Raw genomic sequence first — 230,686 nt, forward strand, 5'->3', positions numbered from 1 at the left:
CTAGGTTTTTGCCCATCACTTCACTGTCGCCACTATAGTCGAGCACATCATCGATAATTTGGAACGCATTACCAAAATGCTGTCCGAAATAGCCCAATGCCGTCATATATTCTGTCTTGTCTTGTAATATAGCAGCACCTTGGGTCGCCATCATAAACAGGCGTGAAGTTTTGCCATCGATAATGCGTAAGTAATCTTCCTCTGTCGCGGCAGGGTTATGCTGATGCTGTAGTTGCAACACTTCGCCTTCAGCAATGTCACATGTCCCATCAGAGAACACTTGCAACAACGGCAAGCTCTGAAAACCAACCAACAGATTGAACGCGCGAGCAATCAAATAGTCACCGACCAACACAGCAGTGGCGTTGTCCCACGTCGCATTTGCCGTTGGCTTTCCACGGCGTTGCCCTGACTCATCGATGACATCGTCATGGACTAGGGTAGCGGTATGTAGCATTTCCGTGATAGCTGCTAGATGCATGGCCTTTTCTGATGGATTGTCATCAAACATACGTGCGCAGAGCAAGGTAATCAGCGGACGCATACGCTTGCCACCAGCATTGATCACATGTTGCGAGACGCTCATGACGAGTTGTACTTTTGAGTTCAAACTGCCAAATACTTGCTTGTCCATTACCTCAAAGTCATTGGCTACAATACTTTGAATATCAGCATAGCTAGGCGTCGATTGAGAGGCAGGCACGGTATTATTTAAAGAGGTACTAGTCATAATAAATAGTCATATTAATAAGAGTAAAGAGAGTTGATATAACCTTGGCTTTATCTATCTATAGGTAAGGTATTATTTCGCTTATGATAGCATAGCTATCTGCTTAAATTGTTGGTTAAAGTATATAGCACAAGTAGGTCAGGCGTATGATATGTGGGGCTTACTATGCCTACTGGATACAATAAGAACGATAAGAAATATCTTATGTTTTACAGATATATTCTCTAGCGCATTTTAAGCTTATTGGTCACATAAATGATTCATAAAAGGCTGTAAGTAACTGATTGCATAAGTTATAATGGCCGCTGTTGGGCTTAATCTATCACTTATCATTACTATTTCTCATGTTTATATTCGTATTGTCGTTTATCGACTTTCTTTGATGAACAGCCGTTATAGCTAAATGAGAGATGGTCATTAGTGTAACCACCTTGCAAAAACAAGAGGCGCGGCTTGCTTTTATGAGCAAAAAGCCGTAAAATCTTGCCTTTAATTTTTCCCTGTCGTGTTCGTCGTAAAAGCGTTGGTATAACATCAGCCACGGCACACGGGTTAAACGGAGTCATACAATGTACGCAGTAATCAAAACTGGTGGTAAACAGCACCGTGTAGTCGTCGATGAATTGCTTAAAGTTGAACTACTAAAAGCAGAAAAAGGCGAAACAATCAAATTTGAAGACGTGTTGATGGTTGTTGACGGCGATAACGTCAAAATCGGTCAGCCTGTTGTTGACGGCGCTAGCGTAGAAGTTGAAGTTGTTGAGCATGGTCGCGGCGAAAAAATCCGTATCATCAAGCACAACCGTCGTAAGCATTATCACAAAGAACAAGGTCACCGCCAATGGTACACCTTGTTAAAAATCAAAGCGATTAATGCCTAATTATCCATTTAGCAATTATTGCTAAATAGCGCACTAAATGCTTAAGAGTTATCGCATCAGCGATAAGTCAAATTAACAAGGAGATTTTCTCATGGCACATAAAAAAGCTGCCGGTTCGAGCCGTAACGGTCGTGATTCAAACCCAAAAATGCTAGGCGTAAAAATCTTTGGTGGCCAAGCTATCACAGCTGGTAACATCATCGTTCGCCAACGTGGTACAGAATTCCACGCAGGCGAAGGCGTTGGCATGGGTCGTGACCATACTTTATTTGCATTGAATGACGGTGTTGTAAAGTTTGCGACCAAAGGTAAATTTAACCGTCGTTATGTTACGGTTGAAAACGCATAATTATCTATTTAGATCGTTTTATTCTTTGGACAGAATGATCAGATAATTAAAAAAGCCCTTACTGCCTTATGGTAGTAGGGGCTTTTTACGTTTGTAGGGTGATATAAATTAATAATAATTCTTTTGAGCGATATTTTTAAAGCCACTATTATAATAATTATTATAGCTAAGAATTCTAAATGCAAACTTTTACCGTGTAACTGTATTGGTTACAAGCGTGTATGGCAGCCGTAGTAAAGATTGCAAATCATGACTAGGCGCGTAATAAAAAAACTGGCACACTGTTGCCATTGCTGATGGTTACCAGTTTTAGCTTGGTAAAATCAGTGTTTATAGAAAACAAAAATTTCAATAGAATATTTTATTTTTAGCGACAACTTTAAAGCGATTATGCTTTTTTAGAGAGGATTTATGATGAACTTATCTACGAAAAAATCAACCAAACAAAAATTGATGAGTGGTGCTTTAGCAGGTGTATTAATGACATCGCTAGGTATCGCAGCGCCAATGATGGCATTGACTCAAACGGCTACCGCAGCTCCTGCTGATAATCTAACAGCTGCCAAACGTTTGAACAAATTGCTGACCAATACCAAGAGTATGACGGCTAATTTTAGCCAAACGACCAAAGGCGCGAGTAGTGGTACGTTTAAAGGCTCTATGAGTGTCCAACGTCCAAATAACTTCCGCTGGGAAACCAAGTCACCATCAGAGCAGTTGATCGTTGCTAATGGTAATTCTATGTGGGTTTATGACAAGGATTTAGAGCAAGCGACTAAGCAGAATGTTGACAGTCAAGTAGGTAATACACCAGCGTTACTACTGTCAGGTGATCCAAGCAAGATTGATCAAAACTTTAAAATCACTCAGCCATATGACAACAAAAACTACTATGTGCTCTATCCTAAGTCAGACAGTGCAAGTTTCAAAAGTCTTTCAATAAGCTTTAGTGGTGGCAAACCTGTCATGATGGTATTGAATGACACCTTGGGTCAAACAACTTCTATCAAGTTTAGCGGTATCAAGATGAACCCAAGTATTGGTAGCAGTCAGTTTAAATTTACACCACCAAAGGGTGTTGACGTTATCAATCAGTAATTAACCAATATATTGCTAGGTTTTGATATCAGTTCAAAATTAGCAACGTAATAAAAAGGACAGATCCTATGCGGTCTGTCCTTTTTTGTGTGAGTAACTATATTTTGTTTAACAGAAAATTTAAGACATGGCTCGTATAGTTTCCATATCTGGCATAGGTGGTAATTCATCTAGATGGCTTAATCCAAACGCATCTAAAAACTGCGCAGTAGTATGCAGCAATGCAGGACGGCCCAGAGTATCTTTAAAACCTTTCTCTACAATCCATCCTTTATCAAATAACTGGCGCAGTATATTGCTCGATAATGTCACTCCGCGCACATGCTCGATATCACTGCGTGTCACAGGTTGCTTGTATGCAATGACACTTAGGGTTTCAAGTAAGGCTTGGCTCAAACGTTCCTGACGCTGCGGAAAAGTACGCTGGATTAGACTGCTGTAGTCATCAGATATCTGTAAACGATAACCGCTGGCGGTCTCATGTAGCCTAAGCACACCTGTATCTAAGCGTTGTTGCAGCACTTCCAAAATCTGATTTAATTCTTTGGTAGATAATGACAAATGTTTCTTTAACGCGTGAGCGGTCAGTGGTGCCTCTGAGGCATGCAGCAGCACCTCGATATGTTTACTCAACTCTTCCAAAGAATCATGCTGCGCTTCAGCTGATGGAGATGTAGTCATAGTTGTTGATTCTTGGGTCTCGTCATGCTGCTTTGGGTCTTCAATATCTACCATTTAAAGTATGCTCTTATTTCAATATTGTGATTTTGATAGAGAATGGGCTAGGAGACAGTCTTAGAGCCTGCTAGGCTAACCACTGTAACGTAAGTGCGGTAGGATCACTATCCATATCAGACGGTTCATCGTTAGAAACAGATTTGACGATGTTGCTATCTGTCTCAGTATGGACAACACCAACCAACTGCCGCTTTATAAGCTCAAGTACGGCGACGAAACTTACGACCACGCCTATTTTACCTTGTGCCTTGTCTAGTAGCTCATAAAAGGAGCGCGCCCCGTCCGTACTTAATTGCCTGCTAATACTGGCAATACGATCGGCAAGGGGTACTGCATCAACTTTGATCGTGTGCATTTGATAGTCGGGCTGTAGCTGCATTTTAAATAAGCTATCAATCAGCAAGTTAGGTGAATAGCTTGGCAGCTCCGCATTCATAACGTCTTGATTAGGCATACTAACCATTGCCAAAAACACATCGCGCTCTAGACGTACTAGATTGTCTAAGCGCTGACTGACCACTTTGATTTGCGCGTATTCTTCGAGGCGCTCGATTAGCTCTGCTTTTGGGTCACGCTCATCGGTTGGGGTATCAGGAGCAGGCAATAGCAGTTCGGTTTTGATAGCGATAAGCGTTGATGCCATAAGAAGATAATCACCCGCTAATTCAAAGTGCTCGGTATCCAATTCACCGATATAAGCTAAGTATTGCTCAGTGATGGGCAGAATAGGCATTTGGGTCAAATCGACGTTGTTCTTTTTGACCAAATACAACAGAAAATCTAATGGACCAGCAAATTGCTCTAACCAAATAGCAAATGCTTGCGGCGGTACATATAGATCTTCTGGCAAATGCTGTACTGGCGTCTGATAGATGCGCAGAGCAATGGTGTTGGATGTATCCATAATACTTAATGTTCCTGGCGTACTGCCATAAATAATCCAGCACCAACATCTAGCGTGTGACAAATATAACGAGAATCATTGGTGAATTCTGCTAAGAACGCACAAACCTCATCACGATGAGAGATGACATTGTCAACAATAAGCACACTACTGACGTCCAATGCGTTATGTAGACCTTGGGTATAATCCAGATAAAACTGCCGCTCTGCATCCAAAAATATTAGGTCAAAGACATCTTCATTGCTATTTAAAAAAATAAGGGCGTCTTGTACGATTAATCTAACAGAGTCAGATAGCCCCGTATTTTTCAAATGCTGGAGAGCGGCGTCACTGCGGCTTTTATCGATGTCTAACGATATAAAGTCATATTGAGCTTGATGACGTAGACCATAAGCCAACCATAGGGTCGAAAAATCCGTTGAAGTACCAATCTCTAATACTTTATTTGGCTTAGTTATCGTAGCAATATTGGCCAAAAATTCAGCAGACTCTGGCTCTACATGGCGGTGACGATCGAGTCTGTCTACTTGTTTAGAGTCATACGTACTGTCAGTTTTATATAAAGACTGGCAGTACGATAAAAAATGAGTACGCTCAAAAGATTTATGTACCGACATAAATTATATCCACCGATAACTTATATGTTACTTGAGTTTGGCAAGTGGGCGGATACCAATAGCACGGCGAGCTTTATCTAGTTGCTTACGACTATGGCGACGGGCTTTATCCGCACCCATCTGCAAGATTTCTTCTAGTTCTTTTGGATTGGCCATCAGCTCTTCGTAACGTGCACGGAATGGCGCGATTTCGTCATTAATCTTATCAAACAAAGCTTGCTTAGCATCGCCCCAACCAATACCAGCGGCATAACGCGCACGCATATCAGCAATCTCTTCAGCGGTCGCAAATGCTTTATAAATCTCAAAGATAGCTGAGTCATCAGGATCTTTTGGCTCATCAGGTAGCTGTGAGTTAGTCACAATTTTCATGATGGCTTTATGCATTTGTTTTTCAGGACTGACTTGTGGATTTGGATCACCGAATAGGGGGATAGTATTGCTATAGCTCTTACTCATCTTGCGGCCATCAAGTCCAGTAAGCAGCGGTATATCGTTATCAACGACTGCTGACGGTAGCGTGAAAAGCGACTTATAACGATGATTAAAAGTACCCGCGATATCACGCGCCATCTCGATATGCTGTACTTGATCACGACCAACAGGCACGTGGGTTGCATTAAACATCAAAATATCAGCCGCCATTAGCACGGGATAACCAAACAGCCCCATGGTGACACCTTGATCAGGATCGACATCGGCTTTTTCTGTATTGATATCAACGGCTGCCTTATAGGCATGGGCGCGGTTCATCAAACCTTTGGCACATGAGCAGTTCAAAATCCAAGCAAGTTCTGGAATTTCAGGTACGTCTGACTGACGGTAGAATGTCACACGCTCTGGGTCTAGACCACAAGCAATCCACGTAGCGGCAATAGCTCTCGTCGATTCATGAATGATAGCAGGGTCATAGCAGCCGATGATGCCATGGTAGTCTGCCAAAAAGAAAAACGCTTCATGATCACTATTTTGAATAGACTCAATCGCTGGACGAATCGCGCCAACATAGTTACCTAAGTGCGGAATACCAGTCGGTTTGATACCAGTCAGGATGCGCTTAGTTTCGGTTGAAGTATCAGAAGTTTGATTGTCAGGAGTACTGTTATTGCTCATGGAAAATCCGTTATTTTGTTTATCAAATTATTATCAGTGCATAGCTAAAATGCAAAATATTAGCCGCAAAGTATAGCAAACTTCACCAGTATTTTTGGGAATAAAGGCTTACTTATAGATATCAGTACGACCGTTTGGCCCATGTTTAAAACGGCGATGGAACCACATCCACTGCGTAGGATCAATACGAATGAGTCCTTCTAAGACTTCATTGACCCGAGTGGCATCAGCGACTTCATCTTTACTTGGGTAGTTGTCTAATTCTGGCGTAATTGTTAAATGATAATGGGGACGTTTACCACGCGGCAAGTTATCAGGCGTTTGCCGATAAGTATGCAGTGCCATGACAGCTGGTGGCTGTGCTTTGCTACCCAATTTCGCCATGCGACGCGATGCAGTAATGGTTGCGGCAGGCACACCGAAAAATGGTGCCATGACACCTTGCTTGAGACCATAATCTTGATCAGGAGAGTACCAAATGACGTGTCCCGCTTTGATAGAGGTAACTAGGCTACGCATATCACGACTAGAGATTTGCTTACCAAAAATATTGGTACGACCATTATAAATAAACCAGTCTAATAAAGGATTGTTTTGCGTACGATACATACAGTCTACAGGGAAAAACTGCGCACATAATAGGCCACCCAAATCTAGCATCGTATAATGTGCACCTAGCAGGATAACTGGTCGCTGCTCATTTTGCGCATTAACAATATGCTGTAACCCTGAGATGGATACAGTTCTAGTAAATATATTGGGCCGGAACCAAGCGCATAACGTTTCAAACACACCAATGCCTTGATTGACAAATACTTGCTTGGCCATCAATTCACGTTCAGCTTCAGGCTTCTCTGGAAAAGCCAACTTTAGATTGATTAGCGTATCGCGTCTACGTGAGCCTGCGGCTTTATAAATCAATATGCCTAGCTTACGACCTAGCCAAAACTGCCAACGTAACGGCAGATATATCATCGGTAGCATTATCAAAAATAATAACCAAATGCCCCAATTCTTTGGTGATAAGAACTGCCACTGAAATGGCTTGTTATCTGCTTGCGCTGTACGCTTATGATTTTGGGTAATTGTCGGTGTGCCAGCCGGTATCGCAGGCGACTTAGCCGACTGTTTGATGCTAGGCGGCACGCTGCTGTTGGCAGATGGCTTGCTAGGGTCGAATTGTTCTGGCGCTTTCATAATATCCTTCTGCAGCACGGTTTGAGGCATCATGGCAAATAATAAAAAGTTACTGATATGATGGGGTAGCGTGTAATGCTTTGCAAGTTAGAATTTCTACAGACGCTCTACTTTGTAGTGTCGAAACAAAGCACTCATGTTGATTATCACCATAAAACAAAGCTTGTTTGATTAAGTCAATCAGATAATCAACACGCTATTAGTAGGCATAAAAAAACCTTATAAGCTGTGACCAGCTTATAAGGTTTTGCAAAACCAGACTCTTATTTAACTTTGCTACTGAAGCTCTGAGAAAAAGACAACAGCAGCAAAAATATAAGAGAGAGTTTTGATTAACGTTTTGAGAACTGTGGACGTTTACGTGCTTTACGTAGACCCAGTTTCTTACGTTCAACTTGACGTGAATCACGAGTAACAAAACCAGCTGCTTTTAGGGCAGGCTTCAAAGTTTCGTCAGCTTCGATTAATGCACGTGTGATGCCGTGGCGGATTGCGCCAGCTTGACCACTAATGCCACCGCCTGCAACAGTTACATATAAGTCATATGCGTTAGCAGAGTCTAGTAGTTCTAATGGCTGACGTACAACCATGCGTGAAGTTTCACGGCTGAAGTATTCGTCAAGTGGCTTACCGTTAACAACGATACTACCAGTACCTTTTGATAAAAATACACGAGCAGTAGACGTCTTGCGGCGACCAGTTCCGTAATTGCGTTCCATAAGTATATCCTTAGATGTCTAGTTCTTTAGGTTGCTGTGCAGTATGTGGATGATCAGTACCTGCATAAAGTTTCAGCTTCTTGATCATCGCATAGCCAAGAGGGCCCTTTGGAAGCATACCCTTAACTGCTTTGTGTAGAACATCTTCAGGCTTATGTGCAAGCAACTTATTGAAGTTGGTTTCTTTAATACCACCTGGGTAGCCACTGTGACGATAGTACTTTTTGTCTTGTGCTTTTTTACCCGTTACCGTGATTTTGTCAGCATTGATGACAACAATAAAGTCACCAGTATCAACGTGCGGAGTAAAAGAAGGCTTGTGCTTGCCACGTAAGCGAGTTGCGATTTGAGTGGCTAAGCGACCAAGGGTTTTGCCGTCAGCATCTACGACATACCAGTCATGGGTCACTTCAGCTGGTTTTGCACTAAGTGTTTTCATGATAAAACCTTAAAATTAGAATTCGTTGAGAGTTTAGCTGGGAACGGGGCTCTCAAAAAACAGACTGCACATTATAAGCAGTAGCGCCTACGCTTGCAAGCTGCATTGGGGTTTATTTTCGCCTTATATACATTAAACTGCAGCGTCGGCCAGTTTTTAGCGGTTCTAAACATTTGTAAAATACGTTAACGGCTTTCATTAACCCGACAATTATGACGATGATAGACGATAAAGTCCAGCAACAACTTGTCCGACTTTGGTTTGTTTCAAGCATTCAAAAGCAATTGGTTGCTGAGTGATGCTTGATTGAGGGTTTAAATTCTCATTTAGCGACGCTTCCAATTGCTTAAGCTGTGCTGACAAATCTTTATCAGCTTCTAAATAAATTAGTGTTTCAGTATTTATTAAGGCATTGGTAATAAGCGCAGTCAAAATAGGCTGCCATAAATCCTGAGCATAAGGTGGATCGATAAATACGATATCAAAAGGACGCGCAGTCAGCTGCTCTTGACGCAATACTTGCTCAGCAGTGCCAGTGATGATTTGGTAAGCAGCAGCTTCAAGACGTAATTGCTCAGCACTCTGACGTAGCATGTTACTTTGTGCTGGATTGATTTCGATAAATGTTGTGTGGGCCGCACCGCGAGATAGTGCTTCAAATCCTAGTACGCCACTGCCAGCGCAGCTATCGAGTACATGGGCGTCATGAATGTCAGCGAGTAGCCAGTTAAATAAAGTCTCCCGCAAGCGATCTGGGGTCGGGCGCAGGCCATCTGCATCAATGAAACTTACAATACGGCGCTTAAACTGACCACCGATAATGCGCACATCACCCGCTGCCGCACTTTTCGCCTTACGGTTATTCTTTGGTGCGCGCTCATTTGAGGCTTTTTTCATTATCGTGTCTCGCTTACCAATTCTATGCTAGGTTTTGCTTTTTATACTATTAATGACTTAAACGTCTAGTTACTCAGATGTTGCTGCTGCCGCTTCGGCTTCCGCGGCTTCTTTCTCTTCCAATGCTTTTGCTTCTTTATCACGAATGGCATCACGCATCGCTTTTTCAAAAGCCTTTTGGCGTTTAATGACTTTGAGCTCATCAGCAGAAGGTGGTAGCACAGGATCCGTTTTACGTTGTAATACCCAGTAGTCAAATAGAGCACGGCCGATAGGCGCTGCAACAGCACTACCACCGCCGCCATTTTCAACCAATACCGCAAGGGCAATCTGCGGGTCTTCTACTGGCGCAAAACCATTAAACCAAGCGTGATCCCAGTGGCGCTTATCAATCGCTGACTTGTCATAGCGTTTGCCTTGGGCGATAGATTTCACCTGTGCGGTACCTGTTTTACCAGCGATACGATAGCGCGGGGTATAGATACCGCGTCCTGTACCATTTTCTACCACGCTTTCCATCGCATCATGCATACGCAACCAGTCGGACGGCTTACCGTTGTAGTCGATTTTGCCATCTGGCTTAGTGATGATTTTGACGTCCGCGGCACCGTCACTGCTTTTTAATAGATGCGGGGTAATGTGCTGACCTTTACTGGCTGTCATGGCTGTAGCGTTGGCAATCTGTAGCGGTGTTGCCAAGAAATATCCTTGTCCAATACTAACCGAGATGGTTTCGCCGGGTAGCCAGTCCTTATCGTAAGTGTCTTTTTTCCATTTTGGTGATGGCATGATGCCTGATTTTTCATTAGGTAAATCAATACCAGTATCTTCACCAAAACCAAAGCGCACCATCCAGTCGTGCAGACGTTGAATACCCATCTCATAAGCCAACTTATAATAATAAGTATCGACCGACATCGCGATGGATTTTTTTAGGTCTACCGTGCCATGACCGCCACGTTTCCAATCGCGGAATCGATGGCTGTCTCCAGGCAAACTAAAATAGCCAGGATCATAGATGGTGCTGTTCCAATCGCGTAGACCATAATGAATACCGCCCAAACCTTCAAATGGCTTGATAGTAGAGCCAGGTGGGTAGGTACCTTGTAGTGCACGGTTATACAGCGGCTGATCTAAATCTTCACGCAGATCGTCGTAATCTTTAAAAGAGATACCCGATATAAAAGGATTAGGGTCGTAGCTTGGATTACTAACAAATGCCAAGACGTCACCGTTTTTGGGATCTATCGCAACGATTGCACCGCGGCGTCCATCAAGTTGCTGCTGGGCGATGGTTTGCAGACCATAATCCAAGCTCAACGTAATATCGTTACCCGCTATCGGCGGCTTGGTATCCAGTTGACGCAAAATATTGCCATGTGCGTCTGTTTCTACCGATTGATAACCCGGTTGCCCAAGCAAAATATCTTCATAGTAGTCTTCGATACCAATCTTGCCAATCAAGTCAGTACCAGCGTAACGGTCTTTATCAATACGCTTTGACTCTTTGTCATTGATACGTCCGACATAGCCGATGACATGAGCAAACAGCTCATCATAAGGATAAGAGCGCGTAAGCTTGCTTTGGATAGAGACCCCACGGAAGAATGGCTTACGTTCACTAAACTGAGCCAACTGTGCTTCTGTTAAATCAATCTTAATCGTCACAGGGTCGTTTTTATTTTTACTTAGACGCGCCAAGATATCAGTAATATCTGTATCGGTTAAATCAAAAATTGGCGCGAGTAGATGCAACGTACGCTCAGGGTTTTCGACCTCATCAGGACTGAGCATCGCTGTAAAGACAGGCTGGTTGTCTGCCAGTATTACCCCGTTACGATCATAGATATACCCACGACTAGGCGGCGCAGATATCAGTTTGATACGGTTGTTATCGGCTTGCGTTGTGTACTGATCATGAGCGTAGACTTGCAAATACCCATAACGTGTTATCAAACCGCCCAAACCAATCAATATTATAATCCCAAAGATGATAATACGATTGGTAAAGGTACTGTTGACCTGTTCGGTATTGGGAGTTATCGGTTTATTCATAGAAGATCAGAGCCCAAACGGTCAGTGAGTCAATAAAAGAAAAATAAGAGGGCAGGTTGGTTAACCAAAGTGCGGTGAGTCTAAAAGATAATGCAAATGGTTTCAATCACATAGAAGGGTATGGTGTGAAATCGTCATGCAGTCATTTATACGCAGGTAGTCTTTGTTATTGCACTACAAATTATAACAGAACAAATGAGCAGGCGCAGTACTCAGTCATATATTTTGTCTTGATTATCTACTGACCAAGCACTGGCTTATATTTAGGTTTTTGTTGGGGAGCAGACGATATCAACCATGTCATCTTTAGTCACAACTTGCCGCTGGTCTATATGTGCTAATAAATGGCAAGTATGCTAAAATCAGGCGATTTATTTTATAGTAGTTATTATGGGCGGAGCGTCTTTTGAAACGTTCTCATTTTGCTAAAGTCTCGTTATCAGTAGCGATAATATTAGCAACGACAATCAACCTGTCAGGGACTAGATAAGTCATGGACGTAAATTCATTATGGCAGACGATAGCTGAACACCCAGAGTTCTTTGCCATGCTGACCATTCCACCAGTGACGGCATTCGTTACTTGGGTACATGTGTGGATGGCGCTCAAGATGCTGTTCTACCCGGTCAAGTTCTGGGGTATTCGTATTCCTAACTTCCCATTTTTTGGGTTACCAGGTATTGGTTGGCAAGGTATCGTTCCGCGCAAAGCGGGCAAGATATCTGGGGTTATCGTTGACCAGACGCTCTCAAAACTCGGGTCGCTTGATGAGTTTTTTAAGGCGATGGAGCCTGAGCAAATGGCGATATTTGTCACTGATACGGTGGACAAAAACCTTGAGCCATTGATTGATGAGATTATGCTGGATCACTCGCCAGCATTGTGGGGCAATCTGCCTTACGCCTTAAAGCGCCGTGTCTATGCGCAAGCTCATAAAGAGCTACCTAGTATTATGCAGTCGCTTGTGACAGATTTGACTTATCATGTCGAAGACTTGGTCGATATGCGCAAAATGATTGTCAACACCATGGAAAACGATCGTCGCCTGATGGTCAATATGTTTCTAAAGGTCGGCCAAAAAGAAATCGATTTTATCTGGCACATCAGTGCTTTGATTGGTCTGGTATTTGGTATTATCCAGATGTTTATATTTTTGGTGGTGCCGCAGCATTGGACCGTACCGTTCTTTGCCGCGATTTGGGGTTTTCTCACCAATTGGATTGCCATTTGGATGGTGTTTAATCCAGTAGAGCCGCACTTTATACCTTATTTGAAGCTGTTTTCGGTGCAGAGTCGCTTTCCATTTATCGAACCCGTCGTACCGCATATCGCAAAGTATCGTTTACAAGGCGGCTTTATGAAGCGCCAAGAGGAAGTTTCTGAGGTTTTTGCTGAAATTGTGGTAAAGGATTTGGTCACTCTAGAAAACATCATGAATGAGATGATGTATGGTGATCGCTCAGCACAAACCCGTGATTTGATGAAATCGCATCTATATACGGTGCTAGAGTCACCAGTGATTAGCACGACATTACGTGTGGGGTTGGGACGCCGCGATTATGGGCAACTTAAAAATACCATTATAGACAAATCTATTGTCGCAACGATGGTGCCACTGCGAGATCCTGAGCTAAATGAAAGCCGAGCCAGTAAGATATTCGGTCTGTTTCGCGATAGAATACGTGCGCTCACGCCAAATGAGTTTCAGAATCTGTTGCGTCCCGCTTTCCGAGAGGATGAGATGACGTTGATTGTTTTGGGCGGTTTGACTGGTTTTCTAGCAGGTTGGTTGCATTTAGTGTTAGTATTTTTCCCCTCGATGCAATAATGCATTAATAAGTATTTTTAATTAGTCATGAACGGCTGTATTGAATAAGCTTTGAATAACTAAAAAATGTAAAATTAACAACAGATAAGCATTTTGTATCAATCATTCATATTGATACGTCACAATGATAGTAGCGGGTTTTATGTGCTTCTACAGCAATTGAAACCTCAGTTTTTAACCGTAAACTATGACCGCATAAAGGACTATTAGCGTTTGCCAGTGGCTAGCAATGCCATCGGTGAACCCTTAATTGTATCCAAGGTAAACAAGGTTAGACCGTATGTTAATCACAGAATTGGGTTATTTTGCCTTGCTGGCCGCTTTTATATTGGCGATTTTGCAGGTGGTACTACCAACCATTGGCGTTATGCGTGACCACGTCGCTTGGCAGCGTTTGGCGCCAAGTCTGGCATGGGCACAATTTGCGGCAATGATTACCTCATTTGCTGCACTGATGGCAGGCTTTTATTACAACGACTTTAGCCTCGTCTATGTCACTCAGCATTCCAATACATTGCTGCCTTGGTACTACAAGCTGTCGGCGACATGGGGCGGGCATGAAGGCTCGTTGCTGCTTTGGATGACCATCATGGCCACTTGGTGTGCATTGGTCTCTTACTTCAGCCGTGGGTTGCCGTTGTCTATGCGTGCGCGAGTGCTTGTGATATTAGCAGGCGTGCAGATGATGATGCTAGCGATGCTTATCTTTACCTCATCGCCATTTGATCGCACATTACCCAATCTACCTGTTGATGGTGCGGATCTAAACCCTGTATTGCAAGATTTTGGTCTGATCATTCACCCGCCGATGCTTTATATGGGCTACGTGGGCATGGTTGTGCCATTTGCGTTTTGTATGGCAGCACTGTGGGAAGGGCGTTTGGATGCGGTATGGACACGTTGGTCGCGTCCATGGGCATTGGCTGCTTGGGGTTTCTTAACAGTCGGTATCGCGCTTGGCTCGTGGTGGGCTTATTATGAGCTTGGCTGGGGCGGTTGGTGGTTCTGGGATCCAGTAGAGAACGCCTCATTAATGCCATGGTTGGCAGGAACAGCGCTACTGCATTCACTTGCTGTCACTGAAAAACGCGGTGTATTTAAAGCATGGACAATCATGCTCGCAATCTTTGCTTTTGCGCTTAGTCTGCTTGGTACGTTCTTAGTACGTTCAGGTGTCATTACGTCAGTGCATTCATTTGCCGCTGATCCGACGCGAGGTCTAGTGATTCTAGTCATTCTCGGTATCATCGTCGGCGGTGGTCTGTTGATGTTTGCTGTACGTGGCTGGCGTTTGACGGTCGAGAGTCAGTATCGACTTATCTCACGTGAATCATTTTTGGTAATTAACAATGTTATTATTCTCATTTCAACCTTAGTTGTACTACTTGGTACGCTCTATCCTATTATTGCTGATGCCTTTAACTTAGGTCAGGTATCTGTTGGCCCTCCATACTTCAACGCCCTGTTTGTGCCGTTGACATGGCTGCTACTGGTGGCGATGGGTATGGGCTCTAATATCCGCTGGAAACAAGACAGCCGCCCATTATTGGGTGCTGGCATGGTTATCGCGGTAAGCAGTTTGGTATTAGCTGCCATTATCACCTATTTTACCAGTCCATCAGCGATGCTAAATATCGGTGTAACATTGGCTGTGAGCTTTTGGGTGTTGTTATGGATGGTGGTCGATTTCAAAGACAAGACCAAAAATGCACCAAGTCGTTTAAATGGCTTACGTCAGTTACGTCTGAGTTATTGGGGTCAGCAGACCGCTCATATTGGCGTTATCATTGCGGTCATCGGCGTGGCATTTACCAGTACGTTGAGCATTGAGCGCGATGTGGCATTAGGGCCTAATGACAGTGTCAATGTGCAAGGCTATGACTTTACGGTAAAAGGTTTTAGTGAAGTAAAAGGCAGTAACTTTGACGCTACGCAAGCAGAAGTAACAGTCAGTAAAGACGGTCAAGAAGTGACCACGTTATATCCTGAAAAGCGTAACTACATTATCAGTATGATGCCGATGACAGAAGCTGCGATTGATGCCAGTCTGATGCGTGATGTGTACGTAGCACTTGGTGAGCCAATTGCTGAAGATAGCAATGAATGGGCTTTCCGTATCTATGTCAAACCGCTTATCCGCTGGATATGGTTGGGTGCACTTATCATGGCGTTTGGCGCATTGCTCAGTATGCTAGACAATCGTTACCGTATCAAAAAAACCAAAACACCTGCGCAAATCGCGGCCAAAAAATCAGGCTTCGCGACGGTTGCAGATTTGGATACGCCAGCTACAAAGATAGGGGAGCGTTAATATGACTACCTCAAACAATGAATCTGATAAAAAAGCTCAGCCAGAGGCTGTCAACGACCCTAAAGTTGCGAGCAGCAATAAAGTAAAAACTAAGAAAAAACTAAAAATTGGGTTTTTGATTCCGCTGGTTATCTTTATCGGCTTGGTCGCTATGCTCTATATGCGTTTGGGCAAGCCGACTGATATCGTGACCAATACGGCACTTGAGCGTCCAGTACCTGCCTTTGAGTTGCCATTGTTATCAGATACCAGTCGTATTATGACCAATGACAACTTGCCAGATAAGCCATTCCTCATGAATATTTGGGGCTCTTGGTGTCCAACTTGTATCATTGAGCATCCTTTTTTGATGAAGCTAGAAGAGCGCGGCGTTAACTTGGTGGGCGTAAACTACAAGGATGATATTGGTGATGCATTAGGGTACCTGAATCGCGGTGGTGACCCGTTCTCTATGTCTATTCAGGACTTGTCAGGACAGTTCGCTCTTGACTTAGGTCTGACTGGTGCACCTGAGACTTTCATCGTCGATGGTGATGGGATTATTCGTCAGCATATCATCGGTGAGCTCAATGAGAGCAATTGGCAAAGTCGTATCACGCCTTGCTTGATGGTGCTCAATGACGCTAGTAATAATGGTGTCAGTCCAGATCCGAGCCAAGTTGCGGAGGCGTGCAAATGATAGCCTACCAAATAAGAAATGCGACCATAAAGTTAGCAAGCTTGTTTATCGCTTGTCTATTGAGCATGGCAAGCTTTGCTGCCATTGATGTCTACGATTTTGATTCTGTGCAACAAGAAGCTCAATACCGTGGTCTCATCGAAGAGCTGCGCTGCCCGAAATGTCAAAACCAGAACTTAGCAGGTTCTGATGCGCCAATTGCGCAAGACTTAAAGCAAAAAACCTACGACTTGATAAAAGATGGTCGTAGTGATGGTGAGATTCGAGCCTATATGCAAGAGCGTTATGGCGACTTTATCAGCTATAAGCCGCCAGTACGCCCTTCAACATGGATTTTATGGTTTTTCCCACCATTATTATTGATCGTTTTATTGGTCGGTTGGTTTTGGCAAAGTAAACGCCGTCAGCTTGTCGCCAGCGGCGAGAGTGGTGTAGCAGTAGACAACCATGTTAAAGCGTTGTCTGCCGCTGAAAAAGCAGAACTTGATCGCTTATTGTCACGAGCCAATAACGATGACAAAGACGACACTACAAGCCTTGGGGGCAAAAAATGACCATATTTTCTACTGTTGGCTTATTTATTGCGCTAAGTTTACTTGTCGCTTTGTTGTTGGGTGTTATCACTATTAAGCCATGGTTAAGAGCACCGCGTTCGCATAGTAAGCCTGTGGACAATCAACTGCTGGATATAAACGTTGCTGTGTTTCGTGAGCGACTAGCAGAGCTGAAAACAGATAAAGACAGTGGTATCATTGATGAGCATCACTATCAAAACCAGAAGCTTGAGCTTGAACGTCAGCTTTTGGATGCTCAGCGTGAAGTGTCACCGATGGTCACGCCAGGTATCAAAAGCCGATTAATTATTATGGTTTGGGTGCCTGTATTGACCGCTATGGCATATCTAATGGTCGGTGATCGCACACCTGTCTTTGAGCTGTGGGCTGCCGAGGACAAAGTCGGTCAAGTGGCAGACGATCTATTAACAGGTAGAATCGATCAGCCACCTGCTTGGGCAATTGAAGATGGTAATCAGCTGATTAGTGCCATGCAGACTAACGTCTATCGTCATGCCAGTGACTACAATCGCTGGATGCGCTTATCAGAGCTGTTCTTGTCATTAGAGGCGACTGATTCAGCATTAGAGGCCTTGTCGCGCGCTTATCGTCTATCACCTGATAACGAAGAGATTGCGACCACTTATGCGCAGATTAGTTTCTTTGCTAATAAGGGTCAGTTAGATGCCAATAGCCGCCGAGTGTTAGAAAACATACTGGCCACAAACCCAGAGCACGAGGGCGCACAGATGCTTATGGCGATGGGTGAAGCACGTGCTAGTAATTTTGATCAAGCGCAAGGCTGGATTAAACGTCTGCGTGACAGTATCGCGGCCAAACCAGGCGATCATACACAAGCGCTATCAAGTCTAGACGAGCTTAGCGCTAATGTTATTATGCAGCAGCAGCAAGCCTCTGAAGGCGTCGAAGTGACCGTCAAAATTAATGCTAGTCTGCTACCATTGGTAAAAGCTGACGATACGCTATTCGTAGCGATACGTGACGTGAAAGGTGGTCCACCATTTGCTGCGAAGCGTCTACCAATTAGCAATATCAAACAGGGCGAAGCGGTTATTAGCCTAAGTGATCTTGATGCTATGATGCCAGAGCGTACCTTAGGATCGGCTCGTTCTGATAAAGTACAGCTAGCGGTCATCGCTCGTATCAGTCATAGTGGCAATGCTACCGCAGAGTCAGGCGACCTCTCGGGAAATCCAGTGGTTATCAGCGCAGAACAAAATCAGGTCAACGTGGAAATCAATCAGCAAGTGCCATAGTCATAGTAGTAATATAAATACCGGACGCTAATGGTATGTAGTATACAGACGCTGTTGCTCAGTATGGACGCGAGCAACAGTGCTATGATTGTTCTAATTTGATAGAGATGTGAAGTGAATCCAGAAAGATAAATGGGCACTCCAAACGCAGTCAATGCTGCTACTTTTTATCTTGAATTGACCATGTATGAACAGATAAGTCATGCCAACTTATCACATCAATAATGAAAATACTTGAGCTTTGCAGGGCCACAAGGTAAGGTAGCTTTGCAAACAACTAATCCCAAAGTTTTATTAATCCCAAAATCCTATCTATTAAGGAGAGTCGTGTAATGATGCGTATTATTTTACTAGGACCACCAGGCGCCGGTAAAGGTACCCAAGCCCAGTTTATTTCTAAAGAATATGATATTCCACAGATCTCAACTGGCGACATGCTACGTGCAGCAATTAAAGAAGGTAGCGAGCTTGGCAAAAAAGCCAAAGATATCATGAATGCTGGTGGTTTGGTTTCTGATGACCTCATTATCAACCTAGTGAAAGAGCGTATCGCTAAGCCTGATTGTGTGAATGGTTGTATCCTAGATGGTTTCCCGCGCACTATTCCTCAAGCGCAAGCACTTGCAGACGCTGATGTTGCTATCGACCATGTCATCGAAATCAGCGTACCTGATGACGAAATCGTGAGCCGTTTGTCTGGCCGTCGTCAGCATCCAGGTTCAGGTCGCGTTTATCATGTCGATCACAATCCACCAAAGGTTGAAGGCATCGATGACGTCACTGGTGAAGCGCTTATCCAGCGTGAAGATGACCAAGAAGCGACTATCCGTGACCGTCTATCTACTTATCATGAGCAAACGTCAGCATTGGTTGGCTTTTACCAAGATAAAGCTAAAGAAGGCGATGATGCGCCTAACTATGACAAGTTTGATGGTACGCAAGGTATCGATGACGTTAAGCAGCAAATTTTGTCTGCACTAAGAGGCTAATGTTCGATGTTAGCTAATTGATTTAGCCAGTCGATGTAGTCGTTGAAGACCCTGTTTAATAGCAGGGTTTTTTTATGGACAATGATTTTACACCTCATAAAAAACACCCACAAAAAAACCGCTTACTCATTATAAGTAAACGGTCTTTCATCAAATATACGATTCGTAGAGCTCATATATTTTTGGTTAGTGCTTATGCGTTACCTTGAGCATCAACTTGTGCTTGCTGTTGGCTCTGTGCATATGCCTGATCAAAGTTCACAGGTGCTAGTAGCAATTGTGGGAAGCTGCCACGTGTCACGATGTCACTGATGACTTCACGAGCATATGGGAACAACACGTTAGGGCAGTATGCACCCAAGATTTGACCGATTTGATCTTCTGGAATATCTTTTAGCAAGAAGATACCTGCTTGATGCACTTCAGCGATAAATGCTGCTTCTTCCGCATTTTTGGCAGTAACGCTCACAGTTAGGATGATTTGATAATGATCGTCATCTAGTTTTTCAGCGTTGCTAGACAAATTGATATCAAGCTCTGGGTTCCACTCTTTGGTGAATACGCTAGCGCCTGGGACTTCAAGTGACATGTCTTTTACGTAGATGCGTTCTAGTGCCAATTGTGGTTGTGCTTGTTCTTCAGCCATGGTAAATCCTCTAAAATTAAATCAAATGATTGGGCAAATCGTTATTTTAATAAAAGTTCATTGTAATATAAATCGAGACTATTTTTTGGTATTGTCTCGATATTTTTTATCATTACTTCTTACTGCTCTATTAAAACCTGACACTGTCTATCTTTACATAAATAAAGATAGACAGTAAAGAAAGGTAGCAGATTAACCTGCCAATAGCTCGTCAAGTTTGCCTTGCTGGTTCATTTGGTTAAGCTCATCAAAACCACCGACAAAGGTTTCACCAACGAAGATTTGCGGCACAGTGCGGTAGTTATTGGTTTTTTTCATCAACGCTTGGCGCTCTTCGCTACTCATATCGTGCATGCCGATTTCTTCATAATCAACGCCTTTGGTTTTTAGTAGTTGTTTGGCGTTTGAGCAGTATGGGCAGATAGGGGTAGTGTAAACTTTCACAGATACAGTCATAGTAAATCCTTATTTATAAATTTATGGGATAACAAACGTATTATAAAGAGCATGATAAATTATCATAGTCTAAGCGTTGGTATAGTCTGTTATCAATGAGTAAAGCAAAAATGCATTCGGTGATGCTCATTACTAAAGTGGGGATGGGCATAACAAATTCAAGCCGTTTTGGCTCAAAACGTATTTTAGTGCTGTAAAACATGATAAATAGAACATAAAAAATAAACCACAAAAAAAGACACCTGATAAAAAGGTGTCTTCTTTATAGCGTTGGTAGCGCTGATAACGTCAGTCAGGTCACACAAACATCAGCTAAGCGATGTGTATAACCGCTTCACTTAAGTGCTTATACACATCTATTACTTGCTTAGACTTGGTTTTGTTTTACCTTTAGCCTTTGCTTTGGCGTCTTTTACACCAACCAACGGCATGCCAGCGCCTTGCCAGCCGCCAATACCGCCATCTAAGCGATAGACACTATCTTTACCAATCATCTGAATCGCAGCGCCTGCTTGGACGCCCATGTCGCAGATGATAATCACTGGCTGCTCAATCGCGCGAATCTCTTCTAAGCGGTCTTTGAGGTCAGTGAACGGTATGTTGCGGCTGCCTTGAATATAGCCTGATTCAAACTTCTTCTTAGCGCGAATATCGATAAGTTGCGCGTTTTGAGAATTGACCATCATGCCAAGCGTGTTAGGCGATATTTTTCTACCGCTACGTTTGTTTTCAATCGTAAAAAACAGTATAGCAAGTACGGCTAATATACCAAATAAAAACGGGTGGTTGCCCACAAATTCCAGCGCACGATCCAAACCATACCTCCAAAAAAATAAGTGTTCTATTAAGCTGAGAAGACAGCCCAATGATATTGAACAAGGCGCTATTATACCGATAAGGCCATCTATAGTAAACGGGCGATAACATAGGCAATAATTGGGCGGTTATTGTACCTATCTATGGATCTTCTTAGCCTAATAAAAGTATCTACTCACAAGACCGCGTTTAATTAAAGCGGACACTAACAAGCCAAATATTAATAAGGCTTAGTATCGGCCTCTTCTCGTAGCGTGACGAGGTTTTCAACGCGGCGCTGCAATACCTCACCATCAGCTACTGCTTGCCATAGCGCGCAGCCTTTGCTGTTATGGGTGTGACGACAGTCACGGAATTGGCAGTCACCAGCCAATGGTGCTAGCTCAACGAAGCCTGAAATAATATCATCAGGGGTGAGGTGCCAAATACCATATTCACGAATCCCTGGTGTATCAACGATACCGCCTTGAGTGAGGTCTTCTGGGTTAAATGGTAGCAGTCGACTGGTCGTCGTGGTGTGCTGACCAAGCTTAGAGTTTTGCGAGATAATATTGACGCTCTGTCCAGAGTCAGGCAGAAGGGCATTGATTAGACTACTTTTGCCGACGCCAGATTGACCCGCGAAGATGACCAGCTTTTTATCTATATAACGCTTTAGTTCATCAAGGCCTTCTTGCTCATCGCTCTCAGCGATATTTTCAGGGCAGTCGACCGAAGTTAGAACACTTTCATAGCCAAGCGCGGCATACTGCGCCAATAATTCATTGGTATCTACGCCATTTTCTTCTGCCAATAAATCGGCTTTATTGAGTACCAACAGTGGTTTGACACCTGCATGATGGCATACCACAAGATAGCGATCGATCAGCGTTGGCGCGGCGGCAGGCAATGGCGCAAAAACAATCGCTAAAATATCGACATTGGCGGCAACAGGTTTGAGCTTATGATAGCGGTCAGGACGAGAGACCAGCGATGTACGCGGTTTGACCGCTTCGATACGACCAAAGCCAGTATTAGAGTCGGCATTCCAACGTACTTGATCACCGGCAGCTAGCATCGGTAGATTGGTACGCACATGACAGCGCCAGATATCATTCAATTCAAGCGTTTGCCAAAACGGCTCAGGATCATCAGGTGCAATCTCTGGCTGCTCAGGTATGACTGCAGGCAGGCTAGTGACTTGTACTTCTAGTTGCTTACCGTAATGCGCCATGACCACGCCATCCATCAAACTGTCATCAATACTATCTTGGTTGGACAGTTGCTGCTTGTCGATGCGACGAATCTGTTGTTTAGTCAGTTTGCGTTGCCGGATTAATGCCATGGGTTTTTGACCTATTATAAAAATATTGCTAAGTGTAGCGTGAAAATTTGCTAACATACAGCCTAAAGCGTCTGCGGCAGACAGGGGTTTTGTAATATTTTGGCTGATTGCTAGATTTTTTGAATCAATCAGTGCATTGCAATGCTATCTGAATATGAGTATTCAACCGTAATACGTTTTTTAAATTATGTTTAAAACTGTCCCAAAATTTAATGACCATAGGATATTGTATGACTACCGGTGACCATCCCAATAAGATTAAAATCAAAAATCAAGGCAAAAAAGGGCTGGTGTGGATTGATTTAGAAATGACCGGACTTGATACCTTAAACGATGAGATTATCGAGATTGCTACTGTCGTTACTGACGAAGATTTGAATGTACTTGCTGAAGGGCCTGTGTTTGCTATCAAGGTATCAGATCAAGTCTTAAACAAAATGGATGACTGGAATACCAAGCAGCATGGTCAATCAGGATTGGTCGATCGTGTACGTCGTAGTACGGTGACATTGGCAGAAGCCGAAGCGGAGACCATCAAGTTCCTAAACAAATGGGTCGATAGTGGTAAGTCGCCAATGTGTGGTAACTCTATTTGTCAAGATCGTCGATTTATGGCGCGCCAAATGCCAGAGCTTGAGCGTTTCTTCCATTATCGTAATCTTGACGTGTCATCAATTAAAGAGCTTTGTTTCCGCTGGCGTCCTGATATCTTAAAGAATTTTGAAAAAGGTGGTAGTCATTTAGCCTTAGACGATATTCGTGACTCTATCCGTGAGCTAAAGCACTATCGTCAGCATTTCTTTAAGCTAATACCTTAAAAACTGGCAAGCGATAAGCCATTTAAAAGTATAGTAAAAGAATCTAGCTTAAAAATAAAAAGGGTCTGTTGATATTTCAACAGACCCTTTTTATTTTTAAGCTAGATTCAACGTTAGAATCAAACAAGCATCGTAAACTCAAACAATTCAAACTTAACATCATTACTGCTTAAATCGTTACTATTTAAACCGTCATTTGAATGCTCGTCATCTATCACTGCGCCAATCACAGCACTGACTTTCGGCTGGCGTGTGTCGGTATCTATCAAGCGCCAGTCGCCAAGCACGTAGCGCTTTTTATTATCAGTCGCCTGATGGATGTCTGGACGATGAGTATGTCCGTGTAGTAATGCATCGCTAGTAGTGATGGCTTGACGTACGGCTTTATCATTCACATCCATAATATGCGCAGCTTTATTTGCATTGTTCTGCTGGCTTTTTTTGCGCATATTGTCTGCGATGGCTAAGCGTTTTTCTAATGACTTATTAAGCAGGTACCACTGGGTTAATCGGTTACGCATGATTTTGCGAAAGAACTGATATTTTTTATCATCGGTACAGAGTGCATCACCGTGTTCTAAGCGGTAGTTCTGCTGACCAATAGGCAAAGTATATGGCTCGCTGATAAGCTCACCGCCGAATAGATTACAAAACGGCTGACCCAATAGAAAGTCACGGTTACCGTGCATGACCAATATCTCACAGCCATTGATACGTAGCTGTTTTAGCTTTGCAATCAATGGGGTTAGCCAATGCGTTATTTGTTCATCTTCTGATCTTTTCTCTTTTAATAGGGACAAATAGGTATCATCACCTAGCCACACCTCAAACCAATCACCCAATATAAAGAGGCGTTTGAGCGCAGGTAGGGCGAGACAGTCATCTAATAGCGCCAAAAAAGCCTGCACTAAGGCAGGCTCCTGAGGCGATAAATGCAAATCGCTAATCAATACTTGCCGCACTTGATGAGGGCGGGTCGTGATTAAGTGATCAAAACTTTGCATTTATCTTGGTCCTCGTGACTTATCGTATGGCGAGAATTACTTAGTAAATTCTACTAGAAAATGCTCGCTCATTCACAGCTATCGCTAAATAAATATTACTGACTAGCTGCTATTGAATTACTATTACTGAGTAATGATGGTTGCTGAGTTGATAACAACTGGCTCTTTTGGCACATCAGCATGCATACCGAAACGACCAGTTGGTACGCTACGCATTTTTTCGATAACGTCCATACCGCTTGTTACTTTACCAAATACAGTGTAACCCCAACCTTGCATGTTCTTGCCAGAGTGGTTTAGGAAGTCGTTGTCTTTTACGTTGATGAAGAACTGGCTAGTCGCTGAATGCGGATCTTGAGTACGCGCCATTGCGATAGTACCTTTGTCGTTTTTTAGACCGTTGTCCGCTTCGTTTTCGATAGGCGCATTGGTTGGTTTTTCATTCATCTCAGCGTCCATTCCGCCGCCTTGAATCATGAAACCATCAATGATGCGATGGAAAATTGTACCGTCATACTGACCAGATTTTACGTAGTTTAAAAAGTTTTCTACGGTTTTTGGTGCTTTTTCTTCGTTGAGTTCGATAACGATCGCACCCATATTAGTTTCAAGTTCTACTACTGGTGGCATGTCTACCATGAGATATTCCTTTTTGATTGCAGCGCCTTAAATAGCACTATTGTGAGTGGTGGTTAAAAAGTTACGGGTAGTCTAACGGCTTTTTTATCCCGTGTCATGTATCAGGCTGTTAATGCGTTTGCGAAACCTGATAGAATAACGCAACTTTACCTATTTTTGACAAATTTTGATAATGCGGTCGCACTATCTAAGTTTTAATATTCTCGCTTTATTTTAACACTTTAGTTTAAACGTTTCGTGATGCGTGATGGCACGCACCATGAACTGACAATTTGCGTTAGGAGCAATGCCCGATGAGTGATCACTCAAGCAACAATGCACAAAAAGACGAACCAAAAAACGATTTTATTCGTAATATCATTCGTGACGATGTCAATGCGCAAAAATACCAGCAAATTGTAACGCGCTTTCCGCCTGAGCCAAATGGCTACTTGCATTTAGGCCACGTAAAATCTATCTGCTTAAACTTTGGTGTGGCCAAAGAGTTCGGCGGTGTGTGCAACCTGCGTTTTGATGACACCAACCCAACCGCTGAAAAGCAAGATTACATCGACAATATTAAGAACGATGTGCAATGGTTAGGTTTTGAGTGGGCAGGCGAGGCGCATCATGCCTCAGGTTATTTCGATCAGTTGCATGCATGGGCAATTCAGTTGATTGAGCAAGGCGACGCTTATGTTGATTTGCAAACCCCTGAACAAATCAAAGAAAACCGTGGTTCATTTAATGAAGCGGGAACGCCTTCACCGTATCGTGATGCCAGTGTTGAAGAAAACCTAGCGCTTTTTAATGATATGAAAGACGGTAAATACGCTGAAGGGAAGGCTATTTTGCGCGCCAAGATTGATATGGCCAGCCCAAATATGAACCTGCGTGATCCTGTTATCTATCGCGTGATGCATCAAGCGCATCATCAGACTGGTGATAAATGGTGCATCTATCCGATGTATGACTTTGCTCATCCACTCTCGGATGCGTTAGAAGGTATTACCCATTCATTATGTACGCTTGAGTTTGAAGATCATCGTCCATTCTATGATTGGGTCATTGAAAAAATCGGCTTTGACGTACCGCCGCGTCAGTACGAGTTTAGCCGCTTAAATGTTGACCATACATTGACCAGTAAGCGTAAGCTAAAGCAACTGGTAGATGAAGGTATCGTCAGTGGTTGGAATGATCCTCGTATGCCGACCGTCGCTGGCATGCGTCGCCGTGGTTATACGCCAGAGGGCTTGCGTGATTTTTGTGAGCGTGTAGGTGTGACCAAAGCGGATAGTGTGGTTGATTTCCGTTTGCTAGAGTTTAGCGTTCGTCAATCGTTAGAGACGACAACTGGTCGCGGTATGGCGGTACTAAAGCCATTAAAAGTGACCATTACGAACTTTGCAGAAGCGGTTAGCAGATGGGAATCGCAAAAAGCCGATAGTGTTAATGCACGTTTTGACGATGCGACTCAGACGCTTTGGTTGACTCAGCCGAACCATCCTAACGTCGATATGGGTGAGCGTGAGATTCCATTCACCGAAACGCTATACATTGACCAAGGTGATTATGAAATTGAGCCGCCTGCAGGCTACAAGCGTCTTTCTCCAGAAAAGCCAGAGATTCGTCTGCGTAACACCTATGTATTAGCCGTCACTGAGCATATCACTGATGAAAACGGGGATGTCGTTGAGCTAAAAGCGACGATTGACCCTGCTACTTTGGGCAATAACCCTGAAGGGCGTAAGGTCAAAGGCGTGATTCATTGGGTATCAGCCAGTCAAGGTGTGCCAGCGACCGTACGTATGTATGAGCAGCTATTCAGTGCTGAGGACCCAAGTGGCGTCGCTGATGTTCATCAAGCGCTAAACCCGAACTCGCTCACTGAGCTAAATGCAGTGGTTGAGCCATCTTTGGTCAATGCAGATGCTGGCACGCGCTTCCAGTTTGAGCGTGAAGGTTACTTCATCTCTGATAGCGAAGATCACAGCACGGATAAGCCAGTATTTAACCAAATCGTTAGCTTACGTGATAGCTATAAGCCAGCTTGATTTATATTGGCTTAGTATTTAAAAGTATCCTTATCCAAATAGATATTTTGAAATAATACTGAACAATAGTAGTTTGCAAGTTAGCCTATTTCTAGTACGCTAGGAATGGGCTTTTTTATGTGCAGTTATAAAGTTAAGCATAGTAAGATTTGAGGAAATAAGAATGGCAAAGTTTCTAAACAGCAGTGGCACAACGTATCATTTAGAAGAATTAATCAAAAATGCGTCTGATCGGTTGATTATTATTAGCCCATATTTGAAGCTTAATGAACGTATCAAAGAGTTATTGGAAGACCGCAACCGCCTCAAGATCGACATTCGCATTGTTTATGGTAAGAATGACTTACATCCTGAAGAAATAAACTGGCTCAAAAACCTGACCTTTATTCGTACTAGCTTTTGCAAAAACTTACATGCGAAATGCTACCTGAATGAAAATGAATGCATTATTACCAGTTTAAATCTTTATGAGTTTAGCCAAGTTAATAACAATGAGATGGGCGTACTGATTTATCGTAATGATGATGCCAAACTTTATGCCGACACCTATGAGGAAGCGCAGCGCATCATTCGTATCAGTGATGAAGTGAGAATGTCTCTTGAAAAAGTGACCGAAACTGAAAGTAATTCTGAGCCCAGTCCCAAAACAACAAACTCTACTACCAACGCAACTGGTAACTCTACGACAGAAACCACACCCAATTATTCTAAACTGACCACCGCCAAGCTTGCTAAAGAGTTGGGCTTTAAAACGCAAGAGTTGAATGACAAGCTGCTTGCAGCAGGTTACCTACAATCGCAAGATGGTGAGCTAGTATTGACTGATGCTGGACGCGCAGCTGGTGGTACCAGTAAAAAGGGTAAGTTTGGCGAATTTTGCTTATGGGATGCAGGTATGGTGGTCTAGTTATTTAACAAAGCTACTGGTCCATAAAAACTCATTAAAAAATTTGTCCATCAGCTTAGAGTTAAACGGAATAACCGCATTACAATCCGTCACAAGACATTCATAACCAGTTTGTTAAGATAAAGTCAGTTTTTACGGATGTGCTTTATGTTATATTTGATAACTGAGCACGTCGATGATAATAATAGAACGCGAGGCCGACGTGTCGATATAAGCGTTCATTCACATAGCTAAGGAATCAAGCATGGCACATTTACGTTTAGGTGATACCGCACCAAATTTTGACGCTACAACCACAGAAGGTGACATCAATTTTCACGAGTGGGCAGGTGATCATTGGGTCGTTTTCTTCTCGCATCCAGCAGATTTTACGCCAGTATGTACCACTGAGCTTGGTCGCGCCGCTGCACTGAATGGCGAGTTCCAAAAGCGCAATGTAAAGCCGATTTGTATTTCTGTTGATAGCCTAGAAGATCACAAAGCGTGGGCGAGCGATATCGGTGAGACTCAAGGCACAGATATGAACTTCCCAATCATCGCTGATCCTAATAAAGAAGTCGCTGAGCTATATGACATGATGCATCCTAATGCCGATAGCACTCATACGGTACGTAGCGTCTTTATCATTGATCCAAGCAAAAAAGTTCGTTTAACGCTGACATACCCTGCCAGTTGTGGCCGTAACTTTGATGAAATTATCCGTGTAATTGACGCACTACAGTTGTCGGATGAGTATAACATTGCGACACCTGTAGACTGGAAAGATGGTGATGACGTAATCATTCCACCAAGTGTGAAAAACGAAGATATCGCTGCAAAATATCCAAAAGGACACAAAGAGATTAAGCCGTATCTACGTACCACACCTGCACCAAACAAATAACTAGACTGATGTGTAAATGTAATTAAATAAAGCCCCATGACTCAAGGTTATGGGGCTTTTATTATTTCTACTTTATGATTAATAACACTTTGCCATGATGGCCAGATTAGGCTATAACTGTGGTATAGCGTATCAATATTTGTGTTTATTAGTACAACAACCATAATAAAGCGTATCAGCGTCAAATCGCTGTCCAATCATTCTTACAAGGAGTTTGCTATGAAAAAACTATATATTACCCGTACAGCGCCCAATCCGCGTAAAGCGCTTATCTTATTGGCTTCAAAAGGTATCGATGTCGATGACATGGATGATGTGGATGTGATCGATATTGATTTTGCGGCAAATGAGCAAATGTCAGAATCCTTTACGCAAATGAATCCAATGCAGACCGTACCTGTTTTGACCTTAGATGATGGTACAGTACTGAATGATTCGCAGGCAGTTTGTGAGTATCTGGATCGCGTTTACGGTGAGCGTTCAGTCATGGGTAATGATGTGGTACAGCGTGCGCAGGTTTGTTCTATGCGCCGTGTTGCAGAGTTTGAAGTGATGTATAACTTGATGCTCGCGTTTCAACACAGTCATCCATCTAAAGCACAACGTGTTGAGCAAGTGCCCGAGTTCGTCGCACCATCAATTGCTCGTGCGGTCAAAGCCATGGCGTATTTTGAGACGATATTAGAAGGCCGCGAATACCTAGTAGGTGAACAATTAAGTTTTGCGGATATCGTGCTATATCTAAGCTTAGATTTTGGTAAAGTATTGAAGATTAATCCTAATGAGCAAGGCGAAAACCTAGCTCGTTTTTATCAAAAGATGAATGAACGCTTCAGTATTAAAAATATGGCTAAAGCCAAACCTGCCAGTGTGAATGACTAAAAGGTTCTAGAAAAATAGTTTAAATCATAAAATTTATCTATTAACCTATTTGGTAAATTGATCGCTATAAAGCAAAACAGCTAACCTCAATCGTTAGCTGTTTTTTTATGAAATATAATAAAATTCAACATTTCGTTACATAGGTTAATAGAGCCAAGGTTATAGTGGTTAATCTAGCTTAGTTATATCAATTATGTTTTTAAAACGTTCATTTAAGAGGAATGCTTTTAAATTATGACTTTTTTGAATAGGTTTTTTAAAATATAGATGGTACGCGAGATAAGTTGTACAAGCTTACTAAGAGGTATGTAATATGGTAGGTAGCCGAAATAAGCCAACGTTAAAATTACTGCTATTACCTAGTATGATGGCAGTTAGTCTGATGCTAAGTGCGTGTCAAAAAGAAGCGGCGTCTAGCGAAAATGATACATTAGAGGGTGCTGAAGCCGGCGAGATGATAGACTCAGCCGTAAGTGAAGGTCTGGTATTTAGTATGAGCCCTACATCAGACGAATCTGAACCTGTTGAATTAACTGCTCAAGAAAAGCTGACGACCACATTATCTCATCATCGCTGGACGTTAGTAAATGCAGTCGACGCCAATGAACAACCTATGGCTGAATTTGCGAATATCAACAGTCAGGTAACGCTTGCATTCAACCAATATCAAGGGCAAGACACGCTAAGCTATAGCGTAGGCTGTAATACAATTAGTGCTGGCTATCAGTTAAAAGGACATACCTTAACTACTGAAGAGGGTATGAGTACGAAGATGTCTTGTGGCGAGCTAGATGTGGCAGAAAACACTTTGAATACGTTGATGCAGGGCAGTAGTGAGTTCAAAGTTGATCAAGGTGATAACCCAGTATTGACCCAGTTTACTGACGATGATGTGACTCTGGTTTGGAATGGTAGGCTTACTGCGCAAGCGAAATATAACAGTAAGGGTGAAACAGTATTTTGGGCAGTAAACTCCGAAACTGTACCTTGCGAAGCAGGTAACTCTGAGCAATGTCTACAAATTAAGCCTATTACTTATAATGATCAAGGCATCAAAACTCACGAAGGACAGTGGCGAGTATTCGTTGGTGAGATTGATGGCTATCAGCATGACAGCAAACACGAAGAAGTATTACGCTTACAACGCTATCCGCTAAACATCGATGAATTATCAGAGACTAATGAGCCAACTAAAGATGATACTGCTGATGAAAAGTATGCTTATATACTAGATGCTGTGATTGAAAGTGCAGTTGTAGAGTAGCCTATTATAGTTTGAGCTTTGAAATGTTCATAGTCATAAAAAACACGCGTCTAGTAGCGCGTGTTTTTTGTGGGGTGTCTAATTTGCTGTTTATTTATTTTGACGCTAATTTTTAACGTAAGTTACCCAAATCTTCTTCCGTCAAACGCCAACGGCCTTTCTTCTTAGAAGCACCGCGACCACGCATGGCGCTATTCAATATCAGTTTGTTCATTGAATGGCTTGAGTGAGCATGACAGATGGCGCAGGCAAGTCCATCGGCAGCATCTTGTTGCGGTACGACTTCTAACGCTAATATCCGGCACACCATCTCCTGTACTTGTTCTTTGGCCGCCGCTCCATAGCCACAGACTGCTTGCTTGATTTGCCGAGCCGTATATTCTGATACTTCTAAATCTAAAGCCACCATCGCTGCAATCGCTGCACCTCTTGCTTGCCCAAGCTTAAGTGCAGAATCAGGGTTTTCTGCCATAAATACTTGCTCAATCGCCGTATAGATAGGCTCGTCTGCGTATTTTAAATGATGCTGTGTGATACGGGTTAGTCCATTAAAGATACGCTTGAGGCGTTCAGGCATCTCTTTGGTATCTGTACGAATCGTCCCTGCATCGATATAAGTCAGCTTGTCACCTGTCTGCTGTACTATTCCGTAACCGGTCATGCGTGACCCTGGATCAATTCCTATAATAATTGCCATAATATTCCGTCTTGCTTACCTGTCATTTTATATTCAATACAATATAAATTGGATACGATGTCAGACTCGCTTAGCCTACTATTCGTAGTACTGTCGCTCACTTTACTTGTATCCAAATTATATCGTACCGACTATATGGCTTAAAAATTAGCCTTAAGTTTGATAGTATAGCAACCAATCCCCATATACATCATATGTTAGCCATTTTAATTTTCATGGCGCTCAATTTATTGGTTTTTATTTTATAGGACGACACTTTATGGGTCAGATAGTTGGTATAGCCATCGTTTGGTTTATTATCGAGATGCTACTGTGGTATTTGCTTGCTCAGTTTATGAGCGGCTGGTGGGTGTTTATGTGGTTTATTATCGCCGCAGTTATCGGTATCTCTTTGATGCGCAAAGGTATGGCTGCTCTTAATCCAATGGCACAGCAAATGAAAGCTGGTGGCATGATGAACCCTGCGATGCGTCCGCCAGAGACCACGATGATCAAGAGTATCGCGATGGCAGCTGCAGGTATTTTACTGCTTATTCCTGGGGTACTTAGTGATTTGATGGCGCTGTTGGTAGTATTGCCACCTGTGCAGAAAAAGCTAAAAGACTTGGCTAATAACTACGTCATGAATAATCAGCAAAAAATGATGGAAATGATGGCGAAGCAGATGGGTGGTCAAATGGGCGGCGGTCAAAATCCATTTGGCGGTGCTGGTGGCATGGGCGGTCAAAACCCGTTCGGTGGCGCAGGCGGCATGAATGGTCAAAATCCATTTGGTCAACAGCAGCAAAACCCATTTGGTGATGTGTTTAAACAGCATACTACGGTTGATGGTACTGCCAAAAACATCCCTAAAGATGTAAAGAAAATTACCAAGTCTGCTAATGACGAATAACTATTTAGTTAAATCGTAAGCATAAAAAAAGCCCCTCTCATCAATGACGAAAGGGGTTTTTTAGTGGTAGTAAATAAATTATAAGGAATATACTTACTAACCGAATGAAACAACCGAAGTGCCGCTGTAAGATGGTGACCCATGAACCGTGAAGTTCAGGGCGGATGCGTCATCATCTCTGCAGGTTTCCTGATACACCGCAAGCGGTGCAGGCATACACAATGAGACAATAGGTACCACATCCTGGTAAAGCATTATCGGCTCAGGGAATAAACATCTACTAGCCAACACTTCAGAATAGTTTTATCTTAACCAATGAAAAGAGTGATTGCAAGTCTGAATTACAGATTGATACGTAGCTTGGTTAGTTGGCCGCATTTATATTGTCTTGCATAGAAAAAGCATCATAAGATAACCCTATAAAATTATTCATAAACTCACGAAAAATGCTCAGTTTTTCAGCTATTTCAAGATGTGTGTTAATATAGAGGGCTTTATATTCCCTTACACAGCATTATAGGCGTTCATTCACTCGAGGAGCGGTAATATATGACCAGTACCCAACAAGCATCAGACTCTATTGATAATAATAAAACACAGCTTAGCAATAACCAAGACGGTGCACAGAATAAAAAAATACCGCATGTCTTGATGATATTGGACGGCTTTGGTCATCGTGAAGAAGATAAAGATAACGCCATCGCTGCTGCCAATATGCCAAATTTAGACAAGATTTATCAGCAATATCCTCATGGGCTGATTTCAGCTTCAGGGGAAGATGTTGGTTTGCCAGATGGTCAGTTTGGTAATTCAGAAGTCGGTCACATGAATTTAGGGGCTGGTCGCGTTCTTTATCAGGACTCAACACGTATCTCAAGTGAACTTGCCAATCGTGAATTTTATAAGAACGAAGCATTGGTCAATGCGGTAAAAGCGGCTAATGAGCGTGGCGGTAACGTCCATATTATGGGCTTGCTTTCTGATGGCGGCGTCCACTCACATCAAGACCATATCGAAGGTATGTGTCATTCAGCATTGGTCCATGGTGCCAAGAATGTCTTTATTCATTGTTTCTTAGATGGCCGTGATACTCCGCCTAAATCTGCTGATAAGTACATCAATCGTCTGCGTGATTATATCAATAAGTTGAATGCTCATTACGAAGGTGGCCGCGTACAGATTGCAAGTATCATCGGTCGCTACTATGCAATGGATCGCGACAATCGTTGGGATAGAGTGCAAAAAGCTTATGAGCTGATTACTGAAGGCAAAGCTGATCGTCTATCGACACGGGCAGATGGCGCTGTTCAAGCTGCTTATAAAGCGCGTGAGACCGATGAGTTTGTTAGTCCAACGACCGTAATTGGACGTGATGAATTGCCATATACTGTCAATGATAACGACGCACTTATTTTTATGAATTTCCGTGCTGACCGTGCTCGTGAGCTTGCCCAAGCATTTGTTCTGCCAGATCATGAGTTTTCTGGATTTGCACGTCAAAAACAGCCAAAACTGGCGGCGTTTGTGATGCTAACTAAGTATTCAGATGTCCTAGCTGACAATCCAAAAACCAGCATTGCGTACTACCCAACGTCTTTGGCCAACACATTGGGAGAGTACTTGCAGGATCAAGGAAAAACACAGCTGCGAATCGCTGAAACTGAAAAATATGCGCATGTGACGTTTTTCTTTAGTGGTGGCCGAGAAGAAGAGTATCAGGGTGAAACTCGTATTTTAGTGCCATCTCCAGACGTTGCAACTTATGATCTACAGCCTGAGATGAGCGCGCCTGAAGTCACTGATAAATTAGTAGAAGCGATTGAGTCTGGTAAGTATGATGTATTGGTGGTCAATTATGCCAATGGTGATATGGTTGGACACACAGGTATCTTTGATGCAGCGGTAAAAGCAGTGGAAGCTTTGGATGTATGCGTTGGCCGTATCGAGTCGGCAGTGCGAGCAGCTGGTGGTGACATGCTTATCACAGCCGATCATGGTAACTGTGAGCAGATGCAAGACTATGAAAGTGGCCAAGTACATACACAGCACACGACAGAACATGTGCCATTAATTTACGTAGGTGAGCAAAAGCTGCAAGTACGCCGCGGCGGTAAACTTAGTGATGTGGCGCCGACTATTTTATCACTGATGAATGTTGACGCCCCTGCTGAAATGACAGGTGAGAGCTTATTGGTTCCAGCAGTCTAGGTCAGTCGAATTAAAACACAGTACTTGAATGACTGTGGTTTATACTGATTTGACAGCTGTATTAGAAGATATTGAAAAGGAAAGGATAACCTATTATCCTTTCCTTTTTTTGTGATACATTTTACTTAATTTACTTGCAATACTATGCTAGTTCGAAATATGCGTTTGGTGCTATCTTATAAATCGCTATATAACGATAAATTCGTATTCTCTATTATTCAAATGAGTTCTTTTATGCAGCCTATTTCTTTTGCACGTTCTTTTTTATCCAAAGAGTTAAGTAAATCAGTAGGGAGGGCATCAGTCGTGTCCACGGTTTTGCAGCCTGCAATTTTAATAGGTGTGCTTGGTTGTGCGATTAGCGTAAATGTACAAGCAGCAGTGGGAGCTTCTACAAACAATGATAATCCTACGAATGGTCTACAGCTCATCAGTTTGAATGCAGATGAGATAGCGGATGAAAACGACGCTGATAACTTATCGAATATTGCTGATATGTTAGATGTCGCCGATGAGCCAGATGACTCGATAGATAGTGTGCCAGATGAAAGCGCGCTAACGGATGATGCCGATGATATTGATACGGAGATTCCAGCAGAAGTTGCACAAGTATCGTTAAATGCTATCTCTCCTGAGACGCTAAAGACATTTGTGGCTGTGGTGGATTTAGTACGTCGTCAATACGTCGATGCGGTCAATGACGAAGAGTTATTTAGCAATGCGATGAGCGGTATGCTGACCAAACTTGATAGCCATGCTGAGTTTTTGGACGCAGAAGCTTATGAGAACCTGCGTGCTTTTACTGAGGGCGACGTTGGTGATATTGGTATTAAAGTTAATTACCAGCCAGATGCAGGTTATTGGGTTGTGACAGAGGTTATCGATGATTCACCCGCAGACAAAAAAGGCATCGCAGTTGGTGATTATTTGCATCAAGTTGATGAGTTTAAGCTAGACGAAGGGCGACAGGTCAATGACGTTGAGCAGCTTTTGACGGGTATTGCTGGTACGCAGGTAGATATTATCACTTCCAAAGCTGGTCGCCGTAAACACACAACGACGCTACAGCGTAATAATAGTCATCCGCAGATTATCGAGACCAAACTGGTTGATGGCATTGCTATTGTTAAATTACCGGCGTTTCAAAACAACAGCCGTGAGAAATTACTAGAAGGTTTAATTAACCTAAACGCTCCTATATCAGGAATTTTACTAGATATGCGAGATAATCCAGGTGGTGTACTGACATCAGCAGTAAGTATGGCCAGTTTATTTATGGATGATACTGATGTGGTGCAGGTGCAAGCACGTCAAAATAAATCACGGGTACTATCGACTCAAGGTGATGCGATACTTAAACCTTTGCCATTAGTGGTATTACAAAATCGCTATTCAGCATCAGCGGCAGAGGTGCTTGCCAGTAGTTTACAAGCACGAAAACGCGCTACTATTATCGGTGAAGTCAGCTATGGTAAGGGCTCAGTACAATCGGTCATACCGCTAAACGATGAGCAAGCCGTCAAATTGACTGTGGCCAATTATATGACGGCAGCAGGCAAACAAATAGATGAGATCGGCGTAGAACCTGATGTGACTTTATCAGGCAGCGAGAACACGTGGGAACAGCAAGCATTAGAATTAGTAAAAGCGCGCGCGCTTGATTCGGGTATTCGCTTTGTTAGAAAAAATGCTACTAAAGAATAGATTTTCGTAGCAGTCAATTAACCGCGCATACCATCCAACGTTTAAAAATATTTGAAGATGACGTTCAAAAGAAGCTAATCAGACGCATCTTCAGAAATTTCGAGCTTTTTCATACGGTAGCGTAAAGAGCGAAAAGTAGTTCCTAATAACTCAGCTGCTTGGGTTTTGTTCCAGCCAGTTTGTCTGAGTGCCGTGATAATTAGCTGCTTTTCTTGTTCCTGTAAATAATGCTCTAACCCTTGAGGCGGTAGTTGACCGTCAAACAATTCTTGTAAATCTGATATATCTTTAGATGTTTCTTGTTGGGCGGTGGAAGCAAGGAGCGATTCTTCGTCATAAGTATTTGCTACGTTGGTTGACGAATTATCATTACTAGCTGACGAATGCTGCACCATTGAAGGGTAGTGGTTGGTGTTAGTACGATAGGGATGTAAATTGGTCGCTCTTTGCTCAACCTGCGTCACCATACTGCTAGATTGAATGACTTGCTCACCGTCCTTTGTAGATTGGGCTGTAGATTGAACGTCTATTTGATTTTCTACGTCACGAGCAGGTAGCTCAGAGCTATCGACAGCTGAGCTATGATTTTGCTCTTGTGTATTTACAAGCTCAGGTTCAATGTCAGGAAGACCTAAATGACTAACGTCTATATATGAGGTATCAGCTAAAGTAACTGCACGCTCCAATAAGTTACGTAGTTCACGGACATTACCCGCAAAATCGTGGCGTTGTAAGCGTTCGCAGGCTTCCATCGTCAATGACGGCGGCGACTCTAATTGCCAGTCATCAGCAATCATAGCCAAAAAGTGGTCTGCTAATACAGGAATATCATCACGGCGTGCATTAAGTGTTGGAAGCTTTAGCTCAATGACATTGATGCGATAATATAAGTCTTGTCGAAATGCACCATCTTGTACCAATTGGCTCAGGTCTTTGTGAGTGGCAGACAAAATGCGGATGTCTACTGGAACTTCTTTTGTATCACCAATTGCCCTTACTGTTTTTTCTTGAATGGCACGTAACAATTTAACCTGCATGGCTAAAGGTAAATCCGCTACTTCATCTAAAAATAACGTGCCGCCATTGGCTTGCTGGAATAAGCCTTGTTTATCAGCGACAGCCCCTGTAAAGCTGCCTTTTTTATGACCAAAAAACTCCGACTCCATTAACTCCGATGGTATCGCACCGCAATTCACTGGTACAAAGCTGCCATCACGCCGTGGACTTAAATCATGGATCAATCTGGCGACCACTTCTTTACCTGTGCCAGAAGCGCCCGATAAAAACACAGGTGCCTGTGAGCGTGCTAGCTTTAGAATAGTGTTTTTGAGGGGATGCATGACAGCAGAATTACCAATCAATCTACTATCTAGCATTTTTTGTTCAGGAGAGCATTCTGGTGCAGCTTGTACTTCGTTATCTTGATGAATAACTTTTAGGGCATTTTCTACCAGTTGGCGCAAACGTGGTAGTTCTAACGGTTTATTGACAAAATCAAAGGCACCGAGTTTCAACGCCTCAATAGCCAAATCCATGCTGCCATGAGCTGTAATCACCGCTATTGGAATATTAGAGCTATTGCTAATTTCTTTTACCAGCTCCAGTCCAGAGCCATCTGGCAGTTTTAAGTCCGTCAGACAAAAATCGTAGTCATTGTCTTGCCAAAACGTTCTTGCTTGCGACAATGTATAAGCCACATCACTTCTGATACCCATTTTAGTTAAGGTAATTTGCATCAATCGACATAAATCTACTTCATCATCGACGACTAGCGCGGTTGTTGTCATACATCATCTCATCGTATTCAATGGCTATAAAATCAATAGCTTGGTCTAAATAGGTGTAATAGCTTTCAAAAGATAAATTTAGGTAAGATTTTCTTCGATAGTTTGAAATTTATTATCAGATTTAATAGAAGGTACAATCAAGCGAAAGCATGTTTTCTCATGTTCAGGAATGTAGAGTAAACGTGCTTGATTGGCTTCACAAAATGCTTGTGATAAATAGAGCCCCAGTCCTGTACCAGCTTTATCTGTTGTAAAAAATGGATCAAACAAAAGTTCTAAATTCCCAGCACTAACACCATCACCGTTATCCAATATATCGATTATAACATCGTTGTCTGCACAGTAAATGTCGATTTCTACATAAGCATGAGGATGAGAATAGCTGCTATAGCGCAGGCCATTGTTGATTAAGTTGATCAATATCTGCTCTAACTGATGAGTATCAAATGATATGATAGGTTTGGTTTTTATTCGTAGAAAAATGTCGTGTCCTTGAAAGTAATTTTCCAAAAACGATGGCATCCATTCAGCCAATTCGAGCACCTGCTGGGTAGCCATCTGCTGACGAGACAGCTTTAAAATATCCTCAATGATACGGTTTACACGTTTTGTCTGTGAAAATATCATTTCATAAAGCTCATGGTTGCCAGTCATGGCAGCATTCGATTCACTTGTTAATGCACTGTCATCTTCCATTTGTTCTGCAACATCTTCCATTAATAGCTGACTGGCTTGCGATATCGCTGCTAATGGGTTTCTGATTTCATGGGCAATACTGGCAGTTAATTGCCCTAAAGAAGCCAGTTTCAGTTGTTGAGCACTGGCTTGCTCACGGCGTAAGTCTTCTAATATGACAAGTTTGCTATCATCTTTTAGTGGAATAATCTGTACACGTAATTTGCCAAATATTGAAGCGTTTGCGACAGCTGGCACATCGTAGGTAAAAGCGCGTGACTGCCCAGATGCTACTGACAAGCAGGCATGAAACAACTGGGAATGCTGTTCATTGAGTTGCTGCTCAAAATTAGAGAGAAGTGCTTTGTTATGAGTCTCTTTTGTATCGTCAAGGGTATTCTGTTCTGTGATAGGCGTGGCAGGCGTGACAAATGAAAGGCTCAGCAATTGATGTGCTGCAAGATTTGCTAAGACAATATGTCGCTTATCGATAACGATAACACCATTCACCATCTGCGTGATAACCTCTTGATTAATCACGTTGAGTCGCTCGACTTCCTTAGCATGGTTTGCCGCGACCTTTTCAAGCTGTACCAATCGCTGAGAGATAGACCAGCTTAAACCGCCCACTGCTAAAAAACTCGCTGACATCAGTAACGCATCACCTAGGTTGGCTAGACTCATGCTATTAGCAATAGCGTAAAAAAACTGCTGATAAATAACGAGAATGATGGCAAGTAAAGTAATAACCAACGCTTGTGAGCCATGTAGTAGCATAAAGCTGGCCGCGACGACTACCATGTATAGCATGGTTAACTGCAAATCAGGGTTACCTGTCGTGTAGAGCAGCAGGCTTAGTATAATAACGTCTAAGGCCAGTCCGAATGCCAATTGGCGGCGCATATGTTTTCTAACGACATAAAATAATCCAAGCAGTATCAAACTTAACAGTACATAGAAGCTCAGAGTCGTTTGTTGTAAAAAACTCGGTAAAGAAGTGCTATCACCAGTACGAGCAGAGATATATAGCATGAGCATAGAGAACAGGCTAACAACGAAGCGATAGCTGCTATAGATCAGCCCCAACTTACGCAACTGCGGCAGAGGAAGCGTATCGTCATGATGAACATAACGAGTAATGGCAGAGCTAAGATTGGTAGCAGGGTTCATAAACTGGCCGTAATAGAATAAACGCTAAAATGGTTTATGGTTGAATCAGACCATGACGAATGGCCAAATGAGTTAATTTAACATCACTATCAACCCCAACTTTTTCATAAATACGGTAGCGATACGTATTAATGGTCTTGACACTAACAAACAATTGATCGGCTATTTGCTGAGGGCTTTGACAATTAACAACCATCATGGCCACTTGTTTTTCTCTGTCACTCAATAAGTCAAAAGGTGAGTTTGCGTTATCAGATAATAGAACATCTGCTAACTGTTCAGCTACATCCTGACTGAAGTAACGACCTCCCTGATAAATCTTTTTGACCGCACGTATCATTTCATCAAGTGGCGTGCCTTTGGTAATGTAACCATTCACACCTGCTTTAATTAGCATTGAGGGATAGGGCTGTGCAGACATACTACTGACCGCCAAAATCTTGATACCCATGTCGAGTTGTATCAAACGTTTGGTTGCTTCGAGCCCGCCAATATTCGGCATATTGACGTCTAGTAAAATCACATCAGGATGTAATTGTTTGGCTTGTTTTATAGCCATATCACCGCTGTCTGCTTCACCTACCACTTCAATATCGGGGCTGTCTGACAACATACGGCTAATACCCATCCGTACCAAATCATGATCATCTACCACTAATACTTTAATCATAACCATACTCTTTATTGATTGTCAGAATGAACGCTTTATTAGGTCCAGATAGTATAAAAAATGAATATATTTCAACCATTATAATTATCTTTATATATTCAAAATACCGCTGATTAATATAACAAAATACGAGTAATCATAACATCCGAAGTTAAATTATATTGCTGCAGTGTGAATTGATGTTTCTATAATATAAATTGGTTGTAGCAAAGTTTGAATGAAGCCAAAAAAAACTACTAAATCAGTTTGATAGATTAAACTTAAATGTAAACCATGATACACTAAAAATACAAAAGCTCTATGTGAGTACTTACAAACACATCTATAAACGCTACGTACGTTTTTGGCGTCAGACAATATGTAACTGGCGTAATAGCGACAGCAGGAGGCATAATGAAGCAACTACCATTAACCAAACAGCAATTGATCGCTGCTATGATTTCATTGAGTTTGGGCAGTGTTGCACAAGCCGCACTTACAATTAATGGTAGCACTGACACTGCCTCTAGTGCACGCCTGAGTTGGGGCGGCGCTGATAGTTTGTCTGAAGCTCGCAACATTATGTACAAGTCTAATGGCTCTGCTATTAAGAAAGTCGATAATGGCTACGGCACTACAAACATCACGAATACTAATAGTTTTGCTAGTAGTAATAACACCAATAGTGCCCGCTATAACACAACCTATCGCGGGGCATTTGGTAGCAGCGATATGATTCCGATTAGTACGGATTCACGTAGTGTTGCGGTGATCGACGCTGAAACTGGCGAATCTATTTACGAAAAAGATGCTGATATCGCGCGCCCAATGGCTAGTATCACCAAGGTTATGACGGCTATGGTCGTATTGGATGCAGGCCTTGATATGCGTGAAGAAATCACGCTTGATCCAGAAGATTTCGTTGGTCCAAAGCGTGCAAGCTCACGTTTGAAATCAGGTGATCGTTTAAACCGTGCTGAGATGCTATTGATGGCGTTGATGAAGTCTGAAAATCCAGCGGCGAAGAGTCTGGCACGTAACTACCCAGGTGGCTATGATGCCTTTATGCGTGCGATGAATCGTAAAGCGCAAGACTTAGGTATGAATACGGCATTTTTTGGCGATCCAACTGGACTTGATAAGCGCAACGTAGCTTCTTCAAAAGATTTGGTCAAAATGGTACGTGCCGCTGGTAACTATGATGTGATTCGTCGTTTCTCTACCACTAAGAGCTATGACTTTTTTGTCTCAAATTACTCAAGTGGTAACCGTACCTATAAAGCCAGTAATACTAGCACGTTGGTCCGTGACGGCAGCTATCCAATCGGTATCTCTAAGACAGGCTTTATCAATGAAGCCGGACGTTGTGTTGTAATGGAAACTCGGGTCAATAACCGTCCTGCGATTATCGTTATCTTAGGGGCAAACAGCTCAGCAACACGTTGGGGTGATGCTAAAAATATCTTAAATAGTTTGGCTACACGCCGTACAGTATAAGCTATCGGTTCTAAATGTATAAAAAAGCTGTTATATCATATAACGGCTTTTTTATTGTGTTGAATTTAAGAATTAAGGATACATGCTATGGGTCATTCACCATTCTCCTCAGTTATACCTAAGCTATATTTATTGACCAACGATGATGAATTTGAGCTGTTATATCAAAAGTTAGAGGCAGCCTTATCGACAGGATCGATTGCACTATTACAAATTCGTCGTAAGCAAGTTCTTAGTCTACCTGATGGAGCTTTGAAGCTTTTTGATGAGGCACAAAAAATTGTTGAGTTAGCTAAAAAGTACAATGTGACAGTTGTTATTAATGATGATGTGAAGTTGGCCGAAAAGCTTGACGTAGGGGTGCATCTTGGACAAACAGACGGCAGTATCGGTGATGCTTTACAGTCTCTATCGCCGCACCAAATAATTGGTCGTACCTGTCATGGTGATATAGCGCTGATTAAAGAAGCAAAAAATGATGGCGCAAGTTATGCTGCGATGGGTGCTGTATTTACTTCTACAACTAAGCCAAATGCTAATATCATTTTACGTCAGCAGCTTGTGGAAGGGTGTCAGCAAGGCATACCAATATGTGTGATAGGTGGGTTAACTGCAGAAAATGTCTCAGAGCTGGTAGATTTGCCCATTGCGCTTGTAGCAGTAGTTGGGGATATCATGGATTTGCCAGTAGCAGACATAGCCCAGCGTTGTCATGAATGGCAGCAGGCATTTTCTAAATGGAAAATACCTACTTGAAACATGCTTCTTAGAGAAGTTTTAGAGTAGCAATAGTCTTACAATAGAGTATTAATATGACAGCGCTACTCAGCGTGTTCCATACATAAGGTGGCATAGGGTAGCGCCTCTAAGCGTTGCTCTTCGATCTGTTCACCGCAGACTTCGCACTCGCCATAAGTACCGTTTTCAATCCGACTCAGTGCATTTTCGACATAGATTAAGCTTTGACGCGCTTCACTCATTAAGTTTTTACGCATGTCATTTTGACGATAGGATATGGCCTGATCTTCCCAGTGTTCATTGAGATCATCTTGCGGGTTTTGTATGTGATCTTCTATCTTATCAATTCGAGATTCGTACTCATCTTTTAATTTTAATAGGTTTTGTTTAGCAGTGTCTAAGTTGATGCTCATCATTTTCTCCTAATGGATTATTTTTATTGTCAATGTTTCTATCATAAAGAGCTTGACTGCTGAGTACCACCACGAAATGTTACGGTTTATTGACTGTACTTAAAGCTAGCAACCGCAATTGTTGCCATCGAATAACGGTCTGAGAATTTAGACTAAATATTTTAAACGTGCTGAAATTTGTGTCAGGTTGCTTGTGAGACTGTGGTAGAAAACTGGTAGAATACACCGCCGCTAAATTCTGTTTACTTGAGCGACTCATCAGAGTGGTTTGAGAGGTGTCAGAGCCAAGCGTTAAAAATATTAAAAAGCAATAAAGCTGATAGTGACTATATAGCACGATAGCACGGGTATAAAATAGCTTGGCTATATGGCAGGCGAGCGAGAATGCTACAAAATAGTAGATTGATCGAGCTTAGCACTGAATCCGATTTATATAGAGCTGATTATAATAGTCATATCAGTAACGACAGTAATCGCAAATTAACAGATATATTGATGCATAGGAGCAGGTGATGAATTTTTTGCGTATGAGTGAGTTGAACTTAACGGATAAAGTGGTCTTGATTCGAGAAGATTTAAATGTGCCTATTAAAGACGGTAAGGTCACGAGCGATGCGCGCTTGCAAGCCAGTCTTCCTACCATCAAAATGGCGCTCGAAAAAGGTGCTGCGGTAATTGTTTGCTCACATTTAGGCCGCCCAACAGAAGGCAATCCTGAAGCTGTATATTCATTGGCACCGGTTGCTGACTATTTAACGGAAAAATTAAGCTCGCAATTATCGACATCTGTACGTCTTAATAGTGATTACCTTACCCAAGGTGCCAATGTAAAATCGGGCGAAGTGGTTCTATTAGAAAATGTACGCTTCAATGACGGTGAAAAGAAAAACGATGCCACGCTAGCGAAAAAGTATGCTGATTTGTGCGATGTGTTTGTGATGGATGCTTTTGGTACAGCGCACCGTGCACAGGCATCAACAGAGGGTGTTACGCAAGCGATGCGTCAAGCAGACAAAACTGTGTGTGCAGGGCCATTGTTAGCTGCTGAACTTGATGCTTTAAGCCTAGCGCTTGAAACACCAGCACAGCCAATGCTTGCTATCGTTGGTGGATCAAAAGTATCAACCAAATTAGAAGTGCTACACAGCTTGGCCGAAGTGTGCACACAGATTATCGTTGGTGGCGGTATTGCCAATACTTTCTTGGCAGCACAAGGTCACAGTGTTGGCGCCTCATTGTACGAAGCAGACTTGCTAGATACTGCACGTGACATTATGACTAAGACTGAAATTCTACTGCCTGAATACGTCGTCGTCGCTGATAAAAATGACATTGATTTCGCTGACTTTACTGGCTCATTGCAAAAAGCTACCGCAACGATCAAAGCAGTTGATGCGATCGGTGACAATGACATGATATTGGACATCGCACCAGAAAGCGCACAACAGCTTGCCGATGCTATTATTAATGCAAAAACCATCTTATGGAATGGTCCAGTGGGTGTCTTCGAAGTTGATGCTTTCGGGCAAGGCACACAGATATTGGCCACTGCTGTAAGAGACAGCGATGGTTTCTCTATCGCGGGCGGCGGTGATACGTTAGCGGCCATCGATAAATATCAAGTTGCTGAAGGCGTGAGTTATATGTCAACGGGTGGCGGGGCGTTTTTGGAGTTTGTTGAAGGTAAAGTACTCCCAGCAGTTGCTGCACTGCAAATAGATGCCTAACTAATTAACGATACTCTGTAGCTTAGTAACATTAGACGTACAACTAACTTTAAATAACTAAGGTAGTCTGTAAAAATAATATTTTGGCTGTTAAATTGCTTGTTTTTATTGACATAAGTAAGCGCAATAGCCATCGATTATTATTAAGCAGTAATTATTTATTTATATACTGAAAATTATTATTGCATGTCTGATTCGCACTCTATAAAATAGCGCGACCATGTATTTTGACATGCATTATTTACGAGAGGTTTATTATGTTAAAACGTCATTTATTACTTGCTAGCGTACTTGCTGGTACCTTTGCAATCACTGCATGTAGCCAACAAACAGAAGAAAACACTGAAGCTGCTGTTGAATCTGCTGGCGATGATGCTGCTGCAAACGCTGATGCTGCTGCCGCTGAAACAGACGCTGCTGCTGCTGAAGCTGAAGCTGCTGCTCAAGACGCTGGTACTGAAGTTGCCGAAGGCGCTGACACTGCTGGTGCAGCTGCGACAGACGCTCTAGAAAACACTGGCGATGCTATTGCTGAAGGCACTAACACAGCGGTTGAAAATACTGCTGAAGCTGTTGCTGATGGCGCTAACGCTGTTGCTGATGGCGCAAATGATGTTGCAGTTGATGCAGAGCAACAGTACTAAGCTACGCGATAACTAAGCACTATAATGGCTGACTTACTGGGAGTCTATCGATTGATAGATAATTATCGGTAAATAATATCTAAAAAGAGTCATTGCTTTATAAGCCTCAAAATACTAAAAAAGCCTTGGTGATTGCCAAGGCTTTTTGCGTTGTATGCCATTGTTACATTTTATAAAGTAACAGTTTATAAAATTAAACTGATATCAAGAGACGGTATAGACTGACAAATAGTCGGTCAACCGCTACGAAGACAGAACAATTTTTGCTATAATCACCGCGTGGTAATCATATCTAATATCATTCAGACTTTTACTAACCTATATACGGTCAGTATGGTCGAATATACAGTGAAATGATTGCTATTAAGCTGTTTTTTAAAATACTATTCAAAATCTAATCAGAGAGCGTCTTATGGCCCTAATATCCTTACGTCAACTTCTAGATCATGCCGCTGAACACAGCTATGGTGTTCCTGCTTTTAACGTCAATAACTTAGAGCAAATGCGTGCAATCATGATGGCTGCGGATGCTTGTGATTCACCTGTTATTGTCCAAGCCAGTGCAGGCGCACGTAATTATGCAGGGTCAGCATTTTTGCGTCATTTGATTATCGCTGCGATCGAAGAATGGCCACATATTCCAGTGGTAATGCATCAAGATCATGGCATGTCACCAGCTATCTGCCAACGCTCAATTCAATTAGGTTTTTCATCAGTGATGATGGACGGCTCACTTGGTGAAGATGGCAAAACGCCAATGGATTATGACTACAATGCTAGCGTCACGCGTGAAGTCGTCAAAATGGCCCACGCTTGCGGTGTCTCTGTAGAGGGCGAAATCGGTTGTTTAGGTAGTCTTGAAACTGGTATGGCTGGCGAAGAAGATGGCTCTGGCGCTGAAGGCGTATTGGATCATGAGCAGCTCTTGACCAGTGCTGACGAAGCTGAACAGTTTGTAAAAGATACCAATGTCGATGCGTTAGCAATTGCTATCGGTACTAGCCATGGTGCCTATAAGTTCACACGTCCACCGACAGGCGATATTTTGTCTATTGAGCGCGTAAAAGAGATTCATGCCCGTATTCCTAATACCCACCTTGTTATGCATGGTTCTTCATCAGTGCCACAAGAATGGCTAAAAGTCATCAATGAAAACGGCGGTGATATTGGCGAAACTTATGGTGTGCCAGTTGAGCAAATCGTTGAAGCGATCAAGCATGGCGTACGCAAAGTAAACATCGATACGGATTTACGTCTGGCATCAACTGGTGCTATCCGTGAATTCCTTGCAAAAAACCCAAGTGAATTCGATCCGCGTAAATACTTCAAAGCGTCTATGGTAGCCATGTCAGATATCTGTACCAATCGTTTTGAAGCGTTTGGTTCTGCAGGTCAAGCACACAAAATTCGTCCAACCAGTCTTGAAGGTATGGTGAACTTTTACCAATAAGACTGTGTTGTAGAACGTAGTTGTTAATCATGAAGTAGCAGTTGATTTTATAATATTTTACATAAGAGGTCGTAAATAATGATTGGATTGATTACCGGACAGGTGCAGTACTTGATGGCACCGACGGCTTGTATCATGACGACCTCTGGTGTGGGTTATGATATCGAACTGCCATTGCCTTCATTTTGTCAGTTGCAGCTGAATGAACAAGCCAGCATTTGGACACATTTCCATGTTCGCGAAGATGCCCAGTTGCTCTACGGCTTTATCGATCGAAAAGAACGCGATGTTTTTCGCCAGTTAATTAAAATTAACGGGGTTGGGGCAAAAATGGCCTTGGCTATGCTGTCTGCAATGTCAGCAGCTGAGCTAAAGATGCACGTCGCGCAAGAGTCGGAGACGGCATTAACTCGTATCCCAGGCATCGGTAAAAAGACGGCGCAACGTTTATTAATTGAGCTAAAAGACAAGCTAAAAAATATCGACGTTGATAATGGTGCGTTTGAATTGACACCACAGGAAACTACGATTTCTCACGAAGGTAGTATCATCGCTGAAGTGGAAGGCGCATTGATTAGCTTGGGTTATAAAGAAAAAGAAGCTCAGTTAGCGATCAAAGCTGCTAGGAGTAAAGGAGATACTTTTGCTGATACTCAAGGCTTGTTAAAAGCTACTTTGCAGCAGTTATCTGGCTTTTAATTCATATTAATTAGCCGTCTATCGATGACAAATACATAATGTATTAAATTAATAAGCGACATTGAATGTCGCTTATTTCCGTTTTAGTGCTCGCTTAATGAGGTTTTGCATGACTTATGCGCAGCGTTTGGTTATGCTATTTGTTAACTAATTTTTTAATATAATGATAAATTCTATGACGCAAGATCGCTTAATTAATCCGCTAGAAGGTGCAAGTGATGCTCCTGATGCCAATATCCGACCAGCATTATTGGCTGAGTATATTGGTCAGCCGGTGGTACGTGAGCAGATGGAAGTGTTCATCGGTGCTGCTCGTGGCCGTGACGAAGCGCTAGATCACACACTTATATTTGGTCCACCGGGTCTGGGCAAGACGACCCTCGCCAATATTATCGCTCGTGAAATGGGTGGTAATTTGCGTTCTACTTCAGGGCCTGTACTTGAGCGTCCAGGTGATTTGGCAGCCATGCTGACCAATCTAGAAGCGGGTGACGTGCTGTTTATTGATGAAATTCACCGTCTGAGCTCGGTTATTGAAGAAATCCTTTATCCAGCGATGGAAGATTTCCAATTAGATATTATGATTGGTGAAGGGCCTGCTGCGCGTTCTATCAAGCTTGATTTGCCGCCATTTACCTTGGTAGCAGCAACCACTAGAGCAGGGCTACTGACGTCACCACTACGTGACCGTTTTGGGATTGTACAGCGACTCGAATTTTACAATATCGCTGATCTAACGACGATTGTCAGTCGCGCAGCACGTTTAATGCGTGTACCAATGAGTGAAGATGGGGCTGTAGAGATTGCGCGCCGTGCACGTGGTACACCAAGGATTGCTAACCGCCTATTACGCCGTGTGCGTGACTATGCCGAGGTAAGAGGCGATGGTAGTATTAATGGCGCGATTGCAGGTAGCGCGCTAGATATGTTGGCAGTGGATAGACGTGGTCTTGATCATCTAGACAGACGCTATATCGAAATTTTGCATGAGCGCTTTGATGGTGGTCCTGCTGGTGTTGAAGCAGTGGCAGCCGCGATGGCTGAAGATCGTGGTACACTTGAAGATGTGATTGAGCCGTATCTGATTCAACAAGGTTATGTGCTGCGTACGGCTCGTGGCCGCGTACTGACACAGATGGCAATCGATCAGATGCTATAGTATTCAGTATAAAAAATGCGCCTACTTTTGATGAGAAGTAGGCGCATTTTCTTTGTTTAAATCTAAAATTATGAAAATTTTTCTGAACTGATTGATTAAAAATAAATCTGATTTCTAAGCTAAAATTCTCCAAACAACTACCAAGACAGCCAGTATATAAAATATAGGTGATAGCCAGCCGATAACTTGCGTAGCGATAGCGATAAATATAGCAAACCCTGCCAGTGCCAACCAATCGCGGCGACGGTCGTTTAGCATGTCAGCGCGAATCTGTTGTATCTCACGTAGTTGACTGTCCTGACGAGAGCCCTGTGAGGCAAGGCTTTGTAGTCCTTGATCTAATAGTTTAGGAATATCAGTGGTAGACAGGAGCATTTCAGGCAGTTGTTGACGCAGTTGCTGTAGATTACGCATAGGATCTAACTGTTCTTTAATCCAACTGCTTAGAATTGGTTTGGCAAGTGACCAAATATCAAGGTCAGGATATAAATCACGACCGAGTCCTTCCACGTGGACCAAGGTTTTTAGCAAAAGCATTAGCTGCGGCGGGATACTCATATGATGTCTACGTGCAATGTCCAATATCTGCATCAGTACGCCAGCAAAGTCGATATCATCGATTGATTTTTGTAGCATAGGGCCGACGGTACGTTTCATATCACGCATCAGGGCATGCTTATCAGCATTTGGCGGTATCCAACCTGCACGGCTGACGATATCAACTACAGCGGTAAAGTTATTGTTCATTACGGCAAGTAACATCCGCGCCACAATGAGCTGATCGTCTTTTGATAAAGTGCCCATGATGGCGCAATCAAGCCCGATATAACGTGGTTCATGACCTAAATCAACTGCGGCCATACCTGCATGTAGAGTTTGCACAGGTGGCGTCTCTACAAACACATTGCCTGGATGCATATCAGCATGAAAGAAGTTATCACGGAAGACTTGGGTAAAAAATATCGTTAAGCCTTTTTCTGCAAGCGCTGCACGGTCATAACCTAACTGATCAAACATCTCAACTTGTGAGATAGGGACGCCTTGGATACGCTCCATGACCATCACGTTTTTGGCAGCGTCATAAACTTCAGGCACATACATCAGTGCTGAACCCAAAAAGTTGTTGCGCATCTGAGTAGTATTGTCAGCCTCAAGTGTCAAATCAAGCTCGTTGAGCATGACTTGCCGATAGTCTTCGACAATATCAATGATATAAATAGCACGTGCTGCTTCAATGCGCGCAGATGCCCAACTTGCCAATTCCCGCAATAGTTCAAAGTCAGAAACAATCACAGTGCGAATATCGGGGCGAACCACTTTTACCACGACTTCACGCCCATCATGTAGAGCAGCAGTATGAACTTGGGCGATAGAAGCGGCCGCTAGTGGTTTGATATCGAATCGGGCAAACAAGGTCTCAATAGACTGGCCAAGACCATGTTTAGGATGCTGAATTTGAGCGACAGCAATATCAGCGTCAAAAGGCTTAACTTTGTCCTGCAACTGAATCAATTGAGCGATAATCTCAGGCGGTACCAAGTCGCGACGTGTTGAGAGTAACTGGCCTAATTTTAGGAACAGTGTACCCATGTCCTCAAGCGCATACTTAATCGCATTTGGTTGGTGCTTCTTGCCCCATGCTGCTGGATGAATGCGAATTAATCGCGCCAAAGGTTGCAGCTGCGGTGCTTCTTCAATAGAAAAATGGGTATCAAGGCGATACATTGCGGCGATACGCCAAAGCTCAAGTAGACGAGCGCGGTGCGATAATAGCATGAGGTTAGGTACTCTAAACAAAGACGAAAATGGGGTAAGCGCTGTGCTTAATCATAAATAGTACTATCGGTAATAGCGTTCATTTATGATTGATGCAGTCGGCTATTGATGAAACGAGTTGTTAAGGAGCTGCGCTTGCTCTTCTTTGATAGCAGCAAGTTTGGCTTCTTCCCGTTCGACGTCAGCACGTAATTTTAACAGTTGCTGTTTTAGATCATTTACTTCAGCCACCTCGATAGGATCAGGTGTGCTATTGCCAGCTACTTCATTGGCCCAATCACTGACGTCATCAAAAGCACGTTTGGCACTATGACGCCAGCTACCTTTCAGCTGAGAGATAAGAAGATGTAATTGGCTAGCCATTGGTTTACCAATAAACGGCTCAAGCTGTCCAGCAACATCAGGATCAAACCCTGCAACCAATTGTTTGAGCTGCATTAGCACCTTGTAATCACCAGCGATTGGCAGGTTGCCTTCAGCGCCGCGCATTAGATTGAGTAGTTGAGCGGCATTATTTACAGTGATAGTACAGTCTGGACGACTGTGACCAAAACGTGCGCGCTCCATGCCGGCTCTTTGGCGCTCACTCATTTGGCCACTTGGCTCAAATATGCTCTCTGTCGTGACTGGCTCAAAGCGCAAACGCTCATGAGTGAACAGGATGTCTAAATGAATCTCAGGCATTCCCATATTAAGACGTAACACCTTACCTGCAAGCGGCGCTAAACCTGCTCTGGTAATCTCATCACTAGCAATGGCAATGTTAATTAGCTTTTCGGCACCAGCTAATAGAAGGACAGTCAGCATAAGGCTCTCGCATCGGTAAATGAGCGCCTTTGCATTAGCTGCATCAGCGCATGGTATGTTCGTGTTAGGTTCAATAGGCTCTGTTAAACATAATGGTCTTGCCTATCGTACTTTAGTGTTACGCTTTAAAGCCGCGATGGACAGCCACGATACCAGCAGTCAAGTTATGATAATCACAGTTCTCGAACCCAGCTTGTTGCATCATCTGCTTAAGTGTCTGCTGATCAGGATGCATACGAATTGACTCAGCCAAGTACTGATAACTTTCAGCATCATTAGCAATCAGTTTACCCATTACTGGCAGTGCGGTAAATGAATACAAATCATAGGCTTTAGATAGTGGCTCAAATACTGGCTTTGAGAACTCCAAAATCAATAGACGACCGCCTGGCTTTAGGACGCGATACATAGACTTTAGCGCGGCATCTTTGTCTGTGACGTTACGCAAACCAAAGCTAATAGTGACTAAATCAAAGCTTTCGTCATCAAAAGGGGCCAACGTCTCAGCGTTCGCCAATACAAAATCAACGTTATTACAGCCTGCATTGATCAGGCGCTCACGGCCTACTTCTAGCATCGCAGCATTGATATCAGATAGTACTACGTGGCCATTTCTACCGACTTCACGGCTAAATACTTTGGCCAAATCGCCCGTACCGCCCGCGATATCAAGGACATGCTGACCAGCACGCACGCCCGATAGACTAATCGCATAACGCTTCCATAGACGATGAATACCGAATGACATCAAATCATTCATGATGTCGTATTTTTTGGCAACAGAGGTAAATACGTCAGCCACACGTGCTTGTTTTTCTGCTTTATTGACTGTCTTATAACCAAAATGCGTCTGCTCGTTGCCGTCTGTTTCAGGCGTGTGCGGATTATTGATATCATCACGCTGATTGAATAGCGTTTGTTTTATGGTTTGCTCTGAAGTGTTTGTGCGAGTCTTTTGATCGTTGTTTGGCATAGTAGTTTGTTGGCCTTGCGGCGTCCCAGTTGGTAGGTCTTGAACTTTAGTAAAGTCGCTATTGTCATAATTAGCAACGCTATTATTCTTGCTCGGCACGACATTGGTAGTTTGGTTACGTAATATCTGCGCGCTAATCTGCTGATTATGAGCAATACTGTCTTTTACCAGTTTGTCTTGCAAATGACCATTGGTCGTTGCGGCTTGATTAGAAGGAGCGCTGCTATCTTTTGAATTATCAGTCATCATGTTGTCCTAGAATTTATTTTTATGATTGTCTTTATCGGAGGAAATCGTTAAATAGTAAGCATCAATTGGTTGTTTAGCATATTGAGCTTATGATACACCAAACGCTACCGGCTTACTGCCATTATCCGTATCATGAACCTGATCAATAATGGACAGTTCACGCTTGCAGAACGGTTCGATAAAATCGCTGACGCTGGTCAGAGGTTTCATGGCCTTAAAGCCTGTATCAATAAAATCATAAAGCGGCTGATAACCGTGACGATAGGCCGTGTTTTTTGCTAGTGCAAAGGCTTTTTTGAGCATAAACGAGTTTAGGTGTTTGTCCGTGCGATAACAGACGTCTTTTAAATTGGCAATCTGAACTCTACGCTCGTCTTCTTCATCGACAGTACGATAGGCGGCTAGCATATTCTCTTCATTCACTGGTAAGTCCTGAGCGAGTAACCACTGGGCTAAGTGCAGATCTAGCTCAATGGCAAAAATCGCCGCTTGGATGCCCATGCTACCAGCCTCTAGGGCTGACTCTTTAGCAAGACGTTCTAGCTTTTTCGCTTTTGGCAGGATACGTGCTAACTGCTCTGCCAATAACTTGAATTCTTCGCCGCCATATAGTTGGGTGAGGAAGTAGTCTGCCATTAACTTATTTTTAGGTTGTTCAAATAGCTCACGATGCGTCTGCTGCAGACGTGCTTGTTGCCATGATTGTACTTCTTTGAGCTTAGCATTTAATTCATCATCTTGGTGATGAGGCATCGCCCAAAAACGTGTCAAATGCTGTTGTAAATCAGCTAAAGCGGTCATGGCTGTAAATCCTGTAGAAGTAAATAGGGTAATCAAATTTGAATATGGTTGTTTTAAATATAGTGGTTCAGGGTTATAAGGTTTTCAACAACTGTTCTATCCTATACCCAAAATTGTGTTCACCTTAAAAGAAAATAATTAAGAATACAAATATCAATCTGTTACACGGCAATATTATTTACTCGATTGGCGCAGTGCTATGATTAAATGAGATAAATATGAGCGATGAGATAGAAATATTAAGAGTTGTCCTATTAATAGCTATCCCATAAGTCATTCATTAGTAAAGCAGCCCAATAACAATAATAGCGAGTGTAATCATGTCTAAAAAAAATGATACTACTGAACCAAAAGCTCCACAAGCGGTAAGTACACAATTTAGTGAGCAAGTTGTGGAGCAGCGTCTAAAGCCCAATCCTTTGAGTCAGTTTTCACTGGATGAGGATTCGCTTAGATTGGCACTGGTAACAGCTCAGTATGCTTTAAAAGCCACTCGCCAGCAAACGCCGCCGACCCTCAATAAACCAACAGGTCTATTGGTGCTAGTTAATGGAATGGAGCAAGCAGGTAAAGGTACCGCTGTTAAACAGTTACGGCAATGGGTGGATCCAAGGCTGCTTAAAGTTGAGGCAACCATTGGTCATTCGCCATTGAGTTATCAACCCATTTGGCAAGCGCATACTAGCGCCATGCCGCGCCATGGTGATGTCATGGTATATTTCGGCAACTGGTATGCTGATTTATTATACAACGTCATGCGACTGGCGACATCAGATAGTGAGAACCTTGAAGCATTATCAAATAATAAAGGTCAAACAGATAAAAATTCGCTTCCTATTACTCAGTGGCAAGACTATCTACAGCAGCAGTTAGATACGCTAAAAGCATTTGAAAAGGATCTCATTGCCAATCAAACCAAGTTATTAAAATGTTGGTTTCATGTCGATATTGAAACGTTGCACAGTCGTTTAAAGGATGATGAAGCAGATCCGCAGTTTTTGTATCAAATTGACTGGAATAATAAGCAAGTCATTGAGAAGTTTAATGAGGTGGCTGCGACCTTGCTGCGTCAACAGGATGATTGGGTCATCATTGATGGTGATGATAAGTTAGAGGCCGCTGATAACTTTTGTCATTTGGTGCTACATGCTATGCAAACCGCGCTGGCAAGTAGTCAGACAGATAGCAATGATAACGACAATAACAATGAAACATCAAGAAACCATCCTCAGTCCGAAAAACTGGAACTTAACTCAGATACTAAACAAAAACAGTTTGAGCCTGTACCGATACCTAAGCAGCTGACGTCTATTAAAGATAAAAAAATCAGTAAGTCCGACTATCGTGAGGCATTGGCAGAGAAGCAGGCAAGGCTCGCTGAATTGTTACGTGCACGCAATGGCCGGCATGTTGTATTTGCCTTTGAAGGAATGGACGCTGCGGGAAAGGGCGGTGCAATAAAAAGATTGGTCGCACCGCTAGATCCCCGCGAGTATCAAATCTATAATATTGGCGCACCGATGTTATATGAGACTCAGCATCCTTACTTGTGGCGATTCTGGACGAGATTGCCTGATGAGCAAACGAATCGTATTAGCCGTATCGCTATTTTCGATCGTACTTGGTATGGGCGCGTGTTGGTTGAGCGCATCGAAGGATTTGCGTCTACTGATGAATGGCAACGAGCATATGATGAAATCAATCGTTTTGAGGCGGATTTGGCAGCAGCAGGAACGTTGGTTATCAAATATTGGCTAGCGATTGATAAAAAAGAGCAGCTTAAACGGTTTGAAGATCGTCAAGAAACACCGCATAAGCAATTTAAACTAACGGATGATGACTGGCGTAACCGTGATAAATGGTCAGACTATGTGCAGTCTGCAGCAGATATGCTGGCACGTACAGATACCAAGATAGCACCATGGTGTGTTATTGCGACCAACGAAAAGCGTCAGGCGCGTTTAGATGTGTTAGATCATGCTATTGAGCAGTTGTCTGCACTGACTGAAAGCAAATAATTGTCAAAAATGACTGAAGCTTAAGGACTGTCATAGATTTATATAATTGTATTTTCCAAGTGTTTTCTAAATAGGATGGCTCGAAACATATTCGAGCCATCCTGTCTTTTACAGAGTGTGGTCTTGTCCGTATGTACTCGCAGTTACAAATCTCGCAATATCATCATGCATTATGTGCTCATATTTAATATAATAGAGCGCAAAACAGCTCCTGCTAAATAATAATTTTAATTTAGCAAACAACGTGTTTTAGTTATTTAGTATAGATAACTTAATAATTACGACAAAAATTGTTACAATAGCTGTTAGTAGTACCACAAATATCGCTAAGAAATATATAAGCCGCAAGATGCTGTAATCAGACGATTTGGCAATATCACTTGCGGCTTTGTGACATGTTGAGAGATGTATTATTTACTTTCGCTCTAGTCGGTTTAAGACTTTCTAACCGCATGTTGTATATTTTATATATGCTACTTCATTAGATGCCGTAACAAGTACTGTGAGTAGCAGCGCAATATTATCAACCTCATATAATTTTAATCAGCTTACGCAGGACGTACTAACGTATGGGTATTAGCAGCAGTTCTACAGAGTCAGTCAAGCCAGTTGGCTCTATGAGAATAAATCTATTTTTTGCCATTTTACTGATTGCGATGACTTCCTACTTTTTGTGGTGGGGTTTAGATTACACCATGCGTCAGCAAACGACGCTATTCATCGTGGCGACTGCTTTTGGTGTCTTTATGGCATTCAATATCGGTGGTAACGATGTCGCCAACTCCTTTGGTACTTCGGTGGGTGCAGGGACGTTGACTATCCCGCAAGCATTGGGTATTGCCGCGATATTTGAAGTATCGGGGGCAGTTCTTGCAGGCGGGGAGGTGACTGATACGATTCGAAGCGGCATCGTTGATCTAGATGGTCTATCAGTGACGCCCAATCAGTTCATTTATGTCATGCTCTCCGCATTGGTTGCAGCAGCATTTTGGCTGTTATTTGCGACCAAAAAAGGTCTGCCTGTTTCGACCACTCACTCCATTATTGGCGGTGTGATTGGTAGCTCCATTGTTTTAGGTATCACGTTAGGTGGTACGGACATGGCGCTATCAACGGTAGATTGGGGAACGGTTGGAACTATCGCTATTTCTTGGGTACTGTCACCGCTACTAGGTGGTGTGTTGTCTTATCTTTTATATGGACAAATCAAGAAAAACATCATTGAATATAATGATAAAACCGAAGCCTATATTGCGACGCTAAAAGGCAATAAAAAAGTCTTAAAGCAAAACCATAAAGAGTTTTTGGATGGTTTGACAGAGTCTGAACAATTGGCCTATACGTCAGCGATGTTACGTGATCAGGAAATCTATAAAGATGACGATTGTATCGTTGAAGACCTAGAAACTGATTACTACAAAAAGCTTTATGATATTGAAAATGAGCGCAGTAGCCTTGATACTCTAAAAGCACTTAAGCAATGGGTACCTATCATTGCTGCCGCAGGTGGTGCGGTGATGACTTCTCTAGTCGTCTTTAAAGGCCTGAAAAATGTTAATAGCGGCCTGACCACACTGCAGGGCTTCTTGATTATGGGTATGATAGCGGCGCTAGTATGGCTAGCGACGTATATCTATACCAAGAGTATCCGCGGTAAGCACAAAGAAGATTTGACCAAAGCGACGTTCATTATGTTTAGCTGGATGCAAGTCTTTACCGCGTCAGCTTTTGCCTTTAGTCATGGTTCAAACGATATCGCCAATGCGGTTGGTCCTTTTGCTGCCATTATGGATGTGATTCGTACTAATAGTATCGCTACGGAAGCTGCTGTGCCACCTGCTGTCATGCTGACTTTTGGTGTGGCACTAATCGTTGGTCTTTGGTTCATTGGTAAAGAAGTGATTCAAACCGTTGGTACCAATCTAGCGAAAATGCATCCAGCTTCAGGTTTCTCAGCTGAGTTGGCAGCAGCAGCTGTTGTAATGGGCGCATCGACAATGGGTCTGCCTGTATCTAGTACTCATACGCTAGTAGGCGCGGTACTGGGTATCGGTATCGTCAACAGAGATACTAACTGGAAGCTTATGAAACCAATTGGCTTGGCTTGGATTGTGACACTGCCTGCAGCGGCTACTATGTCTGCCATTAGTTATCTCGTATTGAGCAACATTTTTTAATGCGCTGTTTTTACCAGTGAATTATCATAATTGAGTTTGAATAACTAGGGCGTGTCTTCATTTCAAAAATGGTGATAAAAATGAGATAAATTGCCGTCAAACGAGGAAAATAGTGCAGATAATATCGGGATATTAACCAGCGATTTGACGATGTTTGGCAAAATTTAGCTGCTTTTAGCCCATTTAGATAACTATCGAGTGAATTGAAGACACGCCTTAGGTTCAACGCAATAAAAAACGCTTATCAGCATCATGCCGATAAGCGTTTTTTTAATGATATATAACGATTTACTCGGTACCAAATTGCTTACGTTTCTTGGCAAAAAATCTGTCCAACCTATCCATCGCATTTTCTAGGTCAAGTAAGTTAGGTAAGAACACCAGACGGAAATGATCTGGTCTATCCCAGTTAAACCCAGTACCTTGAACCATTAATACGTTTTCTTCAACGAGCAAGTCCATCATAAAATCCATATCATCGGTGATAGGGTAAACCTCTGGATCCATTTTTGGGAAACAGTAAAACGCGCCTTGAGGCATGGTACAAGAAATACCTTTGATAGCATTAAGACGTGAGACTGCCATTTCACGTTGCTTATATAGGCGACCCTTTTCAGAGGTTAGGTCTTGCATGCTCTGATGCCCACCCATCGCGGTTTGAATAGCATATTGTCCTTGCACATTAGAGCAAAGGCGCATGGATGCTAGCATATCTAAGCCTTCAATAAAGTCAGCTGCGTGCTGTTTGCGGCCTGATACCATCATCCAACCTGAGCGAAATCCTGCGATACGATGTGACTTTGACAAGCCATTATAAGAAAGTACCAGCACGTCGTCAGTTAGGGTGCTCATTGGGGTATGTATATTATCATCATAGAGAATACGATCGTAAATCTCATCAGCCATGATGATCAAATCATGCTCTTTAGCGACTTCAATAATTTGCTTTAATAACTCATCGCTATAAAGGGAGCCTGTCGGGTTATTCGGGTTAATAACCACGATACCTTTCGTTTTGCTCGTAATTTTAGACTTAATATCTTCAATATCAGGGTGCCAGTTGTCCTCTTCATTGCAGCGATAGTGCACCGCAGTACCGCCAGCGAGATTAGCAGCAGCAGTCCAAAGCGGGTAGTCTGGCATCGGAATTAGGACTTCATCACCATCATTCATCAATGCCTGCATGGTCATGACAATAAGCTCAGAAACCCCATTGCCCAAATATACATCACGTACGTCAACGGCCGACAGCAACCCCTTTGATTGGTAATATTGCAAAATAGCTTTACGCGCTGAGAAAATCCCCTGCGAGTCTGAATAACCAGTCGCCTCAGATAGGTTCATAGCGACATCGCGCAGAATCTCATGCGGGGCTTCTAAACCAAAAGGCGCTGGATTGCCCACGTTCAGTTTTAATATGCGTTTGCCTTCTGCTTCCATCTTATTGGCAGTCTGCAATAGAGGACCACGAATGTCATAGCAAACGTTTTGTAATTTATCAGATTTTTTTATGGTGTTCATAGCGTGACCGTTTTTCGGATTGGTTGTCGAATTGGTTTTTGAGTCTTTACCAGCAGTAGGAGTTGTCGGCGATTGAGCATCAGTTGCTTTAATATCTGACTGGGTGTGGGAAATAGTATCTATCTCTTGATATTCACTGCACTCTATAGATGATGTCAACTCGTCTGCATCAATAGCATCTTTGTTGAGGTCGCCGCGCAACAGATATCCTTCACTACAGCCCAAAATACGCGCAAGTGTAGGCAGCTTGGATGAGACAATGCCATTGGTACCGCGCTCCCAGTTTGAGATAGCACCACGGCTCACTTTTGCACCAGCGGCTGTCATGGCTTGCGCTAGCTGCTCAGCAGTAAATCCTTTGTCACGGCGCAACTGTACCAGTCGTTCCGCTTGCGTACTTTTGCTATTATCGTCAGACATTGTCGTTTGAGCCTTTGTTAATCAGTAAATATTCAGTGTAGAGGTATATTAAATATTTTAGTTAAACACTAATGCAAGATATTATTGCATTGATAGTTAATTTGCAAATGATTTTACAATCAGCTCTATTAATAATTGCAAGTATATCTTGCAATTGACATTTGGCTTATATTATATGGCTCTAAATCTCTTATTTAGACTATCAAATATATAGGTATCAAAATTACATCTTTACCCATCATTATCTAAAATTAATTTGCTATATTTAACTCAATCAATCGCTTAAATTATGCTGTCTATCTCACAATATAGAGAGTACTTTTCTTATATATGCCTTGAATAGTGCGTCGATAACCAACAGATAGAGCACGTCGTTTTCATAATCATATGGCGATAAAGTAGTTACCGAGATTAGATAATAAATACTCGAATAAGGATAAATTATGCAAGACAACCAACTAAGCAAAGAAGAGATCAGCCAGTTGACTGAAGCTGACTGGAAAGAGCGTTTAACCGCTGATGAATATCATATTATGCGTGAGAAGGGCACTGAGCGTCCATTTACAGGTGTATACAATGATGCGACCGATGATGGCGTTTACCGCTGTAAGGGCTGCGGTGCAAGCTTATTTGACTCAAGCAATAAATTTGATGCGAGCTGTGGTTGGCCAAGTTTTGATCAAGGTATCGATAACAGCGCGATTGAAGAGCACGTCGATAACTCGCTAGGCATGACTCGTACCGAAGTCACTTGTAGCAACTGCGGCGCACATTTAGGCCATGTATTCCCTGATGGTCCTACCGAGACAACAGGCATGCGCTATTGCATTAACTCAGTATCTATCGATTTAGATAAGTCTGAGAAGTAAGTAGTATTAGAAGTGTGAAAGGGAAGTACACGGTGCTTCCTTTTCAATAGTTTTATTATGTGTATGATAGAAAAAGAAGTAGTGCATAAACACTCAAAACAATAAAAATCTCAATTTAAGGATAAATGATGAGTACAATTTATGATTTTACGGCTGAGCGCATGGATGGTAGCTCGCAAGCCTTTTCAGATTATCAAGATAAAGTATTATTAATCGTCAATACCGCAAGCAAATGTGGATTTACGCCGCAGTTTGAAGGCTTAGAATCACTATATCAACAATATAAAGATCAAGGACTGGTGGTTATCGGTTTTCCTTGTAACCAATTTGGTGGCCAAGACCCAGGTAGCAACGATGAGATTGGTGCGTTTTGCCAAAAGAATTATGGAGTCAGCTTTCCGATGATGGCAAAGACTGATGTCAATGGCGCAGATGCTCATCCTATCTATGAATGGCTCAAAGAACAAAAGGGTGGCGTGCTAACAGATGGTATCAAGTGGAATTTCACCAAGTTCCTAGTCGATAGTAAAGGCCAGGTGATTGACCGCTATGCACCAACGACTAAGCCAGAAGCCATCAAAAATGATATCGAGCAAGCACTGGCCAATAAGTAAGCATTAAACCTAAAAAATATTGGTTTTGTATGAAAATATAAAATCAATAAAAACAAATGCTTGCTAGAAATTCTAATAAAAATTGAAAAAATATCTAAAAAAGTGGTAAATACTGTTTGACACCCAACAGTAAATCTATATAATACACACCCACAGCAACGGAGCTTAGTGACAAACTTAAGAGCTCAGTTGATGTTGAATAAATTGCATCGCAATTGTTCGAAGGGTGATTAGCTCAGTTGGTAGAGCGTCTGCCTTACACGCAGAATGTCGGCGGTTCGAATCCGTCATCACCCACCACTTCTTAGCAAGTGGCTAAACAAGCTAAGAGACCTAAGCAGCGGTAGTTCAGTTGGTTAGAATACCGGCCTGTCACGCCGGGGGTCGCGGGTTCGAGTCCCGTCCGCTGCGCCATATTTAAAACGAATTTAGACTTTCGAGTTTAAGCAAGTTTCGCCTCAAGCATTAGATTGTTTGGGGTTTTTTTGTGTCTGTTTTTTATGTATCTATGTTCTATGAGTGATAAGTCAGGTAAGGAAGTACAGTAAAAGTCAGCTAAAAGGTAAACCCTTCTTTTATATCAGTCTTATATTGAATAAAAGAAGGGTCGTTGTCGTATTCATCTTAGGTGTAGCATGTCTTAGTTACAGCACTTTAAAATGCCTTTGCTTAAAACGCATTATCCAGAATCTATGACGCGTTTTAGATAGTTGTAGATTTTAGTTAAAGGTAAAGAGTTATTCATGCGTTGCTTGCCATGCGCCCATCGACCCTAGATATATATCAATGTGCTCAAAACTTCGGCTAGCAAGCCACCCTGCTGCTATTGTTGCCCGAGCACCACTGGCACACATCAAGGTATAGTGGCGACTTTGGTCAAGCTCATGCCAACGCTCGTTCAGGTGTCCAACATAGATATGCTGTGAGCCTTCAATCGCACTAGTATTCCTCTCATCGATATCGCGTACATCGAGCAATGTCCAGTTCTGAGAATTATTAAGGCGACTCTCTACCTCGGTTGTATCGATCATAGGGGTTTGCTGCATCTGTTCCCCTTTGGCAGCCGCAGGGACGACACCCACATAGCCACCGACAATATTATCAAAAGCAATACGTACCAGATGCTCCATTGCAGTTGCCAGTTGATCTTCATCAGAGGCAATCAGTGCCAAGCTTTGTCCCTCCTCGATAAACCATCCAGCAAACGCAGGTAGCATGTTGACAGGTAAGCTCATAGAACCGGGCAGGTGTCCTGACGCATACGCCATTGGTTCACGAATATCGATGAGATGATCAGCATCGCAGTCATTTAGCTGTTTAAGCGAAAGGTTACGCGGACGCATAACGACTGGAGGCGCTTCACCACCTTCCATATTAAGGCGCTCCATCAATCTGAAGTAGGGTGGTTGATAATGGTTTTCGCTAGTCTTGAAATCAATGAATGTCTCACGATTGGTAATCTGTAAACGTGGATTGTTCATTCTTTCGTGACCGACGGTAGAAAACTCTCGCTCCGCCATGCCTGATCCACAGATGGAGCCTGCACCATGAGCTGGATAAATAATCGCCTGATCACCGAGCGCTAAAATGTCTTGTAATGAGTCATAAAGTAAACCTGCAACTTCTCTACGACGATTGGGATAGAAGTCAGTACGACCGACATCACCTACAAAGAGCGCATCCCCAGTAAAAACGCCAACCGCCTTGTCTGGATACGCCGTGTCAAACAGCGCATAAGCAAGATGATCATCAGTATGACCAGGCGTTTCTAAGACATGGATTTCTAATTGGCCAATTGAAAAGCAATCACCATTACGTGCGGTCTCAGCGTAGACAACAGGTTGTTCTGGATTAGGTCCATGCAAAACGGTTGCCCCTGTCATTGCGGCCAAGATAGGTGCTCCAGAAACCAAATCCTCATTACGATGTGTCTCAAAAATATGAGTAATCTCAAGTCCTGCTGCACGCGCCCTTTCTACATATATCGCGCAGTCACGACGTGGGTCAATTACCGCTGCTTGACCGCCAGAGCCTACCAAATAGGATAAGTGCGAAAGTCCAGGTGTCTTAATTTTCTCTAGTAGCATGGTCATTTCCTTATTGTTGTTTTAATCATAATAGTTATTTTAATCAGGTTAATTGGCAGTACAGAGCGAGAGCTACCAGCCAAATTTAGTTTTACTGTGCATAAACTTGTATTCAATCTAGCATGAACTTATAAGTGTCATCAATATACAATAACATATATTAAACTTGTTATTTACATAAGGCCAAACGTAGAAGGCTTTAGGTTGAGAAGGTTAAGAAATGCTCACTTTTACCATTAGATTTCTTGGCTTTTTTATCTTTACGCATTTTATTGAAAGGCTAGGTGAGGCAACTTTACAAAGATTGTTTTTTAAGGTTGGTCTGTTCTAAGTTTCTATATAATGATGTTAATCAGTTAGAAAAATTGAGTAATAAAATATGAAGAAAGAATATATGTGGTTATGCGATTCAGTATTAGATTGGCCTGCAACAATAGAGAGCTATAGTTATACGAACGAAGCAGATCATCTGAGAGCATACGATCTTTGGAATCATGCTGACTTAATTTTGACAGGGAATGCAAATGAGTTTAATCGAGTAGATGTTGTTTCTAACTTAAAGCGCTGTCTCAATCAAAGACTAAAGTTTATAGAACACGTATATTCGCTCAAAAAAATTGCTTTATCTGATTCACCAAAAGGATATCTAGAATATTTAGAGTCTTTAGGCTTAGTTCGACCTTATATGTTAAAACAGATGATGATTATTAGAAATGACATTGAACATAATGATGCTCTACCGCCTAATATTGAACGTTGTAGAGAATTATTGGATTTAACTTGGTATTTCTTAAAATCCACGGATAATTTTATTTTTTGGTATAAAAATAATTTTACATTGAGTTATTTAACAGATGAAGGCGAGGAAACTCAATATTGGTTAATTTTTAGTATTAATTTTAAGCTAGATCATGCAATAAAAATTAATGGTTGGATTCCTAAAGTGTTACTCAGCGAGGAGGAAAAGCAGGGCTATACGTTAATTGAGTTAAAGGATTTTGGTTTTAAAAAAGAGCATTCGAAAAGATCTGAAAATCATATGGATAAGCTAGATAATGATTTTTGGATAAATGGTAGCCTCAAACCATCAGAGAAGGTTAGACTCAAAGTGGTTAAGCATTGTCTTCACGCGAACATGTAATATAGCTACTTGAGCATACGTAGTAATTAATCTTATGTTAGTAAGTATTAGCATCAACTGCTTAGAAAATATATTTATCGTCGCATTTTTACTAAGTTTTGACACTTAAAATAAGCGAAAAAACCGTTCAAAAAACATTGAATTATTTTAATATGTCTGTATTATTGGACATATGGAAATAACTAATGCTATCGCAAGCTTTGCTGCGCTCTCTCAAGATACTCGTTTAAAGGCTTTTAAGCTGCTAGTCAGCCATGAGCCTGAAGGCCTACCTGCGGGTGAAATAGCCCGTCAGCTCTCTGTTCCTCATAACACAATGTCAGCCCACTTATCGGTGCTAGCACGGGCAGGATGGGTGGTCTCACAGCGTCATAGCCGACAGATTATCTATCGTGCTTCGCTATCACATATGGATAACGTCATTCAGTTTCTGTTGCAAGATTGCTGTGCGGGACATCCAGAATTGTGTGCGTCACTCATGGATAGCCTGAGTGGCTGCAGAGTAAATGAGTCTGCTGAGCAAGGTAATAATTAAACCAATTATCAATTCAATAAATACATAAAATAGGTGTAAACACTATGAAGCCATTAATCTTTCATAATCCTAAATGCGGAACCTCTCGTAACACACTTGCCATTATTAAAGCGTCGGGTGAAGAGCTAGAAGTGGTGGAATATCTGAAAAATACACCAACGCGCGACCGCTTAGTTGAGCTATTGGCACAAATGCAGATTTCGCCTAGAGAGTTATTAAGAAGCAAAGAAGCTATCAATGATGAGCTTGGTTTAGATAATCCTGAGTTGTCTGACGATCAAATTATCGATGCCATGATTGCGCATCCTATTTTAATCAATCGTCCTATCGTAGTGACTGATAAAGGCGCTGCTCTATGCCGTCCTTCTGAACGTGTGTTTGAATTGCTAGCCAATCCAGTAAGTAGCTTCACAAAAGAAGACGGCGAGGTTGTTACTCATGATAAACACTGAGGTTGACCAAACATTAGCAGTTGATCCTACTGTTTCGCCAGAATTTAGCTTAGACGATTTACCCAATATTGATGTAGATAATCTTCAGCCTATCGACATTGATTCTTTGGTTGCGCCAAATGACTCACGTCATCCACCGAAAATATTAGTGCTATACGGTTCTGTCCGTGCACGCTCGTTTTCTAGATTGGCTGCTGAAGAGTCTAGCCGATTGCTACGTTGGTATGGTTGTGAAGTAGAAATGTTTGATCCATCCGGCTTGCCGTTGCCTGACGATGTAGACTCAGACCATCCCAAAGTGCAAGAATTGCGGGAGCTGGCGCAGTGGTCAGAAGGCATGCTGTGGGTCAGTCCAGAGCGTCACGGCAGTATCACCAGTATCATGAAAGCGCAAATCGACTGGATACCGCTGTCCCTAGGTGGCGTACGTCCAACTCAAGGTAAAACCCTAGCACTGATGCAAGTCAGCGGCGGTAGTCAGAGCTTCAATACAGTCAATCAAATGCGTATTCTCGGGCGCTGGATGCGGATGATTACTATCCCCAACCAATCTTCGATACCCAAAGCGTTCTTAGAGTTCAACGACGACAATCGTATGGATATGTCTCCGTTATATCTGCGTCTTGTCGATGTTTGTGAGGAGCTAGTGAAGTTTACTTGGCTCACACGCGGACGTTCAGATTATCTCACTGATCGTTATTCAGAACGCGTTGAGAGTGCTGAAGAACTATCGAGCCGCGTTAATCAAAAATCGATCTAACCTCCTAATCGATCTAATTTCCTATATTAAATCGGCTGAATAAAATCAGCTTAAGTAAGGTTGTACAATGCTTGCATTTGCTATTTTTGTGGTCACTTTAGTCTTAGTTATATGGCAACCTAAAGGATTGGGTATCGGCTGGAGCGCCATGGGTGGTGCCTTAGTCGCGTTAGCGCTTGGCGTCGTGCAGCTATCAGATGTGGGTATCGTCTGGGATATTGTTTGGGATGCGACCTTTACTTTTGTGGCGTTGATTATCATCTCGCTTATCTTAGATCGGGCAGGGTTTTTTGGCTGGGCTGCATTACACGTAGCACGCCTTGGCAATGGGCAAGGGCGTTTGTTGTTTCCGATGATTGTCGTATTGGGCGCCTTTATTTCTGCCTTTTTTGCCAATGATGGTGCTGCGCTATTACTAACTCCGATCGTCATCGCTATCTTGCTGCGTCTGAAATTTTCGCCACCATCAGCTCTGGCATTTATCATAGCCACTGGTTTTATCGCTGATACGGCAAGCCTGCCATTGGTTACCTCAAATCTAGTCAATATCGTCAGTGCCAATTATTTTGACATAGGCTTTGGTCGTTATGCGGCGGTGATGGTACCAGTCAATATAGTGTCTGTATTAGCGACGCTACTGGTATTGTGGATTGTCTATGCACGTCATATTCCAAAAACTTACTCGACTAGTGAGCTAAGCGCTCCAGAGTCTGCTATTACCGATCCATTGGTGTTTCGAGCTGCTTTTCCACTATTAGGTTTGCTACTGGTCGCCTATTTTGCGACTGAGCCGTTGGGGCTACCTATTTCACTGGTCACGGGTATCGCTGCTGTTGCGCTAATGGCAATCGCTGGCCGCATATGGCAGGGCGGTCGCGGTGCGGTGGTCTCTGTGAGCGATGTAGTACGTAAAGCGCCTTGGCAAATCGTACTATTTTCAATTAGTATGTATCTGGTGGTATATGGTTTAGGTAATGCGGGGCTTACGGCCTATGGTGCGCAAGTACTCAACTGGTTGGGTCAACAAGGCCCAGTCATTGCTACCGTTGGAACTGGGTTTTTATCAGCGATAGTCGCTTCTGTTATGAATAATATGCCAGCAACCCTAGTCGGCGCGCTTGCGATTGATCAAGCACAAGTGCCTGCTGCAACGCGAGAGCTAATGATTTATGCCAACGTCATTGGTAATGATTTGGGACCTAAATTTACGCCGATTGGTAGTCTGGCTACTTTACTATGGCTACATGTATTGGCAGAGAAGGACTACAAAATTAGCTGGGGACAGTACATAAAGATTGGTCTACTGATCACGCCGCCTGTGTTGTTAGTGACATTGTTGGCATTGGTATTCTGGTTGCCAATGCTAACAATGTTGCCAAGCTAAGCTAGCCAATAGAGAACTTGCTACAGTAATGTTTTATCGTGACTATGATATTCATTTTTAAATATCATGGTCATAATCAAGTATGAAATAAAGTAGTGATTAGCGCTTATCAAAGCGGCAAAATAGATAAACAATATTAGGGTCTGTTGAACATTCAAATATTAGGACTGCTGATCGCGAAAATCGCATCAAACTAGGCGTAAACCGACGATAATGTCGAGACCTTAACTAGGCTTGCAACAACGTTTGAGGTGATTCTAGCATCAGCCTTGAGAACGGATCGAGTAAAGCACTGCTTTGCCCGTTTGCAAGACGAGAGCTGTGCTCGAGTGGAGGGCAGGGCTACTTTTTGCCAATACATGGCGAAATTGTCTAACCTAGAACGACTAGGCGTCAAAAATTTCACTGCGTATTGTCTAAAAAATAGTCACTGCCAGTACCACATTTGAATGTTCAACAGACCTTAAATGATACGCATAAAAAAACCCTCATCAAATTGATGAGGGTTTTGGCAAATGCCATAATTGAATCAAAGTTGACTCAAGAAATTTACTACTAAAATGTGGCTCTCCAACCTGGGCTCGAACCAGGGACACACGGATTAACAGTCCGTTGCTCTACCAACTGAGCTATTGGAGAATAGGCTGTAAGTGTTTAATCGCTTACAACGAGCCTTAGAAGTCTCTAACGAGTTCTTGCTAAGTGGGGCGTATTCTAGCAAAGTTAAAAAATACGTCAAGCCTTTTTTTGCATAATTAGTAAAAATTATCATTTTAATGACGAGATAGCGTGTTTTTCCTAGTTATACCTAAGACTCTCGTAAAAAAAGACGTCCTATAGTGTATATAGGGCGTCTTTTTTATGAACAGCGGTAAGACTCGTTGCTCTTTACGATTTATTCAGCAACGTCCAAATCAGCCACTGCTTTTTCGATACGTGATAGGGCATCTTTCAACGTTGCTTCATCAGTAGCGTACGAGATACGCATATAGCCGCCAAGACCGAATGCATCGCCAGGTACAACTGCCACGCCTACTTTGTCCAATAACCATGCTGAGAATTCAGTACATGACGACAGGCCAGCCGCTTTGATTAGCGGTACGATATTTGGATAGACATAAAATGCGCCATCAGGACGTAGGCAAGTAATGCCTTTGATGGCATTTAGACCATCTACGACTAGGTCACAGCGCTTCTCAAAGGCGGCTACCATCGGCTCTAGTACGCTCTGATCACCACTGATAGCGGCTTCCGCTGCCACTTGGCTGATTGACGTCGGGCATGAAGTAGACTGTGACTGTACCTTTTTCATCGCGCCGATTAGCTTAGCAGGGCCACCCGCATAGCCGATACGCCAGCCTGTCATCGCATACGCTTTAGACACACCGTTCAAGATGATAGCGCGATCTTTTAGTTCAGGTGCCGCGTTTAAGATATTGTAGAACTTATCGCCTGTCCAGCGGATATGCTCGTACATATCGTCTGAAGCTACATAGACTTGTGGATACTTTTTCAATACTTCAGCGATGGCCTTTAGCTCATCTAATGTATAAATCATACCCGTTGGGTTAGATGGGCTGTTTAATACCAATAGTTTAGTCTTGTCAGTGATCGCTTCTTCTAGCTGCTCAGGAGTGATTTTGAAGTCTTGCTCAGCTGGGCATTTGACGATGACTGGCACGCCTTCTGCGATGATAACCATGTCAGGATAGCTGACCCAATATGGTGCTGGGATGATGACTTCATCGCCAGGATTGATAAACGCCTGGGCAAGGTTAAAGAATGACTGCTTCCCACCGACCGATACTAGGATTTCATTTGGCTCATAGCTGATGTCGTTGTCGCGCTTGAATTTCTCGATGATGGCTGTTTTTAGCTCTGGCGTACCATCGACAGCCGTATATTTAGTGAAGCCATCATTGATTGCATCGATTGCTGCTTTTTTGATGTGTTCAGGGGTATCAAAATCAGGTTCACCAGCGCCCAAACCGATAATGTCTTTACCAGCTGCTTTTAGCTCTTTGGCTTTATTGGTAATCGCTAGCGTAGGTGATGGTTGGATGTTGTTGACGCGGTCAGACAGTTGCAACTCGCTCATGAGAGATCCTTTTTTATATGAGGGTGGGGTTGGTGGAAATCTGATATTAATTATATAACGTTTTCATTGCTATCAGGACAAGATGTCAGATAGTTTAAGAAAAGATAGCATCATCTTACCGTGATACGGTGCTCATTCGACTATAGACGATGGTGATGATGCTTCGGCAAACGACGCGATTGCTAGTTTTTGCATTAGTTTTTGCATTAGTTTTTGCATTAGTTTTTGCATTAGTTTTTGCATTAGTTTTTGCATTGTAGCATGCTGATATTGAGCTGTCTTATGACCCTAGTAACAGAATATTGTGTTGTCGCTTGTGATAGCAGTATCCTTGTGGAAATGACAAACAACACGCTGAGATTAAGCTTGAGCCCAGACGATTGCGAAGACACAACAATAAACCTGTAGCCGACCACTATAATTATTTAGATTTGTTAAATAAAATGGCTTATAGCTTAATGAAATGCGACCAATGATATTTGTGAATAATAATAACAATAATAGCTAGCTGTTATCAAAAATCTAAATTTTCATTAAGCAATCAGTTTAAGAGCATTAATTCCATATTATGAAAATACTTAAAAAGATAAGAATACTCAAAAAGGATATTTACGATGACAGATTCTACTGAAAAATTACATATTCTCATTACTGGGGCGACGTCAGGCATTGGCAAGCAGTTGGCAAAAGACTATCTGCTAGCAGATCATCATGTATATGCAGTTGGCCGTAACGACGAAGCGTTGGCTGAACTTCAGGCGTTAGGCGCAGAAACGATTGATTTAGACCTCATGGATCGAGAAAAGGTCATCGAAGCTTTTGAAAAAATCGACAATGTCGATCTAGCGATTTGCGGTGCTGGCATGTGCGAGTACTTAGATATGCCGAACTTTGATAGCAGTGTCTTTATGAAAGTCATGTCGGTCAATATGGGTACGTTGTCTCATGCGATCGAAGGAGTGCTGCCAAAGCTAATCGCTTCAAAAGGTCGCTTGGTCGGTATCGGTTCAGCGTCTGCTTATGTGCCTTTTGCGCGAGCTGAGGCCTATGGTAGCTCAAAAGCTGCTATCCATTATCTAATGAAGACCCTACAGATTAGCCTTGCTCCGCATGATGTTTCAGTCAGCTTAGTTGTACCTGGTTTTGTTGAGACACCGATGACCAAACAGAATGACTTTCCGATGCCATTTATCCAGACGCCAGCGCAGGCCAGTCAGGCTATACGCGACGGTATCGAAAGCGGGCATGATGTGATTGAATTTCCAAAGAAATTGACTATGCCATTAAAGGCATTAGGTACGTTGCCTGATTTGATCTGGCAGCAAGTTAGCGAAAAACTCAATAAAAAATAATCTACTATTAATAGAACTCTCAGCCATCATATCGACAGAAAAATACAGAAGGGAATGCTTTTATGCCGTTTACTCGTTTCAAGCGTGCAAGTAACCAAAAGAATGCTACCGATGCTACAACAGATTCTGACCATCAAACTACCCCAAAACGTATCGCTATCATTGGCTCAGGTGTATCAGGACTGACATGCGCCCATTATCTAGGTACGCAACATGATGTGACGGTGTTTGAAGCCAATGATTATATCGGCGGACATGTAAATACGATTGACGTGGCACTACAGGACGGTAAAAAAGCAAAGAGTAGCAATGTAGAGAGTAGTGCGATAGATACAGGGTTCATTGTTTTTAATGAGCGCACATACGCGAACTTTTTTCGTTTGCTTCATGAGTTGCAGGTGCCGTTTCAGGCGACGGATATGAGCTTTTCTGTCAAAAACACTGCACGTCATTTTGAATACAATGGTCATACGCTCAACACTTTATTATCACAGCGTAAAAATGTACTCAATCCAAAATTTTGGCAATTCATCAAGGATATCTTACAGTTTAATAAGCATATCAAACAGCTACGCCAAGATTATGATAGCGCGCGCGCCCAAGGACAAGATGTCAGTAGCTTTGCAGAACAAACGCTCGGTGGTTACTTAGCACAAAAGAAATACGGTCAGCTATTTACCGATAACTATCTACTGCCAATGGTCTCGGCTATTTGGTCAACCAGTCTAGATGAAGTGCAAGAATTTCCTTTGGTGTTTTTTGCACAATTCTTTGACAACCACGGGTTACTGGATGTGGTCAACCGTCCGCAGTGGTTTACGATAAAAGGCGGCTCAAAGCAGTACGTCAATAAATTGATTCCGCGCTTTATCAAAGCGGGTGGCAAGATACGAGTCAATAGCCCAGTACAGTCTGTAGTGCGTGATGGTGAGCAAGTGACTTTGACGGTACAGAATGCTTTGACAGTGCAGGATAAAGGTAACTCTGACAACCGTAGCGAAAATCTTGTATTCGATGAAGTTATATTTGCTTGTGATGCAGATACCGCATTAAAGATTTTAAAGGATGCGAGCACCGATGAATCTGAAGTGCTAGGTCATTTCCGCTTTACCAAAAACACGGCTGTACTGCACACCGATACCAGTGTTTTACCTAAGAAACCACTGGCATGGGCAAGCTGGAATTACTTAATAGATGAAACAGTTTCAGGCAGTGTTAAGGATGAGCAAGCGTCTGGAAACGCACAGGTACCTACAAAGCCAGTGCTGACTTATCATATGAATATCCTGCAACGCCTGACCAAAAAACACAATTATTTGGTCACATTAAATCCAGCTATAGACAACAAAAGCGTCGATGATAAGCAGATAATTAAGAGCATCGATTATAGTCATCCAGTGTTCGATCTTGCGATGATTGAGGCGCAGACTAAATGGTCGAGTATCTCGGGTAACGGTTCGCACACGCATTTCTGCGGGGCTTATTGGTTTAATGGCTTTCATGAAGATGGCGTACGCAGTGGATTACGCGTCTGTCAGGCGCTTGGTCTTGATATTGATATAAAAGACGAGGTTGATCCAGCTCATTTACCTGACGCTGATAGCGCGCATACGCCGTTTCGTTATAAAGACTTGCCTATAAAAGCGGATATCAAATTACGCAGACTGAACAAGCGTGAAGTAACCACAGCGACAACCAATCAGGAGCTGGTTGAGTATGCTGATCGTTTACAGAGTTCAACTGCTGATACGAGCCAATATAAGAAGCGTGGCTTATTCGGTCGCCGTAAAACCAAATAATATGACGATTAATGCTGTTATGTATTCTAAGTGTTTTGAAATATTCGCCATATAAAAAGTACGCCGTTACCCAAGAGACTATTTATGACCACGTCCGCTCAAGATACCCATGCTATGCCAAGTCATGAGTATTCTTATGATACCACTGCATTGCCGCATCAGCTATTTGAGGGTACGACATGGCACAGTCGGCTGTTACCTAGTGTAAATAAATTCGTTTACCCTTATCGCTATTGGGGCGTTAATATTAGTGCGCTGGCGGCAGGACAGGAACTTCCTGAAATTAACACGGCGTCATTTGATGAGAGTAAGTTTTTAGAAAAATTACCATTACGTAAAGTATTACCGAAAAAGCTGCTAGCGAAAGGTCTACCTCTATTTTCAGCAAAGAAAAAGGCGCTACAACGATTCTGTGCTGATGACTATCTACAGTATACTGACCTACAGAGTAATAATAGCCTAAGCAATGATAAAAAACATGATAGTAGTACACAGTCTATTCAAGCACTAGAAAAACGTCTAAGCCAAGCATTTGAAAAACATGCAGGGAGCGCGCCTGAAGGCGATATTTTGGGATTACTTGTCTGCCGTAATGTGGGCATGTACTTTAGCCCAGTTAACTTTTACTTGGGGTTTGATGCACAGCAGACGCCAACTCATCTGCTGGCTGAAGTGTCTAATACGCCATGGGACAAGCGTCATTACTACGGGTTTTTGTTAGAAGGAGAGGATACTGAGTTCTGTCATGACAAGGACTTTCACGTATCACCTTTTAACCCTATCGATCAGCTGTACCGCTGGCAGGTTACGGTAAAACGTATAAAGACAGACGAGCAACTTAATACTGGCCTACAAGTGCGTATCGCTATCAACATTAGCGATGAGCGCGGTGAAGTGCTAAAAACTGGTATAAAGATATCAGGGGTGCTAATGACAGAAGATGCTGTTCGTCATAGCTTGCGAAAAAACCCATTGATGAATATAACGTCCTTAACCCGTATTTATTGGCACGCGTTTAAGCTCTATGCGATTAAAAAGGTGCCATATATCAACTACGATGAAAAATTGGCCGACAGTCAACAGAAAGATAATGGTTAAAAAGACTTCTTATAGTTCCAGCAATTTTTAAATATCAACAATCCAAAAATCTAATCAATGTAATACTAAAAATGAACCACTAAAAATAAAGCATTTAAACAAGGATAAATACACGATGCCAGCACGACCGACCGATCGAGCACCAGTCACAAAAATAGAAAAATTAACTGCTCGTGTGAGCAAAGTAGTTAATGAAAGCGCGGTACTACAGCCAGTCAGCAATAGTGTGAATAACTTAGCGAGAAAGCTTATCTTTCGTGCGCTACAGCATATACAGTTTGGTAGCCTCACGCTGATTGAAACATTTGACGAGCAGGAACCTAAGACAAGTAGTTTTGGTAAGGTAGCTACTAATGACGCTAGTAGCTCGGCGGTTGGTCGCCATTCGCTACACGTGACATTACAGATTCATGATTCTGCTGTCTATCGTCAGCTATTACTTGGTGGCTCTATCGCGCTAGCAGACAGCTATATCGATGGTGAATGGGATACGGATGATCTAACAGGTTTGATTCGTTTGGCAGCTCGTAACTTAGCAGTGCTCAATAAACTAGAGGATCGTTTTGCTGGTATTAGTAAAGCCTTTGAAAAAGCGAAGCATCAGCTACGTAGCAATGACAAATCTGGCTCCAAATCCAATATCCTAGCGCATTATGATTTGGGCAATGACATGTATGAGCGATTTTTGGACGATACGATGATGTACTCATCAGCAGTCTATCCGACGCCTGATGTGACGCTTAGCGATGCACAACAGCACAAACTGTCGCTTATATGCCAACGTTTACAGCTTAGTGCTGATGATAATGTGATTGAAATTGGTACAGGGTGGGGCGGTTTTGCTATCTTTGCGGCCAAGCACTACGGCTGTCATGTGACCACCACGACTATCTCTGATGCCCAGTATGATGAGGCACAGCGACGAGTTGAGGCGGCAGGTCTGTCTGACAAAATCACGCTACTCAAACAAGATTACCGCGAGCTGACAGGTCAATATGACAAGTTAGTCAGTATCGAGATGATTGAAGCGGTGGGGCATGAGTATTTACCGACTTTCTTTGCCAAGTGTAATAGCTTACTCAAGCCGACAGGTCTTATGGTATTGCAGGCCATCACTTTTAATGATCAGAATTATCAAGACTATATCGACTCGGTTGATTTTATCCAAACGCATATTTTCCCAGGTGGTTGTCTGCTCTCAAACCAAGAGCTGACGACACAATTTACTGAACAGACCGATATGGTCGTCAAACAATTGCATGATTATGGCTTTGATTATGCGTACACGCTGCGTGACTGGCGTGCTGCATTTATAGCGCAGCGTGCAGAGATTCAAGCGCTTGGCTATGACGATGCCTTTATCCGCTTATGGGAGTTTTACTTTTGCTATTGCGAAGGTGGTTTTTTGGAGCGCACGATCGGTGTGGTACAAGTTACTGCGGTGAAGCCTAACAACATTGATACGCTACATTTTTCTGATTTGCCATCTGCCGTCTTAAATCATAAAACGGTTTTGAACGATGAGACAGCCTTTAGTGAAGAAGATACGTCAGACACAGCACCAGTATAAGTTAGGTGATATAGATATGGTTTGTTCATAACATTCATAGGGTCTCATACTGCATAAACAGTTTGAGACCCATATGTTGAGAGGTTGTACATTGAAAAGCTCTACATCGAAAGGTTGTATATTGAAAAGCTCTACGATGCTTGCAGGGCACGCTTATCACGTAGACCTGAGTAGCGTGTGACCGCTAACGCCATTAGAGAAATAACAGCGCCGATCCAAGCTGTGTCTTGCAATGACATATTTTCAACCACGCTACCACCGATGATTGAGCCTAATGCAATACCGATATTGAATGCAGCAATATTCAATCCAGAAGCGACATCGACAGCGTTCGGCGTATATTTTTCAGCTTGTTTGACCACGTAGATCTGTAGGCCTGGTACATTACCAAAGGCGAACGCACCCCATACCAGAATAGTCAGCACTGCGGCAATCTTGGACTGCATAGTAAAGGTGAACAGTAAAAGAATGACACTTAAGGCGCTGAATATAATGCTAAGCGCACTAATAGGGCCACGTTTATCTGCAAGTTTTCCGCCCCAGATATTACCGATTGCAACGGACATGCCATATACGAGCATGATGAGACCAATGGCTGATGGCGCAAATTTGGTCTGCTGCTCTAAGATAGGTGCTAGGTAGGTAAACGCCGTAAACGTACCGCCATAGCCAAGAATAGTCATTAGATAAACCAGCAGTAGTTGTGGTTTTACAATGACTTGTAATTGCTCTTTGAACGTTGCAGGGATAGATTTTTTTAGGTTTTTTGGTACCAATATGGCGCTACCAATTAAAGCAATTAAACCCAGTACTGAGACGACCAAAAACGTAGCGCGCCAACCGAAATGCTGTCCAATCCATGTACCTAAAGGTACGCCAGTGACGAGCGCCACGGTAAGCCCAGTAAACATAATGGCAATTGCGCTGGCTTCTTTTTCTTTACTGACAAGGCTGGTAGCAATCATGGAACCAATAGAGAAAAACACACCATGCGCCAGACCGGTCAAGATACGGGCAAGTATTAAGGTTTCATAACTGGGTGCTTGCCAAGCCAGCAAGTTGCCCAGGACAAACAGACCCATTAGGCTCATCAGTACGATTTTTCGGTTCCAGCGGCCAGTGAGTGCGGTAAGTATAGGGGCACCGATAGCGACACCGACGGCATATAGGCTGACGAGTAACCCTGCGGAAGGTAAACTTACGCCCAGATCGGCGGCAATAGTTGGTACCAATCCAACGATGACAAATTCGGTTGTCCCAATTGCAAATGCGCTTAGAGTAAGCGCCCATAAAGCGAGTGGCATAACGACATCCTAATAATTAAATGATGCGCGTAGTTTGACCGATTTATAGTTTGCAAAAAACAGCACAAATGACAAAATACCTTTGTCAATTTTGTAAAGGTAAACATGATGATGGGACATGCTAAAACAGAAGATATAGAGATATTTTTGACGGTAGTAGATACGGGTAGCTTTACTGGCGCTGCCAACTTGCTGAATCAACAAGTTGCCAAAGTATCTCGTGCGGTATCCAGGCTCGAAGACACGCTGCAATGCACGCTGCTAAATAGAACGACACGGCGCTTGGAGCTGACGGAGGAAGGGCATGTCTTTATAAGATATGCGCGTGAGAGTTTAAATACGTTATATACCGGTGAAGAGGCGCTTAAGCTGTTAAAACAAGCGCCAAGTGGGCATTTACGGATTGACGCCGCGAGCCCGTTTGTCTTTCATCAACTGACGCCATTGGTTGGTGATTTTGTGGCGCAATACCCACACATCACTCTCGACCTTACCTCGCATGACAATATTATTGATTTACTTGAGCACAAGACGGATCTGGCTATCAGAATTGGTGATTTAAAAGACTCAAATCTACATGCGCGTCTATTAGGTAAAAGTAAACTGCGGCTAGTAGCCAGTCCTGAATACTTACACCAGCATGATGAAGTGACTCATATTGATGATTTGAATATTGATGATTTAAGCACTCACAAATTGATTGGCTTTAACGATGCGTCAAAACTAAATAGTTGGCCACTAAAAACACCAGTTAAACTGAATTTCCACATGACAGCCAGTAGCGGCGAGACCTTACGTCAGTTATGTTTGAATCATCAAGGTATTGCTTTATTGTCACATTTTATGATTGGTGAAGATTTGGAATCTGGACAATTGGTTGAAGTATTGCCTGAGGCGATAGTCAGACCAAACAACCGTGAAGCCATACAGGCGGTATATTACAAAAACAGTGCCGTATCTTCGCGTATTTTGGCATTTTTAGACTTTATCCAACCAAGACTAACACTATAACTTTTATCCGTTTCTATTCATTTTATAAGAGGTAATATCATGGGTTACGTTTTTATTTATCTCGCTGCTGTGGTTATCTTTTTGGGTGTCGATGCTGTCTGGCTGACGACCATGAAAGGCGCCTTTTATGAGTCGCGTATCGGACATCTATTGGCCGATGAGCCAAATATGATAGCCGCTGGCGTGTTTTATATGTTTTATATATTGGCGCTTTGTATTTTGGTTTTATATCCGCAAATCAAAGCTGGCGCATCCGTTGGTCATATCTTCTTACTCGGCGGGTTGATTGGCTTGATGGCTTATGGCACATACGACTTTACCAATTTGGCACTGTATAAAGGCTTTACGCTAGATACAGCGTTGGTTGACTTTGTATGGGGTGGTATTTTGACCGGTTCAGTGAGTGCGATAGTAGCATGGCTTGCGTATCGCTTTCATTGGTTAAGCTAGCGCTTATATCTTGGCCTATATAACGCTGTTTAAATAGCACCAATTTACACAATTTAGACTGTCTAATGACAGAGGTCTGTTTGTGCTATACGGCGACCTGCTGTATAAATGGTAGGCATAATAAATAAGTGTCAAACCATTAAGGAATATTATGCCGCAATACAATACCAGCTCCACTGCCAAAAAAGCCCCATTAAACCACGAGCTATATATGTCAGTACTTATGACGCCCGATATGGCGAATTTCATTGGCAATGTGCATGGTGGGGATTTGCTCAAGATGCTTGATCAGGTCGCTTATGCTTGTGCCAGTCGCTATAGTGGTAACTATGTGGTGACACTGTCTGTCGATCAGGTGATGTTCCGTGAGCCGATATATGTGGGCGAGTTGGTTACTTTTGCAGCCAGCGTCAATTATGTTGGTAATACCTCAATGGAAGTAGGTATCCGCGTCGAAGCAGAAGATGTGCGTGGTCGTACTGTTCGTCATACCAACAGCTGTTACTTTACGATGGTGGCTATTGATGACAATGGTAAACCGACATCCGCACCGCCACTCGATATCAAAAACAAGATGCAGCAATGTCGAGCTGATGCAGCTAAAGAACGAAAGAAACTGCGTATGGAAAGTTCACATCGTCCTAGTTGCGACTTCGAAGAGATTAACAAGCAGTTTAGCGAACACGAAGCAGATACCGAGGTAGCAAAGTAGCCCAAGTTATTCAAAGCTATCTAAAATTGTATAAAGTTATCTATGTTTATTAAATTAATAATTCATACAACGACTCACTAAAAAGACACTGATATTGTAGATCGCTTATTTTAAGCTGATGTATGTTTCAAGCCATTCATCTACGGCGAAAAATTCTACTATCAATACGTTATTTCAGTGAGTCTAGCATGAGTCTAAAGCCATCTATTGCTAATCCCCAGCGTCATTTACCAGTCTCTCCTAAGGCGCAAACACCTCGCGCGCGTGGGGCAGGTAATCCTAAAATTTCAAATGACCCTGAATTAAAACATACCCTTAATCAAAGCCCTGAAACCAACAATGAGCATTCAGGCTCACTCATTACCGTGTTGATTGCGGTCGGGGCCAATCTGGTTATTGCCATTGCAAAAACCGTTGCCGCTTTTATGACAGGATCAGCCTCTATGATTGCAGAAGCAGCTCACTCATGGGCGGATGCTGGCAATGGTACTTTGCTGATCGTCGCAGAAAAAAAATCCATCAAACCTGCTGACAAAAGCCATCCGTTAGGCTACGGCAAAGAGTCTTATGTTTGGTCGATGATTGCTGCTTTTGGTGTGTTTACGGCCGGCTCGATCGTCTCTATCTATACCGGTATCAAAGAATGGAACGCTACTGAGTCTGAGGCTAACTATACGATTGGCTTTATCGTATTGGCAGTGGCGTTTGTGCTCGAAGGGATCTCATTGGTTCAGGCTTACAGACAGAGTAAAAAACATGGCGAGGCACTTGATATCAGTGCGCTTGGCTATGTTGTAGATACGTCCAACCCAACGTTGCGCGGTGTATTCTTTGAAGATTTAGCAGCGGTTATCGGCTTGGTGATTGCCGCTGCTGCTATGGGTATGCACGCTTATACGGGCGAACCATATTGGGATGCGTTAGGGTCTATCATCGTCGGTCTATTATTGGGTGTCGTCGCCATATTCTTGATCAGTCGTAACCGAGATTTCTTAGTCGGGCATAGAGTCACTGACCGTATGCACGAATATGTTTTGAGCGAGCTGCTGAATCATCCAGATATCGACAGTGTGTCTTACCTGCATCTAGAGTGGGTCGGACCAAAAAAGATATTTATGGTGGCAGCAGTAGATATAGCAGGGAATCAAAAAGAAGAACATATCGCTCAGAAGTTTGAAGAGATTGAGAATTTATTCAGAGGTAATCCGGTATTTCAAGAGGCTATCTTGACACTGTCCGAACCTAACGCTGAGCTGCTAAGTTTAGAGAATATTTAATCTGGGGATTTGATAGATTGAATGTGTAATATGTAGGTCTTATCAGATGATTTTAAGTACACTTTCTAAATTCAAAAACCCAGACACAAAAAAGCCGTCAACTATGACGGCTTTTTTTATGACTCTAGAATTTAATAACTAGTCAAATTGGATGCTATTAGTTCTTTGGAGCGTTTGCGCCAATGAACCATGCATCTTTATCGATGATACGGCTAGCTTCTGTAAATAAGTCAGCAGTGTCTTCATCACCTGCGTCGCCAGCGGTAGCGATTGCTTCACGCAATGTCTCTGCAACTTTCTTATAACGGCTAGTTAGCTCACGAACATGCTGATCTACTTCAGTAATGTCGGTTGGATAATCATCTAGGATAGACTCTTTTACTACGCGACTTGCCAAACCGTTTGGTTGGCCACCTAGGATTACAATACGCTCTGCGATAGTATCTGATACTTCAAGGATACGATCTGATGTCTCATCTAGTAATTGATGCACACCGATAAAGCCAGTGCCTTGTAGATTCCAATGGCACTGTTTGCCATCTAAGGTTAAATCAATAACATTTGCTAGGTTAGCGTTTAGCAAATCAATCATTTTTTTCGCAGTTTCGTCTGAAATACCACTTGCGTAACGTTCTCTCATATTTTACTCCGTCATTTATTTAAAATTATTATATTGAATGAAAGTTCAATGTATTTTTATTGGTCTTCTATTCGATGACAATTAAGTTAAAGCTAATGATATGAGTTGCTATAAATCTATCAACTTACTAGTACTGCTCACTAGAACTAAGAAAGTCATCAACTTGTTAATTCAAGAATGATAATAGCAGCTTAAATCAGTGTTGGAACCCTTGAGTGTTAGGCTTTGTTGAGTGGTCGTGTAACGAGTTTGTTAACCATGAAAAGCTTTGTAAATTTAGCGAATACTGTGTGCGTTTTTTATAACGATGTAAGTTTTATCCGCTACTATTAAGCCTTAACTTTTGATAAACCGTACATTTATATACTCATGTTTTGGGCAGCGAGAGAACGTTTTGACTATAGGATAAGACTCCTTATTCTCCTTTAAAAACCGCTGCTCAGACCCCATATTGTTATAAACCTTAAGAAGAAGAAAGCCATTATGCGAATGCCTGAACCGCGCTCATCGCGTCAGTTAAATCAATTGGCCACTCAGCTCCAAGGCGAAGCTGAAATTAGTGGTGTTAATGCGTCAGGGACGCAAATATCAAGTCGTGCCTTTGAGATGGTTACTGACTTTGAGCCAGCAGGCGACCAGCCGCAAGCCATCAAGAAGCTAGTTAACGGTATCAATTCGGACATGGACGAGCAGTTGCTATTGGGTGTGACTGGTTCTGGTAAGACCTATACCATGGCAAAAGTTATTGCTGAAACTCAACGTCCGACCATTATTATGGCGCATAATAAAACGCTAGCCGCTCAGCTATATGGTGAGTTCAAATCGTTCTTCCCTAATAATGCGGTCGAATATTTTGTTAGCTATTATGACTACTATCAGCCAGAAGCGTATGTCGCTGCTAGTGATACCTTTATCGAAAAAGACAGCGCCATTAATGATCATATTGATCAGATGCGCCTGTCAGCCACGCGTGCCTTGTTAGAGCGTCGTGATGCGATTATCGTCGCTTCGGTATCGTGTATCTATGGTTTGGGTGATCCAGAGAGCTATCTAAAAATGCTACTGCATGTCGTCGTAGGCGATAACATCGATCGTACAGCGACTATCAAGCGTTTGGTTGAGATGCAGTACACACGTAACGAGCTAGATTTCGGCCGTGGTACGTATCGCTTGCGTGGAGAGCTGTTAGATATCTATCCTGCTGAGTCTGAGCAGCTAGCCGTACGTGTGCATTTATTCGATAACGAGGTCGAGAAAATCACGTGGTTTGATCCTTTGACGGGTAAGACGGTACGCAGTGTGCCACGTATTACTATTTATCCAAAGTCGCACTACGTGACGCCGCGAAATAAGCTAGAAGCTGCCAGTCATACGATTCGTGCTGAGCTAGAGCCGCGTTTAGAGTACTTCCGTGATAACAACAAACTGATTGAAGCACAGCGTCTCAAAGAGCGTACTCAGTATGACTTGGAGATGATTCAGCAGCTTGGTTACTGTAATGGTATTGAAAACTACTCGCAGCATCTCTCTGGTCGTCCATCAGGGGAAGCGCCGCCGACGTTGTTTGATTATATTCCAGAAGATGCCTTGTTGTTCCTTGATGAGTCGCACGTGACGGTTTCTCAGATTGGCGCGATGTATAAAGGCGATAGATCGCGTAAAGAAAACTTGGTCAATTATGGTTTTAGATTACCAAGTGCGATGAATAACCGCCCGATGAAGTTTGAAGAGTGGGAACGTATTAAGCCCAAAACCATTTATGTCAGTGCTACGCCAGCGCTATATGAGCTCGAGCATAGCGAGCAAGTCGTTGAGCAGGTCGTTCGTCCGACGGGTCTGATTGACCCTGAGATTGAGATACGTCCAGTCTTGACGCAAGTCGATGATGTGCTATCAGAGATTACCAAACGCCGTGAAAAGGACGAGCGTGTACTGATTACCACGTTGACCAAGCGTATGTCGGAAGATTTGACCAGTTACCTCAAAGAGTATGATGTAAAGGTTGCCTATCTACATTCGGACATCGATACTGTTGAGCGTATGCAGATTATTCATGAGCTGCGTACTGGCGTGCATGATGTGCTGGTCGGTATCAATCTGTTACGTGAAGGTTTGGATATGCCTGAGGTATCACTGGTAGCGATATTTGATGCTGATAAAGAAGGCTTCTTGCGTTCTGAGCGTTCGCTGATTCAGACCATTGGTCGTGCCGCGCGTCACTTGAATGGTAAAGCCATTCTCTATGCTGATCGCATTACGCCAAGTATGCAAAAGGCGATAGATGAGACGGATCGCCGCCGTGATAAGCAGATTGCCTTTAACCTTGAGCATAACATCACGCCAAAAGGTGCTCGCCGTAGTATCACGGACAAGATTGATACTGGCGAAAGCTTGGATGCCAATGACAATCAAGCTATCCCAGTTAAGAGTAACTTGCCAGATGTTGATATCAATATCTTGCGTAGCCCTGATCTGCTTGCCAAAGAAATCAAACGATTAGAGAAGCAAATGCAGCAAATGTCGCGTGATTTGAAGTTTGAAGAAGCAGCAAAAACGCGTGACAAAGTGCTTGAGTTAAAAGCACATTTAATCTGATAACTTGGGTTAAATATTAGGGCTAAAAAGAGGCTAAACAATAGCGAAGGTGAGGTGCTTGTTGAGTACCTCACTTTTTTATGGTTTATTCAATATCGGAATGTGCAGAATGCTTGTAATACAGCGCATTGCCACTTACCATATCCGCATAAATCTCACCATCCATAGAATATTTCAAAAATTTAAGTCGCAAGCTAACAAGCCGAGCACGTGTAATGCTTTATTTGGGCTAGGCTTACTGTTTTTATAGCTCACATTGTCAACATAGACTAAATTTTTGGAATGGACATAATCTAGGCGTATTATTCACTGTGCTTACCAACAACTTAATAGAATTAAACTCTAACGAAAACTCACTCGGCATGTCAGATGCTGCCAAACAAGCCGTTATCGACTCTCTAGACATCGGCTTTCGTTATCCCGATGACCAACGTGCAGCGCTGATTACCAAAGTCGCTGAGATAAACGGTGTAGCAGAGCGCCAAATTTCTCTAGGCAGTGGATCTAGTGAAAATATTCGTACTGTCGTCCAAATGCTACAAAATCAAGCATTAGTAGCAGGCAAAAAATTCCAAGTTATCGTGCCGCATCCAACCTTTGCCTATGCTGAGTTGTATGCGACATCTATCGATGTACCTGTGGTAAAAGTACCGCTGATGACTGAAAATTATGCCTTTGACTTGCAAAGCATGCAAAAAGTGGCTGATGACTTTGACGGTATTAGCTTGTTTTATCTGTGCAATCCAAACAACCCAACGTCGACTATTACTGACACAGTAAAGCTCAAAGAATGGGTAGGGCATACACCAAGTAACCATTACTTTTTATTAGATGAAGCTTATTCGGAATATGTGACTGATCCAAGTTTTGAGAGTGGTGTTACATGGATACGAGAGGAGTACTCAGAAAATATCGTTGTGGTGCGTACTTTTTCAAAACTATGTGCACTTGCTGGCATGCGTGTCGGCTATGCAGTTGCTAGCCCGCAAATGATAGCCAAACTAGAGGCTTTTATCTCGATTGATAATGCCAACTTGGCAGGTGCCGTGGCTGCGTTAGCGACTCTTGATGATGAAGCGTTTCTGGCATTGAGCTTACGTACGGCCAATCAATCGCGTCAGTTGGTTGAGCAAACATTAGATGAGCTTGGCTTACGCTACTTGCCATCACAGGCAAGCTTTATATTCCATGAGATAAAAGGCGATGTGCAAACCTATATCGATAGAATGCGCGAATATGGTATTGCGGTCGGGCGCGAGTTTGCACCTATCACTGGCTTTAACCGCCTAACACTTGGTCGACCTGATGAGATGGCAGTATTTGTAAAGGTACTCAAATTATTTCGTGAGAAGGGCTGGGTCTAATTAAGTCAGTTAATGTAGTTCGATAATAAAAAAGGGAAGTTGCTTATTGGTAGCTTCCTTTTTCGTTGTGTGTATTTCGGTTGTTGGAACTGTATTGAAGCCAGAGTTAAGCGCACATTTTTACCAACATCAAACGCAGTTTTACATATCGCACCTTAAATAAACTAACACTATCTTATAGGATAACTGAGTAAAGCATGACCCGTTAACCACGCAGAACCCGTTAACCACGCAGATGAATACTGGGTAACAGTCACAGTGCTCGGCATGCTCACGTATCTTATAATTATAAAGTTAGGGATGTACCTATGTTCGATATCAAATCATTTTTTAAACGAGAAGTAGAAAAAAAGCTTATCAATGTAGATGACTATATTTTTATGCCAGAACGCGTAGAGATGGAAATTGAAGGTGGACTATTAAATTGTGTGTTGAATAGTGATGGTCGCGTAGACATTTTTTATAGTAAAGACGGTGTCACTGAGGTGGGTTCAGCGTCACGCAAGCATCCATTTACAGCATTTGAAAAAGAGCTATATCATGGTATTTATGATGATGTGATTAATGATTTAATTAAGGAAGTAGATAAAATTATTGATAGCACCTCGAAGTATTTCCGTCGTAGCCAGTCGTTGCCTTTTACGGCTTCTATAACGTCTCAAACATCTGACACAAATAAGTTTTAGGCTAATTAATTGAACCAATCTGTTAGCAATAAAAAGGGTGCGTTATACATAACGCACCCTTTTTATTATTTTTTATTCTAATGAATAACTTAATTGTTCTATTGAACAAAGCTTGTATAGCAGCTCTGTAGAGATTTGGCGACGACTTGTGTGACTAACTGAGTACGGTACTGAGAGTCAATCGCGGCATTGCCCAGCTCAACAATCGTTACTTGCTGCGGTGCTTGCTCACTGACGCAGCCACAAACATTGGTTTTAACAGATTCTTGCTGTGCTTCTGTCATGGCGACGCTTGCAACACGCCACGCGTTTTGTTTTTCAATTTGGCTACGGCATTGGTTGTCGATCGCAGCTTTAAAAACATTCATGCCGATCTCATTTGCGGTACCGATTGCTGTACCTGTTCCGTTGTTTGTAGCACCTGTTGTGGTACATCCTGCCAAGGCAAAAGTCGCTAGCATAATCGTTGAAGCCAAGATTTTTTTCATAAGTTAGTCCTTTAAGGTGTCTGTCATAAATAAAGCTGTATATTATCAGTAAAACCTAGCAATAACATCATTAACCACAGGCGCATTTTATTTTAGAACTCTATAACCTATATGTATTAACCACAAAAAAGCCAGCTAAGTGATCACTTAACTGGCTTGATATAGACTAAGCTATTCGGCTTATTTATACGTTTTTGCCGTGTTCTTTTTGCTGAATATCTTTTGCCAATTTATAGCATTCATTGATATGGTCATTGGCAATTTTCTTAAAAATCGTGTAGCCCATCGTTGCAGCCACTAGTTGGCCGCCAAGTGGGATGAACTTGGTCACTTGTTTGGCAGCGATACGACCACCGAAACCTTGGATGGTTTTTTTGACAATACCACGTGTCGCCATTAGACCAGCGAAATCTACGGTACGGTCTTTTACTGCGCTCCAATGCACTTCGCGAGATTCTAGATTAATAGCTGACTGACGGTCTTCAATGAGACCGAAACGCTCACTAATCTCTGGAATCAGTTGCGTCAACATCCCCGCATCAACTGCCACATCAAAAAATGGTACTGGCACAACTGCTACACCAGCAGAAACCCTAGCGCGTCTTTTTACCATTCCCTGACATTCTTTTTTAACTTTATCAAGGTCTAGGTTAGGGTCGATAGTATTTGGAAGTTTTTCAGCAAGTGGCGTGGTTTTCATAAAGTGTCCTTATAAATAATTAAAATATAAATGATAAAAAGTTCAATAGATAACAAATCTTTCAGTTGCTTACTATTTTATGGATTTATGCGTGGCTTACAATCATTGCTTTGTAGCAAAATGAATGAAATTACTCACACTGTGCACCTTTTTTGTAAGTGATTAAACGAAGGTGATTTACATGAGCTATAAAAATGGCGGTATCAATTACTGCTAATTTGCAGGCATTATTCATCAGGTTGCACAATGCCTAATGATATACAGAGGTAGTATAAATTGTCATTGTGAGCCTCTACTAAAGCCAGTAGAATACGCTCATGCTAAATTTAACCCCCCGTTATACCAGCACTCGCATCGACGAGTTGCCCGCCGCGCTGCAACCATTTGCCGCTCAATCATTCACGCTTGCCCGTCTGTATGCAGGGCGAGGTATCACTGCGCCTGATGAGCTGGAGACTAGCCTATCAGGTCTATTGCCTGCTGAGGCATTACACGGTGTCACTGAAGCCGTGCGCTTATTGGATGTGGCCATTGATGAGCGTCAGCGTATCTTGATCGTTGGTGACTTTGACTGTGATGGTGCCACCAGTACGGCATTGATGATGCGCGCGCTCACAAAGATGGGTGCGGTCGTTGATTTCCTAGTACCAGATCGTTTTAAGTACGGTTATGGCCTGACGCCAGAGATTGTCGAGTTAGGTATTGAGACTTTTCAGCCAGATATGATAGTGACGGTTGATAATGGCATCTCAAGTCACGAAGGGGTAGCGCGCGCCCAAGCTGATGGTATCACGGTGATTATCACCGACCATCATCTCACGACCAAAGAGACGCCACCTGCGGAAGCGGTAGTCAATCCCAATCAGCTAGGTTGTGACTTTGCTAGTAAGGCATTGGTTGGAGTTGGAGTCGCGTTTTATGTGCTCGGACGCTTAGCAAAGCTACGCCGCGAAGCTGGCAAGTCTACGGTACAGGTAAGCCAATATTTAGATTTGGTCGCACTTGGGACGATTGCAGACGTTGGGGTACTGGATAAAAACAACCGTATCTTGGTACATCACGGACTATCAGCTATTCGTCAAGGCCGCTGCTGTATGGGAATATTGGCATTGCTTGAGCAAGCGGGCCGTGATCCTAAGCAGCTTCATGCGCAGGATTTCGGTTTTGTATTAGGCCCACGTATCAATGCAGCTGGGCGCATGGACAATATGTGCATCGGTATCGAATGTTTATTAACTGAAGACTGGAGTACTGCCCAACGTTTAGCACAAGAGCTTGAACAGCTGAACCGTACGCGTCGTCATGTAGAGGGCGAGATGCGTGCACAAGCCGATAGTATCGTACAAGCACTGGCTAATAAAGATAATAACGACGATAGTACGAATGGTGATAGTGATGATAATGGCAGTAACGATGACACAATTATTCAAGCTGTCTCTACTGCTAAAGCCAGCAATTCAGGTGCTCGTAGTATTATTTTATACCAAGATGACTGGCATCAAGGAGTCATTGGCATTGTCGCTGGTCGCCTAAAAGAAAGCCATTATTTACCCAGTATCGTCTTTGCACCAGCAGACACTGAACAAACGGGTGAAGATAGTGCTATTAAAGGTTCTGCACGTTCTATCGCTGGCGTACATATTCGTGATGCGATTGAACAAGTTGCTGAGCGTTATCCAGACTTAATCAGTCATTTCGGCGGGCACGCGATGGCGGCAGGTTTAACCCTCAAGCGCCGCAACTTTGAGGCATTTGTCATAGCTTTTAACGAAGTGATGGCTCAGATGGATGATGAGGTATTTGCAGAGCAAAAATTCACCGATGGACCTTTGCAGGGGAGTGACTTTAGCTTATGGTTTGCCGAGCATTTAGCCGATGCCAGTATCTGGGGTCATGGATTTGCGCCACCGATATTTGACGGTGTGTTCGAAGTACTAAGTTTTAAGATTTTAAAAGACAAACATCTTAAGCTATCGCTGCGCTATCCGGACGTTCAATATCCGATAGAGGCAATTTGCTTTAACTTTGATAATGAGGCTTGGGATTACCGTGCTAAGCAAGTCCATTTATTATTTCAGCTAGACATCAATGAATGGAATGGCAAGCAAAGCTTACAGCTGATGGTCAAAGACTTGGCTGTGATAGAGCAAGGGTAAAGTGACAATGTCAAACCGATAGTACCAATGCGCTTAAATATGGACGCATTGGTATTTTTGAAATGAAGACACGCCCTAGTATCAGTATTTCCACTCTAGTGTGGGAAACTGCCAATCGTAACGAATAGCCAGCATCCGCAAAGTAAAAATCGTACTCATTGTAGAGATGTCAGCTACCCAATCTGTCACGCCTAAATTCTTTAGAGCAAAGTACAGCACACCACCTGTCAACGCTGCGGTGATGTAAATCTCTTGCTGTAGTACCAATGGAATCTCATTGCAAATCATATCGCGAATGATGCCACCAACTACGATAGTAATCACACCTAACAATAGTGCTACAGGCACGTTGGCACCCATACTATCAGCGACTTTGATACCGATCAGCGTAAATGCTGACAGACCAATGGTGTCAGAAAGTTTGAGGAACTTATCCACTCGCCTTGAGTTTGGATGAAAAAATATCTGCATCGCCAGTGATGAAATCGTAATAAGGGTCAGATAGCTCATATCTACCATCCAAAATAATGGATGACGATCCAGAATGACATCACGTACCGTGCCGCCGCCGATAGCAGTGACAATAGACACAAGCAGACAGCCGAAGACATCGAAGTTTTTGTGCTTGGCAAGTATCGTCCCTGAGACGCTACAGGCGATGATGCCAATCATATCAAAGAAATATATCAAAGAGCGCGGGTCAAAAGTAGTGATCAGTACGGTAGGGTCCAATACGATAGCCAACATGGGCAGTTCTCACTATTTTCAATTATTGTCAGTCAAACAAAGGCTATCTAAGTAGAGTCTTGCTCAATCAATCAGTCTACGAGCCGAATAGAAGGCAGATGCCAGTCGAATCTGAGCGCGAGCATACGAACTGCAAAGATAACAAACAGCATAACAAATTCGTTGAGACTGGCACCGACTCCGAAATACTGTAAACATAAATAAGTCACAGACCCTGCGATACTGGCAGTAATATAAATCTCACGCTGTAGCACTAACGGAATCTCATTACAGATGATATCACGTAGCAAACCACCGATAATGGCAGTCCAGACACCCATCATAATAGCAATCAGGGGAGACATATCTAAGGTTAAGGCCACCTTAAAACCAATGACACTAAAAGCGGCCAACCCGATGGCATCAAAGAGCTTCAACGCATTATCAATCTTATGATAAAGGTGAAAGAAGATTTGTAAAATAAGAGAGGTCACCGTGATAACGATCACGTAATTAAGATCAGTCATCCAAAATAGAGGATGACGGTCGAGAGCCATATCACGTAATGTACCACCGCCGATGGCATTGACCATCGCTACCAAGATACACCCAGCGATATCAAAGCCTTTATGCTGCGCAAGTAAAGTTCCTGCAATCGCGCAGGCAACAATACCAACCATGTCCAATAAATATAATAGAATATCAGGAAAAATCACAGCATTACCCATGGTTATAGTGCCAAATCGAGATCATCAAAGTGATAGGTGTTTTTTAAGCGGTTATTCAATGCATGACTGTGGAGAAATGGGCGTAGTGCTATAGCGCCATTTAGCCATCTTTTGCAAAAAATATCAGCCCTACAATAATCAGCCCTATACCGACCAGTCCCATCGCCGAAGGTATAGCGTTATCTAACAATAATATACCCCCAATCAAAGCAAAGATAACTTCACTGGCTTGGGTTGAGTCAACGCCTGCAACCTCGCTTGAAGTAACAGCTTGCTCGCGCGCATACAAAAATATAGTGGTCGCTGCCACGCCTGCTAATAGAGCAACGAGCAACGTATTAATTATTTGTGAGGGGTGGGGCTGGTCAGGGCGCACTATAATGCCCAAAAACAGCCAAAATGGCAAACACCCAAGAGTCATTAGCCACACTTTGTTAAAGGCATTTTGCAGTAGCGTGGTTTCGATAGAAGGAATACGAGCAATTAGATTTTGTAGGGATGAGGTTGCCGCAGTGTTTTTACTTTGAAGTACGATATCGAGGTCGGTAGCATCATATGTCGTAGCTGGCAAATCATAAGCTTCGGATATGAGTGGTTCACTCTGCTCACTGATATCAATACCAATACTGATGCTAGCTCGTTGAGCGTTCAACTCTGCGGCCTTCTGTAATTCAGTATTGCGCGCGCGGGCATTATGAGAAGCCTGCCAAACCAGCTGGTTACCAATTGGGTAGCTAAAAGCAGCGATAAGCGCAGGTAGCGCACCGTAGAGTAGCATTTCAGACATGGGGACGGTGTCGGTTATAGCAGCAGCATGCAGACCTTCGCTGACATTGACGAGCGCCACACCGATAAAGACAATGCCAGCATATACGATGAATTTTTTATCAAAACGTTGACCAAATGCCGATAGCACAAGCAAACTGGCGACGACGGTAAACATAAAGGTAGCCGCTACCACCCATCCCGCAACATGATCTGCGGCATAGCAAATACCAGTATAAAACAGCCCAAATCCGATACTGCCAGTAATGCACCAAAAGCCCCAATGCTGAAGAAAAATTCTCATTAGCGCTTTAATACGACCAAAGCCATGTTGCATAGTAACAACGGCGGTGATAATCAACAGCATAAAGACATAGCGCAGACTCGCTGACCAAAACCAATGTCCACCTGCGCTACTCATAAGCTCATTTAAGATAAATGTCGAGCTAAAAAACGCACCTGCTAGCAAGCCCAATAAAATGAGTTTGATCATACCGCTACCTTATCTATGGCACTCAACGTATTCACACTTGCTGATAGTTACTTTCTGTTTGTTACTTGCGGATAGTTACTTGCCTTTGGCATCTGCCCAAATGATTTTGTGCAATTGCAGCTGAAAGCGAACTGGTAAGGCATCAGCCAACATCCATTCTGCTAGCTCGCGCGCCAATACAGGTACTTCAGGGCTGAGCTGTTCATCGATATCATCTGCGACATTAAACATCGGCGAGAACCATACCGTACCGACCAATTCGTTTAGCTTATACTCGGTCAATTTAGCTTTTGCCCAGTCGTAATCTGTACGATTCATAATGACAAACTTGATTTGGTCATGCTGAGTGAGATAGTCGAGGTTTGACCATAGATTTTTATCGACTTCGCCTGAGCTTGGCGTTTTGAGATCCATTACCTTACTGACTGCTGCTGGCACGTTTTCTACCGTGAGTGCGCCTGCGGTCTCAAGGGATATCTCATACCCATCGCTCAGCAAACGTTTCATCAATTCAATGGCATTTGGCTGTGCTAATGGCTCACCGCCCGTTAGACAGATGCGCTTGCACGGATAACCCTTGATGGTTTCTATGATGGTTTCTAATGATTGACGTTCGCCGCCAGTAAAAGCATATTCGGTATCACAATAGACGCAGCGCAGCGGACAGCCTGTTAGACGTACAAATATCGTCGGCAAGCCTGAAGTGATTGCCTCACCTTGTAAGGAATAAAAAATCTCAGTCAGACGTAACCCTGCTTCAGGGTCAGTGACAGGGATAGCGGCGGTGCGTAATGATGATTCACTCATAATATTTCAAATACAGTTAAAGGTCGATAAGGCGATGAAGCGCTTATCAATCGTAATAAAAAGGCAGGGGATGGTACGAATGATTTTGTGTTTGTATAAAGACAAACTAAAAGAGGATTATAACGTAACGCGTTATATTAAGCTGCAAAAAAGATGCTGGAGACATCCTCCAGCATCTTCATATAAAACAATATTATTCAATAAACAACGGTACTTGCCAAATATTTAGGCTAGGCGTAATAGCTCGTTTACTGATGTTTTTGCACGAGTTTGCGCGTCAACTTTTTTCACGATGATAGCAGCATACAAGCTGTGCGTGCCATCTTCTGACGGTAAGCTACCTGGTACGACAACAGAACCTGCTGGTACACGGCCACGATGAATCTCGCCAGTTTCGCGATCATAGATGCGCGTCGATTGACCGATATAGACACCCATAGAGATGACCGCGCCTTCTTCAACGATAACGCCTTCAACGATTTCAGAGCGCGCACCGATGAAGCAGTTGTCTTCGATGATAGTAGGGTTTGCTTGCAATGGCTCTAATACACCGCCGATCCCAACGCCACCTGACAGATGCACGTTTTTACCGATTTGAGCACATGAACCAACAGTCGCCCATGTATCAACCATCGCACCTTGATCGACATAGGCACCGATGTTGACGTATGACGGCATCAATACTGCGCCTGCTGCGATGAATGAACCTCTACGCGCGACAGCTGGTGGTACAACGCGTACGCCTGCTTCTTTAAACTGTGCTTCGGTCCAGTTAGCAAATTTAGTTGGAACTTTGTCATAGAACTGTACGTGTTCGCCAGCGGCTTGGACGTAGTTGTCGTTTAGGCGGAAAGACAATAGTACGGCTTTTTTGGCCCACTGATTGACGACCCATTCGCCATCTTTCTTTTCTGCTACGCGCAGGCTACCGTTATCTAGTTGCTCAAGTACTTGATTGATAGCATCGCGCACGTCTTGTGGCATATTAGCTGGGCTGTATTCGTTGCGATTTTCAAAAGCTTGTTCGATGGTTTGTTGTAATGACATAAAGGTTCCTAAAATGAATGAAAGGGAGGGTGATCTTAATGTTATGGTTAAAGACTTATATGACCCAGCCTAAAGAAAATTCAAGGTATGGCTTGGTCCAAAAACTTGCTTGCCGTATTGTCGCTAATTTGACCACTTTTAGCAAACGCGTTGAGGGTCTTATTATGACAATATTAAAGGAGTCGTTTTTAAATATCCTCTCAAAACGACTCCTTTATCATGATTTAATCGTCTGTCGTGTTGGTCTCTATCCACTCTAAAATGTCTTGATAAACGGTCTGTTTATCCTTTTCGTGCAGCACTTCATGGCGCATATTAGGATACAGCTGAATATCGACATGACTGAAATGACGCTTGTCCAGACGCGTGACAACCCTACGTATACCGCGACCCATTTCACCAATCGGATCATCTTCACCGCTAATAAACAGCATCGGGAAGTTTTTGGCAATAGTAGTAGCCCAGTTTTTATTCAGTCCAGTATCCATGAGCGTAAACAATGTCATAAAGCCATTATTGGTAAAGTCAAAACCAGTCTTAGGATCGGCTTCATAGGCTTCAATGTTTGCGGTATTTTCACTGAGCCACGCAAACTGTGAGGACGAATTGCGATCAGATAGTTGGCTGTTAAGGACTTTATTCATCACCTTGGCAAAAACTGTATTCGGTTGTCTTGGAGCGACTCTGGCCAGTAGCTTGTTAATAGGTAATAACACCTTGGCCAGTGGGTTGGCGTCTGCGGAACCCATTAGGATGGCGCCTGTGAAATTATGCGCATGATGTTTCAGTACGTTACGCACGATAAATGAGCCCATCGAGTGACCCATCACAAAATGCGGAACGTCTGGATGACGGTCTTTTAGGCTATCGGCCATCACAATTACGTCTTTTAATAGCGACTGTACTGGATGCTCCTCACCAAAAAATCCGAGATCGGCTTCAGTCTTGATAGTCTGTCCATGACCCAAATGATCGTAAGTGGCCACAGCGATACCATTATCTGCCAAAAACTGTGCAAAATCGCTATAGCGACCGCTGTGCTCTGCCATGCCATGCACAATCAATAAAGTCGCGCTAATCTCGACGTCTTTGCTACTTGGTTCAAAAAAGTCATGATGCAAGTAGTGAATATTGTCAGAAGACAAAATGTGATCGTTACTGGTATCGATGTTGGTGCTCATGTAATGTTCCTTGATTACTTATAATTTTCATTAACGGTTTTGACGATGTTTCTCAAATAATGGGTCAAGCAACGCAATTTATCATGCGGCTCTTATAATGTCCTATTGTACTGGGCGATGATAAATAATTTCACCTTATTTTATGATTTTAATTCAGTTATACAAAATCTCATTCTACTAATAACGGTTAAAGCAGTAACTATGATTGAATCCGTATAAGCCACATGAATCACATAAGCCATTTACGCTCTTACTGTTTGCCCGCAACAGACTGGTCTTATTTATATGATACTTTTAAATGAGTTTTTAAAGTCATTTATATCAATCAACATTCGATCAAACACTAACAGCAACTAACCACCTTGATAAAATCATCTATGACGAAATTTTTACCGAAAAAGACACTACTATTGGCAGGCGCAGGTCACGCTCACATTGGTATATTACGCCGACTTAGCGCCGCGCGTTTAAAGGATGCCGATACGATAGAGGCAGACATTCACTTAATTAGTGAGCAGCCGCAAACCATCTATTCTGGCATGTTACCGGGTTGGATGGCAGGGCATTATCAGCTGCATGATATCAGTATCGATATCAAATCGCTCTGTGTGCGAGCAGGTGTGCGCTTTATTCAGCAGTCGCTTGTACAAGTAAACGCAGCGTCAAACAAGGTGGTTACGACTGGCGATGAACAAACGAATTTTGATTACGATGTCTTGTCTTTAAATACGGGCGCAGATACAGACATGCGTTGGCTACGTGACCACAATGGCTACAACGAGCATAAAAGCGATAGTGATGATAGTGATGTTGGCGCTGTTAATACCTATGCTAATACTGACGTGATTGCTATACGACCGTTATCAACATTTATCACTCAATGGCAGCAGATTCTAAAAGATACTCAACAGTCTGAAAGGTATCAATTGGCTATTATTGGGGCAGGAGCTGCGGCCATAGAGTTGGTCATGGCAGCCCAAGTCGCGCTACGGAACATCAACCGTAACCATCAGGTGACATTAGTATGCGGCGAGAATCTCTTGTCAGGGTTTAATTCGGGCTTTCGTCACCGAGTTGTTAAGCAGCTAGATCGTCATGGTATTACGGTAATTCGAGAACGAGCAACGGATTATCGCGATGGTAAATTATCGACCACGCATAAATCATTGCCTATAAATGCTGTCATCGCTGCGACTGGCGTCATAGGCTCGGCATGGACGGCTTCTACGGATTTGGAGATAGAAGGTAATGGGTTTGTCGCGGTAAACGATAAGCAGCAAAGTGTCTCTCATCCTAATGTGTTTGCGGTTGGTGATGTGGCGACACGAATCGATAAATACGTGGCGCATTCGGGGGTTCACTCAGTGCATGGCGGTGCTGTCGAAGCCGATAATTTGTTGGCTTATCTACAAGATAGCGTAATGAAGAGCTATCAGCCAAAGTCACGCACGCTATACCTGCTATCGTGCGGCGATAAATATGCCATTGGTAGTTGGGGCAATATAAATCTACAAGGTCGCTGGGTATGGCATCTCAAAAAGTATATTGATAAGCGCTTCATAGAGGCGGATAAGGGTTAATGCTCATTTGGAATAAACCATAAAATCCATCTGATTAGTCATCAATGCGTATTCATAATCAGGTATGATTGATTAGATAAACCGTAAAGTAAGCAATCAGGTTTTACGTTGTAAATATTAAAAATAAACAGTAAAAGCAATGCGCTACCTTTGTTTTCTAATCTTTAATTTTACGTTGCTATCCTTTTTTAGTTGTACTGCTAACAGGATTTTAGACCACCATGAAATCAACAATTGAGTTACTTGAGCATACGGATTTTCCAGCGATAAAACGACGTCAACTGACCATATTGCAAGTGAATATGGGCTATTTATGCAATATGTCTTGCGTACATTGTCATGTGGCTGCCAGCCCTTATCGTACCGAGATGATGTCGCGTGAATTGGTCGAGTTGATACCAGAAGTATTGCAAGCACAAAATATCGATACGCTTGATTTGACAGGCGGTGCGCCTGAGATGCACGAGGATTTTAAGTATTTGGTCAAGGCCGCTCGGGCATTAGGCGTCAAAGTGATAGACCGCTGTAACCTGACCATTCTTATGGAAGAGGGTTATGAGGATATGGCGCAGTTTTTAGCAGACAACCAAGTGGAAGTGGTGGCTTCTTTGCCTTGTTATTCCTTAGAAAACGTAGACAAACAGCGCGGTAAAGGTGCGTTTGATGACAGTATATTAGGATTGCAGAAGCTCAATCAGTTGGGCTATGGCAAGCCTGATTCAGATTTAACATTAAACTTGGTCTACAACCCACAAGGTGCGACGCTGCCGCCCAATCAACAGCAGCTTGAAGCAGATTACAAGCGTGAGCTAAAAGTACACTTTGATATCGAGTTTAATCATTTATTTGCCCTAACAAACATGCCGATTCAGCGGTTTGGTGCGGTGCTATTGGCAAAAAAACAGTTCCACCCGTATATAGATTTGCTCAAAGCTAATTATATGGCTGCTAATTTGGCCGAGGTTATGTGCCGTTCGACCATTAGTGTCAATTGGTTGGGTGAGCTGTTTGATTGTGATTTCAATCAGCAGTTAGAAATTCCTGTTCCAAACAAGTCACGGCGACACCTAAGTGATTTGTTAACGCAAAACCCTTCTGGTGATGACATCGCCATTGCTGACCACTGCTATGGCTGTACAGCAGGACAGGGCAGTAGCTGTGGCGGCGCGTTAGAAGAAGAGGCAGTAGAACCAGCGTTAGTAGACACGCCTTAGTCGTTCAATATAAGTACTTTTGGCATAGATAAAAAAACATAAATAAAAAACAATCAGTGTAAACGGAGTAAGCCTTATGTCAGTATTTAATTTTTCAGCGAAGACATTTTTCGCACAACCAGTGATTGCCACGACTATTTTATTAGCAAGTGTGGCCGCTCATGCTGACTTTAACCATCAGAGTTGGGATGGTTTATTAAATAAGCATGTGACCATGACCAACGGTGGTAAAGCTTCAGTGGTCAATTATGCTGGCATGAAAGCAGATCAAAGTAAGCTGACAAGCTATCTAGAGGCGACGAGCAAAGTGTCTCAATCAGAGTTCAATCGTTGGAGTAAAAACGAGCAGTTGGCATTTTTAATCAACGTTTATAACGCTGGTACGGTTGATTTGGTATTGACGAAATATCCAAATGTTAAATCTATCAAAGATATCGGCGGACTGTTTGGGTCACCATGGAAGCAAGAGTTTGTTTCGCTACTCGGTAAGACGCGCTCACTTGATGATATCGAGCACAACCTGATTCGTGGCTCTAAACGCTACAACGATCCGCGCATTCATTTTGCGGTCAATTGTGCCAGTATCGGTTGCCCTGCATTGCAAGATGATGCCTTTACCGGCAAGCGTTTAGACAGTCAGTTAGAGCAGGCAACGTCTAAGTTTTTAGCAGACAGTAGCCGCAATAGTCTCAAAGGCGATACGCTAAGAGTGTCACCAATTTTTAAATGGTATAAAGAAGATTTTGCAACCAACTGGCGCGGTACAAAAGATTTGGCAGGGTTTTTAGGTCGTTATAGCTCGTCATTAGGATTGAGCAAAGCTCAGACAGCAGATCTCAAACAAGGCAAGATAAAAATAAGCTATACCGACTACAACTGGAATTTGAATAAAAAATAAGCCAGTTTTTAATCCTACTAGTTGATTAACGTGACGGTATATTCATTGAAACTCTCCATCATCATTCCGATATTAAATGAAGCGGACAACTTGCCTGAGCTTATGGCTCATATTGTCCGTCTCGATCCAGCACCGCAGCAAGTGATATTGGTCGATGGTGGTTCAGTGGATGGTTCGGTTGCTATCGCCAACAATTTGCTCAAAAGTACAGAGGTTGCTCAATCAGCTATCGACTGGCGTATTATCGACTCTACGGTAGGGCGTGCACAGCAGATGAATGCGGGCGCTATGTTAGCAACAGGTGACGTGTTGCTATTTTTACATGCCGATACCGAGCTGCCAGCTGACGCGATAGACAACGTTCAACAGGCAGTAGCTCAGTATGACTGGGGACGTTTTGATGTCCGTTTAGATAGTCGTGAGCCATTGTTAAAAATCGTCGGATTAATGATAAATCAGCGCTCACGTCTAATGGGTATCGCCACTGGCGATCAAGCAATATTTATCAAAAAATCCGTGTTCGAACAGATTGGTGGCTATCCTGATCAGCCATTGATGGAAGATATTGAGCTCTGTAAACGTCTAAAGAAAATTGCTCGACCAGCTTGTCTAAAAAGCAAAGTCACGACCTCAGCGCGGCGTTGGCAGCAGCATGGTACATGGCAGACAATTTTTTTGATGTGGCATTTGCGCTTTGATTATTGGCGCGGCGTATCGCCTGATGTTTTAAAGCAACGCTACTATAAGTAATGAAGTTGTTTGATTTATCAACATGATAGACAAGATAAGAAAGAGTTCATACTGGTGCATTTGACTAATTGAGAGACCGTTATAGTGACAGCTGATTTATCTGCAAGACAGCAAGATACCTGCATCCTTCTTTTTGCAAAATATCCAGCGCGCAATAAGGCAAAAACCCGCTTACAGCCAGCACTGGGTATAGATGGCGCTGCATGTATGGCAAGGCAATTCTTACTGCATAGTATTGATCAGGCTATTGATACGGGTTTTTCCGTTGAGTTATGTGTGAGTCCAGCACCAACAGATCCATGCTGGCAAGCGCTTGATTTGCCTGACTCGTTGCGTTGGTCTACGCAGGCCGACGGTGATTTGGGTTTGCGTATGTTGATAGCCAGTCAGCGCGCATTGCAACGTTTTAAAAAGGTTGTGTTAATTGGTACGGACTGTCCTAGTCTTACGTCAGCATGTATTCAGACAGCGGTACAGCAGCTAAACCAGCATGATGCGGTCATGATTCCAGCGACTGATGGTGGTTATGTACTGTTAGGATTTAGAGAGGTTGATGCAAGCTTGTTTTCGGACATTGTTTGGAGTACAGCTAGTGTTGCTGCTGTCACTAAGCAGCGTATGGAGGCACTAGGTTGGACACTGGCACTATTTGACCCTTTGCGCGATATTGATGAGCCTAAAGATCTAGTGCATTTACCGTCAGGCTGGCTAGATTCTTACATCAATATTAAGGTCGATAATAGCTGATAACGCATAGTTAATAACTAGGTCAATAAACTCACTAACGTAGTTGTATATTCTAAAATGATTTACTAAGATTTTTAACTGGATGGCACATTCAATAAGGATATTGTTATGCATGACGTCGTGCAAAATTATTATGGCAAAGAGTTACAGAGTACCGATGATTTAAAGACTTCGGCTTGTTGTGATATTAGCAATATGCCTGAGTGGCTCAAGCCATTACTCGCAAACATTCATGATGAAGTGTTGAATCGCTATTATGGCTGTGGTCTGGTATGTCCAGCACTGCTCGAAGGCTGCAGAATTTTAGATTTGGGCAGTGGTTCAGGCCGAGATGTCTATGCGTTGGCACAATTGGTTGGTGAGAGTGGCCACGTAATCGGTGTTGATATGACCGATGAACAGCTAGCCGTTGCCAGACAGCATCAAGCCTATCATGTCGATAAGTTTGGCTATGATAATGTGACATTTTTGCACGGTTATATTGAAAAGCTAGATGAGTTAGACCTTGAGGCTAATAGCTTTGATATTATCGTCTCCAATTGTGTTATCAATTTATCACCAGACAAAGCTGCGGTCATGGCCAGTGTGCAGCGTTTGCTGAAACCTGGTGGAGAGTTTTATTTTTCTGATGTCTATGCCGATCGCCGTATCCCGCAACACTTAATTGATGACCCAGTTTTATATGGCGAATGTTTGAGCGGCGCGTTGTATTGGAAGGATTTTAACCGTTTGTCACGAGATGCAGGATTCTTAGACGTACGTTTGGTTGAAGATCGCCCACTTGAGATTACAGATCCTGCTTTGGCGGCTAAAATTGGTGATATTCAGTTTTTCTCTGCAACTTACCGCTTATTTAAAATTGACTCGCTTGAGGATGCTTGCGAAGATTACGGACAAGCGGTGATATATAAAGGAACTATCGAGCAGTCCCCGCATCGTTTTGATCTCGATAAACATCATGCTATCGAAGCTGGTCGGGTATTTCCAGTATGTGGCAATACGTTTCGCATGCTGCAAGAATCGCGCTTTGCGCCGCATTTTGAGTTTATCGGTGATGACAGTCGCCACTACGGTATTTTTGCGGGCTGCGGTGAGCTAATGCCATTTACTCAACCTATGATGTTAGTATCTGGTGCAGGTGGTTGTTGTTAACATTAAAGTGATGTATTTAGTATAAATTTCGAATATACATGCTAAATTATAGAAAAGGCCATTATTTTAGTTAATGGCCTTTTTTGACTTGATTGAAGTCAGATTAAGACTAAACCGATTAGCAGTAGTCAGTTTAAGATGGAGAGTAAATATCAAGATTACGCTAGCAAGGCGGCCAGTCTGATTTTAGTATGCTCGTTCATCGCATCTATAGGTGTGACCAATGCTTGTGTAAGAGCATTATGGGCGATTGACTCAGGTAGTTCGGCAGCAATCAAAGCCACGGCTTTCTGTATCACTTTTTGAGCATTGTCCGCATTTTTCATTAGGTTTTTTATCGCATAGTCGGCACTGACGGCTTCTTCCGTCGGATGCCAACAGTCGAAGTCTGTCACCAGAGCTAACGTGGCATAAGCAATACTGGCTTCACGTGCCAATTTGGCTTCTGGCATATTGGTCATGCCAATAATATCTGCCTGCATCTGACGATACCATTCTGACTCTGCCCGAGTTGAGAATTGAGGCCCTTCGATACAGACATAAGTTGCCTTAAAATGACTGCTACCTTCTACAATATTTGCTTGGTCATAAGCGCGCGTCAAGATGTCTGCTAGGACAGGGCATAGTGGGTCTGCCATCGACACATGAGCGACGGCACCTTCGCCAAAGAAAGTACTCGCTCGCTGCTTAGTCATATCAATCATTTGATCTGGAATGACCATGTCTAATGGCTTAAGATGCGCTTGCAATGAGCCAACTGCTGATACGGATACGATATAGCGTACCCCAAGCGTTTTTAGCGCATAGATATTGGCACGATAAGGCACTTCAGACGGGGTCAGTCTGTGGCCCTGACCATGCCGTGTTAGAAATGCGACTGTCACTCCCTCAAGCTCACCTAAGACAATATCATCAGATGGACTGCCATAAGGCGTCTGTATCGTCACACTGCGTTTGTTGGTCAGCGATGACATTTGGTAGAGACCGCTGCCACCGATGATAGCAATATCAGCAGATAACGTTGCCAGTACTTCCGTGTGGGGTATTGTCATAAGGACTATCCGAATGGGTTAACAAAAGAGAGACACAGACTAGTGCCATGTAACATCCTGAACCAAAAATAGCTCAGATAAAATATAGCAGAACTTTTGCCCTTATAGTTATAAATCGAGAATTCTCATTAATTTGCTATATCTAAAAATTCTTAAGAAATAATGCGATGTGACAATATTTTCCAGATATAGATAAAGGTTTACAATAGCGACGATTTTTGTTTTAATATTTATTAAATGGAACTTTGTTTCGCATAGCAAAACATACATATATGTTAGCTTAATTAATGAATGCCCTATATTTTCTCTGATAGCTTTAAATATAAGGTATTGAAAGAAAAAGAGAAAGTAAGCTAAGGTTTATTTATTGATAGAATTACTATATTATTACTCGTCTGTAACGTATTTATGTATAAATACGGATATTGTTAAACGTATAAAACCGATCACTTCAAGGATGAATTCAATGCTTAATTCTTTAAAATCCCCGTTACTTTTGTCAGCTATGTTGAGTGCTGCGTTAGGTCTAACTGCATGCTCATCTCCAAGCTCAGAAGGCAGTGATACTGCATCTGCAGATAGCGCGGAAACAGATACTGCAGCAGATAAGCTTGATACTAAGTTTTTGACCATCGCTACTGGCGGTGCGTCTGGCCCTTACAACATCATTGGTACTTCATTGTCTGAAGTCTATGTCAAAACTTTTGGCGTAAACTCAAAAACTCAAACTACTGGTGCATCAGTTGAAAACGTCAATCTATTGACCCAAGGCAAGGTCGACATGGTCTTGGCTCTGAGTGACGTGGTGACGGATGCTGTCGAAGGTAAAAACAACTTTGAGCAGCCAATCACTAACATTCAACAGATTGCTGTTTTGTACCCTAATGTGGTGCAAATCGTAACCTCAAAAAAATCTGGTATTAAAAACATTGAAGATTTACGAGGCAAGCGCATTGCGGTAGGCGATCAAGGTTCTGGTACAGAAGTCAATGCTCGTACTTTACTTGAAGGGTTTGGTATCACATATGATGATGTCACCGTTGATTATCTAGGCTTTGCTGAAGCCGCTGATGGTATGAAAGCAGGTAAGATCGAAGCGGCATTCTTTAGCAGCGGTCTACCAAACTCATCTTTGATGGAGCTAGAGCAAGGCTTAGATTTACAGATTGTCACTATCAACCAAGACAAGCTAAAAGAAATCATTGCGACCAAGCCTTACTTCAAAACCTTTGAGATTCCTGCTGGCACTTATGGCAACGAAACAGCCGTACCAACTGCTGCAATTATGAATGCACTATTGGTTAGCTCTGACCTATCTGAAGCAGATGGTTATAAACTAACCAAAGCATTGTTCGATAATTTAGATGGTCTAAAAACAGCTCACCAAGCGGCCAATGATATCAGTCTAGAAACCGCTCGTGATGGCATGGTAGCCCCAATCCATCCTGGAGCTAAAAAGTACTATGACGAACAAGCAGCCAAGTAATTCATTATGGTTATCAACTGGCGCGGCATTTATTGCAGCGCTGGTTTTTTTTACGTTATGGTTAGGCTCTACGCTTCAGTCTGTCGTGGAAGTGCGAGTCGCAGGCGTAGACGGTGCTGATGATAAGGTTTGTTACTTCACTGAGCCTGGCTTTCAGCTACGTTGGATACATTCTGTAGAAAAACAGTGGTGGGAAGAGCAGTATCAACGCATAGACGGCAGCAGTACAGAAGGTGCTGAGCTGTTATTGACCACGACCTATTTTGAAGCGTTCGGTGCAGGGACACCCTCCACCGAAATGCTCGCTCCTATACAAAAGCCTGGCTATCTGGGTTATCAAATCAACGAAAAACTGCCTCGCCTTAATTGGGTCGTATCTAGACTGACCAAAGGTGAAATGAATTATGGTGGTCATCGTTTCTTGATTCACCAGTGGGTGCCAGACTATTCTGAAGTGGTGATCATGCCTAAGACGTATGATTTAATTGATAGATTTAAAAAGGACTTTTGTCATGAACTCCCAAGTGACGGATCAAGGTAGTGTGACTATCATGCCAGATGCTCAAGTTGATAACGATGCTGAGGCGGATGCGGTCAACCGAGCAGTATTGGAAAAATATGACCGAGAGTCAATCACGCGTCATATCACTCAAGGACCAGTAAAATATTTTATCGCTGGCATTTGTATACTCTATTCACTGTTTCATTTATATATCACTTTTAATCCAATGCCAGCATTGCTACAGCGCTCTGTACACGTGGGCGTTGGTTTTGCATTGATATTCCTAATTTTTCCAGCCAGCAAAAAAAGCAGTCGTAAGCGAGTGGCATGGTATGACTGGATTTGGTTTGCCTTGTCTCTATCCGGTATGGGCTATCTCATCTATGAGTATCAAGATATTGTCACCTCGCGTGGCGGTATGGCCAATCAGGTCGATGTGATATTTTCCTTGATTACGGTAGTCTGCGTACTAGAGGGCAGTCGCCGCATCACTGGTTGGATTTTGCCAATCTTGGCCGGCATATTTTTGGCCTATCCATTTGTCAGTCATTTAGACTTTATGCCTGACAGACTTTTGACTCGCCCTTATGATATGGGTGATATCTTTGGTCAATTATTCTTGAAAACAGAAGGTTTGTACTCTGTTGCGATTGGTGCCTCGGTTACCTTTATCTTCTTATTTATTCTCTTCGGTGCATTCTTAGCACGCTCGGGAATGGGGCAGTTATTTAATGATTTAGCATTGGCCATCGCTGGTCATAAAAAGGGCGGACCTGCAAAAGTAGCGGTTATCTCTAGTGGCTTTATGGGCAGTATCAACGGCTCAGCTTTATCCAATGTGGTTAGTACGGGTGCCTTTACCATTCCGTTGATGAAAAAGGTCGGCTATCATAAAGATTTCGCAGGTGCAGTTGAAGCCAGTGCTTCGGTTGGTGGACAGATCTTGCCACCGATTATGGGTGCCAGTGCCTTTATTATGGCTGAGACAACAGGCTTGCCGTATAGCACGATTGCCTTAGCAGCATTATTACCAGCGATATTGTACTATTTAGGCGTCATCGCGCAGGTGCATTTCCGCGCTGGACGTCGTGATCTAAAAGGTATTGCTAAAGAAAATCTACCAGCGGTAAAAGAAGTATTAAAAGCCCGCGGTCATATGCTATTGCCGATTGTCTTCTTGATTTTCTTATTAATCAGAAACGTACCTGTGGGATATGCAGCAGCTTATACCATTGGTTTTACCGTTGTGATCAGTATGCTACGCGCCGAAACGCGCATGAGCTTTTCTGATATTTTGGGTGCATTAGAAGATGGTGCGCGTCAGTCACTTGCAGTCATGGCGGCCTGTGCTGTTGTTGGTATTATCATTGGAGTTGTGAGTCTGACCAGTTTTGGTACAGTAATGACATCCTCTATCGTTACGCTAGGCGCAGGGTCGTTATTTTTCACGCTTATCTTAACGATGTTGGCATCAATGGTTTTGGGCATGGGACTGCCATCTATTCCTGCCTATATCATTACGGCGACGATGGCTGCGCCAGCATTGGCCGGTTTTGATATTCCAATCTTGTCAGCGCACATGTTTGTTTTCTATTTTGGTATCTTTGCCAATATTACACCGCCTGTGTGTCTTGCAGCCTTTGCGGGTGCAGGTATATCCGGTGGAGATCCGATGAAAACAGGGTTCTTGTCCCTCAAACTTGCCCTCGCGGGATTCATCGTGCCGTTCATGTTTATCTATAATCCAACGATGTTGATGATAGATCCAACCGGTTTGGCAGTTACAGCAAAAGATTTCCCGCTGCCACCTATTGTAGATATCATTACAGTGGTAGCGACTTCAGTGACAGGTGTCATTGCACTGAGCTCGGCACTTGAAGGCTACTTCAGAGGCGGTATGAATACGGTGACTCGTGTCATCTTAGCTATTGGCGCTTTATTATTGATTTATCCTGAGATTACCACTGGTATCGCAGGTGGTATTATTGTCCTCGGTATTGCTGCATTCAATATAAAAACAGCTGGAAAGCCAACGCCTACTTTAACCGTGTAAAGCGTTAGGTTTAATCATTCGTAAGTCTAATAAAGCTAAAAAAAGGGTGAATAACAAATTCGTTATTCACCCTTTTTAATATTCTCGAGATGTCGTAATAACTGTCTTAGCTACTGTTCTTAGCGGCTGTTCTTCACAATTACTTTCATCTCACTTGATTACTAAATTAGCAGCCAAGTTTACCTTCAGCTTCTAATGCTTTTTTACTACGGATAGGTGCTGGGCAGTCTTCGCCATAGTACTGACGATCTGCAAAGTAGCTTGAGCGTACCATTGGACCTGCCCAAATGCTAAAGAAGCCAATCTTTTTACCGTAGTCCATATAGCGTTGGAACTCGTCTGGATGGACATAACGATCAACAGGCGCATGGTTTTTACTAGGCTGTAGATACTGACCGATAGTGATCATATCTACATCATGAGCTTTTAGATCATCGAGTAGGGCATAGATCTCTTCTTCTGTCTCGCCAAGACCAACCATAAAGCCGCACTTGGTGGCGATATCAGGACGACGCTCTTTATAAATCTTAAGCAAATCTAGCGAATGCTGATAGTCAGAACCTGGACGGAAAGCTTTGTATAAACGCGGTACCGTTTCGATATTGTGGTTAAACACATCTGGTGCGGTCTCTGTCAATAAATCCAATGCAATATCCATACGACCACGGAAATCTGGTACTAGGATTTCAATCAAACAATTTGGGCTAAGCGCTCTTGATTCGTTTAGCACTTCCACAAAATGTCCAGCACCGCCGTCTTTTAGATCGTCACGATCGACAGAAGTGATTACGGCATACTTAAGCTGTAAACCTTGAATCGTCTCAGCAGTATGACGCGGCTCATCCTTGTCTAGCTCATTAGGACGACCATGACCTACATCACAGAATGGGCAGCGACGCGTACAGATATCACCCATGATCATAAAGGTGGCTGTACCATCAGCGAAGCACTGTGGCAGGTTAGGGCAGGCCGCTTCTTCACAAACGGTATAAAGCTTTTGCTCACGCAAGGTTGCTTTGATACGAGCGACTTCAGCAGGCGAGGACATTTTCACCCGAATCCAATCAGGCTTTTTCTTTGCCTCGACAGTCGGGATCACCTTAATTGGGATACGGGCAACTTTGTCATAGCCACGTAGCTTTTCGCCTTGGATGGCTTTTTTTGGTTTGGCCTTAGCAGCAGGTACATGTGTTTGTACGGCAGTTGTCATAATGGAGTTATCTCTTAACCCTTTATATTATAAGGGTTTATGGAATTATCAGAATGTTTTATGAGTGCAGATATTATAGCAGAAATTTGGTCGTCAATTTTTAAACAATATTGTTAAGATTACTATGATTGCTCGGACGACCATAGTTTTAAATATCTATATCGATTTCTAACTCATTCAGTATATCTATGGCGGCGCGAAACGCTTCTTGCGTGGCGGGTGCACCGCAGTACGGCAAGCTGTGCATGAGCACTTCTCTAATCTCAGCGACACTGGCCCCATTGTTAATGGCACCGCGTATATGACCTTTCAACTCGTTTGGGCTTTTTTGGGCAATTAAAAAGGCAATAGTGATTAATGAGCGATACTTACGCGGTAATACTGAGTCATCTTGCCAAGTGCTGCCCCAAGCGTGTTCAATAATCCAGTCTTGCAGTGGCTGAGTAAATCCTGTGGCAGCATCAAGCGAGCGTTTGACATGCTGCTCACCCATGACCTCAGTGCGTACCTTGAGACCATTGTCATAGTTAGTATTGTTGTCCGTATTGCTATCAGTCATATCGTCGTCCTTAATATTTTTACCAAAATGTTTTTATCAAATCGACTGTTAATAAATCAACTGCTAATCAATCGATATTGCTACATTTCTTTAAGCGAAATTTTATCGAAGTTGTTTCTTACGAAATCGTATATCAGTCATATGGTGTCTGCTCAGTCATAAAGCAAGCGCTGATTGATAAGCGTAATCAGGCAAATGCCAGTTATAATGAGCGCTACAATCATATTATTGATGGCACTATTTTTATAATAAATGTTCAATATGGCCTTACTATGCGCCTTTTCAGAGCTGAGCCATTAACATTCAAAGCGTTTTAAGCTATGATTGCACGGATAATTATTTCATATAGTATATAGACGCAGGCAGTCATGCTGACTACCCACGTAATGTGCTACACCCCAACTGACGAGGACGACTATTGTGTTAGAAGCTTATCGTAAACATGTCGAAGAACGTGCTGAGCTAGGAACTGTACCCCTACCACTAAATGAAAAACAAGTAGTAGAGTTGGTTGAATTATTAAAGAACCCGCCTGCAGGCGAAGATGCGTTCTTGATGAACCTATTAGAAAACCGTATCCCTGCTGGTGTTGACCAAGCAGCATACGTTAAAGCGGCATTTTTGGCTGCTATCTTAAAGGGTGAAACATCATCACCACTTATCAGCAAGCAAAAAGCTGTCGAAATCCTAGGCACTATGCAAGGTGGCTACAACGTTCAGCCACTAGTTGCTGCACTAGATGATAGCGAAGTTGCACAAGACGCTGCTGAAGCATTAAAGAAAACTTTGCTAGTATTTGACGCGTTCAATGACGTGACTGAAAAAGCTGAAGCTGGCAACACTATTGCGAAAGAAGTGATTCAGTCTTGGGCTGACGCAGAATGGTTCTTGAACCGTGCTGAAGTACCAAAGAAAACCACTTACACGACGTTTAAAGTAACTGGTGAGACCAATACGGATGACTTGTCACCTGCGCAAGACGCATGGAGCCGTCCTGATATCCCATTACATTCACTAGCCATGCACAAAAACTCTCGCGACGGCATCAATGCTGACCAAGAGGGCGTTGTTGGCCCAATGAAGCAAATCGAAGCGCTTAAAGAAAAAGGCCATCCGCTAGCCTATGTTGGTGATGTTGTTGGTACTGGTTCTAGCCGTAAGTCTGCAACCAACTCAGTATTGTGGTTGATGGGTGAAGATATCCCTAACGTGCCAAACAAGCGTGGCGGCGGTCTAGTACTTGGTAACAATATCGCTCCTATCTTCTTCAACACGATGGAAGATTCTGGCGCATTGCCAATCGAAAAAGTGGCAGTTGATAACCTAAACATGGGTGATGTATTTGACATCTATCCGTACGAAGGCAAAATCACTAAGCATGACTCTGATGAAGTACTATCAACGTTCTCACTAAACTCACCAACATTGCTTGATGAAGTTCGTGCTGGCGGCCGTATTCCATTAATCGTTGGTCGTGGTTTGACTAACCGTGCTCGTGAATACATGGGTCTTGGTCATTCAGACATCTTTGCTAAGCCAGAAGAGCCAGCTGATACTGGTAAAGGCTTTACGCTTGCACAGAAAATGGTTGGCAAAGCTTGTGGTCTGTCAGGCGTACGTCCAGGTATGTACTGTGAGCCTAAGATGACGACTGTCGGCTCTCAGGATACGACTGGTCCGATGACGCGTGATGAGCTAAAAGACTTGGCATGTTTGGGTTTCCAAGCAGACCTAGTGATGCAGTCATTCTGTCATACTGCTGCTTATCCAAAGCCAGTTGACGTAGAGACTCAGCACACACTACCTGACTTTATCATGAACCGTGGCGGCGTAAGCTTACGTCCAGGTGATGGTATCATTCACTCATGGTTGAACCGTATGCTACTTCCAGATACCGTTGGTACTGGTGGTGACTCGCATACTCGTTTCCCAATGGGTATCTCGTTCCCAGCGGGTTCTGGTCTAGTTGCTTTCGCAGCTGCAACTGGTGTAATGCCACTTGATATGCCTGAATCTGTCCGTGTTCGTTTTGTTGGTGAGCGTCAAGCTGGTATCACCCTACGTGACCTAGTACATGCTATCCCTTATCAAGCGATTAAAGAAGGTTACTTGACGGTCGATAAGAAAGGTAAAATCAACGAGTTCAACGGCCGTATTCTTGAGATCGAAGGTCTGGAAGATTTGACCGCTGAGCAAGCGTTTGAATTATCTGATGCCTCAGCTGAGCGTAGTGCTGCTGGTTGTACCATCACTTTGTCTGAAGCATCAGTGACTGAGTACCTAAACTCAAACATCACGCTGCTTAAGTGGATGATTTCAGAAGGCTATGGCGATGCACGTACGATCAGCCGCCGTGTTGAGCAAATGCAAGAGTGGTTGGCTAACCCAAGCCTCATGCGTGCTGACGACGATGCTGAATACGCGATCGACATCACTATCGATATGAGCGAAATCAAAGAGCCTATCCTTTGCTGCCCGAACGATCCAGATGATGCAAAAACGCTAGCAGACGTGGCTGGTGATACCATTGATGAAGTATTCATTGGTTCATGTATGACTAACATCGGTCACTTCCGTGCCGCTGGTAAATTGCTACAAGACGTACCAGCAGGTAGCTTGAAGACTCGTCTATGGATTGCACCACCTACTAAGATGGATGCACGTCAGTTGATGGAAGAAGGTTACTACAACATCTATGCACAAGCCGGCGCTCGTACTGAAATGCCAGGTTGTTCACTATGTATGGGTAACCAAGCACGTATCGCACCGAAATCTACTGCGGTATCGACTTCAACTCGTAACTTCCCGAACCGTCTAGGTCAAGGCGCTAACGTATACCTAGCTTCTGCAGAGCTTGCAGCAGTCGCAGCGGTACTTGGTAAATTGCCGACTAACGATGAGTATCAGCAGTATGCTGGCATGCTAAACAGCATGGGCGATGAAGTCTATCAATACATGAACTTCGATCGTATGGAAGACTATACTGAAGAAGCAGACAAGATCAACGTTGCTCAGTTGACCTAATCTTGGTTGCAGCTTAAGCAAAACGTTTTTAGGTTTTACAATTCTTATTTAAACAGAAACCCCGTATCGTCATGATGCGGGGTTTTTTGTTGATGACTCTAAGGAAACTAGTATTCATTTACAAACTTTTATTGAGTATCTATAATCAAAGCCAATTGTTGATAACCTTCATTGACAACTTCTACTTTCTACGACTGAGATAAAAAGCCCTATGGAAAATAATATTAAGCTTGATAAAGCGACTCCGCCGCCACTGCCCAGATCTACGATGGCTAACAATCATAGCGCTGAAGCAAATTACGGCATCATTGATTGGTTTAAAAAGGGCATGAGAAATTACACGAATTTTTCTGGTCGTGCTCGCCGTAAGGAGTATTGGTATTTCTTTCTAGTGCAAATGGGGGTGATGATCGTTGCAATGCTGCTAGACGCATTAATATTCAGCTCAGAGACAGGTTTATTTTACATAGTAGCGGCACTTGGTTTATTTCTACCTGGTCTTGCCGTGACTATCCGTCGCTTACATGATACTAGCCGCTCAGGATGGTGGTTTTTGATAGGGATAGTGCCACTGATAGGCTCTATTATATTGCTAGTGTTTCTAGCGAGTGATACCAAGCCCGAAACCAATAAATGGGGTCTACCGGCAAAATAGTCCGGTTAAAACAAGCGATAATCGTTAATAAAACGGCTTACGCCTGTTTACAAATGTCCTCACTGATTTTTGAGTTTGGTTTCTGTATAATATAGGGGCAGGCGGAAACCGTGGCTCTGCACTTTATTTATCTTTTCTAACTCGGGACGGACCGATACTTTGACATGCACCTTGCTGTTTAAATACAGGTGCTTTGGAGTCTTGGTTGATGACCTTATCACCGCTTAAACGTCGCTTAATTTATGTGACCGCTTTCGAAATTATCGCGATTATCTTATCTACCCTTATATTGATGAAACTCAGTCACAGTGACGCATCAGAATCCTTACCAATCGCCGTAATGATGTCGGTAGCAGCCGTCGTTTGGAACTTTATATATAATACCGCTTTTGAAGCGTGGGAACGCCGCAGACGTATTGTACGTCGCACGTTATGGATACGCAGTGTTCATGCTTTTGGTTTTGAAGGTGGGCTGGTGTTGATCTGCTTGCCACTTTATATGATTTGGTATGATGTTGGTCTAGTAAAAGCCTTTATGATGGAAGTGGCGCTACTGCTGTTTTTCTTAGTTTATACGTTTACGTTTACTCTGATTTTTGACAAGATATTTACTTTACCTCATCATTCTAAACCCGCGACCGCTTCTTAATTAAAGGTATTGACAAAAAAAGGGCTACCATATTGGCAGCCCTTTTTTGATAGCATCGTTGTTTATCTTGTTACTTACCTTGATATACAGGCTTACGCTTTTCGATAAAGGCGCTAACCCCTTCGATAAAGTCATCGGTTTTTGCCATCACTGTCTGCTGCTCTACTTCCGTATCTAACGCCGCGCTCAAACCAGCGAAGGCGTGTACGTTGAAGCTCTCTTTCATAGCGGCCAACGCTTTGCCTGGTAATTGGCTCAATCGTAGCGCCAATGCTTGTACGGTGGCTTCTAGCTCGTCAATACTTACCACGTTGTTTACCAGATTTAAGCGCGCCATATCTTCGGCTTTCAGTTTATCACCTAGCATTACAAGTTCAGTGGCTTTTGCTGCACCAACCAATTGGTTTAATAAGTAAATACCACCTGCATCTGGAACTAGGCCGATATTGACGAACGCTTGTACAAACTTCGCATTGTCTGCGGCAATGCGGAAGTCACAAGTAAGCGCCAAGTTCATGCCAGCACCAGCCACGGCACCTTCTAATTTGGCAATAATCGGCTTATGAATATGACGTAGCTTTAAGCTGACTTCGCCTGCGCCTTCCACCATGCCTCTTAATTTTTTTGAAACAATATCCTTGTCTAATCCTTCAGACAACATCTCTTTAATATCGCCGCCGCTTGAGAAGTTACCACCAGCCCCTTGCAAAATAATTACACGTACTTGATCATCTGCAGCCGCTTTATCTAGCGCTATCAAGACTTGGTTTTTTAAAGGTGTGCCAAAAGCGTTTAAGCTTTTTGGATCGTTAAAGGTAATGGTAGCAATGTGCTCTGCAACTTGATAATCGACGAGAGACTGTGACATTTGAGATTTCCTTATTTTAAATGACTGTTTTAATATTTTGTATCAATGACAATGGTACGAAATAAAGGTAAAAATGGTTCAATGCTGATTACTATAGCAGCTTGCTATGATTATAAAAGCGTGTTTTGTGGGCGCTTAAGACACATCTACATACTGGTAAACTTTACTATTCTATCGTAAAAGCTGATGCTAGCTAATGAGACAAAACGACTGGCTCGTAAAAAGGCTATGACCTAAGGGGTTAATGGATTATGCTAATATGCCAGGTTGAGCGTAAAAGAGTCGTAAAAGACAGAAGGGTACGCTCGAACTTTTCATTGATCAAACAAGGATGTGGTTATGCCAACTATCACTGTAAATAACGCTGATATTTATTACGAAGACAGCGCACCGAACGACACACAAAAGCCTGTTATCGTATTTGCTCATGGTCTACTGTGGAGCTCACAGATGTATGACAAGCAAGTGGAGCACTTTCAAACAGACTATCGTTGTATTGCTTTTGATTTTCGCGGGCAAGGTCAGTCGCAGGTTACCAAATCTGGCTATGATATGGAGACGTTGACAGAAGATACGCTGAGCTTACTTGCAGCGCTTGGTATTGATAAATGTCATTTTGTTGGGTTATCTATGGGCGGGTTCGTGGCTCAACGTATTGCGCTCAAACGCCCTGAGTTGTTGTTGTCATTAACGCTGTTAGAAACCTCTGCTGACCCTGAAGATCCAAAAAATATCCCTCAGTATCGCAAGCTAGTGAAAGCGATTCGCTGGTTAGGTATGAAGCGTGTGAGTAATAAAGTGATGCCAATCATGTTTGGCAGTACGTTCTTGGCAGATAAGCTGCGTAAATCTGACCGTAAGCAGTGGCTAACGATGCTACAAAGCAATCGCAAGGGCGGCGTGGTCAAAGCAACAATGGGCGTGATTGAGCGTACAGGTACTTATGAGCAGCTGGGTGAGATTACAACGCCAACACTGATTGTGGTTGGTGATGAAGATGCCGCAACGCCTTATGCCAAGTCTGAACGCATGCATTTTGCTATCGCTGGGTCCAAGCTTGCTATTATCAAAGGTGCGGGTCATACATCGACAGTAGAAGAGCCTGATCAAGTGAACCAAGTACTTCGTCAGTTTTTGGAAAGTTGTGCTTAATGTAGTACTGTTCGAGAGCTTTATAGCCTCATATCTATAAAAAATCCTAAGCAAATCTCTATATAAAAAAGCCGCTACCTGTATTTGATAGCGGCTTTTTGTAAGGTGCAATTTGTTAAATGGCATTCAGCCATTATCAGCGATGACAGCTACATTCGTGAGCTGTACTGGCTATGTCCGTCATCAATGGTTCCAAAGGCTTCTGCACGATTGACGATTTCAGTCGCCCAAGCACGGTGCGTCGCAGGCTCTAGCATCGTATTATTGTACTTAAATACCGCTTTGGCTTCAGTGTGAAGGATCGCTTGCGCTTCATCCAGTGTACTCAGTGGCACACAGTAAGCTTGCTGTACCAATGCAATTTGGCTTGGATGAATGACAGTTTTGCCCACCATCCCTAAGCTGACATCTCGGTTTAGCTCTTGCATAAACAATGTCGGCTGGTCTAAATACTCAAATACTGGCGCGGTAAGATAAAAACCATGCGGCACAAAACAGCCAAGCATTTGATAAGCCAACGTACCGATAGGCGAGTCATAGACAATACTGTTTTTTGGGCGGCGTAAGCGCAATGCTGCAAACAAGTCATTACCGCCGATACGCAATGCAAAAACTGGTTGGCTAAACGCTTCTTTAAAAGCGATGGCAAGCTCCTGATTGTGATGCGGATTAAACAGCGCTGCGGTTTCGAGCGTCGGCATAAGTAGTTGATCTACTTTTAGGTTCTGACAAGCCATGCGCCAGTTAGATAGGCTATACATATCAACTTTTGGCATAACAAAACCATCGATAAGATCGATATGGGCATAATCAGCCAGTTGCTGTAGCATCATCGGGCTACGTGGGCGTATAAAGACTAGTGGACGCGTTGGATGCTGAGCATGAATCTTTGCCGATTTAGATGGCGCATTAATGCTATTCACATGCTCAGCCCAAGTATCCAGCAGGGTGCGCAAACGCTCAAGCGCCAACTCTACATCCTGCTGACTGACCGCATCCTCTAGACAGATAATAATACTATTAATCGTCGGTAGTTTATCTCGCTTGATAACTTGCCAAATATCTTGGCGAGTCGCAGGCATGTATAAGCTAGCACCGAGCTGATATGGATGGTGTGTGTGTGGTTTGACCATCGCATGACGCTCAGTTATCAGATGCGCATAAGATTGGGTATCATTGTAAAGGTCTGACTCGGTTTTTAGCATATCTGACATAATTGGCATCATAAGTAGAGAGTATAAGAGAACGAAAAAGAAAGTACTTAATACCGTTAAATGTATTAAGTGTCTTGGGAGCGCTGCTTGATAAGCGTGATGGCTTGATAAGGCAGTATTTTATCACCTAATACACTGATAGTGATGTTTCGTTGCGCACATAAATGGCGTAGCAATATGGTATCAGGGTGCTCAGCAGTGGCGAGCAATATACGCTCGGGATCACGGCGTAATATGGCACGTGTTGCCTCGGCAATAGTCGGCTTAATACGGTTGCGATTGACGATATGATAATCTGCTGCCAGCGTCTCTATCAGCGCCGCAGTCTGGTAGCGTGGCTGCTGGTAAGTCGGTAAACGGGCTGGAGTAGTAGCCAATGATCGTCTCACGGCATCGATATGATCGATAAATGCCAAGCTGTGATCTACCTCAATTAAATCATCATAAAAAACACTGCGATGTAGGCCTGATGACGGCTCCATGTATAAGCTGCGCGAAATTAATCCCGATACGGTGCTATTTAACAAACCCGATGGGATTAACCAGTCTTCTTCACTAGCCGCTAGCCAAGCAACGCCAGCCGGATCAGCAAGGGTCAGTAACGGAATGACGTCAGCGCCTTGATGAAAAATGTTGGCAAAATTAACATGGGTAGAATCACTAAACTTCTCTAGACTACGAGCCAACTCTTGATAGATGGCCCCTTTACCTGTCCAGCCATCGACGAAGACAATCGGACTGTTTGGATAAGCCTCTAGTAGCATTTGCAGGGCCACTGGATCAAGACCACGATCACGAATGATACTGATGCCATAATGTACACTTGGCAGGTGATAGCTACTGTCTGTATCCGACAGCGCACGCTGCAATAACACACCGATCGGTAGACCTGCTCGTACCAAACTGACCAAAACCAGTGGATGCTCATTACTAACGCTGTGCTGAAACACCTGATGTAGCGTATGAGACAAATGAGCAATATCAGTCGCGGTTCTTGTTGAGCCTTGCTCTAATGCCTGTATGTATAGCTGCTCATGCATTGCAGTAGGTGCTTGCTCTAAAGTCAACATGTCAGAGTAATGGCGTTGTCCGCTTTGGATAAGCGCTTCTTTTTGACTGACGGGCACATCAGCAACCGCGTCCTTATCCACCATATCGAGTAGGACAGTGACATCGCTTGCAAGATAGCTGCCTGAGCCATAGTTTTGCAGAGTAGCTCTTTTTGTCTGTATATTAGGTAAAGTCATAGTATGAATAATAGCACTCGTGATGATAACAGTGGATTGGTATGGCTGCTGTTTAAACTAATGGTTTAGCCTGACAATTTAGACTGGTATTGCTCATGCAATTGGCCGTGGTTGGGCATACCGTACCAGTCCAATAACTGTAAGAAAGGCAGATCAGCTAAGCTATCACCAAAGCCAAAACTGGGACGCTGATGGTCTAAATGATGCTCTAATAAAAACTGTACCGCATGACGCTTGTGAACCGCATGGGGCAATATCGCTAGGTTATTAGCATTCACATGTACATAGAAATCTTGATCAAAATCACGTATCAGAGTGGGTAGTTTCTCAGCTAAATCTACGAGCGCTTGATGATCTTTCTGCGCATGTTTGATAGCCAGATAAATGGTTAGATTTTCATCAACAGAACCATTGTTAAAGTTATCGATATGCGGTGTAAATACTAAATGACTTTGCTCGCTTTGACTATGACTGGCAAACAATTCGCTTAATTTATTAAGCTTATCTTGCAATGGCGCGAGTTTGCCATACATATGCTGCTGCCAACTGCTCAGCAGCGCTCCGTCAGACGTTAAAATAATCGCTCCATGGGTCAATACTTGCCAGCTATCAAATGGCAGTTTAACGCGTTTTATTTCACTACGATCCCGTGCCGTCACTACGATTAATTCAGTGCTGGCAAGTAGCCAATTAAAAAAGATTGCTTGGCGCTGGCTCATAAAACTCAGTGGTTGGTCTTGCTTATTGACCGTTGCACATACCAAAGATTCAGGTTCAGTAGTGGGTAAATCCCAAGCGTCGATTTTACGCTGAGTTTGGAATAACGTATCATCCAAATCCATCAAGGCATAAGGCTTAATAATGTCTGGGTTGGCTTTAAAAAATGAGGTAGTCATGGTGTAGTCCGTAAATAATAGGTTTGAAAGTTAGAGAGCAATTTAAAGACTAGGGCTCACCACCAGCACGTTATCCAAACCTCGCCACATAGCATCCACACTATCAGCTGATGTTTCTATACACAACACAATCAAATCCCAATCACTAGGCTCAACGTTATAAGCAAAATTGGTCATACCAAGCCCATAATTGTCGCTAAAGCTCAGCATCGTGGTAATCGCTCCACCAAGCGCAATCGGTGAACGTGTTAATGCGCTAAAATTAACCATGGTAGCTGTATCTCCGCTCAGTCTTTTAGACTCTATTTCAAGCCATTCAGCCAATAGAAATGGCAACCAAACAAACTCATTGCTACCCAATACTAGGATTCTTTTTGGCAACTGAATGAGATCAAAGCTTTCTTGATCATTGAAGCGGGTAAAGGCCGCCTGAAAACTCGAAAGATAGTCATCAAAACCATCAGTACTGTCTAGTGTTGGAAAACGCCCCCAATTACCAGTATCACCGAGCACCTGACTACCAGCGGCAGTAGTATCAACCGATGGCATCGTAATAGGTTCAGGATGGGGTGCATCTGTCCATTGCCATGCACCAGACAGTAAATGATGGCGATGAAACTCAATACCAGCGAGACGATCCGCCATACGTGCAGGTTTAGCATCTGACTGTGGGTGAGGTTTTTCTTGATCTAATGACCAGTCCACCAATGTTGTTAGATGCACTTGCTCTAACTGGCTCAGTCCTGCTTCACGCAGCGCAGTGACGACATTAACGCAGGTATTGCCCGTTGAGGCTTCATCATCGACCATAATCAGTGTTTTACTAGCCAGTAGCTGCGCTTGAGTGATGTTCTCTTTGCTCTGATAAATCAAATGCTGGCTAGCATGACTGTGGTCTTCACAAAATGTCGTCAGCAAGGAGTCAGTACCATTTGCATCACTACTGTCATCGTGCTGTGCATGACGCGTAGAGTTTAATAGCAGAGCTTGAGGATAGCGCGTTTGCAATGCTTGATGGACGCCAGCAGATAGACCAACAGCGGTCTCTGCCATACCAATGACTAGTACTGGCTCGGCCAAGTCACTAGGCACTAAATCAGCCAAATCAGTAAATGCGTTTCGCATAGTGCTCGGCGCAACGGGAATATGACGACCTAGCACTTTTGAGACAAACAAAAACGCACGCTTTGGATTAATACGCTGGGCAAATCCTAGCAAATCTTCTAATTGATAATGCTCGTGTTGTTCTGCGCCATTTTTATTGGTGGCTGATTTATTAATGGCTGAGTTGGTTTGATAAGTCAGATCTAGCGTACCACGGGGTAGGGTAATGGTCGTACTGTGTTGCTCATTTAACATTCATATTCCTTGGTGCTTTTAATTATATGTTGTCGTAGATTTTTAACCCTGACAGCCAACCAGCCATAAGGCACTGCGACTTTGCTTGCTTAACTGAGGTGTTGTAAGAGGCGTAGCACTGATCAAATCAGTCGTGTGCTCCAAACTGATGCCAGCGCTCGCTAGTAGGGCAGATAATAACTGAAATTTCACTGCATAGTTCATATTTTGTGCATGTTCATGAACCAGACTGGATGTGACCATACCGACCACCTCTCCAGTCGGCAATAATAAAGGACTACCACTAGATCCAGGCTGAATGGGTGCGGTGAATTGCATATGACGGATATCGTTATTTAAACCTGTCAATCCTGATATACAGCCTTGAGTGACTTGCAGTTGGCTACTCAGTCCTGACAACGGAAACCCCAGTGTGGTGATGGTCTCACCCAATATATCAACACACTGCTGCGCTAATGAAAGGTAGCTAGGCAAAGGATCACTAACTCTAATAATAGCTGAGTCGCTTCCGATATCGCTGAGTACGACTTGTGCCTCGCGATCAGGCTGACCTTGCTGACGTACGCCAACCATCGCTGCTGACTCAATCACATGATAGCAGGTGAGCAAATGATAGGGATCAATAGCAAACGCTGTTCCTGTCCAAGTCTCGCCTGCTTGTACATGACGGGGAGGGCGAGCTTCGTTGTTTGGTTGAGTACGTTGCTGCTGCTGTTGAGCTTCTTGAATAAGTATATGTGTGCTAGGTGGACGAACATCCAGACTAACCTGTACATGATGCTCAAGACTTGCTAAGCCATGCGTTGATGCCTCGCCAAGCGCCCGACACTTGAACTGTCCATTACGCTGATATATTTCTAATATAATCGCCGCTTTGACATGCCGCTCGTTTGTTGTGAAGTTATATTGAATATCCCCGTTGTTGAGCGTGAGACTTACGTCGTTTAACTCTACCGCTGGCAAGTTCATGCTTGGATCATGATAAACATAAGCAATCAGTTGTAAGAAACTAACGCCAAGTGTATCAAATAACTGGGGTAAATCTAACTGCCATGTGCTTGGATTATCCTTGTTATCGAGCTGAGCCCAGTCTTTAGGCTCATGTAAATAAGCGGGACTACTAACGGCTTTACGATGGACATCTAATGGTAACCACAATAGCCCAAGCTGCTGTCCAAACTCTAATGGTTTAGTAGTAGAAAATGCGATCGAACATTTGTTATTTTCGATAACTGTATTGGCTCCTAGCATTAACTCAACTTGCTTCGACATCACATTTCCTTAGTTTATTTGCGCGATTATAGTTATTTTTATTGTTGAATGATTTTATCCTTGAGACTAAAGTCTGACCACATAAAGGGTTTTGATTTTATTTTGAAACTATAATTCTACAAAGAGAAAACAGTAATAGGTGTTTTAATATACAGTTAAGATTAATTGCATAATAGATATATCAAGATATATAGGTTTTAATAGTTTCGGAATTCCTTTTAATAATTAATTACTTTTAGAAAATAATAATGAGGTTTTATAGTCTAGCCATTTGTCGGTTAATGTAGCCACTTATCGGACAAAGCCATATAGTGTATTGCTACAAAACAAGATTCCGGTGATAATACAATCAAAATCTATTGCTATTTAGTAACTCTACTGTGACCAAGTGTTATCTGTAAAGTTTGAAGATAGTATTTGATTCAAACCTATTAATTCTAATCTTATTTTCAAGCTTATTGCTGTTTCTCGATTAATGAATTTCTAGTAGTTATAGCACTTGTATGCTTAATAACTATAAAAATCGAAATTTCGTCTACTGAAGATATTTCATTTCTTATAATATAAAAGATATATAAAAACTGTCACATGGTTGATGTCTGCATATCTTTTATATTGTGAGAAAGTCAGTTGGTCGAACCTTTGAAACGTTATTCACATTAGTTTATCTAGATAGCTTGATATAAGAAAGCGTAGCAGTATTTTAAGAAAAGGAGTGCTCTGTGAAATTCTCTTGTGCATTAGAAACGTCTTCTGAACGTATTCGTCTGGTCAATGTTATTTCGCCGCTTATCAAAGCAGGTTATCAGCTGGTCTCCCAAAAGCAAGAACCTTCAGAGAATGGTGGTAACATCATTCATGTGATCGCAAGAAGTCTAGGCTCTAAAACGCAAGCAGATCTAATCGATGACTTATCTTCAATTGAAGGTTGTACGCTTTTTAATCTAGAAATAGATGAAGAGGGCGGCTCGTCAGCTGCCCCTGCAAAAAAGACATTAGATGAAAAAAGCGTCTTATCAGCCATTGGTGCTTATTACCCTAAAATAGCAGATATTGTCAGCCAGTATGAAGATAGTTTACCTATTGAGCGACGTGTGACTGCATTGCAGGAATTGGGTCGTAAGGTTGGTGGCGGTATTTATCAACGTGATTATTCACTTGGTAGTCCACTGAAGATGCCTACTACGATCACTCGTGAGCTTGTGCCAGCACTAAAAGGTCTATCTAAAGTTAAAGCAAAAAACAATGTGATCTATTTAATTAAATGTCCGTTCTGTAAGTCGTCAGATCATACTCACTCAGGATGCCATTTTATTGTAGGTTATATAGAAGGCTTTTTGGCAAGCAACCCTGCTATAGATGTGGTTCAAGTTGAAGAGACTAACTGCGGCGCAGGTAGTACCAATATTTGTGAATTTACCATTGGGTAAGCAAAACTGTGTGTAGATAATTTCATGTCTATGCAAAAAAATCAACGAGCGAATGACGCACCGTGTTGCAATAAAAGTAACGTTATTTGACTCAATTCTTATGATAGATAAAAGGCAAAAAAATGATGGAAGTTGAATATAACTTACTTTTGGTGTTGGTCTCATACGCCATTGCAGTATTTGGTTCTTATGTTGGCTTAAACCTTGCCATTCGAGTACCTTCTGCTAAGCCAGGAACGGATTTGTATTTTTGGGTAGCGCTATCATCGATTGCTATCGGTGGTGCAATTTGGTCTATGCACTATATCGGTATGATGGCAGTAGATATGAAGATGCCTGTGACTTATGACTTAGGGCTAACAATTGTCTCAATGCTACTCGCGATTTGTTTCGTTGCAGTCGGTATTGTCATCGTAGGTCGCGGTGAATCAAGCGTTGCTAAGTTAATCGGTGGCGGCGTACTTACTGGACTGGGTGTTGCAGCCATGCATTATACCGGTATGGCCTCTATGCAGATGGACGCTACCATGTCATACAATATACCGCTGCTTATCCTATCAATTGTGATTGCTATTGCAGCCGCTATCGCTGCGCTATGGTTGGCATTCAATCTACGTGGTACATTACAGCGTTTTGGTAGTGCCTTCATCATGGGTCTGGCAGTTTGTGGTATGCATTACACTGGTATAGCCGCGATGGAAATGACGATGACTGATCACTCAATGTCTATGGATTATACGCATGCAGGTGCCATATCTTCATCAATTATGATATTCATCGGTTCAGCAATCGTATTGAGCTTACTATGGGTCATTGCTTCTAAAAATACACCTAAGCAAGCGACACTAGCATTTGGCGAGTAATTTTAAACGTTCATTCTTAATACCAATTAAAAATGAAAATAAAAAAGGGTTTTTAGATATTAATCTAAAAACCCTTTTTTTGTGTCCGTTCAAATCCTTCGCTAACCACGTGCATGCCTAGAGGGCTATTTATTCATCATCCTTTTCAATTTTGACACTCATCATAATAGAGCGTACTTGGCATGGTTCAATATGCTGAATATTGGTCTCTAAGTTAGGTCTCTCTGATAATCCCAGCCAATAAGAAAATCCAACTTGCGTCAAATCAATCCCACTATGAGAGGTATACCCAATACCACCTGATGGGCGGCTATTAATCTCAAGAACTCGGTGCTGACCGCTATCGTCTGCTTTGGTTTGTACACTGACGATGCCATCACAGCCAAAAGCCCTAATCAGTGGGATTACGACATCCATGACAGACTGCTCATAACCAACATGTTGTATTTTCCCTGTTTTATGACGAGTAACAGCAGCTAGGACTTCACCATATTCACAGACTACATCGATAGAGTACTCTTGCCCTGATAGATAAGGCATAAGCAGCATTGGAATAGGGCGCTCGTGTACCATTTGGCTGTTGGTATAGGCGTTCACAAATTGGGCTGTATTGATTTTTTTCTCTTCAGTGAAGTATAAGTGCTCAAAGCTATCGTACGTAGTACTATCTGCTTTACCCGTGTCTAGTCGCCAAAACCCTTGGGCAAAAATACCGACGACAGGTTTGACACATAGAGGCTGGTCACCATATTTGGATAATAGATCCTCAAGCTCCGCCGTATTGTCAAAACGCCATGCGTCTGCCACTGGAATATTATGAGTGTGACAGTGCTGCATAAAAGCAAATTTATCATCGATTGATTCTAGTGCCGCCACGCTGGTTGCGCCTGTTAATAAGCGAATACCCGCAGCGTCAAATTTCTCACGATGCGCTTCATAATCGATACCATTGCGCCCAGTCAGTAGTACTTTTACGTTATGCTTTTGAGCTTGTTCCAATACGAACTGCCAGCGTGAGATAGCAGGTTCAGTAGTCGTCTGGATATCAGTATCTACGATCGAGTCAGATGGCTCGCGATAAATCATATCGGCGAATTCAAAAATTTCAGGTCTATCATGACGGTGTGAGGCAATAACTTGAAAAGGGTTGTTTGAAGGACTGCTTGATTTGTTCTTTAGACTTTGTAAGCTCTCCAACATATCACGCTGGCTAGATTGTCCTTCAGCTAACCACGCCGCTACTGGTATTGAAGGGTTACTATTGTCAGCAAGATTATTCATAATTCTCTCAGCGTTATCATTAGGTGTAGGGGAGTGAGCAAGTCAATACTGCTACTGCAAATCTAGTAGTAATATTAGCAAAGGTATACGGTTCAATAGGACGTATTATATACAAATGATATGCGTTATAAACGCCTCTGATAAAATAGTCATAGGGATTTGTAAGGATGACTTTATCGCTTATATCGCGATTGTCTGGTTCAAAATTTTCATAATATCCATGCTACTATATGATGATAGTCAGCATGACAATGACAACAGCATAATAAATAATCTAAAGGACATATGATGAGTCAAAACCAATCTCAAAAACTAATTGCAGGTGCCAATGCGCCACTACCAACTGAAAATATTAGCATTCGTATGTTAAGCCAAAATGCTATTGATTGTGCTGCTTACCGTCTGACTACTGACGGCAAAGTACGCGGTGATGGAGACATGATATTTTATGGTCAGACACGTAGCGATGATGGTAGTGTTAGCTTTCGCGGTCATGACAGTGATGGGTTTTTTGATATCAATTTGTCCGCACAGCCTGCAAGTATTGAGAAAATTGCCCTAGCGTTCTCTAGTGCGCAAACACTGTCGCAAGTTGGCGATGTGGATATTCAAGTATTACAGGGCAGTCAAGTGCTGATGACCTGTCAGCTGAGTAGCGCAGGCCGTAATGAAAAAGCCATTATATTAGCTGAATGCTATCGCAGACAAGGAAGCTGGAAGTTCCGTTTTATCGCACAAGGATTTGAGGGAGGGTTAAAACCTTTGTCTGAGCATTTCGGTGTGGAAATCGCTGATGACGTACCTGCCCAAAATAATAGTCCTGTACAAAGCCAACCTCAACCTATCAACACGCAGCGACCAATCAATACGCAAAAAGCAGGCAACACGTCTCAAGCTAACAACCCGCCACCGATTCCTGCTAACCCTTCAATTAACTTAAGTAAAATAACCTTAACCAAAAACCAATCTAGCATTAATCTTAAAAAACGTGATGACTTTGGTAAAATTTCAGTCAATTTAGATTGGAACCAACGCCCCCAAAGTGATAAATCAGCGCCTAAAAAAGGCATACTGGGAGATCTGTTTAAGCAGCATCAATCAAGCGGTATCGATTTAGATGTCGGCGCTATGATTCATCTAAAAAGTGGTGAAAAAACCCTTATTCAAGCGTTGGGAAATCGCTTTGGTAGCTTGCAATCAGCGCCTTACGTCTGCCTACGTGCGGATGATAGAACGGGGCAGGTAAGTGGCGGTGAATGGCTGGATATTAATGGTCAGCAATGGTCGCAGATTGAAGAGGTATTTATCTTTGCGTTTATTTACGAAGGCGCACCCAACTGGGAGAAAACCGATGGGGTTGTAACTATCCATGTGCCAGAACAGTCACCAATTGAGACACGTTTGACCGAAGGTGCAGGTAATCTACCAATGTGTGCCATTGCCCGTTTGGTCAATCAGCAAGGTAGTATCAATGTTGAGCGTATCAACCAATATTTCAAAGGTCATCAAGAAATGGACAAAGCGTTTAATTGGGGCTTTAGCTGGAAACGTGGACGTAAATAGTGTTTTTTAAGATCTAAATAATAAACATAAAAGAGCGGCCCATCTATTGATAGATGGGCCGCTCTTTTTAAAATAAACTATTTAACTAGATTGGTAATAATCCAGTTAAAGCCTAAAGTCAATTATGCATGCGGTGTGATAGCAGGCATTAAGTCGTGGAAAGTGCGGCCAGAAGCTGTCTCGCCAATCGCATGCATTTTCCATTCATTGTTATGACGATAAACTTTTGCCATTACCATCGCTGTATGTCCACCTTGGGCAGACAAGTTATAGCGTGCTACTTCGCTATTGTTATTGGCATTAACGATACGGCAAAACGCATTTTCTACTGTTTCAAACGTTTGACCAGTAAAGCTATTGACCGTAAATACTAATGAAACTACATTGGCAGGTACTTTTGAGAGATCAACATTGATAACTTCATCATCGCCATCACCGTCGCCAGTACGGTTGTCACCAGTATGCACGATACTGCCGTCTTTCGATTTTAGCTGACTGAACCAAATGGCATCGACCGCTTGCTTGTTAGCATCGAACATGATGCATGAAGCATCTAAATCGATAGAGTCGCCGCCAGAACCGCCGCCGAATAATTTTCCTAAGAAGCCACCTTTTTTATCCTGTGGCCCTTGCGCAACATCCCAGCCTAGACCTAGTTTAACTTGAGTCAGCTCACCACCAGCTTCTTTGCTTAGGGAGATTTTTTGACCTTTTTGAAGACTAACTGCCATGTGAGTATCCTTATAATAATTGTGAGTAAAACCGTTTAAAAATAATGATAAAGAGAGTTATAAATTGCGAAAGATACTATAAGATATTGTCTAAAAAGCCACCACCACCGCCGCCACGTCCGCCTGAGCTACTACCTAGGACGCTTTGTATCCAACCTTGATAACTGTCGCGATTGCGCGAGCAAATAATGACTTTGCCACTTCCTGAGAAGTTCAGAACCATACCTTCGCCACTAGTAACAGAGTTGATAATATTGCTCATGATGCCTTTTTTCTTACTGGTCGAAACTGACAGTTTGTATTCAAGATTCGAATCCCAGCAGACTACATGACCGTTATCAATGATGACGTCTTTGTCTGGTGTGACATCAATTTCAAACAACGAGCCAAAACCAGATACCACGACTTGACCTTGGCCTTGGGTCTGCATCACCATGAAACCGCCCGTATCACCAAACACTGCACCGCCTAAATTGCGCTGAATATTGGCTCTGATATCGACGCCAGTTTGGGCCGCGACAAACGCACCATCGCTGAGTGTATACTGCTGCTTGCCAACTTCTATGATTTGCATATCACCATCGAGCGTGGGCGCAAGCAGACAGTCGCCCTCACCATTAACCGCTTCAATCTGCTGTTGAAACAACGATTCATCGTTTGCAAAGCGGCGCATTAGTGACTGCATCAGGCCACCTTGTAGCTTACCTTTCAGCTCAAGATTGGACTCCATCATCACCATTGCATTGGCTTCACAATAAATTGAATCGCCTTTTTTAAGATTACAATGCAAAAAAGGTTCAATAGTACCGATTAAACTGAATGTTGCGGCCATGGCGTGCAAATCCTTATTCTAATATCTTTGTTAAATGCTCTTAATGTGTGCGTGTGCTTTTATGTGCCATATAGACTTTAATGATAAGCCAATTAAATTTAAAGCCATCAAATGCGTTAAAAAGGCACACTTGATGGCTTAATAGATCATAACCAGGCTTCTGACTATGATAATTGGCTTGCTAAACGTTTACGTTAGTTTTAACGTTAAACATTTACGCCATAAGAGGCTGCTAATGGTCCAAGACCACCGCTGAAACCTTGACCAACCGCACGGAATTTCCAATCACCGCTGTGACGATACAATTCACCGAAAATCATCGCTGTTTCAGTGCTGCCATCTTCTGATAGGTCGTAACGAGCGATTTCAGATTCGCCATTGTCGTTTACAACGCGGATGTAAGCATCACCAACTTGACCGAAGTTTTGGTTACGTGCTTGGCCTTCATAGATGATGGCACAGATAGCTACTTTGTTGACGTCAGCTGGGATGCTCGCAAGATTGATTTTGATTTTCTCATCATCGCCATCGCCTTCGCCAGTACGGTTATCACCAGTATGCTCAACAGCACCGTTGTCTGATTTTAGGTTATTGAAAAAGATAAAATCTTGGTCGTTACGGACTTTGCCTGCTTCATTAATTAAGAAACCGATTGCATCTAAATCGAACTCCTGGCCATCAGTGGCACGTGGATCCCAGCCTAGACCGACTGTAATGTTCGTTAAACCTGGTGCTTCTTTTGATAAGTTTACGTTGCCGCCTTTTGTTAAGCTAATAGCCATACAAATATCCTTTGGATTAATAGTTAAGTGGATTGATTGATAAAAAATAAACTAAAAGTTGTGCAGTGACTGATATCTCAGAGCAAATAATAAAAACTTACCTGTACGCTATGCCCTGCATATCATTAGGTTTTACTATACTAAGCGTTTGCTCACTAAGCAAGGCGTATTTTGTGCGCTTACTATATGCTTACTAAGGGACATAATACTTCTGTATCTTTGATAATTTCTAATCAACTTAGCAATAGTCGTTAAGATATTGTTATGAAAAGTAATGTTTCATATAAAAGGGATTTAGCACAAAGGTAGCTTAGATAAAACAATCGCTTTAAAAAGCACGGACTGACTATATGGGCTTAGAATAAACCAACTCATGGCTTAGGTATGCTTCGCAGCTAGTATGAAAGCTTGGCATTATATAAAAAACCTATTTAGACAAATATACATGTATATCTTATTCTGCAAAAACCGACCAGCCAGTTTTTTGTACGAAGCGCTCTAGTGCTTTTAGTCCAAGCTTAGAGTTACCTACATGATCAAGCCCTGGTGACCAGACAGCGATAGAACCTTTACCAGGTGCTATCGTCAAAATACCGCCCCCAACACCGCTTTTGCCTGGCAAACCCACACGGTAAGCAAATTCGCCAGAACCATCATAATGACCACACATCATCATCAATGAGTTAATACGGCGTGCTCGTTTTTCATTGATTACACGTACTCCTGAGTGCTTATCAACTCCGTTAGACACTAAATAAAGACCGGCACTAGCCAACTGTTGGCAGTTCATTGCAATTGAGCACTGATGAAAATACGTACCTAATACATTATCCACATCGTGTCTTAAACGACCAAAGGATTTCATAAAGTGCGCTAGAGAGGCATTCCGGTCCTTGTGCGCCATCTCAGAAGCCGCTACTTTATGATCAAAGCGAATGGACTCATCATCTGCAATGAGGTGAACAAACTGCAGGATTTCACCCAATGTTTCTTTAGGTTTATGCCCCATCATAATAGCATCCACCACGGCAATGGCACCAGCATTGATAAAAGGATTGCGCGGTCGGCCAGACTCATGCTCGAGCATCACAATTGAATTAAAAGGGTCGCCAGATGGTTCGCGTCCGACGTGTGTCCAAAGTGTATCGCCTAGCTTGCCAAGACCAATGGTTAAGGTAAATACCTTAGAGATACTTTGGATGGAAAACAGAGTGCTTGCATCACCTGCTGCATACATATGCCCATCAGGAGTCGCTACGGCTATACCGAACTGATTAGAATCAATATGAGCCAATTGAGGGATATAATCTGCGACTTTGCCGCGGTCAGTTTCTCTTGTCATCTCTGCGGCAATATCATCAAGAATTTTTTGCATATCGTTTATAGGGTCTTATTTCGACAAGTTATTTAAGGACGAGGATTTTAACTGAAGATAGGGTAATAGTAACAGGGCAAACGTAATTTTAACCATTGATTGTCTTAATTATTGGTTATTTCGATATTTTGGGGCTTCGATATGACCTGATAGGGTGGCAAAAACAGTATGACAAAAACAGTATGACAAAAACAGTATGACAAAAACAGTATGACAAAAAAACAGGCCATACCTGATGATATGACCTGTTTAGATGTATAACTAGATACAGACGATATTACACTTAGAACATGCCTTAGTTCAGGCTTGCTTTCTCAGCTTTACGATGCTGAAGTGACGCTAGCAGCGCCCAACCAATAAAGGCAATACCAATCAGACCAGTGATAATCTCTGGTACATGGAACTTCACTGACAATAGCATAATCAGTGCCAATGCGCCGATGGCATAATGTGCGCCATGCTCAAGATAGATGAACTCGTCAAGCGTGCCTTTGTCTACTAAGAAGATAGTCATAGAACGTACGAACATCGCACCAATTGCAAGACCTAACATGATAACAATTACGTCATTGGTAATTGCAAATGCGCCAATCACACCATCGAAACTGAATGAAGCATCTAGGACTTCTAAGTATAAGAAACCAATGATACCGCCTTTCATAATGGCACTGGTCGCCGCAGCGCCCGAACCATTCTCTTCGTTTTCTAGGTCTTCCTCAAGGTCACCCTCAAGCATACCCGATACAACCTGTACGCCCAGATAAACCAAGATACCCCAAACACCTGCGATTAGAACAGCACTTGACTGCTCTGCATTAGCCCACGATACCGCAATCATCAAGACGATAAGCGCTACAAATACGCTCATGGCATCGACTTTGCCTAGCTTGGCTAAACGGCTCTCAAGCCAGTCAAACCAATGTACTTCTTTGTCATCAAAAATAAAGTTCAAGAATACCAATAGCAAGAAGATACCACCAAATGCTGAGATTTCCGCATGGTGTGCCATCAGTCTTGCTGAGTATTCTTCAGGGCTATATAAAGCCAAGTTGATGACTTCCATCATACCAAGGTCAGCAGTAACCGCGACGATGACAATAGGGAAGACCAATCGCATACCGAATACGGCGATTAGGATACCAACGGTTAAAAATATCTTTTTCCAAAATTCGTCCCAGCCCTTAAGGACTGAAGCATTGACCACCGCATTATCAAAAGATAATGAAATCTCCATGACGGCCAAAATAGCGGTAATAGAAAGAGTGGCTATCATGCCACCCATACCGCCATGTGAATATCCCCACCATGCTGCTATTGCCAAAGCAATTGCGGTGAAGATAAAGTCTAAATAAAAATGTCTCATGACACATCCTGTATGGTTGCGTAAAGCTAAGGTCTACCTAGTATAGGCATGAACCGCAAAAAAGCGGTTATTACTAACCACTTTTTATGCATAATTTTAAACGAAACGTAAAGCATTACTAGTCATTTGGCCATTAAAAATTGTGACTATTTGCAACGATGGCGGTTTGCTATTTTGGACGTGATGACGGTGACTAATAACTGACTAAATACCAATAAATAATGGTTTTAGATATCAACACCGTATTGCTGACACATCGCTTGCAAGCCGCCCGAATAGCCTTGACCAACAGCACGGAATTTCCATTCGCCGTTGTGACGATATACTTCGCCAAACACCATCGCTGTCTCAACAGAGTAGTCTTCTGCTAGATCAAAACGTACGACTTCAGTGCCAGTCTCTTCATTAACGACACGGATAAAGGCGTTGGCGACCTGACCAAAGTTCTGGCTACGCGCTGCAGCGTCATGAATAGTCACTGTCACGACTACTTTATCTACGTCTGCAGGTACTTGAGTGAGGTTGACTTTGATAACTTCGTCATCACCGTCGCCTTCGCCAGTACGGTTGTCACCAGTATGCTCGACAGCGCCATTGTCAGACTTCAGCTGATTATAAAAGATAAAGTCATGATCGCCGCGCACTTTACCTGCGCCATTTAGCAAAAACACGCTAGCATCAAGGTCGAACTCAGCACCAGAAGTGGCACGCTCATCCCAACCAAGACCGATAAGTAACTTGGTTAAGTTTGGGTCAGTTTTCGTTAGCGATAAATTACCGCCTTTATTAAGTGATAAAGCCATGGTGTTATCCTTTTTATTAGACGTTAGTGGTTTTATAAGGTTATCGAAAAAAGGCGATGCTTACGCAATAACTGCGCAAATCCATCGCCTAGTAACGCTCTATCATAGCAACAAAAAATGGCCCAATCAAAGCTGATTGGGCCATTGTTATATTTCATATACATTCGGCAAAAAACAGAAGTTTCAGGTACTTATATTGCCCTTATAAATCTTCAACTTTATTTATCAAAATCTTGTTTACGGACTTTAGATTCTAAACTATAAATCTAAAACTTCGAGTTACAGACTTTGACGATGACGAATCTCAAAGCTTTGATGAATCGGTTTTTTGATATTGAAATCAAAGCCAATGGTTTTTTGCGTGATATCAATGATGTCATAACGCTGAGTCAACTGCTCATCTAACTCAAAACGCGTAAAGTTGTTAGAAAAGTACAAGACGCCATCAGAGGTGAGGCGGTTCATGGCACGATTAATCAATGCAGCATGGTCACGTTGCACATCAAAAGTACCTTGGAATTTCTTAGAGTTTGAGAAGGTCGGTGGATCAATAAAGATAACATCGAACTGTTCGGTATTGTCTTTAATCCACTCAAAGATATCGGCAGCAACGAACTGGTACTTATTGCGGCTGACGTCCAAACCGTTCAAGACAAAGTTTTGTTTGCCCCAATCGAGATAGTTCTGTGATAAATCAACGCTAGTGACTTTTTTCGCACCAGCAAGCGCTGCATGAACACTTGCGGTACAAGTATAAGCGAACAGGTTAAGTACGGCTTTACCGCGGCTGTTATCTTTGATACGAGCACGCATATTGCGGTGATCGATAAACAGACCAGTATCTAAGTAATCTGTAAAGTTGACATACAGATAGGCACCATCTTCACGCGCAACATGAAACTTGCCACGTTTTTCTGTGGTGTTCTGCTTGCTGTACTGATCGTTGCCAGACTGACGGGCACGCGTTTTGATAAAGATCTGTTCACGGTTAATATCAAAGACTTCACGGATACCCATCAATGCCAAGTTAAAGCGTTTTTTTGCAGTTTCAGGTGGGATGGTCTTTGGCGGTGCATATTCTTGCACATGCGCATAATCACCGTATAAGTCGATCGCGACTTTGAAATCAGGTAAATCAGCATCGTATACACGAATATTGCTTACATTGTCTTTTTTGGCCAGTTTCTTGAGCTTAGCAAGGTTTTTTTGTAGACGGTTAATGAAGTCTTGACCCTCTTCTACTTCAATCTCGCGTTTCTCAAAACGACTAACAAGATTGCCCGTTTGCCCAGCGATAAGCGTTCCGTAGCGGAAATAGACGGTGATAGCACCATTATGACAGCGTAAAGTTTTTGGTTCTTTAATCGGTAGAATATCTACTTGTTCGACATGAGAGGCCAATATGCCAAGCATCGGGTCAATGCCACTACCGGCAAAGCTGTCTTGCAATATCAGCCCAATTGCTTGATACAACGGCTTAATCATTTCTTCATCACCCAAACGCTCACCATACGGTGGGTTGGTAATGACCAAAGGATTGCTCAATCGACCATCATTGACTAATGGCTTGAGCACGTTACTAAGTTGGTCAAGCGCACGATGCTCGATATCGAGTAACGGTAAAAGGTCTTGTAGACCTGCGGCAATTAAGTTTTTTTCTGTGGCAAGAATCGCACCACTATCAGCATCAAAGCCTAGCATAAGTGGCAACGTATCAGGCTGCTCGTTGGCAATCTCTAATGCTTCGCGGAAACGCGTTTGAGCATCATCAATCATCTCTTGCCATAGCGTCTCATCATGATGCTGCCACTGGTAAAAACCAAATTGATTGGCAGCTTTGTCGATACCCACAGCATAGTCGCAATGCATCAATAGCGCTTCAATAAGGAACGTTCCAGAGCCACACATTGGATCGATTAACGCATTATAGAAAGGTGCGTCGCCAGCTTCGTTTTTCTTGTGCCAACCAGCGCTATAGAGCAGGGCGGCTGCCAAGTTTTCTTTTAGTGGTGCTTCTGTCATGGCCACACGGTAACCGCGGCGATGCAAACTGGTACCAGATAAATCTAGATATAGCTCGGCTTGCTTATCATTGATAGTGGCAAAAACCGAGAAGTCTGGATTTTTGCTATCGACGTTAGGACGGCTGTCGTAAACTTCGTTAAAGGTATCGGCAATAGCATCTTTGATACGTAGCATGGCAAACTGCTGACTGACAGCGACACGCTTATCGACAGACAGACGGATAGCAAAGGTTTGCTCTAGGCTAAACTGCTCAGTCCAATTGACCGATTTTGCCAAGCCGTATAGCTGCTCCGCAACGTCGTATTCTGCATTGATGTTTTTACGTTTAATCAGCATCAATACCCGCGAGGCTACGCGTGACCATAGGCAGATGGTATATAGCTCACGTAAGCCACCAGTTACGGCTAGACGGCCGGTACTTTTGATTTCGCTGTCAATGCCAAAACTGGTTAGCTCAGTCTGCAGTGGTGCCTCAAGCCCATCGGCACAGGTAATAATAAGATCAAGCGACAACTCTGGTGAAGCTGCTGTTAGAGATGCGGGCGCGGTTTGTTCGGTCATACGGGTACCTGTGGGCTAAATTGACAAAAAAGCAAATAATAAGATAATCGGTGTAACCGGCAATTTTACCATAATTCACAGTAGGATGGTTCAAAGTAGCCGTGTTTAAGATTTTAAGATGCGATACTCAAATACTTGAAAGTAAATTCTCTACTCACCCTTCGTCAGTGGTAATTCCTCTGGGACAATTTGAGTGGTGGTCGCAAAGGGCTTGGTCGCAATAGGGTAGTCAACATCCTTTGGCATCAGCAATCGCATATGCGGATAGGGCGTAGAGATATTAGCCGCATCAAACGCAATTTTAATTTCTTCTTGCAGCACTTCTTTAATTTTGGGGATACGGGCAACGGCTGCTGGTTTGACCCAAAAACGTACGATAAAGAACACCCCATACTCACCAATTTCTGCCACAGTCGCTGAGGTTTCAGGACGATTAAGCACCGCATCGGTATCGCTAAGTACTTGCAAAATTTCCTTGCGAGCCGTTTCTATATCATCTTCGAACGCGATACGTACGCGAATATCAAAACGGATAAAGTTTTTGGAAGTCAGGTTGATGACTTCTGATGAGGCAACGTTAGAGTTTGGGATAATGACAGTAATATTGTCTCGGGTAAGGATATGAGTGGTGCGTAACGCGATAAGTACCACGCGTCCTTCATTATCATTGATATGAATCCAGTCACCGACTTGAAAAGACTGCTCAAGCAAAATCGTGATACCAGCGATAAAATTGGCAAGGGTAGACTGAGCGGCGAAACCAACCGCCAAACCAACAATACCTAAACCCGCCACTAACGATACAATGTCGAAGCCAAATTGCGCCATGACGCTGGCAAGCCCGAGTACCAATAGTAGTACAGATAAAATATTTTTGAGGAGCTGCTCTATGGAAGCATTGAGACCATAATGCTGTAGGACTCTGTGAATGATTTGTCCTGATGATGCCCAAAGTACGTAATAGATACCTGCCCAAGTGCTTGCCTTCGCGGTGGCTTTGATGGTCTCTGGTTCAAAGTTTATCTGACTCATAATCGCTATCAGACTGGCGACAATCCAGACATAGCGCAAAACTGAACGGACAATCTTGGTGCGGCGCTCATTTAATCGAATTTTGGCACGGCTTTGTCTAAGGATATAATTGGCCAACCAATAAAAAAATCCCAATACCGCAAGCAGTATTAGGATTTTGATGCCAGTGCTCGCCAATTCTACTGCTTGAGAGGACCAATTAAGTGACTCTTCATCTATAGAGCCGCCTAGAGCAAGATATAGGCTAGTATGTAAGTCGCGAATGATCTCTTTAAAAAAGTCGGTAACACTAGCGATTGGCATTTTTTCGTCCATGCAGGATGTGTTTGTACAAAAAGTTGTAAACGAATATCTATTTATAAATTACCTCAAGTCGTCGAAGCAATCAAATAAAGCAACAGTTAAGACTAGTTACTATTAATTTAAAGGCATTGCTGAATTGAGGACTTAGCTAAAGGGTCGATTAAGAATTATCCTTTTGGGTATCTAGAGATTGGAAAGGTATCTCCATTTTATACTGCACATCACGTAACGCCGTACGTAGTCCCTCTAGTATCGTCGGATGATAAAAAGGGGTGTCGAGCATATCTTTAATACTCAAATCATTGGTAATCGCGGTGGCAAGTATATGACCGATATATTCAGCATCAGGACCGACCATACTGGCGCCTAAAATTCTGTCTGTCTTTTTGCAGCCGTAGATATGTAGCAGCCCGCAATTGACACCCATTACACGGCTACGTCCTTGATTATCAAAGCTTACGCTACCGATAACAAATTCGAGTTCTGAATCTTTTTGAATCTCTGGTAGCGACAGACCAACATTGACAATTTGCGGTGAGCAAAATACGATAGAGAAAGGAGTCGCAGGTGGGCGAATATAGGCCGCTTCTGTGTTTTCGCAGACCATACTGCCCGCACTATAGCCCTCATCGCTAGCCACATGCAGTAACGGAATATTAGCATTGGCATCACCAACGATATAAACGTTTAAGTCACCAATTTGACCTGTTTTTTTACTCAAGTTTTTTGGGCGGTTCTTATCGTCTAGCTCGACACCTAAGTTTTCGACACCCAGCTGCTTAATATTGTTGCGACGACCAGTAGCAACTAAGACATACTCACCTTGCCATTGCTGAGACTCACCAGCACTATCTTCATACTCGATAAATGCACTTGTATTACCTCCATCTGCTGTTGTACCTACATTAGTAATTTCGCTACCTAGATGCATGGTTAATTCATGACTTAAACAATCCATGGCTTTATTATTAATATCATCATCTTTTAGACCAGCCACTTGTTTGGCGCGGTTTAGCAGCGTGACTTCTACACCTAAGCGTGTAAATGCTTGTGCAAGTTCTAGACCAATAGCACCAGCACCGACGACAGCCATAGTCTTTGGTAAGTCTTTAAGCTCAAAGACACTATCAGAAGTGAGCATGGTATCACCAAGCTTGTCCGCCCACCCATCAGGTATAAACGGCGAGCTACCTGTGGCGACAATGATTTGCTCAGAAGCAATCAACTCATCATTGACCTCGATTAGCCCTTGCTCATTAATACGAGCACGACCGTCGATTTTTTTATGGTCAGGCCAGCTGTCCACTTGCTTTTTAATATAGCTGGCAAAATGACTGCGTTCGTCACGCACACGCTCCATGACTCGTTTGCCATCGATTTGTGCGGTTGCATGAATACCAAACTCAGCAGAATGGTTGGCATCATGTGCGCGATCAGCAGCTGCAATTAGCAGCTTACTGGGCATACAGCCGACCGCTATACAGGTTGTGGTCCAAAACCCTTCATTGATAATGACTACGTCATCTTTGATTTTACTCGCTTGGCGAAAAGCGTTTTGACCTGCGGTACCCGCGCCAATAATAGCGACAGATACTTTGCGCGTGACTTCTTTCGGCGTATCGTCGGTGGTCGTGCCAGATTGTTTATTCATATTATTCTCTAATAGGGGCAAGGTTGTATTCAGTAATAGACTGAATGCTTGGCTTATATTTTTTATTCGGTTTTTGTCGTTCTTATGATCAATACTGATTTAACTATAACGTCAATAATACTGACTTAATTACAGAACCAATAATTATGACACCAATAATTAAGGCGCCAATATAGTCAGTAAGCGACTGGTATAGTCTTTAGCACGTAGGTTACGCTGTGCATGAGTCAACTCACTATTTTTATTGAATACAAATGCCGAACGTACAAGGCCTAGCGTAACTTTGCCGTACATATTTTTTTCTTTGATAACGTCAAAATACTGGCATAGCTTTTCATCAGCGTCACTGATGAGTGGAATCTGTAAGTCATATTTGTCGATAAACTTTTCATGAGATTCAACGCTGTCACGAGAGACGCCGATGATGTCGTAGCCCAATTCATCGAAGTCATGGAGGTGCGAGGTAAACTCTGTTGCCTGTGTGGTGCAGCCTGGCGTATTGTCTTTGGGATAAAAATAGAGAATAAGGCCTTTATCGGTATTGGCGACCATTTCTTTTAAATTGATTTCATCATGAATAAAGTTGCCAGCAAGCTTGCGTACTATGGTTACTGGAAAATCAGGTAGGTGAATGGTTTCTGTTGTTGGCTTGGCCATTATAAAATCCTTATTAGTTTTAGTTATGTGTATCGGCTTATTGATGGTTCTATTTATAGTGTTCTTATTATAGGCAGATTAGTAGAAATAAATAATCAGTTTTACACTTTGCCCATTCATTGGCAACAAAAAAGACTGGCAATGGCCAGTCTTTTGTATATCAAACGATTAGAGGTTACGCAGGTTTTTGCGGCTTCTTTAAATCTAAACCAACAGTGCACTGCTGCAAATCTTTTTGCATTGCCTTCACATATGGCAGATTAGAAGGGTCTTTCTTATCTTGTGCGTAGCTTTCGATTTCCCACATTTGACCGATAGTCATGTTGCTGCGCACACCAATAGTACAGTTACATAGTTTGGTTGCGTTGCTTTTGTCAGCGACTTTGTATTTGACTGCACCATTGACACATGAATTGATATTGTCTTGCTTAATGTCAGCAGCGTTGGCTTGTGGCATGGCAAACAGGGCCGCTAAGGCTAGGGGTAGTACTGGCAACAACTTCATAAATTTCCTCTTACGGGTAGCGTCAATTTTTATCTTTTGCTCAATGCAAAGTCAACTCATCAATATATGAGTGACCGATATCGTCAGTTACATCTTTCGATAAATATAATCGTTCATACGATAGCAAGTATGTCGATTAGAATACAAGAACGACGTGCTGTGTTAATGCAAGCGAATGTTGCGCGAATGTTGATGGGTATCACCATTTCACGCAATATTTAGCATTAATGCATAGTCAGTTCGATATGATTTGAGCATAAGGAAGGATAGTGGAATAAGCGCGCCTGATACCGTACCCAACTTATATAGGACTGACTAAAATTAATTAAGACTGATAATGAGTAGGGTCGGTTACGCCAGCTTGGGCAAAGCCTTGACGACGCAATGCGCAACTATCACAAACACCGCAAGCAAGACCATTGGCATCTGCGCGATAACAAGAAATCGTCTGTCCGTAATCGACACCTAATGACAGACCAAGCTCAATAGTTTGGGCTTTTGACAATTGCTGCAATGGCGTTTGGATCGATAAGCGATGTCCAGTAACGCCTGCTTTTGTCGCAAGGTTGGCCATATGTTCAAAGGCAGCTATATACTCTGGGCGACAGTCAGGATAGCCAGAATAGTCAACTGAGCTGACACCGATGACGATATGATTGGCATCAGCGACTTCGGCGACTGCTAGCGCGTATGATAAGAAGATAGTGTTACGCGCAGGCACATAGGTATTTGGGATAGCGTCGTTATCGATTTCATCGCGCTTTTTGCTAGGGAATTTGTCCGAATCACCGTCTGGCACGATCATACTGTGGTCTGTCAATGAAGAGCCACCCAGTTGTGCGATATCAATATCAATGATTCTATGATTGACACCTGCTGTCTCAGCGATGGTCTTCGCGGCCACAAGTTCACTATTATGACGCTGACCATAGTTAAAGCTGACTGCTGTCACTGATGCATAGCGCGCTTTTGCCCAATATAAGCAAGTCACCGAATCGAGACCGCCTGATAAAAGGACAACCGCATTTTGGCTTTTGGTAAGAGCAGCTAAATCAGCATCTGATACTTGATTAGAAGTGTTTTGCAAAGTAACGTTAGTCATAGTGATATCTATTATTGGTTTACGAAAACGGCTATTTTAGCAAAAATACGTCTACTACAGAACCACGAAGCGACCAATCACCCGTCACTAAGCTACCAAAGCAAATTTAAACAGCATCGTAATAAAATAAAGTCGGTATTACTGTCATCTTTTCAATCTGTTAGCAATATTTGTTATAATCGCAGCTTTTAAAGTATCAGTCACCTGACATCGGTGATAATGCTTTAAAAGCCTTATCGCAAATCGCTTTATAGTAAAATCACCCTTATAAAGATATTGAGTAACTTATGACCGCAGCAACCTTATTTACGCCAAATATTCCTTCTCAAGCTGATGACGTATCTGATGCAACGAGCTTTGATATTCAGGCTTTGGGCACCGATACTGATAGTAGAGAGTACGATGACGTCTCTGAAGATGGCAGTGATGAGGACATGATTGACGAGCAGTTTGCCGATGCGCAAGCACCTACCGAGTCAGCATACTTTCGCAAACTACAAAAGAAGCTGCGTCGCCAAGTTTCTTGGGCAATCCGCGATTTTAATATGATCGAAGATGGCGATGTGGTGATGGTCTGTGTTTCGGGTGGTAAAGACAGCTATACCTTACTCGATATTTTATTGCTGCTAAAACGCATTGCACCGATTCATTTTGATATCGTCGCGGTCAATCTCGACCAAAAGCAGCCAGGCTATCCAGAAGATATTTTACCTGCGTATCTAAACGAGCAGGGCATCGCTCACTATATTTTAGAAAAAGATACTTATAGTATTGTCAAAAGCGTAGTGCCAGAAGGCAAGACTTATTGCTCAGCGTGCTCACGTCTGCGCCGCGGTTCACTATATGGCTTTGCTAAACAAATTGGCGCGACTAAGATTGCCCTTGGCCATCATCGTGACGATATGCTGGCGACCTTCTTTTTGAACTTATTTCATGGTGGTGCGCTCAAATCCATGCCGCCCAAGCTACTGAGCGATGACAAGCAAAATATGCTGATTCGTCCATTGGCCTATGTCGAAGAAAAAGACATCATCGAATATGCCAAATTAAAGGGATTTCCAATCATTCCTTGTAATCTATGTGGCAGCCAGACCAATCTACAACGCGCCATCATCAACGATATGCTGCGTGAATGGGATGACGCTCACCCGCAGCGTTTGGCTTCTATCTTTAAGGCAATGCAAAACGTTGCACCATCACAGTTAGCTGATCGTGAGCTTTTTGACTTTGAAACACTTAGTCTTGATCGCGATAATGATGAGCGTTTATTTGAAGGTGACAATATTCAAGCCGGTCAGACAGATAGTTTGGCTGAGATTGGTTTGCCTGTATCACCAAGGACGCAAACGTTCAATCCTAAGTTCGCTAGTGACAAGCCTTATTCGACAGAGACGGACAAGGCCGCGCAAAACGAGCGTAAAGCACAGAAAATTCCAACGATTAACCCTGTGATTTAGTAGTTGATAAATTAGTACGAGATTAAACCGTATTTATTCATTAGTAGAATATTAAATAGCTCAAAAAAACCAGCCGATCTCTGACGAGTGGCTGGTTTTTTTATGTCTGGATGCTACTAACAGCATTAACTTTTAGCAAAAACTGGTAGTGGGTCAAAGCTGATCTTTGAACGAGGCAGTTTTGCGACATCTTGCATACGCCAATCATCTTTACCGTCGTTACTAATCTGAAGGTAATACTTGGCTTTTACAGGATCAATATCGACTTGTGCACTGTATTTATTGCCCTCAACATGCTTAAGGACAACATCGCGGTCTTTTTTGATATCCGTTGCATGAGAAATAGAAAGTTCCAACGTATCAGGATAGGTAAGTGGTGTACCGTTTAGCAGCTTGCCTGACTGGACGCTTTTCTCAGGGTAGTTGAGATAAAACACAATATCGCCATTTTCTGCAAACTGCATTTGTCCATGTAAGTCTAAGTCATACGTGAGCTTATCACGAGACACATCGTGATAGAGCGTTTTGCCATCCATATACCAGTCGTCACGTACCACGCTATCACGGATCTGGTAAGAGTAATAAACAAACCAAATACAAGCGATCACGACCGCAGCAGGCATGCCAATCACAAAGATAACGACCATGTAATTTTTATACCATGGCTGCTTATCTTGATGTTTAAAGTTCGGTGCTGGAGTAGACATAAAATACCTATGCATCAGATACGCATTTAATAGATAGCTTTTCATTAGACATCCACAAATGGTATCAACGGATAATTTGGCGGCTAAGCGCTGCCAGTTTAATGGTAAAACATTTATTTGATAGCCTTTAGCTAGAACAATTGGCTATTTACCTTGTTGCACTAGCTACAGACTACCGAATGATATACATGAAATTAAACAATAGGTCTGCTAATCATTTACTGACCTTGGGTCGTAAAGATATTTTGTTTGCTTACCTTGTACTTACCGTTTTCGCTGCTCACATTTAGCGTGACAGGCGTTTGGCCAAACTCTATTACATCAGGATCACCATAAATACTGACTGGCATATCAAAGCTTTCACCTGCTTCTAACGGTACATCATTAAAGCGCAGTTCTAAGCTCAACCCTTTTTGCGGTGCTAGGGTTATCGTGTAGGTATGAGCGTCCTGCGTCTTATTGGTTAGCTTGACGATATAGCTGTTTTCGATCATGCCTTGATTGTTGATAGACGATAACTGATTACGGTCACGGCGAATATCAATTTCCAATGGCACGCGATCGGTCAGCGCATATATAACGCCGCCACATAGCACGGCTAATAATGTCAAATAAGCAAATAATCGTGGGCGCAGTACGCGGCTTGGTTCTTTTTCTGCCAGCTGACGCTCAGTCGTATAACGAATCAGTCCACGCGGATAGCCGACCTTATCCATCACCTCATTACAGGCATCAATACAAGCCGCACACTGAATACAGGCAACTTGCAGACCATCACGAATATCTATACCAGTAGGGCAGACCTGCACACACATGGTGCATTCAATGCAGTCGCCTAAGTGCTCTGGATTTGTGCCTTTTTTACGAGCGCCGCGCGGCTCACCGCGTTCATAGTCATAAGATACGATCAATGTGTCTTTATCAAACATCACACTTTGAAAGCGACCATAGGGGCAAATCTGTACACACATTTGCTCACGCATATAGCCTGCATTGGCATAAGTAGCAAAGGTAAAGATAAACATTGAGACCCATACCCACGTTGGCCAGTCAGGGAATGGAAATACTCCTATTGACTGCCAGCTGTGATATAGAGAATCTGTACCTGCTACATAACTAACAAAGGTCGCTGCTGTAATCACAGAAAGCAAAAACCAAATTGAATACACAACCGTGCGTTTGAATACTTTGCTCGCGCTTAATGGCGCTTTATCAAACTTGATGCGTTTATTACGATCGCCAATCACCCATTTTTCAACATATTGGTATAGATGCGTCCATATCGTTTGAGGACAGGCGTAACCACACCAAACGCGCCCAGCATATACCGTCACCATAAACAGCGTAAACGCGGCAATAATGGCAAATGCAGCAATAAAGTAAAAATCTTGCGTCAAAAACGTCATGCCAAAAATATAGTAATGCTGTGATGGCACATCAAACCATATCGCTTGTCTATCATTATAGCGCAGCCATGGCAAAAGTAAAAAAGCCGCCAAAAGAGCATACATCGTGATGACACGAATATTTTGATAAAAACCTGTGACAAACCTCGGGTGTACACGATGCTTGGTTGCATCAAGATCGACTTGTTGTACAGGAATTTTATTGGGTTGTTGTGCTGACATAAACGTGCCTCTTTAAAAAAAGAATCAGTCTGCTGGCATGATGAACAAACACCTCTAGCGTCGAGGTATATGAGTGTATGATGTTATCAATGTCAGTAAATAGCGGATAGAAAATGCAATAAAAAATCTTCTAATCTGCTTACCAAATGATCGATTGTAAATATAGTTGGTTCAACATAACCTTGATACAAGCAAAGGGGAGCAAAGGTACTACAAACAGTAGACTAAACAAGCCTGTATCTAATTTATGTGAAGTTAACTATCGTGTTATGTGATTGAGTCAGAACGATATCAAGCTATGATCAATAGACTATTTTAAAAAATAGCTATTCTAACATTCTCCCTACTAATAATGGGGTGATAATCGTAAAAAGCAACGAATATATGAGAACGTTTTCTAGTATTTATAGCCGCTCATCACTGTCATTTTTAAATGAAAATCAATACCGCTATACGCAAAAGGGAGAACTGCAATAACAGTTCTCCCTTCATTAAATCTCGTCCATATCCAGTACAGTAACAACGTCTTAGTTAGCAGTTGCTTCTTCAGTTGCTACAGGCTGAGTAGCAGCAGTAACTGGTGCTGCTTCAGGTGATTTGCCTGTTTTATCTGATAGTGAGTAGATATAAGCAGCAAGTAGCATGATACGCTCATTACCTAGCTTAGTTTCCCACTGAGGCATAACGCCAGCACGGCCATAACGTAATGTATTACGTACAGTCTCACGCTCACCGCCATATAACCAGATGTTGTCAGTCAAGTTTGGTGCACCTGCTGAAATCATACCTTTACCGCTTTCAGAGTGACATAGTGCACACTGTTGCTTAAAGATAGCTTCGCCTTGATTAACCAAAGTTTGATCAAGTTCACCGTTACTCTTACTACCGTTGTTTGGAGATAGTGACAATACATATTCAGAAGCTGCACGTACACCGTCTTCGCCGATCTGATCGCGCCAAGCAGGCATACCGCCAATACGACCATTATGTAGCGTAGTCAGAATGTTGCTAGCTTCGCCGCCGTATAACCAATCATTGTCTGTTAGGTTAGGGTAGCCTGTCGCACCTTTAGCGTTAGAGCCATGACATACAGAACAGTTCTGTAGGAACAAGCGGCTACCAACTTTTAAAGCATTTGGATTTTCAGACAGTTTTTCGACGTAAGGAGCAAGTTCTGCAACTTTTTCGTCAATTTTAGTCTGTAGATCTGCTGGTGGGTTTTCGCTACGACGCATGGTCGCTTGTAACTCGTTTAGCGTACCAAGTGTCGCAGTCGCGCCTGCAGCGTCTGCTTTTACCAGAATGCTTTTTTCAAAGTTATCAGTAAATACTTTGTTGTTGCTTTCAAGCTCACTGAACAACTCGTTTTTAGAGGTCCACGGCACAGTTTCACCGTCAACTTCTACGGTGGCGATACCTTTCCAATGTGCTGGGAACATAGCTGGAAAGAATACCCAGTACGCCACACCCCAAACGATTGAACCAAAAAATATCACCAACCACCATTTAGGAAGTGCTTTGTCGTATTCTCGGATACCATCATATTCATGGCCAGTGGTACCGTCTTCCTCAACGTCTGGTTTGTATTTTAGTACAAACAGCAGAACGCCAAGAATAAAAAGCCAGCAACCGAAACTGATTAGCGTGATCCAAGAACTCCAAAAAAATGTCATCATTTATCCTTATTGCGCTGCTCTTCAGACAGAGATTTTATATCCTCGTCATCAAGCGCAAGTTGTGCATCTTCTTCGAAGCGTTTTTTGTTTTTTGGCGAATACGCCCACCATGCAACGCCTACGAAGGCAATAAAGGCAGAAACGGTCGCAATTGTTTGTAATTCACCAATACCCATTAGCGCTGTCCTTCCATTGCGGTACCTAACTGCTGTAGATAGGCGACCAAAGCGTCAAGCTCAGTAGCGCCAAGCACTGCATCTGGAGCGCCTTCAATGTCTTCTTCAGTATAAGGAACACCGAAGCGATCGCGGAATAGACGCATTTTAGCTTGAATATTTTCGCCATCTACTTCGTTAGTCGCCAACCAAGGGAAACCTGGCATAACTGACTCAGGCACTAGCGAACGTGGATTGATCAAATGTTGCTTTTGCCAATCTTCAGAATAACGGCCACCAACACGTGCTAAATCTGGTCCAGTACGTTTCGATCCCCATAAGAATGGATGATCCCACGTCGACTCAGCGGCACGTGAATATGGTCCATAACGTTCAACTTCTGCACGTAATGGGCGAACCATTTGAGTATGACAAACGTGACATCCTTCACGGATATAAATATCACGACCTTCAAATTCAAGCGCTGTCCAAGGCTCCATAGCAGGAAGGGGCTTGTTCAAGCCGCCTTCTTCAGGACCCTTGTTGTCATAGATCAATGGCACGATTTCAACTAGCGTTGCAAAACTAATAGCAATCACGATACCAATGACTAACAAGCCTGTATTTTTTTCAATAATTTCATGCGGTGTACCAGCCATGATCGCTCCTTATACGTTAGCTGTCGAAGGTTTTTCGACACTAGGTTCATGATCCGTTGGATCAGCGACATCTACAGGCTTACCTTCTGGCATTTTGAGTGTTTTATAGCAGTTATAAGCCATTACAAACATACCCGATACATATAAGAAGCCACCAAATGCACGGCCAATATATGGGAAATGCGAGAATTCAACAGTATCAACGAAGCTATATACCAAAGTACCGTCTGGGTTAGTAGCAAGCCACATCATGCCTTGGCCAATACCTGAGATCCACATAGACACGATATAGAAGATCGTTCCTGCAGTCGCTAGCCAGAAATGCGTGGTGATTAAGCTGATAGAGTACATCTTCGGTTTGTTATAAATACGTGGTAGCAGTACGTATAGCGAACCAATAGTAATCATACCAACCCAGCCAAGTGCGCCTGAGTGTACGTGACCAACTGTCCAGTCAGTGTTATGCGATAGCGCATTCACTGTTTTGATAGACATCATTGGGCCTTCGAACGTCGACATCGCGTAGAACGACAATGCAACAATCATAAAGCGAATGATCGGATCGGTACGCAGCTTATCCCAACTACCTGATAGCGTTAGTACACCGTTAATCATACCACCCCAAGATGGTGCGAATAGGATGATTGAGAAGACCATAGCAAGAGACTGCGTCCAATCAGGAAGCGCTGAATAATGCAAATGGTGACCACCAGCCCACATATATGAAGCAATCAATGCCCAAAAGTGAACGATAGACAAACGATAAGAATAGATAGGACGGCCAATCTGTACAGGAACGAAATAATACATCATTCCAAGGAAGGCTGCCGTTAAGTAAAAACCTACCGCGTTATGCCCGTACCACCACTGCACCATCGCATCAGTTGCACCGCCAAATAGCGAGTAAGATTTGAACGCACTAACAGGAATCGCCATGCTGTTTACGATGTGTAGTAGTGCAATCGTAATGATGAAGGCGGCAAAGAACCAGTTAGCCACATAAATATGTGAGGTTTTACGTTTGATGAGTGTACCGAAAAATACGATGGCATAAGAAATCCATACCAAGGCAATTAAGATATCGATAGGCCACTCAAGCTCAGCGTATTCTTTACTTGAAGTCAAACCTAGAGGAAGCGTGATGACGGCAGCAACAATGACTGCCTGCCAACCCCAAAAGGTGAACCAAGCTAAGTACGGCGCAAATAAGCGCGTTTTACAGGTACGCTGAACGATGTAGTAAGACGTTGCGAACAGGGCAGAACCACCGAACGCAAAAATCACCGCATTGGTATGCAGTGGTCTCAAATGACTAAAGGTCAGCCATGGAATGTCAAAGTTGAGTGCTGGCCATGCTAACTGTGAAGCAATGAACACACCAAGACTCATGCCGACGATGCCCCAAACGACAGCCATGATCGTAAAAAATCTTACGACAGTAATTTCATACTCACGGTCAACTGGGGCGACTGCTGTGTTTTGTAAACTCATTGGATGATTCCTTTACAGCCCGAATTATCAACAGAATTAACCAACAATCTATGCTGTTTGCACTATAAATACTCTCAAATTCATATTTATACTGGTGCCAACACATGTTGTTTTTTGACTTACTTAGCGCAATGACGTCATTAACTATCGATTCAGGCCCTTGCTGTCTATCAGTTAATACTAATAAATAGAAATAGGCACTTCATGCACCTTACTCAAGGTCAATCGATAGTAGGATTGTTAATAGATCATCAAGGTAAATAAGAAGACGCGCCGTTTTGAGCATCAAACATCTCATAAGGCTAAATATGTATCTTAATTATTACGAAAAAATCTGTACTAATGAAGATAGATACCCATATCTATAGGGCTATTAAAACGCATTGACCATAGATGTATGCTAGCGGCGGCTGACAAAAAACACGATTATGTAATGTTTGGTTAAAACTCCCGACTCTGTTTAAGGGTATTGTAACGCAATCCTAATTAAATATCATCAGAACTATGCGCCAAAATACAAACTCTTTGGTATAAATGTTAGCGAGCAACTTATTATTGCTGTGCTACTCCTCTATTTTATACACAATTTTGTCACTATTCTAGATGCTCATTTTGATTGAATAGGGGAAGCGCTCGCTAGACATAAGCGTAGGCTTGCAAAGAAGTTTTGTAACAATAACATTGCTGAGCCGATAAATAGGTTTTACTTCTTATCAAGTCGCCCTTTATAATGAGGCTGAACGTCATTAATGGCTATGTATTGCATAGGTCTATTGATAGCAATCATTTTAATAATTCTAATAGTTAGGCTAATAATACTTCAAGGGATATTGGCCTGACAGAATATCAATTAAGGATAATATAATATGGCAGTTTTTTTGACAGATGAATGGTTTGAGCAAGTAGAAAAAATGGGCAACGAAGCAGGTGAGTTAAACTTACCACCAGTACTTGCCAATATGGTCGTCAACTTAAAAGTGGCTGAAGCTGATAAAACTATCGAAGCCAATTTTGCCAATGGTCTGCTGCATCGCGGCTTAAACGATAATGCAACGACGACTCTGCTATTAGATCGCGATATCCTACAGTCTATCATCACTGATTTTGATACCAATCAAATCATGGGCGCATTTATGAGTGGCAAAATCCGTGTTGAAGGCGATATGTCACAGCTAATGGCCGTACAGACTGCACGTCCAAGCGCAGAGCAAAAAGAGCTGTACACTCGTATCAAATCAATGACGACGATGGCTTAATCCCATATTTATACGATTTTTGCGTTACGTTTTTGCGTTGTAAGTTGATAAGACACAAAAAAGCCCCTAATTCATATTAGGGGCTTTTTCATTGGGTAATTACATAAGTAGCAGCATGAAAGCTGTAGCTAGTCTTTCAAAAAGACTAGCTAGCTTTTGATTGCTGCGTCGCATTTGATTGGTTTTCTTTGTAAATTGCTGCTTGTAGCCATACGTTTGCTTGGACGTAGTCATGTACTTTAATACTATTGGTTTCAGCAGTATTAAGCGCACCAATACGTACTACAAAAGGATCTGCATCCTGCTCACGTAGCGTCACCACGTCAAACAATATGATAGATTTACCATTAAATAAGGTTTCTTGCTTGCCAAGCACTTGACCCTGACACCAAGCTTCATCTTCTTGTCCTAGCGTATCGCCAAACAAGTAAGCACACATATGGCCCAAGTTGATCTCGACAGGTGCCATTTGTTCTTTAGTTTCAGGCTTCCATTCACTGATTTGCTCTTGCAGGTCGTCAGGGATTTTTCCGTCATTTGCTGCCACGATATCGTTAAAGGCACGGTGATAACGGATAGACTCTTGGTCTTCGACCATAATGACTTCGTTTTGCTCGCTTAGCTTAATTTCGTGCGCCCAAGCACTAAAGTTCACATAGTAAGAGGTGTCGCGTTGATAGAGATGACGATTGGTCGTATAGAGTTGATCAAACGCATAAATAATGCTGCCATCAGCAGTACGTAAGCGCAACACGGCATCATGCGAGTTGTCATTAGCGATGACACGCTCAATTTTGCAGTTCAATCCGTAAGGACTATCGACACAAGGATAAGCATTGATAAAGCATTCTGGCTTACCATCTTTCATCGCGAGCACTTGATTAATATGGCAAGGCTGATCTTCTGATAGAAGCAGGCAGCTGTCTTTTGCACTGACGTTGTTGTTCAGGCCTTTAGGCATCGCTGCGACTTCGATCATTTTTTGTAGCCATTCAGGCACATCATGACTCATATCATCGGTCAGAATACGCCAGTGATCGGCGTGACCTGCAGACTGCTCATCGGTCAACGTGATCTTGGTAGGAGATTGAATGTTTTTGTATTGATAATTTATGGTCATGAAAATACTCAAAATTAAGTCAGCGTGAGGTTTGTATCTAATACTGTGTTTGCTTGTGTACCATCCAACATTTTAAATGATTGGTTTATGATGGTCAGCAGCCTAGCCAGTAAAAGATCAGAAACCTCAATGAGGGGTTAATGACAATTGTCTTTAGCATATAATATATAGGTATTGGTACAGCTAATAGCAAGCCCCCTATAAAAAATAATAACAAAACCCAGTTTTTTGGTAAAAAATACTCTCAGTTGTTGCTAATGACTGGCACATATCAGCTAGTTTGTGTCAAACTAGCTCCCTTTTGACAGCTGTTATTGGCTCGTCTGACACCCTGTTTTTGTGTTTGATTTATATGTGAGTAGTAGCAATTGTATGATGCATTTACTACTGCTCGTTATGCAACCTATATAAAGTCGCACGTAGATAAGATAAAGAGTTTGAATATGTTTCGTCCTTTAGCGTTATTTATCGGCTTACGATATACCCGAGCAGAACGTAGTAATGGCTTTATCTCCTTTATATCACTCATCTCGATGATTGGTCTGACGCTTGGGGTTGCCGTATTGATTACGGTGCTATCAGTGATGAACGGCTTTGACCGTGAACTGAAAACTCGTATTTTGGGAATGGTACCGCAGGCTACTGTGGTCTCATCAGAAATTATTGGCGACTGGGAACAGCTAGCTGATAAGATCAAGGAAGACCCAGAAGTGGCAGCTGTGGCACCATTCATTCAACTGCAAGGGATGCTGACATCAAATGGTCAGGTCGCAGGTATCATGGTGACAGGCGTCGAGCCTGAATACGAAAAAAACGTCTCCATTATCAATGAGCACATGATTGAAGGTAGTATTGATACCCTGAAAAGTGGTGATTTCAGTATCGTGTTGGGCGAGGAGATGGTGCAGTCCTTGGGTCTACAAATAGGGGATAAAGTAACGCTGGTATTACCAGAAGCGTCACCATCACCAGCAGGCGTGATACCGCGGTTTAAGCGATTTACTCTGACAGGTATTTTTACGATTAGCCCAGAAGTAGACAGTCTTATGGCGTTTATCCCGATGGGTGATGCGGCAAAATTACTGCGTCTGCCAGAAGGTGCGCAGGGCGTACGCATGAAGCTTAACGATATCTTTACTGCGCCGATAGCTGCGGAAAAAGCGGCTGCTATCGCACCTGAAAAGCTATATCCAAATGACTGGACACAAACTCATGGCAATCTGTTTGGGGCAATTCAAATGGAAAAAGCCATGGTCGGCCTATTACTATTTTTGATTATCCTAGTTGCCGCTTTTAATATTGTCTCAAGTCTGGTCATGCTAGTGACCGATAAAAAAGCAGATATCGCAATCTTAAAAACCTTTGGTGCGTCTCCTCGTTTGATTACTCAAGTCTTTATGGTCCAAGGTGTGGTCATCGGGGTGATCGGTACTATCGCTGGTACGATACTGGGTGTGATATTTGCGCTTACGGTCAGCGATATTTTAGGCTTTATTAATCAAGCCTTTGGTCTGAACCTGTTTGATGCGTATTTTGTCAATTACTTGCCATCGCAGTTGCGTTTGTTAGATGTGGTATTAATCACAGGTGCATCGTTTGTATTGAGCTTTTTGGCAACGATTTATCCAGCGCGCCGAGCGGCTAAGATTCAGCCTGCTCAAACGCTACGCTATGAGTAATCGCAAACGCCTAAATGTTGAAATAAATACCGAAATAAATAAAATAAAGGAAGCGCTATGTCTGCCATTTTAGAGGCGACCAATATCAATAAGATATATGATGAAGGCGCGGTCAGTACACAAGTATTGACTGGTCTTGATCTGACTGTTCATGCGGGTGAGCGCATCGCTATCGTTGGAACCAGTGGTTCAGGTAAAAGTACGTTGCTACATTTGCTTGGTGGTCTAGATACGCCAACCAGTGGTGAGGTTTGGTTGCATGGTCAGCTATTAAATAGCATGAATGAAACTGAGCGTGGAGCTATGCGTAACAAGCATTTGGGTTTTATTTATCAGTTTCACCACCTGTTGGCAGAGTTTACAGCAATCGAAAACGTAGCTATGCCATTGCTCATGCGTCCAGAAGTATCAACGACTGATGCTCGTAAGCAGGCGGTTGAGATTTTGGAAAATGTCGGTCTTGAGCATCGTTTGATGCATAGACCAGGTGAGCTATCAGGTGGCGAGCGCCAACGTGTAGCGATTGCACGCGCGCTAGTGACTAAGCCATCGCTTATTTTGGCAGATGAGCCAACAGGTAACTTGGATTATGACAATGCGCAGAGCGTATTTGGCCTGTTGTCAGAATTACAAAGCACCATGCAAACGGCGCTACTTATGGTAACGCATGATCGCAATTTAGCTGCTCTTGCTGACCGTCAGTTGTTGCTACGCAATGGGCATTGGGAACAGTATTAATAATTTTTTATATTAGGTCGAAAAACTGACCGAAACGCCATCTATTGGCGTTTGTTATGGATGTGGTGGCTGCCATATTGAAGAGTTATTGTTGTATTATTAAGAAAATATATCATAGAAACTAGCGATTAAGCGGTTGTGAGCCAGCCGCCTTATCTATTTTATAAGGATGCGTAAAATGCGTGAAGATGATAATCCAATTGCGGCTTTTGGCAGTGCGGAAGAGGGTGATGAGCCGTTAAAGCCTTACATCGATCCAACTTTGTTTGAAACGCTCGATAGGCAGGCTCAAACCGAGCTACTGACACCTGTGTTTGACGCCATCACTTTGGCTGGGGTTGATTACGACCTAAAAGTCCAAGATAGCGCGACAGGTAAGCGTTATACGCTCTGCAAAAATGATGAAGTCATTGAGATCGTACCGATGGATAGCGATTTTACTGACAAAGTCTTAAATGCTATAGAGAACAGTAAAGAAGAATAAGCTGCGCTAGCTTAGTTTATCTAGGGCATAAGCGTTATAGCCGTATAACAAAGATAAATTGCCTTATAACTTGTCAGATTCGTCAGAAGGTTTTTGCTGACGTTTCTGCCAGCTAGCCACGGTTTTATAACGCCAAATGGCCTTAAATGCCAAACCGCAAATAAGACTGGTGACCACAGCTAAAATCGTTAGCCCGATACAAAATGCAGCAAGCGATACTGTACCGCGATAAGTAATGAAAGGATTGGCACCGTTTGATAATGCCCATAAGCTAAAGTCCGCAATCATTCTACCGATGAATCGCAAGCTAATCACAGGTGCATCAATGATCTTTGCACCGATATAATATCCAGCATAAAATATTGGCAAGCTAGTGACTGGGTTGGTAATCCATGTCAAACCAAGCGCCATAGGGACATTGGCACGAAAAATAAGCGAGCCAATAAGTGCCAGTAACATCTGTCCTGGCAGCGGAAAAAATGCACTTAGTACACCGATATAGACGGCCTTATTTAGGCTGTGTCGATTGAAATGCCATAACCTTGGATCAGCTAAGTGCGGTGCAAACAGCTTTAAAGTGCGACTTTCTAAGATTTTCTCTGGTGTAGGAAGTAGGTCTTTTAGACGTTTTTGGGGCACAGGATCGCCTTTAATCATTAACTACAGTCTACTCAATGGTATTGAGAAGCTGGTATAAAGTAATATATGGTGAGTAGGATAAAGGTTAGAACACACAGAATGGTGATGTCAGATAGTTACCACCTAATACGTTGCCTCAGTATAGGGCAATATAAATATAAATGCTATTGCATCGCGTACCATTTGCTATAGTAAGTCACCATATTTGGCCGAATAATATTTAAGTCATCAAGCAAGGAGTGCTGGTGTACTGGTTGATTGGTAGCCTCATAATTATAGTGATGATGGGCGTATTGGCAGTCGCAGATAATGTGATATTGCCAACTGACTTATCCTTGCTAGATATGATGGATCCGTCCAATCTGTCTTCGGCGCTTATTATATTTGCCACGATTCTGCTGGCGTCTGCTCAATTCAACATACCCTCGATAGACAGCCACAGCGCTGATAACAATACCTTTAACAATGCATCTCGTCATACTAAACCTCCTTTCCGAATTATTAGATACTTGTTCTTGGCTTTGTTAGCGACTGCGTTAGTGATAGGTAGCGCACTGCAAGCTTTGGTTACTCATCAACAAGCAGAAACCACTGAAATTACTGTTCCGATACGAGTACAAGCACTCGTGCGTATCGAAGGGTTGAGCGACAGTGTTTATGATGCCACTATAGACAGCGGATATCGCCAAGTAGCGGTGATAACGAATATCGCTCCATTAGTCGCTGAGCTAACGCCCCAAGAGTTAGCAACTAAAACATCCGACTACTTAGATGTGAATAAAAATAGCCTAAGCAGAAATTACGATGTTAATCCCAATGAAGTTAGTCTCAAAGTTAGCGAACACCGAGTCCTACTTAACGCCTATCCAAGAAAGTCTGCAAATGATAGCCAGTTTGCAGCCTTAAACGATTTGCAGCCCGGTGATGAGATATTCATGAGCCTAGCACTGGCGCCGTTAGCTACTTCTGAGCAAGCAAGCAATAATCCTACTGGCTTTGACAGTTATCGCTGGTTGCGAGGTCGGCATATTGATGGCGTTGCAAATATTTTGGCCGTTAGCCCTACATTGGTAAACAGTAACGAAATTAGCAATGAAATCAGCGATGAAAAATATTCGAAGCAGTCGCTAGATTCTGACTCATATCTTCAGCGCTTTCGTATACGTATTGATCAAGGGCGTTGGCGATTACGACAGCATTTCTATCAAGACTGGTCAGCACAAACGACAGCAGAGCAACAAGCAAAATCCGTGACATTAAGTCTGCTCACGGGTGATCGTAGCTTGATTAATCGTGATACTAAGGATTTATATCAACTGGCGGGTATCTCACATCTGCTCGCTATTTCAGGCACGCACGTACTGTTTTTAGCTATTGTATTGGCAGGCATAGTTGTACTGCTGTTTGATCGTAATTATTCAGCGATTTATCGTCGTATTCCGCGCTGGCAAGTGCGCTGGTGGGTAATGATTGGTGCTGCTTTCATTTATGCGTTATTTACTGGTTTTGACGTGCCTGCTGCTCGTACGGCTTGGATGTTATTAGCGATTGGATTCATCAGATTAACATTGCTTCCTATTAGTACGATGCGCGTGCTATTGGCACTGGCTGTATTGATGGCTTGGCATGACCCTTACGTACTGTGGCAGGCGGGATATTGGCTGTCTTTTATCGCAGTGGCGTTATTACTCAAGTATGACGATACGTCGTATGAGCACCAAACTACTGCTACAACGAGTTTATACGATGATAAGCCGCGTGCTCATATCAATAACGCGCTATCTAACCGTGTTTGGCAAACGATCAAGCGAGTGTTTAAGCTACAGTTTTGGCTGTTTCTTACTTTATTACCCGTGACGTTGCTTTTATTCGGTAGGGCATCGTTATGGGGCCTTTTTATCAACTTATTTGCCATCGGGCTATTTGGTTGGGTGATTGTACCGCTCAATTTATTAGCCGGGCTGTGTTACCTACTGGTGCCGAGTATCGCTGATATTCTCTGGATGGTTATTAGTACGATTGTCGGTTATCTACACGATTTGATGAGTTGGCTCACGTCATTGCCAGCACTATCGGATGCGTGGCTCTATACACCAGTTAATATCGCGATACTATCGATGGCTTTGCTAAGCGCATTGCCTTGGCTACTGCCACGAGGTTTACTCAGCCGTTGGTTGACGTTGCCACCATTAACGTTGTTGATGATGACGGTGTATGCCAATCAGCAGTCATTTGTCACGATGCCGACCCTATATATTTTGCCAACGGGTGATTCGTATATAACGGCAGCATTGCTACAATATCCTACCGCCAATGAAGACAGTACCAATTGGTTGTTCTTAGCTGATCATAGACCAACCTCTACACGAACGATGTCAAGCAGCCTGACAGCAGACAAATTATCTGAAAATTTAAAGCAGCAGCTGGGCAGTTTATCTGTCAATAATTTAGAAAGTATTGTCGTACAGAGTAGCAGTACCGGCCTGACTGATACGTTAATTCCTGACGATAAGAATACTGCTAATACCAAAAATTCTGAATTACTACCGATGACCGTTGCTCAATTAAATAGTCGTTTATCCATTAGCCAATATTGGCAAGCAGGGCGCTCTGATCGTTGGTCTGCATTTCAGCAAGCTTACAAAACAGTTAAGCAGTCTGAAGATACGCCCACTATCAGTGCCCAACGTTGTGAGCAAGGCAAAATATGGCAGTCGGCCAACGATGAGTTGTCAGTACAGGCCATCACTGGTTGGACCAAAATAGGTGATACCAATGTTTGGGATTGTACGATTGCTCTTGATACTAATCTGCCAATACGCGTTCTAAGATACAATGCGGCAGACCCACTCAATTCGTTACCTGCCAATTCACCTGTCAGTCCTCAAACACAAATAGCATCTAACCAGTTAACTAGCAAACAGTCAGAGTCCCAGTCACGTCTGATTCTAGATACTGCTACTCATCAACGCGTTTGGCAAATGTGGTCATTACTATGTTCAGTTGAATCGAATAATGAGAATATGCTATTCAAAAATATAAAGTGGCTTGGTCATAGTGACTCGCAGATCACGGCTGATGTCGTAAGTCGTCAGAGAATCGATGAAATTATCACTTACGATAATAAGCTACTATAAGATGCATTATTGTTAAATAACTAAATCGCTAAATAACATTAATAGCATCCCCAATGCCGAGACTACTAACCCTCAAAAATAAGGCTTATATTATCAGCGTTACAATATAGTGATATTTCACAGTTATACTATTGAACCATTATCGAAATACCACCATACTTAGCAGCCTATTAATACAGGTCACTGACTATTAATACAGGTCACTGACTATTAATACAGGTCACTGACTATTAACACAGGTCACTGATACTGCAAAAGTATCAGGTATACACTATCGCTTTAACTGTATTTCTCGACAACCTCATTTTATTGTTTTAGATTGTTTCTAACTTAGGAAGTTATATGCCCAACTGGCCACCAGACCCTAACAAACGTCCTGATAACTCGGCAAATCAGCCAACGCAACTGCAGCAACCAAGCCCGCCAAGTGGACAAGAATGGAAGGTGCTGGAAAACACGTTATTAGCAAGTGTGGTTGAGCAGCGCCGCGCTCGTCGCTGGAGTATCTTTTTTAAACTACTGACCTTTGGTTATATCTTATTGATATTTTTGACCCTTGGTCGTGGTTGCAGCAGTGCGCCAACAGGTATGGACGCAGTCGATACTAGCGATCCACATTTGGCAGTGGTTGAGCTGCAAGGTGTTATCAGTAATGATGATGTGGCTAATGCGTATGATGTTAATGAAGCTTTGAGAGATGCTTTTGCAAACAGTAACTCAAAAGCAGTGGCCTTAGATATCAATTCACCTGGCGGTTCACCGGTACAGTCTGATGAGATTTGGCAGACCATGATGGACTTACGCCAAGAGTACCCAGACAAGAAGCTTTATGCGGTGATTGGTGATATCGGTGCGTCAGGTGCTTACTATATTGCGTCTGCTGCAGATGAGATTTATGTCAATCCATCAAGTTTGGTCGGCTCTATCGGTGTCATCATGCCAAGCTATAACGTTAAAGGTTTGATGGACAAAGTTGGCGTAGAAGATCGTACGATTACGGCTGGTGAGTATAAAGATATCTTAAGCTTATCTCGTCCGTTGACTGATTATGAAGAAAATCATGTCGAAAAAGTACTAGCAAACACGCACAAGCATTTCATCAACGCTGTCAAAGAAGGTCGCGGTGACCGCCTGAAAAATCCTGAGCAAAACAAACTGTTCTCAGGGTTATTCTGGACAGGGGAGCAGTCTATTGAGCTAGGCTTAGCAGATAAAACAGGTAGTATCACAAGTTTAAGTAAGCAACTAGATCTCGATACGATCATCAGCTACAGCCCAACTGATCCGTTCCAGATGTTTATGGACCGTTTTGCAGTGAAGTTAGGTGCAGGTATTGGCTCCAGCGTTAGTCTCGACGTATTGCCACAAGAAAGCAACACTGGGCAGATGCGTTAAGCGTTTTATGTTTTAGATATAATGTGTATGATTGTTAAGGCTGAGCATATAATTGTGCTCAGCCTTAATTGTATGCAATACCAAATAAAAACCTTGGTCTGAGTGATAGCCTGATTAAATTAGCTATACAATTATAACCATCAAACACAGTCGTCAAACTTGCCACATAAACATGGTTGGTTTTGAAGAAGTTATTTTTAATGCTGTTGGTTTTAATAAGGGTACAAGGTTCAATCATTAAAATAATATATAAAATAAACGATCCCACGAGAGTCTGTCATGAGTGATGAAATAAATTTGCAGTCCTTTGCTAAACTGCCTGTCTCTAAAATAACCAATAAACCTGTGCTGCATTTTGCTCATGCTAATGGAATGCCAAGCGCGGTATATGAGCCGTTTTTTGAAGGCCTGTCAGAGTTTTTTACGATTGAGTATATTGCGATGTTGGGTGATACGCCTGATTATCCAGTGGACGATCATTGGCGCAGTTTGACACAGCAAATCATTGATAGCGTAACAAGTGCTTGCGAAAAGCATGGCGTAGCGCAGGTGGTAGGAGTAGGGCATTCGCTTGGGGCTATGTGTACGTTGCAGGCCACGTATCGTCAGCCTGAATTGTTTGCACAAGCAGTGCTTATGGACCCGCCTTGGATTTATGGCAAAGTCAGCTTGTTATGGCATTTGGCAAAGACAGCAGACAGATTACCGCTCATGAATAACCGTCTGATGGACAAACTGTCACCAGCTGGCGTGTCCAAACATCGCCGTGATGTGTGGGATAGCCGAGATGAAGCATATGAGAAAATGCGACATAAAGGGTTTTTCAAGAATTTCGATGAGCGTAGCTTTCAAGGATATATCGACCACGGCTTGCATGAGCGCGCGGATGGCAAGGTGACCTTAGCTATCCCTAAAGCCAGCGAAGTCGCTGTGTTCCGTACCAATCCCTCTTGGTATTGGCTGGCACCAAACCGCGGCCCCAAAGTACCTGTGACTTTAATCATTGGTCAAGACAGTATCTTTTTGAAACGTCGCTTTCCGCAGCAGATAAAATCGCGCTTGGGTATTCCTTATGAAACTCATGAAGGAGGGCATATGTTCCCACTTGAGCATCCAGAGTCTGTCTCAATGCAGGTGCTAGGATTGATTAAGCAGCAATTGTCAAAATAAACGCAACATATCATCAGTCATGCTTGTAATAGATATGAGCTGCCAGAGTATTTTTAAGTGACATTTTTATGCCAAAAAACCTAACTGTTCCATCTAGTACGACTGTCTCAGCTAAGTCTCTGCCGCTATTTTCGCGCGTGGGTACATTCGTTCTGACAGTAGGAATGGTGCTTGCGTTTTTTATCAGTCAGTTAGTAGGTGTCTATATCGCTGGCAAGCTGGTATTACCTACCGATGAAAAGACATCGATAGGGCGTATATTCTATTTTGGTAGTAATGATGGAACGGTCGTGAGCCTGTCTATACTTATCGGCTGTATATTGCTAGTGGCCATTAGCGTGCTTATCATTCGTTTAAAAGGTTGCAGTCTGCGTCAATACCTAGCCTTAAAGCCGTTCTCACCGTCGGTGGGTATAGGAATGTTGGGGCTACTACTAATATTTATGATTGCCAGTCAGGCGCTGACGTATGTACTCGATATGACGCCGTTGGTGTTTGTTGATCCACTCTATCAGTCTGTCATTTCGGTTTGGCTGTTGGTCTTTGCCATGGTGGTCGTCGCACCAATTTATGAAGAAGTTATTTTTCGTGGTATATTGTGGTCAGCCATCGCGGAACAGTTCACAGCACCATCATACTCAGCGAATTATGGGGCGATTGTCGCCAGTATTGTGACAAGTTTGATATTCGCTGTGATCCATGTGCAGTATGGTATCTACGAGATTAGTACCATCGTAGTGTTAGCATTGATATTTTGCTATGCACGGATTAAGTCAGGCTCGATATTACTGCCAATCGTACTGCACATTATCAATAATGGTGCAGCGATGTGGCAGTATATTGCGCAAGCGGCGTAGATAAAATACTGACCACAACGATGGCTGGCATGTAAATTCTATCGAGCCAGTCAGATATTTAAATTTGGCGACGTGTTAGGATTACGCATCAGGATTTAACGATAGCACTTCATCGGCAGCTCGCTTAATATCATCAATTGTCAGCTGAGGTTTTCCGCTCAAGGCTTGACGCCATTTACGCGCGCCCATCAGACCTTGAAAAAGTCCTAAATAATGCCGTGTCATTGTTGGCAACGCTTCGCCTTTCGCGAGTTGTTCTTCGAGATATGGATATAGCTGCGCTAAAATCTCTGAGCGCTTAGGTATCATCACAGGAGTTGCCTCATCACATAAACTATTGGCCTCTGCTAATAGATAAGGATTGTGATAAAACGCCCGACCAATCATCACGCCATCGATATGCTGTAGGTGCGTTCGGATGTCCTCAATTGTATCGATGCCGCCATTGATTTCGATATCTAGCTCAGGAAAGTCCTGCTTTAGACGGTACACATCATCGTAACGCAGCGGTGGTATCTCGCGGTTTTGCTTAGGGCTGAGCCCCTGCAACCATGCTGTACGCGCATGTACGATAAAGCGGGTACAACCTGCCGCTGCCACTGTTTGCACAAAGTCCACCATAAACTCATAACTATCAAAATCATCGATACCAATACGATGTTTGACCGTCACAGGAATATCGACTGCGGCTTGCATATGCTTGACCAAATCAGCGACGGTCTGAGGCTCTGCCATCAGACAGGCACCTATCTTATTGTGCTGTACGCGATCTGAGGGGCAGCCAACATTGATATTGACTTCATCATAGCCATACTGCTGAGCGAACTCTGCGCATTGTGTCATCTCACTGATGTCTGCACCGCCGAGCTGCAATACAAGAGGATGCTCAAGCGTATCAAAGCGCAAATGCCGTGCTCGATTGCCATGTATCAATGCGCCAGTACTGATCATCTCGGTATAAAGATAGGTATGCGGGTTAAACAGCCGCGCAAAATAACGATAGTCTGTCGTAGTCCAATCGATCATTGGCGCAACTGAGAGGCGTTTGTTGGTCATATCAACCATGGTGATTAAGCCTTAATATTTGTGTCTTAAATAAATGGAGAAGGTGCAATGGATGAGACAACCCACTGCACCTTATTTTCAAGATTTTCTAGAGCTTCAAGCGTTATGCGAAGCGGCGATTGACTATTTATTTATACAATAACATGGTCAATCTTTTTCAACTCGGGCAAATTATAAAAATAAAGCCCCATGATAATACCGATAAAGCCAATAAAGGCAATGTACAGTGCTGGTGAAAAGCTGACTAGAGTCGTGGCGTATCCAAGACCAAAAGGTATTAGCACACCAGTAATGCCCTGTGTGACATTGTTGCAAAAAGCAACGCCGGTGAGACGTACATTGGTCGGAAACAGCTCTATAAGGATAGCAGGGACCATACCAATCACGCCAGCACAGAAGCCCAAAATCGCATACATGATCAGTATATAATCACCGCCCGCCTGTAAATGGTAAAAGAACGCCAACATTTGAGCAATCAGTAAAATTGAACCGATTGCCAACACTTTACCAAAATTCTCGTGATTAGAAATCATCCCGTAGAATATACAGCCAAAAATTATAAATATGATGCCCAAGCTATGGGAGAACCCGAACAAATCACTGTCTAACGAAAAGTTTATCTCTATCAAGTCCGGTAATAGCAAAACGATAACAGTAGAAATGCTAGAGATTACTAGTGTCAGTACCATACCGATAAAAATGGAATGTTTGCAGTGTTTGAAGAGTAACGTCAGCGGCTTGCCTGCATTTTTGCCTGTCTTCGGTTTTACGAGTGCTAAAAAGAAAGGCGTCTCTCCAACCAATCGCCACACCAATAACGGCAAAGCACTTAGTACAGCGGCCACTAAAAATGGCAAGCGCCATCCGTACTCAGTTAACTCAGCTGTGGTCATAAAGCTAGAGAGCCACATAAAAAATGCATTTGAGAATAACACACCCACAAAGAAGCTGGCAGTCACGTAGCTACAAGCTACTGATAAATACTGTCTGGGCACATGCTCTGCCACAAATACCCAAGATAAGGGAACATAAAGTCCGTATGCCATACCCTGTATAATTCTTAATAAAATAAATAAAGCAGGCGCAAAGATGCCCCACTGTGCATAAGTGGGCAAAAATGCCATCGCTAGGAGACTACATGCGGTGACTATGATACTTAGCAATAAAACGGGCTTTCTACCTTTTATATCACCATAACGACCGATGAGAACACCTCCGATTGGACGTGCTAAATAACCGATAACAAAAAGCCCCATTCCTTGCAATTTAGCAACTCTAGGGTCAGCATTAGCAGGAAAAATCGCCGCTGAAACAATATCTGAGATATACAAGTAAATCAAAAAATCAAAAAATATCACAGCGCTGATGAAGCTAATGAACATCACTATGTTTTTGTCTTTAGTAGACATTAGGGCGTATTGAGAACGAGACGGCATAATAGATCACATATCCACAGAGTAAAGTGGTCATTAAGACGATCATCGTTTGGATAACCGGCCATGGTAAAAACGGCAAATCAAGATATATAAAAGATGATTTGCCGAAACAATAAGTTGGGTGTTTAAAATAAGAGCATTTTGAATAGTACTTTGTTTACTTAATACAACTGAGTCGCAAAACTAAATATTCTAGAACTGTCGAAATTAATAAGTTATGTATCTACAGCAGCCAGTCAATGGGCAACCAAGACATAATGGTTAGCCAAACATGGTCACCCATGTCCACTCGTGGCTCGGAGTCATAGACTACTTTTTCGCCTTTCTCCATGGTGTGCCATTGCAGGTTACCATTTTCTAGTAGCTTAACCTCATACGCTTGATTTAATAGATCGTCGCTCAAAGCGCCATGCAGCTGCCTTGCTAGTTCATCATCATTAATAATCACGCCCATTTCGGTATTGATATTGGCAGAGCGTGGGTCAACGTTGTATGAACCGATAAAGACTTGATAGTCATCTACTGCAAATGTTTTTGCGTGCAAACTGGTCGAAGATTGACTACGTGCTCGCCACAGTTTGTTATCACGTTTTTCTTCAGCAGCGGTCGATTTTAGCTCATATATTTTGACGCCTGAACGAAGCAGGCGAGGACGCCACTGGCTATAACCAGAATGAACGGCAGTTACATCGGTTGCATCAAATGAGTTGGTTAATATTTTAATATCGACACCAGCTTCAGCCAACTTAACCAACGTATCGACGCCATCTTTGGTCGGTACAAAATAAGAAGAAATAATCGTCAATTTCTTGGTTGGGCTACCAAGCAAATTGCGCAACTGATGAACCAAGTTGGTATCGGCAGGAACCGTTTTACTCAGTTTGCCGACATCATCACTTAAGAACTGCATGTCGGTCCAACGAAAGGGCACACGCTTATTAATCAAGTCACTATCAATCGTAGAGTCTTTGATTGCAGCTTTATAAACCGTCAAGCTGCTGCCTTCGTTGTTTTCTTCATCCAGGCCGAGCTTATCTAAGGCCTTTAAAAAATCAGGCGTAACGTCATCATCAAATTTCGCTAAGGTCTCGATATCAAATGATAAAGGCGATGACCAATAGTCATAAAAACTGTTATCAATATCTGCAACGACTTTACCGATAAGTAAGACATCCAAATCTGCAAATTGGCTGCTTTGGTCATTGCTAAGGTATTCGTTACCGATGTTACGCCCGCCGATGATAGTAATCTGCTTATCAAAGGTCATGCTTTTATTGTGCATACGGCGATTGATACGCGGCAAACCAGTCACATAGTTCAACGTTGGAAACTTACGATGCATCAAAGGATTGATGATGCGCACCGCAATGTTAGGATGACTGGCAAAGCGTAATAAATGCTGATCGAACTTGGCACTGTTATTAAAATCATCTAACAATAAGCGCACGATTACGCCACGCTCGGCCGCGTCCCATAAATCTTTTAACAGAAGCTGGCCAGCCTGATCGTTATGCCAAATATAATACTGCGCATCAATATTACGCGTGGCCATATCTGTCAGGATGCTACGTGCCGCAAAAGCATTCGCTCCGGTTACGATTGGATGGTAACCAGACAAATCAGGGTGAATATCGTTCTGCGCACTAATGGCAGAGACCAAGTCAGTGCTGCTAGTCTTAATCGTCTCACCTTGCGTCATTTGCTTATCTGAATATAGAGCCTCTACACGTGCTGATAGTGCTTGGCTTTCCGGTAAATGTGGCTGCTTGGGCAAACTCTGGCAAGCACTAAGCCCTAAAGTCAGTCCTAGGGTTAGGCTCAACGATAAGCTGCTTGGTTCTATACTGAACATCGACATAACGAATTTACCTTAATGAGCCTAAATGTACTGACAAATAATGATTCAGAGTGCTTAAGTCACTCTTTTTAGATGTATTACCAAACTGTTGTTGTATTACGCGTGGCAAAATCTAAATCGTCGCTAAGCTTAGCAGCTGTTGCGATATCTGCCTATTATAAATACGTTATTTTTGTTAGATTTAGCGCACGAAATCATCGTTTTTTAAGTAGTGTTTAACTATATATGTGGCAGATTTTAAGTAGTAGAATTGATACATCTTTGGTATTCGAAAATAATATTTAGTGGCCATTTGAAACCAGCTGTGTGGAATAAGTCGACATGATATGATAACGCTGATGAATTCGGTCGATAATCAGAAGAATAAGCAGTCATTTTATTTAAATTAAAAGATCAACCAATAAAATATTAACCAATAAAATACCAACCAAAGTAACGGAACGTTTATGAGTCAGTCGCAAAACCATGATGAGAGCAGTTTGAACAAGTTAGATCCAAACTGGCGCAATGATGCCTTAGATTTAGGGCTTGATTATGGCATGCAGACCATCGCAGTGCGGGCAGGTCAACACCGTACGGACGAAGGCGAGCATTCAGAGCCTATTTTTACCACCAGCTCTTACGTTTATCGTTCAGCCGCTGATGCCGCTGCTCATTTTGACGGTACAAAAACAGGCAATGTTTACTCTCGTCATACCAATCCAAGCGTACGTACTTTTGAGCGTCGTTTAGCCGCACTAGAAAACGGTGAACGCGCGGTTGCAACGGCCTCTGGTATGGGCGCTATTTTGACCATGTGCTTGGCATATCTAAAAGCGGGCGACCATCTGCTCGCGGCTAACCAATTATTCGGCTCATCTATCGGTCTGTTTAACAACTATATGGCCAAATTCGGTGTTGAAGTCAGCTATGTTGATTGCTTCGATAATGAGGCATGGGCAAATGCTATTCAACCAAACACCAAGGTGATCTATTGCGAAAGCCCAAGCAATCCACTAGCGCAGATCTGCGACCTTGGTTATCTCAGTCAGCTATGTAAAGCCAATGACATATTACTCGTCGTTGACAACTGCTTTGCAACGCCAGCATTGCAGCGCCCGCTAGACTTGGGTGCGGATGTGGTCATTCACTCTGCGACCAAATATTTGGATGGTCAGGGTCGTGTATTGGGCGGCGCGCTGGTCGGTAGTGATAAACTGATGCAAGAAGCGTTTACCGTGGTGCGCTCAGGCGGTATCAGCATGAGTCCATTTAATGCTTGGGTATTTACCAAGGGGCTTGAGACGCTCAAATTACGCATGCAAGCGCATTGCCAAAATGCCAATCAAGTGGCAGAATTTTTGGTCAATCATCCTAATGTCAGTACTGTGCATTTCTCAGGCTTGAGTGACCATTCTGCGCACGAGCTTGCTACACGTCAGCATCATATGAAAGGTGGCTATGGTGCTATCATGGGTTTTGAAGTTAAGCCATCTGCTAGCCTTGACTCAAAAGCGGCGGCGTGGCATGTGATTGATTCAACCCAAATGGTCTCTATCACCAATAACTTGGGCGATGCCAAAACCACGATTACTCATCCTGCAACCACCACGCATTTCCGTCTAACTGCTGAAGCTCGTGCCGAAGCTGGCGTTAAAGACGGTCTGATTCGTCTATCGGTCGGTCTGGAAGATGTGGAAGATATTATCAAAGACTTGGCACGTGGTTTAGACAGTTTGTAAAGATAACGGTATAATCTGCACTAACGCATTGCATTAACTTTACGTTATTAATTATTCCTTACTATACGCACTAGCATAAAATACAAACCATAAATAACAAAAGAGGCAACTATGAACATTCAAGCATTGATGCAACAAGCACAAACGATGCAAAAAAAAGTAGAAGCAAACGTTGAAAGCGCTAAAAAAGAGCTTGCTAATAAAGAAGTGCAAGCAGAAGCGGGCAGTGGCTTAGTTAAAGTAACGATGACTGGTCGTCATGTGGTTAAGCGTTTAACCATCGATCCAAGTCTGCTAGAAGATGAGCCAGATATGATCGAAGATCTTATCGCTGCTGCTATCAATGATGCGGTTCGTCAAGCAGATGCACTGTATGAAGAAACAATGGCTGGCGCGACTTCAGGCATGGGTCTGCCACCAGGTATGCAAGGTATGTTTTAAGCATTAAATACTTCATACTAAAGATAAAAATGGGGTTGTTATCGACACGATACGACCCCATTTTTATAGCTACGATTTATAAATTCAGTTAGATAAAGTCAACTAAAGGAAGCTACTTTGCTTACAGCCAAATTTGATCAGCTGGTCAAACAGCTGCGTATATTGCCAGGCGTCGGTCAAAAAAGTGCCCAACGAATGGCGTTACATCTGCTCAGTAAAAAACGCCCACAAGGCATGGCGCTCGCCCAAGCACTAGATGAAGCCATGCGTGATATTGTTGAATGTCAGCGTTGTCATAGCTTTAGTGATGAGGCTGTATGTCCGCTATGCCAAGATGTTAGACGTGATGACAGTCTGCTATGCGTGGTCGAAACGGCAGCAGATGTGATGGCGATTGAACAGACAGCTGGTTACCGTGGTCGTTATTTTGTGTTGGGCGGGCATCTATCGCCAATTGATGGTGTCAGCGCTGATGATTTAAATATTGATCAACTAGTATGGCGAGTGAAGCAAGAACCTGTCGAAGAGCTGATACTGGCAACAGGTACGACTGTCGAAGGGCAGACTACGGCGCACTTTATCAGTGAGGCTGTCAGTCGTCATGTCAATAAAGTGACGCGCTTAGCACAAGGTGTCCCGATGGGCGGCGAGCTTGAGTATTTGGATAGTATGACGCTCGGTCAAGCCATGCAAAATCGTTCTTTTTTATAACGTTTTGATTGCTTCAAAGTCTTACCCAATTCATTTCTTGAAATTGTTATAATTACTTTATTATTGTTTATTTTCTAATTCTATTAAGGCGCGGTTTAGCGTTTTATTTTCTCCTATTAATGCAGGTATCTGTCCGTGTCCAATAACGTTTCAAACGCCTCAGCTCAATCAAATACTTCTGATATCAATGATGGCTCATTACAAGAAGCTGCTAATACTGAGCCAATGTCAGTAACTACAGTATCTGAGTCAGCTACTAATACTCCAGATATTGAAGTGCCTGATATTGAGGTGCTAGGTACTGAGGTGCTAGATATTGATTCACTATTGGATATTGCTGATGACGTTGCTATTACATGGGTACGTAAGCAAGGCGATTTAGATGAGGTTATTGATGCCTTAGCGACTTGTGGACGCGTAGCCTTAGATACTGAGTTTATTAAGCGTGATACTTATTATCCGCGCTTGGCACTCGTGCAGCTGAATACTGGCGATCATGTTTATTTGCTGGATGCACCACAGTTGCAACTGGCTGATCTTTGGGAAGCGCTACGCAAAGTAGATGTGGCTATCTGGCATGCCTGCGGCGAAGATTTGGGTATTTTTTATCTATTGTCTGGCTGTCCACCGTTGACCAATATTTTTGATACGCAAATAGCGTTGTCTTACCTGACGGGTCAATTGCAAATGGGGTATCAGCAGGCACTGGCTGATCAGCTAGATATGCATATTGATAAAGAACATAGTCAGTCTGATTGGCTCCAGCGTCCGTTGACAGATGAACAAGAGCAATATGCTATTGATGATGTGCGTTATTTGCCAGCGCTATATCTCAGTATCGAGCATGCGCTTAAGGCTCAAGGTTTGTACGATTATGTTTGGGCTGACTGTCAGCTTTATGCCAGTGATTTGTATGACACGCAGCACGTCGAAGATGAAGCGATGTATCTAACGATGGCAGATTATCGCTATAACTCACAGCAAATGGCGATACTCAAAGGGGTTGCTACATGGCGAGAAGAGCTGGCTCGTGCGACCAATCAACCCCGTACCTTTGTGATAAAAAAACAAGCAGTACGAGAGATTGTCACTGAAAAGCCAAACAGCATGCGAGAGCTGGCACATAAAACAACCATGCACCGTAGTATGCTGCGACTATATGGCGAAGAGCTGCTGAAAGTAATCAGAGATGCCAAGAGTCTACCGCCTACAGAGCATCCAGACTGTCTAGTGCCACCATATCGCTCAAAAAATAAAGTATTATCAAAAGCAGTGCAGCAAGCGATTGATGAGCATGCGCGTGAGATTGGTATACCTGCTAGCGTATTGATGCGTAAAAAATGGCTAGGGCAGTTGTATGAAGTGGTTGCTCTTGATAAAGATGTGAGCGAACTGCCGCAAGGGCTAAAAGGTTGGCGTAACGACTGGGTCATTAAAACCTTAATTCCAGTCATCAAAAAGCATAAAACCGAACTGCAGCAGGGCATGGGTATTCGTGTTCAATAAGGAATCTTTCGACAATGCGGCGCTCGATAAGACTGAAAACTGTCACTCAAGTATTCATACAGCTCTTAGCGTTTAAATCGTCCATGCTCTAAAAAGTATCGAGTCTGCTCGGCGACCTCCGGGTTCACTAGCATGCTAGTATGTGAGACTGGCATGATGATATGATCAGCTGCAGACTCTATTTTCGTCTCTTCTATATATACTGTCCCGTCATGTGCAAGCTGCTCGTTAAGGGGTGGCTTGTCAGATTTGCGCAGTTTGCGATTGTGATATTGCAAAAACAGCTGACCTAGACCATAAGGTCGGTTGCCAGCGATGACGCCTAGCGTCACTTGTTTGGGCAATGGTGCGACTGTACCGTCGAGTGCGTCGACATACGAGCGACCTACGACAGCAGGAGTCAATCGCCAGATATAATCTGCACAAACACTGCCTATATGCGGTGTTCCTAGAGTCACGCAACGTCCAATTTGCCATTTTGGATACTGAGCGACAAAATCACGAATGATTAAACCACCCAAACTATGCCCGACCAAATCTATAGGATGATCTGGATGATGGTTTGTTTCTAGCCAGCTATTTAGGCGGGCGCTATTGGTTTTGATACCATCACGCATACTACGGTAGCCATACTGATGGGTATCAAATCCTGCTGCTTGCAGGCGCTTGGCTAATGGTTGCATAATCCATGGGGTTTGATGCAACCCATGTATTAGAATGACGCGAGTTTTTTGTTTAGGCGCTTTATGTTGCATAGCATTGTCCAAATGATTGCTTCAGAAATTTAAGATAAATAGCTTATTATCAATATAAGCTTTTATTACATTGAGTTCTTATCGTTTATTTTATTCATAATATTACCTGCTAATGTAATAGATAAAAAGTCAGCAAAATAAAAACCTCCAAGTCAGCTGCTGACTTGGAGGTTTTTTACTACAGAGAATAACTATCGAAAGTGATAATTACATATAGTTTTCGATACTTGGGCAAGAGCACATTAGGTTCTTATCACCATACGCATCATCGACACGCGCGACACTTGGCCAGAACTTGTTTGCACGGATGTATGGCAGTGGGAATGCAGCAGTCTCACGGCTGTAAGGATGCGTCCACTCTTCGCTAGTAATCATAGCTGCGGTATGCGGTGCATTAACCAATGGGTTATCTTCTAGCGTCCAGTTATCTTCACCAGCTTTGGCCTTCATGGCTTCAGCTTTGATAGATTTTAACGCACTGATAAAGCGATCTAACTCTTCTTTTGATTCAGACTCTGTTGGCTCAATCATAAGCGTGCCAGCGACTGGGAAGCTCATCGTTGGTGAATGGAAACCATAATCCATCAGGCGCTTAGCGATATCGCTTTCCGTGATGCCAGTTTCTTCTTTTAACGGACGAATATCGATGATACATTCGTGAGCCACGCGGCCGTTTTTGCCTGCATATAGGACAGGGTAGTGACCTTTTAGCTCAGCTGCCACGTAGTTGGCGTTCAGTAATGCCAACTCCGTTGCTTTTAATAAACCATCACGGCCCATCATAGCAATATACATCCACGAAATAGGCAAGATGCTCGCTGAACCGTAAGGTGCTGCTGATACTGCTGAGCAGTCTTTTTGTGCATTGTGTACAGGGCTCAAGGTATGGTTGGCCATAAACGTTGCCAAATGCGCTTTCATACCGATAGGGCCCATGCCTGGACCACCGCCGCCATGCGGGATACAGAAGGTTTTGTGCAGGTTCATGTGTAGTACATCAGCACCAACGTCTGCAGGCTGCATCATGCCTACCTGAGCATTCATGTTCGCGCCGTCCATATAAACCTGCCCACCATGCTTGTGAGTCAAATCACAGATATGACGGATGCCTTCTTCGAATACGCCGTGCGTCGATGGATAAGTGATCATTAGCGCACCTAGGCGGTCGCTGTATTCTTCACATTTGGCGGTTAAATCATCGATATCAACGTTGCCGTTTTCATCAGTTTTGACCACAACCACTTGCATACCCATCATCATAGCGGTAGCAGGGTTGGTACCGTGCGCTGACATCGGGATTAAGCAAACATCGCGATTGGTTTCGCCCAATGACTCATGATAACGGCGAATCGCTAACAGACCAGCATATTCACCAGAGGCACCAGAGTTTGGCTGCATAGAGACATCATCAAAACCAGTAATGGCTTTTAATTGATCTTGCAAGCTATCGATCATCGCGATATAGCCAGTAACTTGATCACGCGGTGCATAAGGATGCACGTTGGCAAACTCAGGCCAAGTAATCGGTAGCATCTCACTGGTGGCGTTTAGCTTCATGGTACAGCTACCCAGTGAAATCATGCTACGGTTCATCGCCAAATCTTTGTCTTCAAGCGACTTTAGGTAGCGTAGCATTTCATGCTCGGTATGATGCGAGTTGAATACTGGATGAGTCAAGATATCATCCGTACGCAGGTGTGCGCTATCTAGAGAGACGCGAGCTGTTTCAGGTAGATCGTGTGACTTATTGACGAACAACTGAGTCAAGGTGTTGAAATCTTGCTGATCGCTGGTTTCACTAAAGGCAACGCTCAATTTGGTGTCGCTTATACGCCATAAGTTGTAGCCGACGTTGTCTGCATTTTTGAAAATTTGAGTAGCAAGCTTCTCTGAACCACAATCAACCACGACTGTATCGAAGAATTGATCATGTACCACGCTCAAGCTGCTGTCGTTAGATTCTGTGATAGCATCAGCAAACGCAGTGGCAAACGCATGAATACGAGTAGCAATACGCTTCACGCCGCCTGGACCATGATACACAGCGTACATACCAGCGAGGTTGGCCAGCAATACTTGCGACGTACAGATGTTTGAGTTGGCTTTTTCGCGGCGGATATGCTGCTCACGCGTTTGTAGAGCCATACGCAGTGCTGTATTGCCTTGTGCGTCTTTTGAGACACCAATGATACGGCCAGGTGCTGAACGCTTGGCTTTATCAGAGAACGCAAAATAAGCGGCATGTGGACCACCGAAGCCCATTGGAATACCGAAACGCTGCGTACTACCTAGCGCTACGTCGGCACCCATATCGGCTGGTGATTTTAATAACACCAAGCTCATGATGTCACTGACGACGCTGATGTAAGTTTTGTTTTCTTTTACTGCACTGATGACGTCTGTTAAGTCTTTAACGTCGCCTTCAGCACCGACATACTGGAATAGCGCACCAAAATAATCGCCAGATTTAGCGGTTTCAAAATCACCAACGACCACTTCCCAACCGAAGTATTTCGCACGAGTATTAATAACATCTAGCGTCTGTGGATAGACACGCTCATCGACGAAATACTGTGTTGATTTACTTTTGCTCACACGCTTTGACATCGCCATCGCTTCTGCCGCTGCTGTTGCTTCATCAAGCAATGATGCACCAGCTAACTCAAGACCAGTCAAATCAATACATACTTGTTGGAAGTTCAGCAATGCTTCTAGACGACCTTGAGCGATTTCCGCTTGGTAAGGCGTATAAGCAGTATACCAACCTGGATTTTCAAGAACGTTGCGCTGAATGACCGCAGGCATACGAACCGGAGAGTAGCCTTGACCGATATAGCTTTTGTTAACAGTGATGTCGTCTGCCATCGTGCGTAGTTTGGCAAGTGCAGCATGCTCACTCATCGCCACTGGCAAATCCAACTCTTTGTGCAAACGTACTGGCTCAGGCACAGTGTCATTGATAAAGCTTTGCATATCTTTATAACCAACAGCGCTGAGTAGGTCAGCTTGCTTGGTCTCATTTGAACCTAAGTGGCGATAGACAAATTCAGCTTCGTTGAACAATCCTTGAAAGGTATCAAACGATGGGTTTTGAGAGATAGTCATGACAATCCTTGGTTAAGGGAGTAATAAAGAAAATAGCTATAGCCCATCCTCTATGAATTAGATACGGTGTCAGTCTCGTTTAGTCTACTACTTGTAGTACTTTCACTCGGCTTCCTTGTATCTAAATCATATTGAACTGACTATAAAATCATAGTTTGAGTTGTGAGTTATACGTAATGCACAAACTGTTTTTGATCAAAGCGGAACTGAGTGTTGTAAACGCCATTGTCAGCACGTTCACCTGCGCCAATCATCATAATGATATGCTGATCGTCGCCTAGGCCTAGTAATCGCTTCATAGCAGGCTCATCGAAGCCGCCCATAGCACAGCTATCAAACCCATGAGCGCGTAATGCTAGCATGAGGTTTTCGGCGGCAAGTGCGGTGTTATTGGTTGCCCAGTTTTTGGTATCTTCAAATGTATAGTAAGGCGATTTAATTGGGCCTTTTACGCGTCTGACCACTTGCGTAGCACCCCATTTCGCAGCCGAAACCACGTTGGCTGGGCCGCGCAAGAAGTCCATCGTGACGACTTTGTTGTAGTAGTCTTTCACTTTCTTTGGCACTGGCTGATCAGGGTATTCGCGCAATACTTGCTTAGCGTGATCGTGCCAAACGTCAGTACGAGCAACGATGGCAATCAAACGGGCTGATGTTTTTGCTGCGTTTTGATTCATGCAGTTTTTGACAGCACGTTTGCGATTGTCAGCATCATCGATAACATAAAATTCCCATGGCTGTAGGTTGCTAGAGTTTGGCGCTAGCATGGCCAAACGCAGACAGTCTGCCAATACGTCATCAGGGATAGGTGTGTCAGTAAAACGGCGCACGGAACGGCGTGACTCTACGATATCGCGAAATGCTTGTAGCTGCGGCGTATGGCTTGGTGTGGCAATGGGGTCTTTATTATCGGTGTTGGCATTCATATTAGGATCCATGCTGAGAATTGGGTTATCAGTTTGCGTCGTTATTGATAGCACGTATTCATTGGGGTTCGAATAGGTGATCAATACGAGTCAATGAGATAACGCTTGGTAGCAATAACATTGGACGATAATGATTGTTGGAGATCTATATATAAAGCTGCTTTCAAATAATAAGCATGGTCAATGAGCCAATACTTTTCATGAAAAAGGTTGTTCAAACAGTTTAAATAGAGAGTATAGATACCAGCTGCTGCCAGTATCTATGATGTTTAGTCGGGGCTAGTACTTTGTACGAGCTAATGTCTTACAAATGCTAATGTCTTGTGAGAGCATGCTTAGCTTACGTGCTTAGCTTATAAGTCGCTTTCGTACTCGTCAGCAGTCATTAGTGCTTCGTAGTCAGCGATGTTGTCAGGCTTCATTCTGAAGAACCAACCTTCGCCATATGGGTCAGAGTTGATGATTTCAGGATCATCTTCTAGGCCTTCATTGATAGCAACCACTTCACCTGAGATCGGTGCATAAACGTCAGAAGCCGCTTTTACTGATTCAACAACTGAGATTTCGTCATCAACAGCGATGATATCGCCCACATCTGGTAGCTCAACGAATACCACATCACCCAATAGATCTTGAGCATGGTCAGTGATACCAACAGTGATCGTACCGTCGTCTTCTAGGCGTAGCCACTCGTGACTCGCAATATATTTTAGCTCTGCTGGGATGTTGCTCATGGTCTCTCTCCTAAGTGATAGAGGTTAATTAACAAAAATAATGGAGGCTAGGCGTGTCGTCATTTTTATACTCGCGTGCAAAATGACAACGCGCTCTAATGATAGAATTTATAAGACCTAAGAGTCAAACTGTTGCTTGCCGTTACGGACAAAAGGTAGCTTTAATACGCGTACATCGACGAACTTACCTTTGCCGCGTAGATCGACTTGTACACTGTCATCGTCTGATAAGCTGGCAGGCACACGAGCAATCGCGATTGAATTTTTTAGGCTAGGGGAGAATGTACCACTGGTGATAATGCCAGTTTGCTCGTTATCAGTGCCTTGATTGATAGTCACTGTCATGCCTTCACGCAATACGCCACGCGTGGTCAATAGCAGACCCACTTGTTTCATGGCAGTGTTGTCTTCTTTTGACTGCTTACGTTTGCTGACCAATGCTTCACGGCCGACAAAGGCGCGGTCGTCTTTTAGTGCTAGCGTCCAGCCCATGTTGCACTCGTAAGGACTGATGGTTTCGTCCATGTCATGACCATAAAGGTTCATGCCCGCTTCCATACGCAAGGTATCGCGTGCGCCAAGACCAGCAGGTTTGATGCCATTTGCTTTTAGCTGCTCAAAGAAAGCAGGGGCATTATCGGCATGCATAATGACTTCGACGCCATCTTCACCAGTATAGCCAGTACGAGCTACAAACCAATCAGTGCCTTCGATATCGGTCAAGTCAGCACCAACGAAAGGTTTTAGTGTTGCTAAAGTATCCGCCCAACTTGGTTTGGCCTGAGCCAGTTTTGCAATAGCGTTTGGACCTTGCACGGCGAGCATAGCAAGCTCAGGACGCTCGGTAATCGCAATATCGAAACCTTCAGCGACTTTATTAAACTGTGCCAAGTCTTTGTCACGAGTGGCCGCGTTAGAGACAATACGGTACTCAGTTTCTTCTGCGTTCATCAGGTAGACGATCAAATCATCGATGACGCCGCCTTGCTCATTGAGCATACCAGAGTACAGCGCTTTACCAGCGGTAGTGAGTTTGTTGACATCGTTTGCGAGCAGTTTTTGTAGCCATGCTTTAGTATCAGCGCCTTTGATGTCAGTCACAACCATATGTGAGACATCAAACATACCTGCATCTGTACGTACTGCTTCGTGCTCTTCGATTTGTGAACCGTAATGAATGGGCAGTTCCCAACCAGAAAAATCGACCAGTTTGCCCTCACTATCAATATGAGACTGGTAAAAAGGGGTGCGCTGAGGAGCTTGGTTGCTGTTAGAGTCTTGAGAATGGGTATCAGTCATAACAAATCCTTATGTGTACATCAGTCGTACTCGGCAGAGTAGGGAGTGATGCGCAACGTAAAAGTAGCGAGAAGCAATATTGCAAGGCGCAAATATCACATCAAAGGGTGACACAGAAAGCAAAGATGAAGACGTAAGCCAAACAAACGCTATACGTCAGTTTAAGCTAAAGCCCTATCTGTCCTGTGACCTGAGATTTTCAACACGAATCATCATTTTTGGGCAGTTGTATGAGCCCTATCGTTGATGATAGCGTATTTTCTCCCCTTCGGTGGGTAAGACGTCGTCCGTGCTTACCACTCTCCAGATTTGTTATGCCTTATGTTTGATAAAAAGTAGTGCGCTATTAGCGTCATATTACTAAACACTATCAAACAACAGTGACATGCGTTTTTCAGTCCTTTTACCTGAGCGATTGGCAGGGTGGATGCGCCTTCGGTGGTTATCTAGCAATTGCAATAGTTGTATAACCAATAGGGTTCAATACAAAAACGATGCTAATAAACTCTCTCCTGAAAAACGCTTTTATTATGAAAGGTTCAAAGCGCTTTTACAAGTCATCAAAGCCATTAAAATAAATAAATTTGGCAAAAATGATGTTTTAATAGGGTAGTCTGTTAAATAGGTTATGTTTTACAACGATATTTTTATCGCTCATATCAGCGTTTTATCTGTGTGTTTTGACAAAAATTACGATAGCAAAACGCAAAGCGACTACTGGTATTTGCCTGAAATATGCTAACCTACGCCCATAGTTTCTGATAGGTGGTTTTTATGCATTGCGATATTTATAAATTTCCCAAACATGACGACATGTATATCTACATTGCGCGTCCTGATTATCCTGATGATACTGATGAAATCAAAGACTGGCTTGGTGTATTACCAAAAGATTTCCGTGCAGGTTTAGGCCGTAGTAAGTTCGTCATGCATTTGGACTTGTCGACTAAAGATAAGCTTGCTCGTGTTGATAAAGAAGAAGTACTGGCAAAACTGCAGTCTCAAGGCTACTTTGTGCAGTTGCCGCCGCAAGATGTGATGCGCCGCCAAGCAGAGCTGCGCGCTCGTGAATCGCAGGACAGTATCTATAATTAATAGATTTGTCAGCGAGCAAGTGTGGTAGGACATATCAGTGCGCTAGCTTGAAAACAGTGTCGATAAAAACCTATGACACACTTGCTCACATGCATTTGAGTAGAAAGTCGTGATAAACTGACATCCTACGCAATGCATATACAAGCCTACATAATGCATAAGTTCATTATGTAGTTGGCCTCATTCTGGTTCTACAGAACGCACATATACCGCTAGACACAGATTGTGTCACCGGCGATAAACGCAGGTAAATAAAAACGCATGGACTGGTTAAAAAATATCTTACATAGCTTACCGCTAGAGTCTATCAGTGACATTCTCGGTGAGATTGCCATTTGGTGGGGCCAAATGGTAAAGGATGTCCCGCCCGCTGATTTGCCGATGTATGCTTATCTGGGCGGTGCTGTTTTGGTACTAGTGCTATGGATACTCGTTGCTCGTGTACTGCCAAAACCATTGGGCGGTATGAGTTGGATGGTTCTGTTTGCAGTATTATTAGCACCAGGTACTGCACTTGGCGATCCGAGCGAGCTTGCACCAGCCAGTATTAGCGTCGTATATGCTGTGATGATGAAAGATTACGCAGGCGCGGTTGCCAATATGTTGCCGATATTGGTGATACTGGTCGCAGGGTTGTTTGTTGGTTTTGTATGGCAGTTGATACGCAGCGCATTTGCATCTAGCTTGGACAAAGCCCGTAGCCGCAGCGCAGAAGATACGCAGGCCACATTGCAAATGACCACAGGCAGTTATTTGCCAGAAGGCGCTACCGTAACCGAACAGCCTGACACCAATGTAAACTTAAGAAAAGACAATGCATTGGCTAAGAAACCAGATAGCGATACGTCTGACAAGTGATAAAAATAGGCTAGGCGTTGGGACAAAATTACTGTCTTAAAAGTTATTTGATACCCGAATAAAAAGACACCGCTGCGTGTCTTTTTTTGTGCCAGATCGATTATTAGTCATATAAATAATAGCTCACTATGAACTGCACATAACAATTGTTAATGAATGCGAACGCATGAGTATTTTGGCAATGCATCAGGCTGTGCTAATCTAATTTATTCTTTACTAATTTATTCGTTATTATTTATTTATGTTTTAGACCTATCCATTTATAACAATTTATCTATAACAACAATCGAGATCTGATTATGACCACAGCTGACAATACTAAGCAAAACTTTACTGGTACCAGTAGTTATATTGCTACCGATGATTTGCAACTGGCAGTAAATGCCGCTATGACCTTACAAAAGCCATTGCTGATCAAAGGTGAGCCTGGCACAGGTAAGACATTGCTTGCCGAAGAAGTTGCTGAAAGTTTGGGCATGCCACTGATTACTTGGCACGTCAAATCGACGACTAAGGCTGAGCAAGGACTGTATGAGTATGATGCGGTATCACGCCTGCGGGATTCGCAATTAGGTGATGATAAGGTCTATGACATTGCCAACTATATCAAGCCGGGCAAGCTGTGGGACGCTTTTACCAGTACAGAGCGTAGCGTACTACTGATTGATGAGATTGATAAAGCCGATATCGAGTTCCCAAATGACTTGCTACATGAGCTTGATAAGATGTCTTTTTATGTTTATGAGACTGGCGAAACTATTACAGCGGCGCAGCGTCCAGTGGTTATTATTACTTCAAACAATGAAAAAGAGCTACCAGATGCATTTTTGCGTCGTTGTTTCTTCCACTATATTGACTTCCCAGAAGAAGAAACCATGCGCCAAATCATCGAAGTGCATTTTCCAGACATTCAGGAAAAACTGGTCAATGATGCATTGGATATCTTCTATAAACTGCGTGGTATTCAAGGTCTTAAAAAGCCGCCATCAACGTCTGAGTTGGTCGATTGGTTAACCTTGTTACTTGCTGATGATATGGCTCAAGACGAGCTAGAAGAAAATCTGCGCGGCGAAAAGTCTATCCCGCCGTTATATGGTGCATTGCTCAAAAACGAGGCAGATGTGAGTTTATTACAGCGTTTTGCCAATATGATGCGTCGTTAATGTTTGCAGCTTGCGTTGACTTTAATATCTTGTGTCCGATATCGAATGTTTATTGTAAAGATCAACGCAAGCGCTCAACCTGTAATTGTACCAATTAATGATATCAGCAATATCACCAGATAATAATATCAGCCAATAAGTGATACGACTCTTATGTTTATCAAACTATTCTATACCTTGCGTACTTATGGCGTGCCAGTCAGTACGCGCGAGCTGCTCGATCTCAATGCCGCATTAGATAAAGGGCTGATGATGCAGTCGCATCCTGAAGATCCAGCACTGACTACTTTTGCCAGCCGCGAAGATATGTATCGGCTGATTCGACTGTGCATGGTCAAAGACGAGCGCCATTTTGATAAGTTCGATCGGGCCATGGCGGATTATTTTGAAGGTGTTGATAGTCTCGACATGGATGAGCTATTAGCCAAGCTAACGGACGTGCCCAAAGAGTGGCTGGATCTGAAGCTCGATCCCAAAAATCTAACGGAAGAGCAAAGACGATTACTGAAAAAGTACGGCTCGCTTGAAGAGCTGATGAAGGCGTTAGAGGAACGGTTAAAAGAGCAAAAAGAGCGTCATCAAGGTGGTAGTAAATGGGTAGGTACGGGTGGCACTTCGCCATTTGGTGCCTATGGCGATCATCCAGAAGGCGTGCGTGTCGGCGGTGAGTCTCGCAAACGTAGCGCAGCAAAAGTCTGGGAGCAGCGTAAATATCGCAATCTCGATGACGACAATCAGCTGGGTACACGCCAAATTCAAATGGCGCTACGCAATCTGCGTCAGTTTGCGCGGACTGGCAGTGCTGATGAGCTTGATATTCATGAGACGATTAAGCGCACAGCAAAAAAGGGTGTGCTCGATATACATATGCAAGCGGAGCGCCGTAACCGTGTCAAAGTGTTGATGCTGTTTGATGTGGGCGGCAGTATGGATATCCATGTCGAAGCGCTCGAAAAACTGTTTTCTGCGGCAAAAAATGAATTTAAAACCTTAGAGTTCTTTTATTTTCATAACTGCTTGTATGACTATGTGTGGAAGGACAACAATCGTCGCCATAGTGCACCGATGCCAACGTTTGAGCTACTCAATAAATATGGCCGAGAGTATCGTGTTATCTTCGTCGGTGATGCATCGATGTCACCTTATGAGCTGATGACGGTAGGCGGCAGCGTAGAGTATATGAATAATGAAGCGGGCATCGTATGGTTGAAGCGCGTACTGGAGCATTTTGATAAAGTCACTTGGCTCAATCCTGAGAACCCGTCGTATTGGCAATATACGCAGACCATCGTTGAGATTAAAAAGCTGTTCGAAAATAAGATGTATCCGATGACGCTACACGGTGTTGAAGAAATGACTCAATATATGGCGCGGTAATTTTGATATTCAGCCCAATTGATAAAACTTGTTAACGCAGCTTAAATCCTCGTAAAAACAGCCGTTATGACAACATAGCGGCTGTTTTTTTGTCGATGCCAATGAACTCAATATTGATTGTATATTGGTATGCCTAGTAAAGTGTGTTAACATCCATTTTAAATGAATGTTATAAATATTCTGAATTAATTTGCTAAAAATTTTGATGACACTGTAAAAAGGTCTGCTCATTATTGCCAGTTTAGACGGATTATTTTTAACATCTCAGTTTATCAATGTAGTTAATGACTAAGAGAAACAATATGGCCTCACCAAAAACGTTAGAAATCGTCACCGCAACTGTTCCTGTACTCGAAGAGCATGGCGTTGCGATTACCACTGTGTTTTACAAAAATATGTTTAATGAGCATCCTGAGCTGTTAGATATTTTTAATGAGACCAATCAAAAATTGGGAAGACAGCAGACGGCACTAGCAATGACGGTATTGGCTGCTGCCAAGCACTTGGACAAGTTGGCTATGCTATTGCCACAAGTGACCCAGATTAGCCATAAGCATAGAGCCTTACAGATATTGCCTGAGCATTATCCGATCGTCGGTAAGCATCTGATTGGGGCAATAAAAGAAGTATTAGGTGAAGCGGCTACCGATGACATTATTGACGCTTGGACAGAGGCTTATGATGAAATTGCCTCAGTGTTTATCCAGATTGAACATGGTATGTATGAAGAAGCAATGTGGCAGAGGTTTGCGCCGTTTAAGGTAATTAAAAAGGAAGCGGTCGCTACAGATATCGCAGCCTTTACCGTGGTACCAGTTAATCAGAGTGAGAACAATGCAGACAATGACTCAGTAAACAGTCAAAATATTGACCTGAGTAAATTGACCTTAACCGCTGGTCAATACATCACAGTGAAAACAGACCCAAAAGATAGCAAACATATAGCCTTACGTCATTATTCTTTATACTCTGCTAGTACCGATGCAGGGATTCAATTTGCGGTTCGACGTGATAACCGTAATGAGCATCATGGGTTGGTTTCTAACTATATGCATGACCAACTAGAAGTAGGTGATACGGTTCTATTATCAGCGCCAGCTGGTGACTTTGCGCTCAATCAAGATTTGGTACAGCAAAATGATATTCCGCTAGTATTGATGAGTGCAGGAGTCGGGGTTACGCCTGTACTGTCTATGCTAGAGGCGCAAGTATTAGCCAATCCTAAACGACCTATTATCTGGGTTTATGCATGTCAAAATGTCGCTCATCATGCTTTTTCTGATCAGGTAGAGGCATTACTTGCTAAGGCTGAAAAAGTAGAAAAACATATCTTTTACTTTGAGTCTGGGCAGATATTAGATGAGACATGGCTTGCTACCTTGCCTAAACCTGCCGATACCTATGTGTGCGGCTCGATGCCATTTATGGAGAGCATGATTGACGGGTTAGTAGCCTTAGATCATGGTACCGATAGCGTTCATTACGAACCGTTTGGCCCTAAGATGAGTTTGGGTGGTTAAGTTTTTAACATATAGTCGGTGAACTACTAAACCGCTACGGCGTTATCCTCCTTAGATGTACTGTTTGTACAATCTGCAGTAGGCTGCCTTGTACCCATTTTAGAGTTCTTTGACTATAATATTCAAAATAAATGTTTATAAAAAAGCACTTAGCATGAAATAATTACGCTAAGTGCTTTTTTATGCAAAATACTATGAGAAGAAAGAGATTAACCTAAAAATATAAAGACATATTACTCTTTATTTTCAACCAATCCAATCATCACGCCCATCTCTTTTTTATCCTGCTTATCGATACTAGGCGCATACAATGCTGAGGCAATACCACCGTCTAAAAACAGCGCGTTTGAACAACCCAGTTCATTCTTAAATAGCTCTGCAAACTGATAAAAAGTCACAGGCTCATCGCTATTAACGAGCTGTATACTGCCGTCACGGCAAACGCCTGCACCATTACGCAGTTTGATTGAGCTGCTATTGGGATTGAACTGTGGGTGTATCTCGTTATTGATGACCAGCATAGGACCCGATTGCGTCGCATACCAAGGCTGTACATCACCATTGTTTAGCTGCACATTTAACGCATTACTTTCGGTGATTTGCACTGTGCCAGCTTTGTCCCACCACATAACCCCATTAGGTAATAGATGAAAATTACCGCCACCTTCTCTTACATTTAGCGATTTGAGTTCTTTGCCTTCGATGACGGTATATCCAATCGGCGCATAGTTTTCGTTATACATGCCTGCATTCATCGCAAAGTTGAGACTCTCATGGTTCGGTAATGTGGCCAATAACGTATCAAAGGTTAGCAGAGGCTTATTGTTATCAGAGGATTGCCAAAACAGTTGTAATGAATACCGCTCGCTCGCTAACGCGGTAGCATCCACTCGGCAAACGCTATAAGTAAAAGGTGTGTCTTCAGTCTGGCACGACCAACTATCGGTATCGCTATTAGCTGCATTGGTATTTGTCTGCTGGCAGGCGCTCAGGCCTAGCGCGAGCACTATCGTTGATAGGGATAAGGTAAAAATAGAACTTGGCATCAATCACGCGTCTTTTAATGTACAAATTATTTAAGTTTGGCTGCTATCTACTGCTTAATTACACTTTCATTACTATTTTTTAAGTACAACAATTCAGGCGCTTATTCAATCGCTAGTAGGCGGGAAGTCGCGGATTGTGTTATTCACATTACCAATTAATCGTCCACCATCGGTGAGATTGGTTAAATGCTCAGAACTATACCCAGCGCTGTGTTCTGTTGGCGCGCCAGTTTCTTTACCCTTATCGCGCGAGTCTTTGTTATAAGCAATGAGTGCATCGTTGTTGGCTAAAAAGCTATCAGGGTTTGCCATGACCCACATCTGGTTAAATACATCGGCACGGGCACTATGATCGAGCAATGCGCCTTTATCAGCAAAATAGAAGAATTTGGATAACAGCTTAATCTGCCCATCGTCTAAGCGGCGTGCGATATGATACGGCTGTAATTGGCTAGGATGCTGTAAACCGACCGCGCCTACGATGCTGGCAAGCGATTTTAGCGTGTTTTTATGGAAACTTGCAACACGCTCAGCCTTACTAGGGACGTCGAGCGCCTTTTGACGATATGGATCTTGGGTTGCCACACCCGTCGGGCAAGTGTTGGTATGACAAGAGCGCGACTGAATGCAGCCGACTGCAAACATAAAGCCACGTGCTGAGTTGCACCAATCGGCACCTAGCGCAATCATGCGAGCGATATCAAAGCCTGATACGATTTTTCCACTAACACCAAGCTTAATTTTGTCACGAATGCCTGCACCAACTAAGGTATTATGTACCAGCAAAAACCCTTCTACCATTGGCATGCCGACATTGTCCATAAACTCGACGGGCGCTGCACCTGTGCCGCCTTCTGCACCATCGATAACGATAAAATCAGGATAGTTATCCGTCTCTATCATCGCTTTAACAATCGCCATAAACTGCCATGGCTGACCAATACATAGCTTAAAGCCAACTGGCTTGCCGCCTGATAAATCACGTAGCTGCTGCCAAAAGGCAACCAGCTCGCGTGGTGTGCTAAATGCGGTATGCGAAGAGGGCGAGATACAGTCTTGACCCGTCGGCACTTGACGAGTATCTGCAATCTCTTGCGTGATTTTACTAGAGGGTAGGACGCCACCTTTACCAGGCTTGGCACCTTGTGAAAGCTTGATTTCAATCATCTTAACTTGGGGATCGACGGCTTTTTCAGCAAAAGACTGTGGATCAAAGTTACCGTCATTATCACGGCAACCAAAATAACCCGTACCCAACTCCCAAATCAAGTCACCACCGAACTTGCGATGATAAGGGCTGATAGCGCCTTCGCCCGTGTCATGGGTAAAGCCACCGAGTTTCGCGCCTTGATTGAGTGCCATGATGGCGTTGGCTGACAGACTGCCAAAACTCATCGCAGAGATATTAAATACCGACATATCATGCGGCTGCTGACAACGCTCACCGCCGACCATGATGCGAAAGTCTTTGTTTTCTAGTGGTGCACTGATGGTGGATTGCAAAAACCACTCTTTACCATGGGTATATAAATTATCTAGCGTACCAAAGGCATTGGTGTCACTGACGTTCTTAGCACGTTGATAGACTAGCGCACGCTGCTGGCGTGAAAACGGCACTTGTTCTTTATCGTCCTCAAGCAAATACTGGCGAATCTCAGGGCGAAAATCCTCTAATACATAGCGAATATGTCCAGCGACAGGGTAGTTGCTCAATATCGCGTGCTTGGACTGAATCAAGTCATAGATACCAAGTGCCACAGCCAAACCACCGATAACAATCAGCCACCAACTTACCAACAATAAACCCGCTAACAGAATTAAAATCGCCGCGCCAAACGTGCTATAGCGAAGTAATAATCCGATAAAATACGGCGAGCTGGTTTTTGGTTCAGGGTTCAGATTGGTACGAGATTCAGGCATAGCGAGGCTCAATAGTAATGATTGATATAGATAAGATGCTTACATTTGTCGCGTACATCATACACGCATGACGTCATTACGTCGGTATCAATGGGTAACAGGGTTGCAAACGGTATCTTAATTAATCCAGCCTAGACCTTGATTTTATTCGTTTTGAAGTGCTTTATGTACTACCAATCCGCTCCGCCAACGCCTGCAATTTTGGCACTATCATCGCAGCATACTCATCCGCTTCCCAGTTGGCACTTGGCACACTGGCATTGAGCGAATAGGCATATTGTCCAGTGGCGACATCAAACACGCCAATGGCTACCGCCAATATGTCGGTAGAAAATTCCCCATCAGACACCGTATAGCCATATTTTTCATAATGCTCTGCCGCGCTGGCTAGGGCAGTTTGTGCATGTGTGTAATCTTCAGTAGATAAATTTTCTTGGAGATTATTAATGATGACCGCCTGTCTCGCTTGCGTACTTGCCGCATAGAAGGCACGCCCGATAGCAGTACGTGCGACGGGTACCGCTGAGCCAATTTGTAAATTGACCGATAGGCGAGCAGGGCTACGGCAGCAAGCGTGATAGCGCATTTCTCCTTCGACTTCGGTAGCCAAATTTACTGATACTTCATTCTCACTAGCGAACTGTCGCAGTAAAGGCTCAGCCGCTGCAACCATATCGTGGCGACTCCATGCGGTCGCACTTAGGCGTACAGCGCTACTACCCAATTGATACTGTCCGTGCTCAGTGACACGTAAAAAACTAAGCGTGGTTAAAGTATGGATAAGGCGAGTAATGGTTGCTTTCGGTAGTTCGGTCATCTGACACAGCTGCTGATGGGTGAGCCGCTCATGGTGCTCAAAAGCCGCCAGTATGATCAGTCCCCGTCCCAATGCCGTCACAAACTGTCGGTCATTCTCTTCCTTATTTTGACTCATTGTTGCATGCATGCGTTCGAGTAGTGGAGTAGCTGTTGATAAGGGTTTTGTCATTTTATACTCATCTTTTTTTGATAAAGGTTTACAGCGCAGCGAAAGTTTGCTTAAATGGTTTTAAATTATGAAACTAAGTTTCGCACAGCGGAATAATGAAGTCAATGACTTGTTAGACCAAATGATGTATCAATCACTATTCGTCAGTCAGGATGACTGATACCAAGGAGATCCACATGGCAACATCTACTAGCCCACGCTTTGATTGGGAAGATCCTTTCTTATTACGTGACCAGCTCACTGAAGAAGAACGTATGGTCACCGACAGCGCCCGTCAGTTTTTTCAAAAAGAGCTGATGCCTGGCATTATCGAGGCCAATCGCAATGAAAATTTCGATCGTAATATCATGCGTCAAATGGGTGAAATGGGCCTGCTTGGTGTCACAATTGAAGGCTATGGCTGTGCAGGTCTGTCAAGTGTCGCCTATGGTCTGATTGCCAAGGAAGTGGAAGCAGTAGACTCGGGCTACCGTTCAGCGATGAGCGTACAGTCAAGCCTAGTGATGCATCCTATTTGGGCGTATGGCACAGAAGAGCAAAGAGAGCGTTATTTGCCTAAGCTTGCTACAGGTGAGTACGTCGGCTGCTTCGGTCTGACTGAGCCAGATTCAGGATCTGATCCTTCATCGATGTCTACTCGTGCGCGCGCTGTGGATGGTGGTTATGAGCTGACTGGTAATAAAATGTGGATCACCAACAGTCCTATCGCTGACGTGTTTGTCGTGTGGGCAAAAGATGATGCTGGAGAGATTCGTGGTTTTGTTTTAGACAAAGGCATGAAAGGATTATCTGCGCCGAAAATCGAAGGTAAGTTCTCATTACGTGCATCAGTCACGGGTGAGATTGTCATGGACAAAGTATTCGTTCCTGAAGCCAATGCTTTCCCAGATATCCGTGGTCTAAAAGGACCATTTGGCTGCTTAAATAAAGCTCGTTATGGTATCGCTTGGGGCTCGATGGGTGCGGCTGAATTCTGCTGGAAAGCCGCCCGTCAGTACACGCTCGATCGTAAGCAATTTGGTCGTCCGCTAGCTGCAACGCAGCTGGTACAGTTAAAGCTTGCCAATATGCAGACAGAAATCACCTTAGGTCTACAAGCAGCGCTACGTGTCGGTCGTTTGATGGATGAAGACAATGCAGCACCTGAAATGATTTCACTTATTAAGCGTAATAACTGCGGCAAGGCACTCGATATCGCTCGCATCGCTCGTGATATGCATGGCGGTAACGGTATCTCTGATGAGTTCCATATCATCCGCCACGTGATGAACTTGGAAGCCGTCAACACTTACGAGGGTACACATGATATTCATGCGCTTATCCTAGGCCGTGCACAGACAGGCATTCAAGCGTTCTTTTAAGCATTTTTAGCTACAAGTGTTTGGCACAACTGTATTTTATGACGTACGTTACTGCTTGGCTTTTTATCAAGAGAGCATTAACAGTAGCGTACGTTCTTCAGTTGTTCTTCATGATTTAGCTATTTAACAGCTAAATCATGAAGAACAATTTTATGATTAAAAAGTCAAAAAATACGCGACAGAGTAAGGGAATCTCATGACAGATATGATTGATATGGCTAATATGCCAAAAGGCGCATTGCATGGTATCAAGGTGCTCGATTTATCGAGAGTGCTGGCTGGCCCTTCCTGTACACAAATACTTGCTGATCTTGGTGCCGAAGTCATCAAGGTTGAGCGTCCTCATATCGGTGATGAAACGCGTCATTGGGCACCGCCAACATTCAGCGATGACACCTCCGCTTATTACGCTACCATTAACCGCAATAAAAAATCGCTGACGGTTGATATCACTACGCCAACAGGGCAGACAATCATTAAGCAGCTAATCGCTGAGAGTGATATTTTGGTTGAGAACTTCAAAGTCGGTGGTCTGAAAAAATACGGTTTAGATTATGACAGTCTAAAGCAAGACAATCCGCGGCTGATCTATGCGTCATTGACGGGGTTTGGGCAGACAGGACCAGATGCCAAGCGCCCCGGTTACGATTATATTATCCAAGGATTGTCAGGGCTGATGAGTATCACGGGTCCTAGTGATGGCGAACCACACAAGGTTGGTGTGGCAGTCGTTGATTTATTTGCTGGGCTACAGTTGACAATTGGGATTCAAGCGGCGCTACTGGCGCGTCAACATACTGGACTTGGTCAACACGTCGATGTGGCGTTGCTCGATAGCGCACTTGCTATGCTTGCCAATGTCGGTATGAACCATTTAGCATCAGATAAAGTACCACCGAGACTGGGTAATCAGCATCCTAACATTGTGCCGTATCAAGTATTTGCTGGTGAGGGCGAGCAGCACTTTATTTTAGCCTGTGGCAATGACAATCAGTTTGCCAAATTGTGTGAGGTGCTCGCAGTTGATTGGCATACCGATGAGCGCTTTGCGACCAATCCACAACGTGTTGCCAATCGCGAACTGCTGTGCGGTGAGCTGACTAAGCATTTTGCCAAGCAACCACGTACTTACTGGTTAGAGGTTTTAGATCAAGCAGGCATTCCATGCGGCGCGATTCATAACGTGGCTGAAGCCTTGGCCATGCCGCAAGCGCAAGCACGGGAGATGATTGTTAATTTCACCGAGCAAGGCAGTCCAGTACGCGCACTTGGTAACCCTATCAAGTTATCTGCATCACCAGTCAGCTATCGTACGCCGCCACCGCAGTTAAATGAGCATACTGACAGTACGCTTGCTGAATTGGGCTATGACAGTGAAATGATCGCAAAGCTAAAAGCTGATGGGATCGTTTAGTAGAACTTTTTGGATTATATTTTTTAGACCTGCACCGATATTCAATCCTAACGCTACCTTTCAGCGTTAGGATTAAAGCCTAAATGCTGCTCGATTTGCTCGGCCAATTCAATCAATACCGCACTGACCTCAGCCCGTTTAGACTCATACTCTCCTTGCAAAAAACTCACTGCCATACCAGCGACTGCATTGCCTGACGCATTGCGAATATAAGTCCCTAAGCAGTACATCCCATCGCGCAATTGTCCATCATCGAGAGACACTCGGCTTTCTTGTATCGCCGCAAGCTCGGTTGCCAAATCGGTAAAATTACTCACTCCATGCTGGGTCATCGGCGTCGGAAACGCATCTTTATACAATGATTTGATACTGTCTATCGATAACGTGGATAGCATGGCTTTGCCTGTCGCAGAAAATACGGCAGGTACGCGAACGCCTGCACGAAAGGTAAATCCAAGCGGCGCAGGGGACTCATGACAAGCCAAAAATACCACTTCTCCTAAATCAAGTTTTGATAAGGTAACCGTGTGCTGAAGTAGTACCGGATACTGCACAATCAAATCTTTAAACAACTGCACTACGCCTTGTTGCTGCTCATACTTGCCTGCCCAATACATCAAATATGAACCCAAATAAAAGCGACTTTCAGGGTCTTTGTAAATGACGTGTTTGGACAATAGACTATGTAAAATGTTGTGAGTGGAGCTACGCGGTAGGCCCAGTTCCTTAGCGATATGAGCCGCGGTCAGAGGCTGTGAACTATCGGTAATCAAGTCCAAAATCTGAAATGTTTTGTCTAGCGCAGGCACGGCAGTCGAGCTCATAAGTAACCTATAAAGTGAAATAAAAGAAAGAAGTACAAGATAATTTTTAAAATAATGAGATTAAGGGTTGCAAATCGCGTCATATCGTTCTTATAATGATGTCTCGTATATAGAATACGTGTTCAGTATATTGAACAAACAACGAATTATCAATAATTATTTACGACTTACCATTGTATCCATTCTTATAAATACATCCTACATGACAAGGAGCGTCAACATGTCACACACGCTGCAGTTATCAAATCCAGATTTACTCAAACAATCTTGCTTCATTAAAGACGGCTGGCATGCTGCTAGTGATGAAGCTGTGCTTGATGTCAACAATCCTTTTAATGGCGAGCTCATTGGTACTGTACCAAGCCTCACCACGGAAGATGTCAACGAAGCCGTTGCTTACGCTCATGATGTCCAAGCAGACTGGGCAGCAAAAACCGCCAAAGAGCGTGCAGAGTTATTGCAAAAGTGGGCTGATCTAATCGATGCCAATAAAGAAGATTTGGCCATCATTATGACCGCTGAGCAAGGTAAGCCACTGACTGAATCACGTGGTGAAGTAGGTTATGCCAACAGCTTTATCCGTTGGTTTGCTGAAGAAGGCAAGCGTGTCTATGGTGATGTAATTCCTGCTAATAGCACACAGCTACGTCATGTCGTTCTCAAGCAGCCAGTCGGTGTTTGTGCCGCTATCACGCCTTGGAACTTTCCAGCTGCGATGATCACGCGCAAAGTTGCTCCTGCGCTAGCAGCAGGCTGTACGATTATTGTCAAACCAGCCACCGAGACACCGTATTCGGCATTGGCACTGGGTGTATTGGCAGAACAAGCGGGCATTCCAGCTGGCGTCATTCAAGTCGTCACTGGTAAGTCTTCTGTCATCGGCGACATCCTAACAGGTGATGCTCGCATTCATAAACTATCATTCACAGGCTCTACAGAAGTAGGCCGTACGTTGATGGCACAATGCGCGCCAACTATTAAGAAGCTATCGTTAGAGTTGGGTGGCAATGCGCCATTTATCGTCTTTGATGATGCCGATCTAGAGAAAGCCGCTGCTGGTTTAATCGCTTCTAAATATCGTAATGCTGGTCAGACCTGTGTCTGCGCCAATCGCGTATATGTTCAAGACAGCATTAAAGATAAGTTCTTAGATGTCTTTGTCAAAAAAGTCGCTGAATTAAAAGTGGGTAACGGCTTAGAAGAAGGGGTAGATATCGGTCCTCTTATCAACAAAAAAGCCTTAGATAAAGTACAAGCCTTGCTAAAAGATGCGCTAGATAAAGGCGCAAAGCTGGTCACTGGCGGTAGTGTCAATGACGCATCAGAACTAACTTACAACCCAACGGTTATCACTGATATTAGTAGTGATATGGACATCGCCTCTGAAGAAATTTTTGGACCAATTGCGACCATCTTTACCTTCAAAGACGAAATAGAAGTTATCCGTGCTGCTAACGATACGATTTATGGCTTGGCCGCTTACTTCTATAGTAGCGACTATGCACGTTCATGGCGCGTTACCGAAGGTCTTGAGTACGGCATCATCGGTCACAACACGGGTTTAATTTCTACAGAAGTTGCCCCATTTGGCGGTGTGAAGCAATCTGGGTTTGGCCGTGAAGGCTCAAAATACGGCATCGAGGACTATATCACGACCAAATACTGGTGCTCTGATATCACCTAATAGCCATAACCTAATGAGTTGGCTTAATGGTTAGCACAGTAACAATTAAAAAAGAAAAAACTAGCGTAAATTTTTAGATATCTGTGGTGTTTTGGGTCAACCAAGCACCATTTGATATCTACTGAGTACAAAAACAGGCATCAAATAAACCGCCAATCTTTAGATGGCACTTATGTTACGAACAAAGAAAAGGACATTCCCATGACTACCAATCAATCATTACTTGAGCGCCGCAAAGCTGTTTTACCAACAGGACTTGGGGTTGCCTTTCCTATCTTTGCAGAAAAAGCAAAGAACTCAGAAATCTGGGACATCGAAGGCAAGCGCTATATCGACTTTGTCGGTGGTATCTCAGTATTGAACACGGGTCATAGCCATCCAAAAATCACCCAACGTGTGCATGAGCAGCTAGACAAATTTACGCACACTGCGGCGCAAATGATTAACTACGAATGCTATGTGGATCTGGCTGAAAAGCTGTGTGAAAAAGCGCCTATCAGCGGCGATACTAAAGCGTTCTTTTTGACCACTGGCGCAGAAGCGGTTGAAAACTGCATCAAAATTGCTCGTGCTAAAACCCGTCGTCCAGGCGTGATTTCTTTTGTTGGTGGCTGGCATGGTCGTACCATGATGTGTATGAGCCTAACAGGCAAAGTGTTGCCATACAAAAAGAACTTTGGCCCGATGCCAGGACCAGTATTCCATGCGTTGTTCCCTGCAGAAGAGTTGAACGTAACAGAAGCGCAAGCACTGCACAGCCTTGACATGATTTTCCAAGCAGACATCGATCCTAGTGAAGTGGCTGCAATGATTATTGAGCCAGTCCAAGGCGAGGGTGGTTTCCATCAGGTGACGCCTTCATTTGCCAAAGCATTGCGCGAGATTTGTGATGAGCATGGCATCGTACTTATTTTTGATGAAGTACAGTGTGGTTTTGCGAGAACCGGTACCTTGTTTGCAGGTGAGCAGCTAGGTGTTGAGCCTGATTTGATGACGACTGCCAAGAGTTTGGCGGGTGGTTATCCTATCTCTGCGGTCATCGGCCGTGCTGACATTATGGATGCGCCGCAAGTAGGCGGCTTGGGCGGTACTTATTCTGGTAACCCACTTGCTTGTGTGGCGGCGCTTGCTGTTATGGAAGTGATCGAAGAAGAGAACTTACTTGAGCGTAGTGTTGTGATTGGTGATACCATCGCCGCGTTCTTAAAAGGCTTGAACCTAAGCAGTATCGGTCATATCCGTTATAAAGGCGCTATGCTAGCGTTTGAACTAATCGATAGCGAAGGCAAACCTGATGCAGCCGCCGCAGCCAATCTAAAAGCAAAATCATTTGAGCAAGGCTTGCTACTAGCGTCTTGTGGTATGTATGGCAATGCCATTCGTGTGATGGTGCCACTGACGGTTGAAGATGAAGTGCTACAAGAAGGCCTTGATATCATCAAAGGTATTCTAACGGCATAAGCAATACTGAGTGTCATTTACTTTAGCGATGGATCGCTTTTAACCAAGTACAGCTAATTCAAGTACCGATATTGGTTAAAAGATTGTACGAAAGATAACGGCAAGGTTGCCCTTATGACGCTCGCTTTGAGTGAGTTTTTTAACGGCGCCTTGCAAGTCAAGACGCCGTTTTTGTATTTGCTGTTTGAATACTATACCGACGGCAAATACAAGTTTTTCGGCGACGCGACAGACACAACAAACATGATGGGTATGATCCCATGAAACAAAAATAGTGTAGCTGTAACAGGCTCACACGGATGAAACACAGACAAGGAGTAGGTTATGTCTGAATTAAAAAAGTCGCTAGGGGTGTTCGATATCATTGCACTGGCATTCGGTGCAATGGTCGGTTGGGGCTGGGTTGTATTGGCAGGTAGTTGGATCATCTCAGCAGGTATATGGGGCGCAATTAGCGCCTTTTTAATAGGCGGTCTGGTAGTTGTATTGATTGGTGTGACGTATGCTGAACTTGCGGCCTCTATGCCAATTACTGGTGGTGAGCATACTTATACCCATCGAGCGTTAGGAGTTAATGTCTCCTTTATTTGCTCATGGAGTATTTTGTTCGGTTACTTCTCAGTCGTCGCGTTTGAGGCCGTGGCGCTGCCCACCGTCGTCGAATACATTATTCCCAATTATAGCCAAGGGTATCTTTGGAATGTTGCTGGCTGGGATGTTTACGCCACTTGGGTAGGCGTCGGGATGCTCGGCTCAGTGATTGTTACTTGGCTGAACATACGCGGTATGGAAGTCAGTGCGTGGTTCCAAAAAACAGCAGTCGTCGGTATCTTTCTAGTTGGTATATTACTATTCGTGGGGGCGTTACTGTTCAGTCCTGAAACTTCTAATACCGTACAAGCGCCTAACTTTATTGGTGGTATGGGTGGCATCATGACGGTGATGGTAATGGTACCGTTCTTATTCGTTGGCTTCGATGTTATTCCGCAAGCTGCAGAAGAAATCAATCTATCTCGTCCGAACATCGGTAAGTTTTTGATTGTCTCTATTATTATTGCGGTGCTGTGGTATGTAGCAGTCGCTTGGAGTGTGGGCAAGACTCTACCGCTATTACAGGCGCAAGACTCAACATTGGCAACGGCTGATGCGATGACTAATGCTTGGAATGGTAAATGGGCAGGCACCTTGCTGGTTATTGGCGGTGTGCTAGGTATTTTATCGAGCTGGAATGCGTTTCTTATCGGTGGTAGTCGTCTGCTATATGCTATGGGCAAAACGCATATGTTGCCGCAGTTTTTATGCAAACTGCATCCGAAATACAATACGCCCGTCAATGCGATTTTATTGATCGGTGGTCTAGCGACACTTGCGCCATTATTTGGTCGCAAAATGCTGGTATGGATTGTGGATGCTGGTGGGTTCGGTATCGTTATTGCTTATACTTGTGTGGCTCTGTCGTTCTTAGTGCTGCGTTACCGTGAGCCTGATATGGTACGTCCGTTTAGAGTACCAGCAGGTAAATTGGTTGGTATTATCACTATTATCCTCAGTCTTGGTATGTTAGCACTATATCTACCAGGTATGCCATCAGCACTTGTCGCTATTGAGTGGTGGATTTTCCTTGGCTGGATCGTACTTGGTGGGGTATTGTACGGTTATGCTACGATGAAGAATCCTGGTAAGAGTAAAGATATTATGGATCATGAGCTGCGTGAGCTGAAAACGGCTAACCAGCAATGGTTAAAAGAAAATCCATATAAAAATTAGACTTACTTTAACTATCTTTCATAAAAAAGCCTAACGTCAAACGTTAGGCTTTTTTTATTTCACTAAGGTTTTAATCTATTAAGACTTATCACGAATCAGCTTATAGTTTAGGAATTCAGTGATGCCAAGGGTGCCAAGCTCACGGCCAAAGCCTGAACGTTTAACACCGCCAAATGGCGTATTGGCCTCAGAGCCAGAAGGCGCATTGATAGTGACCATGCCCACTTCTAGTTTGTCAGCAATTTCAGCAGCCAGTGCCGCATCTTGCGTTTGGATAGACGCACCCAAACCGAAAGGCACATCGTTGGCAATCTTGATAGCATGGTCGATATCATTTGCTTTATAGATGACTGCTACAGGACCAAACAGCTCTTCACGATATACGTCCATGGATTCAGTCACATCAGTCAGTACCGCAGGCTTAAACCAAGCGCCAGGCTTGTCTTTGTCCATGCCGCCTTCTACCAATACAGTTGCACCTGCTTGGATAGCGCTGTCTAGCTGCGCTTGCAAGTTGACTGCAGCGGCTTTTGATGACATTGGGCCAATGAACGTATCTTCTTTAAGCGGGTCGGCCAAAGTCATATTACTGACCGCATTGGTAAAACCTTTGACGAATTTATCATAGACGGATTCAATGACGATCAAACGCTTGGCTGCATTACAGGCTTGTCCAGTATTACCAAAACGACCAGAGATAGCGCCTTGTATCGCTTGCTCGATATCGGCATCGGCTGCGACGATAAAGGCATCTGAACCGCCCAATTCTAAAACGACTTTTTTGAGTGCGCCGCCAGCTTCTTTTGCCACGGCTTGTCCAGCGCGTTCAGAACCTGTTAGCGAGACACCTTGTACGCGTGTGTCATTGATAATGGTCGCTGATTGCTCATTGGTCGCAAAAATATTGTTATAAACGCCTTCAGGCACGCCTGCACCTTTAAAGATATCGACGATAATTTCTGCGGTGTTTGGACACTGCGGTGCATGTTTTAAGATAATTGTATTACCCGCCATGAAGTTTGGCGCGACAAAACGGGCTACTTGGTAATGTGGATAGTTCCACGGCATGATACCTAATAGTGCGCCCACAGGGTGTTTTTCTACCGACGCTGACCCTGAGTCTACATCAATAGTGCTTGGCGCTAGTAGCTGCTCAGCATTGTCTGCATAGTAGCGATAGATATCAGCAACCAGACCGATCTCGCCTTTTGCTTGGGCAACAGGTTTGCCCATCTCATTGGCAACGATACGTGATAGCTCGTCTTGGCGCTCAAGATAGATATCAGCGATTTTATGCAGTAGTGCACTGCGCTCGTTTAATGGCACTTTACGCCAGTCTTGATAAGCAGTGTCTGCTTGTTCAATGACTTGTTGGATATCTTGTTCAGTGGCGGTAGGGTAAGTGGCTTCTATTTCGCCAGTGGCTGGGTTATTAACTTGATAATCGCTCATATTGTGTCCTTTATTGTAAAATATTATTGGGTTCAAAATCCATTTGGGTCTATATTTTTATGCGGGTGCATTAATCAGATGCATCTGATTAATCCTTCTAGTTACTGCCTTTGATCGATGATTTTGGTTGCTGCTGGGTAATACAGTGAATATTACCGCCACCGAAAACAATCTCTCTTGTTCGTACTCCCACTACCTGATGCTGAGGAAAGACTTTTTCAAGCTGCTCGATGGCGAGTGCATCATTTATATCATCATATTGCGGTACGATGATCGCATCATTACAAATCAAAAAGTTGGCATATGAGGCGATACAAACATCACCCGTTAGGCGAGGTTTGGCGTCGTCAGACTGTACAATGTCATAATCATCAGGCAAGGTCACTGGCTGCTGAGTACAGCACAGCTTATGGACTTTTAGACGTCTGCCTTTTGCATCAGTCATATTTGAGAGCTGCTTATAGGCTTTTTGCGTTGCTTCATAAAACGGATTCTCAGGATCATCAGTGAATAAGCAAACCACTTCACCAGGTCGTGCAAAGCAAGCGATATCATCGATGTGACCTGTAGTCTCATCAGGGTCGATACCATCATCAATCCAGAGCACTTTTTGGACATTGAGATAGGCTTTTAGCTTGTCCTCGATTTGCTGCTCGCTCAGATGTGGATTGCGCCCCGGGCTTAGCAGACACATACGCGTGGTCAGAACCGTGCCTTCACCATCGACATGAAACGCGCCGCCTTCCATGACAAAGTCATCCGTTCGATAACGCGGAATATCTAGATGCTCACATAAGCGTTCTGCGAGTTTATCATCGTCATCCCATGGCGAGTAGAGCCCATCATAGTCTCCGCCCCACGCATTGAATGTCCAATCACAAGCGCGTAGCTCGCCTGCGTCATTGATTAAAAATGTCGGCACAGTATCACGCGCCCACGCATCGTTGCTAGGCATAGAGATAACGTCGATATCATCAGGCAAGCTATCGCGGCACTGCTGATAATCGTCAGGATTGACCAGTACGCCAACGTCACAAAACTTGTTAATTGCCAATGCAACCTCAGCATAAGCCCTCTTGGCAGGTATCGCTTGTTGTCGCCAGTTATCAGCACGGTATGGCCAGACCATCCATACCTTTTGTATTGGCTCAAACTCTGCTGGCATATAAAAGCCATCCTGCTGCGGGGTTGAGTCTGTCAGTAATATAGACATAAAATCACCTTATCGTACACGAGCGACTATAAAAATAGTGAGAGTAAACTAAAGAAACGGAAATCAAATTAACCGTGAGTGAGCAGTGTGCCATACATCGATGGACGACGGTCACGGAACACACCCCATTGCTGACGATCGATAGCCAGTTGATCTAAGTCAAAGGTAGTACTAATCACTTCGCTAGTATCTGCTGACGCTTCTTTTATAATGTCGCCGCGGCCGTCGGTAATGAACGAGCTACCATAAAACTGCATCGTGCTGTCATTGCCATTTTGGCTGATGGTTTCTGTGCCAATGCGATTGGCTGCAATAACTGGCATCAGGTTGGCGGCGGAATGGCCTTGCATACAGCGCTGCCAATGGCCTTTTGAGTCGATACCGAGTGTTGGCTCATCACCAATGGCAGTCGGGTAAAACAGTAATTCGGCACCCATCAATGCCATACTACGGGCACATTCAGGGAACCACTGATCCCAGCAGATACCGACACCAATCTTAGCGTATTTGGTTTGCCAAACCTTAAATCCTGTATCACCAGGGGTAAAGTAAAATTTTTCCGCATAAGGAATACCATCTGGTATATGCGTTTTGCGATAAGTGCCTAATATCTCGCCATCGGCATCGATCACAGTGATGCTATTAAAGAAAGTATTGCCTGATTTTTCATAAAAGCTAATCGGTAGTACCACGTCTAACTCTTTTGCCAGCTTTTTGAAGTGATTGATAGCTGCATTATCTTCGACTGAAGTTGCCAGCTTAAAATAATCGAAGTCATGAACTTGGCAGAAGTAGGGCGTCTCAAACAGTTCTTGAAGTAAGATAATATTGGCACCATCGTTGGCCGCTTTTTTGACCAAGTCAGTCGCGGTCGCAATGTTTTGCTGGATGTCCCAGCCGCATGTCATTTGCGTGGTCGCCACAGTAACGTTTCGCATGATCTCAATCCTTTTATTGATAGATAAGTAATACTATAGGTAGATGATGATTCGTATTTGCTAACGAACAATTTCTCATCATTCGTTAGTGTATAGCGACAATAGTTAAGTCCATATTGGTTAAGCTTTATAGGCTTAAGCCATCATATAGCCCAATCCTAAGAAGGTCACGACGGACAGTCCCGCACCTAACATCGCATACGGGAACTGGGTAAAGGCATGCTGCATGGGTGAGCAGCCAGCACCTTGCGCGGCAAGTAATGAGGAATCACTAAAGAAACACGCATGACTACCGAATGATGAGGCTGATAACAATGCCCCAATCATAAGTGGTGTGCTCACGCCAAGGGCGAGCGATATTGGGAACACGATAGGCATCGCCAACACGTACAGACCCCAGCTTGATGAAGTGGCAAAGGTCAAGAAGGCCATGACCGCAAATATAACCGCAGGGAAGATAATAATGGTCATATAAGGCGTGATAGCTTCAATCACATACATGGTCATACCAAGCTCATCGTTGATTGCTTTTAAGAAAAAGCCACCAATAACGGTTGAGAGGGGATAGAGCATGACTTTAAAGCCTTTAAAAATGGCTTCAACTTGTGTCTCAAAGCTCAAGATACCTTGCATCCAGTAGACAACGACCGTCACAAAACAGGTCAATAGTGCCCCGCGTAACAGATCGATTTCAAAGTAAACGGTTGAGACAATCAATAGAATCATTGGAAAAGCAAAGTTAGCGATGTTGGCTTTGAATGACAGTTTGCGCTTGGCTTTGACGTTTGAGATCAGTTGCTCTTCGACAAACGCTTCAGGAACAGGGTTGCCAGCCTTGGCGCGTTTCTCTGCTTTTTTCATCGGTCCCCAATCGCCCAATATGCCATAAGCGACCAAGAATACAATAAGTAAGGCAAACCAAGCATAGGCCATATAAGGAATAGCGCTGATATAAAGTCCAATGCCTTCGCCATCTGCTGCTACGCCGTTTTCTTCTAGCAGACCTGCAAAGTAAACGGCCCAAGTCGAGATAGGCACGATAATACACATAGGGGCAGCGGTCGAATCGACGATATAGGCGAGCTTTTCACGAGAGACGTTATAGACGTCAGTGAGCTTTTTGACGGAAGTTGATACAGCTAAGCAGTTCAAGTAATCATCGATAAAAACCACAACGCCCAAAGCAAAAGTGGCCAACAATGACTGACGACGCGACTTGATAATTCTTTGTAGCCATTCACTAAAACCATCTAGGCAGCCACTAATTTCAAGGAGCTGAATTAACCCGCCCATCAGACCACAGACGAGGACAATCCAGATAATGGTCTCGTTGCCCAAGACCATCGACATATTGTCTGCAAAGGGGGAAACCAGATCAAAGGGGTTGAGCATCACAAGGCCAGCGACGCAGCCTGCGATCATAGACTCAAACGGTCGCCTAGAGACAATGGCGGTGACTAATACTAATAATGTGGGTAATAAAGATAAAGCACCCCAAGATTCATCTGGTCCACGGCTCATGGATAGCCAAGCAAAGGCCAGATAGATGACGACGGCTACTATTACGGTGAGAAAGACTCGCTTGTTATGATAGTGCCCTTCGACAGCATCATTGAGTTTCATGTTCATACTTACGCTCCCTGTAGAACCTCATTTTTTAAAACAAACTCTATTCGGTGGTTGATGCTCGACAGACAGTAGCGAATCAACTTTCTATCGAGCGTCCTATCACAGCAATCCATTACTGTGATAGGTCAAGGCAACAGTAGTTTTTATGATAAAAGCGTTGTCTATGTCGACCGCTTTTATGCACGGTTGGTCATATATTTACATGCCAGTAGTGTCTTTTAGTGCATACCACCACGAACCCATGACCGAGTAAGGAACTCGTAGAGCCCTGCCACCTGGGAATGGAATCCAAGGTATCTGTGCAAAGGTGTCAAACTCTTTGGTTTTACCATTGATGGCATCAGCCAAGATTTGCCCGAACAGATGAGAGCCTGTTACGCCGTGTCCACTATAGCCGTGGGCGAAATATACGCGCTCATGTAGTTTGCCCATTTGCGGGACGCGAGAGAAGGACAGGGCAAAGTTACCACTCCACGCGTAGTCGATTTTTACATCGCGCAGCTCTGGGAAAATCTTATTCATATTGGGTCTGATTTTGGCGGTGATATCAGCAGGATCTTGACCGCCATACACCGTACCGCCGCCGAACAACATGCGTTTGTCTGCTGAGAGACGATAGTAATCAAGAATGTAGCGCACATCTTCGACACAGACATCAGTAGGGAGCAGTTGATCGGCTAAATCACCCAATGGCTCGGTCGCGATAATCTGCGTTGATACTGGCATTACGCGATCAGTCAGCTTAGGAATGACTTTATTGAGATAAGCGTTACCGCATAGAACGGCTTGCTTACAAGTCACCGTGCCAAACTCAGTAATGACTTTAATAGAGTCATCAGCGTATTCAATATCTACGACTAAGGTGTTTTCATAAATCGTGCCACCATTTTTTTCGATAGCCGCCGCTTCACCCAATGCAAGATTTAATGGATGGAAGTGTCCACCCGAATGGTCGATGACGCCGCCCACATAAGCATCTGACTTGATATGTTCTTGAATGCCGTTCTTGTCTAGCATTTCTCGGTCGTGCATACCGTGGCTTTCCCACAGTGCATGCGTCTCTTGCAAGTCTTTTAGCTGTCCGTTATTCAATGCTGCAAAGATGTTTTTTTCTTTCAGATCGCAGCTGATATCGTAGTCACTGACAAAACGACGAATGATTTTGCCACCGCGAGTCACGAGCTGACCGACGAAGTCTGCGCTTTGCTGACCATAAGATTTTTTGATTTTCTGCAGGCTAGCATTTAGACCATTGACGATTTGACCACCGTTACGACCTGATGCGCCCCAACCAATCTGTGCGCCTTCAAGCACGACGACTTCATGATCTGTTTCGATAAGATGTAGGGCAGTTGATAAGCCACTATAACCGCCACCGACCACGCAGATTTCTACTTGAATATCGTTTTTAAGCGTTGGTCTGTCAGGCTTAGGGTTACGACTGGCTGCATAATAGCTATCAGGGTATTGACCCTTGTCCGAGTAATGCGGGATATTGCGCGTGTTGTTAGAAGGTGGGTATTGGTTCGTTGCCATATTGCTACTTTGGTTGCTATTTGACATATCAAACATCCTGTAAATAGGTAAGGTATTCAAGGTTGGTCACTTGCTGAGCAAAGCGTTTGGCCTCTTGCTTTTTGACCGCAATCAATAGCTCAATCATCTCGCTTGGGAATAGTGAGTCAACCACATCGCTGCTCTCAAATTGACGAATGGCTGAGAGCCAGTCTAACGGTAAGGTTTTTAGTTCTGCTGCATCATAAGTAATGCTATTAATCGGCTCAGGTGCTTCAAGCTTGTTTTCGATACCATACAGCATACCCGCCAGTACTGCGCTACAAACGAGATAAGGGTTGGCATCTGCACCAGATACACGGTGTTCGATACGGCGTGCTCTAGTGTCACCGCCGGGGATACGTACAGCTGCGGTGCGGTTTTCATAACCCCATGACACGTTGTTTGGCGCCAATGTACCGGGGGTAAAGCGGCGATAAGAGTTGACATGTGGTGCAAATAATAAGGTGCAATCTGACATGGTCTTTAGCAGTCCAGCGACTGCATGACGCAACATATCTGAGCCTTCATCTGATCCATCATCGAATACATTATTGCCATCTTTATCTAATAAGCTGCAATGTACATGAAAACCATTGCCAGACTGTAGGCCAAAAGGTTTTGCCATAAAGGTCGCGGTAAGCTTACGACGAGCTGCCACGGCTTTGACCACTTGTTTAAACAAAATCGCGTCGTCAGCAGCTTTTAATGGGTCATCGACGTGTAATAAGTTGATCTCAAACTGACCACAACCATTTTCCGCCAGTGCTGCATCCACAGGGATATCGAGCTTTTCACATTGCTCGTAGACTTCATCTAGGAATTCATCGAATTGTAATAGGTCATTGATACTCAAGATGGATGTCTTGTTTAGTCTTAGGCCGCTCTTGGGACGGATAGGCGGTTTGGGTGTCTCTCCCTCGGTATAGTCAACCAAATAAAACTCTAGTTCGGTTGCCATCACTGGCGTCAGTCCCAGTGCTTTGAACTTTTTGCTAATGTGGTCCAAAACGTGGCGGGCATCACCGTAGTAAGGCTCATTGTCTTCGGTATATAGCCAAATAGGTAGTAGCGATGAAGGGGCACTGGTATTGAGAAGCGGATAAGCAGCACGACCAGTTGGACGGGCAATGGCATCGATATCACCATTGCACTGCGAAGACTCGATGACATCAGCGCCCCATATATCGACACCTAAGATTGACAGAGGTAATCGGATTGCACCGTTTTCTGCTTTTTCCATTTGATCAAAAGGGATGCGCTTACCACGAAGTAAGCCATTGATATCTCCTGCGGCAACATAGACGTACTCTGTGCTGTTTGCAGATTTGACCATTCCATTGGTTGTCATCATGTCTGTTCTTCCTATGAATTTGTAGAATTACTGGGTTTGTTACTGCTACTACGTTTTGGCTGTGGTGTCTAAATTCTCTGCTAGTGGCATTTATAAAGAACACTTAATAAATAAGTATTTGATAAATGACGGGTTGGATATGAGGTATTTGTACTACTGCTAAATTTTTTATCAATGATATTAGTGACTTATAGGCTGTGCTCTTAGGCGTTTTTATTCAGTCTAAAAGTTAAACTATGTTGGTTATCATTGCTACTGACTTTTAATATATGGATGAAAACTATAATTGTCAATTTTTATTTAAAATTATCTTAAAATAACTCGAATTCGGGTTTTTAGTATAAATATCGATATTAATGAAGTTTATAGTTTACATTTTACGAGGCGTTGTGTTAAATTTTAGCTAAATAAGGGATTAGACAACATAGACAGCCTAGGTCTAATTGTTATAACGAGGGAAAATGATATGAAAAATTCCAGACCTATTATTGCTATTGTGTCTTGTCATAAGATGGTTGACGGACAGCCAGCACAGGCGGTATATCAAAAATACATCGATGCAGTAAACTTTTATGGTGGCAATCCTATATTGCTGCCAAATACAGCTGCCGATAGCGAAAACTTCGATGCCCTGCTCGAAATAGCAGATGGAATTTTATTGACTGGTAGTTATAGCAACGTCGCCCCAAATCGATATGGCGCGACGCATACCGAAGCCAAACAAGATCTAGGCCGTGATGAGCTGAGCTTCAAGTTATTGGCTTATGCAGACGAAAAAAACATTCCGCTGTTTGCAGTGTGTCGAGGCTTGCAAGAGATAAATGTTCATTTTGGTGGCACGCTATATCCTGATTGGCGTGATATCGATGGGTTCTATGAGCAGCATTTAGAAGACAATACCCAGCCGCTTGAGGTGCAATATCAGCCCATACATGATGTCATCATTCAACCTCAAGGAAGGCTGGCAGCATTTGGTGAAAAGTGGCACGTCAACTCTTTGCACAAACAAGCCATCAATAAAGTAGGCGAGCGTTTATTCGTCGAAGCGTTAGCGCCTGATGGTCTGGTGGAGGCTATCAGCTTGTTACAACATCCATTTATGATTGGTGTACAATGGCATCCTGAGTTAAATTATGCGCAAGATAGCTTGTCCAAATTTCTATTCACGGAATTTATTCACCATGCCAGAGAACCACAAACCGAATAGCACGACTAAAAGTAAGGCAGAAACTGCTGTCACTGATAGTGATAACATTGAGAACGATGTTGATAGTGTCGATGACAAAGATGCAGCTGATATTGATATTGAAATAGATGATATCGATGATGACGAATTGAATGATTCTGAAACAGCGTCGACTTCTGAAGCAGATGAATCGTTGAAGGAAGACATTGGCAAAAAGATTAACCAGCTGCGTCTAGCAAAAGGTTACTCGCAACGTAAATTGGCAAAACTGTCAGGGTTGACAAACACGTCTATCAGCTCAATTGAGCGCAATAAGGTCAGTCCAGCGGTCAATACGTTAAAGGCAATTTTGACAGTATTGGGTTCTGATCTGACCACGTTTTTTAGTGACGAGTGGAAAGAGCCAAAGGCTAGAGTAATCGTAACGCCAAAAGATCTATTAGAGCTCAATGAACCCAATAGCAAAGTGTCACTAAAGCAGGTCTATAACTGCAGCAGGACAAGAAACTTAGGGTTCTTAATAGAGACCTATCAGCCAAATAGCTCAACAGAAGAAAAAATCGCTCACGAAGGTGAGGAGATTGGTACGGTCATCGAGGGTAAGATTATTATCCGTATCGAAGACAGTACTTACTTGTTAAATCAAGGTGATAGCTATGTGATTGATACCATTCAGCCGCATACTTTTATTAATCCTACCGATAGCATCACCCGTATCGTAAGTGCCCATACACCGACGACTTATTAAACCTAAGCTAAATTTCGTTAGGTTTAATATTGCCCAGTGATGATTGAACAACAAAAAAGGCTACTTCCATTTTAGAAGTAGCCTTTTTTTGATTAAAAAATTACCTATCGAATACAACGCTTAGCTTATGGTTGTTAATTGTCTTCAGTCGTATCTACTGCATCCGCTGTCTTCGATTTTTCTTTAGTCAGCTTTATTTTTGGATTTTTAACAACAGGTTCGATATTTTTCACGGCGACATTCAGGGCAGGTTTAGACGCTTTTTTTAGGCTACGTTTGATGCGTCGAACTGCGATAGCATCTGCTTCTGCTTGTTCTTCGGCAAGCGCTGCATCATGTAAGCTTTGATAGACTTCAAGCGTCTTTTCAATCATCTCACGCATGGTAAATTTGTTGGTCATTTCAGGACGCGTCACACTCTCTAGCTGATTTCTAACCGCTTTGCACAGCGCATTGGCATTATATTTTTTTACCAGTCCTTGCGGGTAGAGCGGTTGTAAAATCTCGCTAAAGGCGGCTTGATCCCAACCAATAACTGGCGTACCTAGATGTATGGCTTGTAGGGCATTGATACCGATTGACTCGGGCTCATTGGCAAGTGCCATGACAATATTGGCCGCCGATAGCCATTCTCGCATATCATTACGCTTGCTGCCCACATAGGTAATGCGCTCAGCCAGTCCTAAGCTGTTGGTACGTTGACGAAAATCTTCATGAGCGACATCGCCGTCTTTATAGTCTTCATCCATAATAATGACGTGAATATTGGGGAACTGCTCTTGCAGGTTACCCAAGATATCTATCAGCCACTCTTGCCCGTACTCATTACCGATGACGGTTGGGAATACGAGCCATTTTTTGTGCTCAAGCTCAGGGTATTCAGCAAAGGTATGACGTAACCAATAAACCGAAGGATTATGACGATAAGGGTAGCGCCGAGTGTCGATGCCGCGATAAATACGCGTGATGACTTTAGGATCTACGTCTTCGATGCGCAGTCCTTTTTTTAAGTATTGAGTTACACTATCAGATACGGTGATTATCGTATCAACATTGAGTAGGGCTTGAGAGTACTTATTAATAGGATAAAACCCATACATGGTCGAGACCAGTTTGGGAAAACGCCTGACGCGTGCGCGGCGCAGTGCCAAATGCAATATCCATGCAGGGGTACGCGAGTGCACATGAATGACATCGGGTTCGTACTTTTCTATCAAATGCCGTAGTGCAGAGACTTGCAATAGTGATAGCCAAGACTTTTTATTCACATGTAGCTGATGGTAAATATTGCCATCACGCTTGAGACGTCTAACCAAGTCATTGTCTTCATCGGCACTAGAGACAATGATAGAGGTATGCTCATTTTTGACCAATGCCCGTCCAAGATGAAAAATGCCGCGCTCGGATTCATCATGCTTTAGAGACGACAGTAAGCGCATAACTTTCATAATAGCGTTGGTCACCGGTTAGTAATATCAATTTGCTATTGTCAGTTAAAAGCGATTAAAACTCAACCATCAAGATAAAAAGATGAGGTCAGATAGGTAGTTTTTATACTATATAAGCGTAAGGCATGGATTAACAAACAACAAAAGCCGTTAGCGTCGTTTTTGTAAATGCTCAGCATTGGGCAGTACTTGTTTTTCACTCAAGTATTTCCAGTAGCGCTGCGGGAGATATTGTTTATGCAGCTTAGGATTTTTGCGCTCTTTGATATTGACGTTGGTAAAGTAACCTTGCCAAAATTTTTGATAGCGCTGTTCATCAGGACTATGGATGCTGGCAGGATTGCGTAGTACCGCATCATCGAGGTCGGTGATGGTTTGCAGCTTTGCCGGACGTGATGGCGTGCTATTACTTTTATCATAATAGATGCCATAGCCCCGCGTTAGATCATAGATCGCCCAGTGTTGATCTTGATAACGTTGCCGAAAATGCTCTCCGATGAGTGGCAGTACATTAAAATCAGGCTCTACACGTGCAAAATAAATATCATCAGTCGTATGCTCAAAACGTACAAACGCCTCCATACGGTGTTTTTCGCGCCCAACAGATTTGACTGTTTGGACTAATTCGAGAACATCTAAATTACCTAAATCTTGCATGATCTGACGACTAGGGTAGTCGATGGCGTATTTGACCACACGAAACAAAGTCGTGCCGATATCGTCCTTCTCTGATAAAAACCCCCATAAGATATTTCGCATGCCTGAGCGACCCAATAAGGTATTTAATTTGACCAACACGCGCTCGGCTTTATCCTCATCAGTTGCCACGCTAGTCGCCTGAGCGATGAGTGAGGGCACATAGCAATCTTGCGCAGTTAGCTTTAGTGACATATCGTTTTGTAGATGATTGGCATAGACATAAAACACAGCACTCAGCCAACCTTCAAAGCTAGGCTCATACAGTACAATGCTAGGCGTCAATTGACCGACAGCGTAAGAGTCGTTTTGCATAAGTGCTGACATGTTTTATCCTACATTTCTATCATAAATACAGTAGCGTGATAGCAGGTTTTTTAACACATGCTATCTAGAGCCATTTTAAAATAAAGCCAACTGCCCAGTACGTTGATCGTTAAATTTGGTCTGCGTTTGAGCCAATACATACTGGCGGAAATTATCGCGCGTTAAATGAGCAAGATGTTCGTTTTTGCCGGTGGTTGCAATGAAGTATTTAGCACGGTTGACCGCAGCACCCATCTTTTTTAGATGGTATAGCGTTAATTGATTGAACTTACGTGCTTTGACGATTTTTTTAGCAGTCTTTGTACCGATACCTGGGATACGCACGATCATCTCATAAGTCGCTGTCTGGATATTGACTGGGAAATGCTCGCGATGGCGTATCGCCCAAGCAAGCTTTGGATCGCAGTCTAAATCTAAAAATGGTGACTCTGGCTCCACAATCTCATGCGCGCCAAAACCATAAAAGCGCATTAACCAGTCTGCTTGATACAGACGATTCTCCCGCACCATCGGCACAGGCGTTCCAATCGCAGGCAAACGATTATCAGAGAGCATAGGTACATAACCTGAGTAATAGACCCGCTTGAGATCATACGTTTTGTAAAAGTGACTCGACAGCTGAATTACCTGCAAGTCAGTTTCGTTACTCGCACCAACGATCATTTGACTGGTCTGACCTGCTGGCGTGAACTTAGGCGCTTTTTTATGAGTTTTACGGCTTTCACGAATGGTGATAATCTCTTCTTTTACCGTTTCCATCGGTGCTTTTAATTGGTCATGTGATTTTTCTGGCGCAAGCAAAGCCAACCCTGATTTGGTTGGAATCTCGATATTGACGCTCAAACGATCCGCATATAATCCTGCTTCTAGCAGCAGCTCTTTTGACGCACCGGGAATGGTCTTTAGATGGATGTAACCATTAAAGCGCTCACGCGTACGTAAGAGTTTGGCGACTTCGACCAGTCGCTCCATTGTATAGTCGCCACTTTTAAAGATACCAGAGCTGAGAAATAGCCCTTCGATATAGTTACGGCGATAAAATTGCATGGTTAAGTCGACTACTTCTTCGACACTGAACGCAGCGCGCGGCGTGTCATTGCTCTTGCGCGAGGTGCAATAAGCGCAGTCGTAAATGCAGTGATTGGTCAAAAGAATCTTTAACAAGCTGACACATCGACCATCTTCGGTATAACTGTGACAGATACCCGTTGCTGAGGCATCGCCTAGTCCGCCGCCTTGGTTTTTACGAGTACCAGCGGAGGATGAGCAAGAGACATCATACTTGGCAGCATCAGCCAAAATATTGAGTTTGCCCTGTAATCTTTCATAATTGATGTTTGCCATAAGTCGCGTTTTACCAATTAATTGATGAAAGACTATTTTACCAAAATTATCGCTAAGTCATTGTATTTATAGGTGAAGTTGGAATGATATGCGACAACGGTTGTCGTCAAAAAAATCTGAATTTTTGGATCTGATTTGAGTTTATATAAATATTTTTTCAGCTAACAATCCAATAACCAATCCGCCAATAATACCTGCAATACCGAGTAGTAGGAGAGGAATGGCTAATATCGTGAATACCTGTGCTTGGCTTTTTTGAATCTCAATCGAGTAGTGGTTTAAGTCAATACCTACTAACGGTAGGGCTGCTCCTATCATTGCTTGAAATCTTGAGGTACTTGAACCTGGTACTAGCTTTAATTCGTAGTGACCCGCTTCCGCCTTAAAAGTAAAAAGCTCCATTCTTCCAGTATCAAAATTGTTTGAGCGCGGAGACAGTATCGAGCGGTTAATCTTGATTTCTTTGTTAGTAGCGGTATTGAGAATATGTGGTCTAAACTGATTCAGCGGCGTTTTTTTGAAGAGAGGGCCCTTGTGCCAGATTGCATAAACGCCAGGTTTTGAGACAGTAAAACTACCTGCATTATCGTTATATGGTAGTGTCCATAATATGACGACATTGAATGCATTGCTAAACAGTTTTATCGCTTTAAAGACAATAAATATGCCAATAAGAATAAGGATGAATAGAAGTATTCTAATGGACAGGATGCTTATTCTTCATCTGCCTTAGTGATAAAGAGCTTAATAATAACGTGGTATAGCCGATACAAGTACAAGGCTCATTTTTCGGATTAACAAACGTTTATTTATATCACAATAAGTTGGCTATTTCCCAAAATAAAGGTCTTGTAGACTAGATGACTAGTCCACAAGACCTTTTATAAAATTTAGAATTTATTAAGTTCTATTACTGTATTTACTGAACCTTCGCACGTATTACCACGGTTTTGGCTGCATTGGCATCAAAGTTCACCAAGTTCCATTTCAGACCAGAGTAGTTTTCTTGAACAACCACAGTATTGCCAACCTGCTGAATGGTTTGATAGCTATCGCCACCCGTTGTCGCAAGCGTCGGCAGAGGACTATTCAACGAGACTAACTGGACGCCACTTGGTAATGAGATCATGGCGTTGATGTCATTGACTGGCTGTGCCGTGGTATTGGTGTACGTGGTGTGATACTCGATCACATCACCAGGGGCAATATGATTGGCAGGAACGGCAACTTCACGTCCATCAGCATTTTTTAGAATTTTCATGACTTTGGTGTTGGCATTGACTACGCCAGGCGTGCTAAAAGTCGGGGTCAGTTGCAACGTATCCAAAGTTGTCGTCGTTGTCGTTACTTGATTGGTCACTGGCTGCTGCATAATCACTGGCGGGGTGACGTTGGTTGCGACAGGTAGTACTTGCGTCACGCTGCTGGCAGGCGTGGTAATCACATCTACTTTAGTGACCTTATTGGTAATAGAGTTAGTCACCGGTACGCTAGTAACGGTCGTCGTACCTTGGACAATAGGAGACTGACGCACGACATAGCGTGGCACAGTGGTCACCTGAGTTACCGCGTACGGCATGCCGTCTTGCATGGTGATACCGTTTGGCGTCGCAGTAATCGTAGCAGTTTTGCCATCAGAGTATTGCTCGACCATCGTGGTGCTACCGCTCGCAGATGAGCTAATAGCAATCTCAGGGGCCGCATTGGCCGATGATGCGGCCAACATGATACCTGTTAGCATTGCAGACATAGCTGCATTTTTTGCCATAGTCGTTTTAGTAGTTAATGCTTGAAAACCATCGTTCGTAATCATAAAAGACTCCTCAAAAATAATAGTAAGTAATACAACAATAGATAATGCCTAGATAAACAAAACCCCCGCTAAATGACACCAAAAAATATGCCAAATAACGAGGGTAGTAGTGCTGATATTAGCCTATGTGTGCGATCAGACCATCATTATTTTTAGTAAAAGCGCCGCAATACTCACTTGTATAAAAGCTATTCAATCTTAACTATTTCTTATTGAATAAACTGAATACTAAAGCTGTTGTGCGCTCAAACTCAAATAATTATGCGCCAAAACAAATCATGGATAAAAGCAGCATTGTGTAACCGAAATGGTATAAATGCCATCTATGTGTAGTACAGCTTTCATTTATGAAATGGCATAACTAAGTCGCTAGTCACAATCATTGTCATCGAAGCTACTATCTAAAAGTCATTTCTCAAACTGTCTATCACTAAGAATATCAAGTTTCTAGATTAGAACGCAGTGTAGCTATTAGTCGTAGATAACTTTCATGACTTCATATTCAACCACGCCTTTTGGCGTTTCGATGCGTACTTCGTCGCCTTCGAACTTACCAATCAAACCACGAGCGATTGGTGAGTTGACTGAGATTTTGCCAGCTTTAAAGTCAGCTTCATCATCGCCAACGATTTTGTACTGTTTTTCTTCTTCAGTGTCCATGTTTTCGATCACGACGCTGACGCCAAACACGATACGGCCTTCTTTTGGCAGTGTCGAAGGGTCGATGACTTGAGCGCCACCAAGTTTGGCTTCGATATCACGAATACGTGCTTCACAAAAACCTTGTTGCTCGCGGGCAGCATGGTATTCAGCATTTTCTTTCAAATCGCCGTGTTCGCGTGCTTCAGCAATCGATGCTGTGATACGTGGACGGTCGACACTTTTTAGCTGTTTTAATTCGGCTTCTAGAGCCGCGTGTCCTTGCGGAGTCATTGGGTAACGTTGCATGTTTTTTCCTTAAACCAATAACACCACACCACCTCATAATGAGATGGTGTCAGTGTTGTTGCAATGGATATAAAATATAAAAGAGTGATAATTAAGACGATGTAATGAATAAGTTGGCTATCATTTATGAGTGTATCTCACCTCAATTTAAGCATAGGCGCACTTAAGCTTACGTAATAAAAAGCATAGTCGCAATTTAGCCACTATGCTTTTTAGGTCTATCACGGTAAAGGTATCGTTCCTCAAGCATGGTTGGCTATATTTAAAGCAAACAACGATACTTGAGTGAGCTTTTAGGCAAGCCTAACGGTTATGCTTAATCTACTGAAATTATTCAGCCACGTCAATAGACTTTGCTTGCTCATGCAAATCTTGTAACTTATAGACATCAAACGGTAAGTCAATCGCGTAAGATTTGCAGACGGCATCAGCGGCACCTAACGTGGTGACGTAGAATACTTTGCCCTGTAGCGCACTACGGCGAATAGAGAACGAATCCTCTTGAGCTTGCTTACCTTCAGTGGTATTGATGATAAGGTCGATTTTGCCGTTTTTCAAGGCATCAACGATATGCGGGCGACCTTCAGTGACCTTGTTGATTTGCTGACTTTCGATACCAGCGTCGCTCAGTACTTTTTGCGTGCCAGTGGTCGAGACAATCTTAAAGCCAAAGTCGGCAAGCTGACGAGCAATCGGAGCGATTTGGGCTTTGTCACTGTCACGAACTGAGATAAAGACCGTTTTTGTCTCGCCTTCAGTTGGTAGACCTGGCAGACGCTCATTACTACCGATAATGGCCTTGTAGAATGCTTCGCCAAAGGTTTTGCCCACGCCCATAACTTCGCCCGTTGATTTCATCTCAGGACTCAAGATTGGGTCAACACCTGGGAACTTGGCAAATGGGAATACCGCTTCTTTGACCGCATAGAATGCTGGGACAATTTCAGTGGTAAAGCCTTGGTCTTTAAGCGAAGTACCAGCCATGCAGCGCGCTGCAACCTGTGCTAATGAAGTACCGATACACTTAGAAACGAACGGTACTGTACGTGCAGCACGTGGGTTCACTTCTAGGATATATACGGTTTCGCCTTTTACTGCGAACTGTACGTTCATCAGACCGATAACGCCTAGCTCTTTTGCCATAGCGACTGTCTGTGCGCGCATCACATCACATAGCTCTTTAGACAGTGAGTATGGTGGCAGTGAGCATGCTGAGTCACCTGAGTGAACGCCAGCCTGTTCGATATGTTGCATGATACCGCCGATAACGACATCAGTACCATCACATACACAGTCTACATCGACTTCGATAGCATCATCTAAGAAACGATCTAGTAGGACAGGCGCTTCGTTCGATGCTTGTACCGCAGTACGTAGATAGTGTCTTAGCTCGTCTTCGTTATAGACAATTTCCATCGCGCGACCACCTAATACATAAGATGGACGTACAACCAATGGATAGCCTACGTCTTTGGCTTTAACCAAGCCGTCTTCTAAGCTGGTTGCTAGAGCGTTTGATGGCTGTACTAGGTTTAGCTGCTGAATCATATGCTGGAAGCGCTCACGGTCTTCGGCACGGTCAATTGCATCTGGGCTAGTACCGATGATTTTAACGCCTGCTGACTCTAGTGCACGAGCAAGTTTCAATGGTGTTTGACCACCGAACTGGACAATCACGCCATCAGGGTTTTCGATACGAACGATCTCTAGCACGTCTTCTAACGTGATTGGCTCAAAGTATAGACGGTCAGAAGTGTCATAATCGGTTGAAACCGTTTCAGGGTTACAGTTGACCATGATGGTCTCGTAACCATCTTCACGCATGGCAAGCGCTGCATGCACACAGCAGTAATCAAACTCGATACCTTGGCCGATACGGTTAGGACCGCCACCGATAACCATGATTTTCTTTTTATCTGTTGGATTGGCTTCACATTCGCTATCGTACGTCGAGTACATGTAAGCCGTGCTAGTAGCAAACTCTGCGGCACAGGTATCGACACGCTTATAGACTGGATAGACGTTTAGATCCCAACGCTTTTTGCGTAGCTGCTTTTGTGAGATACCAAGCAATTTTGCCAAACGCAAATCTGATAAGCCTTTACGTTTAAAGCTACGTAGATTTTTTTCGTTCAAGCCGCCAAAACCAAGTGATTTTACGGTGGCTTCTGTTTTAACGATGTCTTCTATCTGTACCAAGAACCATGGGTCAATCTTGGTAAAGTTAAACACTTCATCGACACTCATACCGACGCGGAATGCATCAGCAACGTAGTAGATACGCTCAGGTGTTGGAATAGTTAGGCGGTTGATGATTTCGCTACGCGCTTTTTCGGCGCTTACTTTTGATAAGTCAATTTGCTCATCAAAACCATCCGCACCTGTTTCCATACCGCGCAATGCTTTTTGCATCGACTCTTGGAAGTTACGACCAATTGCCATCACTTCACCGACCGATTTCATCTGAGTCGATAGGATGTTGTCTGCTTGCGGGAATTTTTCAAAGTTGAAACGAGGTATCTTGGTCACGACATAATCAAGCGCAGGCTCAAAGCTGGCTGGCGTTTTGCCACCAGTGATGTCATTTTGCAATTCATCTAGGGTATAACCAATCGCCAGTTTTGCTGCAATTTTGGCAATAGGGAAGCCAGTGGCTTTTGAGGCTAGGGCAGACGAGCGTGATACGCGTGGGTTCATCTCAATGACGACCATGCGACCAGTATCAGGGTTGATACCGAACTGTACGTTTGAACCGCCTGTTTCAACACCGATCTCACGCAGTACTGCTAATGACGCATTACGCATGATTTGGTATTCTTTGTCGGTCAAGGTCTGTGCTGGTGCGACGGTGATTGAGTCACCGGTATGCACACCCATTGGGTCAAAGTTTTCGATAGCACAGATGATGATGCAGTTGTCGTTTTTGTCACGAACCACTTCCATCTCGTATTCTTTCCAACCAATCAATGATTCATCGATGAGTAGCTGATGGTTTGGAGACAAGTCAAAACCGCGCTCGCAGATTTCAATGAACTCATCGCGGTTATAGGCGATACCGCCGCCTGAACCGCCCATGGTGAATGATGGACGAATGATACACGGATAGCCCATTTTTTCTTGAGTAGCAAAGGCTTCTTCCATGGTTTCAGCCGTTTCAGCGCGAGGGCACTCAAGGCCGATACGCTTCATGGCTTTATCAAACAAGTTGCGGTCTTCTGCCATCTCGATTGAGTCTTTGGTCGCGCCAATTAACTCGCAGTTATACTTGGTCAATACGCCGTGCTTATCTAGCTCTAGCGCACAGTTTAGTGCTGTCTGTCCGCCCATCGTTGGCAAGATTGCATCTGGTCGCTCTTTGGCAATGATTTGCTCAACGGTTTGCCAAGTAATCGGCTCGATATAGGTCGCGTCAGCCATGACAGGGTCAGTCATGATGGTCGCAGGGTTTGAGTTGACCAAGATGACGCGGTAGCCTTCTTCTTTTAGTGCTTTACACGCCTGTGCGCCTGAATAGTCAAACTCACATGCTTGGCCGATGACGATAGGGCCTGCGCCAATGATAAGAATGCTTTTTATGTCGGTACGTTTTGGCATAGTTAGAGCTACCTTCGTTTGGGTGATAATTTGAGTAATCTTTATTTTTGGTAACGCTCAAGGCGTTTTATACTTGCAGTGCTTTATTTAGTGCCGCTTGAAGCGCTATGGACGATTCAAGCGTTTACTTATTATGTAGTTATAATCAACCGTTTACGCTTGGGCAGTTTTAGACTGTTCCATCATATCCGCAAACTTATCAAATAATGGCGCGCAGTCATGTGGACCAGGGCTGGCTTCTGGGTGACCTTGGAAGCTAAAGACTGGCTTGTTGGTCAGCTCGATACCTTGGTTAGTACCATCAAATAATGAGCGATGAGTAGATTTAACGTTGTCAGGTAGCGTGTCTTCATCAACCGCGAAGCCATGGTTCTGACTGGTAATCATAACCGTGCCAGTCGCCAAATCTTGTACTGGATGGTTGGCACCATGATGGCCAGTTTTCATCTTGATAGTATTTGCACCGCTAGCCAAACCAATCAGCTGATGGCCTAAGCAGATGCCAAACGTTGGCACATCAGTTTGCTCAATGATGTGACGTACCGCATCGATAGCGTAATCACAAGCTGCAGGATCACCAGGGCCGTTTGATAAGAAGATGCCATCTGGGTTCATTGCTAGCACATCAGCGATAGGGGTCTGTGCTGGTACAACCGTTACGTGACAACCGCGGTCGACGAGCATGCGTAAGATGTTGGTTTTGCTACCGAAGTCATAAGCGACGACGTTGTATTTAGAATCGATATGAGTGCCGAGTTGTTTAAAGAAGCCGCCAGTACCGCTATCATGACTACCAGGGATATCACGGTTGAGTAGGGTGTCTGACAGATCCCAAGTGCCTGCTGTCCACTCGAAGTTCTCTTTAGTACAGCATTCTTTTGCCAAGTCCATGCCCTTTAGACCTGCAAAACCTTTTGCTAACTCAATCGCTTTTTGCTCATCGTCGCTGCTGATCGTCTCGCCGTTTGAGGGAGTCATGATACAGCCGTTCTGTGCACCTTTATCACGTAATAGACGTGTTAGCTGACGCGTATCAATTTCAGCGATAGCCACTGTCTCATTACGCTGTAAATAGTCGCTGAGTGACTCTGAGTTACGGAAGTTAGAGGTTGCCATGGTCGCATCACGAATGATAAGACCGTCTGCCCATACTTTATGGCCATTGCCGGATTCTGTATCTTCAGCGTTGGTGCCTGTATTACCGATGTGAGGGTAAGTCAAAGTCACCAGCTGGCGGGCATAACTTGGATCGGTTAGGATTTCTTGATACCCTGTCATGGCTGTGTTAAATACCACTTCACCAATACGATGACCTAGGCTGCCGATACTGACACCGCGAAAGATTGTACCGTCTGCTAGTGCCAAAATTGCTTGTATTTCTGCCGATGAATTCAAGGATTGCCTCCGCTGTTATTGGTGAGTGCCATCATGTTTTGTTGGACTAAAATTGCTCCGTATCCTTTTATTTACGGCATTTGACAGGTGTCAAACCGAAGCAATAAAAGGGCGATACACAAAAATTTTCCACAAAAAAGCGAGAAGACATTATTGATGAAAACTACAAAACCCACTAGATAGTGAATAGGTAACTTGCATCATGTCCGCTCGCTTAGGCACAGATTTTGCGTATTATATACAAAATAGACGGTTATAGCTAGCCGATTTACTGGATTAATAGTCATTTCATGGCTAATAATGAGGTCTTTATAAAGATATTGACTTTATAAAATAGCCTAAGCAGACACTGACTCCTTTCTCTTTTATCAAAATCAACATCTAGCGTGTATTAATAGCGCTGGATTTTCGCAGTTGGCTTTGCCACAATGGACAGCGGCGCAGCCCTAGACCCAATTTTTATGATCGTTTGTTATAACAATAATGAAGATGACAAGGAGTCGTTATGATTTATCAGTATTTAGACAAAACCCCTGAGTTTGCCGCACCGTTCAACGGTTGGGTAGCAGACTCAGCGCAAGTGATGGGCGATGTATATTTAGGCCATCAAGCCAATATTTGGTTCGGTGCAGTGATACGCGGTGACAACGATCGTATCCATATCGGTGACTATAGTAATGTCCAAGAAAACAGTGTGATTCATACTGATGCAGGTATTGAGGTGAAAATCGGTAACTACGTGACTATCGGTCATCTGGCTATGTTACATGGCTGTGAAGTCGGTGATAACAGCCTGATTGGCATTGGTGCAGTGGTGCTCAATAATGTCAAAATTGGTAAAAACTGTCTGATAGGGGCGAAAGCCTTGATTACTGAAGGTCAGGTTATTCCAGATAACTCGCTAGTGATGGGCGCGCCTGCAAAAGTGGTCAAGACGCTAACAGATGAGCAAGCAGCCATGCTAAAAATGTCAGCGCTACATTATGCTGAGCGTTGTCAGAAATTTAAAACAGGCTTAACAGAAATAGCGATGCCTGACTAAAGGTAAATAGTCTAAGCAATTCTAAAGGGATAGATTACAAGGTACAGGCTTATTTCGTTTACATGCTATTTAAGTGATGTGCTCAGCTTTAGTAGATAACTGTACCCAATTTTATTAAACGATTCATATTTTTTCGCAACCAACGATAAGGTCTCATCATGCAGGCAAATCAAGCACAAACACAACAAAAACAACTGGCATTATTTGATTTAGATCATACGTTACTTGATGTCGATAGTGATTATCTCTGGGGTGAGTATATCGTAAAGCATGACCTTGTCGATGAGGCGCAGTACCGCACTGCCAATCAGAAATTTTATAATGACTATATTGAAGGTACGTTAGACGCGACAGAGTACAATGAATTCGTCGCGCAGTTTTTAAGCAGTCTGCCGCTTGATAGACTTGATGAGCTAAGAGAAGACTATATCAAAAGCGAAATCGAGCCACATATTCGCCCAAAAGCGATGGAAGCATTATGTCAGCACATTGAGCAAGGGCACGATGTGGTGATTATTTCTGCGACCAATGATTTTGTGGTCTCTGCCATTGCCAAACGTTTCGGTATAGAAGCCGCCAATGTGTTATCAACACCGCTCGAGATAAAAGACAATCGCTATACAGGTAAGTTAGCAGACAAACCCAATTTTAAAGAAGGTAAGATATACCATCTAGACAAATGGGTGAATAAGCAGCAGTTGGCTGGGGTTACCTTTGAAAAAACATATGCGTATTCAGATTCTAAAAATGATATTCCATTGCTCGAATGGGCTGATGTGGCCGTTTGCGTATCACCTGATGATGCGTTACATGCGCATGCTTTGGCACATCGCTGGGCAGTAGAAGATTGGTCGATCTAGATTATTTAATCCAGTAATAGTAGCAACATTGGCATCAGCGATAATTAACGAACCATTTAGTATCAATCTCATTTAAAATAGCGCCACATTCGTTATTTATTTTATTAGAAAAATAGGAATATTTATGGAAATCAATCCGTATCAAGAGCAAATTAAAGATTTATCAGAGCGCGGGCAGGATTTGCGGAGGTATCTTTGACTTCGATGGTAAGCAAGAACGCTTAGAAGAAGTCAATTTGGAATTAGAAAACCCCGAGCTATGGAACGATCCAGAGCGCGCGACCAAGATTAATAAAGAAAAAAGTCACCTTGATGGTGTCATCGATGTGGTGGTTTCTCTTGAGACGACACTAGAAGACGCGTCTGCCATGCTAGAGTTGGCAGTCGAAGCAGAAGACGAGTCATTGCTAGCTGATGTGCAGAGCGAGCTAGATAGCGCTGAGAAACGTGTTGCTGATTTAGAATTCCGCCGAATGTTTAGCGGTGAGATGGATCCAAACAATTGCTACTTGGATATTCAGTCAGGCAGTGGCGGTACTGAAGCGCAAGATTGGGCTGAAATGCTACTACGCATGTACACACGCTGGGCAGAAGCACATGGTTTTAAAGTAGATGTGATTGAAGTGTCGTCAGGTAGCGTGGCTGGTATCAAGTCGGCAACGATTGAGATCAAAGGCGACTATGCATTTGGTTGGTTGCGCACCGAGATTGGCGTTCACCGTTTGGTACGTAAATCACCATTTGATAGTAATAATGGTCGTCATACGTCGTTTGCTGCGGTGTTTGTGTCACCTGAGATTGACGATAATGTCGAGATTGATATCAATCCAGCGGATTTGCGTATCGATACCTATCGTTCATCTGGGGCGGGTGGTCAGCACGTAAACACAACAGATTCTGCGGTACGTATTACCCATGAGCCGTCGGGCGTGGTAGTGACCTGTCAGAATGAGCGTAGTCAACATGGTAACAAAGCCACTGCGATGAAGATGCTACGTGCTAAGCTCTATGAGCTGGAAATGCAAAAGCGCATGGAATCACAGCAAGCGGTTGAAGATGGTAAGTCTGATGTCGGCTGGGGCAGTCAAATTCGCTCATACGTACTTGATGACTCACGTATCAAAGACTTGCGTACGGGTGTTGAGACCTTTAACACTGGTGCTGTGCTAGATGGTGACCTCGATCAGTTTATCGAAGCGAGTTTAAAAGCTGGATTGTAAGCAGCCGTTTTAAACAAGCAACCGTTTTAAAATAGTAACTAATTAAAATAGCAACTAACATTTAATTAAGGAAAATTATGCCAAGCGTTAATAATTATTTTGATGATAAAGTGACTTCTATTGCTTTTCAAACGGCTACCAAGCCTGCGACTGTCGGCGTCATGGAAGTTGGTGAGTATGAGTTTGGCACTAGTGAATTCGAAACCATGAGTGTGGTGAGCGGTGCATTGACGGTTAAGCTACCAGAGAGTGATGAGTGGCAAACGTTTAACGCTGGCGAGCAGTTTACGGTGGAAGCTAACGAAAAGTTTCAGGTAAAAGTAGATGTCGAAACCGCTTACTTATGTGTATACGGTAAATAACGACTTATAAGTTATAGTAGTATCAAAACGAAAAACGCCAAGTATTTTATGCTTGGCGTTTTTTGTGGGCATTTCATTCTCTAGCTTACCTTTCATAGGTCCTTACGGTACTGAACCATATCTGTCTGAGTGGCAATGGCATCATAGAGTTTACGAGCGGCGATGTTGCTGTCTTGCGTCGTCCAGTAGACGCGGTTACAGTCTTTGTCCTTAGCAAAGGAGTATACATGTTCAATCAATGCACGTCCCACACCTTGACCACGGACATTATCCGCGACGTATAAATCTTCTAAGTAACAACACGCGTTAGTATTCCATGTGTTGGGATGCAGTACCACATGGGTAATGCCTACCAAAACACCATCCCTCCACGCCCCAAATCCATAAACAGAGACGTCATCATCAAGCAGATTGCGCCATGTCGTCTCCGTCGTGCTTGATGGCAAATTGGTCTCATAAAATGTCAGATAGTTTTGCCATAAGTGCGCCCAAAGATCATGATCGGCGAGGGCGAGTGCCTTTATTTTCACAGGTGAATGGTTCATTTTTTATAAACTTAAGTCGTGAGTAGTGCTGAATTATGCCTCAAAAATACAGCATTTAGAACCCGTATCGCTATTTTTATCACTGCTTTATTTTACACAGCATTACACTTTGTCTGTGCCAAATAAACAGCAAAAACTACCGTCATTAATTATGCTAAAACCATGAACTCTTAAAGGCATACAGGTTTATGACAAAGGCAACAGTAAAGGCAAGCCAGCAAACAATGACCAAAGACGTGCGTCATGATTACGAGCATCTCGCACGCCGTGCCAATTTGCGTTATGTGAGTGATAATGAGCCAGGCTACGAGCGTAGACGTTGGGGTCGCGGCTTCACTTATCGTGATGCAACGGGTAACACGGTCAAAGACAAAGCACTGCGTCAGCGTTTTGATGCATTGGTGATACCGCCCATGTGGTCAGAAGTTTGGATATGCCAAGACGAAAGAGGCCATCTGCAATCAACAGGGCGAGACGAAAAATCACGTAAACAGTATCTGTATCATCCTTCATGGAACAATATCCGTGACCAAGCAAAGTTTGATGCGATGATAGGATTTGCAGAGGCATTGCCCAATCTACGCGCGCAGGTGGAGATAGATTTGGAAGCAAAGTCCTTATCACGCACCAACGTACTCGCTGCCGTTGTTAAATTGCTAGAGACCACTTTGATTCGTATTGGTAACAGCCGCTACGCCAAACAAAATAAAAGCTATGGTCTAAGTACGCTACGCAGTAAACATGTCAGTGAAACGGATAATGGACTGGCGTTTGATTTCGTCGGAAAAAGTGCGAAAGAGCATCATATTGAGCTGCAAGATGAGCGATTGATTGACATCGTGCAGGCCTGCTCTGAACTACCAGGCTATCAAATATTCAAATATTTAGATGACAACGGACATAAGCAAGTCGTTGACAGTAGTGATATCAATGACTACTTACGGATGCATACGTGCGACATGGACTGCGAAAGTAAGCTATACAGCGCAAAAGATTTTCGTACATGGATGGCAAGTGTACTCGCAGCAAGCTACCTTTATGACGAACTACAAACGTCTGCAGGCGCTAGCATACTAGCCAGTGCGCCAGAAAGCGCTGAGCGACAGCAATTAGTCACTGATATGGTAAAAAGTGTGGCAGCAGAGCTAGGCAACACGCCGACCGTATGCCGTGCCTCTTATATTCATCCCATTGTCATTGAGCGTTTTTTGGCAGGGCAGTTTTTTGAAACTTACAAACAAGCGCGCCGTGGTCGAACCAAAAAATACCAAAGCTGCGAAGAAAAAGCATTGTTAGGGTTTTTAAGAGCTGATGTTTAAGTGTGAGGTTTTAGATAATAATATTGAGGTGTTAGTTCTTTAATAGGAAATTGAAAATATGTGGCAGTACTTTGGCTATTGTGGGTGTCTTCGCGAACTTATAGCGAATTAATGATAATTAGTTATAGATTATCTCCATTTCTATAAAATAAAAATGATACGTTATGTATTGAAATAAACGTAAAAATGCGTTACTAATAGAGCATGATAAATACGAACCTATGAAACGGTCTATAGGATGTGACCGTTTTTTCAATCATAAATACAATTTTACCAGTTACTTGCTATTGCTAAAGGATTAGCTTATGAACACCACCTCTCAAACTCCGACGAATATTGATACAGATACTACCGTCACACCAAAAAACTATAGCGATTATTATAATAATTTTGATATGGATACACTGCTGTCAGAAATATTTGGCGAGCAGGTGGACGATCGTTTAAATGCTTATATGGCTTGCTGTGGTCGACATGTACGTGATGGCCGCGCTGACAATGCTGCGTTAGTACATGAAGATACCATGGGCAATATAACGCGCATGAGTTTTGGTGAGCTTGATAAAGCGAGTGCTCAAATCGCTAACCTGCTACAGTCGTATGGGGTAAAAGCGGGAGACAAAGTAGCGACGATGCTACCGCGTACGCCAGAGCTTCTTACCGTTGTGTTGGCAACATGGCGCATCGGCGCGGTATATCAGCCGCTATTTACTGCTTTTGGTTATGACTCAATCAAATATCGGATGGACAAAGCCGATACCAAAGTCGTTTTTACTAACTTAGAAAATCGCAGCAAGTTTGAAGATTTGGCTGAGCAAACCAAAATGGTGTTGGTCGGTAGTACTGAGGATGCTCAGACGTGGGGTGACGATCATTATATCCAGTCTATGGCAGCACAGTCGCAAACGATAGAACCAGTGATGCTCGATACAGATGCGCCATTCTTGCAAATGTTTACCTCAGGTACGGTTGGTAAATCAAAAGGCGTCAGCGTTCCATTGGCTGCGTTACCTGCTTTTTACCTATATATGCGTTATGCCATCGACCTACGCGAAGATGATCAATATTGGAACATGGCGGATCCAGGCTGGGCGTATGGCTTGTACTATGCCATCACAGGGCCTCTGTTACTGGGCATCACCACTTATTTTAATGAAGCAGGATTTGACGCGACCCATACCCGTGAATTTATGGTACGTCATCAGATTACCAATTTGGCCTCTTCACCAACCGCATTTCGAATGATGAAGTCTAGCGGCATTTTCGACAATGTTGATGAAGGCGCTCATAACGATACCAATGCCAAGCTGTCTTTACGCTGCGCCAACTCGGCAGGAGAGACGCTGAATACCGAAGTGGTCAACTGGGTCGAAACCTATCTGGCGTGCCAAGTCAAAGACCAATATGGTCAAACAGAGACTGGCATGACTTGCTGTGCACATCATGCACTGGCGCATGAGTGTCCTGTTGGCTCGATGGGTATGGCGCTCCCAGGTCATACACTAGTCGTACTAGATGATGATATGAATGTGCTACCGGATGGCGAACAAGGGCAGCTAGCAGTCGTCGTCAGTCAATCACCTGCGTTTTATTTCCGCGGTTATAGCTGGAATGAAAAACAAGCCTTTGTAGATGATTACTATCTGACAGGCGACGTGGTCGAGCGTCATAGTGACGGCAGTTACTGGTTCTCAGGCCGTGATGATGACATCATTATTACCGCAGGTTACCGCGTAGGGCCTACTGATGTCGAAAATACCGTATTAGAGCATGAAGCAGTGGCAGAATCTGCGGCAGTAGGCGTGCCAGATGAAGTGCGCGGTCACACTATTAAGTCTTACGTGGTGCTAAAAGATGGCATCGAAGGCAGTGAGCAAATCGCTAAAGAAATCCAAGAGCTGGTACGTAAACGTCTATCCACTCATGCTTATCCACGTGAGGTCGAGTTTGTGACAGAACTGCCGAAAACGCCAAGTGGTAAGATTCAACGCTTTTTGCTGCGTAGTCTGTCTGCTGCATAAGTGAGTTGGTAAAGCGTCCATAAATTTAATAGAAAAATATCTAATAAAAAGCAAAAATTTAGAGGAATAATCATGCAAGTTAAAGAAAATAGCTTTTTGGTCACAGGCGGTGCATCAGGTTTGGGAGAGTCAGTGGCTCGTGCGATTGTAGGTCAAGGCGGTAACGTCGTTATCGCTGATTTAAATGAATCAGCAGGGCAAGCACTAGTCGCTGAGCTAGGTGATAGTGCGCGCTTTGTACGCTGTGATATAACTAATGGCGATGAAGTACAATCAGCGGTCGAAATGGCAGAGTCAGCTTTCGGTGGCCTACAAGGTTCGATCAATTGTGCTGGTATCGTAGTGGTACAAAAACTGCTAGATCGTGATAACAATCCGGCAGACCTTGAGGCATTTAGCCGTGGGGTCAATATCAATCTGGTTGGTTCATTTAACGTCGCTCGTTTGGTTGCTGCTAGCATTGCCAAGCGCATAACGAATGACAGCAGTGCAGGTGACCATGTAGAGAAGAATGTAGATCAAGGCATTATCATTAATACAGCCTCTATCGCAGCCTTTGACGGACAAGTAGGGCAGGCCAGCTATTCATCGTCCAAGGCAGGCGTGGTTGGTCTGACCTTGCCACTTGCTCGCGAGCTGGCACGTCATGGTATACGTGTTATGACCATCGCACCAGGTGTCTTTGCCACGCCAATGATGGACAGTATTCCTGACAAGGCACGCGAGCAGTTAGAGGCAGGTGTGCCATATCCTAAACGTTTAGGCGCTCCCAATGAGTTTGCCAAACTGGTCACTCATATCATCGATAATGCTTACCTAAATGGTGAAGTCATTCGCTTAGATGGTGCGATTCGCATGGCGTAAAAGTCTAGTGAGTGATTCATCACTTTTGCACAAAACGTATCTACAGAATCTGGCATAGTGCTTTGATACATATGATTAATGACAAAAAATTAATTATAGGAATCAGAGCTTATGCCATTTTTTTATAAAAAATATTACTCATCAAATGAGCAGCGTACGCCTTGGTTGCCCATTATCATTGGCCTTAGTCTTGCTGCCATTGTCAGCATTAGCGCTATTGCTTATGTCAAAAGCACCTCAAAACCCGAAAACCCCATTCCTCCTTCTACAGTCATTGATAGAGTCTTTGTCGATAAATCAGACCGTATCTTAAAATTGATGAGCAATAGTAAAGTTATTAGGTCGTATCGTATTGCGCTAGGGGGCAATCCAACAGGTCATAAGCAACAAGAAGGCGACCAGCGTACGCCAGTTGGGGTTTATACCTTAGATTATAAAAACGAGAACTCTATTGCCCATCGCTCTATCCATATTAGCTACCCCAATGATGAGGACAAGGCGCGAGCGCAGTCATTGGGGGTTAATCCGGGTGGTGATATCATGATTCATGGGCAAATGAATGGCTTTGGATATTTGGCATTGTTTAATCAACGACGTGATTGGACAGATGGTTGTATCGCGGTTACCAATGACGAGATGGATGAAATTATGGCAGCGGTGACACTTGGTATTCCTATCGAAATCGTGGAGTAGAATAGTCGGATTGTTATCTAATTTATACTAAGTAGGTGCATTATTTATTACCTTATTCAATGGAAATTTATTTTTAATTTTCATTGATAAAATGGCATAATTTATCTACTAACTATCTTTAACTGATATTAATAGCTAATTTAAATATCATTAATAATAAATATCATTGCTTTAAGTAAGGTTTTATTTGGCAATCATCTTGAAATAGGTGTATATATACCTTATATAAGTGACAGATAACAGTGGGCACTAGACTAAGATAATCCTTAGAGGTGCTACTGAGAATACCAATTATAAAAGGATATAGACATGAGATTTGAGAAGTTTACTCAAAAACTGCAGTCCGCCATTCAAGAAGCACAAAGCCTAGCATTAGGTCGCGATCATACAGGCATTGATCCTGTGCATTTGCTTGCCGTGTTGTTACAAGATGAGTCTAATTTATCCATCTGCCAACAAGCAGGTGCTTCTATCCCAGCGCTAAAAAATGGCGTTGCAAAAGCATTAGATAATCAAGCGACCATTTCGGAGCCGACAGGTGACGTCAATCTTAACCCAAACTCGGTTAAAATCTTGAATTTGGCAGATCGTCAGGCGCAAAAAGAAGGCGATGATTTTATCGCGACGGAATGGGTGATGTTAGCACTCGCTGAGCAGGGCGAAACCAAAAAGATATTTGAAAGTGCTGGCGTGACGGCAAGCAAACTAAAAGTGGTGATTGAGCAATTACGCGGCGATGATACGGTGAATAACCAAAACGCAGAAGATCAGCGTGATGCGCTCAACAAGTACACGATCAACCTGACTGAACAAGCAGAGCTTGGCAAGCTAGATCCAGTCATTGGCCGTGACGAAGAGATTCGCCGTACCATTCAGGTACTATCGCGCCGTACCAAAAACAACCCTGTACTCATCGGTGAGCCGGGCGTTGGTAAAACGGCTATCGTCGAAGGTTTGGCACAAAAAATCATCAATGGTGATGTACCAGAAGGACTGCGCCGTAAAGAAGTGCTGTCATTGGATTTAGGTGCGCTTATCGCTGGGGCAAAATTCCGCGGTGAGTTCGAAGAGCGCCTCAAAAGCGTATTGAGCGACTTGGCCAAGCAAGAAGGCAATGTCATTCTGTTCATCGATGAGCTGCATACGATGGTAGGTGCAGGTAAATCTGAAGGCGCAATGGATGCGGGTAATATGCTAAAACCTGCATTGGCACGTGGTGAGCTACATTGTGTCGGAGCGACGACGCTTGATGAATACCGCAAGTACATCGAAAAAGATGCAGCGCTTGAGCGTCGTTTCCAAAAAGTGCTGGTCGATGAGCCAACGGTCGAAGATACCATTGCGATATTACGGGGTCTAAAAGAGCGTTACGAGCTACATCACGGCGTCGATATTCAAGATAGTGCCATTATCGCTGCTGCGCGCATGAGTCATCGCTATATTACTGATCGTAAGCTACCAGATAAAGCGATTGATTTAATTGACGAAGCGGCCAGTCGTCTGCGCATGGAGATGGATAGCAAGCCTGAATCACTAGGTAAGCTCGATAGCCGCTTGATTCAGTTAAAAATGCAGCGTGAAGTACTCAAAAATGAAGAAGATGCTGGCGCGCAAGCCGAGCGTAAAGTGCTCGATGCGCAAATAGCGGAATTGGAAAAAGAGTATGCTGATCTCAACGAGGTTTGGCAGGCAGAGAAAGCACTGGTCAAAGGCAGTCAACAGCTAAAAGACGAGCTAGATAAAGCCCGTATCGCGTATGACAAAGCCAGCCGCGAAGGCGACTATGAGACCATGAGTAAGCTGCAATACGAAACCATTCCGCAGTTAGAACGACGTATTCATGAGTCTGACTTGGCTGAGCAAAAAGAGCAGACAGGTGAAGGTAGCGGTGTGAAATTGCTACGTAATAAGGTGACAGACAACGAAATCGCCGAAGTGGTGGCGGCAGCGACGGGTATTCCAGTCAGTAAAATGATGCAAGGCGAGCGTGACAAGATGATCGCAATGGAAGAAAAGCTCCATGAGCGTGTCATTGGTCAAAACGAAGCGGTCGAATCGGTGGCCAATGCGGTACGTCGTAGCCGTGCAGGCTTATCTGATCCCAATCGTCCATCTGGTTCGTTTTTATTCTTAGGACCTACGGGTGTCGGTAAGACCGAGCTGACCAAATCACTAGCAAACTTCTTGTTTGACTCTGAAGATGCGATTGTACGTATCGACATGAGTGAGTATATGGAAAAACACAGTGTCAGCCGTTTGGTAGGCGCGCCTCCAGGTTATGTCGGTTATGAAGAAGGTGGTACATTGACTGAAGCAGTACGCCGTAAGCCATACAGCGTCATATTGTTCGATGAAGTAGAGAAGGCGCATCCTGATGTGTTCAACATCTTGCTGCAAGTATTGGACGATGGCCGCTTAACCGATTCGCAAGGTCGCGTGGTAGATTTCAAAAACACTGTGATCATCATGACCAGTAACTTGGGTTCGCATAAAATTCAAGAGATGGTTGGCGAAAGCTACGAGGATATCAAAGCGGAAGTAATGGATTCTGTTGGGCAGCATTTCCGTCCAGAGTTCGTCAACCGTATTGATGAAATCGTAGTCTTCCATCCGCTTGGTATGTCGCAGATGGCAGGTATTGCGGATATTCAACTGGATCGATTACGTCAGCGTATCCAAGAGCGTGAGATGGATATTGAGCTGTCAGCAGATGCGATGAATAAATTGGTTGCTGTGGGTTATGACCCTGTTTATGGTGCTCGTCCTTTAAAGCGTGCCATTCAACAAGAGATCGAAAACCCATTGTCATTGAAACTATTAGCAGGTGACTTTGTCGCTGGTGATATTATCAAAGTCGACGTAGGCACTGATGACAAGCTAACTTTTGATAAGCTTAGAATGAGCTAATCGTATTGGCTTTGATGTCTTTATGACCCAACTGTACGTTTAAAATAAACCCCTTATCTACAATCGTAGGTAAGGGGTTTTTATTTATAAGGAGCGTTTTACGTTACTGTTCTTTTACCATTTCAATATCTCTTAAGTCTCAGGACTATGCTATAACTAAATCAAAGACTAATAGTATCAGTATCAACTAAATGGAGAAACAGACCGATGACCGCCCATATTGAACGTATAAATATACCTTTAACTTCACCGCTAATCATTGCAGCATTGCTGTTTAGCACCGCCGCGTGCTCCAATCCTTCTACAGTAAGTTCTAGCAACAATAAAAGCACTGCAACAGAGTCTAAAGAAGTTTCCACTTCAGATAGCGATACTCAAACCGCCACAAAAAGCACCACACAAACAGATACTAGCAAGCCTGACTTTACTACCAAAGCAATCGCTACCTTTGATGAGCCTTGGGCTATGACAGCGTTACCCATTACAGATAGCAAAGCGCCAAAATTACTAGTAACACAAAAAACAGGTGAGCTATTTATCGTAGATACAGCGACGGGTAATAAGACCAAAATCGAAGGTGTGCCTACAGTCGCTTACGGTGGTCAAGGCGGCTTAGGAGACATCATCGTGTCGCCAGATTTTGCGACGTCCAATACCGTCTATCTTAGCTACGCAGAAGCAGGAACAGGAAGTGATAGCAATAAATTCGGTGCTAAAGTTATCAAAGCGACACTCTCAGGATTAGAGACAGCCACACCTACGTTGCAAGATATCACGCCTATCTGGCAACAGTCTCCGAAAGTCACAGGGCAGGGACATTATAGTCATCGCCTGCTGTTTTCGCCCGATGGCCGCTATCTATATATCAGCTCAGGCGAGCGTCAAGACAAAGACCCAGCACAAGACATGAATGGCAATCTGGGTAAGATAATACGGTTAAATCCTGATGGTAACACCCCGACAGACAATCCGTTTACTGATAATGAGTTGGCCAAACAATTTTGGACCATCGGACATCGCAATGTGCTTGGTATGGCATTTGATGATAGTGGACAGCTTTGGGCGCACGAAATGGGACCAAAGGGCGGGGATGAATTTAATATTATTGAGAAGGGTAACAATTATGGCTGGCCAGTGGTATCAAATGGACGCAATTATTCAGGTCTAGATATTCCTGACCATGATACAAAGCCAGAGTTTGCGGCACCCAAAATTACTTGGACACCTGTCATATCACCATCTGCTATGAGCATTTATGCGGCTGGTACTCATAATGACTTTCCTAGCTGGCAGGGTAATGCACTTATCAGTGGCTTGTCATCTAAAGCGCTTATCGTAGTGGGCATAAACGACGACAATACCACAGCTGAGCGTTACCGTTATGACATGGGTGAGCGTGTACGCAGTGTGCTAGCAGTGGACGGGCAAGTGTGGACACTTGAAGATGGTAATGATGCACAATTACTCAGATTATTGCCTAAATAACATCGAAACAATATTGAAACAGCATCAAATTAAGGACGTATTTACCTACCTGTATATTTAATTATTTTAATAAAACTATCCAATTCTGCTAGAGTAAATCAATAGTTTTATCAAGTTTTATTTTGTAATAGATTGATAGTTAAGACCTATTTTGTTAAGGTAACGTTCCTTGAAATTTGAGACTTGCACATGGAAGAAGTAAAAGTAGGCAGATTAGGACCTTTTCCGCGGGTAAGTAAACCTGTGTTTATTACATCATCACTGCTGATTGTTGGCTTTATTATTTTCGGTGCGTTTTTCACCGAAACAGCAGGGGCTGTTTTTAGTTTTTTACAAAATTTTATTACCGATAAGTTTGGTTGGCTATTCATTATTCTAGTTAATACCGCGCTCGCGCTTTGTATTTACTTGGCAATGAGTCGCTATGGTGACATTCGACTAGGCAACCAAACAGAACGACCGCAGTACAATCTGTTCTCTTGGATTGGTATGCTATTTTCTGCAGGTATTGGTATTGGTCTAGTTTATTGGGGTACAGCAGAGCCGTTGTATCACTTTATGGCACCACCAATGGGCGATGCAGAGACAGTAGAAGCCGCCAAGCAAGCGATGAATATCTCATTTATGCATTGGGGTCTACACGCTTGGGCGATTTATACGATTGTAGCGCTATCTTTAGCGTACTTCCATTTCCGTCGCGGCCTACCATTATCGATTCGATCTACTTTGTATCCTTTACTTGGTAAAAAGATCTATGGTCGTTGGGGACACACGGTCGATATCTTGGCTGTGTTTGGTACGATGTTTGGTGTGGTTACCTCGCTTGGACTTGGGGTTATGCAGATCAACTCTGGACTCGAAAAGCTGTTTGGTACGCCTAACAGTCTTACCGTACAGTTTGGCTTAATCGCTTTCATCACAGCGCTAGCGGCAGCTTCAGTCTTGATGGGTTTGGATAAAGGTATTAAGCGTTTAAGTGATATCAATATTGGTTTCACTATCGTCTTATTAGCGTTTATGGTCATCTTAGGACCAACGCTATTTATCTTTGATAGCTTTATCGAAAACATCGGCAACTATCTGACTGTGATTGTACCTCTAGGTACATGGGGTGAGTCTTATAGCGGTACAGATTGGCAAAGTAGTTGGACGATATTTTACTGGGCATGGTGGGTAAGTTGGGCACCATTCGTTGGTATCTTTATTGCCCGTATCTCTCGTGGCCGTACTATTCGTGAGTTTACGCTTGGTGTACTACTGATCCCAATGCTGATTTTGTTCTTCTGGTTTACCACCTTTGGCGGCGTTGCTGTTCATATGGAGCTTGCTTCTGCTGTGTCAGGTGTTAGTCCAGGATTGGTTGAAGCAGTACAAGCGGATTCTGGTAGCGCCATCTTTAAACTGGTTGAATACTACCCATTGGCAAAACCAATTACGCTACTGATTGTCGTCATGATTATGCTATGGTTTGTGACCTCATCAGATTCTGCTAGCTTTGTTATCGATATGTTGACTGCTGGTGGCGATACCAACCCACCGAAAATCCAACGCTTATTTTGGGCGACGACAGAAGGTGTTATCGCTGCTATTTTGCTAGCGGCTGGTGGACTGTCTGCTCTGCAGGCAGCAGCTATCGTAGCAGGACTACCGTTTGCCTTAGTAGTCTTTGTCATGATGTATGCGCTACTGCGTGGTTTGAGTCGTGATCGTCTGATTCTATACAGAGCGCAGCAAGGCTTTATTACAGATGAATCAGCAGACCATAACTCAGCGAATGAGTTCGTCGATGAGCATCTGCTAAAAGGGCCACCTAAGATTGTTAAAGGTGACTAAGAAGTAGATAGCATCAAGACAGCTATTTAAGATTTCGATAGAAGAAGCCCCAATTTATTTTTAAATTGGGGCTTTTTATTGGGTAAAGATATTTAAATTTATTCAGGAAAATTCAGTTTGTCGAAAGTTTATTGCTGCAATGTTACTACGATTTCTATACATTCGGCAGTATTTACATGGTGTTATATTTAGTGATTCGTTCATACCTTAGTATGATTACGCTTTTTTTGGGGATATACCTATGGATCATGTAAAAGTTGGCAGGTTAGGCCCTTTCCCGCGGGTAAGTAAACCTGTTTTTTTAACTTCAGCATTACTTATTATTACATTTATTATTCTTGGCGTTTTTTTTACTGAATCTGCCGGTACGTTGTTCAGTTTTTTACAAGGCTTTATTACCGATAAATTTGGTTGGTTTTTCATTATTC

195 protein-coding genes, 3 tRNA genes, 1 other RNA gene and 2 riboswitches (2 of these 201 only partly in view) are annotated in these 230,686 nt (G+C 43.3%); of the genes, 102 read left to right on the forward strand and 97 right to left on the reverse strand.

Annotation, left to right across the window (positions count from 1 at the left end; genetic code table 11):
- Positions 1-730 carry the 5' portion of a polyprenyl synthetase family protein gene (locus tag ACI2IW_RS03215; RefSeq protein WP_404692629.1) on the reverse strand. It extends 296 nt beyond the left edge of the window, so the window shows 730 of its 1,026 coding nt (coding positions 1-730); its start codon is at positions 728-730; the stop codon falls past the left edge of the window.
- A gap of 569 nt (positions 731-1,299) precedes the next feature.
- Between ACI2IW_RS03215 and rplU the strand changes: the two genes are divergently transcribed.
- The 3 genes from rplU (at position 1,300) to lolA (ending at position 3,058) form a co-directional block, all read left to right on the forward strand.
- Complete coding sequence (gene rplU, locus ACI2IW_RS03220; protein ID WP_057761012.1) at positions 1,300-1,611, forward strand: 50S ribosomal protein L21; 312 nt, start codon at positions 1,300-1,302, stop codon at positions 1,609-1,611.
- A 91-nt stretch (positions 1,612-1,702) separates the two neighbouring features.
- On the forward strand, positions 1,703-1,960 hold the full coding sequence (gene rpmA, locus ACI2IW_RS03225; RefSeq protein ID WP_021813611.1) for a 50S ribosomal protein L27: 258 nt from the start codon (positions 1,703-1,705) through the stop codon (positions 1,958-1,960).
- 414 nt (positions 1,961-2,374) lie between these two features.
- Positions 2,375-3,058, forward strand: coding sequence for an outer membrane lipoprotein chaperone LolA (gene lolA / locus ACI2IW_RS03230; protein ID WP_404692979.1), 684 nt, complete (start codon positions 2,375-2,377; stop codon positions 3,056-3,058).
- Between the two features lie 120 nt (positions 3,059-3,178).
- Here the strand turns inward: lolA and scpB are convergent, their stop codons facing one another.
- The 9 genes from scpB to mrdA all read right to left on the reverse strand — a co-directional run bounded on the left by scpB (position 3,179) and on the right by mrdA (position 11,737).
- Positions 3,179-3,739, reverse strand: coding sequence for an SMC-Scp complex subunit ScpB (gene scpB / locus ACI2IW_RS03235; RefSeq protein ID WP_404692630.1), 561 nt, complete (start codon positions 3,737-3,739; stop codon positions 3,179-3,181).
- A gap of 124 nt (positions 3,740-3,863) precedes the next feature.
- On the reverse strand, positions 3,864-4,700 hold the full coding sequence (locus tag ACI2IW_RS03240; RefSeq protein ID WP_404692631.1) for a segregation and condensation protein A: 837 nt from the start codon (positions 4,698-4,700) through the stop codon (positions 3,864-3,866).
- A gap of 5 nt (positions 4,701-4,705) precedes the next feature.
- Positions 4,706-5,317, reverse strand: a complete 612-nt coding sequence (locus tag ACI2IW_RS03245) for an O-methyltransferase (RefSeq protein ID WP_404692632.1) — start codon at positions 5,315-5,317, stop codon at positions 4,706-4,708.
- A 27-nt stretch (positions 5,318-5,344) separates the two neighbouring features.
- Entirely contained in the window at positions 5,345-6,430 is a 1,086-nt protein-coding gene (locus ACI2IW_RS03250; RefSeq protein ID WP_404692633.1) for a tryptophan--tRNA ligase, read from the reverse strand.
- Positions 6,431-6,538: 108 nt separating this feature from the next.
- Entirely contained in the window at positions 6,539-7,627 is a 1,089-nt protein-coding gene (locus ACI2IW_RS03255; RefSeq protein WP_404692634.1) for a lipid A biosynthesis acyltransferase, read from the reverse strand.
- Between the two features lie 332 nt (positions 7,628-7,959).
- Positions 7,960-8,346 (reverse strand): 30S ribosomal protein S9, encoded by a 387-nt coding sequence (rpsI, locus tag ACI2IW_RS03260; RefSeq protein ID WP_021813618.1) that lies wholly within the window; start codon positions 8,344-8,346, stop codon positions 7,960-7,962.
- A 10-nt stretch (positions 8,347-8,356) separates the two neighbouring features.
- Positions 8,357-8,785, reverse strand: a complete 429-nt coding sequence (gene rplM / locus ACI2IW_RS03265; RefSeq protein WP_057761004.1) for a 50S ribosomal protein L13 — start codon at positions 8,783-8,785, stop codon at positions 8,357-8,359.
- A gap of 210 nt (positions 8,786-8,995) precedes the next feature.
- The gene (gene rsmD / locus ACI2IW_RS03270; RefSeq protein WP_404692635.1) at positions 8,996-9,682 is read right to left on the reverse strand and encodes a 16S rRNA (guanine(966)-N(2))-methyltransferase RsmD; all 687 of its coding nucleotides are present in this window, start codon (positions 9,680-9,682) and stop codon (positions 8,996-8,998) included.
- A 69-nt stretch (positions 9,683-9,751) separates the two neighbouring features.
- A complete protein-coding gene (gene mrdA / locus ACI2IW_RS03275; RefSeq protein WP_165597007.1) occupies positions 9,752-11,737 on the reverse strand; it encodes a penicillin-binding protein 2 in 1,986 nt (661 codons plus the stop codon).
- 493 nt (positions 11,738-12,230) lie between these two features.
- Between mrdA and ACI2IW_RS03280 the strand changes: the two genes are divergently transcribed.
- The 6 genes from ACI2IW_RS03280 to adk all read left to right on the forward strand — a co-directional run bounded on the left by ACI2IW_RS03280 (position 12,231) and on the right by adk (position 19,375).
- A complete protein-coding gene (locus ACI2IW_RS03280) occupies positions 12,231-13,565 on the forward strand; it encodes a hypothetical protein (RefSeq protein ID WP_404692636.1) in 1,335 nt (444 codons plus the stop codon).
- A gap of 280 nt (positions 13,566-13,845) precedes the next feature.
- Complete coding sequence (locus ACI2IW_RS03285; RefSeq protein ID WP_404692637.1) at positions 13,846-15,876, forward strand: heme lyase CcmF/NrfE family subunit; 2,031 nt, start codon at positions 13,846-13,848, stop codon at positions 15,874-15,876.
- Position 15,877: 1 nt separating this feature from the next.
- Positions 15,878-16,555 (forward strand): DsbE family thiol:disulfide interchange protein, encoded by a 678-nt coding sequence (locus ACI2IW_RS03290; RefSeq protein WP_404692638.1) that lies wholly within the window; start codon positions 15,878-15,880, stop codon positions 16,553-16,555.
- Positions 16,552-17,109 (forward strand): cytochrome c-type biogenesis protein, encoded by a 558-nt coding sequence (locus ACI2IW_RS03295; protein WP_404692639.1) that lies wholly within the window; start codon positions 16,552-16,554, stop codon positions 17,107-17,109. The genes ACI2IW_RS03290 and ACI2IW_RS03295 overlap by 4 nt, the downstream gene beginning before the upstream one ends.
- Positions 17,106-18,386 (forward strand): c-type cytochrome biogenesis protein CcmI, encoded by a 1,281-nt coding sequence (gene ccmI / locus ACI2IW_RS03300; RefSeq protein WP_404692640.1) that lies wholly within the window; start codon positions 17,106-17,108, stop codon positions 18,384-18,386. Before ACI2IW_RS03295 ends, ccmI begins: the two co-directional genes overlap by 4 nt.
- 335 nt (positions 18,387-18,721) lie before the next feature.
- The gene (gene adk / locus ACI2IW_RS03305) at positions 18,722-19,375 is read left to right on the forward strand and encodes an adenylate kinase (protein WP_404692980.1); all 654 of its coding nucleotides are present in this window, start codon (positions 18,722-18,724) and stop codon (positions 19,373-19,375) included.
- Positions 19,376-19,568: 193 nt separating this feature from the next.
- On the opposite strand, the gene secB is transcribed toward adk, so the two are convergent.
- From secB to rsgA, 4 genes are all read right to left on the reverse strand, one after another.
- The gene (gene secB / locus ACI2IW_RS03310) at positions 19,569-20,021 is read right to left on the reverse strand and encodes a protein-export chaperone SecB (RefSeq protein WP_057760989.1); all 453 of its coding nucleotides are present in this window, start codon (positions 20,019-20,021) and stop codon (positions 19,569-19,571) included.
- Positions 20,022-20,213: 192 nt separating this feature from the next.
- Positions 20,214-20,477 (reverse strand): glutaredoxin 3, encoded by a 264-nt coding sequence (grxC, locus tag ACI2IW_RS03315; RefSeq protein ID WP_021813631.1) that lies wholly within the window; start codon positions 20,475-20,477, stop codon positions 20,214-20,216.
- Between the two features lie 359 nt (positions 20,478-20,836).
- A complete protein-coding gene (locus ACI2IW_RS03320; protein ID WP_201567342.1) occupies positions 20,837-21,292 on the reverse strand; it encodes a rhodanese-like domain-containing protein in 456 nt (151 codons plus the stop codon).
- Between the two features lie 221 nt (positions 21,293-21,513).
- On the reverse strand, positions 21,514-22,617 hold the full coding sequence (gene rsgA, locus ACI2IW_RS03325) for a ribosome small subunit-dependent GTPase A (protein WP_261869670.1): 1,104 nt from the start codon (positions 22,615-22,617) through the stop codon (positions 21,514-21,516).
- A 230-nt stretch (positions 22,618-22,847) separates the two neighbouring features.
- Here rsgA and orn point away from each other — a divergent pair, with 230 nt between their 5' ends.
- The gene (gene orn / locus ACI2IW_RS03330) at positions 22,848-23,435 is read left to right on the forward strand and encodes an oligoribonuclease (protein ID WP_057760984.1); all 588 of its coding nucleotides are present in this window, start codon (positions 22,848-22,850) and stop codon (positions 23,433-23,435) included.
- Positions 23,436-23,554: 119 nt separating this feature from the next.
- Here orn and ACI2IW_RS03335 read toward each other — a convergent pair whose 3' ends face one another.
- On the reverse strand, positions 23,555-24,439 hold the full coding sequence (locus ACI2IW_RS03335; RefSeq protein ID WP_404692641.1) for a UDP-2,3-diacylglucosamine diphosphatase: 885 nt from the start codon (positions 24,437-24,439) through the stop codon (positions 23,555-23,557).
- A gap of 123 nt (positions 24,440-24,562) precedes the next feature.
- Complete coding sequence (locus tag ACI2IW_RS03340) at positions 24,563-25,078, reverse strand: peptidylprolyl isomerase (RefSeq protein ID WP_057760980.1); 516 nt, start codon at positions 25,076-25,078, stop codon at positions 24,563-24,565.
- Between the two features lie 293 nt (positions 25,079-25,371).
- Between ACI2IW_RS03340 and ACI2IW_RS03345 the strand changes: the two genes are divergently transcribed.
- The 5 genes from ACI2IW_RS03345 (at position 25,372) to ACI2IW_RS03365 (ending at position 31,047) form a co-directional block, all read left to right on the forward strand.
- Positions 25,372-27,111: a glutamine--tRNA ligase/YqeY domain fusion protein gene (locus tag ACI2IW_RS03345; RefSeq protein ID WP_404692642.1), complete on the forward strand. Its 1,740-nt coding sequence runs from the start codon at positions 25,372-25,374 to the stop codon at positions 27,109-27,111.
- Between the two features lie 163 nt (positions 27,112-27,274).
- Positions 27,275-28,018: a phospholipase D family protein gene (locus ACI2IW_RS03350; protein WP_404692643.1), complete on the forward strand. Its 744-nt coding sequence runs from the start codon at positions 27,275-27,277 to the stop codon at positions 28,016-28,018.
- A gap of 244 nt (positions 28,019-28,262) precedes the next feature.
- On the forward strand, positions 28,263-28,901 hold the full coding sequence (locus tag ACI2IW_RS03355) for a peroxiredoxin (protein ID WP_057760978.1): 639 nt from the start codon (positions 28,263-28,265) through the stop codon (positions 28,899-28,901).
- A gap of 219 nt (positions 28,902-29,120) precedes the next feature.
- Positions 29,121-29,783, forward strand: coding sequence for a glutathione S-transferase family protein (locus ACI2IW_RS03360; RefSeq protein WP_404692644.1), 663 nt, complete (start codon positions 29,121-29,123; stop codon positions 29,781-29,783).
- Positions 29,784-30,096: 313 nt separating this feature from the next.
- Positions 30,097-31,047, forward strand: a complete 951-nt coding sequence (locus ACI2IW_RS03365; RefSeq protein ID WP_404692645.1) for an META domain-containing protein — start codon at positions 30,097-30,099, stop codon at positions 31,045-31,047.
- A gap of 112 nt (positions 31,048-31,159) precedes the next feature.
- Here the strand turns inward: ACI2IW_RS03365 and ruvC are convergent, their stop codons facing one another.
- Entirely contained in the window at positions 31,160-31,744 is a 585-nt protein-coding gene (gene ruvC, locus ACI2IW_RS03370) for a crossover junction endodeoxyribonuclease RuvC (RefSeq protein ID WP_057760973.1), read from the reverse strand.
- Between the two features lie 259 nt (positions 31,745-32,003).
- Between ruvC and ACI2IW_RS03375 the strand changes: the two genes are divergently transcribed.
- Entirely contained in the window at positions 32,004-32,636 is a 633-nt protein-coding gene (locus tag ACI2IW_RS03375; protein WP_057760971.1) for an FxsA family protein, read from the forward strand.
- 106 nt (positions 32,637-32,742) lie between these two features.
- On the opposite strand, the gene ssrS is transcribed toward ACI2IW_RS03375, so the two are convergent.
- Positions 32,743-32,938: non-coding RNA, 6S RNA (gene ssrS / locus ACI2IW_RS03380), on the reverse strand.
- A gap of 247 nt (positions 32,939-33,185) precedes the next feature.
- On the opposite strand from ssrS, the gene gpmI reads away from it, so the two are divergent.
- Together gpmI and ACI2IW_RS03390 are read left to right on the forward strand one after the other, a co-directional pair.
- Complete coding sequence (gene gpmI / locus ACI2IW_RS03385; RefSeq protein ID WP_404692646.1) at positions 33,186-34,844, forward strand: 2,3-bisphosphoglycerate-independent phosphoglycerate mutase; 1,659 nt, start codon at positions 33,186-33,188, stop codon at positions 34,842-34,844.
- Positions 34,845-35,078: 234 nt separating this feature from the next.
- Positions 35,079-36,548 carry a S41 family peptidase gene (locus tag ACI2IW_RS03390; RefSeq protein WP_404692647.1) on the forward strand — a complete coding sequence of 490 codons (1,470 nt, stop codon included), beginning with the start codon at positions 35,079-35,081 and terminating at the stop codon, positions 36,546-36,548.
- A gap of 74 nt (positions 36,549-36,622) precedes the next feature.
- Here ACI2IW_RS03390 and ACI2IW_RS03395 read toward each other — a convergent pair whose 3' ends face one another.
- The 3 genes from ACI2IW_RS03395 to ACI2IW_RS03405 form a co-directional block, all read right to left on the reverse strand.
- Positions 36,623-38,335: a sigma 54-interacting transcriptional regulator gene (locus ACI2IW_RS03395; protein ID WP_404692648.1), complete on the reverse strand. Its 1,713-nt coding sequence runs from the start codon at positions 38,333-38,335 to the stop codon at positions 36,623-36,625.
- A 78-nt stretch (positions 38,336-38,413) separates the two neighbouring features.
- Positions 38,414-40,180, reverse strand: a complete 1,767-nt coding sequence (locus ACI2IW_RS03400) for a sensor histidine kinase (protein WP_404692649.1) — start codon at positions 40,178-40,180, stop codon at positions 38,414-38,416.
- A 34-nt stretch (positions 40,181-40,214) separates the two neighbouring features.
- Positions 40,215-40,850 (reverse strand): response regulator, encoded by a 636-nt coding sequence (locus ACI2IW_RS03405; RefSeq protein WP_101206382.1) that lies wholly within the window; start codon positions 40,848-40,850, stop codon positions 40,215-40,217.
- A 393-nt stretch (positions 40,851-41,243) separates the two neighbouring features.
- Between ACI2IW_RS03405 and ACI2IW_RS03410 the strand changes: the two genes are divergently transcribed.
- Together ACI2IW_RS03410 and ACI2IW_RS03415 are read left to right on the forward strand one after the other, a co-directional pair.
- A complete protein-coding gene (locus tag ACI2IW_RS03410) occupies positions 41,244-42,326 on the forward strand; it encodes a serine hydrolase (protein WP_057760963.1) in 1,083 nt (360 codons plus the stop codon).
- An 87-nt stretch (positions 42,327-42,413) separates the two neighbouring features.
- Positions 42,414-43,082, forward strand: a complete 669-nt coding sequence (locus ACI2IW_RS03415) for a thiamine phosphate synthase (RefSeq protein WP_404692650.1) — start codon at positions 42,414-42,416, stop codon at positions 43,080-43,082.
- 65 nt (positions 43,083-43,147) lie between these two features.
- On the opposite strand, the gene ACI2IW_RS03420 is transcribed toward ACI2IW_RS03415, so the two are convergent.
- The gene (locus ACI2IW_RS03420) at positions 43,148-43,477 is read right to left on the reverse strand and encodes a TraR/DksA C4-type zinc finger protein (RefSeq protein WP_341609671.1); all 330 of its coding nucleotides are present in this window, start codon (positions 43,475-43,477) and stop codon (positions 43,148-43,150) included.
- Between the two features lie 512 nt (positions 43,478-43,989).
- Here ACI2IW_RS03420 and ACI2IW_RS03425 point away from each other — a divergent pair.
- From ACI2IW_RS03425 to ruvB, 5 genes are all read left to right on the forward strand, one after another.
- Positions 43,990-45,204 carry a phosphoglycerate kinase gene (locus ACI2IW_RS03425; protein WP_404692651.1) on the forward strand — a complete coding sequence of 405 codons (1,215 nt, stop codon included), beginning with the start codon at positions 43,990-43,992 and terminating at the stop codon, positions 45,202-45,204.
- A gap of 257 nt (positions 45,205-45,461) precedes the next feature.
- The gene (locus tag ACI2IW_RS03430; protein WP_296211485.1) at positions 45,462-45,848 is read left to right on the forward strand and encodes a hypothetical protein; all 387 of its coding nucleotides are present in this window, start codon (positions 45,462-45,464) and stop codon (positions 45,846-45,848) included.
- Between the two features lie 412 nt (positions 45,849-46,260).
- The gene (gene fba, locus ACI2IW_RS03435; protein WP_057760953.1) at positions 46,261-47,298 is read left to right on the forward strand and encodes a class II fructose-bisphosphate aldolase; all 1,038 of its coding nucleotides are present in this window, start codon (positions 46,261-46,263) and stop codon (positions 47,296-47,298) included.
- A gap of 78 nt (positions 47,299-47,376) precedes the next feature.
- Complete coding sequence (gene ruvA / locus ACI2IW_RS03440; protein ID WP_404692652.1) at positions 47,377-47,997, forward strand: Holliday junction branch migration protein RuvA; 621 nt, start codon at positions 47,377-47,379, stop codon at positions 47,995-47,997.
- Between the two features lie 175 nt (positions 47,998-48,172).
- Positions 48,173-49,156: a Holliday junction branch migration DNA helicase RuvB gene (ruvB, locus tag ACI2IW_RS03445; RefSeq protein ID WP_057760949.1), complete on the forward strand. Its 984-nt coding sequence runs from the start codon at positions 48,173-48,175 to the stop codon at positions 49,154-49,156.
- Between the two features lie 114 nt (positions 49,157-49,270).
- Here the strand turns inward: ruvB and ACI2IW_RS03450 are convergent, their stop codons facing one another.
- The 4 genes from ACI2IW_RS03450 to ACI2IW_RS03465 form a co-directional block, all read right to left on the reverse strand.
- Entirely contained in the window at positions 49,271-50,932 is a 1,662-nt protein-coding gene (locus ACI2IW_RS03450; protein ID WP_404692653.1) for an ABC1 kinase family protein, read from the reverse strand.
- A gap of 102 nt (positions 50,933-51,034) precedes the next feature.
- A complete protein-coding gene (locus ACI2IW_RS03455) occupies positions 51,035-51,739 on the reverse strand; it encodes an SCP2 domain-containing protein (protein WP_404692654.1) in 705 nt (234 codons plus the stop codon).
- 118 nt (positions 51,740-51,857) lie between these two features.
- Positions 51,858-52,712 carry a bifunctional demethylmenaquinone methyltransferase/2-methoxy-6-polyprenyl-1,4-benzoquinol methylase UbiE gene (ubiE, locus tag ACI2IW_RS03460; RefSeq protein WP_404692981.1) on the reverse strand — a complete coding sequence of 285 codons (855 nt, stop codon included), beginning with the start codon at positions 52,710-52,712 and terminating at the stop codon, positions 51,858-51,860.
- A gap of 336 nt (positions 52,713-53,048) precedes the next feature.
- A complete protein-coding gene (locus ACI2IW_RS03465) occupies positions 53,049-53,762 on the reverse strand; it encodes an FFLEELY motif protein (protein ID WP_404692655.1) in 714 nt (237 codons plus the stop codon).
- A gap of 320 nt (positions 53,763-54,082) precedes the next feature.
- Between ACI2IW_RS03465 and ACI2IW_RS03470 the strand changes: the two genes are divergently transcribed.
- Together ACI2IW_RS03470 and ACI2IW_RS03475 are read left to right on the forward strand one after the other, a co-directional pair.
- Entirely contained in the window at positions 54,083-55,780 is a 1,698-nt protein-coding gene (locus tag ACI2IW_RS03470) for an ATPase (RefSeq protein WP_404692656.1), read from the forward strand.
- 569 nt (positions 55,781-56,349) lie between these two features.
- A complete protein-coding gene (locus ACI2IW_RS03475; RefSeq protein ID WP_101206393.1) occupies positions 56,350-57,957 on the forward strand; it encodes an inorganic phosphate transporter in 1,608 nt (535 codons plus the stop codon).
- Between the two features lie 288 nt (positions 57,958-58,245).
- Here ACI2IW_RS03475 and ACI2IW_RS03480 read toward each other — a convergent pair whose 3' ends face one another.
- On the reverse strand, positions 58,246-59,898 hold the full coding sequence (locus tag ACI2IW_RS03480; protein ID WP_404692657.1) for an aminotransferase class I/II-fold pyridoxal phosphate-dependent enzyme: 1,653 nt from the start codon (positions 59,896-59,898) through the stop codon (positions 58,246-58,248).
- A gap of 443 nt (positions 59,899-60,341) precedes the next feature.
- Between ACI2IW_RS03480 and msrB the strand changes: the two genes are divergently transcribed.
- From msrB to ACI2IW_RS03500, 4 genes are all read left to right on the forward strand, one after another.
- The gene (gene msrB / locus ACI2IW_RS03485; protein WP_057760931.1) at positions 60,342-60,767 is read left to right on the forward strand and encodes a peptide-methionine (R)-S-oxide reductase MsrB; all 426 of its coding nucleotides are present in this window, start codon (positions 60,342-60,344) and stop codon (positions 60,765-60,767) included.
- Positions 60,768-60,895: 128 nt separating this feature from the next.
- A complete protein-coding gene (locus tag ACI2IW_RS03490; protein WP_404692658.1) occupies positions 60,896-61,381 on the forward strand; it encodes a glutathione peroxidase in 486 nt (161 codons plus the stop codon).
- Between the two features lie 224 nt (positions 61,382-61,605).
- Positions 61,606-61,681 (forward strand) — tRNA-Val (locus ACI2IW_RS03495).
- A 37-nt stretch (positions 61,682-61,718) separates the two neighbouring features.
- Positions 61,719-61,795: transfer RNA gene (locus ACI2IW_RS03500), tRNA-Asp, on the forward strand.
- A gap of 323 nt (positions 61,796-62,118) precedes the next feature.
- Here ACI2IW_RS03500 and ACI2IW_RS03505 read toward each other — a convergent pair.
- Positions 62,119-63,468 carry a rhodanese-like domain-containing protein gene (locus ACI2IW_RS03505; protein ID WP_404692659.1) on the reverse strand — a complete coding sequence of 450 codons (1,350 nt, stop codon included), beginning with the start codon at positions 63,466-63,468 and terminating at the stop codon, positions 62,119-62,121.
- Positions 63,469-63,847: 379 nt separating this feature from the next.
- On the opposite strand from ACI2IW_RS03505, the gene ACI2IW_RS03510 reads away from it, so the two are divergent.
- From ACI2IW_RS03510 to ACI2IW_RS03530, 5 genes are all read left to right on the forward strand, one after another.
- Positions 63,848-64,609, forward strand: coding sequence for a hypothetical protein (locus tag ACI2IW_RS03510; protein WP_341609661.1), 762 nt, complete (start codon positions 63,848-63,850; stop codon positions 64,607-64,609).
- 172 nt (positions 64,610-64,781) lie between these two features.
- Complete coding sequence (locus ACI2IW_RS03515; protein WP_404692660.1) at positions 64,782-65,144, forward strand: ArsR/SmtB family transcription factor; 363 nt, start codon at positions 64,782-64,784, stop codon at positions 65,142-65,144.
- A 44-nt stretch (positions 65,145-65,188) separates the two neighbouring features.
- Positions 65,189-65,596 (forward strand): arsenate reductase (glutaredoxin), encoded by a 408-nt coding sequence (gene arsC / locus ACI2IW_RS03520; RefSeq protein ID WP_404692661.1) that lies wholly within the window; start codon positions 65,189-65,191, stop codon positions 65,594-65,596.
- Complete coding sequence (gene arsH / locus ACI2IW_RS03525) at positions 65,583-66,356, forward strand: arsenical resistance protein ArsH (protein WP_404692662.1); 774 nt, start codon at positions 65,583-65,585, stop codon at positions 66,354-66,356. The genes arsC and arsH overlap by 14 nt, the downstream gene beginning before the upstream one ends.
- Positions 66,357-66,423: 67 nt before the next feature.
- Complete coding sequence (locus ACI2IW_RS03530; protein WP_404692663.1) at positions 66,424-67,740, forward strand: arsenic transporter; 1,317 nt, start codon at positions 66,424-66,426, stop codon at positions 67,738-67,740.
- 563 nt (positions 67,741-68,303) lie between these two features.
- Here the strand turns inward: ACI2IW_RS03530 and ACI2IW_RS03535 are convergent.
- Both ACI2IW_RS03535 and ACI2IW_RS03540 read right to left on the reverse strand, forming a co-directional pair.
- Positions 68,304-68,379: transfer RNA gene (locus ACI2IW_RS03535), tRNA-Asn, on the reverse strand.
- A gap of 256 nt (positions 68,380-68,635) precedes the next feature.
- Positions 68,636-69,838 carry a pyridoxal phosphate-dependent aminotransferase gene (locus ACI2IW_RS03540; protein WP_404692664.1) on the reverse strand — a complete coding sequence of 401 codons (1,203 nt, stop codon included), beginning with the start codon at positions 69,836-69,838 and terminating at the stop codon, positions 68,636-68,638.
- Positions 69,839-70,452: 614 nt separating this feature from the next.
- Between ACI2IW_RS03540 and ACI2IW_RS03545 the strand changes: the two genes are divergently transcribed.
- From ACI2IW_RS03545 to ACI2IW_RS03560, 4 genes are all read left to right on the forward strand, one after another.
- The gene (locus tag ACI2IW_RS03545) at positions 70,453-71,190 is read left to right on the forward strand and encodes an SDR family NAD(P)-dependent oxidoreductase (RefSeq protein WP_404692665.1); all 738 of its coding nucleotides are present in this window, start codon (positions 70,453-70,455) and stop codon (positions 71,188-71,190) included.
- A 62-nt stretch (positions 71,191-71,252) separates the two neighbouring features.
- The gene (locus ACI2IW_RS03550; RefSeq protein ID WP_404692666.1) at positions 71,253-72,989 is read left to right on the forward strand and encodes an NAD(P)/FAD-dependent oxidoreductase; all 1,737 of its coding nucleotides are present in this window, start codon (positions 71,253-71,255) and stop codon (positions 72,987-72,989) included.
- Positions 72,990-73,073: 84 nt separating this feature from the next.
- Positions 73,074-74,087: a DUF1365 domain-containing protein gene (locus ACI2IW_RS03555; protein ID WP_404692667.1), complete on the forward strand. Its 1,014-nt coding sequence runs from the start codon at positions 73,074-73,076 to the stop codon at positions 74,085-74,087.
- Between the two features lie 115 nt (positions 74,088-74,202).
- Complete coding sequence (locus ACI2IW_RS03560; RefSeq protein ID WP_404692668.1) at positions 74,203-75,657, forward strand: class I SAM-dependent methyltransferase; 1,455 nt, start codon at positions 74,203-74,205, stop codon at positions 75,655-75,657.
- Positions 75,658-75,788: 131 nt separating this feature from the next.
- Here the strand turns inward: ACI2IW_RS03560 and ACI2IW_RS03565 are convergent, their stop codons facing one another.
- Positions 75,789-76,961: an MFS transporter gene (locus tag ACI2IW_RS03565; RefSeq protein WP_404692669.1), complete on the reverse strand. Its 1,173-nt coding sequence runs from the start codon at positions 76,959-76,961 to the stop codon at positions 75,789-75,791.
- 105 nt (positions 76,962-77,066) lie between these two features.
- Here ACI2IW_RS03565 and ACI2IW_RS03570 point away from each other — a divergent pair, with 105 nt between their 5' ends.
- From ACI2IW_RS03570 to ACI2IW_RS03585, 4 genes are all read left to right on the forward strand, one after another.
- The gene (locus tag ACI2IW_RS03570; RefSeq protein WP_404692670.1) at positions 77,067-77,972 is read left to right on the forward strand and encodes a LysR family transcriptional regulator; all 906 of its coding nucleotides are present in this window, start codon (positions 77,067-77,069) and stop codon (positions 77,970-77,972) included.
- Between the two features lie 39 nt (positions 77,973-78,011).
- Positions 78,012-78,422, forward strand: a complete 411-nt coding sequence (locus ACI2IW_RS03575; RefSeq protein WP_404692671.1) for a DUF2177 family protein — start codon at positions 78,012-78,014, stop codon at positions 78,420-78,422.
- Between the two features lie 151 nt (positions 78,423-78,573).
- Positions 78,574-79,134, forward strand: coding sequence for an acyl-CoA thioesterase (locus tag ACI2IW_RS03580; protein WP_404692672.1), 561 nt, complete (start codon positions 78,574-78,576; stop codon positions 79,132-79,134).
- 188 nt (positions 79,135-79,322) lie between these two features.
- The gene (locus ACI2IW_RS03585; RefSeq protein WP_404692673.1) at positions 79,323-80,411 is read left to right on the forward strand and encodes a cation diffusion facilitator family transporter; all 1,089 of its coding nucleotides are present in this window, start codon (positions 79,323-79,325) and stop codon (positions 80,409-80,411) included.
- A gap of 157 nt (positions 80,412-80,568) precedes the next feature.
- On the opposite strand, the gene dps is transcribed toward ACI2IW_RS03585, so the two are convergent.
- On the reverse strand, positions 80,569-81,051 hold the full coding sequence (gene dps, locus ACI2IW_RS03590) for a DNA starvation/stationary phase protection protein Dps (protein WP_394123779.1): 483 nt from the start codon (positions 81,049-81,051) through the stop codon (positions 80,569-80,571).
- Positions 81,052-81,534: 483 nt separating this feature from the next.
- Here dps and uvrB point away from each other — a divergent pair, with 483 nt between their 5' ends.
- From uvrB to ACI2IW_RS03605, 3 genes are all read left to right on the forward strand, one after another.
- Complete coding sequence (uvrB, locus tag ACI2IW_RS03595) at positions 81,535-83,646, forward strand: excinuclease ABC subunit UvrB (RefSeq protein WP_101206411.1); 2,112 nt, start codon at positions 81,535-81,537, stop codon at positions 83,644-83,646.
- 311 nt (positions 83,647-83,957) lie between these two features.
- A complete protein-coding gene (locus ACI2IW_RS03600; protein ID WP_404692674.1) occupies positions 83,958-85,010 on the forward strand; it encodes a pyridoxal phosphate-dependent aminotransferase in 1,053 nt (350 codons plus the stop codon).
- Between the two features lie 308 nt (positions 85,011-85,318).
- The gene (locus tag ACI2IW_RS03605) at positions 85,319-85,696 is read left to right on the forward strand and encodes a hypothetical protein (protein WP_341609645.1); all 378 of its coding nucleotides are present in this window, start codon (positions 85,319-85,321) and stop codon (positions 85,694-85,696) included.
- A gap of 98 nt (positions 85,697-85,794) precedes the next feature.
- On the opposite strand, the gene ACI2IW_RS03610 is transcribed toward ACI2IW_RS03605, so the two are convergent.
- A complete protein-coding gene (locus ACI2IW_RS03610; RefSeq protein WP_404692675.1) occupies positions 85,795-86,184 on the reverse strand; it encodes a hypothetical protein in 390 nt (129 codons plus the stop codon).
- A 184-nt stretch (positions 86,185-86,368) separates the two neighbouring features.
- On the reverse strand, positions 86,369-86,884 hold the full coding sequence (locus ACI2IW_RS03615) for a hypothetical protein (protein WP_057760892.1): 516 nt from the start codon (positions 86,882-86,884) through the stop codon (positions 86,369-86,371).
- A 317-nt stretch (positions 86,885-87,201) separates the two neighbouring features.
- On the opposite strand from ACI2IW_RS03615, the gene recJ reads away from it, so the two are divergent.
- Complete coding sequence (gene recJ / locus ACI2IW_RS03620) at positions 87,202-89,040, forward strand: single-stranded-DNA-specific exonuclease RecJ (RefSeq protein WP_404692676.1); 1,839 nt, start codon at positions 87,202-87,204, stop codon at positions 89,038-89,040.
- Positions 89,041-89,121: 81 nt separating this feature from the next.
- On the opposite strand, the gene ACI2IW_RS03625 is transcribed toward recJ, so the two are convergent.
- The 6 genes from ACI2IW_RS03625 to ACI2IW_RS03650 all read right to left on the reverse strand — a co-directional run bounded on the left by ACI2IW_RS03625 (position 89,122) and on the right by ACI2IW_RS03650 (position 94,787).
- Positions 89,122-89,787: a trimeric intracellular cation channel family protein gene (locus tag ACI2IW_RS03625; protein WP_057760888.1), complete on the reverse strand. Its 666-nt coding sequence runs from the start codon at positions 89,785-89,787 to the stop codon at positions 89,122-89,124.
- 71 nt (positions 89,788-89,858) lie between these two features.
- Positions 89,859-90,494: a trimeric intracellular cation channel family protein gene (locus ACI2IW_RS03630; RefSeq protein ID WP_404692677.1), complete on the reverse strand. Its 636-nt coding sequence runs from the start codon at positions 90,492-90,494 to the stop codon at positions 89,859-89,861.
- Positions 90,495-90,594: 100 nt separating this feature from the next.
- Positions 90,595-91,752, reverse strand: a complete 1,158-nt coding sequence (locus ACI2IW_RS03635; protein ID WP_404692678.1) for a multidrug resistance efflux transporter family protein — start codon at positions 91,750-91,752, stop codon at positions 90,595-90,597.
- 75 nt (positions 91,753-91,827) lie between these two features.
- Positions 91,828-92,559, reverse strand: a complete 732-nt coding sequence (gene queE, locus ACI2IW_RS03640; RefSeq protein WP_296211543.1) for a 7-carboxy-7-deazaguanine synthase QueE — start codon at positions 92,557-92,559, stop codon at positions 91,828-91,830.
- Between the two features lie 225 nt (positions 92,560-92,784).
- The gene (gene dapD, locus ACI2IW_RS03645; RefSeq protein ID WP_057760881.1) at positions 92,785-93,606 is read right to left on the reverse strand and encodes a 2,3,4,5-tetrahydropyridine-2,6-dicarboxylate N-succinyltransferase; all 822 of its coding nucleotides are present in this window, start codon (positions 93,604-93,606) and stop codon (positions 92,785-92,787) included.
- Between the two features lie 224 nt (positions 93,607-93,830).
- A complete protein-coding gene (locus ACI2IW_RS03650; protein WP_102092363.1) occupies positions 93,831-94,787 on the reverse strand; it encodes an alpha/beta fold hydrolase in 957 nt (318 codons plus the stop codon).
- Positions 94,788-95,164: 377 nt separating this feature from the next.
- Between ACI2IW_RS03650 and ACI2IW_RS03655 the strand changes: the two genes are divergently transcribed.
- The 6 genes from ACI2IW_RS03655 (at position 95,165) to ACI2IW_RS03680 (ending at position 101,128) form a co-directional block, all read left to right on the forward strand.
- On the forward strand, positions 95,165-96,367 hold the full coding sequence (locus ACI2IW_RS03655; protein ID WP_404692679.1) for an FAD-dependent oxidoreductase: 1,203 nt from the start codon (positions 95,165-95,167) through the stop codon (positions 96,365-96,367).
- Positions 96,368-96,588: 221 nt separating this feature from the next.
- Positions 96,589-97,581: an arsenosugar biosynthesis radical SAM (seleno)protein ArsS gene (arsS, locus tag ACI2IW_RS03660; protein ID WP_404692680.1), complete on the forward strand. Its 993-nt coding sequence runs from the start codon at positions 96,589-96,591 to the stop codon at positions 97,579-97,581.
- Positions 97,582-97,657: 76 nt separating this feature from the next.
- Positions 97,658-98,479 (forward strand): DUF547 domain-containing protein, encoded by an 822-nt coding sequence (locus ACI2IW_RS03665; RefSeq protein ID WP_404692681.1) that lies wholly within the window; start codon positions 97,658-97,660, stop codon positions 98,477-98,479.
- Positions 98,480-98,524: 45 nt separating this feature from the next.
- A complete protein-coding gene (locus ACI2IW_RS03670) occupies positions 98,525-99,229 on the forward strand; it encodes a TIGR04283 family arsenosugar biosynthesis glycosyltransferase (RefSeq protein WP_404692682.1) in 705 nt (234 codons plus the stop codon).
- 84 nt (positions 99,230-99,313) lie between these two features.
- On the forward strand, positions 99,314-99,976 hold the full coding sequence (locus ACI2IW_RS03675) for a TIGR04282 family arsenosugar biosynthesis glycosyltransferase (RefSeq protein ID WP_404692683.1): 663 nt from the start codon (positions 99,314-99,316) through the stop codon (positions 99,974-99,976).
- Between the two features lie 108 nt (positions 99,977-100,084).
- Positions 100,085-101,128, forward strand: coding sequence for a methyltransferase domain-containing protein (locus ACI2IW_RS03680; RefSeq protein ID WP_404692684.1), 1,044 nt, complete (start codon positions 100,085-100,087; stop codon positions 101,126-101,128).
- A 158-nt stretch (positions 101,129-101,286) separates the two neighbouring features.
- Here ACI2IW_RS03680 and mtnP read toward each other — a convergent pair whose 3' ends face one another.
- A complete protein-coding gene (gene mtnP, locus ACI2IW_RS03685; protein WP_404692685.1) occupies positions 101,287-102,180 on the reverse strand; it encodes an S-methyl-5'-thioadenosine phosphorylase in 894 nt (297 codons plus the stop codon).
- Positions 102,181-102,646: 466 nt separating this feature from the next.
- On the opposite strand from mtnP, the gene ACI2IW_RS03690 reads away from it, so the two are divergent.
- From ACI2IW_RS03690 to ACI2IW_RS03700, 3 genes are read left to right on the forward strand one after another with little or no spacing between them, the layout of a single operon-like run.
- Positions 102,647-103,666, forward strand: a complete 1,020-nt coding sequence (locus ACI2IW_RS03690) for a TAXI family TRAP transporter solute-binding subunit (protein ID WP_404692686.1) — start codon at positions 102,647-102,649, stop codon at positions 103,664-103,666.
- Positions 103,644-104,207, forward strand: coding sequence for a DUF1850 domain-containing protein (locus tag ACI2IW_RS03695; RefSeq protein ID WP_404692687.1), 564 nt, complete (start codon positions 103,644-103,646; stop codon positions 104,205-104,207). Before ACI2IW_RS03690 ends, ACI2IW_RS03695 begins: the two co-directional genes overlap by 23 nt.
- A gap of 10 nt (positions 104,208-104,217) precedes the next feature.
- On the forward strand, positions 104,218-106,221 hold the full coding sequence (locus ACI2IW_RS03700) for a TRAP transporter permease (RefSeq protein ID WP_404692982.1): 2,004 nt from the start codon (positions 104,218-104,220) through the stop codon (positions 106,219-106,221).
- Between the two features lie 166 nt (positions 106,222-106,387).
- Here ACI2IW_RS03700 and lipA read toward each other — a convergent pair whose 3' ends face one another.
- Positions 106,388-107,431, reverse strand: coding sequence for a lipoyl synthase (lipA, locus tag ACI2IW_RS03705; protein WP_057760861.1), 1,044 nt, complete (start codon positions 107,429-107,431; stop codon positions 106,388-106,390).
- Positions 107,432-107,579: 148 nt separating this feature from the next.
- The gene (locus tag ACI2IW_RS03710) at positions 107,580-107,990 is read right to left on the reverse strand and encodes a carboxymuconolactone decarboxylase family protein (RefSeq protein WP_179798307.1); all 411 of its coding nucleotides are present in this window, start codon (positions 107,988-107,990) and stop codon (positions 107,580-107,582) included.
- Positions 107,991-108,410: 420 nt separating this feature from the next.
- Here ACI2IW_RS03710 and acnB point away from each other — a divergent pair, with 420 nt between their 5' ends.
- From acnB to ACI2IW_RS03725, 3 genes are all read left to right on the forward strand, one after another.
- The gene (gene acnB, locus ACI2IW_RS03715; protein WP_404692688.1) at positions 108,411-111,014 is read left to right on the forward strand and encodes a bifunctional aconitate hydratase 2/2-methylisocitrate dehydratase; all 2,604 of its coding nucleotides are present in this window, start codon (positions 108,411-108,413) and stop codon (positions 111,012-111,014) included.
- A 211-nt stretch (positions 111,015-111,225) separates the two neighbouring features.
- On the forward strand, positions 111,226-111,669 hold the full coding sequence (locus ACI2IW_RS03720; RefSeq protein ID WP_404692689.1) for a DUF805 domain-containing protein: 444 nt from the start codon (positions 111,226-111,228) through the stop codon (positions 111,667-111,669).
- Between the two features lie 208 nt (positions 111,670-111,877).
- Positions 111,878-112,318 carry a PACE efflux transporter gene (locus ACI2IW_RS03725; RefSeq protein ID WP_160020982.1) on the forward strand — a complete coding sequence of 147 codons (441 nt, stop codon included), beginning with the start codon at positions 111,878-111,880 and terminating at the stop codon, positions 112,316-112,318.
- Between the two features lie 70 nt (positions 112,319-112,388).
- Here the strand turns inward: ACI2IW_RS03725 and ACI2IW_RS03730 are convergent, their stop codons facing one another.
- Positions 112,389-113,186, reverse strand: coding sequence for an enoyl-CoA hydratase/isomerase family protein (locus tag ACI2IW_RS03730; protein WP_404692690.1), 798 nt, complete (start codon positions 113,184-113,186; stop codon positions 112,389-112,391).
- A 339-nt stretch (positions 113,187-113,525) separates the two neighbouring features.
- Here ACI2IW_RS03730 and ACI2IW_RS03735 point away from each other — a divergent pair, with 339 nt between their 5' ends.
- Positions 113,526-114,338 carry an alpha/beta fold hydrolase gene (locus tag ACI2IW_RS03735; protein WP_404692691.1) on the forward strand — a complete coding sequence of 271 codons (813 nt, stop codon included), beginning with the start codon at positions 113,526-113,528 and terminating at the stop codon, positions 114,336-114,338.
- A 149-nt stretch (positions 114,339-114,487) separates the two neighbouring features.
- Here the strand turns inward: ACI2IW_RS03735 and ACI2IW_RS03740 are convergent, their stop codons facing one another.
- The 5 genes from ACI2IW_RS03740 to ACI2IW_RS03760 form a co-directional block, all read right to left on the reverse strand.
- Positions 114,488-115,552 (reverse strand): HpcH/HpaI aldolase/citrate lyase family protein, encoded by a 1,065-nt coding sequence (locus ACI2IW_RS03740; RefSeq protein WP_394123761.1) that lies wholly within the window; start codon positions 115,550-115,552, stop codon positions 114,488-114,490.
- Positions 115,553-115,617: 65 nt separating this feature from the next.
- Positions 115,618-116,799, reverse strand: a complete 1,182-nt coding sequence (locus ACI2IW_RS03745; RefSeq protein WP_404692692.1) for a cysteine protease StiP domain-containing protein — start codon at positions 116,797-116,799, stop codon at positions 115,618-115,620.
- A gap of 65 nt (positions 116,800-116,864) precedes the next feature.
- Entirely contained in the window at positions 116,865-117,695 is an 831-nt protein-coding gene (locus ACI2IW_RS03750; protein WP_404692693.1) for an HAD hydrolase family protein, read from the reverse strand.
- 42 nt (positions 117,696-117,737) lie between these two features.
- Complete coding sequence (locus tag ACI2IW_RS03755) at positions 117,738-119,054, reverse strand: phosphoribosyltransferase domain-containing protein (RefSeq protein ID WP_296211575.1); 1,317 nt, start codon at positions 119,052-119,054, stop codon at positions 117,738-117,740.
- A 42-nt stretch (positions 119,055-119,096) separates the two neighbouring features.
- Positions 119,097-120,326, reverse strand: a complete 1,230-nt coding sequence (locus tag ACI2IW_RS03760) for a serine protease (protein WP_404692694.1) — start codon at positions 120,324-120,326, stop codon at positions 119,097-119,099.
- 722 nt (positions 120,327-121,048) lie between these two features.
- Between ACI2IW_RS03760 and ACI2IW_RS03765 the strand changes: the two genes are divergently transcribed.
- Together ACI2IW_RS03765 and ACI2IW_RS03770 are read left to right on the forward strand one after the other, a co-directional pair.
- The gene (locus ACI2IW_RS03765; protein WP_102092344.1) at positions 121,049-121,756 is read left to right on the forward strand and encodes a hypothetical protein; all 708 of its coding nucleotides are present in this window, start codon (positions 121,049-121,051) and stop codon (positions 121,754-121,756) included.
- Positions 121,757-121,878: 122 nt separating this feature from the next.
- Complete coding sequence (locus tag ACI2IW_RS03770) at positions 121,879-122,619, forward strand: MHYT domain-containing protein (RefSeq protein ID WP_404692695.1); 741 nt, start codon at positions 121,879-121,881, stop codon at positions 122,617-122,619.
- 129 nt (positions 122,620-122,748) lie between these two features.
- Here ACI2IW_RS03770 and ACI2IW_RS03775 read toward each other — a convergent pair whose 3' ends face one another.
- The gene (locus ACI2IW_RS03775; protein ID WP_404692696.1) at positions 122,749-123,900 is read right to left on the reverse strand and encodes an ATP-grasp domain-containing protein; all 1,152 of its coding nucleotides are present in this window, start codon (positions 123,898-123,900) and stop codon (positions 122,749-122,751) included.
- Positions 123,901-124,188: 288 nt separating this feature from the next.
- On the opposite strand from ACI2IW_RS03775, the gene ACI2IW_RS03780 reads away from it, so the two are divergent.
- Positions 124,189-125,463, forward strand: a complete 1,275-nt coding sequence (locus tag ACI2IW_RS03780) for a TerD family protein (RefSeq protein WP_404692983.1) — start codon at positions 124,189-124,191, stop codon at positions 125,461-125,463.
- Between the two features lie 122 nt (positions 125,464-125,585).
- Here ACI2IW_RS03780 and ACI2IW_RS03785 read toward each other — a convergent pair whose 3' ends face one another.
- The 12 genes from ACI2IW_RS03785 to queC form a co-directional block, all read right to left on the reverse strand.
- On the reverse strand, positions 125,586-126,194 hold the full coding sequence (locus tag ACI2IW_RS03785) for a TerD family protein (protein WP_404692697.1): 609 nt from the start codon (positions 126,192-126,194) through the stop codon (positions 125,586-125,588).
- Between the two features lie 76 nt (positions 126,195-126,270).
- Positions 126,271-127,026, reverse strand: a complete 756-nt coding sequence (locus ACI2IW_RS03790; RefSeq protein WP_404692698.1) for a TIGR00266 family protein — start codon at positions 127,024-127,026, stop codon at positions 126,271-126,273.
- A gap of 206 nt (positions 127,027-127,232) precedes the next feature.
- Positions 127,233-127,808, reverse strand: coding sequence for a TerD family protein (locus tag ACI2IW_RS03795; RefSeq protein WP_057760832.1), 576 nt, complete (start codon positions 127,806-127,808; stop codon positions 127,233-127,235).
- A 454-nt stretch (positions 127,809-128,262) separates the two neighbouring features.
- Positions 128,263-129,183: a glutaminase gene (locus ACI2IW_RS03800; protein ID WP_404692699.1), complete on the reverse strand. Its 921-nt coding sequence runs from the start codon at positions 129,181-129,183 to the stop codon at positions 128,263-128,265.
- Positions 129,184-129,478: 295 nt separating this feature from the next.
- Positions 129,479-130,546: a DUF475 domain-containing protein gene (locus ACI2IW_RS03805; RefSeq protein WP_057760827.1), complete on the reverse strand. Its 1,068-nt coding sequence runs from the start codon at positions 130,544-130,546 to the stop codon at positions 129,479-129,481.
- Between the two features lie 227 nt (positions 130,547-130,773).
- Entirely contained in the window at positions 130,774-131,349 is a 576-nt protein-coding gene (locus ACI2IW_RS03810; RefSeq protein ID WP_057760825.1) for a TerD family protein, read from the reverse strand.
- Between the two features lie 279 nt (positions 131,350-131,628).
- Complete coding sequence (rlmKL, locus tag ACI2IW_RS03815) at positions 131,629-133,935, reverse strand: bifunctional 23S rRNA (guanine(2069)-N(7))-methyltransferase RlmK/23S rRNA (guanine(2445)-N(2))-methyltransferase RlmL (RefSeq protein ID WP_404692700.1); 2,307 nt, start codon at positions 133,933-133,935, stop codon at positions 131,629-131,631.
- 150 nt (positions 133,936-134,085) lie between these two features.
- Complete coding sequence (locus ACI2IW_RS03820) at positions 134,086-135,270, reverse strand: mechanosensitive ion channel family protein (RefSeq protein WP_228153189.1); 1,185 nt, start codon at positions 135,268-135,270, stop codon at positions 134,086-134,088.
- A gap of 160 nt (positions 135,271-135,430) precedes the next feature.
- Positions 135,431-136,921, reverse strand: a complete 1,491-nt coding sequence (locus ACI2IW_RS03825) for a dihydrolipoyl dehydrogenase (protein ID WP_404692701.1) — start codon at positions 136,919-136,921, stop codon at positions 135,431-135,433.
- Between the two features lie 159 nt (positions 136,922-137,080).
- The gene (locus tag ACI2IW_RS03830; RefSeq protein ID WP_160020998.1) at positions 137,081-137,578 is read right to left on the reverse strand and encodes a peroxiredoxin; all 498 of its coding nucleotides are present in this window, start codon (positions 137,576-137,578) and stop codon (positions 137,081-137,083) included.
- Positions 137,579-137,753: 175 nt separating this feature from the next.
- Positions 137,754-138,083: a hypothetical protein gene (locus tag ACI2IW_RS03835; RefSeq protein WP_057760815.1), complete on the reverse strand. Its 330-nt coding sequence runs from the start codon at positions 138,081-138,083 to the stop codon at positions 137,754-137,756.
- A gap of 325 nt (positions 138,084-138,408) precedes the next feature.
- The gene (gene queC / locus ACI2IW_RS03840) at positions 138,409-139,185 is read right to left on the reverse strand and encodes a 7-cyano-7-deazaguanine synthase QueC (RefSeq protein ID WP_191113890.1); all 777 of its coding nucleotides are present in this window, start codon (positions 139,183-139,185) and stop codon (positions 138,409-138,411) included.
- Positions 139,186-139,472: 287 nt separating this feature from the next.
- On the opposite strand from queC, the gene ttcA reads away from it, so the two are divergent.
- Complete coding sequence (gene ttcA, locus ACI2IW_RS03845; RefSeq protein WP_404692702.1) at positions 139,473-140,642, forward strand: tRNA 2-thiocytidine(32) synthetase TtcA; 1,170 nt, start codon at positions 139,473-139,475, stop codon at positions 140,640-140,642.
- A gap of 125 nt (positions 140,643-140,767) precedes the next feature.
- On the opposite strand, the gene ACI2IW_RS03850 is transcribed toward ttcA, so the two are convergent.
- The 6 genes from ACI2IW_RS03850 to ccoN all read right to left on the reverse strand — a co-directional run bounded on the left by ACI2IW_RS03850 (position 140,768) and on the right by ccoN (position 146,958).
- Positions 140,768-141,349, reverse strand: a complete 582-nt coding sequence (locus tag ACI2IW_RS03850; protein WP_404692703.1) for a FixH family protein — start codon at positions 141,347-141,349, stop codon at positions 140,768-140,770.
- Positions 141,350-141,567: 218 nt separating this feature from the next.
- Positions 141,568-142,977, reverse strand: a complete 1,410-nt coding sequence (ccoG, locus tag ACI2IW_RS03855; RefSeq protein WP_404692704.1) for a cytochrome c oxidase accessory protein CcoG — start codon at positions 142,975-142,977, stop codon at positions 141,568-141,570.
- A 527-nt stretch (positions 142,978-143,504) separates the two neighbouring features.
- Positions 143,505-144,650, reverse strand: a complete 1,146-nt coding sequence (locus ACI2IW_RS03860; RefSeq protein ID WP_404692984.1) for a c-type cytochrome — start codon at positions 144,648-144,650, stop codon at positions 143,505-143,507.
- On the reverse strand, positions 144,650-144,829 hold the full coding sequence (locus tag ACI2IW_RS03865; protein WP_057760804.1) for a CcoQ/FixQ family Cbb3-type cytochrome c oxidase assembly chaperone: 180 nt from the start codon (positions 144,827-144,829) through the stop codon (positions 144,650-144,652). The genes ACI2IW_RS03860 and ACI2IW_RS03865 overlap by 1 nt, the downstream gene beginning before the upstream one ends.
- Positions 144,829-145,467 (reverse strand): cytochrome-c oxidase, cbb3-type subunit II, encoded by a 639-nt coding sequence (gene ccoO, locus ACI2IW_RS03870; RefSeq protein ID WP_191113887.1) that lies wholly within the window; start codon positions 145,465-145,467, stop codon positions 144,829-144,831. Before ccoO ends, ACI2IW_RS03865 begins: the two co-directional genes overlap by 1 nt.
- Positions 145,468-145,476: 9 nt before the next feature.
- Entirely contained in the window at positions 145,477-146,958 is a 1,482-nt protein-coding gene (gene ccoN / locus ACI2IW_RS03875; RefSeq protein ID WP_201567458.1) for a cytochrome-c oxidase, cbb3-type subunit I, read from the reverse strand.
- Between the two features lie 866 nt (positions 146,959-147,824).
- On the opposite strand from ccoN, the gene ACI2IW_RS03880 reads away from it, so the two are divergent.
- Entirely contained in the window at positions 147,825-148,214 is a 390-nt protein-coding gene (locus ACI2IW_RS03880; protein ID WP_057760797.1) for an SCP2 sterol-binding domain-containing protein, read from the forward strand.
- A gap of 145 nt (positions 148,215-148,359) precedes the next feature.
- Here the strand turns inward: ACI2IW_RS03880 and ACI2IW_RS03885 are convergent, their stop codons facing one another.
- Positions 148,360-149,334: a hypothetical protein gene (locus tag ACI2IW_RS03885; protein WP_404692705.1), complete on the reverse strand. Its 975-nt coding sequence runs from the start codon at positions 149,332-149,334 to the stop codon at positions 148,360-148,362.
- 443 nt (positions 149,335-149,777) lie between these two features.
- On the opposite strand from ACI2IW_RS03885, the gene ACI2IW_RS03890 reads away from it, so the two are divergent.
- The 3 genes from ACI2IW_RS03890 (at position 149,778) to ACI2IW_RS03900 (ending at position 152,235) form a co-directional block, all read left to right on the forward strand.
- On the forward strand, positions 149,778-151,013 hold the full coding sequence (locus ACI2IW_RS03890; RefSeq protein WP_191113884.1) for a lipoprotein-releasing ABC transporter permease subunit: 1,236 nt from the start codon (positions 149,778-149,780) through the stop codon (positions 151,011-151,013).
- 57 nt (positions 151,014-151,070) lie between these two features.
- On the forward strand, positions 151,071-151,751 hold the full coding sequence (lolD, locus tag ACI2IW_RS03895; RefSeq protein WP_057760792.1) for a lipoprotein-releasing ABC transporter ATP-binding protein LolD: 681 nt from the start codon (positions 151,071-151,073) through the stop codon (positions 151,749-151,751).
- A 178-nt stretch (positions 151,752-151,929) separates the two neighbouring features.
- On the forward strand, positions 151,930-152,235 hold the full coding sequence (locus tag ACI2IW_RS03900) for a hypothetical protein (RefSeq protein WP_404692706.1): 306 nt from the start codon (positions 151,930-151,932) through the stop codon (positions 152,233-152,235).
- 63 nt (positions 152,236-152,298) lie between these two features.
- Here the strand turns inward: ACI2IW_RS03900 and ACI2IW_RS03905 are convergent, their stop codons facing one another.
- Complete coding sequence (locus tag ACI2IW_RS03905) at positions 152,299-152,874, reverse strand: DUF2062 domain-containing protein (RefSeq protein ID WP_227522947.1); 576 nt, start codon at positions 152,872-152,874, stop codon at positions 152,299-152,301.
- 245 nt (positions 152,875-153,119) lie between these two features.
- Between ACI2IW_RS03905 and ACI2IW_RS03910 the strand changes: the two genes are divergently transcribed.
- The 4 genes from ACI2IW_RS03910 to ACI2IW_RS03925 all read left to right on the forward strand — a co-directional run bounded on the left by ACI2IW_RS03910 (position 153,120) and on the right by ACI2IW_RS03925 (position 159,433).
- A complete protein-coding gene (locus ACI2IW_RS03910) occupies positions 153,120-156,011 on the forward strand; it encodes a ComEC/Rec2 family competence protein (RefSeq protein WP_404692707.1) in 2,892 nt (963 codons plus the stop codon).
- A 342-nt stretch (positions 156,012-156,353) separates the two neighbouring features.
- Positions 156,354-157,406, forward strand: a complete 1,053-nt coding sequence (gene sppA / locus ACI2IW_RS03915) for a signal peptide peptidase SppA (RefSeq protein ID WP_201547820.1) — start codon at positions 156,354-156,356, stop codon at positions 157,404-157,406.
- A 279-nt stretch (positions 157,407-157,685) separates the two neighbouring features.
- Positions 157,686-158,576 (forward strand): alpha/beta fold hydrolase, encoded by an 891-nt coding sequence (locus ACI2IW_RS03920; protein ID WP_404692708.1) that lies wholly within the window; start codon positions 157,686-157,688, stop codon positions 158,574-158,576.
- A 68-nt stretch (positions 158,577-158,644) separates the two neighbouring features.
- Positions 158,645-159,433, forward strand: coding sequence for a lysostaphin resistance A-like protein (locus tag ACI2IW_RS03925; protein ID WP_404692709.1), 789 nt, complete (start codon positions 158,645-158,647; stop codon positions 159,431-159,433).
- 81 nt (positions 159,434-159,514) lie between these two features.
- On the opposite strand, the gene dusA is transcribed toward ACI2IW_RS03925, so the two are convergent.
- From dusA to ACI2IW_RS03940, 3 genes are all read right to left on the reverse strand, one after another.
- Positions 159,515-160,498 (reverse strand): tRNA dihydrouridine(20/20a) synthase DusA, encoded by a 984-nt coding sequence (gene dusA / locus ACI2IW_RS03930; RefSeq protein ID WP_404692710.1) that lies wholly within the window; start codon positions 160,496-160,498, stop codon positions 159,515-159,517.
- A gap of 131 nt (positions 160,499-160,629) precedes the next feature.
- Positions 160,630-161,934 (reverse strand): MFS transporter, encoded by a 1,305-nt coding sequence (locus tag ACI2IW_RS03935; protein WP_404692711.1) that lies wholly within the window; start codon positions 161,932-161,934, stop codon positions 160,630-160,632.
- Between the two features lie 223 nt (positions 161,935-162,157).
- Positions 162,158-163,792 carry a phospholipase D family protein gene (locus ACI2IW_RS03940; protein ID WP_296211625.1) on the reverse strand — a complete coding sequence of 545 codons (1,635 nt, stop codon included), beginning with the start codon at positions 163,790-163,792 and terminating at the stop codon, positions 162,158-162,160.
- A gap of 446 nt (positions 163,793-164,238) precedes the next feature.
- Here ACI2IW_RS03940 and ACI2IW_RS03945 point away from each other — a divergent pair, with 446 nt between their 5' ends.
- The 4 genes from ACI2IW_RS03945 to ACI2IW_RS03960 all read left to right on the forward strand — a co-directional run bounded on the left by ACI2IW_RS03945 (position 164,239) and on the right by ACI2IW_RS03960 (position 168,171).
- Positions 164,239-165,513: an O-succinylhomoserine sulfhydrylase gene (locus ACI2IW_RS03945; RefSeq protein ID WP_404692712.1), complete on the forward strand. Its 1,275-nt coding sequence runs from the start codon at positions 164,239-164,241 to the stop codon at positions 165,511-165,513.
- Between the two features lie 111 nt (positions 165,514-165,624).
- The gene (locus ACI2IW_RS03950; RefSeq protein WP_404692713.1) at positions 165,625-165,954 is read left to right on the forward strand and encodes a YbaB/EbfC family nucleoid-associated protein; all 330 of its coding nucleotides are present in this window, start codon (positions 165,625-165,627) and stop codon (positions 165,952-165,954) included.
- 117 nt (positions 165,955-166,071) lie between these two features.
- Positions 166,072-166,665, forward strand: coding sequence for a recombination mediator RecR (gene recR, locus ACI2IW_RS03955; RefSeq protein ID WP_057760773.1), 594 nt, complete (start codon positions 166,072-166,074; stop codon positions 166,663-166,665).
- A gap of 135 nt (positions 166,666-166,800) precedes the next feature.
- Complete coding sequence (locus tag ACI2IW_RS03960; RefSeq protein ID WP_404692714.1) at positions 166,801-168,171, forward strand: ribonuclease D; 1,371 nt, start codon at positions 166,801-166,803, stop codon at positions 168,169-168,171.
- A 65-nt stretch (positions 168,172-168,236) separates the two neighbouring features.
- Here the strand turns inward: ACI2IW_RS03960 and ACI2IW_RS03965 are convergent, their stop codons facing one another.
- From ACI2IW_RS03965 to gcvT, 5 genes are all read right to left on the reverse strand, one after another.
- On the reverse strand, positions 168,237-168,926 hold the full coding sequence (locus ACI2IW_RS03965; protein ID WP_404692715.1) for an esterase/lipase family protein: 690 nt from the start codon (positions 168,924-168,926) through the stop codon (positions 168,237-168,239).
- A 207-nt stretch (positions 168,927-169,133) separates the two neighbouring features.
- Entirely contained in the window at positions 169,134-172,031 is a 2,898-nt protein-coding gene (gene gcvP / locus ACI2IW_RS03970; RefSeq protein ID WP_404692716.1) for an aminomethyl-transferring glycine dehydrogenase, read from the reverse strand.
- Positions 172,032-172,198: 167 nt separating this feature from the next.
- A complete protein-coding gene (locus tag ACI2IW_RS03975; RefSeq protein ID WP_298807257.1) occupies positions 172,199-172,957 on the reverse strand; it encodes a nitroreductase family protein in 759 nt (252 codons plus the stop codon).
- Positions 172,958-173,310: 353 nt separating this feature from the next.
- Entirely contained in the window at positions 173,311-173,691 is a 381-nt protein-coding gene (gene gcvH, locus ACI2IW_RS03980) for a glycine cleavage system protein GcvH (protein WP_404692717.1), read from the reverse strand.
- A gap of 117 nt (positions 173,692-173,808) precedes the next feature.
- The gene (gcvT, locus tag ACI2IW_RS03985) at positions 173,809-174,990 is read right to left on the reverse strand and encodes a glycine cleavage system aminomethyltransferase GcvT (protein WP_404692718.1); all 1,182 of its coding nucleotides are present in this window, start codon (positions 174,988-174,990) and stop codon (positions 173,809-173,811) included.
- A gap of 168 nt (positions 174,991-175,158) precedes the next feature.
- A riboswitch (glycine riboswitch) is annotated at positions 175,159-175,307 on the reverse strand.
- A 68-nt stretch (positions 175,308-175,375) separates the two neighbouring features.
- Positions 175,376-175,515, reverse strand: a riboswitch (glycine riboswitch).
- Between the two features lie 249 nt (positions 175,516-175,764).
- On the opposite strand from gcvT, the gene ACI2IW_RS03990 reads away from it, so the two are divergent.
- The 5 genes from ACI2IW_RS03990 (at position 175,765) to ACI2IW_RS04010 (ending at position 181,003) form a co-directional block, all read left to right on the forward strand.
- Complete coding sequence (locus ACI2IW_RS03990; RefSeq protein WP_057760762.1) at positions 175,765-176,085, forward strand: YcgL domain-containing protein; 321 nt, start codon at positions 175,765-175,767, stop codon at positions 176,083-176,085.
- Between the two features lie 261 nt (positions 176,086-176,346).
- Entirely contained in the window at positions 176,347-176,943 is a 597-nt protein-coding gene (locus tag ACI2IW_RS03995; RefSeq protein WP_404692719.1) for a hypothetical protein, read from the forward strand.
- Between the two features lie 299 nt (positions 176,944-177,242).
- Entirely contained in the window at positions 177,243-178,106 is an 864-nt protein-coding gene (locus ACI2IW_RS04000; protein WP_057760758.1) for a MoxR family ATPase, read from the forward strand.
- Between the two features lie 153 nt (positions 178,107-178,259).
- Positions 178,260-179,483: a VWA domain-containing protein gene (locus ACI2IW_RS04005; RefSeq protein WP_101205694.1), complete on the forward strand. Its 1,224-nt coding sequence runs from the start codon at positions 178,260-178,262 to the stop codon at positions 179,481-179,483.
- Between the two features lie 302 nt (positions 179,484-179,785).
- Positions 179,786-181,003: a globin domain-containing protein gene (locus ACI2IW_RS04010; RefSeq protein ID WP_404692720.1), complete on the forward strand. Its 1,218-nt coding sequence runs from the start codon at positions 179,786-179,788 to the stop codon at positions 181,001-181,003.
- A gap of 233 nt (positions 181,004-181,236) precedes the next feature.
- Here the strand turns inward: ACI2IW_RS04010 and ACI2IW_RS04015 are convergent, their stop codons facing one another.
- The 3 genes from ACI2IW_RS04015 to ACI2IW_RS04025 form a co-directional block, all read right to left on the reverse strand.
- Positions 181,237-182,049, reverse strand: a complete 813-nt coding sequence (locus ACI2IW_RS04015; protein ID WP_404692721.1) for a phosphodiester glycosidase family protein — start codon at positions 182,047-182,049, stop codon at positions 181,237-181,239.
- 105 nt (positions 182,050-182,154) lie between these two features.
- Complete coding sequence (locus ACI2IW_RS04020; protein WP_404692722.1) at positions 182,155-183,969, reverse strand: FMN-binding glutamate synthase family protein; 1,815 nt, start codon at positions 183,967-183,969, stop codon at positions 182,155-182,157.
- Between the two features lie 163 nt (positions 183,970-184,132).
- Entirely contained in the window at positions 184,133-184,957 is an 825-nt protein-coding gene (locus tag ACI2IW_RS04025) for an IclR family transcriptional regulator (protein WP_404692723.1), read from the reverse strand.
- A 176-nt stretch (positions 184,958-185,133) separates the two neighbouring features.
- Here ACI2IW_RS04025 and ACI2IW_RS04030 point away from each other — a divergent pair, with 176 nt between their 5' ends.
- Positions 185,134-186,318 (forward strand): acyl-CoA dehydrogenase, encoded by a 1,185-nt coding sequence (locus tag ACI2IW_RS04030; RefSeq protein WP_179799224.1) that lies wholly within the window; start codon positions 185,134-185,136, stop codon positions 186,316-186,318.
- A 205-nt stretch (positions 186,319-186,523) separates the two neighbouring features.
- Positions 186,524-187,732 (forward strand): CaiB/BaiF CoA transferase family protein, encoded by a 1,209-nt coding sequence (locus ACI2IW_RS04035; protein WP_404692985.1) that lies wholly within the window; start codon positions 186,524-186,526, stop codon positions 187,730-187,732.
- Between the two features lie 53 nt (positions 187,733-187,785).
- On the opposite strand, the gene ACI2IW_RS04040 is transcribed toward ACI2IW_RS04035, so the two are convergent.
- Complete coding sequence (locus ACI2IW_RS04040; protein ID WP_404692724.1) at positions 187,786-188,556, reverse strand: IclR family transcriptional regulator; 771 nt, start codon at positions 188,554-188,556, stop codon at positions 187,786-187,788.
- A 202-nt stretch (positions 188,557-188,758) separates the two neighbouring features.
- On the opposite strand from ACI2IW_RS04040, the gene ACI2IW_RS04045 reads away from it, so the two are divergent.
- From ACI2IW_RS04045 to ACI2IW_RS04060, 4 genes are all read left to right on the forward strand, one after another.
- Positions 188,759-190,240, forward strand: a complete 1,482-nt coding sequence (locus ACI2IW_RS04045; RefSeq protein WP_404692725.1) for an NAD-dependent succinate-semialdehyde dehydrogenase — start codon at positions 188,759-188,761, stop codon at positions 190,238-190,240.
- A gap of 201 nt (positions 190,241-190,441) precedes the next feature.
- Positions 190,442-191,701, forward strand: coding sequence for a 4-aminobutyrate--2-oxoglutarate transaminase (gene gabT / locus ACI2IW_RS04050; RefSeq protein WP_201567500.1), 1,260 nt, complete (start codon positions 190,442-190,444; stop codon positions 191,699-191,701).
- A 114-nt stretch (positions 191,702-191,815) separates the two neighbouring features.
- A complete protein-coding gene (locus tag ACI2IW_RS04055) occupies positions 191,816-191,965 on the forward strand; it encodes a hypothetical protein (RefSeq protein WP_394123721.1) in 150 nt (49 codons plus the stop codon).
- A 60-nt stretch (positions 191,966-192,025) separates the two neighbouring features.
- Positions 192,026-193,468 (forward strand): APC family permease, encoded by a 1,443-nt coding sequence (locus tag ACI2IW_RS04060; protein WP_404692726.1) that lies wholly within the window; start codon positions 192,026-192,028, stop codon positions 193,466-193,468.
- Positions 193,469-193,546: 78 nt separating this feature from the next.
- Here the strand turns inward: ACI2IW_RS04060 and ACI2IW_RS04065 are convergent, their stop codons facing one another.
- The 6 genes from ACI2IW_RS04065 to ACI2IW_RS04090 all read right to left on the reverse strand — a co-directional run bounded on the left by ACI2IW_RS04065 (position 193,547) and on the right by ACI2IW_RS04090 (position 201,608).
- Positions 193,547-194,920, reverse strand: a complete 1,374-nt coding sequence (locus tag ACI2IW_RS04065) for an NAD-dependent succinate-semialdehyde dehydrogenase (protein ID WP_404692727.1) — start codon at positions 194,918-194,920, stop codon at positions 193,547-193,549.
- Between the two features lie 97 nt (positions 194,921-195,017).
- Positions 195,018-196,133, reverse strand: coding sequence for an agmatine deiminase (aguA, locus tag ACI2IW_RS04070; protein WP_404692728.1), 1,116 nt, complete (start codon positions 196,131-196,133; stop codon positions 195,018-195,020).
- A 68-nt stretch (positions 196,134-196,201) separates the two neighbouring features.
- Positions 196,202-197,074 carry an N-carbamoylputrescine amidase gene (gene aguB, locus ACI2IW_RS04075; RefSeq protein WP_404692986.1) on the reverse strand — a complete coding sequence of 291 codons (873 nt, stop codon included), beginning with the start codon at positions 197,072-197,074 and terminating at the stop codon, positions 196,202-196,204.
- A gap of 132 nt (positions 197,075-197,206) precedes the next feature.
- Positions 197,207-198,700: a Na+/H+ antiporter NhaC family protein gene (locus tag ACI2IW_RS04080; protein WP_404692729.1), complete on the reverse strand. Its 1,494-nt coding sequence runs from the start codon at positions 198,698-198,700 to the stop codon at positions 197,207-197,209.
- A gap of 198 nt (positions 198,701-198,898) precedes the next feature.
- Complete coding sequence (locus ACI2IW_RS04085) at positions 198,899-200,263, reverse strand: NAD(P)/FAD-dependent oxidoreductase (protein WP_404692730.1); 1,365 nt, start codon at positions 200,261-200,263, stop codon at positions 198,899-198,901.
- Position 200,264: 1 nt separating this feature from the next.
- Positions 200,265-201,608 (reverse strand): glutamine synthetase family protein, encoded by a 1,344-nt coding sequence (locus ACI2IW_RS04090; RefSeq protein ID WP_404692731.1) that lies wholly within the window; start codon positions 201,606-201,608, stop codon positions 200,265-200,267.
- Positions 201,609-202,074: 466 nt separating this feature from the next.
- On the opposite strand from ACI2IW_RS04090, the gene ACI2IW_RS04095 reads away from it, so the two are divergent.
- A complete protein-coding gene (locus ACI2IW_RS04095; RefSeq protein ID WP_404692732.1) occupies positions 202,075-202,815 on the forward strand; it encodes a gamma-glutamyl-gamma-aminobutyrate hydrolase family protein in 741 nt (246 codons plus the stop codon).
- On the forward strand, positions 202,790-203,542 hold the full coding sequence (locus ACI2IW_RS04100; protein ID WP_404692733.1) for a cupin domain-containing protein: 753 nt from the start codon (positions 202,790-202,792) through the stop codon (positions 203,540-203,542). The genes ACI2IW_RS04095 and ACI2IW_RS04100 overlap by 26 nt, the downstream gene beginning before the upstream one ends.
- A gap of 134 nt (positions 203,543-203,676) precedes the next feature.
- Here ACI2IW_RS04100 and ACI2IW_RS04105 read toward each other — a convergent pair whose 3' ends face one another.
- The 8 genes from ACI2IW_RS04105 to carA all read right to left on the reverse strand — a co-directional run bounded on the left by ACI2IW_RS04105 (position 203,677) and on the right by carA (position 215,107).
- Positions 203,677-204,990: a glycosyltransferase family 4 protein gene (locus ACI2IW_RS04105; RefSeq protein WP_404692734.1), complete on the reverse strand. Its 1,314-nt coding sequence runs from the start codon at positions 204,988-204,990 to the stop codon at positions 203,677-203,679.
- 150 nt (positions 204,991-205,140) lie between these two features.
- Positions 205,141-206,013 carry a TIGR03915 family putative DNA repair protein gene (locus tag ACI2IW_RS04110; protein WP_404692735.1) on the reverse strand — a complete coding sequence of 291 codons (873 nt, stop codon included), beginning with the start codon at positions 206,011-206,013 and terminating at the stop codon, positions 205,141-205,143.
- 75 nt (positions 206,014-206,088) lie between these two features.
- On the reverse strand, positions 206,089-207,357 hold the full coding sequence (locus ACI2IW_RS04115; protein ID WP_057760729.1) for a putative DNA modification/repair radical SAM protein: 1,269 nt from the start codon (positions 207,355-207,357) through the stop codon (positions 206,089-206,091).
- A gap of 141 nt (positions 207,358-207,498) precedes the next feature.
- The gene (locus ACI2IW_RS04120; RefSeq protein WP_404692736.1) at positions 207,499-207,675 is read right to left on the reverse strand and encodes a hypothetical protein; all 177 of its coding nucleotides are present in this window, start codon (positions 207,673-207,675) and stop codon (positions 207,499-207,501) included.
- A gap of 601 nt (positions 207,676-208,276) precedes the next feature.
- A complete protein-coding gene (locus ACI2IW_RS04125; protein ID WP_404692737.1) occupies positions 208,277-209,170 on the reverse strand; it encodes a hypothetical protein in 894 nt (297 codons plus the stop codon).
- A gap of 471 nt (positions 209,171-209,641) precedes the next feature.
- Positions 209,642-210,118 carry a transcription elongation factor GreA gene (greA, locus tag ACI2IW_RS04130; protein ID WP_057760725.1) on the reverse strand — a complete coding sequence of 159 codons (477 nt, stop codon included), beginning with the start codon at positions 210,116-210,118 and terminating at the stop codon, positions 209,642-209,644.
- A gap of 330 nt (positions 210,119-210,448) precedes the next feature.
- On the reverse strand, positions 210,449-213,712 hold the full coding sequence (carB, locus tag ACI2IW_RS04135; RefSeq protein WP_102091162.1) for a carbamoyl-phosphate synthase large subunit: 3,264 nt from the start codon (positions 213,710-213,712) through the stop codon (positions 210,449-210,451).
- A gap of 153 nt (positions 213,713-213,865) precedes the next feature.
- On the reverse strand, positions 213,866-215,107 hold the full coding sequence (gene carA / locus ACI2IW_RS04140; RefSeq protein ID WP_404692738.1) for a glutamine-hydrolyzing carbamoyl-phosphate synthase small subunit: 1,242 nt from the start codon (positions 215,105-215,107) through the stop codon (positions 213,866-213,868).
- A gap of 505 nt (positions 215,108-215,612) precedes the next feature.
- Between carA and ACI2IW_RS04145 the strand changes: the two genes are divergently transcribed.
- The 4 genes from ACI2IW_RS04145 (at position 215,613) to ACI2IW_RS04160 (ending at position 218,591) form a co-directional block, all read left to right on the forward strand.
- Complete coding sequence (locus ACI2IW_RS04145) at positions 215,613-216,149, forward strand: gamma carbonic anhydrase family protein (protein WP_102091164.1); 537 nt, start codon at positions 215,613-215,615, stop codon at positions 216,147-216,149.
- Between the two features lie 158 nt (positions 216,150-216,307).
- Positions 216,308-217,009 (forward strand): HAD family hydrolase, encoded by a 702-nt coding sequence (locus ACI2IW_RS04150; RefSeq protein ID WP_404692739.1) that lies wholly within the window; start codon positions 216,308-216,310, stop codon positions 217,007-217,009.
- Positions 217,010-217,133: 124 nt separating this feature from the next.
- A protein-coding gene (prfB, locus tag ACI2IW_RS04155) for a peptide chain release factor 2 (protein ID WP_102078362.1) occupies positions 217,134-218,229 on the forward strand; the annotation gives its coding sequence in 2 pieces (ribosomal slippage) (positions 217,134-217,205 and positions 217,207-218,229; 1,095 coding nt in all).
- Positions 218,230-218,306: 77 nt separating this feature from the next.
- Positions 218,307-218,591 (forward strand): pyrimidine/purine nucleoside phosphorylase, encoded by a 285-nt coding sequence (locus ACI2IW_RS04160; protein ID WP_404692740.1) that lies wholly within the window; start codon positions 218,307-218,309, stop codon positions 218,589-218,591.
- 92 nt (positions 218,592-218,683) lie between these two features.
- Here the strand turns inward: ACI2IW_RS04160 and ACI2IW_RS04165 are convergent, their stop codons facing one another.
- Positions 218,684-219,136 carry a GNAT family N-acetyltransferase gene (locus ACI2IW_RS04165; protein ID WP_404692741.1) on the reverse strand — a complete coding sequence of 151 codons (453 nt, stop codon included), beginning with the start codon at positions 219,134-219,136 and terminating at the stop codon, positions 218,684-218,686.
- 188 nt (positions 219,137-219,324) lie between these two features.
- On the opposite strand from ACI2IW_RS04165, the gene ACI2IW_RS04170 reads away from it, so the two are divergent.
- The 8 genes from ACI2IW_RS04170 to ACI2IW_RS04205 all read left to right on the forward strand — a co-directional run.
- Complete coding sequence (locus tag ACI2IW_RS04170) at positions 219,325-220,455, forward strand: DNA topoisomerase IB (protein WP_404692742.1); 1,131 nt, start codon at positions 219,325-219,327, stop codon at positions 220,453-220,455.
- Positions 220,456-220,760: 305 nt separating this feature from the next.
- A complete protein-coding gene (locus tag ACI2IW_RS04175; RefSeq protein ID WP_404692743.1) occupies positions 220,761-222,476 on the forward strand; it encodes an AMP-binding protein in 1,716 nt (571 codons plus the stop codon).
- A 72-nt stretch (positions 222,477-222,548) separates the two neighbouring features.
- Complete coding sequence (locus ACI2IW_RS04180; RefSeq protein WP_404692744.1) at positions 222,549-223,340, forward strand: SDR family NAD(P)-dependent oxidoreductase; 792 nt, start codon at positions 222,549-222,551, stop codon at positions 223,338-223,340.
- A 111-nt stretch (positions 223,341-223,451) separates the two neighbouring features.
- Positions 223,452-224,033, forward strand: a complete 582-nt coding sequence (locus ACI2IW_RS04185; protein WP_404692745.1) for a murein L,D-transpeptidase family protein — start codon at positions 223,452-223,454, stop codon at positions 224,031-224,033.
- Positions 224,034-224,342: 309 nt separating this feature from the next.
- Positions 224,343-226,940 carry an ATP-dependent chaperone ClpB gene (clpB, locus tag ACI2IW_RS04190; protein ID WP_404692746.1) on the forward strand — a complete coding sequence of 866 codons (2,598 nt, stop codon included), beginning with the start codon at positions 224,343-224,345 and terminating at the stop codon, positions 226,938-226,940.
- 207 nt (positions 226,941-227,147) lie between these two features.
- The gene (locus ACI2IW_RS04195; protein WP_404692747.1) at positions 227,148-228,425 is read left to right on the forward strand and encodes a PQQ-dependent sugar dehydrogenase; all 1,278 of its coding nucleotides are present in this window, start codon (positions 227,148-227,150) and stop codon (positions 228,423-228,425) included.
- A gap of 189 nt (positions 228,426-228,614) precedes the next feature.
- Entirely contained in the window at positions 228,615-230,258 is a 1,644-nt protein-coding gene (locus ACI2IW_RS04200) for a BCCT family transporter (protein WP_191113839.1), read from the forward strand.
- A gap of 241 nt (positions 230,259-230,499) precedes the next feature.
- Positions 230,500-230,686, forward strand: the start of a protein-coding gene (locus tag ACI2IW_RS04205; protein WP_404692748.1) for a BCCT family transporter. It continues 1,466 nt past the right edge of the window; 187 of the gene's 1,653 nt are visible here — the first part of the coding sequence; it begins with the start codon at positions 230,500-230,502; its stop codon lies beyond the right edge, outside the window.

This window comes from Psychrobacter sp. NPDC078501 (assembly GCF_044900935.1).
Lineage (GTDB): Bacteria > Pseudomonadota > Gammaproteobacteria > Pseudomonadales > Moraxellaceae > Psychrobacter.

Bases quoted from the DNA above. Each gene is read 5' to 3' on its own strand.
- rlmKL (WP_404692700.1), bottom strand. From the start codon at position 133,935: ATGACCGAACAAACCGCGCCCGCATCTCTAACAGCAGCTTCACCAGAG.
- lolD (WP_057760792.1), top strand. From the start codon at position 151,071: ATGTCTGCCATTTTAGAGGCGACCAATATCAATAAGATATATGATGAA.
- ACI2IW_RS03375 (WP_057760971.1), top strand. From the start codon at position 32,004: ATGGGTCAGATAGTTGGTATAGCCATCGTTTGGTTTATTATCGAGATG.
- ACI2IW_RS04145 (WP_102091164.1), top strand. From the start codon at position 215,613: ATGATTTATCAGTATTTAGACAAAACCCCTGAGTTTGCCGCACCGTTC.
- ACI2IW_RS03575 (WP_404692671.1), top strand. From the start codon at position 78,012: ATGGGTTACGTTTTTATTTATCTCGCTGCTGTGGTTATCTTTTTGGGT.
- ACI2IW_RS03940 (WP_296211625.1), bottom strand. From the start codon at position 163,792: ATGTCGATGTTCAGTATAGAACCAAGCAGCTTATCGTTGAGCCTAACC.
- ACI2IW_RS03885 (WP_404692705.1), bottom strand. From the start codon at position 149,334: ATGACCATAAATTATCAATACAAAAACATTCAATCTCCTACCAAGATC.
- ACI2IW_RS04025 (WP_404692723.1), bottom strand. From the start codon at position 184,957: ATGACAAAACCCTTATCAACAGCTACTCCACTACTCGAACGCATGCAT.
- ACI2IW_RS03615 (WP_057760892.1), bottom strand. From the start codon at position 86,884: ATGAAAACCACGCCACTTGCTGAAAAACTTCCAAATACTATCGACCCT.
- ACI2IW_RS03965 (WP_404692715.1), bottom strand. From the start codon at position 168,926: ATGCAACATAAAGCGCCTAAACAAAAAACTCGCGTCATTCTAATACAT.
- ACI2IW_RS03770 (WP_404692695.1), top strand. From the start codon at position 121,879: ATGATGGAAGTTGAATATAACTTACTTTTGGTGTTGGTCTCATACGCC.
- rpmA (WP_021813611.1), top strand. From the start codon at position 1,703: ATGGCACATAAAAAAGCTGCCGGTTCGAGCCGTAACGGTCGTGATTCA.
- ACI2IW_RS03760 (WP_404692694.1), bottom strand. From the start codon at position 120,326: ATGTCGAAGCAAGTTGAGTTAATGCTAGGAGCCAATACAGTTATCGAA.
- ACI2IW_RS03430 (WP_296211485.1), top strand. From the start codon at position 45,462: ATGTTAAAACGTCATTTATTACTTGCTAGCGTACTTGCTGGTACCTTT.
- ACI2IW_RS03690 (WP_404692686.1), top strand. From the start codon at position 102,647: ATGCTTAATTCTTTAAAATCCCCGTTACTTTTGTCAGCTATGTTGAGT.
- ccmI (WP_404692640.1), top strand. From the start codon at position 17,106: ATGACCATATTTTCTACTGTTGGCTTATTTATTGCGCTAAGTTTACTT.
- ACI2IW_RS03755 (WP_296211575.1), bottom strand. From the start codon at position 119,054: ATGTTAAATGAGCAACACAGTACGACCATTACCCTACCCCGTGGTACG.
- secB (WP_057760989.1), bottom strand. From the start codon at position 20,021: ATGGCTGAAGAACAAGCACAACCACAATTGGCACTAGAACGCATCTAC.
- ttcA (WP_404692702.1), top strand. From the start codon at position 139,473: ATGACCGCAGCAACCTTATTTACGCCAAATATTCCTTCTCAAGCTGAT.
- ACI2IW_RS03695 (WP_404692687.1), top strand. From the start codon at position 103,644: ATGACGAACAAGCAGCCAAGTAATTCATTATGGTTATCAACTGGCGCG.
- ACI2IW_RS03470 (WP_404692656.1), top strand. From the start codon at position 54,083: ATGTCTAAAAAAAATGATACTACTGAACCAAAAGCTCCACAAGCGGTA.
- ACI2IW_RS04115 (WP_057760729.1), bottom strand. From the start codon at position 207,357: ATGGCAAACATCAATTATGAAAGATTACAGGGCAAACTCAATATTTTG.
- ccoG (WP_404692704.1), bottom strand. From the start codon at position 142,977: ATGTCAGCACAACAACCCAATAAAATTCCTGTACAACAAGTCGATCTT.
- scpB (WP_404692630.1), bottom strand. From the start codon at position 3,739: ATGACTACATCTCCATCAGCTGAAGCGCAGCATGATTCTTTGGAAGAG.
- ACI2IW_RS04060 (WP_404692726.1), top strand. From the start codon at position 192,026: ATGTCTGAATTAAAAAAGTCGCTAGGGGTGTTCGATATCATTGCACTG.
- ACI2IW_RS04185 (WP_404692745.1), top strand. From the start codon at position 223,452: ATGCCATTTTTTTATAAAAAATATTACTCATCAAATGAGCAGCGTACG.
- gcvP (WP_404692716.1), bottom strand. From the start codon at position 172,031: ATGACTATCTCTCAAAACCCATCGTTTGATACCTTTCAAGGATTGTTC.
- ACI2IW_RS03795 (WP_057760832.1), bottom strand. From the start codon at position 127,808: ATGGCTATTAGCTTAACAAAAGGCGGCAACGTAAACTTATCAAAAGAA.
- ACI2IW_RS03785 (WP_404692697.1), bottom strand. From the start codon at position 126,194: ATGGCAGTTAGTCTTCAAAAAGGTCAAAAAATCTCCCTAAGCAAAGAA.
- gpmI (WP_404692646.1), top strand. From the start codon at position 33,186: ATGACCAGTACCCAACAAGCATCAGACTCTATTGATAATAATAAAACA.
- ACI2IW_RS03245 (WP_404692632.1), bottom strand. From the start codon at position 5,317: ATGTCGGTACATAAATCTTTTGAGCGTACTCATTTTTTATCGTACTGC.
- ACI2IW_RS03935 (WP_404692711.1), bottom strand. From the start codon at position 161,934: ATGCCGTCTCGTTCTCAATACGCCCTAATGTCTACTAAAGACAAAAAC.
- orn (WP_057760984.1), top strand. From the start codon at position 22,848: ATGACTACCGGTGACCATCCCAATAAGATTAAAATCAAAAATCAAGGC.
- ACI2IW_RS04080 (WP_404692729.1), bottom strand. From the start codon at position 198,700: ATGAACATGAAACTCAATGATGCTGTCGAAGGGCACTATCATAACAAG.
- fba (WP_057760953.1), top strand. From the start codon at position 46,261: ATGGCCCTAATATCCTTACGTCAACTTCTAGATCATGCCGCTGAACAC.
- ACI2IW_RS03560 (WP_404692668.1), top strand. From the start codon at position 74,203: ATGCCAGCACGACCGACCGATCGAGCACCAGTCACAAAAATAGAAAAA.
- msrB (WP_057760931.1), top strand. From the start codon at position 60,342: ATGCAAGACAACCAACTAAGCAAAGAAGAGATCAGCCAGTTGACTGAA.
- ACI2IW_RS03890 (WP_191113884.1), top strand. From the start codon at position 149,778: ATGTTTCGTCCTTTAGCGTTATTTATCGGCTTACGATATACCCGAGCA.
- ACI2IW_RS03750 (WP_404692693.1), bottom strand. From the start codon at position 117,695: ATGACTACCTCATTTTTTAAAGCCAACCCAGACATTATTAAGCCTTAT.
- ccoO (WP_191113887.1), bottom strand. From the start codon at position 145,467: ATGGCTGGTACACCGCATGAAATTATTGAAAAAAATACAGGCTTGTTA.
- ACI2IW_RS03880 (WP_057760797.1), top strand. From the start codon at position 147,825: ATGGCAGTTTTTTTGACAGATGAATGGTTTGAGCAAGTAGAAAAAATG.
- ACI2IW_RS03860 (WP_404692984.1), bottom strand. From the start codon at position 144,650: ATGACATTTTTTTGGAGTTCTTGGATCACGCTAATCAGTTTCGGTTGC.
- ubiE (WP_404692981.1), bottom strand. From the start codon at position 52,712: ATGCCAAACAACGATCAAAAGACTCGCACAAACACTTCAGAGCAAACC.
- ACI2IW_RS03825 (WP_404692701.1), bottom strand. From the start codon at position 136,921: ATGAATAAACAATCTGGCACGACCACCGACGATACGCCGAAAGAAGTC.
- ACI2IW_RS03285 (WP_404692637.1), top strand. From the start codon at position 13,846: ATGTTAATCACAGAATTGGGTTATTTTGCCTTGCTGGCCGCTTTTATA.
- dapD (WP_057760881.1), bottom strand. From the start codon at position 93,606: ATGTCATTACAACAAACCATCGAACAAGCTTTTGAAAATCGCAACGAA.
- gcvH (WP_404692717.1), bottom strand. From the start codon at position 173,691: ATGAGCAACATCCCAGCAGAGCTAAAATATATTGCGAGTCACGAGTGG.
- ACI2IW_RS04175 (WP_404692743.1), top strand. From the start codon at position 220,761: ATGAACACCACCTCTCAAACTCCGACGAATATTGATACAGATACTACC.
- ACI2IW_RS03635 (WP_404692678.1), bottom strand. From the start codon at position 91,752: ATGATCAAACTCATTTTATTGGGCTTGCTAGCAGGTGCGTTTTTTAGC.
- ACI2IW_RS03405 (WP_101206382.1), bottom strand. From the start codon at position 40,850: ATGATTAAAGTATTAGTGGTAGATGATCATGATTTGGTACGGATGGGT.
- ACI2IW_RS03805 (WP_057760827.1), bottom strand. From the start codon at position 130,546: ATGAGACATTTTTATTTAGACTTTATCTTCACCGCAATTGCTTTGGCA.
- ACI2IW_RS03355 (WP_057760978.1), top strand. From the start codon at position 28,263: ATGGCACATTTACGTTTAGGTGATACCGCACCAAATTTTGACGCTACA.
- ACI2IW_RS03350 (WP_404692643.1), top strand. From the start codon at position 27,275: ATGGCAAAGTTTCTAAACAGCAGTGGCACAACGTATCATTTAGAAGAA.
- ACI2IW_RS04105 (WP_404692734.1), bottom strand. From the start codon at position 204,990: ATGAAAGTTATGCGCTTACTGTCGTCTCTAAAGCATGATGAATCCGAG.
- clpB (WP_404692746.1), top strand. From the start codon at position 224,343: ATGAGATTTGAGAAGTTTACTCAAAAACTGCAGTCCGCCATTCAAGAA.
- ACI2IW_RS03295 (WP_404692639.1), top strand. From the start codon at position 16,552: ATGATAGCCTACCAAATAAGAAATGCGACCATAAAGTTAGCAAGCTTG.
- adk (WP_404692980.1), top strand. From the start codon at position 18,722: ATGCGTATTATTTTACTAGGACCACCAGGCGCCGGTAAAGGTACCCAA.
- aguA (WP_404692728.1), bottom strand. From the start codon at position 196,133: ATGTCTATATTACTGACAGACTCAACCCCGCAGCAGGATGGCTTTTAT.
- ACI2IW_RS03735 (WP_404692691.1), top strand. From the start codon at position 113,526: ATGCCAACTATCACTGTAAATAACGCTGATATTTATTACGAAGACAGC.
- ACI2IW_RS03480 (WP_404692657.1), bottom strand. From the start codon at position 59,898: ATGTCTGACGATAATAGCAAAAGTACGCAAGCGGAACGACTGGTACAG.
- ACI2IW_RS04095 (WP_404692732.1), top strand. From the start codon at position 202,075: ATGAAAAATTCCAGACCTATTATTGCTATTGTGTCTTGTCATAAGATG.
- recJ (WP_404692676.1), top strand. From the start codon at position 87,202: ATGCTAAATTTAACCCCCCGTTATACCAGCACTCGCATCGACGAGTTG.
- ACI2IW_RS04180 (WP_404692744.1), top strand. From the start codon at position 222,549: ATGCAAGTTAAAGAAAATAGCTTTTTGGTCACAGGCGGTGCATCAGGT.
- ACI2IW_RS03790 (WP_404692698.1), bottom strand. From the start codon at position 127,026: ATGGCCGCAACATTCAGTTTAATCGGTACTATTGAACCTTTTTTGCAT.
- ACI2IW_RS04100 (WP_404692733.1), top strand. From the start codon at position 202,790: ATGCCAGAGAACCACAAACCGAATAGCACGACTAAAAGTAAGGCAGAA.
- ACI2IW_RS03950 (WP_404692713.1), top strand. From the start codon at position 165,625: ATGAACATTCAAGCATTGATGCAACAAGCACAAACGATGCAAAAAAAA.
- lolA (WP_404692979.1), top strand. From the start codon at position 2,375: ATGAACTTATCTACGAAAAAATCAACCAAACAAAAATTGATGAGTGGT.
- gcvT (WP_404692718.1), bottom strand. From the start codon at position 174,990: ATGACTGATACCCATTCTCAAGACTCTAACAGCAACCAAGCTCCTCAG.
- carB (WP_102091162.1), bottom strand. From the start codon at position 213,712: ATGCCAAAACGTACCGACATAAAAAGCATTCTTATCATTGGCGCAGGC.
- arsC (WP_404692661.1), top strand. From the start codon at position 65,189: ATGAAGCCATTAATCTTTCATAATCCTAAATGCGGAACCTCTCGTAAC.
- ACI2IW_RS03425 (WP_404692651.1), top strand. From the start codon at position 43,990: ATGAATTTTTTGCGTATGAGTGAGTTGAACTTAACGGATAAAGTGGTC.
- ACI2IW_RS04065 (WP_404692727.1), bottom strand. From the start codon at position 194,920: ATGAGCGATTATCAAGTTAATAACCCAGCCACTGGCGAAATAGAAGCC.
- ACI2IW_RS03400 (WP_404692649.1), bottom strand. From the start codon at position 40,180: ATGAACCCTGCTACCAATCTTAGCTCTGCCATTACTCGTTATGTTCAT.
- ACI2IW_RS04090 (WP_404692731.1), bottom strand. From the start codon at position 201,608: ATGATGACAACCAATGGAATGGTCAAATCTGCAAACAGCACAGAGTAC.
- dps (WP_394123779.1), bottom strand. From the start codon at position 81,051: ATGAGAGAACGTTACGCAAGTGGTATTTCAGACGAAACTGCGAAAAAA.
- ACI2IW_RS04200 (WP_191113839.1), top strand. From the start codon at position 228,615: ATGGAAGAAGTAAAAGTAGGCAGATTAGGACCTTTTCCGCGGGTAAGT.
- ACI2IW_RS04035 (WP_404692985.1), top strand. From the start codon at position 186,524: ATGATTGATATGGCTAATATGCCAAAAGGCGCATTGCATGGTATCAAG.
- ACI2IW_RS03700 (WP_404692982.1), top strand. From the start codon at position 104,218: ATGCCAGATGCTCAAGTTGATAACGATGCTGAGGCGGATGCGGTCAAC.
- ACI2IW_RS03390 (WP_404692647.1), top strand. From the start codon at position 35,079: ATGCAGCCTATTTCTTTTGCACGTTCTTTTTTATCCAAAGAGTTAAGT.
- ACI2IW_RS03420 (WP_341609671.1), bottom strand. From the start codon at position 43,477: ATGAGCATCAACTTAGACACTGCTAAACAAAACCTATTAAAATTAAAA.
- ACI2IW_RS03250 (WP_404692633.1), bottom strand. From the start codon at position 6,430: ATGAGCAATAACAGTACTCCTGACAATCAAACTTCTGATACTTCAACC.
- ACI2IW_RS03775 (WP_404692696.1), bottom strand. From the start codon at position 123,900: ATGAATAATCTTGCTGACAATAGTAACCCTTCAATACCAGTAGCGGCG.
- ACI2IW_RS03945 (WP_404692712.1), top strand. From the start codon at position 164,239: ATGAGTCAGTCGCAAAACCATGATGAGAGCAGTTTGAACAAGTTAGAT.
- ACI2IW_RS03585 (WP_404692673.1), top strand. From the start codon at position 79,323: ATGAGTCTAAAGCCATCTATTGCTAATCCCCAGCGTCATTTACCAGTC.
- queE (WP_296211543.1), bottom strand. From the start codon at position 92,559: ATGAGTGAATCATCATTACGCACCGCCGCTATCCCTGTCACTGACCCT.
- ACI2IW_RS03820 (WP_228153189.1), bottom strand. From the start codon at position 135,270: ATGCCAATCGCTAGTGTTACCGACTTTTTTAAAGAGATCATTCGCGAC.
- ruvB (WP_057760949.1), top strand. From the start codon at position 48,173: ATGACGCAAGATCGCTTAATTAATCCGCTAGAAGGTGCAAGTGATGCT.
- ACI2IW_RS03555 (WP_404692667.1), top strand. From the start codon at position 73,074: ATGACCACGTCCGCTCAAGATACCCATGCTATGCCAAGTCATGAGTAT.
- ACI2IW_RS03835 (WP_057760815.1), bottom strand. From the start codon at position 138,083: ATGAAGTTGTTGCCAGTACTACCCCTAGCCTTAGCGGCCCTGTTTGCC.
- ACI2IW_RS04085 (WP_404692730.1), bottom strand. From the start codon at position 200,263: ATGTCAAATAGCAACCAAAGTAGCAATATGGCAACGAACCAATACCCA.
- ACI2IW_RS04015 (WP_404692721.1), bottom strand. From the start codon at position 182,049: ATGCCAAGTTCTATTTTTACCTTATCCCTATCAACGATAGTGCTCGCG.
- ACI2IW_RS03240 (WP_404692631.1), bottom strand. From the start codon at position 4,700: ATGGATACATCCAACACCATTGCTCTGCGCATCTATCAGACGCCAGTA.
- ACI2IW_RS03255 (WP_404692634.1), bottom strand. From the start codon at position 7,627: ATGAAAGCGCCAGAACAATTCGACCCTAGCAAGCCATCTGCCAACAGC.
- ruvC (WP_057760973.1), bottom strand. From the start codon at position 31,744: ATGGCAATTATTATAGGAATTGATCCAGGGTCACGCATGACCGGTTAC.
- ACI2IW_RS03530 (WP_404692663.1), top strand. From the start codon at position 66,424: ATGCTTGCATTTGCTATTTTTGTGGTCACTTTAGTCTTAGTTATATGG.
- ACI2IW_RS03605 (WP_341609645.1), top strand. From the start codon at position 85,319: ATGTTCGATATCAAATCATTTTTTAAACGAGAAGTAGAAAAAAAGCTT.
- ACI2IW_RS03290 (WP_404692638.1), top strand. From the start codon at position 15,878: ATGACTACCTCAAACAATGAATCTGATAAAAAAGCTCAGCCAGAGGCT.
- ACI2IW_RS04010 (WP_404692720.1), top strand. From the start codon at position 179,786: ATGGCCTCACCAAAAACGTTAGAAATCGTCACCGCAACTGTTCCTGTA.
- ACI2IW_RS03710 (WP_179798307.1), bottom strand. From the start codon at position 107,990: ATGACTGATAGCAATACGGACAACAATACTAACTATGACAATGGTCTC.
- ACI2IW_RS03745 (WP_404692692.1), bottom strand. From the start codon at position 116,799: ATGACTTTACCTAATATACAGACAAAAAGAGCTACTCTGCAAAACTAT.
- ACI2IW_RS04165 (WP_404692741.1), bottom strand. From the start codon at position 219,136: ATGAACCATTCACCTGTGAAAATAAAGGCACTCGCCCTCGCCGATCAT.
- ACI2IW_RS04030 (WP_179799224.1), top strand. From the start codon at position 185,134: ATGGCAACATCTACTAGCCCACGCTTTGATTGGGAAGATCCTTTCTTA.
- dusA (WP_404692710.1), bottom strand. From the start codon at position 160,498: ATGGTTGATATGACCAACAAACGCCTCTCAGTTGCGCCAATGATCGAT.
- ACI2IW_RS04170 (WP_404692742.1), top strand. From the start codon at position 219,325: ATGACAAAGGCAACAGTAAAGGCAAGCCAGCAAACAATGACCAAAGAC.
- mtnP (WP_404692685.1), bottom strand. From the start codon at position 102,180: ATGACAATACCCCACACGGAAGTACTGGCAACGTTATCTGCTGATATT.
- uvrB (WP_101206411.1), top strand. From the start codon at position 81,535: ATGCGAATGCCTGAACCGCGCTCATCGCGTCAGTTAAATCAATTGGCC.
- ACI2IW_RS04000 (WP_057760758.1), top strand. From the start codon at position 177,243: ATGACCACAGCTGACAATACTAAGCAAAACTTTACTGGTACCAGTAGT.
- ACI2IW_RS03800 (WP_404692699.1), bottom strand. From the start codon at position 129,183: ATGCAAAAAATTCTTGATGATATTGCCGCAGAGATGACAAGAGAAACT.
- ACI2IW_RS03740 (WP_394123761.1), bottom strand. From the start codon at position 115,552: ATGTCAGATATGCTAAAAACCGAGTCAGACCTTTACAATGATACCCAA.
- arsH (WP_404692662.1), top strand. From the start codon at position 65,583: ATGATAAACACTGAGGTTGACCAAACATTAGCAGTTGATCCTACTGTT.
- ruvA (WP_404692652.1), top strand. From the start codon at position 47,377: ATGATTGGATTGATTACCGGACAGGTGCAGTACTTGATGGCACCGACG.
- ACI2IW_RS03550 (WP_404692666.1), top strand. From the start codon at position 71,253: ATGCCGTTTACTCGTTTCAAGCGTGCAAGTAACCAAAAGAATGCTACC.
- ACI2IW_RS03610 (WP_404692675.1), bottom strand. From the start codon at position 86,184: ATGAAAAAAATCTTGGCTTCAACGATTATGCTAGCGACTTTTGCCTTG.
- ACI2IW_RS03730 (WP_404692690.1), bottom strand. From the start codon at position 113,186: ATGTCACAGTCTCTCGTCGATTATCAAGTTGCAGAGCACATTGCTACC.
- ACI2IW_RS03720 (WP_404692689.1), top strand. From the start codon at position 111,226: ATGGAAAATAATATTAAGCTTGATAAAGCGACTCCGCCGCCACTGCCC.
- ACI2IW_RS03340 (WP_057760980.1), bottom strand. From the start codon at position 25,078: ATGGTAGACATGCCACCAGTAGTAGAACTTGAAACTAATATGGGTGCG.
- ACI2IW_RS03450 (WP_404692653.1), bottom strand. From the start codon at position 50,932: ATGCTATTATCGCACCGCGCTCGTCTACTTGAGCTTTGGCGTATCGCC.
- ACI2IW_RS03475 (WP_101206393.1), top strand. From the start codon at position 56,350: ATGGGTATTAGCAGCAGTTCTACAGAGTCAGTCAAGCCAGTTGGCTCT.
- ACI2IW_RS04020 (WP_404692722.1), bottom strand. From the start codon at position 183,969: ATGCCTGAATCTCGTACCAATCTGAACCCTGAACCAAAAACCAGCTCG.
- ACI2IW_RS03360 (WP_404692644.1), top strand. From the start codon at position 29,121: ATGAAAAAACTATATATTACCCGTACAGCGCCCAATCCGCGTAAAGCG.
- ACI2IW_RS03975 (WP_298807257.1), bottom strand. From the start codon at position 172,957: ATGAATGCCAACACCGATAATAAAGACCCCATTGCCACACCAAGCCAT.
- ACI2IW_RS03655 (WP_404692679.1), top strand. From the start codon at position 95,165: ATGACGAAATTTTTACCGAAAAAGACACTACTATTGGCAGGCGCAGGT.
- ACI2IW_RS03570 (WP_404692670.1), top strand. From the start codon at position 77,067: ATGATGATGGGACATGCTAAAACAGAAGATATAGAGATATTTTTGACG.
- ACI2IW_RS03680 (WP_404692684.1), top strand. From the start codon at position 100,085: ATGCATGACGTCGTGCAAAATTATTATGGCAAAGAGTTACAGAGTACC.
- ACI2IW_RS04120 (WP_404692736.1), bottom strand. From the start codon at position 207,675: ATGATAGGAGCAGCCCTACCGTTAGTAGGTATTGACTTAAACCACTAC.
- rsmD (WP_404692635.1), bottom strand. From the start codon at position 9,682: ATGAAAAAAGCCTCAAATGAGCGCGCACCAAAGAATAACCGTAAGGCG.
- grxC (WP_021813631.1), bottom strand. From the start codon at position 20,477: ATGACTGTATCTGTGAAAGTTTACACTACCCCTATCTGCCCATACTGC.
- ACI2IW_RS04195 (WP_404692747.1), top strand. From the start codon at position 227,148: ATGACCGCCCATATTGAACGTATAAATATACCTTTAACTTCACCGCTA.
- ACI2IW_RS03865 (WP_057760804.1), bottom strand. From the start codon at position 144,829: ATGGGTATTGGTGAATTACAAACAATTGCGACCGTTTCTGCCTTTATT.
- ACI2IW_RS03410 (WP_057760963.1), top strand. From the start codon at position 41,244: ATGAAGCAACTACCATTAACCAAACAGCAATTGATCGCTGCTATGATT.
- ACI2IW_RS03490 (WP_404692658.1), top strand. From the start codon at position 60,896: ATGAGTACAATTTATGATTTTACGGCTGAGCGCATGGATGGTAGCTCG.
- ACI2IW_RS03810 (WP_057760825.1), bottom strand. From the start codon at position 131,349: ATGGCTTTATCACTTAATAAAGGCGGTAATTTATCGCTAACGAAAACT.
- arsS (WP_404692680.1), top strand. From the start codon at position 96,589: ATGAAATCAACAATTGAGTTACTTGAGCATACGGATTTTCCAGCGATA.
- ACI2IW_RS03990 (WP_057760762.1), top strand. From the start codon at position 175,765: ATGCATTGCGATATTTATAAATTTCCCAAACATGACGACATGTATATC.
- ACI2IW_RS04110 (WP_404692735.1), bottom strand. From the start codon at position 206,013: ATGTCAGCACTTATGCAAAACGACTCTTACGCTGTCGGTCAATTGACG.
- ACI2IW_RS04125 (WP_404692737.1), bottom strand. From the start codon at position 209,170: ATGATTACGAACGATGGTTTTCAAGCATTAACTACTAAAACGACTATG.
- ACI2IW_RS03850 (WP_404692703.1), bottom strand. From the start codon at position 141,349: ATGTCTACTCCAGCACCGAACTTTAAACATCAAGATAAGCAGCCATGG.
- ccoN (WP_201567458.1), bottom strand. From the start codon at position 146,958: ATGAGTTTACAAAACACAGCAGTCGCCCCAGTTGACCGTGAGTATGAA.
- ACI2IW_RS03335 (WP_404692641.1), bottom strand. From the start codon at position 24,439: ATGCAAAGTTTTGATCACTTAATCACGACCCGCCCTCATCAAGTGCGG.
- ACI2IW_RS04005 (WP_101205694.1), top strand. From the start codon at position 178,260: ATGTTTATCAAACTATTCTATACCTTGCGTACTTATGGCGTGCCAGTC.
- ACI2IW_RS03365 (WP_404692645.1), top strand. From the start codon at position 30,097: ATGGTAGGTAGCCGAAATAAGCCAACGTTAAAATTACTGCTATTACCT.
- ACI2IW_RS03995 (WP_404692719.1), top strand. From the start codon at position 176,347: ATGGACTGGTTAAAAAATATCTTACATAGCTTACCGCTAGAGTCTATC.
- mrdA (WP_165597007.1), bottom strand. From the start codon at position 11,737: ATGAATAAACCGATAACTCCCAATACCGAACAGGTCAACAGTACCTTT.
- rplU (WP_057761012.1), top strand. From the start codon at position 1,300: ATGTACGCAGTAATCAAAACTGGTGGTAAACAGCACCGTGTAGTCGTC.
- ACI2IW_RS04040 (WP_404692724.1), bottom strand. From the start codon at position 188,556: ATGAGCTCGACTGCCGTGCCTGCGCTAGACAAAACATTTCAGATTTTG.
- ACI2IW_RS03465 (WP_404692655.1), bottom strand. From the start codon at position 53,762: ATGACCGCTTTAGCTGATTTACAACAGCATTTGACACGTTTTTGGGCG.
- ACI2IW_RS03280 (WP_404692636.1), top strand. From the start codon at position 12,231: ATGGACGTAAATTCATTATGGCAGACGATAGCTGAACACCCAGAGTTC.
- ACI2IW_RS03830 (WP_160020998.1), bottom strand. From the start codon at position 137,578: ATGGCCAAGCCAACAACAGAAACCATTCACCTACCTGATTTTCCAGTA.
- ACI2IW_RS03545 (WP_404692665.1), top strand. From the start codon at position 70,453: ATGACAGATTCTACTGAAAAATTACATATTCTCATTACTGGGGCGACG.
- ACI2IW_RS04055 (WP_394123721.1), top strand. From the start codon at position 191,816: ATGACGCTCGCTTTGAGTGAGTTTTTTAACGGCGCCTTGCAAGTCAAG.
- ACI2IW_RS03725 (WP_160020982.1), top strand. From the start codon at position 111,878: ATGACCTTATCACCGCTTAAACGTCGCTTAATTTATGTGACCGCTTTC.
- rpsI (WP_021813618.1), bottom strand. From the start codon at position 8,346: ATGGAACGCAATTACGGAACTGGTCGCCGCAAGACGTCTACTGCTCGT.
- ACI2IW_RS04045 (WP_404692725.1), top strand. From the start codon at position 188,759: ATGACAAGGAGCGTCAACATGTCACACACGCTGCAGTTATCAAATCCA.
- ACI2IW_RS03925 (WP_404692709.1), top strand. From the start codon at position 158,645: ATGCCAAAAAACCTAACTGTTCCATCTAGTACGACTGTCTCAGCTAAG.
- ACI2IW_RS03625 (WP_057760888.1), bottom strand. From the start codon at position 89,787: ATGTTGGCTATCGTATTGGACCCTACCGTACTGATCACTACTTTTGAC.
- ACI2IW_RS03455 (WP_404692654.1), bottom strand. From the start codon at position 51,739: ATGCTGACTGTCCTTCTATTAGCTGGTGCCGAAAAGCTAATTAACATT.
- lipA (WP_057760861.1), bottom strand. From the start codon at position 107,431: ATGACAACTGCCGTACAAACACATGTACCTGCTGCTAAGGCCAAACCA.
- ACI2IW_RS03510 (WP_341609661.1), top strand. From the start codon at position 63,848: ATGAAGAAAGAATATATGTGGTTATGCGATTCAGTATTAGATTGGCCT.
- ACI2IW_RS03900 (WP_404692706.1), top strand. From the start codon at position 151,930: ATGCGTGAAGATGATAATCCAATTGCGGCTTTTGGCAGTGCGGAAGAG.
- queC (WP_191113890.1), bottom strand. From the start codon at position 139,185: ATGACTAACGTTACTTTGCAAAACACTTCTAATCAAGTATCAGATGCT.
- ACI2IW_RS03920 (WP_404692708.1), top strand. From the start codon at position 157,686: ATGAGTGATGAAATAAATTTGCAGTCCTTTGCTAAACTGCCTGTCTCT.
- greA (WP_057760725.1), bottom strand. From the start codon at position 210,118: ATGCAACGTTACCCAATGACTCCGCAAGGACACGCGGCTCTAGAAGCC.
- ACI2IW_RS03415 (WP_404692650.1), top strand. From the start codon at position 42,414: ATGGGTCATTCACCATTCTCCTCAGTTATACCTAAGCTATATTTATTG.
- ACI2IW_RS03395 (WP_404692648.1), bottom strand. From the start codon at position 38,335: ATGACAACAACCGCGCTAGTCGTCGATGATGAAGTAGATTTATGTCGA.
- rsgA (WP_261869670.1), bottom strand. From the start codon at position 22,617: ATGGCATTAATCCGGCAACGCAAACTGACTAAACAACAGATTCGTCGC.
- ACI2IW_RS03505 (WP_404692659.1), bottom strand. From the start codon at position 63,468: ATGCTACTAGAGAAAATTAAGACACCTGGACTTTCGCACTTATCCTAT.
- ACI2IW_RS04160 (WP_404692740.1), top strand. From the start codon at position 218,307: ATGCCAAGCGTTAATAATTATTTTGATGATAAAGTGACTTCTATTGCT.
- ACI2IW_RS03665 (WP_404692681.1), top strand. From the start codon at position 97,658: ATGTCAGTATTTAATTTTTCAGCGAAGACATTTTTCGCACAACCAGTG.
- ACI2IW_RS03650 (WP_102092363.1), bottom strand. From the start codon at position 94,787: ATGAGCACCAACATCGATACCAGTAACGATCACATTTTGTCTTCTGAC.
- rplM (WP_057761004.1), bottom strand. From the start codon at position 8,785: ATGAAAACACTTAGTGCAAAACCAGCTGAAGTGACCCATGACTGGTAT.
- ACI2IW_RS03540 (WP_404692664.1), bottom strand. From the start codon at position 69,838: ATGAGCGAGTTGCAACTGTCTGACCGCGTCAACAACATCCAACCATCA.
- ACI2IW_RS03565 (WP_404692669.1), bottom strand. From the start codon at position 76,961: ATGCCACTCGCTTTATGGGCGCTTACTCTAAGCGCATTTGCAATTGGG.
- gabT (WP_201567500.1), top strand. From the start codon at position 190,442: ATGACTACCAATCAATCATTACTTGAGCGCCGCAAAGCTGTTTTACCA.
- sppA (WP_201547820.1), top strand. From the start codon at position 156,354: ATGCCCAACTGGCCACCAGACCCTAACAAACGTCCTGATAACTCGGCA.
- ACI2IW_RS03515 (WP_404692660.1), top strand. From the start codon at position 64,782: ATGGAAATAACTAATGCTATCGCAAGCTTTGCTGCGCTCTCTCAAGAT.
- ACI2IW_RS03580 (WP_404692672.1), top strand. From the start codon at position 78,574: ATGCCGCAATACAATACCAGCTCCACTGCCAAAAAAGCCCCATTAAAC.
- ACI2IW_RS03780 (WP_404692983.1), top strand. From the start codon at position 124,189: ATGAGTCAAAACCAATCTCAAAAACTAATTGCAGGTGCCAATGCGCCA.
- ACI2IW_RS04150 (WP_404692739.1), top strand. From the start codon at position 216,308: ATGCAGGCAAATCAAGCACAAACACAACAAAAACAACTGGCATTATTT.
- ACI2IW_RS03630 (WP_404692677.1), bottom strand. From the start codon at position 90,494: ATGGGTAATGCTGTGATTTTTCCTGATATTCTATTATATTTATTGGAC.
- ACI2IW_RS03345 (WP_404692642.1), top strand. From the start codon at position 25,372: ATGAGTGATCACTCAAGCAACAATGCACAAAAAGACGAACCAAAAAAC.